The following is a 230686-nucleotide window of genomic DNA, read 5'->3' on the forward strand; positions in this document are numbered from 1 at the left end:
ACTTCCTGTTTTAACGCGCCTGTATTCGGTGCAGGACTTTGGCGAGTATGGTATCGCTCTGGCCGTGGTCAGTGTTTTATCCACGGTGGCTAATTTACGTCTGGATCAGGCATTGCTCATTGCAGAAGAGCAGGAGAAAAAAAGCCTGATTTTTGAGGGAAGCATTTTTTCTCTGGTTCTGACCCTGATCAGTGGTTTGGTATTAAGCTTCATCTTTCACCTTGATATGGTGGCTGCGATCTGTAGCGGTGTGCTGACCAATACCCTGATCCAGAGCCTGTATAATTATAAATTTGCTGCACATGCTGAATATTTTTGTGCCGGGTTGAATATTTTCCGTAGCCTGATTGTGATTGCGGTACAGCTCAGTTTGCCGCTGCTGATGCATATTGCGCTGATTGACAGCTATATGATCAGCTCAGTCATCATGATCATTATGGTGGGGCTGTATATCCTGAAAAACCAGCTCTATCAGGTCAGCTGGCAGGTGTTTAAAAATTATAAAGATTTTATCTATGCCAATACCCCACATGCCTTGCTAAACAGTTTTTCACATAATTTGCCCTATTATGTGGTGTCGCATTTTATCGGTGTGCAGGCGATGGGTTTCTATGCCATTGTCGAGCGGACCTTACGGGTGCCGATTAACCTGATTTCACAGACTTTACGTCAATTTTTTATCCGGCTGTTTAAAACCACGCCAACCAATAAGCCGGCTTTAAAAAGTAGCGTGCTACTTAGCCTGGTGTCTTTGCCCCTATTTGCCATTTTCTTTGTCTTGCCGGAATCTTTATATCTCTGGATTTTTGGCAAAGAATGGGTCGGGATTTCTCAATATTTCCAGATTTTAGCTTTAGGATATTGGGCGATTTTCTGTAATCCGCCAAGTTCTGCTTATCTGGTTGCTCGACGTAATAGCAAGATATTGTTTAAATTGCAGGTTGTCGAGTTGTGCATTAAATTTATTTTATTTGCCGCTCTGTATCTGCTGTTAAGCGACAAGCTGTATATGTTGCTGGCGGTGCCGGTTGCGTTGATTTTCTATAACTTTGCCATTTTATATGTAGTGTGGAGAAGCAAAGTATGATGTTTTTTAAAGCCTTGAAACTCATGCATTGGTTCACTGCGCAGTGCCGTAAGGCGATTTATAATCTGGCTTTTGGCACGCGGTTTCGCTACTTTGGCAAATATTCGACTTTGGAAATTAGCGGTCAGGTCAAAATCGGCAAGAATGTTTATATTGGTGATTATGTCAGCATCATTGTCGAGCCGGGGGCAAGTCTCACCATTGCCGATCACAGCTTTATTGGTGAAAACTGCTATATCAAGTGCTTTGGTGGCAAGATCGAAATTGGTCGAGATGTCAGCATCAATTCCAAGTCTTATATCAATGGCTGTGGCGGGGTAAAAATTGGTGACAATACCCGGATTGGGACACAAAGCATTATTATTGCTAGTAACCATAAATTTGGTGAGCCGAATGTGCTGGTTAAGGACCAGATTACTAAACAAGGCATCAATTTAGGTGAAAATATCTGGCTCGGTGCACGGGTGACGGTGTTGGATGGTGTGACGATTCCAGACAATAGCGTGATTGGTGCCTGTAGCTTGGTCTCCAAACCGCTGATGGAGGACGGAGTCTACGTCGGGATTCCAGCGAAAAAAATAAAATCACTCTGACTGGGCATCCATATCCCTGAATCTAATTTCAGCGTAAAATATCTGGCTTGATCTTTTTCCATTGAGTTTTTGCAGCCCTATGGCCTTTATTCGTTCTGCGTTTCATCTGCTGTTTGATCTGGTCTATTTTATGGCTAAGGGCAGTGTGGCTTATGCGCGTAAAAAAGGTGTGACCGTAGGGGAGCAGTGCCGGATCTATATCAAGAGCTGGGGCTCAGAGCCATTTTTAATTTCACTCGGCGATCATGTCACGGTGACCTCAGGCGTAAAATTTATTACCCATGATGGCAGTACCTGTCTGGTGAAAGACAGCCAAGGTAAACGCTATCAACGTTTTGCGCCGATTCAGGTGGGTTCTCATGTGTTTATTGGCGTGAACAGTATCATTATGCCGGGTGTCACTATTGGTTCAAATGTGGTGATCGGTGCAGGTTCTGTGGTAACCAAAGACATTCCGGATAATAGTGTCGCGATTGGCGTACCAGCCAAAGTTGTTTCCAGTTTTGCCGATTATCAGACCAAGATCCAGGCGACCTGTGCCAGTGATAGCGATCTGGTCGGTATTCAGGACTATGCCGAACGGGTGCAGCGCGCTATCAAAATTCAAGCCTCTAAAATCTCCCATTAATTTTTAAGTCAGGTCTGATTATGTTGAATAAAGTGATGTTCTTTTTACCGACGCTGGGGGGCGGTGGTGCGGAGCGCACGGTAATTCAGTTGGCCAACAGTTTTGCCGAACAGGGCCTGAATATTCATTTAGGTGTGTGTGACCTGAATGGAGTCAAAGCAAAATTATTGCCGGAAGTCAGCCCGAAAATCCAGTTGGTGAATTTTGACTGCGGTCGTGTCGCGAATGCGACTCTGCCGTTAAAAAAGAAACTACAGGCCGAACAATATGATTGTCTGGTAGCTACCCAGACTCACACCAATATTATTGCCGCTTTGGCCAAGAAACTGGCCGGGGTGAAAACCCGCCTGATTTTCCGGGAAGTCTCTACGCCGTCTAAAAATATGAAAACTCAAGGCTTGGCAAAATTTATTTTAAAAACTTTGGTGAATTTTACCTATCCGATGGCACAGCAGGTGGTTTGTGTTTCCAAAGGCGTCGAGCAGGATTTCCGGGAATATTATAGCTATAAAAAGTCCAATCTAAGTACGATTTATAACCCGGTACTGGACGATGCCTATTTTGAAAAACTAAAAGTACCCGTCCAACACAAATTCTTTAATGGCAATAATAAAGTCATTCTGGCTGTTGGCCGTCTGACTGAAGCAAAGAATTTTGGCTTTTTGATCCGTTCTTTTAAAGGCCTGCATGACCAGCATCCCGACACTCGACTGCTGATTCTGGGTGAAGGCGAACTCCGTACTGAATTCGAGGCGCTTATTGCTGAGTTAGGTCTGACAAACATTATGGATTTGCCAGGATTTGATTCCAATCCTTATGCCTATTTTAAATATGCTTCACTCTTTGTTTTAAGTTCGAATTGGGAAGGTTTGCCAGGTGTGTTGATTCAGGCACTGGCGTCGAAAATCAAAGTGGTGAGTACCAACTGCCCAAGTGGTCCGATGGAAATTCTGGATAATTCCAGATTTGGCTTGCTGGTTGAATGCAATGATCAGGCAGGGCTCACCCAAGCCATGCAGCAAGCCATTTTTGGCGATTATGTCAGCTATACAGAGCAGGATTTTGTTGCACATATTCAGCAGTTCCATAAATTGACTGTATTGCAGCAATACCTGCAGATGATGGAGCAGGTCGCATGAGCAAGCCGACCATGGTACATGTAATTACCAACTTTGCTGGGGTTGGCGGGGCGGAGATGATGCTATCGCGCCTGATTCAAGCAACTGAGCAGCAATATCAGCATGTCATTATCGCCTTGATGAAAACATCAAAAGTCTATCAAAGCACTCTAGATCGCTGTCAGGCACATTATGCTTTGGGCTGGAATGGATTGAATACGTTAAGTATCATCCAGAAATTGAGAGCTTTATTAAAACAACTGACACCGCAAACGGTACAGTGCTGGATGTACCATGCCAATGTCTTAACCAGCCTGAGTGTCATTAGTTTAAAGCAGAAGCCGAAAGTGATCTGGGGCATTCATCATTCTCTGGCTTCACCGAAAGAAGAATCCATCAGCACTAAACTGGCTTTAGGATTAAGCAAATTATTATCGAAGCAGCCTCAGGCGATTATTTACTGTGCTCATTCTTCCATGCAGCAGCATCAGGCATTCGGTTTTCATAATTCTAATAGTCATGTGATCGCGAATGGTGTGTATCTGGATAAGTTTCAGCCTAATCCGGAATTACATGATCCAATCGTGATTGGTTTTGCCGGGCGTTATCATCCAGCCAAAGGCTATCCTTATCTGTTTGAAACTATGGCGAAACTGAAAGATCAGCCAGTTGTATTTCGAATTGCTGGTGATGGTGCCAGTCTCAATAATCTTGAAGTGAAGGTTTTGTTTGATCAGTACCAGCTGGATCAGAACAAGGTGCAGTTGCTGGATCAGGTCTCCGATATGCCATCTTTTTATCAGTCCATTGATGCTTTCCTGATGACCTCGATTACCGAAGGTTTTCCGAATGTACTGGTTGAAGCAATGGCCTCCGGTTTGCCATGTATCAGTACTGATGTTGGGGATGCCAGCTATATCGTGCAGGAGTTGGGGTATATTGTGCCGCCACGCGACAGTAATGCTTTAGCCCAAGCCATTTTAAGGTATCTCCAGTTGAATATTGCTGAAAAACAGAATTTGAAACAGGCGACACGGCAGCGGGTAGAGCAATATTTCAGTATCGAAATTGTCAGTCAGCAATATATGCAGGTATGGAGCCAACAGGCATGAAATTTTTAATGATCAGCAGCTTTTTACCTTCAGTGCTGAATTTTCGTGGCAAGTTATTGGAAGCTATTGCCGCGCGCGGTTTTGAAATCCATATCATGGCTCCGGAACTGTCCAGCTTTGCTGAAGAGTATCTGCAGCTGTTACAGTTGGGCTATCAGGTGCATGAAATTCCGATGCAGCGCACAGGTACCAATCCGCTGGCCGATCTGAAACTGTTAAAGCAGATGTATCAGCAGATCCGTCGAATTCAGCCGGATTATGTGCTGTCTTATACCATCAAGCCCGTCATTTACGGCACCTTGGCTGCCTGGCTGGCTAAAGTGCCACATCGTTTTGCTTTAATTACTGGTCTGGGCTATGCCTTTCAGAATGTCGAATCGGGTCAACGTAGCCTGTTCCAGAAAATGGTCCATGGCTTATACGCTCAAGCCTTAAAACATGCTGATAAAGTCTTTTTCCAGAATCCGGACGATCTGAAACTGTTTCAGGACATGCATTTTCTGAAAAAAGATAAGCCGACCGTGGTGGTGAATGGTTCCGGGGTCAATGTGCAGGACTTTGATGTGATGCCATTGCCAGTCAATGAACAAGGTCAGGTCAAAGCTTCATTTTTGCTCATTGCCCGTTTATTAGGGGACAAAGGCGTACGTGAATATGCCGAAGCAGCACGGATCATCAAAGCTCAATATCCGGAAACCGAATTTCATCTGGTCGGCTGGATTGATGATAATCCGACTGCAATTTCTCAGGCTGAACTGGACAGCTGGATTGCAGAAAAGACCATCAATTACTGGGGCAGACTCAGTGATGTGCGTCCGGCAATTGCAGCCAGTTCAGTGTATGTCTTGCCATCTTACCGCGAAGGTACGCCACGTACCGTGCTGGAAGCCATGGCCATGGGACGGGCGATTATTACCACCGATGCGCCAGGCTGTCGTGAAACTGTAGCCCATGGTGTCAATGGCTATCTGGTCGGGGTAAAATCAGTGGATGATCTGGTGCAGGCAATGCAGTATTTTATTGACGATCCAAAACTGATGCTCTATATGGGACAGCAGTCGCGTGAACGTACCTTAAGCAAATATGATGTACATCAGGTCAATGCACATATGCTGCGTGAGATGGGAATATCGGCATGATCAAACGAATTCTGGATGTGGCGATTGCTTCAACTGCTTTGGTGATCCTGTCACCGGTATATGTACTGGTAGCCTACAAGGTGAAAAAGAATCTGGGCTCTCCAGTACTGTTCCGTCAGGTACGTCCTGGCCTGCATGGCAAGCCTTTTGAAATGATCAAGTTCCGTACCATGAAAGATGCATTGGATGCCCAAGGTAATCCATTACCGGACAGTGAACGTCTGACGCCGTTTGGTCAGATGCTGCGCTCCACCAGTCTGGACGAATTGCCAGAACTGTGGAATGTGATCAAAGGCGATATGAGTATCGTCGGTCCACGACCGCTGTTGATGGAATATCTGCCGCTATATAATGCCGAGCAGGCGAAACGGCATAATGTCCGTCCTGGCATGACCGGTCATGCACAGGTCAATGGTCGTAATGCCATTTCCTGGGAAGAAAAATTCCGTCTTGATACATGGTATGTGGAACATCAATCACTTTGGCTGGATTTTAAAATCATGCTGAAAACTGTGAAAAAGGTTTTGGCCAAAGATGATATTCATGCCGAAGGCGAGGCAACCATGAGCAAATTTACTGGCACACCGGAACAGAAAAAATGACCCAGCTTTATGCGATTTATGGCGCTTCCGGCTGTGGCCGTAGCCTGATGCCGGTGGCACGGCAGCAATTGGCACGTGACAATGATCCATCTGAAATCGTCTTTATTGATGATGCCCTGACTGAAATTACTCAGATTAATGGTCATCGTGCTATGAATTATGCCGCATTTTTAAATGAATCTGCAGATTTTAAAGCAGTGCAGATCGCAATTGCCAATAGCCAAGTCCGCGAAAAAATTGCCAAGCGACTTGAGCAGGATGAAATTCGGCTCTGGTCGATTCAGGCCGATAATGTGGTGTTGATGGATCAGGCGAATATTGCTGAAGGCGCGGCCCTTAGTCCATTTGTGACCATTACTTCGAATATCCAGATCGGTAAATGCTTCCATGCCAATTTATACAGTTATGTAGAGCATGATTGTGTGATTGGGGATTTTGTTACTTTTGCACCAGGAGTAAAATGTAATGGCAATATTCACATTGAAGACCATGCTTATATTGGTGCTGGAGCCATGATCAAGCAGGGCACACCAGATCAGCCTTTGGTGATTGGGCGTGGTGCTGTGGTCGGTATGGGCGCCGTGGTCACCAAAAGTGTTCCAGCCGGCGTCACTGTGATTGGCAATCCGGCTCGCATTGTCGAGTCTAAATAAATCTCTCAACCAGGAAATATCCATGTTAAACACTGCATTTGAGCCGTGGCCAAGCTTTACTCAAGAGGAAGCAGACGCGGTATCAAAGGTTCTTTTGTCAAATAAAGTCAATTACTGGACTGGTCAGGAATGCCGTGCATTTGAAAAGGAATTTGCGCAGTTCGTGGGAACAAAACACGCCGTTGCAGTTGCCAATGGCACGGTCGCGCTGGATGTGGCACTGAAAGCCTTGGGGGTCGGGGCAGGGGACGATGTGATAGTCACTTCACGGACTTTCCTGGCTTCAGCCAGCTCGATCGTTACTGCGGGTGCCAATCCGGTATTTGCTGATGTGGAGCTGGACTCTCAGGATATTTCCCGTCGTACCATTGAAGCGGTACTGACGCCGAATACCAAAGTCATTATCTGTGTGCATCTGGCAGGCTGGATGTGTGATATGGATCCGATCATGCAGCTGGCTGAAGAAAAAGGCCTGTATGTGATTGAAGACTGTGCCCAAGCGCATGGTGCCATGTATAAAGGCAAATCTGCTGGTTCTATCGGGCATATTGGTGCATGGTCCTTCTGTCAGGATAAGATCATGACCACCGGCGGTGAAGGCGGCATGGTCACCACCAATGATGAAACGCTGTGTAAAAAAATGTGGTCCTATAAAGACCATGGCAAAAATTATGACAGTGTCTACAACAAACAGCATCCACCAGGATTCCGCTGGCTGCATGACAGCTTTGGTACCAACTGGCGCATGATGGAAATGCAGGCGGTGATTGGTCGCATTCAGCTGAAAAAGTTACCGCAATGGACTGCGGTGCGTAATGCCAATATGGCACGTATTCAGGCTGCTTTTGAAAACAGTCCTTACTTTACGGTAGCCCAACCGTCGGCGGATTATGAACATGCAGCCTATAAATGCTATGTGCAGGTTAATGTTGATATCTTACCAGAAGGCTGGTCACGGGATCGCATCATGGCAGAAATTAATGCGCTGGGTGTGCCATGTTTTAGTGGTTCTTGTTCAGAGGTGTATCTGGAAAAAGCCTTTGAGGGTACGCCGTGGCGTCCAGAACAGCGTTTAAAGCATGCCCAACAGCTAGGTGAAAGTAGCCTGATGTTTGTGGTGCATCCAACCTTATCTGAACAGAGCCTGCAAAAAACCGTAGATACGATTCAGCAAGTAATTGCCCGTATTGCATAGTCGAAAACAGCGTATAATTTACGCCTTCCCTGACTTTTAGAACCGAACCCCCGAGCCCTTTGTGAAAGACATTATTCGATATCTTGCATCCTTGCCACGTCACCAGAAACAGATTGTACTGGTGGCGATGGATATCTGTGTCTTGCCAGTGATTATGTGGCTGGTCTACGCGATTCGTCTGGCCCGGCCAAACGTTTCAGTCATGGGGGGACTAGAGTTCTGGTATATCTATGTCGGAGTATTTGGTGTCCTGACTTTTGCCTTGATGGGCATCTACAGCGCGATTGTCCGTTCATTTAATGAAGATTATTTGCTGCGACTTTCGATTGCGACTTTTGTTCAGATTGTTGCGCTGTATGCCGTCAAGAAATTGGATCTGGCCTTTATTCCAATGAGCATTCCGCTCATGTATGGCTTTGTACTTTTTTCCTGGATGTGGTGGAGCCGGGCACTGATCCGTTATCTGACTTTACGCACTTTTGCCAAAAAGGCTAACCGCAAACGTGTTGCAATTTATGGTGCGGGTTTGGCGGGTCAGCAGATTGCAGCAGCATTGTTTCGTTCTGATAATTATTTGCCTGTCTGCTTTATTGATGATAAGGCTTCACTGCAAGGGCAGTCACTCAGCGGTTTAAAAATCTATTCTGCGAAAAAAGCTTTAGGTAAATTTCGTAAATTCCACATTGAAGAAATCTTGCTAGCGATGCCTTCCGTTGGTCGTGTACGTAAAAAGGAAATTATCGAATCCTTTGAACAGGCTGATGTCAAAATTATGGAGTTACCTGGCGTGACTCAGCTGGTCAATGGACAGGTGAAAGTCTCAGATATCCGTGAAGTGGATATTATTGACCTGTTAGGTCGTGATCCGGTTCCTCCTAAACCTGAACTATTAGAAAAAAATATCAAAGATAAAGTCGTCATGGTCACTGGGGCAGGAGGGTCAATTGGCTCAGAACTGTGCCGTCAGATTGTGAAACATCAGCCTAAGTTGCTAGTGCTTTTTGAAATGTCTGAGTTTGCTTTATATTCCATTGACCGTGAACTACAAAGTTCAGGAGTGAAAGCTATTCCTGTGTTAGGGTCTGTGACCAATCAAACCAAACTGGAAAGAGTACTAGCACAATACCAGGTGCAAACCGTTTACCACGCTGCAGCCTATAAGCATGTACCTTTAGTGGAAGCCAATCCTTTTGAAGGAATCTATAACACGTCCATTGGTACTGCGCGTAGTGTTGATGCTGCAGTCAATCAAGGCGTAGAAACTTTTGTTCTGATTTCAACAGATAAAGCCGTACGCCCAACCAATGTGATGGGTGCGTCTAAGCGTATGGCAGAGCTATATTGTCAGGGCTTGGCAGCCACTAAACCCAAAACCCAGATCAGCATTGTACGTTTTGGTAATGTCTTGGGTTCTTCGGGTTCAGTTGTACCGTTGTTTAAAAAACAAATTTCCCAAGGTGGTCCGGTGACTGTGACGCATCCAGAAGTTACCCGTTACTTTATGACCATTCCTGAGGCGGCTCAGCTTGTGATTCAGGCTGGTGCAATGGGGACGGGTGGTGACGTATTTTTGCTGGATATGGGTGAGCCGGTAAAAATTATTGACCTCGCAAAACAGATGATTCGCTTAAGCGGTTTACGTCCCGTAGATGAGAATGGAATCGGGGATATTGAAGTTCAGTTTACTGGACTTCGTCGCGGTGAAAAGTTATATGAAGAGCTTCTTATCGATCAAGAAAATGTTAAAAAAACATTCCATGAGCGAATTTTAAAATCTTATGAAAAGTACTGTTCACAGAATGAAATTAATACAGTATTTGGGTATTTAGAAGAATATAGATCACAGAATAATAAAAATTCATTAATTAAGATCTTAAAGCAGTATGTGGATGGCTATAGGCGTGGATAATTCAACAATAAATTTAAAACAGTCTTCTTATAATTTATTAATTCAAATCATCTTCATAATAGGATGAAAAATATAGGCTCTATATAAAATTATCAATAAAATGAGAGTCTTTTTTAAATACAATTTTTTTACTGAAAAGTCATGGTTACGAAATAAGGAATTAATACCTTAGATCATCCACTAGGGATATCAATATTTTCTCAACAAAAAACAACAGATTTAAGGTTTGCTGAGAGACAAGATAGTTAATATAGTATATTTTTTCCAATTTAATAATTAATTATATACGATGATTAAGAAGGCTATTCTTCCTGTTGCAGGTCTAGGTACACGTTTCCTCCCGGCCAGTAAATCTATTCCAAAAGAAATGGTGACTGTAGTTGATCGCCCAGCGATTGAATATGTAGTCAAGGAAGCAGTTGCTGCTGGAATTGAACAGATTATTCTGGTCACTCACTCTTCTAAAGCGTCTATTGAAAATTATTTTGACCGTAATTTTGAACTTGAAACGACACTAGAGCATAAGAAAAAATTTGGTCTGCTCAAAGAAATTACTGAAATCCTCCCGTCTCATGTTAGCGTAATTAGCGTACGCCAGCCACAGCCATTAGGACTGGGTCATGCCGTGTTGTGTGCTAAAAGTGTGGTAGGTGAGGATGATTTTGCTGTCTTGTTGCCAGATGTACTGGTTAAAGATAGTGATGCTACCAATGACTTAAGTTTAATGATTCAACGTTTTAATGAATCACAAGCATCGCAAATCATGGTTGAAGCTGTACCAGATCATCTAGTGGATCAATATGGCATTGTAGATGTTGCCGTAACACCGGATGAAGGTCAAAGTACAGTAATGCAAGGTATTGTCGAAAAACCTGCTGTGGGTACCGCACCTTCAAATCTGTCAGTAGTTGGTCGGTATATCCTACCTGCGAAGATCATGCAACTACTGGAACAAACGCCACGTGGTGCAGGTAATGAAATCCAGCTGACCGATGCCATTGCCATGTTGCAGCAAACTGATATTGTAGAAGCTTATCGCATGAAAGGACAAACCTTTGACTGTGGTAGCAAACTGGGCTATCTCAAAGCTGTATTGCATTATGGTATTGATCATCCAAAATTGGGTGAATCATTTAAAGCATTGATTCAGGATTTAGAACTATAAAAAGGACTGAATAACTCATGAAGGTCGCAGTATTTGGCCAGACCCTATATTCTGGGGTGATGGCGGCATTATTGGCTGAATGTGGTCATCAGGTATTCTGGTGTGATTTATTGAAGAAGCCTTCTTCTGAGCAAGTCTATGCACAGGACGAAGCGGTTCAGCAATTATTGAATAAGCAGCATGCTAAAGGCTTTCTTCATTACTGTAAATTTGATGATATTCCTTTAGATGTAGATGTTTATTTCTTCAGCTTGAGCCCTACTGAAGAAATACAAGGGATTGAGATCTTACGTGAATTAAAACAGCGTCCCATCATTCATCCTAAGTTAATGATCAATGCATCGACCTTAGGATTGCATGGGACTGAAAAGTTTCAGAAAATTCTTGCTGAAGATCATTGGATTTATTTGCCAGACGTTATTCAGGAAGGTAATGCTTTACGCAGCCTGACGGATGCAAGCCAGCTTATTGTGGGTTGCTCAAATGAAGCTGCCAAAGTAACGTTGCAGGAGCTGCTTCGACCACTTTTTCCTCGTGAGCAGCAATATCTGTTTATGCCGGTACTCGATGCGGAATTTACCAAGCTTAGTGTATCTGGCATGCTCGCTACCCGTATCAGCTACATTAATGACCTAGCTGTCGTTGCCGAAAAACTGGGTATTGATATTGAGCATGTCCGTCAGGGCATGGCTGCGGATAGCCGGATCGGTTCATCTTACTTGTATCCCGGTGCAGGCTTTGGTGGAGAAAACTTTTCTCACGATATCTTGACACTTGCCAGTACAGTATCGGGGACTGGGGCTAAAAGTCAGCTCCTGGCACAGGTCTGGGAAATTAATGAGCAGCAAAAGGAAATTCTGTTCCGGAAGCTGTGGAATTATTACCATGGTGATCTGGCTGGTAAAACTGTTGCCATCTGGGGCGCGTCTTTTAAAGAAAATACCTCACGAATTCAGCAGTCACCCATTCATGCCATGCTTACAGCGCTTTGGGCACAAGGTGTAACTGTAAAATTACATGATCCGCAGGCACTGACTGAAATTGAAAAAGTCTATGGTCAGCGGGATGATCTTATTTATTGTGCGGATCAGTATGCAGCGATTGAAGATGCACATGCCCTGTGTGTACTCACTGCATGGAAACAATATTGGAGCCCAAGCTACCCTGCTTTATTGAAAATGATGCAGCACCCTTTAATTCTGGATGGACGAAATATTTATAATCCGGAATATGTTAAAGCACAGGGATTTGCCTATAAGGGAGTTGGACGCTAATGAATACCAATATGCAGCCTGATCTTATAGAAAATGTAGATACTATCTGGTCAAAATTAGCAGCACTCAAACAGCAGTTTGAGCAAAAGCATTTGACTGAGCTGTTTGAATTAGATGCCAGTCGTTTTAAAGATTTTTCAGTTGATCTTGATCCGATTACTTTTGATTTCAGTAAACACCGAATTGATGAGCAGGTGATCCAATCACTGGTTCAACTGGCACAAGCCCAAGATTTAAAACAGTGGATCAAACAACTCTTTTCCCACCAAGAAGTTAATTACACTGAACAGCGTGCAGCGATGCATTGGGCATTGCGCTTACCTGAACAGAATTCCCGACATCCGGATTTAGCTGAACAGGTCCATACCCAGCTTAAGCGAATGTTCACGTTGGTCGAAAAAATCCATACAGGTCAATATCGCGGTGCGACCGGTGAAGTCATTCAGGATGTTGTTAATATTGGGGTAGGTGGTTCAGACCTTGGACCTTTGATGGTGAGCCAGGCTTTATCAGACTTCAAGCAGCCGACTCAAAAGCCACTCAATGTTCATTTTGTATCGACTATGGATGGTAGTCAGCTTTCTGAACTGTTGCATAAGCTACGACCTGAAACCACGCTATTTATTATTTCGTCTAAATCTTTTGGTACGATCGATACGCTGTCAAATGCTCAAACTGTCCGTCTCTGGCTAGAAAAAGCCCTTGGACAGGATGCTCAAATTCTTAAGCATCATTTTATTGGAGTATCGACCAAACCTGAAAAAATGGCCGCTTGGGGAATTGCTCCCGAAAATCAGTTCCTGCTTTGGGATTGGGTCGGTGGCCGTTATTCACTATGGTCTTGTATTGGCTTACCGATCGCATTAACAATCGGTGTACAAGGATTTCAGCATTTTCTGGCGGGTGCTTATGCGGTTGATGAGCATTTTCAGACTGCGCCTTTTGAGCAGAATATCCCCGTACTGATGGGATTGTTAGGTGTCTGGAATAATAATTTTCTGGATATTCAGACCCATGCTGTACTGCCTTATGATGGCCGTCTGAAGTATTTTGCTTCTTATTTGCAGCAGCTGGAAATGGAATCCAATGGTAAATCAATTCAACGTAATGGCAGCAAAGTTGAATGGGATACCTGTCCAATTATTTGGGGTGAAGTTGGACCGAATGCACAGCATGCTTTCTATCAGCTCTTGCATCAGGGTACCCAATCTGTCAGCTGCGACTTTATTGCACCGGTAAAACGCTATAATGCCAACCAGTTTACCTATGCAGACAATGCGGACGCCTTGATTGAGCAGCATCATCTTGCCCTATCTAACTGTTTAGCACAATCGCGTTTACTGGCTTTCGGCAATCAGGCGCTGGATGCAAAAGAACTCGCTGATTTACCCGCTTATAAGCAATATGAAGGTAATCAGCCAAGCTCTACCATTTTATTACAGGAACTTAATCCTTACAGTTTAGGAATGTTGATTGCACTGTATGAGCATAAAGTCTTTGTACAATCGGTACTCTGGAATATCAATCCATTTGACCAGTGGGGTGTAGAGAAAGGTAAGGAAATTGCCAACCAGCTATTACCGATTCTCAATGCTGAGCAGACAGATTTATCGAAACTGGATACATCGACACAAGGTTTAATAGAAATTCTCATGGGGAAACAGCGTGGCTAAAGTATTAGTAACAGGTGGAGCAGGCTATATTGGATCGCATACCTGTCTGGAATTATTAAATGCTGGCCATGAAGTGGTGGTGCTGGATAATCTGTCCAACAGTTCGGAAGAGTCTTTGAATCGTGTTCAGGCTTTGACTTCAAAAACTTTGGATTTTATTCAGGGTGATATTTTAGATCAAAAAATTCTGGATCACATCTTTAACACCCATCAGATTGATGCCGTTATTCATTTTGCTGGATTAAAGGCAGTCGGGGAAAGTCAGCAGATTCCATTAGCCTATTTTGATAATAATATTGCCGGCTCTATCAGCCTGGTTCAGGCGATGCAGCGTGCCCAAGTGTTTAAACTCGTATTCAGTTCTTCTGCTACTGTCTATGGTGAGAACAACATTTCACCTTTAAATGAAGATATGCCTACCGGGATACCGACCAATAACTATGGTTATACCAAGCTGATTGTTGAGCAGTTACTGCAAAAGCTGTCTATATCTGATGAACGCTGGTCCATTGCCTTATTGCGCTACTTTAATCCGGTAGGAGCACATAAGAGTGGGCAGATTGGGGAAGATCCTCAAGGAATTCCGAATAATTTAATGCCTTATGTGACTCAAGTTGCAGTAGGACGTCGTGAAAAACTGGCTATTTTTGGCGATGATTATGATACAGCAGATGGTACCGGAGTACGGGATTATATTCATGTGGTCGACCTGGCTAATGCGCATCTGTGTGCATTGAATAACCGTCTGGCAGCACAAGGCTGCCGTGCCTGGAATATTGGTACCGGCAACGGAATTTCAGTGCTACAGGTCAAGAATACCTTTGAGCAGGTGAACGGGGTCACTGTTCCATTTGTATTTGTACCGCGTCGTGAAGGGGATGTAGCTACCTGCTTTGCTGATAATGCGCGTGCAGTACAAGAATTGGGCTGGACACCGCAATATGGTCTGGAAGATATGCTGGCAGACAGTTGGAACTGGCAGAAGCAGAATCCGAATGGTTACCGTAATTAAATCATTCATAAATCCATAAGCAATAAAAAAAAGAGCCAAAAGGCTCTTTTTATTGGAGGTAAGTTAGCCCTGAATTAATTGAGTTAATTCATCAATATAAGACTGCATTGGTTTTGGATTTTTGTCTATACGGGTTTCGATATTCAGGCGTAATAAAGGTTCTGTATTAGACGCACGTACGTTTACACGCCATGCACCAAAGTCCAAACTTACCCCATCCGTTTGATCAACCGCTGGGTTCTGCTCAGCAAAGTGATCAAAGATTTTCTGAATAGTCGCCTGGGTATCAGCGACCTTAAAATTGATTTCGCCTGAACATGGGAACTTGGCAATCATTTCTTCAACCAGAGAAGACAGCGGTTTTTGTGTTTCAGAAAGTACAGAAACAGCCAATAACCATGGAATCATGCCACTGTCACAGTAAGCGAAATCACGGAAGTAATGATGCGCACTCATCTCACCGCCATATACGGCATTGTGTTCACGCATTTTTTCCTTAATAAAGGAGTGACCTGATTTTGACTGGATGGCTTCACCTTTGAATTGTTTAATAATATCAAATGTGTTCCATACTAAACGTGGATCATGGACAATTTTCTCGCCAGATTGTTTAAGTAAGAAAGCCTGTGCCAATAAACCGACGATGTAATAGCCTTCAATAAACTGGCCTTTTTCATCGAACAAGAAACAACGGTCAAAGTCACCATCCCAAGCAATACCCATATCAGCTTGATGCTCAATTATGGCGTTATGAGTACTGTCACGATTTTCCACCAAAATCGGGTTAGGAATACCATTCGGGAAAGTACCATCCGCCTCATGATGAATCTTGATAAATTCAACTGGGACATTCAGTGCTTTGAATTTTTCTTCAATAGCATCAATGACATGACCCGCTGCACCATTACCTGCATTCACGACCAATTTAAGTGGGCGAATTTTTGCAGGCTCAATATAAGTCATCAAATGATCTACAAATTCAGGCAACACATTATATTTTTGAGTTGTGCCTTTTAATGCCACTTCATTAAATTGATTACTTTCAGCTAAATACTGAATTTCTTTTAAACCTGTATCGGCACTGATTGGGCGAGCATTTTCACGAACCAGTTTCATGCCGTTATAGTCCATCGGATTATGACTAGCTGTGATCTCAATACCGCCTTGAACATTGAGGTGGAAAGCACCGAAATAGACTTCTTCAGTCCCTGTCATGCCCAGGTCAAGTACATTCACGCCTGCATCATTCAAGCCTTTAATTGTGGCCTGTTTTAATGTTTCACTGCTTTGACGGATATCACAACCCACGACAACTGTTTTAGGTTGGTAAATTTGTCCATAGGCACGGCCAACTTTATAGGCAATATCCTCATTTAGCTCAGTACCCAGTTTGCCACGGATGTCATAGGCTTTAAAACAAGTGAGTTGGGTCATTTTTATTCTCTCCATTTAAATGAAAAAAGGCCGGTTACCCAGCCTCAGTTCAATTTTAATTATTCTACTGTGACTGATTTAGCTAAGTTACGTGGCTGATCGACATCCGTACCACGCAATACTGCAACATGATAAGAAAGCAATTGAACAGGAATACTGTAAACAATTGGTGCTAAAATGGCATTTACTTCAGGGATATGTACGACATGCTGGCGCTCTTTGGCTTTAATGCCGCTATTTTCATCAGCAAAAACAAAGAGTTCACCGCCACGTGCCTGAACTTCTTCCATATTGGATTTCAGTTTATCGAGCATCTCATCCTGTGGCGCTAGAATCACTACTGGCATATCATTATCTACTAAAGCCAATGGACCGTGCTTCAGCTCACCCGCCGCATAACCTTCTGCATGAATATAAGAAATTTCTTTCAACTTTAGTGCGCCTTCCAGTGCGATCGGGAAGTGTGTACCACGACCTAGGAACAGACAGTGCTGTTTCTCTACAAAGAGTTCAGAGAGACGCAGAATTTCATTATCATGACTTAAGGTATCCAGAAGTACCTTAGGCATATGCCATAGTCCAGTCGTGATCTCAGTCATCTGTTCAGCTGAAATGGCATTTTTCACCGTACCGATTTTCAGTACCAGTAGCATTAGTGCAGCCAACTGTGTGGTAAAGGCTTTGGTTGAAGCTACACCAATTTCAGGACCCGCAAGTGTTAATAAGCTGTAGTTGGTTTCACGGACCATAGATGACGTGGCTACGTTACAAATCGTCATGGTAGTGATATTTAAACTTTTCACTAGAGCACGTTTTTGTGTATCACGTAGCGCAGCCAAAGTATCGGCTGTTTCACCTGACTGAGAAATACAAATATAGAGTGTGTTATTGACAATCACTGGCGTACGGTAGCGGAATTCACTGGCAATCTCGACCTGACAAGGCAGATCAATCAGCTGTTCAAACCAGTATTTGGCAATCATGCCGGCGTGGTAACTGGTACCACAGGCAATGATTTGGACTTGTTGAATGTTTGAAAAATCTGTCACTGCAGAAGCCAAGAAATCTTCACGCAGTGCATTACCATTTAACGCTTGAGAAATGGTCTGTTTAATCGCTTCAGGCTGCTCGTAAATTTCTTTAAGCATGTAATGCTTATATTCACCTTTTGAAGCATTGCTGACCGTTGCATCAAGTTCTTTGATTGGACGTTCCACGCGTTTGCCATCGACAAAGACTTCAATGCTGTTGCGTGTTAAACGTGCAATATCACCTTCTTCAAGGTAGATAAAACGGTTGGTGATGGGCAAGAGTGCCAATTGGTCTGAACTAATAAAGTTTTCACCAATACCGACACCAATCACCAGTGGTGAACCTTCACGCACGGTAATCAATTCATCTGGATAATTTGTATGTACGATCCCGAGTGCGTAAGCACCTTTTAGTTGGGGTACGACCTGACGAACAGCTTCAAGCAGACTAGGGGTAGATTTCAGTGCATCGTTGACCAGATGGGCAACCACTTCAGTATCAGTTTGTGAGGTAAACACATAGCCTAAAGCTTCAAGGTCGTCTTTTAGCTCCTGGTAGTTTTCAATAATACCGTTATGAACCACAGCAACATTACCCGAAATATGGGGATGAGCATTGTTTTCAGTCGGTTTACCATGAGTTGCCCAGCGTGTATGCGCGATGCCTAATGAACCATTAATCTGTGATTCATTTACAGCTTGCTCAAGATTTGCGACTTTACCTACACGGCGCTCACGTAGCACCTGGCTATTATTGATTAAGGCCAGACCCGCAGAGTCATAACCACGGTATTCAAGACGTTTTAGGCCTTCAATTAAGATATTGCTGATATTACGTTCCGCGATGCCACCGACGATACCACACATAATGATTTCCTCTTATTTCTTGATTTTTTGCGGACGCTGATAATTTTCTTTGGCAAATTGCTTGGAACGTTCTACCGCTAAACTGTTCTCTGCCACATCCCGGGTAATCGTTGAACCCGCTCCCACTGTCGCGCCATTGCCGATCTTTAGTGGAGCAATCAGGGAGCTATTTGAACCAATGAAGGTATTATCCCCAATGATAGTTTTAAATTTATTGGCACCATCATAGTTACAGGTAATCGTCCCTGCACCAATATTGCTTCCTGAGCCGACTTCGGTATCACCTAAGTAAGTGAAGTGATTGGCTTTTGAGCCGTGACCGACCGTACTATTTTTCACTTCAACAAAGTTACCAATATGAACCTCGGCAGCAAGTTTTGCACCTGGACGAAGACGGGCAAATGGACCAATTTGAGTATTTTCACCGACAATGGCGCTATCAAATACGCTATAGGGCTGAACTTTGGTGCCTGCTGCAATTTTGGTATTTTTAATCACACAGCCTGCACCAATTTCAACGCCATCACCGAGCTCACACTCACCTTCGATAATGACATTGATATCGATACGCACATCTTTACCAACAGTGAGTTGGCCTCGTAAGTCAAAACGGCTTGGGTCAATCAGATGTACACCTTGCTGCATCAGTTGTATTGCCTGATAAGTCTGAAACTGACGTTCTAAAGCAGCCAGTTGCACACGGTCATTGACGCCTTCCACTTCAAAAGCCAGCTCAGGTTCTACAGATGCAACACTCATACCATCTGCCAGTGCCATGGCCACGATATCGGTCAGGTAATATTCACCTTGTGCATTGTTATTGCTTAAACGTGGAAGCCATTCATGTAATTTGGCATTGCTGACCGCATAAATACCGGTATTAATTTCTTTAATTTGGCGCTGTTCTTCAGAAGCATCTTTATGTTCAACAATCGCTTGAATCTGACCATCTTTACGCACAATACGACCATAACCACTGGCATCTGCTAGCGTTAATGTCACCAAGCCAATACCTTGCTCTTGAGTAGCATCGAGCAAATTCTGAAGTGTCTGCTGGCTAATACAAGGGACATCACCCGATAAAATTAAAGACACGCCCGTTTGAGGTAGAACGGGTAAAGTCACTTTCACCGCATGACCTGTCCCCAATTGTTCTTTTTGTTCAACCCATTGCACTTGTTCATGTGCAAAGGCCTGTTGAACCAAATCACCACCATGCCCATAAATGGTAATAATATTTTCGGCATTTAATTGTTTTGCAGTTTCAATGACATGAGCGAGTAAAGGGCGTCCTGCGAGCGGCTGCAACACTTTGGGTAAACTCGAACGCATTCGAGTGCCTTTACCTGCAGCAAGAATAATCACAGAAGTTGACATATTACACCTTAGAAACTTGGCTTAAGCCATTGAAATATAGAGGTAGATGGCAATACAGATGGCGGCCCAGATGCCGGCAACAATATCGTCAAACATAATACCAAAACCACCACCGACTTGACGATCGATGACACGAATTGGCCATGGTTTCCACACATCAAAAAGACGGAATAGAGCAAATCCAATAATAATCCAGATCCAGTTCATCAGACCTAGATAAATCAGTGGGAGAAAGGTGATGGATTGCCCGGCAAATTCATCCCAGACGATACGACCGTCATCATGAACGCCCATCACTTTGGCAGTTTGTCCACAAATATAAATGCCAAGAATTGACATGAGGATGATGGCTAAAATGGAGTTTAAAAAACCAATTGCAAGCCAGATCGGCACAAAAAGCAGTGCGAAAGCAGAACCGAAAGTGCCCGGTGCTTTGGGTAAGAGTCCTGAACCAAAACCAACACCACAGCAGACGATGAGTCGATTTGGCCATGACATGGCTTTAAAGTTAATTTTAGGCTTATGCAAAGTGTTGATATCCATTCAAATCGAGCACAACTGAATGATCATGATGGAGCAGACTCAAGGTATTTGTATCATTAATTGTGCCAATCATTGTTATATTTACATGCGGCTTTTGCTTTTTCAGTATTTTATAGTGATCAGAAGAAATGGTAAAACAAAGTTCGTAATCATCGCCACCCGCGAGCGCATAGCGCCATTTTTGCTGATCGGGAAGCTGTTGCAAAGCAGGGCTCAATGGGAGTTTTTCTAAATAGAGTTCCGCACCGACCTTGGATGCATCCAAGATATGACCTAAGTCTTGGGCCAAGCCATCTGAAATATCAATCATACTGTTGGCCAAGCCTTTGAGGCCTTGTCCGAGTTCACAGCGTGGCGTTGGATAATCCAGACGTTTTTGTAAGGGGTGACCTAACTTGTGTAGGGCAAAAGCAGCATCGCCTACAGTCCCACTGACACAAATCAGGTCGCCGGGTTTGGCACCTGAACGGAGTACGGCTTTGCCAATATCTACCCAGCCTAGGGCAGTGACAGATAAAGTTAAATGAGGACTTTGGGTGGTATCACCACCAATTAAACTCACACCAAATTGATCGCAGCAATCATAGAGACCCTGACTAAAAGCTTTTAGCCAGTCATGATCAATTTGGGGTAGGCTTAAGGCAAGCAAAATACTGTGTGGTTTTGCACCCATCGCAGCAATATCAGACAGATTCACCGCAACTGATTTCCAGCCAATGGCATGTGGGTCAGTATCAAGCGGGAAATGTCGACCAGCAACCAAGGTGTCGGCACAGATGACCAGTTGTTGCTGTGGAGGAGGGGTGAGCAAGGCTGAGTCATCACCGACCCCTAAATCGACAGACGTAGATGTCTTACGATTAAAATAGGTGTCGATAATCGAAAACTCAGCCATACAAAAATCTACTTAACAATTAATTAGATTGTTGCTTTTCTGCTGCACGTAAAGTTGTTGCTAAACGATCCAGTACACCATTGATGTACTTGTGGCTGTCTGCACCGCCAAAGTGTTTAGCAAGCTCGATTGCTTCATCTAATACCACACGGTATGGAATCTCAAGATGTTCTTTGAGTTCATACGCACCAAGACGAAGAGTTGCGAGTTCAACGCCATCCAGCGCTGTAAGTTCGCGATCGAGTACAGGGATTAAGAGCGCATCCAATGCTTCATGATTGGCAACCACTTGAGTCAACAATTCATGATAATAGCTCAGATCCACTTTGTGCATGGCATTGTCAACACGGGTACGTGCTTCAATCTCATGCACTGGATTGTGGCTCATTTGCCATTCATAAATTCCTTGTACAGCAAAGCGACGTGCTTTACGTTTTGCTGCATAAGTTGCTTGAAGTGTTTGCGACATAGCGTTAAATAGCCTTTAACAAGTTAACCATTTCAATTGCAGTTAAGGCAGCTTCACTACCTTTATTACCTGCTTTTGTTCCAGAGCGTTCAATCGCTTGTTCAATACTATCCGTAGTGAGTACACCATTAATTACTGGTAGGCCAGCATCCAGACCAACGACGCCCAGACCTTTGGCACATTCACCAGCAACGAAATCGAAGTGAGGTGTGCTACCGCGAATCACTGCACCAAGCGCAATGATGGCATCAAAACGACCAGTCGCAGCCAATTTCTTTGCAACGATAGGGAGTTCCCAGGCACCAGGGGCGTGAACAACAGTGATATTATCCTCTGATACACCATGACGTTTCAATGTATCAACGGCACCTTCTAACAGATGTTCAACAACAAAGCTGTTAAAACGACCAACTAAAATCGCATAACGGTCTTCGTTCGCGAGATGTAACATACCTTCAATACGGCGAACTGCCATAGCAACCTCGATTATTTCTTAAGATGTTTGTTGTGCGGTGATATATTCCACCACTTCTAAGTTAAAGCCTGACAGGGCATTGAAACGTAATGGAGAGCTGAGTAGCTTCATTTTTTCAACACCTAAGTCACGTAAAATTTGTGCGCCAACACCAATGGTCTGGTACTGCTGAGATAATGCAGCATTCGACTTCACATTTTTTGGTGCGGTAAGTGCATCCAGGGCAGGGCCCAAGTCTTGTAAATGACGCTGACCGATCCAGACCAATACGCCACGATCGCTCGCTGAAATTTCTTTCAAGGCGCGGTCTAAATTCCAAGCTGGTTCGCCATCCTGTTTATTCAGTTTAAGCAAGTCACGTGTTGGATTGAAACCATGCACACGAACGGTAGTTACGCCATCTTTTGGCTCGCCTTTGACTAGAGCCAAGTGAATATCCGGATTACCAACTTCTTGATAGCGGTAAAGGTCAAATGTGCCGTATTCAGTATCGAGTTTTTGGTGATCTAAACGCTCAACTGTTTGTTCATTGGTCATGCGGTAATGAATCAGATCGGCAATTGTACCAATTTTTAGACCATGTTTTTCAGCAAAGATTTCCAGATCTGCACGACGTGCCATGGTGCCATCTTCATTAATGATCTCACAGATCACAGAAGCAGGTTCTAGGCCAGCAAGACGGGCTAGGTCACAGCCTGCTTCAGTATGACCAGCACGGTGCAATACACCACCCGGTTGCGCCATCAATGGAAAAATGTGGCCAGGTTGCACGATATCAGCTGGTTTAGCATGTGCAGCAACGGCTGTTTGAATGGTATGCGCACGTTCTGCAGGAGAAATGCCGGTAGAAATACCTTTTGCTGCTTCAATCGACAGCGTGAAATTCGTACCATGTTGCGCACCATTCGCATCAACCATTAACGGTAGATTTAACTGCTGGCAACGTTCTTTGCTTAAAGTTAGGCAAACCAGACCACGCGCGTGAGTGATCATAAAGTTGATGTCCTCAGGACGCACGTGTGTCGCAGCAATCACTAGATCACCTTCATTCTCACGGTCTTCATCATCCATCAGGATGACCATTTTACCTGCACGGATATCTGCTACGAGCTCTTCAACGGTATTGAGCGGCATCAACCTTCACCTTCTTTTTTGGTCTTTAATCAGACCGAATCATGACATTATTGGTTGCATAGTCTAACGCTTTTTGAGCAATTTTGCCTATGCTTATTGCTTTCCCTAGGGTGTCCATTGTTATACACAGTCTTTTTTGCCATGGAAAGCCAACTTTATCAGTGAGGCTTTGTTTTCTGTATTTTTTTTAAACGATTGAAAGTGATAAATATTGGTAATCTTATAAATGATTAAGATAAGTCTCTAGAAAATAGCGCTTAATTGACATACAAATAGATCTTAAATCACAAAAAAGCGAACCAAAGTCCGCTTTTTGATGAGGTGAATACTTAGAAGAATCCAGCCAGTTTGGTTGAATAGCTGACCAGCAGGTTTTTGGTTTGTTGGTAATGATCCAGCATCATTTTATGGTTCTCACGGCCGATCCCGGATTTCTTATAACCGCCGAAGGCAGCATGAGCAGGGTACATGTGATAGCAATTCGTCCATACACGACCGGCTTGAATCGCACGACCTGCACGATAAGAAGTATGTGCTGAACGCGACCAGACCCCAGCACCTAGGCCATAGATCGTGTCATTAGCAATTTTGATCGCATCGTCAAAGTCTTTAAAGGTGGTGACTGCCAGGACGGGTCCAAAGATCTCTTCCTGGAAGGTACGCATCTCATTCGAACCTTTAAAAATGGTCGGTTCAATATAGAAGCCTTGACCGACTTCCTGACGTTCGCTACCACCGAGTAAGACTTCAGCACCTTCTTCACGACCGGTGGCGATACAACCGAGAATCTTATCCTGTTGTTCCTGTGAGGCCTGCGCACCGATCATAGTATCGGTATCCAGTGGGTGACCGGTCTTAATCCGTTTCACCCGTTCTACCGCACGTGCTAAAAATTCATCCGCAATACTTTCTTGCACCAGGGCACGGGAAGGGCAGGTACAAATTTCCCCTTGGTTGAGGGCAAACATGGCAAAGCCTTCAAGGGCTTTATCAAGGTAATCATCTTCTTTGTCCATGATGTCTTCAAAGAACAGGTTAGGTGATTTACCGCCCAGCTCTAAAGTCACTGGAATAATATTTTCAGTGGCATATTGCATAATCATTTGCCCGACTGCGGTGGATCCGGTAAAGGCAATTTTCGAGATGCGTGGATTGGTGGCTAAGGGACGACCGACTTCCACACCATAACCATTCACGATATTGAGAACGCCCGGTGGCAAGATATCTTGAATCAGTTCTGCCAAGACTAAAATACTGACAGGGGTTTGTTCTGCGGGTTTAAGCACAATGCAATTGCCCGCCGCGAGTGCGGGTGCGATTTTCCATGCCGCCATGAGAATTGGGAAGTTCCAGGGAATGATCTGTCCAACGACACCGAGTGGCTCGTGGAAATGATAGGCAATGGTATCTTCATCAATTTCAGAAATGCCGCCTTCTTGCGCACGGATACAGCCGGCAAAATAACGGAAATGGTCAATACACAGTGGAATATCCGCAGCCAGGGTTTCGCGGATTGGCTTGCCGTTATCCCAGGTTTCTGCCACCGCCAATAGTTCCAGATTCTCCTCCAGACGATCAGCAATTTTGAGCAAAATATTAGAGCGTGTGGTCGGAGAAGATGAGTTCCATTGCTGTTTGGCGGCATGAGCGGCATCCAATGCCAGTTCGATATCTTCAACTGAGGAACGTGGAACTTTGGTAAAGGCCTTACCATCTACCGGCGAGATATTGTCAAAGTATTCACCTTTGACCGGTGGCACCCATTTACCACCAATGAAATTTTCATATTGCTGTTTAAATTGAACTTTTGAACCGTCAGTATTTGGATCTGCATAACGCATAATTTTGTCCTTTCATTGACTATTATAGCTGTGAGAAAATAAAGGTAAGTGAAGAAGGCTCATCTTGAAATGAGTGGTTATAGCTAATATAAAGAGCAAATCTGACGGGATGTCGAGGGTTTACAAGCGTGCTACAAAAGGCAACAAAGTAGGTATAAGAGGATGATAAGATTATTAATAATAATCAAAATATTAGGTTATAAATATAAAGTTTTAAAGTTATTAAAATATGACATTTCTCACATATGAGCCTGCTGGAAAATAACAATCAGCCCATCTTTAAGTAAAATTTCTTTGGTAAATTTTGAGGAAGACAATTTATTATTTTCCTTCCCTAAAACCTTTCAAATCATTATCGTTCCGGCTTTGTTAAAATCCCTTGGTTTGTAACCACGCAAACAGCTGTTGATAGACCTGTTCTCGCACATTTTTTTCTGACAATACCAAATCATGTAGACCATTATGAATTTCACACAAGGTGACATCACCTGATATTTTTCGGGCATGCTGAATCATATCCTGTACTTTCAGAATCATATCACTGGTTTGCGCATGACGATTAAATTTTCGAGGATAAGTTGTCTGATGAGAATGCATGATCAGAGTAGGAATGCTTAACTGAATCCCTTGATGCAGTTCTTTTTGGGCTTCATGAATGGCATGTACAAAGCTTAAGCGTACCATCGGGTAGCGGACTTTTTTCCATTCCAGGTTAAAGTTCCATTCTCCATGATGGCTGGCATGCAAACTCGGAACATACCATTTATTAAGACGGCTCGGAAACAGCAAATTTGGAAAACGTTTGCCCATTGCAGCCATTCGGGGAATCGCAAATTTCTTTTCCAGACGGCTCATATTAAAGTCATAAAAGGGACTGTTTGCCCAGAGTGCTTTAATCAGCGGATGATCCGGATGATGTGCGGCATATAAGGTTGTAGTTAAACCACCGGTTGAATGTCCGCAAAGCAGTACGGCTTCATGATCTTCCTGACCGATAATATCCAGTGCTTGGGTAATTTCCGCATCATATTCGGACAGGCTATGCACATTATAGTATTTCTGATGCGGCAAGTAGGAGCGGCCATACTTACGCAGGTCAAGTGCATAGAAATCAAAACCCTGCTCATTGAAGCGTTCTGCCATTTCGGTCTGGAAGAAATAGTCGATAAAGCCATGAATATAGAGTACCGCTTTTTTAGTGGACTTAGCGGCTTTCTTGCGAACCAGTGTCGCCACCACCTGACCTTCATAATCATCCGGGAAATTTAAAGTAGCCTGTTCATATCCTGTGCCTAACACATCGGGCTGATATCGGGGAGTCTGGAGCGTTATTGTCATTGTTATACTCAGGGAATTTTTAAGCTTTATAGTTGATCAAGTTCGAAGTCTTGTCAATTTTTGACATTGAAATTAAAAAGTTTGTCTCTATAGAAGCAGGTTAAGCATGAATTGAGTCTTTACACCTAATGCTTTTAAAATGCAATGCACCATTTAGGGGGCATAAATTTACTTTATAAAACGAGACGACGACGTTATCATGTCATCGCCTATTTCTTACCTCATTGACTCAAAAGAGCATATGGAACCATCATCCCAGCTAAAAAAGCTACCTCGACTCAAAGCACGCGGCGGGTTGGCAGTGATGTATGCATCGATACGTGCTTTGATGTTACGCGAATTACAGACGCGTTTTGGACAATACCGTTTAGGTTATCTGTGGGTGTTTTTAGAACCCTTACTAACTATTGGTTTAATGGTGCTTCTATTTGCTACGATTCGTCATCGGGTTGCTCCAGGTATTCAATATGAAGTTTTTTTAATTAATGGCATTATTCCATTTTTTATGTTTCGTACTGGTGTTACCTTAGCTATGAGTGCAGCTGAGTCAAATCGTGGATTATTTAATTATCGCCCTGTAAAACCAATTGATGCTTTAATAGCACGTAATATTTTAGAATTTCTTTTAAAAATAACATCTTATTTGTTCTTCTCAGCTGCATTACTTTGGTTTGGCTACACGATTAGTTTTTCATCAATACCTCAATTATTAGGATTATGGATAATTCTTTTTATTTTGATGATGGGATGTAGTTTAATTTTATTAGTAGTAGGTGACTTTTCTAAAGAAGCCAATAAATTTATTTCGCCTTTATTTTTCATTTTCTACCTTCTATCAGGTGTTCTTTATTCAATTCATATTATTCCAACTCAATATCAGAAATATCTTTTATATAATCCTCTCTTACATATTTTTGAGCACATGCGCCATGCAGTTGCTCCTACCTACCAATTAGTAGATGGTATTAGCCTATTCTATGTATTTAACTGGGTTGTGGGCACTTTACTATTAGGATTATTGCTTTATAAGCGTTTTGAGAGACGCATGGTGAAATCAAAATGATTGAACTAAAAAATTTAACTAAATCATATGCCACACCCACTGGTCGACATTATGTTTTTAAAAATCTTAATGCAATTTTACCAGAGAATAAAAGTGTGGCTCTATTAGGTAAAAATGGAGCGGGTAAAAGTACTTTACTCCGTGTAATTGGGGGGATTGATTACCCAGACACAGGGCAAGTAATTACGAATAAGTCAATTTCATGGCCTGTAGCATTGTCTGGAGGTTTCCAAGGAAGTCTGACTGCACGCCAAAATGTTCGTTTTGTAGCTCGCCTCTATGTCAGTAACGAAGAAGAAGTAGACCATGTAGTAAGGTTTGTGGAGGAGTTTGCAGAAATTGGTAAATATTTTGATATGCCTATGAAAAGTTACTCCAGTGGCATGCGTAGTCGAATCGGTTTTGGACTCAGTATGGCTTTTAATTTTGACTATTATTTATTAGATGAAGCAGGAGCAGTTGGTGATCGATCATTTCGTAAGAAGAGTCAAGTTTTGCTCGATAATCTAAAACAAAATTCAAATATTATTATGGTTTCTCATAACGTCAAAGATTTAGTCCGTAATTGTGATGTTGCTTTTTTAGTTAGAGATGGGCAAGCTGAATATTTTGATAATGTACAGGACGCGGTAGAGGTTTATAAGGCATATGCAAACTAAATTAAAGACAAAAATAGGAGTTGCATACGGATGTCTAGTCCTTATTCCTTTACTGTTAATCATTAGCTATTTATATATTTTTGCGAAAGATCGTTATAGCTCCTCTTCAACATTGCTTGTAAAACAAGTGGAAAATTCACAAGTTGCAAGTGCTTCCGGTATCGGAGCATTACTAGGGATGCCAAATACAAGTCGAGAAGACTCTCAGATACTAAAGGAATTTATTACTTCTCGTGACTTGATAGAGCGTTTAGATAAAAGACTTAACTTGCGTCAAGAGTTTTCATCAGTGCATGATCCTGTTTTTGCTTTATCTAAAGATGCTTCAGTTGAAGAGCTAGTAGAATATTTTAATAAGATGATTCAAGTTGAACTTGATGAGCAAACCATGATGTTACATGTTAATGCTCAAGGGTTTTCCCCCGAATTTTCTTTGAAACTTAATAATGAAATTTTAAAGCAAAGTGATAGCTTTATTAATGAGATTTCAAAGGCAATTGCTCAAGAGCAGCAAACCTTTGCAGAACAGCAGTATCAAAAAGCGACTAAACAACTTGATGATGCACGTCAAGCAGTATTAGCTTATCAAAATGAAAATGAAATTTTTGATCCTGAATTGCAAGCCCAAGCAGTAGCAACTTTGATTGCAGGCTTACAAAGCACTTTGGCACAATTAAAAACAGAAGAGCGTACCTTATTAAGTTATTTAACTCCTGAAGCACCCCAAGTTATTGCTTTGCGTAGTCAAATTGAATCAGTTCAAAAGCAAATTGATAGTGAAAGTGCTAAATTAACTTCACCAAATAATCCTAAACTGAATAAAAACGTAGCTGATTTTGAAGCATTAAAAGCTCAGGTAGAGTTTGCTACAGATTTATATAAGATTTCTTTAGTATCGTTAGAAAAAGCACGCCTAGAAGCTTCCCGAAAACTTAAAAAACTGGTTGTGATTTCAGCGCCACGTCTGGCTGAAGACGCGCTTTATCCGCGTAAAGTGTATATCAGTATTACTTCGTTCATTTTGCTGAATATCATTTTTGGTATTGGCCTTCTCATTCACTCCATTATCCGTGAGCACAGAGAATAAATTATGAAAAAAATTGCCTTATTATCAGTTTTATCATTAGCCTGTGCGACAGGGAGCCAGGCAATGGACTCCAGTCTATTGCCTGCGGAAGTAGCCAGTGCATTTGGTGGCCAGCAGTCACCCATGAATACTGACAGTAACACGATTTTAAATAATCAGTCAGTTGTCGAACTGTCTCCAAGTTCATCCATGAAATATCAAACATCAAATAAAATGTTTGGTTCGCAGCTATTCAAAGGGGCTTTTGCATCAACCGCAGGTTCAACCTTTAACAGCAGTTATCAGATCAATCCAGGGGACCAGATCAACTTGCGTCTTTGGGGAGCTTATCAATTTATAGGAACCCAGACAGTTGATCCACAAGGGAATATTTTCATTCCCAATGTGGGGCCGGTCAAAGTTGCCGGTGTAACCAATGGCAACTTACAGTCTGTGATTGAAGCGCATGTGCGTCGCATCTATGTGGCGAATGTAAGCGTATATGCTGCCTTGGAACAGGCCCAGCCAGTCAAGGTGCTTGTAACCGGTTTTGTGAATCAGCCCGGTAATTATGGCGGTGTGGCAAATGACAGTGTCATTGCTTATCTGGATAGAGCAGGTGGGGTTGATCCAGAACGCGGTAGTTACATCGATATTAAGGTGATGCGTAATGGTCAGTTGATTCAGCATGTGGACCTGTATCAGTTTTTACTCAATGGACAGATTAAGCCTATTTCATTCCGTGATGGGGATGTAATTGTGGTCGGGCAACGTACCCATACCTTTAATGTATCTGGTGAAGTTTATAATCAGAATGATTTTGAATTTAACTCGCCGAGTATTTCTTTAGCTCAGGCCTTATCCTTTGCCAAACTCAAACCTGGCGCGACCAATGTCAGTATTCAACGTCGCCAAGGCACAGAATACCGTAGTGAATATTATCCATTGAATCAGGCCAATAACGTCATGATCCAGGATGGGGATGTAGTGACTGTTACTGCGGATCGCTATGCAGGCACCATTCAGGTCAGAATCGATGGAGCACACAATGGGGCACATGCCGTAGTCCTGTCTTATGGGGCTAAACTCAGTGACATACTGACGCAGCTGCAACCGAACGCTTTGGCAGAAATAGAATCTTTACAACTCTTCCGTCCTTCTGTCGCCAAGCGCCAAAAAGAGATGTTAAATGTTGCTCTAGATAAGTTGGAAGAAACGACATTTAATGCTCGTTCAAGCACACAGGAAGAAGCAGCTTTACGTTTGCGTGATGCTGAACTGGTAAAACAATTCATTGCTAAAGCACGTCAAGTTGAACCTAAAGGACAGGTGGTGCTGAATCCAGATACTTTCCAAAATGTAATTTTGGAACAGGGAGATATTTTATATATTCCTGAAAAAACGTCTGTGGTCATGGTACATGGCGAAGTTGCTTTTCCAAATGGGGTTGAATATAAGAGTGGCTTAAGTGCCAATGATTATATTAAGCAGGTTGGAGGGTTTAGCCAAAAATCGAATAAGTCTAAAGTGATTATAATTCGACAAAATGGTAAGGCTGAACTTGTACGTAAAGGCGAAAAAATTCAACAAGGGGATGAAATCCTTGTATTACCTAAAGCTCAGACTAAGGGTATTGAGTTAACACGTGGTATTACTCAAGTCCTTTATCAGATTGCGGTGGCTGCTAAAGTAGCATTAGATTTGTAAAAATTAAAAAGTGTTAATTAAGTAGAGTTTTATGTAATGCAAAATGAAAATATAAATAGAATTTTTGTCTTTTGGGAATCTCAAAATAATTTGATACCAGCTTATCTCGAGTTATGTAAACAAACATGGATAAAAAATATTCCTAATCTTGAGTTACATATCATTAATTATGGGAACTTAGATGAATATATTGGAGATATATATGATACAGAAAAATTAAAGAAAATATCTTTAGCAATGCAATCAGATATAATTTCTGCTGCTGTTTTAGAAAAATTTGGTGGTTTATTTTTAGACTTAGATTGTATAGTGACAGATAATATCTTTAAAGTATTTGATGTCATATCAAATTATAAATTGATTGGATTTGGTAATCCTTCAACAAATGGATTACATTTAGCTGTTTTATATAGTAAGAAAAAAAATAATCCGATTTTAAAGGGGTGGAGAGAGGAAGCTCAGAAAAGATTAGAAAATCTTCCTGAAGTATATAAATGGAATTATTTTGGTAATGGAATATTAGAAAATCTACTGAATGATGAGAGAAATAAAGAGCATTTTTTAATAATTGATCGAACAGAAAGCGGTAACATTTTAGAATCAGCCGCAATGGTAGGGGCTACCTATGAAAATGCTAAAAGCTATTATCGTAATTTTTATTTTAACGAAAATTTCAAACTTAATCGTAAAGTATTAGAGCTTGTAACATTTGGAATTATATCTTTACATAACTCATGGACTCCTAAGAAGTACAAAGAAGTATATTCAATAAGTGATTTTTTAGACTGTTCAATACCGTTATCAGGTTTGTTAAAAGATGTATTATCAGGGCATTATAAAAAAAATATTTATAATAAATTTTATATAAAGTTTTATATTGAAAGTATTTTAGCGCCCTTAGGTTTTAATTTTAAAATTTCATTGAAAAAAGAACTTATAATAATTGATTTTTATAATAATAAAGCACGTTTTTCTTTTGATATATATTGCAATGAAGAAAGCTTATTTTTAGATATAATATTTCGAGATGAATTTTCACTAAGATATTCAAAATTACCTATTTTTAAAAAATATAGTTTTAATGGTAATAAAGCACGAATTTTAAATAATAAATGTATTGAGGAAATGATAAAAAGTATAATTGAAATAAATAATTCTATAGCAAAACATATTGATTTAATTGAAAAGATAGATAAAAAATCTTTAAATTTATTTACTAAAACAAATAATATTAGTTTTAAAGATGATCTATTTTTCATAGAAGGCATTGCATTTTTTGAAGGATTGAGTTGTAAAAATTGGTCTGATATAGATTATGAACTGCATCTTCGTTCTGAAGATGAAAATATTATTTTGCCATTGGCAAAAACACATAAGACAATTACTACGAAGATATATAGTAAAGATATATCTATTAATTATGATAAAGCAAATTTTTGTACTAAGTTGCATAAAGGTATAGATTTATCAAAAATAAAAAGTGGGAAGTATGTTTTAAAGTTGAAAGTTGTTACCTTAGTAAAAGATGAAATAGTTGGTTTTAGCTATGATTTTAATGAAGATATTTTTTCACAGAGTAAGAGATTCTTTATTTCTAAAAGCGAAGATGATGTAGTATTAAATATTAGAGAAAAAAGTTACATAGATGAACAAGTTGAAGTTATTAATAAATCAATCTCTAATAAAGTAAAAACATGGAAGTTTAGGGAGAACTTAATTGCTAATCATTTAGATATAAAGGGCTTTACTTTTATATGTGATGTTGAATTTTTTCAAGATATTAACACAATTAAGATGTCTTTTTTTAATAAAGAAGAGATGTTTAGCGACTTGATAACATCTCATTTTACTGAAAACAAGATATCACATAAAAAAGAAATGAATAAAATAATATGTCAATTAAACTTAAGAGAAAATTTAGATAAATTTCCATTATTAATTGAATCATTTTTTTTATATGTGGAAAAAAAAATTAAATTAGAAACATTCTATAAGGAACTAGAATATTATAATTTTTTTAATATTGATAGATTAAAGAAAAAAAAGAAAAAAGTAATTGGTTTTTTTGTTTCTGATTATAGGAAATGGAATTTGGGTGATTTTTTTTCAATTTTAAAAAATAGTAAGATATATATACCTAAAATAATTTTATTAAAAGAAAAAACTGTACCTAATACCGAAGATTCTAGATATATTGAACAGTTAAATTATTTTAAATCTATAGATGAAGATTTAATTTTAAGAGAAAATTTTACTCACAGTGCTTTCAGTGAAAAAATTCTAAAAGACATAGATGTTATTTTTTATCAACAACCTTGGGATGGTATGGCATATTGGGTTCAGAAATTTCATAAAAATATTTTATCTTGCTATATACCTTATTCATATATTATTTATAAAAGCCATTTAGATTATTCAGTTAGAGGCTTCCATTGTTTTATATGGAAGTACTTTGCTCACACTACTCAGCATATTTCTACCTATTTAAGCTATGAGGAAAACCATGCAGATAAGTTAGAGGTAATTGGATATCCAAAATTAGATGTATACCAAAAGCCTATACAATCTAAGCCATTTGCTGAAAAATTTGGAAATTTATCTAAAAAGAAAATAATTTATGCACCTCATCATTCTTTTAACGGTTCTGCACTTCAAATAGGTACTTTTCAATGGAATGGTGATTTTATTAAAGAATTAAAAGAGCAAGAAAATAGTTTATGGTGTTTAAAACCTCATGGTCGTTTTAGATATTCAGTAATTTCACATCAAATTATGACTGAAATTGAAATTGATGATTATTTGCAATCGTGGGAAGAAAAAAATAGTTTTATATATGATAGAGGAGATTATTTTGATTTATTTAGAGATTCAGATATTTTAATTACTGATTGCAGTTCATTTCTTGCAGAATATTTTCCAACGGGTAATCCAATTATTTGGTTGAAATCAGCTAACTCAAAAGTTGAATTTAATGATTTTGGTCAGTATATTTCCCAAGGATTTTATATTGTAAATAATTTAGAAGAATTAAAGAATATTTATAAAAAACTTGTCATAGATAATGTAGATCCTTTGAAGGATATTCGGCATGAAATTATCTCACAGGTTTTCCAGAATGAAGAATCATCTTCTGAAAAACTATATAATATTATTAATGAGTATTTAGATTCTGAGGTTTGATATGGAAATTTCTTACAAAGAGGTTTTTTTTAGTTTTTTTAATAATTTTTATCCTCAATTTGTATTGAAAAAATGGGTATATCAGGAAAATACGTATGTTGTTGATATCTATTTTGAAGGTTATAAAATTGGATTTGATTTATATTTAAAAGAAAATTTAATCCATGTGGACTATGTAGTTAGGAATTTTAATAAAAGTGACAAGTCTTTTTCTAAAAGAAAAGATAATTTATATATTGGGGATAATTTAACTATTTTATTCTCAAAAATAAAGATTTTTCTAGAAAATTTAAAGAAAATGAATGATGATCAGTATAATTATGTGATTTCAGTTATTATTCCTGTTTATAATAGGAAAAATCTCCTTGGAGATTGTATTTCTAGTTTAAATTCTCAAAAATTAGATCCTAATAAATTTGAGGTGATATTTGTTGATGATTTTTCCTCAGATAATAGTGTAGATGTAATAAAAGAAAATTTATCTAATAAATTAAATTATAAAATTCTAAAGAGGCCTATAAACTCTGGGAGTGCAAGTGCTCCAAGAAATGATGGAATTTTGGCTGCGAAAGGAAAATATATATATTTTGTTGATTCTGATGATTATATTTATGATTATACTCTGTGTGATTTACTAGATATGGCAGAAAATAATTCATCAGATGTTGTATATGCAAAATATGACGGTGATAAGGGGCGTTCATGGGGGAAGAGACCTTTTGCTAAAGGTAATATCAATTCTGCATTAATATCTGATCATCATCTTGTACGTTCTTTAATGTGTTCTAAGCTAATACGTACATCTTTATTAAAAAATAATTTTATATTTTTTCCTCTTGATATAAAAATAGGTGAAGATCGTGTTTTTATGATGAATGTACTAGCCTCCTCAGCTAAAATTAGTATCTTGGGAGAAAAGCCTTATTATTACATTACAAATCATGATTCGGATAAGTTAACTAATAATGTTTCAAACTTGATTCATGATTATGAAGTTGTATCTAGAGTTTTTAAAGTTATTAATGACTCTTCATTAGACAAGAAAAATAAAATTTCATTATTCTCTTGTTGGATGAATGTTGTATTGGAAGCTTATATAATAGGTAAACTAAAAAGTAAAAGTCATGATGTCGCTAAAAAACAAATATATTTTAATAAAATCAGATTTCAATTTAAAATATATAGTTTTTTATTTGATGAAAATTTCGTCTATAAGGAGTTTAGGGATTGGTGTGAGCTATTTTTGAAATCTGATTTCAATAGTTTATATAATATTGCTTGTAAGAAATAAGGTATCATTATGTCTAAGATTAGTAAATTAATTAAGAAGCCTGATCTTTTTATTAAAGATTTTATCGTAAAAAGAGGCTTTGATGCTAATTTAATAGGAAAGAAGTTAAATATATCTTTTTTACAAGATAAAGAAACTACATCTACTGAAAACCTAATTACCTCAAATATTACTTTATTTACTCAAACTGTTCATTTACTTCATACTGGTGAAGGTCTAACTCACGGTCCTTCTCATCTAGATCAATGGATAAGTCATTTTATTAAATCTGGTGAAAAATTTGCCATATTGATTCGTAATAAAGCTCTTTTTAATTGGGCAGTAGAGAAATACCCTACTGTTGACATAGTATATGCAAAAAGTGCTAATAATGTTGAGAATGTTATTAACAAGTTACCATTTTTAAAAGCTATATATTATTTTTCTAATACTGGAAATTTGATTCATACCTTAAGATACAATCGTTATCAACATATTTTTTTAGGTCATGGCGATAGTGATAAGGCGGCTAGTGCTCATAAATTCTTCAGAGTATATGATGAGATTTGGGTAGCAGGTCAAGCACATGTTGATAGATTTAAAAATGCAAAATTTAATACAGACCATATTAAATTTGTAAAAATAGGACGCCCTAATTTAAAAGATGTCCTTCTTAAGCTAAATAAAGAAAAGATTAATACTACTAAGCGTGTTGTCTATCTACCCACGTGGGAAGGTGTCTATGAAGAAAATAATTATTCATCTGCCCACATAGCACCGGTTATGTTAAATGAAGTATTTAAAAAATATGATTGTTCATTAGATATAAAGCTCCATCCTGTCATGGGATCTAGAGATTCAACATTATTGGGCTTAGAAAAGACCTTAATTGACACTTTCTCTAAAAATCAGGACAAAGTAGAAATTCATTCAAAAGATGTTCCAGTCGAGGAAATTATTAAAGATGCAGATATTTATATCTGTGATATCTCTGCTGTCGTTAGTGAATGTATTTCTACTTTATCTCCTATATTCTTATTTGTCCCTAATGATCGTGAGATCATTACTTCAGCTAGCAATATGCAATATAGTGACTATACGTATACTTTTTCCAATATCGAAGAGTTGTTGTCTCTTTATGAAAAAGTAATTATAGAAGGGGAAGACCCTTTAGCAGACATGCGGTATAAAGCTTTAGATTATTTACTAACTGTTGATGCGACTAAAAATGATGAATTTTTTAAACAACTGAGAAATATATCTAAAACAATTTCATTGTTAAACAACAGTCGTGAAAATGTAATTCAATAAGATAGAGAGCTTTAATGAAAAACATAGCAGTAATTTTGTCGGGTGGTTCAGGCTCACGATTTGGTGGTGCTTTACCGAAACAGTTTACTAAACTTGCTGGTAAGGCAATTATCGAATATACCATTGATGTTTTTCAAAACTCAGATGATATTGATGAAATTTTTATTGTTTCTCAAACCCAGCATATTAACCGTACGTGGGATTTGATTAAAAAGAACAAATGGTCAAAAATTTCAAAAGTTGTTACAGGTGGCGATGAGCGCTTTGATTCAACTTATTCAGCTTTAACGGCTTTAAAAGAATATGATGACTCATGTAATGTGCTCTTTCATGATGCAGTTCGACCTTTAGTCAATCAAGAAATTATTAGTAATTGTGTCGAAGCTTTAAAGGATTTTGATGCAGTAGATGTTGTTATTCCTTCAGCGGATACTTTGGTTGAAATTTACGATGATGGATGTATTGCCAATATTCCTCAGCGCTCACATATGCGTCGAGGCCAAACTCCGCAAGCATTCAAACTGGGCTCAATCCAATTGGCTTATAAAAAAGCATTGGAAAAAAATCGTAAAATCTTCACATGTGACTGTGGTGTGATTCGGGCAATGTTGCCACGTACTCGTGTAGCAACTGTAGAAGGAAGTGAGCGCAATTTAAAAGTTACCCATCCCGTTGACTTATTTATTGCTGAAAAGTTTCTCCAATCTGCTCATGGAATCCCTTTCCGTGAAGGTGACAGTTTTGATTATCTAAAAGATAAGAAGATTGTAATTTTTGGCGGTACTAGCGGTATTGGTTTGGAAATGAAAAACATTGCAACACTGCATGGTGCCCAGGTCGAAGTTGCAAGTCGTTCTTATAATCAGGTGGATATCTGTAATTTGCAAAGTGTAAAAAACTATCTTGCAGATATTAAAGCGAAGCTAGGTCGTATTGATTATATCGTGAATACTGCTGGCTTGTTAATTAAAAAGCCAATTGATACTCTGACTATTGAAGAAATTACCGCATTGATTGGGGTGAACTATACTGGTGCGGTAAATGTAGCAATTGCATCTAAACCATATTTACTAGAGACCTCAGGTATGCTTATGAACTTTACTTCTAGTTCATATACCCGTGGTCGTGCATTTTATGCGCTCTACTCTTCAACGAATGCGGCAATCGTGAACTTTACTCAAGCAATTGCAGAGGAATGGAGTGATGAAGGAATTCGCGTGACTTGTATTAATCCTGAGCGTACAGCAACACCAATGCGTACAGCGAACTTTGGTATAGAGCCAGCGGAATTGTTGCTCTCGGCTAAGGAAGTTGCAATGACTAGTCTTAAAGTGTTAGGAACTAAAAATACAGGTATAATTGTTGACGTTCGTAAAGACGGTCGTTAAGAAGTTGAATATGCCTGAAAATAATCTGTACTATATCTATATAGATTCAAAAATTGAAGGAACTATAGATCAATTGATGGGTTATTTTCAGGCTAGTATTTTCCATCCTGATGATTGTATTTGTATTTACTTCAAGTTTTATAAAGATATTGAAAAGTATATTCATAAACGATTTAAAAGTACTTCCATTCGCTATAAATTTATTCGTAAAAATTCAGATTTTTCTTTTCAGAAGAATAAAGTTGTTTTTTATCTCTTTAATGCTCAATCTAATTGCCGTGTAGTTGCTTATCGAGACTTAGTACATATCTTTGTGACGCACGGGGAAAGCCATAAATTAGCATCTATAAAGCCTATCATACGCATTTACGATTTTGTGATAACCTCAGGGCAAGTGGGTGTAGATCGTTTTCTGAAAGCTGGTATTTTTAACTCACTTAATATCCAAAATGAACAACGTGTTATTCCTATGGGAAATACGTTTATCGGACAGCATTCCTATTACGCTGATTTAAATTCTGATGCCATGTTGTATGCACCAACTTGGGAAGGGGGGGTTCCAAGTGAGAACTATTGCTCAATAGGCACACATGCAACGAAAAATTTAATGCAACTTATTCAGATAAATAAAATCAAGAAACTTTATATTCAAGTACACCCTAATCTGGGCCATAGGGATAAAAGATACCTTGATCATCTTAAAAAGATGATTAAAGATCTAAATAAATTAGAAATTGCTATAATTTTGATCAAATCTAATTTTCGATTTTTTGATCGATTTAATTATTTTGGTTGCGAGTTACAGACATCAGATGATCTCAAACCGATCGCTTTAAGAGGAGCGGTTGTTGATATTTCCGCGATGGAAATGCAATTGATTAGCGAACATATCCCAACTCTAGTTTTATATCAAGAAAAGCAGTTGAGTGGTCTAATTATTCCTAAACGCATAGCTCACCTATATGATGCTAAAAACTCTTTAGAGGCTTTTAATATTGATGATGCTGGTTTCCAAGCTCGAATGACGGAGATATTAAAACATTTCGATTATTTAATAGATTATCAAGAGAATCATTTGGAACAAAAGAGTTTTCGGGAACGAATACATTGGCTGTGCTATTTCGCTACGCAAAAAAAGATTGAATTACAAAGACAGTTGTTGAGCATGTATTAAATGATTCTAAATCAATATTTAGAAAAGCATAATTTAAGTAATTGGAAAAAATCCTTAAATATCTATCATGAATTTCATGCTGGCTGGGGCCGTAAAAAAAGTTTCTTTAAAGCCCAAGCCTTAGCCGAGCAAAAAGATCTGAAAGCGCTATGCTTGGAGGACGGTTTTGTCCGCTCTCTAGGTCTTGGTAAACATGGATATCCACCTCTGTCGCTTGTTGTTGATGAAACCGGTATTTATTTCGATGCACTACAGCCTTCAGATCTGGAAAACCTCATTTTAAAAGATGAGAGTCTTAAAGATAATCTTCGTGCTCAGCATGCCATCGACCAAATTTTAAAATTCGGAATTACTAAATATAATCAAAAATTTCAAACAGTAGATTTAGACAAGTTTGATCAAAAAATCAAAAATATTTTAGTTATTGATCAAACCTTTGGTGATCAATCAATCAAATATGCAGGGGCTACTCCTGACACATTTAAAAGCATGTTAAGACAAGCCTGCATTGATCATCCAGATGCGATTATATGGGTAAAAACCCATCCAGATGTATTAGCAGGTAAAGCTCAAGCCCATTTTACGCAAGAGGATTTCAACCATCCCAATATTCGGTTGCTCACTGAGCACTATAATCCTGTCGAGCTGCTGCAGCAGATGGACGAAGTGTATGTGGTGAGTTCTCAGCTTGGTTTTGAAGCGCTGTTATGCGGAAAAAAAGTACATTGTTTCGGCGTGCCGTGGTATGCAGGGTGGGGGTTGACCAATGATATTCATGCACCTTTGGATATTCTGAATGGCCGCAGAAACCGGCAAAAAAGCTTGCAACACTTATTTGCCTGCGCCTATTTTCACTATGCCCGCTATGTAAATCCGGTCACCGGACAACGTTGTGAACTGGAAGATATTCTCGAGCTGCTTATTCCCAATATTGAAGTACAAAAAAGATTAGAGAATCGTTATATCGCTTATGGGTTTTCCCCTTGGAAAAAGCGCTTTATTCCCGATTTTTTAGGCTTTCTAAAACTGGATTTAAAATTCCAGCGTTATCTTAAACCGAAAAAGTCTGAGCATGTGCTGGCCTGGGGCAAGAAGGCTCGACAGCTTAAAGATAAACAATACAATCACATTACTACAGTGGAAGATGGTTTTATCCGCTCTGTAGGACTGGGAGCAAAGCTGATTCGGCCGTGTTCCCTGGTCTTTGATGACATTGGTATTTATTATGATGCCACACAACCTTCGCGTCTTGAACAACTCTTAAACCAGTTCGAACTCAATGTCCAACAAGCGCAACGGGCCACACGCTTGCAACAGATGCTGATAGACCTGAATATTTCCAAATATAATGTGGGCGAATTTAAGCGCTTAACCAGACCTGAGCATCCACGGGTTTTATTGGTTGTGGGGCAGGTCGAAGATGATATGTCTATTCAGCTTGGTGGCGTGGGAATAAAAACCAATCTCGCACTGTTAAAAGAAGTGCGAACCAGAAATCCCAATGGCTATATTATCTATAAGCCACATCCTGATGTGCAAACTGGTTTGAGGGTCGGTGGTATTCCTGCTGCCGAGATATTGCGTTATGCAGATCAGGTGGAGTTAGATGCTTCAATCCTTGAATGTTTTGAAATTGTAGATGAGCTGCATACCATTACATCGCTCAGTGGTTTTGAAGCACTCATTAGGGGCTTGAAGGTATACTGCTATGGCTTACCTTTCTATGCGGGGTGGGGGTTGACCCATGACTTGTATCAATCAGAGCGGCGTAACAAAAAAATTAGCCTTGAAAAACTAATTTATATTACGCTGGTGGAATATCCGATTTATAATTTAGAAGCGACAAAAAAAATGCGGATACCTGTAGTGCGTCCCGAAGATGTCATTACATCTATCAAGCAGCAATTAGACCAAGCGGTAAAGGCAAACAGACATAAAAAGAGTATACTGTCGCCTTTATATAATTTACTAAAAAAACTGGGTTAATTTCTCATGTCTGTACATGTAAATAATTTACTACTTTCAGACAGGGTCTTGTTGTTGCAGGGCCCTATGGGCGGTTTTTTTTCTAATTTTGCCAACTGGCTAAAGTCCAATGGCGTTCAATGCTTTAAGGTGAATTTCAATGGTGGCGATCAGTTTGATGCGCGTCACTTTGAATATAGCTTTGATTATACGGGCACTTATGCGGATTTTGCCCAATGGATTGAGCACCTCGTATTAACTCATGAGATTGATGCTGTCGTCTGTTTTGGCGACTGCCGTAAGTATCATCAGACCGCGAAAAAAATAGCAGCAAAAAATAAAGTGAAGTTTTTTGCCTTTGAAGAAGGCTATATTCGTCCGAACTACATTACCTTTGAGCAAGATGGCGTTAACTTCTTTTCAAAATTTTTAACTCATTTCCAATCGACGACTGCAAAAGCCCCCCGGGTAAATGAGCAGGTTGAAACCATTCATAGCAGTACCAGTCTCAGAATATTCAGCGTTATTGCCTATTACTTTTTTATGCTGATCTTTTTCTGGAAATATCGGGATTATAAACACCATCGGCAAATGAGTGTCTGGACAGAACTGTATTATTGGATCTGGGCGGGAATTCGTCGCTTAAAGAATTCCTGCTTTGAAAGCCGTAAATTTGATCATTTTATTCGTCACCATCAAAAACGCTATTTTGTGTTTGCCTTACAGGTACATAATGATTTTCAGATTAGAACTCATTCTGAATTAAAGTGCATGAAAAAATATATCCAGATGGTGATCGAGGATTTTGCCCAGCATGCGGACCCTTATCATCACCTGGTTTTAAAGCACCATCCGATGGATCGCGGTTATCGTAATTATGCTAGTTTGATACGCAAGCTAGCGCACAAGCACGGTGTAGAAGGGCGAATTCACTATTTTTGTGATATTCATTTACCTACATTATTAAAACATGCCTTGGGTTTTGTTGCTGTAAACAGTACTACTGGCATTCAGGCCTTATATCATCAAATTCCAGTAAAAGTATTGGGTTCCGCTTTATACAATTTACCTAAACTGACGAACCAGCGTCCGCTGTCGAGATTTTGGCGTAATCCTGGTAAGGTAGATCATGTTTATTTTAAAAAATTCCGGGAAAGGTTGATTGATTACTCACAACTCAATGGTTCTTTTTATGGAGAATCACCTTGGTTTAGTGATTATGAAATGCAACCATTGGTGCAACCCGACACTATTGAAGATCAGGTAAAAATCTAGATTATTAATTGATTAAAAAGCGAACCTAAGTCCGCTTTTTCATAAAGTTTCTGCTTAGAAGAACCCAGCCGGTTTAGTAGAGTAGCTCACTAGCAGGTTTTTAGTCTGCTGGTAATGATCGAGCATCATGCGATGGTTTTCACGGCCAATCCCGGATTTTTTATATCCACCGAAGGCAGCATGAGCCGGGTAGATGTGATAACAGTTGGTCCAGACCCGGCCGGCCTGAATGGCACGGCCTGCACGATAAGAAGTATGTGCTGAACGAGACCAGACACCAGCACCTAGGCCATAAATCGTATCATTGGCAATGCGGATGGCATCATCAAAATCTTTAAAAGTGGTAACTGCTAAAACTGGTCCAAAAATTTCTTCTTGGAAAGTACGCATTTCATTAGACCCCTTAAAGATGGTCGGTTCAATATAGAAGCCTTGACCGACTTCATTGCGTGCTCCACCACCCACGAGAACCTCACAACCTTCTTCACGGCCAGTCGCGATACAGCCAAGAATCTTGTACTGTTGTTCCTGTGAAGCCTGTGCGCCGATCATGGTGTCGGTATCCAGTGGATGACCAGTCTTAATCCGTTTTACTCTTTCTACAGCTCGCTCAAGGAATTTATCAGCAATACTTTCCTGCACTAGGGCACGGGAAGGACAGGTACAGATTTCACCCTGATTCAGAGCAAACATGGCAAAGCCTTCAAGCGATTTTTCTAGGAAGTCATCTTCTTGGTCCATGATGTCCGCGAAGAACAGGTTTGGTGATTTGCCACCAAGTTCCAGCGTTACTGGAATAATATTCTCAGTGGCATATTGCATGATCATCTGGCCAACCGCGGTCGAGCCGGTAAAGGCAATTTTGGCGATGCGTGGGTTGGTTGCCAATGGGCGACCGACTTCAACGCCGTAACCATTGACGATATTCAGTACACCTGGTGGCAAGATGTCCTGAATCAGTTCGACTAAGACCAGAATACTCACAGGCGTCTGTTCAGCTGGTTTCAGCACAATACAGTTCCCTGCAGCCAAAGCTGGTGCCAGTTTCCATGCTGCCATCAGAATCGGGAAGTTCCATGGGATGATTTGCCCGACCACGCCAAGTGGTTCATGGAAATGGTAGGCAATGGTTTCATCATCAATTTCGGAAATGCCCCCTTCCTGAGCACGGATACAGCCAGCAAAGTAACGGAAGTGGTCAATCGCGAGTGGAATATCGGCAGCCAGGGTTTCACGAATCGGTTTACCGTTATCCCAGGTTTCTGCTACCGCCAACAGTTCAAGATTTTCCTCAAGACGATCGGCAACTTTGAGCAAAATATTGGAACGCGTGGTCGGTGAGGCACTATTCCATTGCTGTTTGGCGGCATGAGCGGCATCCAATGCCAGTTCTATATCTTCAACCGATGAACGGGGGACTTTGGTAAATGCTTTGCCATCTACGGGGGAGATATTGTCAAAATATTCGCCTTTAACCGGTGGAATCCATTTCCCACCGATGAAGTTTTCATATTGTGCTTTAAACTGGATTTTTGAACCGTCAGTATTTGGATCTGCATAACGCATAATTTAGTCCTGTCATTGATTATTATAGGGATAAGAAAAATAAAGCTAAGTGAAGAAGACTCATCCTGGAGTGAGTGGTTGTAGCTAATATAAAGAGCAAATCTGACAGGATGTCGGGAGGTTACAAGCGTGCTACAAAAGGCAACAAAGTGAGCATAAAAGGATTTTAATATTTTTAATAATAATCAAATTCTTAGGTTAAGATAATTGAGTTTTAGCGCTATTAAAACATGATATTTCTCACAGATCAGACTGCTACAAAATAACAATTAACCTATTTTTAAATAAAATATCTTTGGTGAATTTTTGGGGGGAAGGCAGTTTTATTTTCCTTCCCAAAATCTTTCAAATCATGATCATTCTGAGCTGGTTAAAGTCCTTTAGTGTGTAACCACTCAAATAGCTGTTGATAGACCTGTTCCCGTACTGCTTTTTCTGACAGTACCAGATCATGCAGACCATTATGAATTTCGCATAAGGTGACATCGCCTGATATTTTTCGGGCATGCTGAATCATATCCTGCACTTCCAGAATCACATCACTGGTTTGCGCATGACGATTAAATTTTCGTGGATAAGTGGTTTGATGGGAATGCATGATCAGGACGGGAATACTCAACTGAATCCCTTGATGCAGTTCTTTTTGAGCTTCATGAATGGCATGTACAAAGCTTAAACGTACCATTGGATAGCGGACTTTTTTCCATTCCAGATTAAAGCTCCATTCTCCATGATGGCTGGCATGCAAACTCGGGACATACCATTTATTAAGACGGCTCGGAAACAGCAGGTTTGGAAAACGTTTGCCCATTGCCGCCATTCGAGGAATTGCAAATTTTTTTTCCAGACGGCTCATATTAAAGTCATAAAAGGGACTGTTTGCCCAAAGTGCTTTAATCAATGGATGATCCGGATGATGTGCTGCATATAAGGTTGTGGTTAAACCGCCTGTCGAATGTCCGCAAAGCAGCACGGCTTCATGATCTTCCTGAGCAATAATATCTAGTGCCTGGGTAATTTCCGCATCATATTCAGACAGGTTGTGGACGTTATAATATTTTTGATGGGGTAAATAAGAACGACCATATTTACGCAGATCCAACGCATAGAAATCAAAACCCTGCTCATTAAAGCGTTCCGCCATTTCAGTCTGGAAGAAATAGTCGATAAAGCCATGGATATACAAGACCGCTTTTTTAGTCGGCTCAGCAGCTTTCTTGCGGACCAGTGTTGCCACCACCTGCCCTTCATAATCGTTGGGAAGGTCCAAAGTCGCCTGCTCATAACCGGTACCTAGAATATCGGGTTGATAATCTACTTCTATCTTTGTTGTCATTATTTTCTCTTACATTCTTGTTTGGGCTTTATATTTAGATATTTCTACATTGGCGTCAAATAAAAAACAACACTTTTGATCCAAGAACTGATCACCTGAATTTAACAGCTAAAGCGCTCATCAAAACTGAATGAATGGGAGCAAGACTTGTAATTTTCTGGAAGCAGATACTGAGATTCTGATTTACTTTTAAGCAAAACAGGCTGAAATGGATGTTAAAACAGGCCTAAAACTTTTAAACTTTAGTCTATTGTTAACTTTTAATAAAAATTCAGATTGATCCAAAATTGCTTCATTACTTATCGTAAAAATATATAAATAGAGAGAGATTTTCCTAAATATAGAATCCGAAATTCCTTTTACCTGAGTTTTATTTAAACCCTCTATTTGCCGCAATCATTTACTGACCATATTCAGAAAACAGCTCAAAACAGACCTTACGTAACCATTCTATGTTTGGATTACTGTGTGAACGTTCATGCCAATGCTGTTTGACATTGTATTGAGGAAAGGAATAAGGCGGTCTTAAGATTTTAATATCACCACGAGATTGTAAAAAACGGCTTAAATAATGCGGAACTGTGGCAATAGCATCTGTATTTTTGATGATTGGGCCAACACCCAAATAACCCGGTAAACGCATCAGAATATTACGATTTACCCCACGTTTACGCAGTTCATTTTCAATAATGAAATGTCCACCTGTGGCTCGAATCACAATATGTAATTCCCGACAATATTCTTCAGCAGTCAAACTATCCTTGATCAGGCGTGGATGGTAGGGGCTACAGATCACAGTATATTCTTGTTTAAAAAGCGTTTGTTGATAAAAACCGGCTTCTAGATGCGGTAAAAAGCCAATTGCCAGATCGATCTGGCCATTGGCCATTTTTGCTGGGGTATCTTTATCAATTGGGACAATATTCAGAGAGATATTCGGTGCATGTTCTCTCAAGTAATTGATCAAGGTTGGGAGTAATACCAGGTGACTGATATCAGTCATACTGAGGTTAAACTCATAATTCGATTTTTTAGGATTAAAATCAATATTGTACTGATTGATTGACTTCAATTTTTCCAGAAATTCGACTGTAATCGGAAAGATATCCTTAGCGAGATCCGTGGGCTCCATGCTATTGCCCACACGCACGAATAACGGGTTATTAAAATGCTCGCGCAATTTGTTTAAACCGATACTTAAAGTCGACTGCCCCGTACCTAAAGCAGCAGCAGCCTTCGAAACGCTTTTATGGCGATAAATCTCATAAAAAATTTGTATAAGTCGTGAATCAATATCCATCTTTCCAGCCAGCTGTATTGATTTTATCAATACAGCCTATTCATTTCTGCGTATGTATACAAGTTTTTTTGGTTGCTAAATTGGCCGAAAACGTAGGGTGGACAAGCAATTTTGCATCGAAATTGCTTTTGAATATAAAGAGGCTCGCTGATGGAACAACTCGCAACATTAGAAGATTTACCGAAAGAGTATGTCTCAAATTTGACGGATTCGAATCTTGTCCCACTTTGGCCAAGTCTCCGTAATGTATTACCACCGCTGCAACCCATTCCTCAGACTCAAGTCACGGCTTGGCACTTTAAGGACATCAAGCCTTTATTGCTGCAAGCGGGTGAGTTAACCCCAATTGAAAAAGCTGAACGTCGTGTACTGGTGTTGGCAAATCCAGGCCATGGTCTGGAAAACATGAAAGCGACTTCTTCTATCTATTTAGGCATGCAATTATTACTGCCGAATGAATGGGCGCCGTCACATCGTCATACCCCAAATGCAGTCCGTCTGATTGTAGAAGGTACGGGTGCATACACGACTGTAGAAGGCCAGAAATGCATGATGGAGCACGGTGACTTAATCCTGACGCCATCAGGTTTATGGCATGAACATGGTCACGATGGTAATGAACCCGTGATCTGGCTGGATGTACTGGATCTACCGCTAGTGTATTACATGGAAGCTTCTTTTGTAGAAGGTGGTGATGTGCAGGAAGTGAAGGGCACTGACCGCAGTCATCATTATGGCAAAGGCATTGTACCAAGCGTGCATTTTGTTCGTGAAAACTCTGGCTATCCATTGCTGCGCTATTCATGGAAAAACGCAAAACAGGTACTTGATGACCTAGCAAATGATTCAAGCCATCAAGGGCCTGCGCAAATCAGTTATGTCAACCCTGAAACTGGGGAAGACTGTCAAAAAATTATTGGCTATTCGGCGATCCGTTTAGCACCGAATGAAGTGGTACAGCTGAAACGTCGTTCTGCAGCTCAAGTATTCCACGTGATTGAAGGTCAAATGCAGATCGATATCAATGAATACAGCCACGAACTCTCTCGTTCAGATACCGCATGTGCACCTTGTTTTGCACAAATTGATTTAATCAATAACGGTGATGAGCCTTGTTATATCTTTGTTGCCGATGAAGCACCTTTACAGAAAAAGTTAGGTCTTTATTCGACACGCGCACGCATCTAAACATTTGGAAGGAATCGACATGAGTATTGATCAACGTCCTATTTTAATCGCAGGTGGCGGTATCGGTGGTTTCGCAGCAGCATTGGCACTGACGAAACAAGGCTTCAAAGTCAAAGTATTTGAACAGGCACCAGAAATTGGTGAGATTGGTGCCGGCATCCAGTTAGGTCCAAATGCCTTCCATGCTTTCGATGCTTTAGGTATCGGTGAGATTGCCCGTGGTAAAGCAGTCTATACTGACTATATGGTGATGCATGATGCGTTGGATGAATACCAAGTGGGTAAAATTCCAACTGATGAACGCTTCCGTGAACGTTTCGGTAACCCGTATGCGGTAATTCACCGTGCCGATATCCATGGTTCATTGGTTGAAGGCGCATCTAAAGTGGGTGATCTGGAAGTGATTACCGATTGCCGTATTCGGTCTGTATCCCAAACTGAAGATGAAGTATCAATTACCGATCAACATGGCAATACTTATGTCGGTCAGGCTTTGATTGGTGCGGACGGTGTGAAATCAGTTGTACGTGAAACTTTAGTAGGCGATCCAGCACTTGTAACGGGTCATGTGGTGTATCGTGCAGTTGTGCCGAAAGAAGAATTCCCGGATAACCTGAAATGGAACGCAGCAAGTATCTGGGTTGGGCCAAACTGTCACCTTGTGCATTACCCATTACGTGGCGGTGAAGAATACAACGTGGTTGTGACTTTCCATAGCCTTCAGCAGGAAGAGTGGGGCGTAACAGACGGTTCTAAAGAAGAAGTCCTCTCTTACTTCGAAGGCATCTGTCCAAAAGCACGTCAGCTTATTGAGCTGCCAAAATGCTGGAAACGTTGGGCGACTGCAGACCGTGAACCAATTTCACAATGGACCTTTGGTCGAATTACATTATTGGGCGATGCCGCGCATCCTACCACGCAATATATGGCACAAGGTGCATGTATGGCACTTGAAGATGCGGTGACCTTGGGTGAAGCACTTCGTGTCTGCAATAACGATATCCATCAAGCCTTTGACCTGTATCAAAAATCACGTATTGCCCGTACGGCGCGTATTGTGTTGTCTTCACGAGAAATGGGCAAACTTTACCATGCGCATGGTGTACAACGTCTGATTCGCAATGACTTATGGCGTGGCCGTTCAGCAGAACGTTTCTACGATGCAATGGAATGGTTATACGGCTGGAAAGTTGAAAACTGTCTGGTTGCTGCAGAGCATTTTCAAGGAAAAGTAGCATGAAACTCTATGGCTTTTTCCGTAGCGGAACTTCACACCGTCTAAGAATTGCACTCAACCTGAAAGGCTTAAGCTACGAACAGGTGTCTGTATCACTGGCGAAAAACCAGCATCATCAAGAGGATTTTAAAGCATTGAACCCTCAGGGTTTGGTGCCAGTGCTGGAAACAGAACAAGGCTTATTAACGCAAAGCCCAGCAATTATTGAATGGTTAGAAGAAGTATATCCAGAAGTCGCACTTCTTCCAAAAGACCCATTTGAAAAAGCTAAAGTCCGTGCTTTGGCAGCAATTGTGGGCTGTGATATTCACCCGATTAATAACAAGCGTGTGCTTGAGTATCTTCGCAACAATCTTGGTCAAGATGAAAACCAGGTATTGGCATGGTGTGCTGAATGGATTTCTAAAGGTTTTGAGGCTTTGGAAGCTCTATTACAGCAAGATCAGACACGACAAAACTTCTGTTATGGCAACAGTGCAACATTGGCAGATGTGTATTTGATTCCGCAAGTCTATTCAGCAAAACGCTTTAAGGTGGATTTAACCCCTTATCCAACGATTGTTTCGATTTATGAGCATTGCATGCAGTTGGAGGCTTTCCAAAAAGCGGATCCTGCACAACAAGCAGATGCAATCTAAACACAGTTATTAAAGATTTAAATCAGGAAATTTATTATGTCATTTGTATTTGAACCGATTGAAACTGCTGCATTGCCGATTGTAGATTCTGAACAGCAATATCCAGTACGCCGTGTGTACTGTGTAGGTCGTAACTATGCTGCGCATGCACGTGAAATGGGCTTCGATCCAGATCGTGAACCACCATTCTTCTTCTGCAAACCAAATGATAAGGAATCAGTTGTGCCAGTACCTGCAGGTCAGGCCGTTGATCTTCCATACCCAACCCAAACGTCAAACTACCATTACGAAATCGAGCTTGTAGTAGCGATTGGTAAAGATGGTAAAGACATTTCAGTTGAAGACGCGAAAGACTACATTTTTGGTTATGCGGTCGGTCTGGACATGACTCGCCGTGACTTGCAAATGGGTATGCGTGAAAAAGGCCGTCCATGGGAAATTGGTAAAGCATTCGACTTCTCTGCACCCATTGGTCCAATTCACCCAATTTCTGCCACAGGCGAAATCAATCAAGCGGACATTCACTTAACTGTGAACGGTAAAACTGAACAACGCAGTGATGTGAGCCATCTAATTTGGGATGTATCAGAAACGATTGCCAATCTTTCAACTTTGTTTGAATTAAAAGCTGGTGACTTAATTTTCACAGGTACACCAGAAGGCGTTGGTGCAGTTGTGAAAGGTGATGTAATGCGTGCGGAAGTCGCAGGCTTAACTGGTATCACTGTAAATGTAATCTAACATTTGCTTTAAAGATGGCTCACAACAATAACAGCATGAGCCATCTTCTATTTACTCAGGAATGCAAAAACGTAGGGATGCGTTTTTGAAAGAGGGTTTCCTATGTCTCAGAATCAGCAATCGATCGATGTACAAAGCTTCATTGATCGCAATCCACTTTCCCGTTCACAAAAACTCATTATGTGGCTCTGCTTTATCATCGTGGCAATCGATGGTTTTGATACAGCTGCTGTCGGCTTTATTGCACCCGCGTTAAAAGCTGAATGGGCATTAGAAGCGACCAGTCTGGCACCATTATTTGGTGCGGGTTTATTTGGTTTGATGGCCGGTGCATTGGTGTTTGGACCACTTTCCGATAAATTGGGCCGTAAAACGATTTTGATTGGTTCCATCTTTGTCTTTGGTCTGGCCAGTCTCATCTCTGCATTTGCAACAGATTTAAACTCACTGATTTTCTGGCGCTTTGTGACAGGCCTAGGTTTAGGCGGGGCAATGCCAAATGCGATTACCTTGACCTCTGAATATAGCCCAACCCGCCGTCGTTCTAATCTTGTGACTTTAATGTTCTGTGGTTTTACCATTGGTTCTGCATTGGGTGGCATTCTATCTGCACAACTGCTTCCGAGTATCGGTTGGCATGGGATTCTGATGATTGGTGGGATTGCGCCACTGGCAACCATTCCTTTCTTACTTCTATTCCTTCCTGAGTCACTTAAATTCCTGGTGCTAAAAAATAAAGCCCAAGAAAAAATTGATAAAATTGTCTGTAAAATTGCACCACATGTTGTAAATCCTCCACGTTTGGTGCCAACACCAAATGAAACCAATAAAACCGGTATTCGTGACTTATTTAGCCGTCAATATGCGCTGGGTACTTTCCTGATCTGGTGCACTTTCTTCATGAGCCTGTTGATCATCTATTTGATTTCAAGCTGGATGCCAACCATGTTGACCAATCACGGTTTTAATCTTGAAAATGCATCTTGGGTAACTTCAGTATTCCAGGTGGGCGGTACGATTGGTGCGATTGTTATTGGCTACATGATGGATAAAACGGATTCAACCAAAGTGTTGAGCATGGCTTACATCCTAGGTGCAGTCTTCCTGGTGTGCTTAGGATTTGGTATCGAAAATGCCATGATGCCATTGTTACTTTTAGGCATGTTTGGTGTAGGGATTGGCATCAGCGGTTCACAAGTCGGTGTCAACGCGTTTTCATCAAGTTTCTATCCAACCCACTGTCGTGCAACAGGTGTAAGCTGGGCAAATGCAGTCGGCCGTTCTGGTTCAGTGGTAGGTTCGGTGATTGGTGGCTGGTTGATGTCATTAAACCTGACGACATTTGAAATTCTATCCTTGCTGGCTATTCCTGCACTCTTTGCCGCCTTTGCATTGTTTATGTTGAAACAGATGAAGAAAAAAGCTGTCAAATCGGAATATGCAGCAGTTGCTCAAAGCTAAAAATTAAGTTTTGATGCAAAAAAGTTGGGCATTTTCCCAACTTTTTTATTTTCAGGATTCAAAAAATTAGAATTTCTTATCGGCACTTAACAGCAGTTTAGGGGTTGATTCATTGGGACGTACTTTATACACGCAGACATTATTCTGATTATAGATAACTGGCTGAAGACAATAATTTTTTATCTTTTAGATGAATGATTTAATTGAAGCAGAAGGATGGTAGAAATAGTCTACTAGAAGTCTATGGAACTAAGTATCTGATCTCTAGCTGGCTAAATACCCTGGAAATAAAAAAGCCCCAATCTTTCGATCAGGGCTTTTAAAATCTGGAGCGGGAAACGAGACTCGAACTCGCGACCCCAACCTTGGCAAGGTTGTGCTCTACCAACTGAGCTATTCCCGCAGGGTCGAATAATTTTTTACTGTTAAAAAACTAAACAAAAAAGAATTTGGAGCGGGAAACGAGACTCGAACTCGCGACCCCAACCTTGGCAAGGTTGTGCTCTACCAACTGAGCTATTCCCGCATGCCGTGTATAATACAGCATGCAAAAACAGGGTCAATAACTTTATGAAAAATCTTGCACCGTTTGCATAAAATAAAATCAATTCAGCCAATCCAGTCATATAAACAGACAAAATTTATGCAAAATTTTGTTAAAACAGAAGCTTGGTAGCCTTTAACCGTCTTTGTGGACAGTAAAACTCCCAACAGAACAGGGTATACTGAAGGAAATTTGAGACATTTTTATTTTTGGAGAAGGCCATGAGCATTGAACAAGTATTAAGGGAACGTCTGGCTACCTTGTCTCCATCTCATCTTGAGGTGGTGAATGAGTCTTCTGGTCATGGTGGTTATTACCCAGGTAAAGAATCACACTTTAAAGCAGTGATTGTCAGTGAAGCCTTTGCCGGCCTACGTCAGGTGCAGCGTCATCAGAAAGTTTATGCAGCAGTAGGGGACTTGTTGAGCCCGGAAAAAATCCATGCGCTAGCGATCCATGCGTTCCTTCCAGAAGAGTGGGTCGGTCAGGATACCACCAGTCCAGAATGCGCTCATGCCCCGAAAAACTAAGAGGAACATATGGAAACCCAATTACTCGTCAAGATTATCCATATGTCTGCAGCCAGCCTGGCAATTGTTGCAATTCTGGCACGTGCATTTACCTTGTTTGTAGGTACCCAGGGCAATTTACCTAATCCAATTGCACGCAAGCTATTTGTTGCCTTGCAGCATCTGGCACTTGCCGTGATTGCCCTGACTGGTGTCATTGCGCTGGTCATGAAGAATTTTGAGGTACAGCCCTGGTTCTATGCCAAGGTCATTTTATTCCTGGTACTGGTTTCATCATTGATGAAAGCCTATAAAAAAGACGATTCAGTGCTCCTGGTTCAGCGTCGTGCTGGCTTGGTTGTTGCTATCATTTCATTAGCTGCAATTATGGCACTGGTGATTATTAAGCCAACTTTTGGCTAAAACATAAATCATTTTACTTAGCCAAATTTAAATAGATTGATAAAAATAATAGGGGGTTTTAATGCGTACACGTGTGGTGTTTAACCAAAAGGGTGGCGTGGGGAAGTCGAGTATTGCTGTGAATCTGGCAGCGATCAGTGCACATCAGGGCCATAAAACCCTATTGATTGACCTCGATCCACAGGCCAATTCCAGTCAGTATCTGCTTGGCGATGATGCGACCTATTCGGGAGATAAACCTGCATTAGAACCCAATATTGAAAACTATTTTGATGAGGTGCTAGGCAGCCAGCAAAACAAGAGCCTAATAGGTAATGCCATCGGCTCGATTCTGAAAACCCGTTCCAAAGGGCTAGAAAGCTATGTGCACCAGTCGCCCTTTAAACATCTGGATGTTATTCCAGCCAGTCCAAGCCTAGGTACACTGGCACATGCACTAGAATCCAAACACAAAATCTATAAGCTACGCGATGCTTTGCAGCAGCTGTCAGGTCAGTATGAGCGGGTATTTATTGATACACCGCCAGCTTTTAATTTCTTTACTTTATCGGCGCTGATTGCGGCAGATCGGGTATTGATTCCTTTTGACTGTGATGTGTTCTCCAAACGCGCGCTGCATACCCTGATTGAAAATGTGATCGAAACCCAGGACGATCATAATGACCGTCTGGAAATTGAAGGCATTGTGGTGAATCAGTTCCAGGCGCAAGCCAAATTGCCACGTGATGTGGTTCAGCAGCTCAAAGATGAGGGCTTGCCAGTGCTAGATAATATGCTGCCGCCATCAGTGATCATGAAGGAATCACATCAGAAAAATCAGCCCTTAATTCATCTGGCTACTGATCATAAATTGACTCAGGCCTATCAATCGTTGTTCAATGAGATTGAGCAAAAATAAGATTGATGATTCCAGCATGAAACTCGTGAAATTCAGTCTTGGCATCGTGGGTCTGGCATTGTTGAGTGCCTGTGCCACGACCGTCAAGCCGACCTATGTGTCGCCAACCCAATATCAGTCTTTTGACTGTGGTCAGCTACAGGGCGAATACAACCGTATCCAGCAGTATATCGACAGTGGCGTGCAAGCACCGAAACGTACCGGTGTTGGTGTCGGCGTGGGTGTTGGCGGTGGCTGGGGTAGCCATAGTGGTTGGGGCATTGGACCAAGTATTTCTGTAAATATGGGCCAGTCTTCCACTACCAAAAAAACTGAAGTAGCTCGTCTGTTAGGTGAGCAGGAAGCAATTGTACAGGCAGCGCGTTATAAGAGTTGTCCACTGATTGTTCGCCAGACTGCACCCCAAAAATAGTGATGAAGATCAAAAATGAAAATGCTGACTAAGGTCGGCATTTTTTAGCACTGTATTCTACCAATGGTCTTTATTTTGCATAGTAAACAGGCTGGAATGACTGTCCGGAACAAATTTATGAGAATTTTCATCTTGTTATATGCTGGGTAGTTTCGTTAATGTTGCGCCATTCTTTGGGGTAAGTTTGCGTATGATCGAAAACTGGCTATTTATTTTGGCTGTGATTGCAGTATTGATGATTCCCGGACCGGGCAATGCACTGGTTGCAAGTGCTGCACATCAACATGGTCAGGCCAGAACCAGTTTATATATGCCTGCCATTCTGCTGGGCTATTTCTATGCCATTAATGTCTGGGCTCTACTGATTCATCTTGCAGTGCCGATCTGGCCAAATTTCCAAGGCATGCTGCATATATTGAGTTCGATTACCGTCGGCTGGATGACCTTCCGCCTGTTTAAAGCCAAACAGCTGGAACAACATAACCATAAGCACCCGATGATACGACCTTGGCAGATGTTTACTGCGACTTTAAAAAATCCCAAAGCAGCTTTATTTGCTGCGGGTATCTTGCCTATGGCGACCTGGGAAAGTCCCACCAATTTTGTACTGGTCTTTGCGATATTTAGTCTAGTGACGTTACCGGTGTTTGTGTTCTGGATGTCCTTCGGTCAGGCAATTCTGGCAGGAGAATCTGAAAAAATAAAAACCGACCTGGTTTATAAAGGGTCGGTTCTGTTTTTGCTGCTATGCTTAATTCCGCTGATTATCAGTATCTTTAACTGAGCCTGCGGTTTTTAATTTTAAGCCATTTTGTTCTTTTTCAGCTTTTGCTGAATAAAGCCAAAGATACCTGGCAATACACTGATAATGATGATACCGAAGATCAGATGGGTAAAGTTATCTTTCACGATTGGCATATTGCCAAACAGATAACCCAGAATCACAAATGAGCTGATCCACAAAAAAGCGCCAATCACGTTATAGCTCAGGAAGAATTTGTAATTCATGCTGCCAGCACCGGCTACGAAAGGTGCAAAGGTACGGGCAAAAGGCACAAAACGGGCAAAAATAATGGTTTTACCGCCATGTTTAGCAAAGAACTGCTGTGTCGCTAACAGATGCTTTTTATTAATAAAGCGCGATTCAATTTCAAAGACACGTGGTCCAATAAACTTGCCGATATGATAGTTCAGGGTATCGCCTAATGCTGCTGCAAGGAATAGAAGTGGAATCAGTACCCATGGATCCATAGCACCCGTTGAAGCTGCCAATGCACCTGCAGCAAATAACAAACTGTCGCCCGGCAGGAATGGCATCACCACCAGTCCCGTTTCTACAAAGATAATCAGGAAAAGAATTGCATAAATCCACACCCCATAATTGGTGATGAATTCAAGCAGGTGGTCATCTACGTGTAGGATAAAATCAAGCAGTTCCATGGGACCAGTACAAGCAAAAGTGTGCTGAAATGCTAACAGTCCAGGACCGGAAAGTCAGTACCAAAACATAAATAAATTGCCGACTGAACCATGAAATTTTTAACAATAATTTAGCTTACAAATTATTTTTGAAGCCGCTGAAAAACAGGCATAGCATGGATACGCCATTAAAATAAAAACCAATAGGTGACTCCCATGCTTAATCCCGATTTGACCTTACAAAAAATCTTCCTCACGCCCACTACTGAAGCCCTGATTAATCTGGTGGCGCGTGTACTTACTTCCTTTATCTTCCTCGGTTCAGCCTGGATGAAAATCCAGAATTACGATGCCACAGCAGGCTATATGGAATCATTTAATGTGCCCAGTGAATTGCTACCACTCAGTATTCTTCTTGTTGGAGGTGGCGGGTTAGCAATCCTGTTCGGCTTTCAGGCACGTATAGCGGCACTGGCTTTAGCAGCCTTTACCTTTATCTGTGGTTTTATTTTTCATGGTGCTGAGGAAGAGATTATTCACCTGATGAAAAATATTGCCATGACCGGTGGTCTGTTATTCCTGTTTCTGCACGGTGCAGGGCGTTTTAGCCTGGACTATCTGATGACGCGCAATACTGGGCCGCAACATAGAATTTAAGTCTTCATAACTGGATATATAACGAATCGCAGAGCTTATAGCTTCGCTGCGAAGCTGTGTAGATATTTTCTTAGATCCTTAAATAAGTAGAAGTAGGACTAAAAAATGAATAAATATATGATTTTGAGTGCATTGCTTACTATTGCCAGCCTATCCCTCTGGGCAAAAACAGATGAAGATATTTTTAATGAGGCGAAAACCAATGTAGTCAGCATTGCGCAGGCCAAAGAGCTGAATGATGAGACAGGCGTGACCCTAAATGGTCAGATCGTCAGACAACTCGCGACGCAAAGCGATGAGTTCGAACTCAAAGATAAAACCGGTTCAATTATTATTGAGGTTGATGATGATCAATGGAAACCTTTACGTCTGAAAGCCGGTGATCACGTCCGCATTTTGGGTGAAGTCGATACCCATAGTGATGAACCGACTGATATTGATGTGATTCAGATTGAGAGAGTGAAATAAAACCAGTCTTGAAAGCCCTGTACGCGGGCAGGGTTTTTCTACAAAAATATATTTATTACTGCATTTTTCAACAGAGCAATAACTTAAAAACCGCATACAAAATGAACTAGATTTGTTTCAATAATCCTGATGAAACTACATAGTGGAATCAATCATGAAGCAAATGTTATTGGTTGTATTTCTCACCAGTACCATGTTTGCTACCGCATCTTGGGCCGGACAGCGTGAAGCTGAAATGTTAAGGAACGTGGCTCAAAATACAGTGAGTGTTGCGCAAGCAAAACAACTGGCAGATGAAACGGCGGTCACCTTATCAGGTGTCATTGTTAAACGAATAAGAGGTGATCATTTTAAATTTAAGGATGGGAGTGGATCTATCGAAATCGATGTAGATGATGAGGTGTGGAAACCGATTCATTTAAAAGCAGGTGATCAGGTCAACATTATGGGTGAAGTTGATACCCAAAGTGATAAATCAACGATTATTGATGTCGAGAAACTGGAAAAAATATCAGGTAGTAAAGAGCAATGGCAGTGGTATAACCAGCATTAATACATGATAAGCGCTGGAAGCAAAGTCTGATTTCTCCGATTTAATCACAATATAAAATTCTTCAAAGACGATATCCTCTATTCTGGTCAGTGGAGGATATCCAGAACTGAATAATACAATAATCATCCTATCCAAACTGTTTTGAAATGAGTATTTCATTCTTCCAGAATCATAATCCGATCAAGTAAATATCAACACTGCGCGAATAGTGTGCTTAATGCATCGAAAAATGATAGAATACGGCGCTTATCTTTCGTTTGCCTTTCTATAGTTGTTTGTCATGACTACCAATACTCAAATCACTGAAGATCGTATCCTGATTTTGGATTTCGGTTCTCAATATAGTCAGTTGATTGCGCGTCGCGTACGTGAATCTGGCGTATATTCTGAAATGTTTGCCTATGACATGTCTGAAGAAGACATTCGTGCATTTAATCCAAACGGTATCATCCTGTCTGGTGGTCCTGAGAGCGTACACGAAGAAGGTAGCCCACGCGCACCTGAAGTGGTATTCAACTTGGGCGTTCCTGTATTGGGTATTTGCTACGGTCTGCAAACCATGTCTGCACAACTTGGCGGTAAGGTTGAGCCAGGTACAGTACATGAATTCGGTTATGCTGAAGTAGACATTCAAATCCGTGATGGTCTTATTGGCGATCTTGAAGATTCAGCAGACAAATTGAAAGTCTGGATGAGCCACGGTGACAAAGTGACTCAAATTCCAGAAGGCTTCCAGATTACTGCCAGCACACCAAGCTGCCCAGTGGCAATGGTGTCTGATGAAAAACGCCGTTTCTATGGTATTCAGTTCCACCCAGAAGTAACGCATACTGCTAAAGGTAAAGAGTTACTGTCTAACTTCGTTCACAACATCTGTGGTTGCCGCAGCTTGTGGAACTCTGAAAACATCATCGACCTACGTGTTCAACAACTTCGTGAACAGATTGGTGACCAAAAAGTACTTCTAGGTCTTTCTGGCGGTGTGGATTCATCTGTTGTTGCTGCGCTGTTACACCGTGCGATTGGTGACCAATTGACATGTGTATTCGTGGACAATGGTCTTCTTCGTTTGAACGAAGGCGAACAAGTGATGGACATGTTTGCGAAAAACATGGGTATCCGTGTGATTCGTGCTGATGCTGAAGAGCGTTTCTTGACTGCGCTTGCTGGTGAAGTTGATCCAGAGAAAAAACGTAAAATCATCGGTCGTGAATTCATTGAAGTATTCGCTGAAGAAGCACGTAAGCTTGATGGCGTGAACTTCCTTGCTCAAGGTACGATTTACCCTGACGTGATCGAATCTGCTGCAAGCAAACAAGGTAAAGCACACGTGATTAAATCGCACCATAACGTGGGAGGTTTACCAGAAGATTTAGCGTTTGAACTGGTTGAACCAATCCGTGACCTGTTCAAAGATGAAGTACGTAAATTGGGTACTACTTTAGGTCTTCCTTTTGAAATGCTTTACCGTCATCCGTTCCCAGGCCCAGGTCTAGGTGTTCGTATTCTGGGTGAAGTAAAGAAAGAATATGCTGACATTCTTCGTTTGGCTGATGACATCTTTATGCAAGAGCTTCGTGCAAGTGGCTGGTATGATAAAACTGCTCAAGCATTCGCGGTATTCCAACCAGTAAAATCTGTGGGTGTCGTAGGTGATGGTCGTCGTTATGCATGGGTCATCGCGCTTCGTGCGGTTGAAACTGTCGACTTCATGACTGCACGTTTTGCTCATCTTCCATACGAGCTGGTAGACAAAATCTCGACTCGTATCATGAATGAAATTGCTGAAGTTTCACGTGTGGTGTATGACGTTTCTTCTAAACCACCTGCAACAATTGAATGGGAGTAAAACTGGGCTTTCACGAAGCGCTGCTTCGTGCCAGTTTTACGCCGAGAACTATGTTCGAGGCTATTCAGGATGACCTGAATACTCAATAAAAAAAAGAGCGCCCCGGCGCTCTTTTTTATATCTTTGTCATTCTCCAGCCACTTTGATATTTCGGTCATTACTCCAGGAACCTTGCATTTGCGGCTCTACATTAGGACTAATGAAAGGATCATATTGCTCAACCCGATTGCGTCCATTGGCTTTGGCCTGATATAGGGCGATATCCGCCTGTTTAATTGAAGAATGTAAGTCTGTTTCACAGGTTTCTACAATCGTAGCACCCACTGAAATGGTGAACTTTAATAGCTGACCTTGAGTAAGAATGACTTCAGTTTGCTCAATCCGCTGTCTTAAACGATCAGCAATTTTCAGTGCATCATCCAGATGCGTATCCGGGAGCAGGGCAACAAACTCTTCTCCGCCGTAGCGTGCCAAAATATCAGTATTTCGCATTTCACTTCGTGCAGTTTCCGCAATGATTTGCAGTACCTGATCCCCCACATCATGCCCATAGTTATCATTAATCTTTTTAAAATGATCGACGTCAAACACAATCAATGAACTTGGATTTGGTGTTACTTCTTCATGTGTATTTGTCACATGTTGCTGAGCCAAATATTCAAAGAAGCGACGGTTATTTAATCCTGTCAAAGAATCAGTATGCGCCATATGCTCAAAAGCCTGACGGTTATACTCGTTCAAGGTATGTTGTAAAAATACAACCCGAGATTTAAGCGTCGAATTCCAGCTGATATAGATACTAAAACTCAGTACCGGAAGATAGATCAGCGAAAATAGAACCAGCTGTTGCAGATCACCTTTGATATTGAAATACACACCGATATAGATCATCAGGGTAATCAAGGCAGATGTAATCAGCGATGGTTTAAAATGCACATGCACACTCAAATTGGCCAGCACAATAAAGACCAGAGAGGCATATTGGTAAATAAGGGTGTAAGGGCTTTCAGACTGGTTTAAATTAAAAAACCAGACTGCACTGGCACCAATAATCGAAGAGGGCAGTAACAGATCAAATAATGGTAAATTCTTGCTGTGTTGGTATATCCAAACCGTGATCAGGAGCATGACAGCAGTAAAACCAAGTTTGGTCACGAGTAACTGGGTATGAACGTCACGCAGTACATATATATCGGCAAGGGTATAAGAAGCATAAGCAAACTGGGCAAATAGATTGACTTGCAGCAGATACCTGAGGTGCAGCTTTTTCTGATGGGAATAATAGGCAGATTTTAAGGTACGAGGAATCCGCACCAGAGGATCTTTAAGAGCCTGCTGAATCAGAAGGCGTGAATCCTTATGATATTCTTGTGGCATTTAGCCTTCCCCATGAGAAAATAAAAGTATCTAAGTCTTAATTTTTTATATGAAATTTATTCTATTCCTCAAAAATGTTTTTTCAAAGTATGGATATAAAATAGACATCTTCGGTTACAAATGATTTGAGGTCAAAATTAGCTTTGAGGAGACGGAGAGGTTAAGGATTCCGCATATACCTTAGGTATTTTTCTGTTATTTTTTTATAGCTTGATATATTTTTCAGAATAAAAGTTATTTAAATCAGGATTTAAAGGTAAACTCATATCAGGTCTATAAACCTCAATCCGATTTCGTCCATATTTCTTGGCTGCATAAAGAGCCACATCGGCTTTTTTAATTAGGTCATCCAGATCCTGGGTATGTGATTCCAGTTCAGCAATACCAATCGAAACCGTAAATTTCAGTGCAAGCTCGGGTTGAGCATACAGATGCTGCTGCTGAATCGAATTGCGGATACGCTCGGCAATCACCAAAGCATCCTGCAATTGTGTCTCGGACAGCAAGATAATAAATTCCTCACCACCAAAGCGCGCCAGCACATCACTATGCCGCATTTCCTTACGTGCAGTATCAGCAATCAACTGTAGCACTCGATCACCAACATCATGACCGTAGTTGTCATTAATCTGTTTGAAATGGTCCACATCAAACATCAACAGGCAGGTACTTGAGTATCTTGGCCAGTCATGAATGCAGTTTTCTGCCAGATTAACGAAATGCCGGCGATTATACAGCTGGGTCAACTCATCAGTATGGGCCAGATTACGCACCATGTGATAATTCCACTCATCCAGTAATGTCCGGATAAAGGCACGGCGGGTATGCAGAATATTATTCCAGTTAAAATACAGGCTAAACAGCAGCACAGGGCTAAATACGACGGTAAAGATAAAAGCTTCTGATAAAGTCATTAGCTGCGTCATCGCCACCAGAACCAGTAAACTAGTCAGGATCGAACAATACAGCGCGGCTTTAAATTGAGCCTTGATGCAAAGATTAGTAATCAGAATAAAAATAGCGGAAGCATACAAATAGTTCTCTACATGTGGGCTGCTAGAGGAAAGCAGTAACAGAATCCACACGCCTGCATAGATCATGGTGCCTATCGGTAAGGCCAGATCGAGTATGCGAATGTTCTGGCTGTATTTAAACAGCAGTTCGCAAGCGACCCATCCTGCCAAGACCAAAGTGACTCGGGTAAGCCCAGCAATCATCATCAGGTCTGGGATAATAAAGATATCGGCAAAGAAATACAGTAAGAACGCCAACAATGCCAGTAAATGGATCTGACGTAGATTATGATAATTATATTTATACAGATAGTCATAAAAATGTGACTGGAATTGGACAGGAATACGAGCGTACCGATCCGCAAGTGCATTTTCTAGCACCTGGCGGTTTTTCAGGTCATTCTCGGAAGGTTGTAACTGTTCCGAAGAATAGGTATTGAAATTCTGCAAGGAAGCCTGCGTATTTGCCTGCATCCTGCCAGCGGCAGTGGTCATTTTCCCATCCATTAAAAAATTGCACCTATTATGAGCAAATTTCGGGCGTAGGAATCTATGGTCAATCGGGTAGATTGCGACGCGTGGTAAAGGAAAAAGTAACAAAACATTTGCTATGTAACAAAAGAGCGCTAAAAGATAGGTAGTATTTAATTAAATTTTTGATTTTAATATATAAAATTATTATTAAATTCTGTTTCACGTGAAACAATAAGAGGCAATTGTTTGTTGCAGTATGTTTAAACTGCACCTTATTAAAATGAAAAATGCTAAAAATGATGTGGGTAGTCTTTGCATAATCGTGACACCAAATTTAAGTGTATGCTTGAAGTCTTGAGCACCCATGAAAACAAGAAATCAGATCAAGCACAGATCAGCTAAGTCACATTCAAGATTGTCTCAGACATGATAAGCACAATCCTGAAAGCAGCGCTGTTTTTACCGAACTGAATTGCTATGATCTTTAAATCCAGCCGAGTGAGCCAGACCATGTCGAATAATAATGATGTCGAACTTTTTAATTCAGATGACTGCACAAAATATGTTAATCAGTTCATTGCGGAATTTCCTTTGCGCCGTGCTGAAATTGGTCAGGGGACAGTGATCAAGCGTGCGTTGCCAAGTCGGCATAAACGTATGATCGGAGCATGGTGTTTTCTGGATCATGCGGGGCCGGCGCATTTCCCGCAGGGAGATGGTCTGGATGTGGGACCGCATCCGCATATTGGTCTGCAGACTTTTACCTGGATGATTGAAGGCACCATGATGCATCATGACAGTCTGGGCAGTGCACAGCTGCTACGTCCGCGTCAGGTCAATCTGATGACGGCCGGTTATGGCATTTCCCACTCTGAAGTTGCACCTGATACTGAAACCAAAATGCATGCTGCGCAGCTCTGGATCGCATTGCCAGATGATATGGTCAATATGGCACCAGCTTTTGATCATTATCCGGAATTACCTGTGGTTGAAGATCAAGGTATAGAGTTCACCGTACTGGTTGGAGAATATCTCAAGGCAAAATCTCCAGTGAAAGTACATAGTGAATTGCTCGGAGTCGACTTGTATGCAGCAGAGAGCACCCAGGCGGTATTACCGCTTCATCCTCAATTTGAATATGGTTTCCTGGCACTGGAAGGGACTGCCAGCATCAACGGGCATGAACTGACCGAAGACAATATGGTGATTCTGGAACCGGGTCTGGAACAGGTACAGGTGGAGATTCATGCTAGAAGCCGGGTGCTATTGCTGGGTGGCGAACCTTTTGAAAGTCCGATTTTGCTGTGGTGGAACTTTGTTGGTCGGACGACCGAAGAATTGAAAATTGCCCGTGAGCAGTGGATTGCAGAACATGAACGTTTTGGCTCGATTCCTACTTATGAGGGGCCACGACTTGAAGCACCTGCTTTCCCGGATCACATGCGTCCTTCAAAATAAATAGATAACAACAAAATAAGGAGGAAGATATGGCCATTATTGCAAGTGCCCGTGTACATAGTTTTGAAGCACCGTGGCAGGGACAGATCAGTCATGGTAAACACCAATATCTGACAGATAAACCGGAAGCTTTTGGCGGTCAGGACAGTGGTCCGGCACCTTATGATTTTCTGTTAGCTGGCTTGATTTCCTGCACCATGATTACCTTGCGTATGTATGCCAAACATAAAGAACTGGAGCTGGGAGAGTTTCAGGTCGAAGCCGATTTCTTTACCAATCGCGAAGGACAAGAATGGATTGAACGACGTTTAAGTTTTCAAAGTCCGTTGGATGAAGCATTATAGCTAAAAGTTCTGGAGATCTGTCAAAAAACACCAGTGACTAAAACTTTGCTACGTAGTCTGGAGATCAAAACCACATTACTTTGAACTTCGCTTATGTAAATAAAGGTAGTTGAAATGTAATGTAATTCATAAAGCATTTACCGATGCTGGACAGTTTTTGTTATGCTGAAAAGGCAAAAAACCTACAATAACAAAAGAGCCTAACATGCGTATCCTACACCATCTTGAGCAGTCCCGATCGTTCCGCATTTTATGGGCATTGGAGGAATTGGGGCTAGATTATGAAATCAAATTCCATAGACGGCTGCCTAACTTTTCTGCGCCTTCAGAGTTAAAGATGATTCATCCATTGGGCAAGGCGCCGATCCTGATTGATGGTGATCAGGTGCTGGTAGAATCTGCAGTGATTCTGCAATATCTGCAGGAAACTTATGATGTGGGAATGGAGTTTCAGCCACTGAATGCCACCACCAAGCAGCAATATCGTTACTGGATGCATTATGCTGAAGGCTCACTGATGCCACTACTGGTAATGCATCTGGTGATGAATTCCGTAGAAAAACATACGCCATTTTTGCTGCGTCCTTTGGCACGACAGATTACCAGCGGGGTCAAAAGTAAATTTGTACAGCCACGTCTCAAAGACCATATTCAGTATCTGGAAAATTACCTGAGCGAGCATGAATATTTTGCGGGTCGCTTTAGTTTCGCCGATATTCAGATGAGCTTTCCATTAGAAGCCATTCAGTCACGCACTGGAAAGCGTTATCCGGCGATTGAGGCCTATCTGGAACGGTTATCTCATCGTCCCGCGTATTTCCGGGCGATGTCCAAAGAAGAAGTATTGAGTTAACAAGCAACCAAAAAATAAAGGTGCCAAGAGGCACCTTTTTATTGGGATACAGTTTTAATTAGTCCGGGAAACTTAAGCGTTCTTTCGGGAAAATGACTTTAAAGGTTGAACCCTGATTTTCACGAGAGTCAATTTCTAGCTGTGCCTGATGCTGCATGAGCACATGCTTCACGATTGCTAATCCAAGACCTGTACCACCAGTGCGGCGACTCCGGTCAGAATCAACTCGATAGAAACGTTCGGTCAGACGCGGCAGATGTTTTGGATCAATCCCGATCCCTGTATCTTCCACCACGAAGTAAGCCGATTCCCCATCATCATGCCAGCCCATCGTTACCGTACCGCCTTTAGGGGTGTATTTAATTGCATTAGTAATTAGGTTACTAAAGGCACTGGCAATTTCCATATCGGAACCAATCAGATCACAGTGGCTGTCAATATCTAGATTTAGGGTATGACCATAGTCCACGTTATAGGCTTGGGCATCATCAAACAACTGGTTCATCAGATTGGGCATATCAATGATCTGATTTTTGGCAATATTCTGGTCATTTTCCAAGCGAGAAAGCAGCAATAAGTCATTGACCAAAGCATTCATACGACGGGTCTGGGACTGCATCTGATCAAAAGCACGTTTCCAGCGCGGGCTAATATCTTCCTGATCGGTAAAGGTTTCGATATAGCCACTGAGTACCGTTAATGGCGTACGCAGTTCATGCGAGATATTATCGACAAAGTCTTTACGCATCTGTTCCAGATTGTGCATCCGGGTCACATCATAAGCGACCAATAGACGGCTCTCACCGCCAAAACGGGTCATCTTGATCTGCACATAATGGCCTTCATAGGTTGAAGATTGCATCTTGAGACCGTCAGGCGCGTTATCAATATGATGATAATATTCAATAAAATTCGGCTGATCCAATAAAGTCAGAATATTACGGCTTTTATCTTCCGGGTTGATGCCGAGCAGACGTTCAGCTGCTGGATTCCACCATTCAATCTGCTGATTCTCATCGATCAGGACCACCGCTTCCTGTAGCGCGACCAGAGAGGATTGGGCACGATCAATCAGCTCGACCATTTCCGCCTGTACAATACGTTCCTGACGCTGGGCTTGATAAACATTGAATAGCAAGGCTCCCCAGATGCCATTGATCTTGGGTGGCACATCATAAGGGCGATTGGAAATCCAGTCATTGACCAGATACAGGGAACGAATCTGCGTGGCAAAGAAAGCCACAAAAGCCAGTACGATACAAACCCAGAAATACCCGATCCCGAAACCAATCAGACTGCCGATCAGCAGAAAACCGGCCAGAAGGCGTAAATCCTGCTTGGCAAAATCCCACAAGCTATTCGAGCTTGGCAGCTTATGTCCGCGGGCCATTTCAGGAACAGGGTAGGGTTTATACATAAAACGGGATTTACCTTGGTTAAATTAGCCGAGCGCAACATCGGCACGGGTTGAGAAACGGTAGCCAGTGCCGCGTACAGTCTGTACATAACGGTCGGCGCCATAAGGCTCTAGCACTTTGCGCAAACGACGAATATGCACGTCAATGGTCCGGTCCTCAATATAGACATTGCCACCCCAGACCTGATCCAGGAGTTGAGCACGGGTATAGGCACGTTCTGGATGGGTCATAAAGAAGGCCAGCAGACGATATTCGGTCGGTCCCATATCTAGAATAGTATCACCAAAGCTGACTCGCTGGCTTGAAGGATCGAGTAACAAGCCATTGGCATCAATGCTTTTTTCTCCATTCAGGCTATTGGTACGGCGCAGCACAGCTTTGATCCGGGATACCAGTTCACGCGTGGAAAATGGCTTGGTCATGTAGTCATCTGCACCGGCATCTAAACCTTGCACTTTATGGTCTTCTTCACCACGAGCAGTGAGCATAATCACTGGAATCTCTGATAAGGTTTCATCACGTTTCAGACGACGGCATAAGTCTACACCGCTGACGCCCCCTGGCATCATCCAGTCTAGCAAGATCAACGCTGGACGCTGATCCACAATCATTTGATGCGCCTGTTTGGCATCTTCTGCTTCTAAACAATTAAAGCCTGCCATATCCAGTGCAGTATGGATCATTTCCCGAATTGGAAGCTCATCATCGACGATTAAAATGTAGTCATCTTTCACAGCGCATTTCCTATAAGTCAACGGTGGACCGTTTTATATTTATGACGAGCCTATTACAAAGATTAATTATGACAGTATCATTGCAAAAAGGGAGCTTGCCTTACTTTCGCAAAGATTTGTGACAATTAACTTCAATTCCTTCTCAATCAAATATCTTGTTTAAATTCCTGCAATACCACTCATTCAGGCATTTAAAATCAATTAATTTTTCTCAGAAAATGTCTCGAACAATGCCAGGAACACGATACTGCAAGAGGACAAGACCTCTTCCATCGACTGTTTAAAACCACTCATGACCCAGCGAATCGCAATCTGGGTGACATAGCCATTGAGGCCTGTAGAGACAAGGGAAATTTCCTGCTCAGAACGGCTCAGATTCGGCATCATCAACATCACAAAAGCCTGAATCATGCGGTCAAAACGGCCCATGGTTTCATGAATCGTCGCCTGGTTATGTAGTTCCTGAACCAGCATGGCATCAATATAAATAATCCGGGCCATACGCGGATTGTCCCGCAGCGTGGTCAGCAGGGCAGTCAGGCCGGATTCAATCATTTTTTTTGGATCGGAGGAGGCCCGCATCATCGCCTGCATGACATTTTGCTGCAGTTCATCGATCAGTTTCAGGAAAATGGTCTGAAACAGGTGCTCGCTTTTCTTAAAGGATTCATAGAAATAGCGTTCGGTCAGCTTGGCTTCCGTACAGATATCTTTTACCGTCACAGAAAAAAAGCCATGTGTGCCATAGGCCTGAATACCGGCTTCAATCAGCTTTTCCCGGCGTGCCTGCTGACGCTCAGCCATGGACAGGCCTTTAAACTGACGTTCCTTTGTCATCACTTTTTGTTGTTTTTTCTCAGGAATTACCGAATTGGTCATGGAATGATTAAGCTCATAAGCACCGAAATTTTCAATATCTTACCAATAAATTCCCTTTAGACCTATGTCCTTGATCACCAATCTATATTGGCCCGAATAGACAAGTGATCATGATTGACAATGATCATTGTCAAAACTATATTGAGGAGAATTGCTGCATGAAGCACGACAGAACAAGAAATACTGTCCGGGCGGGCAGTTTTATCGATAAGGGAACCCTATGAAAAATTTTAATAATAAAGTGGCTGCAATTACTGGTGCCGGTTCTGGTATTGGTCAGCAATTGGCAGTGCTATTGGCGAAACAGGGCTGTCATCTGGCATTAAGCGATGTCAATGAAGAAGGATTGACGAAAACAGTTGAGCTATTAAAAGATTCTAATGTGCGTGTTAGCACCAAAAAGGTCAATGTCGCGAATCTTGAAGAGATGCGTACCTGGGCGACGGAAGTGGAACAGCAACATGGCAGCGTGAATATGATCTTCAATAACGCGGGTGTAGCTTTAGGTTCCACTGTAGAAGGCGCGAGTTATGACGAGCTGGAATGGATTGTCGGCATCAACTTCTGGGGCGTGGTGTATGGCACCAAAGAATTCCTGCCGCTGATCAAGAAAACTAGAGATGGTCATATCATCAATATCTCCAGCCTGTTTGGCCTAACGGCTCAACCAACTCAATCGGGTTATAATGCGACTAAATTTGCAGTACGAGGTTTTACCGAATCGTTGCGCCAGGAACTGGATATGGAAAATTGTGGCGTCAGCGCGCTATGTGTACACCCAGGTGGAATCCGAACCAATATCGCCATTGCCGCAAAAATGAATGACAGTATCCGTAGTTTAGGCATGCATCCTGAAAAATCGGCACAGAACTTTAACAAGCTGCTACGTTGCCCACCTGAAGAAGCGGCACGTCAGATTCTGGAAGCGGTACAGAAAGATAAACGCCGTTTGCTGATTGGAAATGATGCTAAAGCGATTGATTTAATTCAGCGTCTGATGCCAACCGGTTATCAGAAAGTCACAGCTTTCGCGACCAAGCTAGGCAATAAGTCGAAAAAATCAGCTTAAATTATTAAAATTCATAAAATCAAAGTCCGCTTATGCGGGCTTTTTTGATATCTGAACTTAAGAAATAAAAGAGTAAAAGCAGATTTTGTTTATCTAAAAAATAGAAAATAAAATAGTTATTAAAGCTGAATTGATATAAGCAAGTGTTGAATTTTCAACACTGAAAGCGGTTAAAAACCAACATAAATTGTCGGGATATTTTTATAAATACTAATAAAAACATTAACTTAAACACTTGGCACACTTGTTGCCATATAAGGAGGACGAAAATATAAAAATCTAGGTCCTCCCCATGACAGTTTTAAAAGATTTAAAAGCACGCCAATCTCGTGCTGCACAGGTTCGGTCACAGCTCGATTTCCCGGTGATTGATACTGACATTCATACCAATGCTTATAGTCCTGCACTTGAGGACTATATTGCGCAATACGGTGGTTCACGTGTGGTCGATGTATTCCGTAGCCATCTGAAAAGTAATGGCCTGAATGCCTTGGCAGCAGAATGGTATAACGCAACGCCACAAGAGCGTAAAGACCGCCGTCTGTTCCGTCCGCCATTCTGGGCGTTGCCATCTGAAAATACCTATGACCTGGCAACTGTAGCCTTACCAGGTTTGTTGTATGAGCGTTTAGAAGAACTCGGTACAGACTATGCAGTGCTGTATCCAAACCTGTCTTTGTTCCCAATCAACTCATCCAATGATGATCTGCGTTTGTCTTTGACTCGTGCCATTAACCATTTTCATGCCGATGTCTATAAGCCTTATGCGGACCGTTTAACCCCTGTTGCAGCAATTCCACTGAATACACCACAAGAGGGTATTGAAGAACTGGAATTTGCACAAAAATTGGGACTAAAAACAGCACTGATTCCAGGTGCAGTACGCCGTCCGATTAAAGCCATCGCAGATCGCTATCCTGAAGATACCGATTTGCGCCGTTATGCGTATTGGTTAGATTTCTTCGGCATCGACAGTGAATATGACTATGATCCGTTCTGGCAGAAGAGTGTGGAGCTGGGCATCAATCTGTCGACACACTCAGGTAGCCAAAGCTGGGTGGCACGTAATTCACCAACAAATTACATGTTTAACCACATTAACCACTTTGCAGATGCCTCTGAAGCATTGGCTAAAGCCTTGTTCTTTGGTGGTGTGACTGAGCGTATTCCACAACTGCGTATTGCGCTACTCGAGGCGGGTGCAGCTTGGGGGCAAAACGTATTAACGCATTTGGTCGATCGTTTTGAAAAACGTGGTAATGAGCATGTGCAGCAATATAACCCGGAACGCCTGAACCGTGAGCTGGCTGTCGAGTTGTATCGCCAGTATGGACATACACTGTATCAAGGTCGTGAACTGAATGAGCAAGAAATTATTGAAAGCTTGTTTGGTGTGGCATCGACTTCACGCTTCCAGACACAAAAACCTGAAGAAGTGAATGATTTTGCTCTGGCAAAAATTCAAAACAAACAAAATATCTGGGATCGCTGGGTACCAAATTTCTACTTCGGCAATGAAGCAGACGATCGCACGATCGTGGGGGCATTGAATCCGAAGGGCAATCCGTTCGGTAAGAAAATTAATGCACTGTATTCATCCGATTCAGGCCACTGGGATGTACCTGAATTGACTGAGCCACTGGCAGAAACATGGGACCTGGTGCAAGAAGGTGCGATTACCGCTGAAGACTTTAAGGCATTGGTCTTCACCAATCCGTATCAGTTCTATACCGCGAATAATCCTAATTTCTTCAAAGGCACTCAAGTCGAAGCCAAACTGAATAAATCTAGCGCAGCTTAATCCTCAATATTTTGAGATGCGTCCGCTTACCAAAGTAGGCGGACCTTAGGATTTTTTATTTTAATTTTTGATATTTGGGAAATTTTTTGTGGGTAAACAACATTTATTGGCTGTATCAGTGGCATTGATTATTCAGGGGATCTCCCTGGGTGCTTATGCCGATGACACGACACAGGCTGAATTAAAGCAGCTGAAATCACAGATTGATGTATTGCAGAAACGTTTCGTGCAGTTGGAACAAAAACATAATGCCACATTGTCTTCGAGTGACGAAAGTGAAACGACACATACAGACCTTGAGGAGGAGGGAGAGGAAACTGAACTGGTTACACGTGAAGTGACACCAGATGACATTGATGGTTTAAAGGCAGATATCGAGAACTTCAAATATGACCATTCACGTCAGTATGAACGGCAAACGGTAAAATCTGCACGTGATACCACCTTATATGGAACCGTACAGGTTCGTGCATCCTATCAGGATGAGGGTACCACAACTGGTAACCCAGCACCGGTAGGTGAGCGTAAATCAACTTTTGATATTCCAACAGCACTGATGGGTGTACGCGGTAATTTATTCCGTGATTACAACGAAGGAAAAAATCTGGATTATCAGTTGTCTTTTAGCTATTCAAAACAGACAGGAACTGCGGGTAATAACAGTAATTTTAACTTGCAGGATGCTTTTCTACGCTACAACTTTTTCTCTACAAATTCAGGTTTGGAAGAACCTCGTTTAAATGTGACTTTGGGTCAGCAACTTATTCCTTTTGGTTTGGAAGCACAGTCTCCTGAAGATTTACGCCCGACGATTACTCAAGCTATTGCGCCGGTACAGCTGGGTTTAACTGCACGTCAAAACGGTTTAATCGTGCGCGGTGATGTTAAACCATATGTCGATTACGGCGCGAATTACCGTGCACCTTTATTTGAATATGCACTTGGCGTGACCAATGGCAATGGCATCAATAAAACGGATGACAATGAAGGCAAAGATTATTTGGCACGTTTGGCCTATACCTTGCCAGTGGACTATGCAAGCGTTTTCCGTGAGCTGAAATTCGGTGTGTCTTGTCTCAAAGGTAAGAATAATGTCAAAAATACTGGAGTCCTGCTTAGCGATCACGGCAAGCGCGATATTTTAGGCTTCGATATCTACTACAACCACGCGCCATTTGGCGTGACTTATGAATATATTCAGGCCAAAGCTGAACAGGCAACTGCGACAAATCAATTAGTCGATACCACTGCGGAAGGCCACACTTTTACCGCGTTCTACACCCTGGGAGACCAGTTCTATAACAGTATTAAATCGAATGCAAAATTCGATGACTTCTGGCCGAAGTCGATCCAAGGCTATTACCGCTACGACAACTATAACCCGAACAAAGATCAAGACGTGGTCAATGTTATAGGGAATGGTTTTGGCGAATACACCAAACATTCACTGGGTTTGAATTTCTTCTTTGCACAGACAACGAAATTCCAGTTGGCACTGAACAACACCCAATACAAACATGAAACTGCGACTCAGAAAGACTTCAATGAAGTTGTCGGTCAATTCCAATACACCTTCTAATTTTTGAACTTAGGACATATTGAACAATGAAAAATCTCTCTAAAAAAATTACTGCAAGTCTACTGGCGCTCTCAGCACTGGGATTAAGCTTCAATGTTGTGGCAGCCACACCAAAAGAAATTCGTATTTCAGTGTCATCAGCAGGTGAAGGTGGTCGTCCAAAAATTGGAGGTGGTTTTATTGCTTCTGCCCATGCCCGTGGTGTATTAGAGCAGGAATTCAAAAAAGACGGCATAAAAGTCACCTGGTTATTCTTCCCGGGCGCTGGCCCTGCAACCAATGAAGCATTGGCCAATGGCAAAATTGATTTTGCAACTCAAGGCGATTTGCCATCTATCGTAGGCCGTGCGTCGGGCTTAAAGACCAAATTACTATTTGGTTCAGCACGCTTAGGTCCTGTTTACTTTGTTGTTCCTACAGATTCATCTGCGAAATCTTTGGCAGATTTAAAAGGCAAGAAAATTTCTAACTTTAAAGGGACTAATGGTCAGTTGGTACTGACGCGCTTATTTAGAAGTCAAAATCTGAATGAAAAAGATTTCCGTGTGATTAATCAGGATACCTATTCATCACGTACCGCAATTGCTACAGGTGATATTGACGGCACCATTGTAACCCCATGGAGTTTAGAAGCACGTGGCGTAGCAAAACGTTTACTTACCTCTAAAGATCCAAAAGTATCGGCACTTTCAGCATTCTGGGTAACCGAAGCCTTTGAAAAACAATATCCAGAGATTGTGCAACGTGTGGTTACTACATTGATTAAGCAAGCGCATTGGAGCACGCAGGAAGCCAACCGGAATGAACAATACAAGCTTTGGGCACAAAGTGGCATTCCCTACATTGACTATAAAAAAGATTGGGATGGCTGGGATCTGAAAAAACGCTTGAATCCATTAATTGATGAATTCCATGTTTCCCAGTACATCGATGCAGTCAAAATTTCCAAAGAAGCACGTTTAATTCGCCGTGATGTAGACGTGAAGACATGGTACGAGCCGAAATATCTCAACAATGCACTGAAAGAATTGAAACTTGAAAACTATTGGCAGCCTTTAAATGCCAATAGCAGGCCGAAGTAAGGACGTTCTGATGTCATCGGTTGAATCAAATTTGGTCCATGCGCCATTGTCGATAAAGTTTATTAGTAGCTTCATTTTACTCAGCATTTTGGCGGGTCTTGGGATGGGCGTATTTCGCGTCTTGACCTCACTCTATGGTGTAGAGCTAAAAGCTTCGGGCCTACAGCTTGGACTGATTTCGGCAGCGCAAAGTATTGGTATTTTGCTGATGGCACTCCCGATTGGGGTGCTGGTAAAACGACTGGGTTCGCTCAAGGTCTTTACCATTGGGAGCTTGGTTGGCGCTAGCCTGTTTATGTTCGGTTCACTATTTCATAACGCTTGGGCATTGGTCTTGATTACCGCTCTGGTCAGTTTCGTGATGCCCATGCGTTTTGTCTCGATCAATACGGTTTTTCTGACCCATTTACGTCGTTTGGGTCCCTCCAAAGCAGGTTGGTTTCGCGGTTCGCACATGACGGGATTTTTCCTGATTGTGCCGTCACTCGGGGTATTTTTTATCTCGACTGTGGGGCACCAAAAATCGTTTTGGTGTGTGGCGGCGCTATTTCTGATTGCACTGATCCTAGCACCACTTTGCTTTGAAGCGAAGTCACAAGTTGAACGTGATGCTCAACCGAAATTTAAGTTCAAAGAAATTTTAGAGCCATTACAGCTGATTAAAACTTACCAACCACTACGTACAGTGTGTCTGCTAGAAATTCTGACCAGTATTGCAACCAATACTTTTGGCTTTTTCATTGTGGTCATTGCCATTCAGAACTTTGCCTTTGCTGAACATTCAGCAGTGATGCTCCTGACAGTCCAAGGCATCGTCTTTGTTGGTTCGCTGTTTGGTTTAGGTGGTTTAGCGGAATGGGTGGGTTATCAGAAGTTTTACCTGATTGGTTTGAGCTGTGTCAGTGGGGCACTGCTTGCCTTGGCATTGCTTAAAGATGCACTCGGACTTTGGCCAGCAAGTGCCTTACTTGGGCTTGGATTAGGCATATTGCATATCGCTAACTTCATGTCATTTGCCAAAGTCGGTGAAGCGACCGAAATGACTAAGGTTTCACCAATTTTAGCTTTGGTGGGACCTGCTGGTGGTCTTTTAGGCGGTGTGATCGGCATGGTGTTTGGTTCAAGCGTGGGCTTGCAATGGCTGTTTTTGCCCATTGCAATCGCATTTGCCGGAATGGCGATTTACATCTATTTCAGTCAAAGATTTTTGATATTTATTCAAAGTGATACATCACATACAACACAGCAACTCGAGGGGTCAAAATCATGAGTATTGATCAGATTGAACACCGTAGTTTTGCCTGGCAAAACACATCCAAGTGCTTTTTTACAGTTCAAAAATTACTTAAAAGTGGCTGGATGCTGTGTTGTGGCCTCATGATTCCCTTTGCAGTGTTGGTACTTTGGTATGTCGCGACTGAAAAACAGTGGTTACCTGAACAGATTTTACCTGCACCGCAGTTGGTATGGACAACCACAGTTGAGCTTTGGCAAATGGGTGATCTGCAAAGCAACTTTTGGATCAGTGCCAAACGTATTTTTTGGAGTGTGAACCTAGGTGCGAGTATTGGTCTGATCCTCGGTACTTGGTTTGCCTTGTCTGCAAAGGCACGTCAATTGGTGTATCCAAGTATTCAGCTGTTAGCACAGTTTCCAATTCTGGCATGGATCCCGCTGTTGATGATTTTCTTGGGGATTGATGAGGCCTTAAAAATCGTAGCGATTTCTTTAGCAGTAGTTGCACCGGTATTAATCGCGACCTGTAAAGGTATTGAACAAGTGCCAAGTCGCTTACTTGAAGTGGCGAAGGTCTATCAATTTAGCAAATTACAAACCTTGACCAAGGTGATTGTGCCTGCGAGTGCCCCTGCGGTCATTAGCGGTCTACGTCAAGGGATAATGCAGGCATGGCTGGCTTTGGTCTTTGTTGAACTGCTGGCAAGTAGTGAAGGGATTGGCTTTTTGATGGTTTGGGGCCGCCAGCTAATGCAACTCGATATTGTATTTATGAGCATTATTTTCATTGGTTTAACGGGTTATGTCCTCGACAGTGTTTTGGCTGTGTTTGAATGTATTGCTCGTTTTTATGCCACACGCGTGAGGGCTTAAGCTATGTCTGAATTGATTCTGAAAGAACATAGAACAACGTCAATCGAGCACACGGCTGGGAAAAAAACCAAGCTTTGGAAGCCTAACCAAACCCAGCTTCAGGCGTTACTTTTGCCGTTTGCTTTTTTAGTACTGTGGAGCTTTGCCTCATATTTTGATTGGGTTGATCCGAAACTGATTCCTTCACTTTGGGAGGTGGTATTAACCGCCGGTCAAACGCTAGCCCAGGCACAATTTTGGCAGGGGCTAGGTGCAAGTCTTAGCCGTAATTTTATTGGCTATGGCATTGGTGCAAGTTTGGGAGTGGCCTTTGGTGTATTGCTTGGGACTTCTCGTTTTGCCCAATGGTTTTTAGCATCAAGTTTTCACGTGTTACGCCAAGTGTCGTTATTTGCGTGGTTACCTTTAATTTCGACCTTTCTAGGCTATGGTAACTTTGCCAAGCTGCTCTTTATCAGTCTGTCCGTATTCTATCCCGTGGCATTACACAGCTTAGAGGGTGTACGCAGTATCTCGGATAAATATCGTGAAGTAGCACAAGTTTATCAATTTCCAAAAAGCTATACCTACCACAAATTGATTTTGCCGGGGGCAAGTCCACAGATTTTTGTAGGACTACAACTGGGTTTAATTTTCGCATGGCTTGCGACTATTGGTTCTGAGTTTTTATTGGCGAATTATGGCGTGGGCTTAGGCAACCTCGTAATCCGTGGCCGTGAACAGTTCAACGTTTCATTGATTCTACTTGGCATGTTGATTATCGGCGCTGTCGGTTTGCTTTTAAATCGCGCATTAGGACGCATCGAAAAACGTGTGCTGGCATGGCAGAAATAGGAGAACAGAAGATGAAAAAAGTATCAGGATGGATCAAACAGGTTGCGATTGCACTGATGGCTGGGCTAACACTTTCTGCATGTAATACCAGCCGTGTACCTGATGTCTCTCAACCGGTGACTGAGCTACGTTATCAAAGCACAGCAGGTTTGGTGAACCTGCCGGAACTGGCTAAAGACTTGGGATATCTGGACAATATCAAATTGAGTTATGTCGGCACGGTACAAGGCGGACCACAGGATTTACTGACCTTGGTCGCTGGTGATGTGGACTTTGCTTCTGCCTTTAATGGGGCGGTGGTGAAAGTGATTGCTGCTGGTCTTGAGGTGGTGCCTGTGGTGGCATCTTATGGTTGTGACCACAAGCAATCAGCAGGCTTTTATGTACTTGAAAATAGTCCAATTCGTACAGCAAAAGACTTCATTGGTAAAAAAGTTGCAATGAATACCTTTGGTGCACATCATGATTTTGTACTGCGTGACTGGTTGGAGCAAAATGGTCTGACACCTCAAGAAATTTCAGAAGTCGAATTTATCATGCTTCCGCCAATTACTTCGGAACAGGCGTTACGCAATGGTCAAATCGATGTTGCTGTCCTGACCAGTATTACCGAACAACGTGCCTTAAAAAATGGAGGTGTCCGTAAGATTTTTGCCGATGTTGATATGTATGGCGAATTTACTGCGGGTAGTTACTCCATGCGTAAAGAATTCGTGGAACAACATCCAGAAGTGGCAAAAAGCTTTGTCGAAGGTGTGGCAAAAGCCCATCGCTGGCTACAGACCACACCTATTGAAGAAGTGCGGTCACGCTTTGATCGCATTATTGCTGAACGTGACCGCAACGAAAATCACGCTTTAATTCCTTATTTCAAAGGCTATGGGGTTAATGAAAAAGGCGGTGTGCAAAAGGCAGATGACTTTGCACCGTGGATTCAATTTATGGAAAAAGACCAAAAGTTGAAACCAGGCCAATTGAACGCTGAAACGATTTTTAGCAACAAATTTAACCCCTATGCCGATCAAAAATTACAAGGACTATAACAATGACCATCGCATTAAAAATGGACCATGTCCGTAAGGAATTTCCCGCAAAAAGTAATGGCAAAGAACCTGCAACTCCTTTTGTTGCGGTTGAAAATGTCACGCTCGATATTCAACAAGGTGAATTTGTATCAATTGTCGGACCAAGTGGCTGTGGTAAATCGACCTTACTGGATTTGATTGCAGGTTTAACCCGACCAAGCTCAGGAAAAATTTTGCTAAGTGGTAAACAAATTACTCAGCCAGGTCTGGATCGAGGCATTGTGTTTCAGCAATATGCACTCTATCCATGGCTGACTGCACTTGAAAATATCGAGTTTGGTTTAGAAGCCAAAGGGGTAGATAAGAAAACCCGCCGTGAAAAGTCTAAATATTACCTGGACCTGGTAGGACTCTCTGGTTTTGAAAACCATTATCCAAATGAACTTTCTGGTGGTATGAAACAGCGTGTCGCGATTGCCAGAAGTTTGGCCTATGAACCTGAAATTCTGCTGATGGATGAGCCTTTTGCAGCGCTTGATGCACAAACCCGTGAGACGCTACAAGAGGAATTACTGAATATCTGGCATAGCTCGAATGCGACCATCATTTTTATTACCCACAGTATCGATGAAGCGATTTACTTGAGCCAGCGCGTGGCGATTATGACTTCACGTCCGGGCAGAATTAAGGATGTGATTGAGATTCCGCAAAGCCTACGTTTACAAAATGAAGATGTGCGCTCAACCGTTGAATATGGACAACTGCGTCATCGAATTTGGTCACAGCTGAGTGAAGAAGTAATTAAGGCGCAAGCGCTGGAAAAAACCAAACAGCTCAAGCATAGCGCTTAAATAAATATAAGAAAGAGGACATGATTATGGCATCTGTAAAAAATCAGGCATTGGCCTATCCAAATACAGCCTTTGGACACAAGAAAGCAAACTTACAATTCGGTTGGTTAAGTTCGGGATTTAAACGCTCGATTGCGCTGGTGATATTTTTCGCACTATGGGAAATTTTACCGCGCATAGGTGCGGTCAATGCTGCCTTTTTACCGCCTTTGAGTCAGGTATTTCAAACTGGATGGGAGCTATATCAATCCGGTCAGCTCAGCCGACATTTGGCGATATCCCTGCAACGTTCTGCCATTGGTTTTAGTTTAGCGATTCTGTTAGCCATTCCTTTAGGTCTCTTGATCGGTTGGTATAAGTTGGTCGCTGAAACCTTAAATCCACTGTTGGAACTGTTCCGAAATACCACGGCATTGGCCTTGATGCCAGTCTTTATTTTATTCCTGGGTATTGGTGAATTATCGAAAGTGAGTTTGCTGGTTTATGCCTGCACATGGCCAATTCTTCTCAACACCATTTCGGGTGTACAAAATGTCGATCCACTTTTGATTAAATCGGCACGCACGATGGGCTTACCACCATACCAATTGTTTAGAAAAGTGATTTTACCTGCCGCAGTGCCTACTATCTTTGTTGGTATCCGTCTTGCCGGGGCAATTTCGATCTTGGCATTGGTTGCAGTTGAAATGTTTGGTTCTAAAGCAGGCCTTGGCTATCTGATTATTTATTCCCAGTTTAGTTTTGAAATTCCACAAATGTTTGTGGGTATTTTAATTATGACTATATTGGGCTTAGTATTTAATTATAGTTTATTGGCAGTGGAAAAACATTTTACCAAATGGAAGAAAAATCCAGTTGAATAATCGAGTTAAAATAAAAAACCCGTTCTAGATAAAACGGGTTTTTTAATATTTTATTTAATTTTTTAAAATAAGAATAGAAATATTATAAATAAAAAGATTCACATGATATTTAAATTAAGCCATATTTTAATAAACGGGTGCGAATGACATTGCGAGTCACACCTAAAAGCTTGGCAGTATGCACCTGATTATACTGGCAGTGTTCATAGGCACTACGGATAAAACGTTCCTCAATCAGTTCATTGATATTGAGATCCGGCACCTGCTGCGAGGCTTCAAATAGCTGTTTAAAGGTCGCCTGCAGTAACTGTTCTGCATCCTGCAGATTATGAATTCCTGCATTGAGTTCAACTGTCGTATGTGACTGGCTGTGTGGAAAACCTGAAGACTTGATATTGCCGGTGACCAGATTCGAGAAACTGATATCTTCAGGCTCAATCACACCATTCTGGCTGACTAAAACTGCATGATGAATCGTATTTTCCAGCTCACGGATATTGCCCGGCCAACGGTGCTGAATCAGCTTTTTCGCTGCCAGTGCCGAAAGGCGTAAAGGGGTTTCATGCGGATTGGTTTGATAGCGTCCCACAAAGTATTTCGCCAGTGGCAAAATATCCTCGCGACGGTCTGCCAGACGTGGAATACGTAGCAATGCCACATATAAACGGTAGAACAAATCTTCCCGGAATTTACCTTCAATTACGGCTTTTTCCAGGTCGACATTGGTCGCGGCAATGATACGAACATTAATCGGAATCGGCTTTAAAGAACCAACCCGAATAATTTCTCTTTCCTGCAAAATACGCAGTAATTTCACCTGCATTGGCAGGGATAAATCTCCAATTTCATCCAGAAACAGTGTGCCATTATGCGCTGCTTCAAACCAGCCAATGCGCTGGTTAATCGCGCCGGTAAAGGCACCTTTTTCATGCCCGAACAACTCACTTTCTGCCAGAGATTCAGTTAAGGCACCACAATTCACGGCGATAAACGGCCCTTTGGCACGATGACTCAGATCATGAATCTGTCGTGCAACCAGCTCCTTACCGGTACCGGTTTCACCAATAATCAATGCATTGGCGTTACTCGGTGCAATCTGTTGAATCCGTTCCAGCAAGGCTTTAGACAATGGGTCTTCAAAGACGGTAGCGGTCGCCCGCTCATGCCGTCGTGTCTGACTAATAATGGGATGTGCAAATATAGACATGTTCTTATTTCAAATTATTAAAATATGGGCAATCATCTATTATTTACTGATGATTTATAAATAATAATTCGGCCTTTAATTATCTGTATGCTATATATAGGATTAAATAGAAAATTAATCATAAAATAAGATAAAACCAGCAACGATATTCAAATATTAAATCGAGATAACTAGGTCTTATAAAATCTTTTATATTATGCTCATCAATAACCAAGAGAGTAAATATAATGACAATTACATCAGTTAATGTACGTAACCAGTTTAAAGGCATTATTCAAGAAATCGTAGAAGGTAGCGTTGTTTCAGAAGTAAATGTGGAAACAAAAGCAGGGATCTTTACTTCAATTATTAGTACACGTTCGGTTCAGGATCTGGATTTAAAAATCGGTTCAGAAGTTGTAGTTTTAATTAAATCGACAGAAGTGTCATTGGCAAAACTCTAGGTCTAAGTCAGATCAAAAACAAGGAGTGAACGATGTCACAACAAGATTTCGGTTCAGTGTCAATTCAGCAGCTTAGCAAGCGCTATCCTTCGCAAAACAATGATGACCTTATTGTTTTGGATGATATCAATCTAGAGATCCAGCCAGGCGAGTTTATTAGTATTGTCGGCAGTAGTGGTTGCGGTAAATCGACCTTATTACGATTACTGGTAGGGCTGGAAAATCAATATCAGGGCAATATTCTGGTTGATGGCCAGAAAGCCTTTGGCACCAGTTTAAATCGCGGTATTGTCTTTCAGGATCACCGCCTGTTTCCATGGCTGAGTGTCCGTGAAAATGTACGTATTGCACTGCATAAAAGCAATCTGAGTCGCGCTGAAGAAGACAAGCTGATTGATGAACATCTGGAATTGGTCAACCTGACCAATTTTAAAAATGCCTATCCGTCACAGCTGTCCGGTGGTATGAATCAGCGTGTCGCGATTGCACGTAGTCTGGTAAATCGTCCGCAAATTCTATTGTTAGATGAGCCTTTTGGTGCGCTGGATGCATTGACCCGTCAGAATTTGCAGGATGAATTACAGCGCATCTGGCAAACAGAAAAAATCACCATGATCATTGTCACGCATGATGTAGAAGAAGCAGTATTCTTGGGTGATCGTGTCGTAGTGATGCAGCCACATCCAGGCCGGATTAAGCGTATTGTTGATGTACCAGTGCCGCATCCACGTAAACGTGAAGATGTGCGTCTGCACAATATTAAAAACAATATTTTGCAGGACTTTAGTGATCCACTGAAAGATAATTTAATTCAAGCAAAACCAAAGCAGTTCTCTGATTATCAATTTGCTTGGTAAACCTAAATAGAAAAAGCCTGTCATGCGCAGGTTTTTTTATGCCTTATATTTACTTCAAAAACTTAAGTCAGGCATACAAAAATGCCTCCAGAGAGGCATTTTTGATTGATAAAATTTGTGAGAGCATATTATGAGGCTTGATAATCTCGCTGAATTTTCTCAAGTACATATTGGTTTTCAGGACGTTTTAGACCCAGATTTTCACGTAAGGTTGTACCTTCATATTCAGTACGGAATAAACCACGGCGTTGTAGTTCAGGCACAATAAATTCAACAAAGTCATTTAAGCCTGCAGGTGAGCTTGGCGGTAAAATATTAAAGCCATCGGCACCTTCATTTTCAAACCAGGTTTGTAGTTCATCGACCACTTGTTCAGCAGTACCCACTAAGGTCCAGTGACCACGTGCAGAGGCAATATATTGATATAACTCACGAATCGTGAAGTTATGCTTACGTGCAATATCAATCATCATTTGCTGACGACTTGAGAAATTAATCTCAGTATCCTCAAGCTTTGGAAATGGCGCATCAAGATCATATTTTTCAAGATTAATACCACCTGCTAATCCTGAAAGGAGCGCAAGACCAACTTTTGGATGGATCAGGCTATTTAGAAGATCATATTTTTCTTTGGCTTCTTCTTCAGTTTTCGCTACAAAAATAGAAACACCTGGCATGATTTTTAAATCATCTGGATGGCGACCGTATTTCAGCAAACGGCTTTTCACATCACGATAAAACTCCTGTGCATCTTCCAAAGTCTGCTGTGCTGTGAAAATCACTTCCGCATATTTACCTGCGAGCTCACGACCATCTTCAGATTGACCTGCCTGCACAATCACAGGATAGCCTTGTGGGGGGCGAGACACATTGAGTGAACCTTGCACTCTGAAATGTTTACCTTTATGCAGGGGCTCATGCACCTTGTCTGCATGGAAGAATTGACCCGTTTCTTTATCATAGAGGAAAGCATCATCTTCCCAAGAATCCCAAAGCTTTTGCGTCACTTCAATAAACTCATCTGCGCGTTCATAACGAACTTTTGGATCAGGATGTTTTTCTAGGCCAAAGTTACGTGCTGTGTCTGCGGATGCAGTCGTCACTACATTCCATGCTGCACGACCTTTGGAGATATGATCAAGGGAGGCAAATTTACGTGCCAGAATGTACGGATCTTCATAAGTGGTCGATGCTGTTGCAATAAAGCCCAAATTTTTAGTTGCTACAGACAATGCTGCGAAAAGCGTCACTGGTTCAAAACCTACGCCTTTATCACCTAAACCAAGCTGACCTTCTACTGCTGAACCCCAGCGTACCGATAAACCGTCTGCCAGGAAGTAGGCATCGAATAACCCTTTCTCAGCAGTCTTCGCGAGTTCAATAATATAGTCGATGTTCAGATGGTCTTGTGGACGTGATTCTGGATGGCGCCAACCCGCTGCATGCTGTGCTGTTGCTGGAATAAATGCACCTAATTTAATTTGTCGCTTTGACATGTTTCTGTCCTTATCTATTGATATATCATCAAATAGATAAAATCAATTACTGTGCCAATAAATATTTATAATAAAAACAATGACATAATGTTAAAATAAATTTTATATGTTTAAAACTCAACAGCAATTGGATTGCTTTGTTTCAAACTAAACAGTAGAAAAAATGCAGTGCTTATATGAAATGGATTGAATTAATATAAAGGATATTTCGGATCAAATTCTTGAGAAGATAGAACCTGATGTGATCCTACTTAAAAATAAAAAATGCCCCAAAGGGCATCTTTTTAGAACGCCTAGCTTAAGAGGCTTTGCTTTCCTCTTGAGCTAAGACATACTGGTTTTCTGGACGTTTGAGCCCCAGATTTTCACGTAAAGTTGTACCTTCATATTCAGTCCGGAACAAGCCACGGCGTTGTAGCTCCGGTACAATGAAATCTACGAAGTCATCCAGACCGGCAGGTATCGTCGGTGGTAACACATTGAAGCCATCCGCAGCTTCATTTTCAAACCACTCCTGTAATTGATCAACTACCTGTTCAGGTGTACCAATCAAGGTCCAGTGACCGCGCGCAGACGCAATATATTCATACAGCTGGCGGATGCTAAAGTGATGCTTCGCTGCAATCTCGAACATCATTTGCTGACGGCTAGACTTGATCTCAATATCTTGTATAGGGAACGGGGCATCCAGATCATAGTTGGAAAGATCAATATCGCCGGCTAAACCTGAAAGTAAGCCTAGGCCGACATCTGGGTGAATCAGGCTATTCAGCAATGCATATTTTTCTTTGGCTTCCTGTTCGGTCTTAGCCACAAATACAGAAACTCCTGGCATCACTTTCAAATCATCCGCATGACGGCCATATTTGGTTAAACGAGCTTTTACATCACGGTAGAAAGCTTGGGCATCCGTTAAACTTTGTTGTGCGGTGAAAATCACTTCAGCATATTTAGCTGCCAGTTCGCGACCATCTTCAGACTGACCTGCCTGTACAATGACCGGATAACCTTGGGGTGGGCGAGAAACATTCAGTGCACCCTGGACATTAAAGTATTTTCCTTTATGCAACGGCTCATGCTGCTTAGATGCATTAAAGAAATGACCGCTTGCTTTATCGTAGAGGAAAGCCTCATCTTCCCAGGAATCCCAGAGTTTCTGCACGACTTCAATAAATTCATCTGCACGTTCATAACGGACTTTAGCATCAGGATGGGCATTAAAACCAAAGTTACGCGCGGTTTCAGCAGAAATGGTCGTCACCACATTCCATGCAGCACGACCTTTACTGATATGATCTAAAGAAGCATATTTACGTGCCAACAGATAGGGTTCTTCATAGGTGGTTGAAGCTGTGGCAATAAAGCCTATATTTTTAGTGACTGCTGAAATAGCAGCAAATAAGGTCACCGGTTCAAATCCAACAACTTTGTCACTATAGCCGATATTCTTATTATGTTTAGAAGCACCATGACTCCAGTTAACAGCCAAACCATCGGCAAGGAAATAAGCATCAAACAAACCGCGTTCAGCCGTCTTTGCTAATTCAATTGCATAATCGATGCTTAAATGATCCTGAGGGCGAGACTCTGGATGCCGCCAACCTGCCGCATGTTGCGAAGTTGTTGGAATAAAAGCACCGAGTTTAATTTGTCGTTGAGCCATGCTGAAAACCTGTTTTTATCCTTTATTTCAACAGGTTTATAACAAGGAATAATCTACTTTAAAAATACGATAAAATTAAATCCTTATAATGAATATGGGATAAGAATAATATTTATTGACACCCAAAAATCGATGAGATCTAAACGTATCTGGATTTAAGTCACTATTAAATCAGCGCTTCAATAGTTTTTTTCTTCCAGATGAACTGGTAATACAGCCCCTGCATAATACACAAGCAGACAAAGGCGAGGGCATAACCATACCAGATGCCCTTTAATCCCCACCATTGACTAAACATATAAGCAGCAGGCACTTCAATACCAATGATGGCGATAATATTGATGATCATCGGTATAGTCACTGTGCCACTGGCACGCATAATCGAAGCAAAAATCGCACTGGCACCAAAGAACAGAATTGACCACAGCACGATAAACAGCAGTTGTTGACCGAGAACCACAACTTGAGGATCAGTAATGAACAGCGCCATCAGATATTTCGAGAACAGATAGGCCAGCACTACCAAGCTACCAGTAAATAAGATATTCATACTCAAAGCAGTTCGGGTGACTTTATTCAGTAAGTCATTCTTACCGGCACCAATGGCTTGAGCCGCAAATACAGAAGCGGCAATGGCAATGGAAAGCGCTGGGAACTGGATATAGTTCAATACCTGATTTACCGCACCATAAGCTGCCGTGGCTTCTGCGCCATAGCGGTTGACCAGACCGATAATCACCAAACCTGCTGCTGAAGTGGTGATCATCTGAATCCCGGTCGGAATCCCTAAACGCAGAATAATTTTGCTTAAACCGGGATGATGACGAACATGTTTCAGCAAGGCCAAATCCGGTTTAAGTGGATGGTCTTTATAATTTAAATATAGAATTAGAAATAACAGAACCGCTATATTCCCGAGAATCGTCGCAATGGCAGGTGAGATAATCCCCATTTTCGGGAAACCAAAATAACCGGCAATCAGAACGGGTGTCACCACCAGACCCACGCCAATGGTCAGGGCAGAGGCAAACAATGCCGTGGTGCTGTCACCTACACCACGTAGAATAGAAGTATAAATAATATAAATAAAAATCAGTGGACTACCAGCAAGCATCCATTGCACATAAGGCAAAGACAGATGCATCACATCGGGATCGGTTCCCAGAAGCAGCAGGATATTCTCCGCAAAAATCACCCCCAATAAGGCAATCAAGCTACCGCCAATCAGGGTCATAAACAGGGTGGAACCCACCACGCAGCGCACTTTCTCCAGATTTTTAGCGCCCCAAGCCTGTCCCACTAGAACCGTAGAACCTGCCGACAAGCCAATCACAAAAGCCATCAAACAGAACAGAATTGGGAAAAAGACTGCAACTGCAGCAATGGCATGCACGCCCAGCATCTGTCCGACAAAAATCGTGTTAATCGTACCGGATAGACTCTGCAGGATATTGGTTACAACCAGCGGCAGCAGGAAAATGAAAAAGGATTTCCATAAATTCTGTTGCTGAACCAATGCTTGCTGAGCCATAAGACATCCTGTTCTTGATGATTAGAGAGAGGAAAATAATTATCGGAAATTTGTAGAAAAATAGCCTTAGCTTTTAGGTAACTAAGGCTAAAACTATGTAAATCTTTGAAAATTTGAATCAAACTTTAGAAAGAATTTCGCCAGCTTGCAGTAAGGTCTGTTCTTTTTTAGCAAAACAGAAACGCAGCAAACGCAAATCTTTCGGTTGCTCTTTATAAAATACAGACACCGGAATCGCCACGATGCCATGTTCATGCGCTAGGTACTGACACATAGCGACATCTTCTAGATCTGGACGAATTTCGCTGTAATCCAGATTCTGGAAATAAGTGCCCTGTGACGGTGTCCACTGAAAACGTGAATCCTGAATGGATGAATTAAATAGATCCCGTTTAGCCTGATAGAAGGCTGACAGTTGTGGAATATGCTCAGGATGTTGCTGTAGGTATTCAGCTAAAGCCACTTGAACAGGAGTTACACCGCAGAAACTGGCAAATTGATACACCTGACGGAACATTTTCATTAAAGCTGGGGTAGCTACACAAAAGCCGGTTTTCCAACCCGTAACATGAAAGGTTTTTCCGAAGGAACCGACCACAAAACTACGGTCACGTAGTTCCGGGAAAGAAAGTGCTGAATGATGCTGGATGCTATCAAAAACCAGATGTTCATAGACTTCATCGGAGAGCACCACAATATTACGATCACGGATTAGTTCAATCAGCTGTTGCCAATCTTCTTGAGACCACACACTTCCAGTTGGATTATGGGGGGTATTGACCACAATCATCCGGGTACGGTCATTGATTGCATCTTTAACCTGATCCCAGTCTACAGAAAAATCTGGATGCTGGAGCGCAATATGAACTGGCTTGGCCCCTAAAACCTGTACTGTCGGTGCATAACTGTCATAGCTGGGATCAAAAATAATGACTTCTTCACCTGCGCGAATCACAGCTTGAATGGCACAAAAAATGGCAATGGTCGCACCTGGTGTAATAGTAATTTCTTGCGCAGGATCTAAAGACAATTGATCACGCTGTAAATATAAATCAGCGACCAAAGAACGTAATAACGGTAAACCATCTCCGGGAGCATACTGATTAAATCCAGAAGCACTTGCTCGTCCTAAAGCATCTATCAGATCGGGTGGTGCAGGAAAATCAGGAAATCCTTGTGAAAGATTTAATGCCCCGAGTTGCTGAGCTAGGGCAGACATGGTACTGAAAATCGTTACGCCTAAGTCGGGCAGTTTGGACTGGAGATCAAGCATGTCAAAACGCTCTTTGATTTATATAAGCATGAAGTTTAGCAGTAACGATTTAAGTCTGTGATCACAAATAACAGAAATCATGAGTAATTTTATTGATAAAACAGTAGATGATTAGAAACTTAATTACCGCGCTAATAAAAAATAAATTGATGACTAAATCATGTGAAATACAGAGTGTGATGGACGTATAGGACCTAGTTCTCATAGAATCAGCAGCATAATAATGCTTAAAAATAACTATAAGATGCTAAAGAATATTCATACCATCCTTGAGAGTCTTGGGCTGAACCTGCAAAAACGAGCTTTACATATTCAGTTTTCCAATCAGATTTTAAATACTCAGGTTTTTGTTCAGCGAATTGAAGGTCATCATCAGATCAATGATGGTTTACAGGCAGAACTGATTTGTCTGTCAACTAATGCAAATATCGCTCTAAAACAATTTATTGGCTGTCAGGTCGCGGTTGATCAGGTCACTGATCGTGGTGAACTATTCCGAATTACAGGCCTGATTACAGCGGCCAGCCAGGGACAAAGCGATGGGTCTTTGGCCCTGTATAAACTGACCCTGCAGGATGCCACTTCCTTATGGCATAAACGTCGCAATAGTCGTGTGTTTATGAATAAAAGTGTTCGGGATATTAGTGAAATTTTATTTAAAGAATGGCAGGCACGCAGCTCGTTGTTTGCAGCACGACTGAGCCTCGATGCTTCAGGCTTATCACAGGACTACGATGTCCGTCCTTTTGTGATGCAGTCCAATGAAACAGATTATGAATTTCTGACCCGCTTATGGCGTAGTGAAGGCATTAACTGGCTGATTGATGAAAAAGAAGTCATTGTTCCCACTTCAGCTCAGACCATTCAGCCACAAATTCTACGTCTGATTGATGATCAGCAGCATTTTCAGGTGTTAAAACGCCGTAGTATTCGTTTTCATCGTAGCCATGCCACCGAACCTTTTGACACGATTACCGGTCTATTGGCAGAGCGCTCATTAAATCCAACCATGGTACAAACCCAGCGCTGGCAGGCGGATCAGCTGGCGCAGAATGAAAGTCAGGTACTACTCAGTACCCATCAGCATAGTGAAGTACAGGACAATCAAAGCTTAAGTCTGGAAGATGTCTGGACCATTAGCCCAGCCTGGACCAGTGATTTAAATGGAGAAGATCAGACGACTTCAGCCAGTTCTGCTCAACTGGATAAACTGAGTCAGCAGTTGAATCAATATCATGCATTACAGTCTAAATACTTTAAGGCTAGCAGTAGTGTACGTGATGCTCAAGTAGGTTACTGGTTTGAATTACATGATCATCCTGAAATAGATCAGCATCCCGCCAATGAGCGCGAATTTTTGATTTTAGGAAAGCGCTTCTATAACCAGAACAATTTACCGAAAGACATTCTGCTGCAATTGGATCAGCTCATTCAGTCCAGTCGCTGGAAAGTACTAGGTGATGAACGGCAAAGTAATGAGTTGTATTTGGTCCGTCGACATATCTCTGTCGTACCTGAGTATCATCCATTACAGCATCGGCCCATGGCTCACCCACAGCGTGCAAAAGTGGTCGGACCTGAAGGTGAAACTATTCATGTAGATGAATGGGGGAGGGTCAAGGTTCGTTTCTTATTCACCCGTAATGATGACCATCAGCATGATGGAGGTGCTGGAACAAATGACAATGACAGCGACTCTGCTTGGGTAGATGTTCTGACACCGTGGGCAGGTGAAGGCTATGGGGCAAGATTTCATCCACGTATTGGAGAAATCGTCGTCATTGATTTCTTTGAGGGAGATGTCGACCGACCATTCGTAGTGGGTCGTATTCACGAAGCTGAACGTCATCAGGCTATGTTTGATGTTAAAGGGAAACTTCCACTTACTAAAAAACTAAGCGGTATTCGTTCTCAAGAGGTAGATGGTGAAGGCTTTAACCAGCTTCGTTTTGATGATACGACTGGGCAGATCAGTGTACAGCTACAAAGCAGTCACGGTGCCAGTCAGCTGAATTTAGGGAATTTGAGTCATCCTAAAGATGGTGAAACTAGCGATGGTCGTGGTGAAGGATTTGAGTTAAGAACAGATCAATGGGGAGCCGTGAGGGCGGGAGATGGTTTACTACTTTCAACGTATAAACAGGAAAATGCTAGTGCAAATCATTTAAATAGTAGTCCTACAAAAAGCCAGATCGAATCAAGTTTGAATAATAGTAAGGCTCTCAGCGAGATTGCGAAAAATCAACAAACTGATCCCTTAGAGGCATTAGATCACCTAAAAACTTTCCTGGATCAAATTGAACAGCAGGATCAAAGTAAAGCAGAAACCTTTAAGCAGGCACTAATGATACTTTGTGCACCGAATTCGATTGCGCTTTCAACGAATGAAGATTTGCATTTATCAGCTGATAAACAGATTAATCAAAGTGCCGCAGACAGTATTAATTTTTCAACTCAAAAATCTTTAATCGCCCATGCACAAGACAAGATTAGCCTATTTGCAGCCCAACAAGGATTCAAAGCCATTGCGGCAAAAGGCAAAGTTGAACTTCAAGCACAAGATGATGCAATAGAAGCTATTGCTCGTAAGCAAATCAAAATAATTTCAACTGAAGATCAGATTGAAATTATTAGTCCGAAAGAGATTTTACTGACTGCTGGCGGGTCTCAATTAAAGATTAATGGACAAGGAATTTTTAGTACGACTGCTGGGAAGTTTGAAAGTAAAGCAGGGCAGCATTTGTTTGCAAAAGGTCAAAATATAGTTGAACAGAAGATAAGCCTTCCAAAAATGGAAACTTTATTTAGCAATAAAATTAATTATCACTGGAATACCCCTTCTGAAGGAGAAAAAGAAATTTTTGTTGTCGATAAAGCGGACGGAATATTAATTAAAACTAATAAATCTATATTAAATTATAAAAATCAATTAAGTACAATGAGATTTTATACTTCTCAACAAACAGATTTTGTAGCATTGGGATTTAATTCTTCACACACTTATCTAATTCAAGAATTAGAAAATGAGAATATTGATGAGCTAATTGATGAGATAGAGGGAGAAGAAATCGAAGATGAAATTTATATAAAAGAGGATATAGAATAATGAGCAAGTTAGTCACTATTACATCAAAATTTTATGATGCCTCAGGAAAATCTTGTCCAGATTTACCAGTAAAATCACGTTATAAGGGATCAGCTAGAGAGAATCCCCAAAAAACAGATAAAGATGGTTTTTTTATATTTCCGGCTTCTCCAAATCGTACAATAGAAATTTTAGCTAAACTATCCAATACAAAAGATTATCAGATTTTCAGAATAATAAATTCTTCTATTAAATCTTCGCTGGATAATCCAATAAGAATTAAACTTCCTAACCCTGGTTTGGTTACTACACTTTTTAAAGTGGTGGATAGTCAAGGGAAAGCTATGACTAACTTTCCTGTCAAAACACGACCTAAAGGAGGGAAAGACTTTGAACGATTAACAGATGAACAGGGATTTATACAAGTACAATCCTCCCCATTCAGAGATATTGAGTTTTTAGTTTTAACTTCTGCTGATAAGTTTATTCTAAAAAAATCTCTAAACTCAGGGAGTGGTTCACAAAAAACTATTTTAGTTCAATTAGATGAACCATATAAGATGTTCATAAGTAAATCAAATATCCAAATTATCGATAAGACAGGGAATAGCTATATTGTTGAAAATACAAAAGTTGAAATATTAGATTTACAAAGTGGTAAAAAAGAGATTGTAAATACCTCTAATGGAAAATTATTAATCCAAAGTATGGTCGGAGAAAAAATACAAATTACAGTATTCAAGCCTGACGGTGAATCTTTAAAACCAGAATATTATTCTGCAAAATATATAAATAATCATTCTATTAAATTAAAATTAGATGTCGATATAACATCAAGCTCTACAAAGCCTAATAAGCCTGAAATTGACAAGGAATTAGATGAAAATATCCTCATTACAATGGAGCAGATGCAAAAAATGTGGCCAAGAGTAGCTATAGCAAAGATGCAGCCTATTTTGGATGAATTAAATGTAAATTTAACAGCTTACAAATTAGATACACGATTAAGACAAGCTCATTTTATAGCCCAAGTAAGACAGGAAGTAGGGGCTAATTTTTTATTAAGAGAACAAGTCGAATATATGAGACCGGCAGCTTTAAAAAAAATTGGATATTACAAGTATTATCCTAAACAAGCTGATATTGATGGATATAACGGAAAAGCTCCAGCAAATGGGGAAGTAATTGCAAATCGTATGTATGATGATAAATATCGAGACAAAAAATATAAATTAGGAAATACTTCACTGGGAGATGGATGGAAATATTTAGGTCGAGGTTTAAAACAGTTAACGGGAAAAAATAACTATCAAGATTTAACAGAAATGTATTCTACTATTTGGGTGGATGAAAATTTAGATTTTGTTAAAAATCCTAAATTACTTGAACAGCCTAAATATGCAGTAAGATCTGCTATTCGTTTTTGGTTGAAATTTAAACTATATGAAATAGCAGATAAGGGGAGTGAGTCTAAAGAAGTAGATGCTATTACTTCAAAAATTAATAGAGGTACAGATTCATATCTTGATCGCAGAAAGCATTTTATTAGAGCACGTCAAATATTTAATTAAATTTAAGGGGGTAATATGTTATTTAAAATATTAATTATTTGTTTTAGCTTATTTATTTTTAATAATATTTATGCTCAAGATAAATGTGAATTAGATTCAACTACAAATTTAAATATTTTTAAAAAGGATGATTATAAGATAAATAGCTATAAGTGTTTTTCAGATCAAGGTATTTATCTAAAAAATTATATTGAGAATTCAAATTATAAAAAGTTGGTTAATTATTATGCGGATTATAGTGCGAAAGAAGAACCTGAATTGCTGGCAGTAAGTGTTTATAAAAATAACAGAATGCGGAGACCAATACTTATAACTATTAATAGATCTTATTATTGTTGTACTCCTCAAATAGAAGGACATATGTATAAGGTTGGCTTATATCAAATCACCAATACTAAAAAAGGAATTAATTTAGAAGACATAACAAATATTTTGCATGAGGAATCTGAAGGCTTTAATGGATTGGCTGAAGGTAAAGTTAATTACAAATACAAAGATATCTTTTCTATCAAAAAATGGCTTGAAAGTAATTATTTGAAGAATAAATAATATAGATTTTTATTATAATCATAAATAAGCCCCGATACGGGGCTTTTTTATTTTTACCCTTCCAAAACCTCTTCCAGTAACTCCTCACTCGGTGCAAAGTAATACGCACCATCCATTGGAGTCACGAAGTGTAGTAAGCGGTCGTGAATACCATCACCTGACGTACCGAACATACGCTCTAACATGGCATCGATAATGTTTAAATCTTTGGTGTAGGCAATGAAGAATAAGCCTTGGTCTCCACGGCCATCACCATAAGGTAGGGAATGACGCAGAATTTCCATTTCCTCACCTTCTCCATCCTCAACTACAGTACGAGCAATGTGAGCATTGGCAGGTTTTACCTCATCCTCCAGTTCAATCGATTCAAGTTTGGTACGACCCATGACTTGCTCTTGAGCATCAACTTTTAGCTTTTTCCATTTTTTCAGGTTGTGCGCATAACGTTGTGCGAAAATAAATGAACCATCTTGGAAAATACCAGCATCCTCACCTATTAAAGCCACTTCAGCACGATCATCAGGGAATTGCGGGTTTTCAGTACCATCAATGAAGCCGGTAATATCACGACCATCAAAGTAACGGAAGCAAACACGCTCATCCAGCACTTCGACCTGGTCACGGATTCCTTCAAAGAATGATTGACTTAAAGCAAAGCAGATATCGGCACGTGCACTGGCAATATGAATCAGTACGTCTGCAGGAACAACAGGCATATCAAACGAACCTTGAATCGGCTCTAACTGTTTAAAGCCCACAGGAGCTTGGTCATAAAGTTTTGCCCACAGTTCAGGACCAAAAGCCACGCCTGTTTTGATTTGCGCATTGGGATGTTGGGTGATCAGACGGTCGCGTGTAGTAAATAATTGTTCTAATTGAGCTTTAAAATCTTCAATGCTGAGATCTTTAAGACGCAAAACAATAAAGCGAGCATGATCTGAGGGTAATGGCAAGATTACAGATTGGGCTGTCATTCATGGCTCCTGTAATAAAAATTCCTGTGTTCAATCAAACTATTGTGCCTGAAGCCATACAGGGTGAATAGTATTCAAATTGAATTTCTGCAAGATTTTGATCTGAATATATTGGAAAAGTCATATAATACGCTCCAAGTTTTCTATCGAGCAGATTCATGTCCTATCAAGTTTGGTTTGCCTATATGTTGGCCTGTTGGGTGATTAGTATTTCCCCGGGTGCAGGCGCCATTGCTTCGATGTCGAGCGGGCTGAATTATGGTTTCCGGCATGGCTACTGGAATGCTTTGGGATTGCAGCTGGCCTTGCTGGTTCAAATCGCCATTGTCGCTGCTGGTGCAGGGGTACTGTTTGCCACATCACCCTTGGCTTTTCTAGTAGTGAAATGGTTTGGTGTCGGTTACTTGCTCTATCTGGCTTATTTACAGTGGACTGCACCGATGCAATCCATTGAGATTCAGCATGAGTTAACTCGTAAATCAGCTGGAAAATTGGTACTACATGGTTTCCTGGTCAATATGAGTAATCCCAAGGCGATCGTGTTCTTGCTGGCAGTACTGCCACAGTTTCTGGATCTATCGAAACCTCAGTGGATTCAGTACGTGATTATGGCAGCAACCATGGTCACCATTGATCTGATTGTGATGGCGGGTTATACCGGATTAGCTGCGAAAGTTTTAAGATTATTGACATCGGCAAAGCAACAAAAAATATTAAACAGAAGCTTTGCTGTGCTCTTTGCCTGCGCTGCGACTTTACTCAGTCTGGTGCATCAGGCTTAAGCCAAAACAGCGGATCATGCCAAAAACAAAAATAATGTGATTACGCGCATGTTGAATACAAACATAAAAACAATAAAAGAGGTATTCCTATGTCAGGCCAATTTGACTTCGTGTCAATTCTAAAAAAGCCCACTATTCACCAGAATGGCTGCTGTATCAGTCATCGCATCCAAATGCCGGATGGTAGCCAGAAAACTCTGGGTGTGTTCTTACCGACAGAACAGCCGATCGTGTTTGAAACTGCGGTCGCAGAACGGCTGGAAATTATTTCTGGTGAATGTCTGGTGCAGATTGGTGAGGATGAACATTACCGGCGCTATGTGCCGGGCCAGTCTTTCTATGTGCCCAAACATAGTCGGTTTAAACTGCTATGCCAGGTAATCGTGGATTATGTCTGTCACTTTGAATAAGACGGGATATCTATTCAGCTGGGGGTTTTAGCTGCTGTAAAAATTCATGTTCAGTCATCACTATAATGCCGTATTGTTGCAACAGGGCAGTGGTGACGCCTTGACCTTGAATTTTTACTCCAGAGAATGAGCCATCATAAATCAGATCGCTGCCGCAAGATGGACTGTTGGCCTTGAGGATGGCATGTGTCGCTTGAAATCTTTGAGCAAGGTCTAAAGCGGCATAGGCACCTTTGATAAAGGCATTTGAAACATCTGTACCATTTATATCTACAACATGAGTTTGCTGTAGCAGCACATTGTGACCATTACCGGATTGAATCTCGGCAGGTGGGCGGGGGATGGGTAAACCGCCACTGACTTCAGGACACAGGCTGACATACTGATCAGGGATTAGATGTTCTAATAGTTCTATGAGCAGGCAATCCTGTCCATCGTAACGGGCTTTATGACCGAGCAAACAGGCACTAATCAGGTAGCGTTTGCTCGTCATAGCTTAACTCAGCTTTTTAAACTTCTGTACACAGAAGATTAGGGCAAATAGTATCGACATGGTCAGCACAATAGTCAGGCCGGTCGACGTATTGAGGCCTGCACTCGACCATAAGCCCACAGTAATCCCAATCTGTGCAATCACGAAGGCCCAAGTCACCATTTGTTTTGGTGAGTTTGCCAGCAGGCGGGCAGTCAAAGCTGGAATGACCAGCAGTGCGCCCATCAACAGTGAACCCACTGCGCGAAGTGCCAATACCGTAAACAGCGCCAGTAACAACATAAAGATCAAGCGTTGCAACTTGGCATTCACGCCTTCACTGATCGCCATGTCAGGATCAATGGCAATCTGAATCTGTGCCTGCCAGCTTTTATACAGCACAGCCAGTGCAATAATAATCACCACAGCAAAAGTGGGTAAGTCATTCCAGGAAATTGTCAGTAGATCACCAAACAGATAGCTGAGCAGTTCCGGTCTTAAGCTCGGTAAATGTTGAATGAACAATAAACCTGAGCAGAGCAGGGTGGCGGAGCAGAGTGCAAGTAAAGCGTCATTTGGCAGGCGAGGATCGTACAGCACCCATAAAATACCAACTAGCAATAGTGCAATAAAGGTCACACCCATCCATAGCGGAAGACTCATGGCACCAGCAATGGCAACACCGAGTAAAGTGCCATGCGCCATAGTATCCGCGAAGAAGGACATGCGACGCCAAAGCATCAAACAGCCCAGCGGAGCAGTCAGAAACACTAATAGTGTTCCCATAATCCATGCAGGTAAAAGGAGTTGTAACCAGTCCATCATGGCTTAAGTTTCCGGCTCGGGGTGAATATGCGGTCGTGCATCATGCTGACAAGGTGTTGCGGAGTCACCATGGGCACAGTGATCATGATGATGCTGGTAGAACACGCGGTTGGTGCCAAAAATGGCCTGATATTCTGGATGCTGCTGCACGTTTTCCGGTAGCCCGCTACAACAAATATGTTTATTCAGACACACTACACGATGCGTGCCTTGCATCACCCATTGCAGGTCATGCGATACCATTAAAATGGCACAGCCATATTTTTCTGGCAGACTGCGCACATATTCATACAGTTCAGCTTCGGACTGAATGTCTAGACCCTGCATCGGTTCATCTAGGACCAGAATGTCTGGTTGGCGTAATAAGGCACGAGCTAATAATACACGCTGACGTTCACCGCCAGAAAGCTGTTGTACTTTGGAATTTTCTAACTTGGCAATGCCAGTATCGCGGATGATTTCAGCTTTAATAGCTGACGGGCATTTTTCTAATGCCAGTAGATCTTTCACGCGGAGTGGTAGACTATGTGAAGGATTGAATTTTTGTGGCACATAAGAGAATTTCAGCTTACGCGCCGTTTTGATCTCACCTGATTTTGGCTTTACGATCCCGAGCATAACTTTTATTAAGGTCGACTTACCGGCACCGTTGGGACCAATCAGCGTGACAATCTCTTTCTCCTGCAAAGAGAAATCAATCGCTTTTAAAATATCCCGCTCATCGATATTGACCCAAATTTTGGAAAGTTGAATCAGCGGTGCGGGAGTTAGGCTTTGTTGCGACACTGCTGACAGATTCCTGAAATCTCAATAATACTGTGATGGGCAATAAAATCATCTGATGCAGCCAGCGCAGCCAGCTGATCCAGTAAACCTTGTGCCGATGCTTCTTTGACTGCCTTACATTCAGTACAAATCAGGAAAGCTGCTTGATGGCCTTCACGTGGATGACAACATGGAATATAGGCATTAATAGAAGTCAGACGGTGAATAAAGCCTTTTTCTAATAAAAAGTCGAGGGTGCGGTATACGGTCGGTGGTGCCGCTGGACGATCACTATTATTTTTAATCTTGGCCAGCAGGTCATAGGCACCCATTGGACCTGAGGCATTTAAAATCAGTTCGAGCACTTCCTTACGTAAGGGAGTAAGTCGCGCACCCGTTGCTACACAAAGGCTTTCCGCTTCAGCCAGACGTTGCTCCACGTTTGGATGATCGTGTACGCCGTGCAATGCGTTGTGGTGTTCGTGCGAACAGGAACCCATAGTTCACCTCAAGTGCGAAACTGAAATTAAAAGAATTTTAAATCTTACCATGAAGCGTTATCAGTTTCGATTGGGCATAGGTATTTTTACGAATTTGTTATATTATAACACTTAAGTTTTTACCGCGATTTTCTCCCATGTCCCGTTTCTTTGCGTTCTGTGCCTTGGCTTTATTTAGTACCCTCAGTTGGTCACAAAGTCTGGTGGTGTCTACGCATCCGATTTATCTGATTGCCAAAAAAATTACCCAAGGCGTAGAACAGCCCACCTTATTATTGGCTAATCAGACCGGACATGATGTCAGCTTAACTCCAGCACACCGTAAAACGATTCAGGATGCTGGGCTGGTAATCTGGTTGGGACAGGCGCATGAAGCACCTTTAGCAAAAGTACTCGAAGAAAGTAATAAAAGTATCGCTATTCTGGATTCCAACATTATTAACCCATTGCCAATGCGTAATCCGCGTGGTGAAGCCTTAAAGAATACGGTTGATACACATGTCTGGCTTGATCCAAATAATGCAGTGCGCATTGGTTTCTTTATTGCTGCGCTACGTTCACAGCAAATGCCACAGTACCGTGAAACTTACTGGAAAAATGCACGTGCTTTTGCACAGAACATGCTGATTACGGCACAACGTTATAATTCAACTTCCAAACCACGTCCGTACTGGTCTTATCATGATGCTTATCAATATCTGGAGCGTCCGCTGAATTTGAAGTTCATGGGAGCAATGACCGATGACCCGCATGTGTCACCAACCGTTGCTCAGATCAAGTTCCTGCAGGACACTCGAGCACAGACCAAAATGTGTTTACTGGCTGAAGGTCATGCCAATGCCAATCAGTACCGAAAACTGAACCCGGTAGTTTTCCAGCATGTAGACGAAAGCATGAGTGGGGCAGGGGACTTTATACAAGGTTGGCAACAATTAGCTGATCAAACCAGCAAATGTGTGCTAAATTCACGATAATGATTAAAAAGTGATCGAGTTTTGCCTAGTTTAAAAACGATTGAAGCATCGAATTTTTCAAAGCTAAGCTCGGGAAAAGATTGCATGTTAAGGGGTGTAACTCTATAATGCCTGCGATTAAAAATAATCATCAGCTAAACTTGTCAAGCATGATTGCTGTGAGTGAATAAATAATGAGCCGAACTAGTCGCTTGATTGACCGACGATTAGCGAAAGCTTTAGTCATCTTGCAAGCAGTAATGATACCCGTTTCAGCGTTGTTAGGTTGGGTTCTGAAGGACACAACCGCAGCCTTGAGTGCAGCCTTGGGTGCATTCGTATGTTGGCTGGCGACCTGCTACTTTAGCTGGCAGTCGTTTCGTGCTGCGGGCGCGCGAGCTTCCAAACAAGTTCTATCGAACATGTATAGGGGCATGCTCGGTAAGTTTGCAATTGTGATTGTTGGATTCATTTTGATTTTAAGCAATGTCAAGCCGTTATCCCCGGTTGCATTGTTTTGTGGTTTTATACTCGTTCAAGCCATGTCGTGGGTCGCTCCGTTTTGGGTGTCACGTCTACAAAGACGAGTTTAAGCGCAGCAAAAATTGAAAAGTTTTTTCAGAAATAAGCGAGATATCAAGCAGCACGCGATATTCGCAAGTTTCATTAGTTTTTGACATTGACCAGGTGTGATTTATGGCTGCTGAAGAACATGCCCTTACTTCGACCGAGTACATCAAGCACCACTTGACCAACATGACCTATGGCAAAATGCCGGACGGTACATGGAAATTGGCCGAGAATGGTGCTGAAGCTCAACAGATGGGGTTCACTGCTATTCACTTGGATTCAATGGGTTGGTCAATCGGCCTTGGTGTTATTTTCTGTTTGTTATTCTGGCTCGTAGCGAAAGCTGCAAACTCTGGTGTTCCTACCAAGTTCCAGTCTGCAATCGAAATGATCATCGAGTTTGTTGACTCAAGTGTACGCGATACTTTCCACGGAAAATCGCGTTTGATCGCTCCACTAGCGCTAACCATCTTCGTGTGGATTTTCCTCATGAACGCGATGGACTTAATCCCTGTTGACTGGATTCCTTATGTCGCTCAACACGTGATTGGTAGTGCATTTGGTATTGATCCGCACCACGTTTACTTCAAGATCGTTCCATCTACTGACCCTAACATTACCCTTGGTATGTCATTGTCTGTATTTGCGCTTATCTTGTTCTACAGTATTCGTGAGAAAGGCATTGGCGGTTTCGTTGGTGAGCTTGCACTTAACCCATTTAACCCAAGTAACCCAGTTGCAAAAGCGTTACTCATTCCAGTGAACTTAATTCTTGAATTGGTAACCTTCCTTGCACGTCCAGTTTCATTGGCTCTACGACTGTTCGGTAACATGTATGCGGGTGAGTTAATCTTCATTCTTATCGCGTTATTACCGTTCTGGATCCAGTGGGCGTTATCTGTGCCTTGGGCGATCTTCCACATTCTTGTTATTACGCTACAAGCATTCATTTTCATGATGCTGACTATCGTATACTTGAGCATGGCAAGCGAAAAGCATTAATGGTATTGCCTAACTGTCACGGGATGGTTGGGCACAATTTTTTAACTTAATTTGGTATAAACCTAACCTCTGAGGAATTATCATGGAACTCACTTTAGGTCTAGTTGCAATTGCATCTGCTATCTTGATCGCTTTCGGTGCTTTAGGTACTGCGATTGGTTTTGGTCTTCTAGGCGGCCGTTTCCTTGAAGCTGTAGCTCGTCAACCAGAATTGGCTCCACAACTTCAAACTCGTATGTTCTTAATCGCGGGTCTTCTTGATGCTGTGCCTATGATCGGTGTTGGTATTGGCTTGTTCTTCATCTTCGCTAATCCATTTGTAGGTTAATCAGCTTAATTCCGAAATTCACTATTTGAGGAATTTGCAATGAATATCAACCTCACATTGTTTGGCCAAGCGATTGCGTTTGCGATTTTTGTCGCATTCTGCATGAAGTTTGTATGGCCACCACTAATCAATGCGATTAGTGAACGTCAGCGTAAAATCGCTGATGGCTTAAATGCTGCTGAAAAAGCGAAGGCTGACCTTGCAGATGCGCAAGCACAAGTGAAAGCTGAACTAGACGCGGCAAAAGCACAAGCGGCTCAATTGATCGAACAAGCGAACCGTCGTGCAGCGCAATTGGTAGAAGAAGCTCGTACTCAAGCATCAGCTGAAGGTGAGCGTATTCGTCAACAGGCTAAAGAAGCTGTTGATACTGAAATCAATTCTGCTCGCGAAGAATTACGTCAACAAGTGGCTGCTCTTGCAGTTGCTGGCGCTGAGAAAATTCTTAGCCAGCAAGTTGACGCAGAAGCTCACAATGCCATGCTGACTCAGCTGGCTGCTAAACTTTAAGAGAGGCGGATTATGGCTGAACTCTTGACGTTAGCACGCCCTTACGCAAAAGCAGCATTTGCTTACGCTTCTGAGCAAGGTACAGCTGACTCTTGGTCAACTGCACTTGAATTGCTCAGTGCTGCGGTGCAAGACGAAGCATTTTCAGCTTATCTAAATCGCCCTGAGTTGACACCTGCTGAGCAGGTGGCACTTTTTGCTAAAGTTTTAGGCGAAGACCAAACGCCTGCAGTGTCAAACTTTTTGACTATGCTTGCTGAAAACGCACGTTTGGCTTTGCTTCCTGAAATTGCTGCAGAATATGAACAGCTCAAATCACAGAATAACAATACTGTGGATGTTGTGATTGAATCAGCATTCCCATTAACTTCTGTACAGGAACAACTTCTTACTCACGCATTAGAGAAAAAATTCGAAGCGGCGGTAAATGTTTCTGTAGAAGTTAACCCGGCGTTGATCGCGGGTGTGGTTATTCGTGCAGGCGACCAAGTGATAGATGATTCTGCGCTTAATAAGCTTGAAAAAATGCGTACTCGTCTTCTTGCCTAAGAAATAAGAAGACTGAACTTTAAAAAGATTGAGGTATAGCGCAATGCAACAACTGAATCCATCCGAGATCAGTGCGCTCATTAAACAGCGTATCGGCGATCTGGACACCAGCGCGACCGCTAAAAACGAAGGTACCATTGTTATGGTATCCGACGGTATTGTGCGTATTCACGGCCTTGCTGATGCAATGTACGGTGAAATGATCGAATTCGACGGCGGCTTATACGGTATGGCACTGAACCTAGAACAGGATTCAGTGGGCGTCGTTGTTTTAGGTAACTACTTAAGCCTTCAAGAAGGTCAAAAAGCGCGTTGCACAGGTCGTGTATTAGAAGTTCCGGTTGGTCCAGAACTTTTAGGCCGTGTAGTAGATGCTCTTGGTAACCCGATTGATGGTAAAGGCCCTATTGATGCAAAACTTACTGATGCTGTTGAAAAAGTAGCACCAGGCGTAATTTGGCGTCAATCAGTGGATCAACCTGTACAAACTGGTTATAAATCAGTAGATACAATGATCCCAGTAGGCCGTGGTCAGCGTGAGTTGATCATTGGTGACCGTCAGACTGGTAAAACAGCTATGGCGATCGATGCGATCATCGCTCAGAAAAACTCTGGCATTAAATGTATCTATGTTGCAGTTGGTCAAAAACAATCAACTATCGCAAACGTTGTACGTAAGCTAGAAGAAACTGGCGCTATGGCGTATACAACTGTTGTAGCAGCAGCTGCAGCCGATCCAGCAGCAATGCTGTTCTTGGCTCCATACTCTGGCTGTACAATGGGCGAATACTTCCGTGACCGCGGTGAAGATGCTCTGATCATCTATGATGACTTGTCTAAACAAGCTGTAGCATATCGTCAAATTTCATTGCTTCTTCGTCGTCCACCAGGTCGTGAAGCTTACCCAGGTGACGTGTTCTATCTACATTCACGTCTACTTGAACGTGCTTCTCGTGTATCTGCTGACTACGTTGAGAAATTCACTAACGGTGAAGTTAAAGGCCAAACTGGTTCATTAACTGCATTGCCGATTATTGAAACTCAAGCAGGTGACGTATCTGCATTCGTACCAACAAACGTAATTTCTATTACTGATGGTCAGATCTTCCTTGAAACATCATTGTTTAACGCAGGTATTCGTCCTGCTGTGAACGCGGGTATCTCTGTATCTCGTGTTGGTGGTTCTGCGCAGACTAAAGTCATCAAGAAATTGTCTGGTGGTATCCGTACTGCACTTGCACAGTACCGTGAATTGGCAGCGTTTGCTCAGTTCGCTTCTGACCTTGACGAAGCAACTCGTAAACAGCTTGAACACGGTCAACGCGTAACTGAGCTTATGAAGCAAAAACAATATGCTCCATACTCAATCGCTGACCAAGCTGTATCAGTTTATGCATCTAACGAAGGCTACATGGCTGACGTAGAAGTTAAGAAAATCGTTGCATTTGATGCTGCGTTAATTGCTTACTTCCGTTCAGAACACGCTGCGTTAATGCAAAAAATTGACGAGACTGGTGCTTGGGATAAAGATATCGAAGCTGAATTCAAAGCTGGTATTGAAAAGTTCAAAGCGACTCAAACTTACTAATTTAGCAACTTGCTAGATTGGTGTTGGTTTGGTTCACGGAATCAACCTTCGAGGGCTCGTAAGGGCCTTCGAATACTAGGTTAAGCGTATGGCAAATTTAAAAGAAATTCGCGCCAAAGTAGCTAGTATCAAAAGCACGCAGAAAATTACTCGCGCGATGCAGATGGTAGCAGCTTCTAAGATGCGTCGTGCGCAAGAGCGCATGGCTCAAGGCCGTCCGTATGCCGAAAATATGCACCGTGTAATTGCTCATTTGGTACAAGCGAATCCTGAATATAAACACCGTTATATGGTTGAACGCCCTGTGAAGCGCGTTGGCTATATCATTGTGTCTTCAGATCGTGGCCTTGCTGGTGGTTTGAACATTAACCTGTTCAAGAAAGTGGTAAAACACGTTCAACAGCAACAAGAGCAGTCAATTGAAGTTCAATTTGCTTTGATTGGTCAAAAAGCGGTTTCGTTTTTTAAAAACTACGGCGGTAAAGTGCTTGGTGCGACCACTCAAGTGGGCGACACTCCAAGTCTTGAACAGTTATCTGGTTCTGTACAGGTGATGTTAGACGCGTTTGATAAAGGCGAGTTAGATCGTATTTATCTAGTGTCTAATGGCTTTGTTAACGCCATGACTCAAAACCAAAAGATCGAACAGCTTGTTCCTTTAGCAGCTGCTGAAGAAGACAAGACGCTTAACCGTCAATACGGTTGGGACTACATCTACGAGCCTGAAGCTGAAGAGCTTTTAAATGGCTTGTTGGTTCGTTACATCGAGTCTGTGGTGTATCAAGGCGTGATCGAAAACATCGCGTGCGAGCAGTCTGCTCGTATGGTTGCAATGAAAGCTGCAACTGATAACGCGGGTGAGTTGATCAAGAACCTACAACTTATTTATAACAAGCTGCGTCAAGCCGCGATTACTCAGGAAATTTCTGAGATCGTTGGTGGTGCCGCTGCCGTTTAACATATATTAGTTTGAATTGAGGAGACAGCAATGAGTAGCGGTCGTATCATTCAGATCATCGGCGCGGTTATCGACGTCGAGTTTGAACGTAACAGCGTTCCTAAGATCTATGACGCTCTCCAAGTTGACGGTACTGAAACTACATTAGAAGTTCAGCAACAACTTGGTGATGGCGTAGTTCGTACTATTGCAATGGGTTCTACTGAAGGCCTTAAGCGTGGTTTGAACGTAACTAACACTAACGCGCCGATCTCTGTACCAGTTGGTACAGCGACTCTTGGCCGTATCATGGACGTTCTTGGTCGCCCTATCGACGAAGCTGGTCCTGTTGCGACTGAAGCGCGTTTACCTATTCACCGTCAAGCGCCTTCTTATGCAGAACAAGCGGCTTCTACTGACCTTCTAGAAACTGGTATTAAAGTCATCGACTTACTTTGCCCGTTCGCGAAAGGTGGTAAAGTTGGTCTGTTCGGTGGTGCCGGTGTTGGTAAAACTGTAAACATGATGGAGTTGATCAACAACATCGCGAAAGCTCACTCAGGTTTATCTGTGTTTGCTGGTGTTGGTGAGCGTACTCGTGAAGGTAACGACTTCTATCACGAGATGAAAGACTCTAACGTTCTTGACAAAGTAGCAATGGTCTACGGTCAGATGAACGAGCCACCAGGTAACCGTTTACGCGTAGCGTTGACTGGTCTGACTATGGCTGAGTACTTCCGTGACGAGAAAGACGAAAACGGTAAAGGCCGTGACGTTTTATTGTTCGTAGACAACATCTACCGTTATACGCTAGCAGGTACTGAAGTATCAGCACTTTTGGGTCGTATGCCATCTGCTGTAGGTTACCAGCCTACGCTTGCAGAAGAGATGGGTGTTCTTCAAGAACGTATTACATCTACTAAGTCTGGTTCTATTACGTCAATCCAAGCGGTATACGTACCTGCCGATGACTTAACAGATCCATCGCCTGCAACTACGTTCGCTCACTTGGACGCAACTGTTGTATTGAGCCGTGACATCGCATCTTCTGGTATTTACCCAGCGATCGATCCACTTGACTCTACTTCACGTCAGTTAGATCCACTTGTAGTTGGCCAAGAACATTACGAAATCGCTCGTGCAGTTCAAAACGTTCTTCAACGTTATAAAGAACTGAAAGACATTATCGCAATTCTTGGTATGGACGAATTGGCAGAAGAAGACAAACTTACTGTATACCGTGCACGTAAGATCCAACGTTTCTTCTCTCAACCGTTCCACGTAGCTGAAGTGTTTACTGGTGCTCCTGGTAAACTTGTACCGCTTAAAGAAACGATTCGTGGCTTTAAAGGTCTTTTAGCTGGTGAATACGATCACATCCCAGAACAAGCGTTCTACATGGTTGGTGGTATTGACGAAGTGATTGCTAAAGCTGAGAAACTTTAATTAGTTCCCTAATTTAGGAGATTCTCATGGCGACTATGCAATGTGACGTTGTAAGTGTTCAAGAGTCTTTGTACTCAGGCACTGTAACTATGCTAATTGCTAAAGGTGCTGGCGGCGAGTTAGGTATTATGCCTGGTCACGCTCCGCTGGTAACTTTGCTCCAACCTGGCGCGATCCGCGTTATTTTGGAAAACGGTACAGAAGAATTAATCTATGTATCTGGTGGTGTTCTAGAAGTTCAACCGCATGTTGTTACGGTTCTTGCTGATACAGCAGTCCGTGCAGAAAACTTAGATGAAGCTGCAATTCTTGAAGCGCGTAAACATGCTGAACAATTGCTTGCGAATCAAAAGGGCGATTTGGACGCTGCTGCTGCTTTGGCTGCTCTTGCAGAAACTGCTGCTCAGCTGGAAACGATCCGCAAAATCAAAAACCGCGCTCAATAAGAGACGGTTTAAGATTGAAAAACCACCCGAAAGGGTGGTTTTTTTATGGCTTTAACTATTGTTGTTAGTGTAATATTTGTACAAATCAAGGAGTATTCAGCTCTAATATGACTGTTGAACTAGTTAAACACTCATCTAATGCGCTAAAGCGTTATATGTCTGATATGAGTATATCAGCAGCTGAACTCGCTCAAAAAACAGGTATATCACAAAATAAAATAGAAAAAGCATTAGATTCACAAGATAAAATATTTAAGCTATCCCAACTCCAAAAGATTGGAGAAAGACTTTTTGTTCCGACTATTTACCTTAGTTCTGATAGTTTTTTTTATGAAAGATCTCAACCAGAACTAACTGAATTTAGGAACAAAAAAAACTATATTAAAAATTCTTATAGAGATAGAGCATTAATTCAAGAATTTTGCTCTGTCAGACAAACTTATCTAGATATTTTGCAGAGTTTAGATGAAAAACCATTAAAGTTTGATTTGAAACTATGTGGAGATAATCCTGAACAAGATGCTGAAAATATTATTTCTTATTTTGGATTCTATGATTATAAAAAAACTTTAAAAAATAATGATGATTACTATAAATCATGGAGAGCTTTAGTAGAAGAAAAGTCAATTCTAGTTTTAGAGAAGCCAAAAGAGGATTTTGGTTCTGATGGTCTGTGTCTGTATTTTGAATACGTACCACTCATTGGTATATTAAGTAGTGGGCAGAGTTATTCCAGAAGACTATTCACACTAATACATGAGTTAGTTCATTTAGGGTTAGGGCAGAGCATTTTTGACGGTAAAATATTATCTTCAGAAACAAATAGAATTGAAAGATATTGTGATGCAGTAGCGGGTAATGTAGTTGCTCCTATTAAAATTATTGAAAAATACTACGATAATCTCAAAGGATTAGAAGACAATATCTTAATAATTAGAAATTTGACTAAAGCAAGTAAGGCCGCTATTGCTATACAGTTTAAGAATATAGGATATATTTCTCAAAGCGAATTATCTGAATATCTTCATGAGTTAGAACGTAGAAATGATGGTGAAAGAAAAGCAGGTCCTCCAAAACATTCTATAGTATTAAATTATTTTGGTTATAACTTTGTTGAAAAGGTTATGAGTGCTATGTGGAGTGAGGCTATACCATCATCTACGGCAAAACAGATCTTACGATACAATGATAAAAACAGTGTAGATTCTTTTAATAAGTTGCAATCTAAGGTGTTTTAAAAAATGAAAATGATTAGTTTAGATGCAAATGCTGTATTAGATTTATGCTATAGGTTCTATGGTACTCAAGTTTTTGAGGGCTTATGGGGGAATCTTCAGGCATGTGTAGCTGCTAATCAAATTAGATTTTTTATTACTCCATCAATTCATGAAGAAGTAACTTCCTACATAACATTACACGATTTAGATGCTTCTATTTTTGATAAGTTTATTACTGAATATAAAGTACACTTCCCTGATACAGATGAGTTTGGTTCATCTACGCTTGAACTTAAAGAAACTTTACTGGGGTTTCGAGCTGCAAGTAGGAGTCCTCATGTAATTCGTGATAATTACGGTGATTCGGATATTGTGAGTTTTGCTAAATCTTTGGGTAATAATGCAATAGTTCTAACTTCTGAAACTAGATCTAAAATATTAAATTGGCAAAATCCTGAGCATCAAAGGCATATAAAAGTACCGAATCTATGTGAATTATTTCAGGTTGAATGCATGAATTGGTTTAATTTATTTAATTATTTGGGTCATAGGTATTAATAGAAAAATCCTTATTCCCTACAATTTTTATCTTAAACTTCGTATTCACAATCTCATTAGATGAAGATTCTTAAATTAAAAAAGCCCATTCATTGAATGGGCTTTACTACAACTTAAAATTAATTAACTTTCTGAACTATCTTCTGAAGAACTTTCAGGAATCATCATGGCAGCCAGTTTCAGCATTTCCATTTGAACGTTACCCATTTGCTGTTCCAGCTTTTTAAAGTCCACTTTGCTGAAATCCATTTGTCCATTTAAGAATGGAGAAGCCAGTGCCTGCTGGTTAGCGGTCATGATATTACTACGCACCTGATCCACTTCCTGACTTTTTAGATTTAAGCTGCCTAAAGTTTTATTGAAGCCAGTAAGCTGTTGCTGTAATTGAGTGGTAGCCGCCTGAAGCTGAGCTGTATCTTTGCTATCTACCGCAGTTTCTAATTCAGTTTGAGTCTGTTTGAGCTGCTCGACATAGTCACTCGCTTTGAGCTGAAAATCTGCAACATCACGAACGATATAGAACATATTGCCACTTTTTAGGTTGGCAGAAGACGTACGTACTTCAGCAGTTTCTTGCTGTTCCACCTGTTCACTTTCTACTTCCTGTTGAACTGGCTTCTCGGTATGAGAAACAGGAGCTGAAACTTCATCGCATCCCAGTAAACTCAGCGCACCTGCAAATAAGGCAAAGGGTAATACACTATTTTGGAAAATTTGCTTCAATTTCATGGGGGTGCTCATAGACTACTGCTTACATGACCTAATATAGGGGCTGAATTTGTAGAAAATACGAAGATTTGCAAATGAATAACAAAAAAAGCCTTACTACCGTTATTCAAACATAAAAAAGAGCGCCGAAGCGCTCTTTTTTCACCGAGGAGGACAGGATTTAACCTGCGATAATTTTAACGATCTTATCGTTAACCACATTCATCAGAACATAGTCGCCATTTACTTTAATCCATTGCTGGTTGCGACCTGGTTTGCTCAGCTTTTTATATTTGCTGTGATCCACTTTATACACTTTGCTTTGGTATTGGTTTGGAACCTTTTGACCTACTTTCCAATCACGTGATGGATCAACTTTTTTATAAACCTGTTTATGCTGCGGTGCATGATGCTGTGGCGCTGGTGCTTTATGATGTTGTTGAGCATATGGTTTAGGCGGCTGATGGTCTTGCGGCGCAGCCATAGCAGATGTCGCAATGAATGCAGTTGAGATCGATAAAACAATTGCTTTTACTAGAGTTTTCATACTTCACCTTAACATGGCGGTTTGTTTGTGTATGAGCTCATCATAAGCCGGCAGATGTATTTGAAATTGAAGGAATTGTAGTTGAAATATTAAAATCAAGAAGAAATGTGGCAGAATGTTAAAGTGTGATTTTATCAATATAAGTTATTGTTTTTATTTTAAAAATATAAGCACCTCTACATATGAGAGATGCTTACATTACTGTTACAAATTATTTAGCTAATTCGGCATTAATTGCATCCACGATGCGCGGATCATCAGCGGTAATGTCTGGTGCAAAACGGGCAACTACTTCACCATTTTTATTGACCAGGAATTTTTCAAAGTTCCATAGCACTTCTGGTGGTTCATTTGGAGTTAGGCCATAATCGACCAGATCTTTCCACCATGGACCTTCGCCAGTACGTTCAGGAATTGCTTGGGTTAAAGCGGCATATAGCGGATGCTTAGCTTCACCAACCACCGGAATTTTGGCAAATAGCGGGAAATCTACCTGATAGTTCATAGAGCAGAATTCCTGAATTTCCTTCTCGCTGCCTGGTTCTTGCGCCAGAAAGTCATTGGACGGAAAGCCAAGAATTTCCAGACCTTCAGCTTTTTTCTCATTATACAGTTTTTGTAGACCTTCATATTGTGGAGTCAGGCCGCATTTAGACGCTACATTGACGATCAACAGCACTTTGCCCTGATACTGGTTTAATGTGAATTCTGCGCCCTGAATGGATACTACTGGAATGTCGTAGACTGAAGTACTCATATGAAGTCCTGTTTTTGATGTGTTTATCCTGTCAGATGTTGTAACGGGTATTCAGATTCAGTACAAGTAAAAACATGTAGAGTCGCTGGTTAAATTTGAATCTATGCATTAATTTTGCGTGAAAAATCAATTATGCTTGCGCTACACAAAAACGGCGTTGAATCAAACCTGCTCGGCTCAAACTTGCAGGCAATGTTGAACCCTATACTTTATGGACGAGCATATGACACAGCAACACAAGGCAGTGTGGTGGGCATTTTTACTGCCATTGGCAGCGGTACTGATTTGGTCATTGAACATGACGGTGAATCGCTATGTGGCTGACTATATTTCACCGGTAAGTATCAGTTTCTATCGCTGGATTCTGGCCTTGCTAATATTAACGCCGTTTGTTCTCCCACAAGTAATCCGTTCCTGGTCCAGTATTCGACCTTATCTAGGTAAGCTGGCTTTGCTCAGTGCCTTGGGGATGGTGTTGTATCAAGGTCTGGCTTATACCTCGGCGCATTATACTTCTGCGACCAATATGGGTCTGATTAATGCCTTCATTCCGGTGTTTACCATTATTGTTGGTATCTTCGTGCTGCATGTTCGTCCTGCTGTGACTGCGGTCATTGGCAGTATCTTGTCGATCTGTGGCCTGATGTATGTGATGGCACAAGGACAGTGGGGGAATTTACTAAACTTCGGTGATACCTATATCGGCGATGTACTGATGCTGATCGCAGTATTCTTCTATGCCTGCTATGGGATTTTTCTGAAGAAATGGCAGATACAGATCCCTTTGATCCAGAGCCTGTATATCCAGATTTGTTTTAGTATTTTGCTGCACATTCCCATGATTCTGTGGACAGGTCTGGATGCCATCAATATCAATAATGCGGGCAGTATTATTTATGCCGGGATTTTTCCATCGATAGCAGCACCATTTTTATGGATGATGGCGGTGCAGGTGCTTGGGCCGAATCGCAGTAGTATTTTTATGAACCTGATGCCTGTCTTTACCGCACTGATTGCTTATCTTTGGCTAGACGAGTCCTGGACGGTCTATCACACGATTGGTGGGCTGGTGATTCTGATTGGTATTTTCCTGGCGCAGTACACACCTAAGTTGAAGGCCTAAATTCGAAAGGCACTTTGTGGAGTGATTATTTGATTAAAAAGTAATCAAATAATCACCCTAATTTAATTGAGATAGACGGTAAATCTGTAAATTTTAAATGTAAAAATGAATAGATGAAATTACGCTTCAGTTTAAAACTGGAACAAAAATAGCGGGATATTTTGAATTTTGGTCAAATATTCTAAATTATTAATAGCTAAAATATATTAATGATAATTTTTATTGTATTTGTTGTCGGACATAATTTCTCACATAATACCCGCATCAAGAATGATACTTCAGAAAATTTTCCTGATTTATCAATCTTCCAGAGATTTCGAGACCCTCTGGATGTGTTCTGCACATCCTTTTTTATGCTCAGCCATCCCTATATGGCTGAGCTTTTTTTTGTCTCAAAACTTTAGTCGGACTTGAAAAAAATCAAAAAAAGGATCCGTGCTTAAGCGCGGATCACTTCACCAGTTACGGCATCAATAATTTTGCTAGGTTCCTGACTCAGTCCTAAATCACCATTTAAGTAGTTCAGGCTTTCAGAGTCTTGGAAGTACTGCTTGGCATCTTGAAGTGAACGTGCCGGATTTAGGCCTGCCGGATTGGCACTGGTCGACACGATATAGCCACCAAAGGCCTGACATAAAGCCACGCATAAAGGATGGGTGGTGACACGTACCGCAACTTTGGGGTGATTGCCTTTAATCCAGGCTGGAATATCTTCACTGGCAGGTAATAACCAGGTAGTCGCACGTTCGGACACACTACGATTGGTCCATGAAGCAACCACACGCTCACGAATTTCTGGTGTTAGTGCTTTCAGTAAATGTTCGACCTGAGAAATATGTCCAGCAAGAAGAATCACGCCTTTTTCAATTGGACGCTGTTTCAGTTGCAGAATTTGGTGAAATGCCTGTTCGTTGTGTGGGTCACAGCCCAAACCCCAGACAGCCTCTGTAGGGTATGCCAAGACTTGGCCTTGTTTCAGGCATGCAGCTGCTTCGGCAACAGAGGTGGTGATCATGTATATACCTTTAAAAAACGACAAAGGGCTATTGTGAACCTTATTTGCCTGCACGACAACGCAGAAATATACCGGCTTGTTGTGTGCTGAAACCAAGTAGTTCCAATTCCATGAGTTGGGCTGTGATGGTAGAAACATCCTGGCTGAGTTGAATGCTGATCTGATCCAGATCCTGTCCGATCCAGTCAAGCTGATTGTAAAGTGGAATCAAGTGCTGTGGGATCTGAATAGACTCAGGTTCGGTGCTTTCCGATTTAGTTTGCTGTTCAGTTGCCTGCCATTGGGTAGGCAAGGCCAGATCTTCAATCACCTGTTGTGGATGGTCAATCAGAATTGCACCTTCACGGATGAGTTGATGACAGCCTTTATGATTTTCACTATAGATATGTCCGGGAATGGCAAACACGGTCTTGCCTTGTTCAGCGGCCAGCTTAGCAGTAATCAATGAACCACTTTTTAGTGTGGCTTCTGCAACTATCACACCCAGACTCAACCCACTGACAATACGGTTACGCCGTGGAAAATGATGTTGCAAGGGCGGAGTGCCGGGCAGGAATTCGGTAATTACCGTACCGCCTTGGGCAATGATCTGTTCCCGTAATAGCTGATTTGTGGCTGGATAGGTTTGATCCAGTCCGGTTCCCATCACCGCAATCGTCCGATGATGCTGAAGTGCTGCTCGATGTGCAGCTTCATCAATGCCTTGAGCCAGTCCACTATTGATATAAAAACCTTGTTCACTTAAGTAGTAAGCAAAATCGTATGCCATCTGCCGGCCATGGGTACTGGGTTTTCGGCTACCCACTATGGCTACTTGTGCCTGCAATAAGCTGTCGGCCTTACCCTGACCGAATATAATCGGCGGCTTATCTGCGTAGTGACTGAGCTGCTGCGGATAATCCGGCTCATCATGTAGCAAAATAAAATCGCAAGTTTTTTGGATCTGTTCCAGACAATGCTGAAACTCGCGCTGCGAATCTTTAGAATTAAAATCCTGAAGTCGCTGGATATGATTTTTATGAATGCCGAGTTTGAGCCAAGTACCGGCCTGATCTGGCTGAACAGCATCAGCAAGATTTTCATAATATTGCGATAAACGATAAAAACTGGTGAGGGAATGCTGGACCACATACCATAAGCGAATATTGTCCAGTTGAGTCGTTGATAACGAATTCAACATATTGAGACCTATTTTGTGTCTTCTTATTTTTATAATGAATGTAGAGGTTGAGATGATGCTGAATTACAGCATCATCTCAGAGTTCTTGCTAATTACTCATCCAGCAGCGGTGGTTGAATGGTTGCACCGACCTTGATTGGCAATTCGCTGTCTAGCACGTAGGCATAGCTAAGCTGATCAAAAGTCTTGAAGACCATGATATTACCAATGCGCTCACCCGGAAGCTGTACGCGCTCTTTGGTTTTCGGATCAGTCACCACTTCGCCTTTCTGGTTTACGCTATATACATGACCAGACTGAACGCCGTTTGCTGTACCACGGTCAATCGTGACTACGCTATGACGTGCAGCAGTACCAATCGAACCCAGTACACGTACGATCTGACCACCTGAAGTGCTATTTTCAGCATTTACTGGGTAGAACAGGGTAGGTAGCATCGGGTCGTATTCTGGTAGGACACGGTCACCGCGACGAACTTCAGCATTGTAGCTATCTGTCAGTTCTAGTGTAGTCACATCGCCTTCACCACGTACTGCAATACCAGATGCCACTTGTTGTAGCTCTAGCGCAGCAGTATATTTCTTGCCATTAGCATCGGTAAATACATAAGGTTCAGCTTCACGATATACCGCATAGCGTTGACCGACTTCCAGGCCATTGCCGCGTGCATAGACCTTCTGGCCTTTACCTGCCAATACGCGTTGATCCGCTGTACCCAGGATATATGGTGTGCCTTCAACAGAATCTGGTGCCACAACGGTGTAGCGTTCTAGCCATTGCTGGATGTGCGCCAGTGGAATAACCGGAATGGTATTGTTGAGTGATTCCACCCGTACCTGCGGCTGTAACTTATTCATACCGAGGTAGCGGTTGATGATACCGGTACAGCCATCGCCTTCATCTTTACCGATGATTGGACGGCCTTGGTAATCACACATCAACAAACGGTCACCCGGGAAAATCCAGTGTGGATTTTTCACATGTTTATTGCCTGCCCAGATTTCTGGCCAGCGCACCGGATTCTTAAGGAAACGTTTGGAAATATCCCATAATGTGTCACCTTTTTTCACCACATAGACATTTGGTGCTGATGCTTTCAAGCTTGGTGGATTTACATTGCGAGCTGGCGCTGCATGTGTAGTTGAAATTGTCCCCATACCAACACCTACACAAACTGCAAGTGCGAGCATCTGATTTTTAATCCCCAAGGCACTAAAAGATGGCATGCCCTTCAAAACCTTTTTCATTATCATAATTCCTAAAATTATGTATGTAAGTTGCGTTATAATAACGATCTTACACACAATTTTTTAATGAAGCATTCCTTCATTTGGTTTTTTGATCAATGGCATAATTGAGGACGCAGTATGGCCTTATTACCTATTTTAAGTTTCCCGGATCCCCGTCTTCGTACCATTGCACAACCAGTCGAAGAAGTTACTGATGAAATTCGTCAGCTCGCTGCAGATATGTTTGAAACCATGTATGAAGCGCCAGGCATTGGTTTAGCCGCGACACAAGTCGATCGTCATATTCAGCTGATTGTCATGGACTTGTCTGAAGATAAAGATCAACCCATGGTGTTCATTAACCCCAAAATTACACCATTGACTGAAGAAACACAGCCATACGAAGAAGGCTGTCTATCAGTACCTCAAATATACGATAAAGTTGAGCGTCCGTCACGTGTAAAAATTCAAGCAATTAATCTTGAAGGTCAAGCATTTGAGATTGAGGCCGATGGCCTATTGGCTGTATGTATCCAACATGAAATGGACCACTTAAATGGTAAACTTTTTGTGGATTATTTATCACCTTTGAAACGCCAGCGTGCCCGTGAAAAAATTGAAAAGGCAGCACGTCAGCGTGATAAAGCCAAAGTTGCAGTAAAACGTTAAGTATTTCGTCGTATTGATGCCTTGATCATTGCCCAGTTTTTACTGGGCTTTGTTATACTTGCAGTGACAAATTTTTATTTGCCTTTCTCCTATGTTGATACGTGGTGGGTTGCTACTTTCCTTAGTAGCCGTATTTTTACAGATCGCTGTATTCTTACAGCCTTTGCTGCCGAAGCAATATCAGGTTGCTCCGGTCTGTGAAACGATTACGCGTGCACTATTACAATCCTCTCATGTTCATTCTGAACATCATGCTTCCAGTCATGTCGTTGATCAGCACCTCGTATCCTCAGGTCAGATGGATCATGAACACGATGCCAGTCATCAATGTCAGTACTGTACTGTCTATGGCAACTTGGTCCTACCGCCTGAACTGGATGTCAAAGAAGTGCTGGATCGAATTCAGGTTCGGCTGATTGCCTTTAAACGCGCATTCAGTCATGTCTGGTTTGTCCTGCAACAACTGTTTCTGCTGCCGCAGGGAAGGGCGCCTCCACTGTTTGCATAAATCCACGTTGTTTTTGCTTGGGTCTTCATGGACTTAGGTCGTGTTCAATTTATGTATTCAGTGAGATAGAAAATGGCTCAGCCTCAATTTTTTCTACAGCCACTTGCGGCTGCGGTTTGTATTGCCTGTTATTCCCCAATGGTTATGGCAAATGGTCATATGTCTGTGCAGACTATGGCACCGATTGTGGTGACTTCAACTGCCGGTAATGAGGCCAATGGTCTGATTGTGCGTGCCGATCCAAAACAGCCGATCCAGCCAGTACCAGCCACGGATGGTGCGGATTATCTGCAAAGTATTGTTGGTTTTAGTGCGGTGAATAGTGGCGCAGGTACCAATGGTGATGTCACTTTCCGTGGCATGTTTGGTTCACGCATTAAAATCCTGACCGATGGCACAGAAAACCTCGGTGCTTGTCCAAGCCGGATGGATTCTCCGACTTCTTATATTTCTCCAGAAAGCTATGACCGGATTTCGGTGATTAAAGGGCCTCAAACGGTTCAGTATGCCAATACGGGTTCAGCGGCAACCGTGATTTTTGAGCGTAGCCCGGAACAGTTTGATCAGGATAAAAAATACCGTGGTCAGGCCAGTGTGCTGATGGGATCGTTCGGTCGTCTGGATCAGAATGTTGAAGCAGCCGTAGGGGATGACAAGAAATATATCCGCCTGAATACCAACCGTTCTGTATCCAATAGTTATAAAGACGGTGATGGCAACACTGTACCATCTGATTGGGAGCGCTGGAATGCAGACTTGGCACTGGGCTGGACACCGGATGAAGATACCTGGGTCGAGTTGACGGGTGGTAAAGCGGATGGTGAAGCAGTTTATTCTGGACGTATGATGGATGGCTCCAAGTTTGCTCGTGAAAGCCTAGGTCTGCGTGTCGAAAAGAAAAATGTCACTGATGTGATTAAGAAAATTGAAGCTCAGGTGAACTACAACTTTAATGACCATGTCATGGATAACTATAGTCTGCGTGAATTCAAGCCTGGCGGCATGATGAATATGCCTATGGCAACCAATGTAGCACGCAAAACATTAAATGCACGTGTGGCTATGACCAATGAATGGGATAAGTTACAGCTGATTACCGGTGTCGATACCCAGAATAACGAGCACTCTAAACGGAATGGCAGTCCAATGATGCCTTATCAAAATCAACCACGGACTAAAGATATGGAATTTCAGTCTGTTGGTGGTTTTGGTGAATTGAGTTATCAAGTCAGTGACAACAATAAACTGGTGTCGGGCTTGCGTTTGGATCAGATTAAGGTTGACGCTGTACAGTCAAATCAGCAACGTAAAGAAACACTGCCAAGTGCGTTCTTCCGTTTTGAAAACCATCACCCAGAACATGATGATGGCAAAACTTATATCGGATTAGGGTATGTGGAACGTATGCCGGATTATTGGGAATTGTTCAGCCCAAAATCAGGTAATGGGCAGCCAAATACCTTTAAAAATATTGATACCGAAAAGACATTACAGCTTGATCTTGGTTATCAGCATGCACATGGAAAATTCAACTCCTGGGCATCCGCTTATGCAGGACTCATTCAGGATTACATCCTCACCACTTATTTACCAACAGGTGATATGGGAATGCTAGAAGCACATACCCGTAATGTGGATGCAACCATTGCCGGTGCAGAAGCCGGAATTAGCTACCAGTTTACCGAGACCATTCAGGCTGATGTCAGTGCCATGTATGCCTGGGGTAAAAACACCACCGATCATACGCCGTTGCCACAAATTGCACCTTTGGAAGCTCGGGTGAATCTACGTTATATTCAGGACAACTACACTCTAGGTGCTTACTGGCGTTTGGTAGATAGTCAAAACCGCATTAGCGAACGTGAAGGCAATATCGTGGGCTATGACAATAAGAAGAGTACAGGTTTTGGCACCTTGTCTTTAAATGGGACTTATCATGTGAATGAAGGTGTAGATCTTTCAGTCGGTGTCGATAATGTCTTTGACCGTACCTATACTGAACACTTAAATAAAATGGGCAGCTCCGGTTTTGGGTTTGCTGCAAATGAACAATTTAACAATATAGGGCGAAATTACTGGGCACGTGTCAGTATAAAGTTCTAATTCGATTAGATTAAATACAAAAGGCAGGGTGAAAACTCTGCTTTTTATATTTTTAAAATTATAAAAGTATTTAAATACAATAACTTAATCTAATTAGGCATTTTTAGAGAAAATAATGAACATTTTTCTTAAAATAAATTTAATATAAAAAACAGTAGTTTATAAATTTATTGGTTTATAAAATAAACACCCGAATTCAATCAATCTAAAAAGGTGTTGCAACCCCTCTAAAATGCTGTAGAATGCACATCCATCGGCGGTGATGAAGATTAAAACTTCTGATAAAACAGTAACTTAGCACAGAGTGGTTAAGTTGGGTTTTAGAAAGAAAGTTTAAAAATAATTTTCGTTACCAGTTGACTTTCTAGAGATAGAGAGTAATATAGCCGACCTAGCTTGCTACTGACGAAGTAGTGAGAAGATCATTAAGAGATTATGAAGAACAACTTGTGTGGATTTTTACTGGTTGATCGATCGAAATTATTTTCATTGATTGATGGTAGAAATTACTCGAAGTTTATTTGAGAAATATTTGTCAGAAAATTGATGAGCCAAGATTGGTACCCTTTAAAGGTACTACTGATTTTAAACTGAAGAGTTTGATCATGGCTCAGATTGAACGCTGGCGGCAGGCTTAACACATGCAAGTCGAGCGGGAATAGGTAGCTTGCTACTGATTTCTAGCGGCGGACGGGTGAGTAATGCTTAGGAATCTGCCTATTAGTGGGGGACAACGTTCCGAAAGGAACGCTAATACCGCATACGTCCTACGGGAGAAAGCAGGGGATCTTCGGACCTTGCGCTAATAGATGAGCCTAAGTCGGATTAGCTAGTTGGTGGGGTAAAGGCCTACCAAGGCGACGATCTGTAGCGGGTCTGAGAGGATGATCCGCCACACTGGGACTGAGACACGGCCCAGACTCCTACGGGAGGCAGCAGTGGGGAATATTGGACAATGGGGGGAACCCTGATCCAGCCATGCCGCGTGTGTGAAGAAGGCCTTTTGGTTGTAAAGCACTTTAAGCGAGGAGGAGGCTTACCTAGTTAATACCTAGGATAAGTGGACGTTACTCGCAGAATAAGCACCGGCTAACTCTGTGCCAGCAGCCGCGGTAATACAGAGGGTGCGAGCGTTAATCGGATTTACTGGGCGTAAAGCGTGCGTAGGCGGCTTTTTAAGTCGGATGTGAAATCCCTGAGCTTAACTTAGGAATTGCATTCGATACTGGAAAGCTAGAGTATGGGAGAGGATGGTAGAATTCCAGGTGTAGCGGTGAAATGCGTAGAGATCTGGAGGAATACCGATGGCGAAGGCAGCCATCTGGCCTAATACTGACGCTGAGGTACGAAAGCATGGGGAGCAAACAGGATTAGATACCCTGGTAGTCCATGCCGTAAACGATGTCTACTAGCCGTTGGGGCCTTTGAGGCTTTAGTGGCGCAGCTAACGCGATAAGTAGACCGCCTGGGGAGTACGGTCGCAAGACTAAAACTCAAATGAATTGACGGGGGCCCGCACAAGCGGTGGAGCATGTGGTTTAATTCGATGCAACGCGAAGAACCTTACCTGGCCTTGACATACTAAGAACTTTCCAGAGATGGATTGGTGCCTTCGGGAACTTAGATACAGGTGCTGCATGGCTGTCGTCAGCTCGTGTCGTGAGATGTTGGGTTAAGTCCCGCAACGAGTGCAACCCTTTTCCTTATTTGCCAGCGGGTAATGCCGGGAACTTTAAGGATACTGCCAGTGACAAACTGGAGGAAGGCGGGGACGACGTCAAGTCATCATGGCCCTTACGGCCAGGGCTACACACGTGCTACAATGGTCGGTACAAAGGGTTGCTACTGCGCGAGCAGATGCTAATCTCAAAAAGCCGATCGTAGTCCGGATCGCAGTCTGCAACTCGACTGCGTGAAGTCGGAATCGCTAGTAATCGCGGATCAGAATGCCGCGGTGAATACGTTCCCGGGCCTTGTACACACCGCCCGTCACACCATGGGAGTTTGTTGCACCAGAAGTAGGTAGTCTAACCGCAAGGAGGACGCTTACCACGGTGTGGCCGATGACTGGGGTGAAGTCGTAACAAGGTAGCCGTAGGGGAACCTGCGGCTGGATCACCTCCTTAACGAAAGATTGACGATTGGTAAGAATCCACAACAAGTTGTTCTTCATGACGATGTATCTGAGGGTCTGTAGCTCAGTTGGTTAGAGCACACGCTTGATAAGCGTGGGGTCACAAGTTCAAGTCTTGTCAGACCCACCAAATCTGACTAACAAAGCATGAAAATGCTGAAGCAAACAGAACGGAACGATACATTGACTTATTGATAAGCTGGGGACTTAGCTTAGTTGGTAGAGCGCCTGCTTTGCACGCAGGAGGTCAGGAGTTCGACTCTCCTAGTCTCCACCAAATTTCAAGATCATAAAACTTAAAGCACTGCTTTAAGGCTTTTACTTGAAATTTAAGCAAGAAGCTACGCTTCGCGCAGTATGTAATCATACAGTGATGAAGTTGTTTAGTTCCTAAGCGATCAGGTGATTAGATCCTAGAGATTAGCAAGTACAAGCGTTATGATACGCGCACTTGATAATCTCTGTGATTTATCACAGTTTCCTGACCTGACGAAGGCTGGAAAAATCATTAACAGAATATATTTGAGTTGAAATAATTTGTTCATACTCGTTGAAATCAAAATTAAGAACTTGTTCTTAATTGAGAGATTGATGAGTTACTAGCGAAATTAACTGAATCAAGCGTTTTGGTATATGAATCTAATTGAAGCTGTACAGTGATTAAGTTCACGAACTCTACAAACTGTGGCGATTAAGTTCGCAACGCGAAGTACTACTTGTAGGTACGAGCGACTGTTTGGGGTTGTATAGTCAAGTAATTAAGTGCATGTGGTGGATGCCTTGGCAGTCAGAGGCGAAGAAAGACGTGATAGCCTGCGAAAAGCTCCGGGGAGGCGGCAAATATCCTGTGATCCGGAGATTTCTGAATGGGGAAACCCACTTACCATAAGGTAGGTATCATTAACTGAATACATAGGTTAATGAGGCGAACGAGGGGAAGTGAAACATCTCAGTACCCTTAGGAAAAGAAATCAATTGAGATTCCCTCAGTAGCGGCGAGCGAACGGGGAACAGCCCATTAAGTCATATCAGTTTTAGTGGAACGCTCTGGGAAGTGCGACCATAGTGGGTGATAGTCCTGTACACGAAAGGGCTGATATGATGATGTCGAGTAGGGCGAGGCACGTGAAACCTTGTCTGAATATGGGGGGACCATCCTCCAAGGCTAAATACTCCTGACTGACCGATAGTGAACCAGTACCGTGAGGGAAAGGCGAAAAGAACCCCTGTGAGGGGAGTGAAATAGATCCTGAAACCGCATGCATACAAGCAGTGGGAGCCACGTCAAGTGGTGACTGCGTACCTTTTGTATAATGGGTCAGCGACTTATATTCAGTAGCGAGGTTAACCGTATAGGGGAGCCGTAGGGAAACCGAGTCTTAATAGGGCGTTTAGTTGCTGGGTATAGACCCGAAACCGGGTGATCTATCCATGAGCAGGTTGAAGGTTAGGTAACACTGACTGGAGGACCGAACCCACTGTCGTTGAAAAGCCAGGGGATGACTTGTGGATAGGGGTGAAAGGCTAATCAAACTCGGTGATAGCTGGTTCTCCCCGAAAGCTATTTAGGTAGCGCCTCGGACGAATACCATTGGGGGTAGAGCACTGTTTCGGCTAGGGGGTCATCCCGACTTACCAAACCGATGCAAACTCCGAATACCAATGAGTACTATCCGGGAGACAGACTGCGGGTGCTAACGTCCGTAGTCAAGAGGAAAACAATCCAGACCGCCAGCTAAGGCCCCTAAATTATAGTTAAGTGGGAAACGATGTGGGAAGGCATAGACAGCTAGGAGGTTGGCTTAGAAGCAGCCACCCTTTAAAGAAAGCGTAATAGCTCACTAGTCGAGTCGGCCTGCGCGGAAGATGTAACGGGGCTAAAACTATATGCCGAAGCTGCGGATTTGCAATTTATTGCAAGTGGTAGGGGAGCGTTCTGTAAGCCGATGAAGGTGGATTGAGAAGTCTGCTGGAGGTATCAGAAGTGCGAATGCTGACGTGAGTAACGACAAAACGGGTGAAAAACCCGTTCGCTGAAAGACCAAGGGTTCCAGTCCAACGTTAATCGGGGCTGGGTGAGTCGACCCCTAAGGCGAGGCCGAGAGGCGTAGTCGATGGGAAATTGGTTAATATTCCAATACTTCTGTTTAATGCGATGAGAGGACGGAGAAGGTTAAGTCAGCCTGGCGTTGGTTGTCCAGGTGGAAGACTGTAGGCATGCATCTTAGGCAAATCCGGGGTGCTCTATGCTGAGAGTTGATAGCAAGCTGTACTTGTACAGTGAAGTGGCTGATACCATACTTCCAGGAAAAGTCTCTAAGCTTCAGTTAAACAGGAATCGTACCCGAAACCGACACAGGTGGTCAGGTCGAGTAGACCAAAGCGCTTGAGAGAACTCTGCTGAAGGAACTAGGCAAAATGGTACCGTAACTTCGGGAGAAGGTACGCTGCCGGCGGTGATAGGACTTGCTCCTTGAGCTGTTGGCAGCCTCAGAAACCAGGCCCCTGCAACTGTTTATTAAAAACATAGCACTCTGCAAACACGAAAGTGGACGTATAGGGTGTGATGCCTGCCCGGTGCTGGAAGGTTAATTGATGTGGTTAGCGCAAGCGAAGCTATTGATCGAAGCCCCAGTAAACGGCGGCCGTAACTATAACGGTCCTAAGGTAGCGAAATTCCTTGTCGGGTAAGTTCCGACCTGCACGAATGGCATAATGATGGGGGCGCTGTCTCCAGCAGAGGCTCAGTGAAATCGAATTCGCCGTGAAGATGCGGTGTACCCGCGGCTAGACGGAAAGACCCCGTGAACCTTTACTGCAGCTTGACATTGAACTTTGATCTTACTTGTGTAGGATAGGTGGGAGGCTTTGAAGTGGCGACGCTAGTTGCCATGGAGCCGTCCTTGAAATACCACCCTGGTAATATTGAGGTTCTAACTCTGTCCCGTTATCCGGGACGAGGACCATGTCTGGTGGGTAGTTTGACTGGGGCGGTCTCCTCCTAAAGAGTAACGGAGGAGTACGAAGGTGCGCTCAGCGTGGTCGGAAATCACGCGTAGAGTATAAAGGCAAAAGCGCGCTTAACTGCGAGACCCACAAGTCGAGCAGGTACGAAAGTAGGTCTTAGTGATCCGGTGGTTCTGTATGGAAGGGCCATCGCTCAACGGATAAAAGGTACTCTGGGGATAACAGGCTGATACCGCCCAAGAGTTCATATCGACGGCGGTGTTTGGCACCTCGATGTCGGCTCATCTCATCCTGGGGCTGAAGCAGGTCCCAAGGGTATGGCTGTTCGCCATTTAAAGAGGTACGCGAGCTGGGTTTAGAACGTCGTGAGACAGTTCGGTCCCTATCTACCGTGGGCGCTGGAAATTTGAGAGGATCTGCTCCTAGTACGAGAGGACCAGAGTGGACGAACCTCTGGTGTACCGGTTGTGACGCCAGTCGCATCGCCGGGTAGCTATGTTCGGAAGGGATAACCGCTGAAAGCATCTAAGCGGGAAGCCTACCTCAAGATAAGATTTCCCTTGGACTTTATGTCCACTAAAGAGCCGTTGAAGACTACGACGTTGATAGGTTGGATGTGGAAGTGCAGTGATGCATGAAGCTGACCAATACTAATTGCTCGTGAGGCTTGACTATACAACACCCAAGCAGTTGTATACGAACTTCGAAAGAAGTGAGCATCAATTGATTTCATATTGATCTAACGATCAGACAAAAACTTGATTTAGTGAACGCTAAAGCGCAAACTACGACAACTCAGATACATCTGTTAATGAATTCTATTTGAAGAAAGCTAGGCAAACGAAGCGCAAGCAACGTAGTTAAGACCATAGCGAGTAAGCATACCAGTTGTGCTGGCGACCATAGCAAGAGTGAACCACCTGATCCCTTCCCGAACTCAGAAGTGAAACCTCTTAGCGCTGATGGTAGTGTGGGGTTTCCCATGTGAGAGTAAGTCATCGCCAGCTCATTATTCCAAAAGCCCTCTGCTAGCCAGGGGGCTTTTTTTATGCGTGGGATTTGGGAAAAATAATTATTTGATGGTTATTTAAACTGAATCATCACATAAAAGGCGAATTGAGAGGCGTATACTGAGCAGGTTCATGGAGCGGATATGTCCTCAAATTCATCTTCAAGCCATATCGAATATGGTTCATCTGCTTTTAAAGCTGTTTTATTCTCCTTATTTCTGGCGGGTTTTGCGATTTTCTCATCGCTGTATTGCGTTCAGCCCATGATGCCGATTCTGGCGGACTATTTTTATATCTCTCCGACACAAAGTAGTTTTCCACTTTCCTTCTCTACCATTGCCTTAGCTGTTGGCCTGATTTTTACAGGACTTATTTCAGACCGTTTTGGTCGTAAGCCGATTATGGTCTGGTCTTTATTCTCTGTATCAGTATTACTGTTACTCAGTGCTTTACTGCCGATCTGGTCGATATTTTTGGCAACACGGGTACTGATTGGTTTAACGGTCAGTGGTGTAGCAGCAGTGGCGATGACTTATATAGGAGAAGAAGTGGCAGAGCAGGATGTGGGCTTTGCCATGGGGTTGTATATTTCCGGCACTGCCATTGGTGGCATGAGTGGCCGTTTGATTGCAGGGGTATTGGTTGATTTTATTTCCTGGCAATCTGCAACTTTGATTATTGGTCTACTGAATCTATGTATTGCTACAACCTTTTATTTTCTATTGCCGAGGTCCAAGCATTTCAAAGCTTATCCAATTCAATTCAGCCGTTTTATCAGAGCATTTCAGCAGAACCTGAGTGATCCTAAATTAAGAATTCTGTTTTTACAGGGCTTTATCCTGATGGGGGGCTTTGTCTCGGTATTTAACTATCTGAGTTATCGTTTGATTCAAGCGCCATTTGAACTGTCTCATGTCTGGATTGGTCTGATTTCGATTACTTATCTAGCCGGGATTTATAGTTCTCCTCGAGCTGCAGCATGGAGCAGAAAGTTCGGGCGTTATAAGGTGCTTGCCGCCATGCTTGTGAGCATGCTTTTGGGCTTAGTCTTAATGCTCATTAATAGCTTGGCTTTTGTGTTTATCGGCTTGCTGATTTTTACCTTTTCCTTTTTTGCCGCCCATTCAACGGCCAGTAGCTGGGTATCGGTGCAGTCCTTACAGTATCGTGCGGTAGGTTCGTCCCTTTATTTGTTCTGTTATTACTTGGGTTCAAGCTTACTCGGAAGTTCGAGTGGGCTAGTCTGGGAAAATGCCGGATGGTTAGGATTAAGTGTATTTATCGCCATTATTTTAGGATTAGGTTTATGGATGGCACAGTATTTAAAACCTGCAACTGATCATTCAAAAATAGAATAAGTATATATTCCTGATAAAGGGCTTAAAGCTAATATTGTATAAATTATAATCAAGCAACCTGAGCTGAATTCATGCTAAAATACTCGGCTTTCATCTTTGATCACTTTTCTGATCTTCCATCTGCCAGCCGAGAATTGCTAGCCATGTCTACTGCTTATACCGCTCAGACTGCGCCTAAAGCGTTGTTTGATTACGACAAATATTGGGCGTCATGTTTTGAACCCGCGCCTTTTTTGCCGATGTCACGCGAGGAAATGGACCAACTCGGTTGGGACAGCTGTGACTTTATTTTTGTCTGCGGTGATGCCTATATTGACCATCCGTCATTTGTGACCGGGATCATTGGGCGTGTACTTGAAGCACAAGGTTTCCGTGTGGGGATTATTGCCCAGCCAGACTGGACCAATGTAGAAGCCTTCCGTGTACTCGGTAAGCCAAATATTGCCTGGGGTGTTTCTGCCGGTAATATGGACTCAATGATCAACCGTTATACGGCGGATCGTAAGATTCGTTCAGATGATGCTTATTCTCCAGATAACCAGCCGAATAAACGTCCAGACCGCGCAGCAACCGTCTATTGCCAACGTTGTCGTGAAGCTTTCCCGGATGTGCCGGTATTACTCGGTGGTATTGAAGGTTCATTACGTCGTATCGCACATTATGACTACTGGTCAGATAAAGTCCGTCGTTCGATCTTAATGGATTCTAAAGCGGACTTGTTGATGTATGGCAATGGCGAACGCTCGATCATTGAAATCATGCATCGCCTAGCCAAAGGTGAAAAGATTCATCAGATTACTGATGTCCGTGGTACTGCATTCATTATTAATAAACATAACCGTGCTGCGAAAGCTCAGTTTGTTGAAATTGCATCCAATGATGTGGATACCATTGGCCGTGTTGATCCGATCATCAATCCTTATGTAATGAGCGAAGATATTGATGGCTGTGAAATTGAAAAAGATAAAGGCAACAGCTTAAGCCAATACCAGAATTTCCAGAAAGAAGTCGTAGCCAATCCAATCGTGCGTGAAGGGGACAATTTAGATCCAGATACGCAAATTGTGCAGCTACAACCAACTTCTAAAGCCATTAAACATAAATTACCACCACGTGAATTAGCAGTGATCCGTTTACCTTCTTTTGAAGAAGTGGCAAATGATCCTGTGCTGTATGCGCATGCCAACCGTATTCTGCATCTGGAAACTAACCCAGGGAACGCACGTGCGCTGGTACAAAAACATGGTGAACGTGATGTCTGGATCAATCCACCACCGATTCCACTGACCACCGAAGAAATGGATTATGTGTTTGACCTGCCTTATGCACGTCTGCCACATCCATCTTATGGTAATGCACGCTTCCCGGCTTTTGACATGATTAAATTCTCGGTGAACATCATGCGTGGCTGTTTTGGTGGCTGTACTTTCTGTTCGATCACCGAGCATGAAGGTCGTATCATTCAGAACCGTTCTGAAGAATCTATCCTGCGTGAAGTGGAAAAGATTCGTGATACGGCTCCGGGCTTTACCGGCATTATCTCGGACTTAGGTGGCCCAACAGCCAATATGTACCGTTTGGCATGTAAAGATCCTGAGATTGAGAAGAACTGTCGTAAACCTTCATGTGTATTCCCGGGCGTATGTCAAAACCTGCATACCGACCATGCACCGTTGACCCAGTTATACCGTAAGGCACGTGCCTTACCGGGCATTAAAAAGATTCTGATTGGATCAGGTCTGCGTTATGACCTTGCTGTATTGAATCCGGAATATGTCAGAGAGCTGGTCACCCATCATGTGGGTGGTTATCTGAAGATTGCGCCAGAGCATACCGAAAAAGGCCCATTATCGAAGATGATGAAACCGGGCATCGGGACATATGACCGCTTCAAGCAGATGTTTGACCGTTTCAGTAAGGAAGCCGGCAAGGAACAGTATCTGATTCCTTATTTCATCGCAGCGCATCCGGGAACTACGGATTACGACATGATGAATCTGGCGATCTGGCTGAAAAAGAACGGTTTTCGTGCCGATCAGGTACAGACTTTCTATCCGTCACCAATGGCGACTGCAACCACCATGTACTACACTGGTAAAAACCCGCTGGCAAAAGTCGCGCGTTATACTGAAGATGTCGATATTGTCAAAGGTGAAAAACGTCGTCGTCTGCATAAGGCATTCTTGCGTTACCATGATCCAAACAACTGGCCTTTACTACGTGAAGCTCTGAAAGAAATGGGGCGTTCAGACCTGATTGGTAACTCGAAGCAGCATCTGATTCCGACCTATCAACCAGCTGGTACAGAGGGTCAATACCAGTCTGCGCGTAAGAAGAACTCTACAGTGGCAGGCGATTCACAGAAACGTACCGGCAACCCAGGCAATCGTGGCCAAGCTCAGAATAACCGTCCGAAAAAAGGCCAGATTCTGACTCAGCATACTGGTCTGCCACCACGTGAAACGGGTGATGCGAAAAAGCCATTTGGTGGTTCTAAGCTTAAAGGCAAGGCTAAGCCAAAAAGTCGTGCCTAAATCACTTAAAAAAGACACTTCGGTGTCTTTTTTATTTTCCGGATCATTTCTTTATTAAGATCAAGTCAAAACTTAATTAAAAAATAATTAAATTAAGGTATTTATTGAAAAAAATTGTTTAAAAAATGCTCTTTATCGGAATTGTAAGACAAACAGAAGAAAATACTATTGCTTAAATTTAGGTGGCTGATTTAGAGTGAGAGCTATTAAAGGAACGCATTACATTTCCAGTACACGGAATTTTTTAGTCCTACGAAATGTAATGCCCTCATATAAGTTTTGATACCGGATGTTGCAGTATCTAAGCAAATTGGTTGTACCGTGATTTTCGGATGAAAATCGATCTATACTGACAACAATAAAACAAAAACGATTATAAGAATGCAGAAAGGACTAACGCATGGCCACCTATATCATGATTGGCAGTTTCCTGCTCTTTTGCACCATCCTGATGGCATGGAAAAGAGTACAGGACAGCGGCAAGCAGCAAGACAGTGTGCTGAAGCAACGCGCCATTTTTAATCTGAATCAACAGTTAACTTACACACGCCTGAAGGAAATTTTGCCAGAGAGTATTATTCTGGCACAAGTCTCCTACGACGCGCTATTGACCACCAAATTTTTTCGTACCCGTAACAAATATCGCAATCTGATTGCGGACTTTGTCGTACTCGATCAGGATCATCTGGTCGTTGCCATCGTGGCCGTGGACGATCCGATGGTCTTGAAACGCCCGCAGCAAGCCCAGTATCAGGATGCCCTGCTGAGCATGGCAGGCTATCGGGTGATTCGCTATGAGGATATCCCAGAATATCATCACTTGCGTCGTGACTTCCTCAATGAACAAAGTGAGGAGGAGGGCGTAGTTAACCCGAATACCCTGACAGCACTAAAGAAGTTCCCACTGTATTCCGCTCTGGGCCGGCCTAAGGTGAAGGCAGTGGGTTAATATCTCCGGCACAAATAAAAAAGCATGCAGATCGCATGCTTTTTTATTAGAAGATAAATTTTCCCAGAATTATTCAGGTTTGACTGCAACCACAGTCAACTCTACCAGTACACGTGGATCGTAGAGTTTGGCTTCCACACAGGTACGGGGTAGGGCTTGAATATCAGACACCCAGGCATCCCAGACTTCATTAAACGCCGCATAGTCGCGTTCAATGTCCTTAAGATAAATAGTGACTGACATGATATGGCTTTTATCTGTTCCGGCATCTGCCAGGAACTGATCAATGATGTCCAAGGTTTGCTGGGTTTGGCCTTTAATATCCAGATCGAAATCGCTGGCCAGTTGACCCGCTAAGTGAACCAGATTGCCTGAAATCGCGATTTCAGAGAAGCGTTGAGAAACATGCAAACGTTGAACAGTCATCAGTTTAATCCTGGGTTTTTGGCATCAGGGCAGCGACCAATGCAGTCAGTAGACAGCCCACAGCGAGATAGATGGCTACATAATGCCATGAACCATCTCCCCAAATCACTAGAGAAGCAGCAATCATTGGGGTAAAACCACCACCAATAATACTGGCAACCTGATAACCGACACCGGCACCACTGTAACGGTATTCAGTACCAAACAGCGAAGTGAAGATTGGCTGATGCACACTCACGACCATGTCATGTGCGACATTGGCCAGCAGAATAGCCCCGACAATAATCATCCAGGTATTTTGCGCATCCAGTGCCATAAAGAACGGGAAAGCAGATAAAGCACCGATTAAGCCACCCCAAACACACATGGTTTTGTGATTAATCTTGTCCGAAATCCAGGCAAAGAATGGAATACTGACGCAACTAATCGCACCAACCATTAAGGTGATATTCAGGAAGAATTGCTTGTCCATGCCCAGATTATTGGTGGAATAATTCAGGGCAAAGTTGGTCACCAGATACATGGTGAGCAGCTCAGTCATACGCAGGGCGATGATGTACAGAAAGGCCTTAGGATGCTTGCTGATGGCCTGAAGAATCGGAAGTTTGGTTGGATGCTGTTTGGCTTTAACCACTTTTTCTACGAATTCTTGTGATTCATCTTGATCACGTCGAATCCACATCGCAATGCCAATCAATATGATACTGGCAATAAATGGAATACGCCAAGCCCAGTCTGAAAAGGCTTCTTCACCTAAAGTTGCGATGATTAAGGACACTGCACCAGTGGCCAGTACTAAACCGACGCCGTAGCCGACCTGAACACCACTACTATAAAAGGCTTTTTTGCCTTTGGGCGCATTCTCAACTGCCATCAGGGCAGCACCGCCCCATTCACCGCCCACTGCAAAGCCTTGAATGGCACGCAGGGTCACCAACAGGACAGGTGCCCACCAGCCAATGGCAGCAAAGTTAGGGAGCAGGCCGATCCCGACGGTCGAAATGCCCATCAGGATGACAGTCAGTACCAGCATTTTTTTACGGCCAAGTTTGTCACCAAAGTGACCAAACACCACACCACCAAGAGGCCGGAACAAGAAACCGACACCAAAGGTGGCCAGGGCAGCTAATGTGCCCATATTGTTGCCAATACTTGGGAAAAATTGATCTTTAAAAATCAGGGCTGCGACGATACCGTAAAGCAGAAAGTCGTACCAGTCGACAACAGCACCAATAAAACTGGAAAGCGCCGCTTTTCGCGCGCGTTGTTCTTGAAAAGAAATTGAATTTGCAGAAGACATGCAGGATAGGATTCCATGGGGACAACAGAGTTGCCCTGTAATATTCGGATTTGATCGTCGCGCCAATCACAGGACAGCATGCTGAAAGTAAAGGTGATTTTCAGCATCTCAGCACATACATGGATAATGCATTGCGCGGATAGATTACTCCAAAAATGCACAATGGTAAAAATAAAGTTGTTGGCTTTTTAAACTGATGACTATTTCTTGTTCAGTTTGCTTTAAAGCAGCGACAATTGTGCTTCTTGCTGGCACGGTGAAAGCTGATACACCCCAACACCGATCAGGCGAAATTGCAAGGTTGGATCCAGATGCATATCTTGTAGCAAGAACTGTAGGGCCTGACGCATCTCTTGCGGATTTTTAAGCACAGAACGGAAGCTGCGGCTATGTTGAATGATCTGAAAATTTTTCAGCCTTAATTTGACGGTGATGCCACGGGCACTCAGCTGTTTCTTTTCCAGACTACTCCAGACCTGCTGAATCAGTTGATCCCAATAAGGACTACACTGGCTCAGCACCAGATCATCGCCAAAAGTGGTTTCCTTAGAAATTTGCTGGCGTTCACGCTCGGTTTCTACTGGCCGCTCATCAATGCCTTGTGCATACAGATGCAGCCGCTTGCCATATTTGCCAAAATGCTGAATCAGGACGGCTTCGTCCATTTGCTGTAAATCGCCCAAGGTTTCCAGATTCAGGCTTTTCAGTTTTTCCTGCGTAACCTTGCCGACGCCGGGAATTTTCTTAAGCGGTAAGTCCTGAATAAAAGCTTGTACCTGGGAAGGCTTAATCACGCAGATACCATTCGGTTTATGCCAGTCTGAGGCAACCTTAGCCAGGAATTTATTGGGTGCCACACCTGCTGACGCAGTGAGGCCAGTCATCCGGAAAATGTCTTCCCGAATACGCATCGCAACTTCTGTGGCACTGGGAATTTGCAATAGATTATCCGACACATCCAGATAGGCTTCATCTAGGGAAAGTGGCTCAATGATGGATGTATATTTGCGAAAAATCTGATGAATCTGTGCAGAAACTTCTCGGTATTTTTGAAAATCCGGCTCAATCACAATCAGCTGTGAACAGCGCTTGCGTGCCTGACTCATTGGCATGGCAGAATGCACACCAAATTCCCGTGCCGGATAAGAGGCAGCCGCAACCACAGCCCGTGGATGATGCGAGGCAATCACCACAGGCAAGTGTTTTAATTCAGGACGTTCACGCAGTTCCACCGAGGCGTAGAAGGCGTCCATATCGATATGGATAATTTTGCGCATACGCCATCTTAAAAGGCTTTAAGGCACTTGGGAAGATGCTGATTTCAAAAGACTATAGGATGCAGTATTGCGAAGCAGCACGACCTGAATCTTTTGGACTTCAGCTGTCTTGATCAGGATACGCATACTCTCAGGCGCATGATCAGCCAAGCGTGGCAGAAACTGTAAAGGCTGATCCAGCGGCTGGAAAAAATCATCCCAGTGAATAGGGATCACAATTTTTGGTTTGACTGTAGTGAGAGTCTGCTCTAAATAAGATTGTTGATAATCCTTGGACTGTCGAGATAGCTGCGCGATGCCTAAAAACAAAATATCCGCCTGCACATTTTTAAGTTGCTCTGGAATAAAACCAGTACTGGCTTTAACCAAAATTCGTTGTCCGCCATGTTCAATCAGATAATCCAAGCTGCCGCCTTCCTTAAATTTGGAAAACTTGGCAGGCAATTTTAACGGAGTTGTAATTTCTTCACCGAGGTCATCATTCACGGGTGTGGGTGGAGTATGTGCTGAAGCAATTGGCGTGACTTTAAACTGTCCCCATTGTAGCGATTGTCCTGATATAGCACGCCGTAGCTGAGAGGTTCTTACCGCAGGATTGCTTCGTGCAATATTTAGGGTACTTTCCGAACCGACTATTTGCACTTGAGGTAATTTCCCAGCGAGTTCAGGAATATCCAGAGCATGATCATAGTGACTATGGGTGACTAAAATCACCCGCGTCCGGTTTAGCTGATAATCCTGAATCACCTTCTGCAATAGAGATGAATTGCTGGAAACTTCGGAGCTGATGACTTGCCAAAGACTGGGACGACTAAAAAATCCATCAATTAGAATTTGGTCCTGTCCATCATCAAACAGCAGGGTAGAAACGCCAAAGAAGCGGACATTTAAGCCATCTGTTGAAGTATTTGATTTGGCTTGCCACGCGTCAAATTCACTCAGTTGACCTGAAGGTTGGAGTAGATAGATACCCATTCCTCCAAGGATGACGACAATTATTAGAATCGCAGCTAAAGTTATTTTTCCAAGCTTCACAGCTATTGATCCTTTTATTCTTTATTACATTCCAATTGTAGAATTATTTTGCTGAATTTTGTGTAGGTGCAGTCTCAATTCCGTTCTGTTTTAGGAATTTCAGCCAGTCCTTTTCCGAACCATAAAATACATTCAGATCGACAGTCGTTGGAATCCCTTTGATCTGACCTTGACTGGTATGCTGCCAGAAATGCCATTTCGGATGATCTTTTAAATCAGGCAAGCCTTTATATTCACGAATCCACAATGGTACTTCAGCAAACTGTCCGGCCAGTACAATATTGTAAAAAGCCTTAGAGGTATAGAACATCGGCTGCTTGCCATAGTGCTGTTTCAACAAATCATGCATCACCTGAATTTCTTTGAGTAACTGTTCCTTGGAGTAGGTGTTAATACAGTTGCTGTCATATTCCAGATCGATTACTGGAGGTAGGGCATCGGCCTTGTTCGGTACGGTTTCAATAAAGTTTTCTGCCTGTACCTTACCATCACGACACAGACGATAAAAATGATAGGCACCGACCAGAAAACCCTGTTCACGTGCTTTGAGCCAGTTTTCCTGAAATTTGGTATCTTTAAAGTCACCGCCTTCAGTCGATTTTAGATAGACAAAGCGGTATTTATCTTTAGGAATCTGCTTCCAGTTAATCGCTTTCTGATGATGGGAGACATCAAAACCATGAATATCATATTCAGAAGCGTTGGCAGGCATGGGCTTCAGCAATAGCCACCAGACTGCGCAAACGGCAGAGAGCAGCAGGATGACACTCATCATTGCTGCCCAAAGAGGTAGAAAATGCTTGGCTGGCTTCTTCATTAGGTTCTTCAAAATTTGACTCTATCTAGCTTATAGCGTTTTGTCTTGCAGTGGGATGACCTGACCATCACACAGGCGTATTCTTGGGAATGTGCCAGAAAATATAGGCGGCAATTACATTCAGACAACCCAGACAGAGCAGGGCAAGGTGGAAAGCATTATCCAGCTGTGCAGGACCAAAGTAAGCACTAAACATATTCACCAAAGTACCTGCCAATGCCACGCCAATACTCATCGACAGCATCATGATCATGGACAGGAAACTGTTGCCGCTGCTGGCATCCTGCTGGCTAAGGTCTTTTAAGGTTAGGGTATTCATGGAAACAAATTGTAGTGAATTCAGGATACCAAAAATAAAGAAATGAATGGCCCGTAACCAGATTGGTGTATCCGCCGTTGTTAAAGCAAAGCTGGCGATACACAGGCCCACTAGCAAAGTATTCACCAGCAACACCTGACGATAGCCAAAGCGCTGAATGATTTTGCGAATAATGGGTTTAGAAGCCAGCGAACCCAATACAGTTGGAATCATCAGCAAACCGGTAATGAACGGTTCAAAACCAAAAGCCACCTGTAACATCAACGGCAACAGGAAGGGGATCGAGTTACCACCAAGACGGGCAAAGAAATTGCCTAAAATACCAATCGCATAAATCTGGTTTTTAAACAGCTTGCTACGGAACAGGGCATTACTATGCGTATGTGAATGATAGGCATAGATCAGCGCAAACAGAAATCCAACCGCGACTAAGCTGAGACTCCACCATAGCGGATATTGTGGATTGGCAAAGTTTTCAATGCCTAGACATAGCCCCACCATGGCTACTACCAGCATGACAAAGCCGGCATAGTCAAACTTCGCGACATCCGGTTCAGTGACATTCGGCATGGCTTTAAAAGTAATTAAGGTACCAAGCAGGCCAATTGGCAGGTTAATCAGAAATACCCATTGCCAAGACAGGTATTCCACCATCCAGCCGCCCAAGGTAGGTCCAATCAGGGGACCGATCAGGCCTGCAAGACTCATCAGGCTCATCGCAGCTAAAAACTGGGTACGGGGAATGATTTTTAGCATTGCCAGACGACCGACTGGTAATAGCAATGCGCCACCGATGCCTTGCAGAACCCGATAGATCAATAATTCATTCAGGTCATGGGAAAAGGCACAGCCCAGTGAACCTATGATAAAGACAATGATGGCACTAAAATAAGTATTCCGAACACCAAAGCGATCCGCCAGCCAGCCACTCAATGGAATACAGGCTGCAACCGAAAGCACATACGCCACCACCACACTGTGCATCCGTAACGGATCTTCCTGCAGACTGCGGGCAATTGCAGGCAGGGCGGTATTGATAATGGTGGTATCCAGACCTTGCATAAAAAAGCCGATTGATACCAGTAAGACCAGCAGTCTAAATTCGGGTTGCAGCGCTTGATGGGTGGGCGTGGCATTCATGTGCTATTTAGAAAGTCATGTGATTTTTAATATGGGCTAAGTTTAAATCAATTCACTCAAGCCGTTGTACTAAATCAGTGTCTTATTCGGGTATTTATGACATGAAATATAACTAGCAGAAACTTTATAGAGATCAGTTAACTATGCTCATTGTAGTAAAATAGCAGCTGCATGCTGAAGGATGATAAATACACCGAAACGGACCAGTGTTGCAAAATATATGATATTCCTGTCATTAAACTGCAATAAAACCGTCATAATCTTGGGGAAATTTTTCCATCATGCTCATTTGGCATTGATCTTCGAAAAGGTTTGGTTTTTATGTCCATCGAAATATTGATGGTAATTGGCTTCTGTTTGGCAGCCTATTCTATCGTTGGAAATGACGTTCCGCAGACATTAGGGACCTTTATTTCATCCAACTCGCATCGCCCATGGTGGGTACTGTGGATCTACATTAGTACCATTCTGGTGGTGGTGTTGACCTATGGATGGGTGAGCTCTGGCATCGGTGACGCGTCCTATGGCCGTCTGGAAACCATTCCTTTCCCTTCTGGAGGCATTACCTGGCTGTATGTCGTGCCGCCGGTCTTGCTGCTGATTCTGACGCGTTACGGTATTCCGGTCAGTACCACTTTCCTGGTGCTCACCATTTTCTCCCCAACTAGCCTCGGTTCCATGATGGTAAAATCCATGATGGGTTACGCCGTCGCCTTCGTCGTGGCCATTGTGGTGTATCGCCTGGTGATGAAACGGATCGCTGAGTATTTTGCCAATACCCGTAATCATCCACCTTCAACCATCTGGATTGCCTTGCAGTGGATCTCAACCGGTTTCCTCTGGAGCCAATGGTTAATTCAGGATTTGGCCAATATCTTCGTTTATGTGCCGCGCCAGGTACCGTTCGAGTTTCTGATATTTGCCATTACTGTGTTTGTGGCATTAATCGGTGTGATTCTGTATCAGCGCGGTGGTGCGATTCAGAAGATTATCGATACCAAGACTGGGGTCACCGATATTCGCTCGGCGACGATCATCGACTTTATGTATGGCATTATCCTGCTCATTTTCAAAGAGTGGAGCAATATTCCGATGAGTACCACTTGGGTATTCTTGGGTCTGTTGGCCGGTCGTGAGTTTGCGATGTCGATGTTCCTGAGTGAAGTGAACAAGTACCGTACTTCACGCAATGTCAGCAAAGATGCGATGAAACTGATGTTTGGTCTAGCGATGTCGGTAATTCTGGCAACTACATTGCCGGTGTTCTATGAGTTTGTGACTAACTTCGGTAAATAAAATTGATCGCATAAAAAAGCGAGCCAAGTGCTCGCTTTTTTGAATCTAAAAATCAAGTTTAAATAGCAAATTGTTTTGGGCTACCCAGATTTTTCAATGCATTAAAGATATGTACAGAATGTTCGCAGACAATCAGCTTGGCACGATGCTGGGGTGGCAGGAAGCCTTCATTCACTGCATGATCCAGCTGGGCAATCAGTGGATCATAAAAGTTATTCACGTTATACAGCATCATCGGTTTCTGGTGCTGATTCAGCTGGCCCCAAGTGGCAATTTCCAGAATTTCCTCAAAGGTGCCTAGTCCACCTGGCAGGGCTACAAAGGCACAGGCACGTTCTGCCATTAAGGCTTTACGTTCATGCATCGACTGCACAATATGCAGTTCAGTCAACTTGCTATGCGCGATTTCATAATCCAGCATAAACTCGGGAATCACGCCGACTGCTTCACCACCATGGTCAATCATAGCATTCGCGACCTGACCCATGAGGCCAATGCTGGCCCCCCCATAGACCAGACCAAAGCCTTGCTGGGCCAGACTCTGAGCGAGTTGAATGGCTTTTTCCTGATAAATTGGGTTATTGCCAGCACGGGAACCACAGTACAAGGCAACGAGCGGGCGGGTGGTACGGGGAGATTTATTTTTATGTTCAGTCATTTTTACTACACTAGTCATGTCTTTCCTTCACCTTATCATTTTTTAATTTTGTTACGACAACATATCTTAAAATTATGACAATTCTATGCATCAACCTTGCCAATCTTGAAGTCAGAAGTCGGGAAGCTTCAACCAAAGCATGAAAACTGATGAATTTCATTTTGAACTTGCTATACTGAAAATCTGTCTTACTACAATAGAACTCACATGGGTAGTCGAAGTTGGCGCTTTAACCAAATAAAACGCCACCATATCAAGTCTTTAACTCAAATTGGACACAGTTCCGCGTTACTCAGCAACAATGCATGTCTTTCCACTGATCTACAGGAGAGCATGTCATGATTTTTGAATGGATGTCAGATCCTTCAGCCTGGATTGGCTTGCTGACTCTGATTGTGCTGGAAATCGTTCTGGGCATCGATAACCTGGTCTTTATTGCGATTCTCGCGGAAAAACTGCCGCCAGAACAGCGTAATACCGCTCGAATTTTGGGTTTAAGCCTGGCTCTAGTCATGCGTCTGATCCTGTTGGCTTCCATTGCCTGGGTCGTTACCCTGACTGAACCGTTCTTCTATATCTTTGATCACCCATTTTCAGGACGTGACCTGATTCTGTTGTTTGGTGGGGTATTCCTATTATTTAAAGGCACCATGGAATTACATGAGCGTCTTGAAGCCAAGCCGGTGGCCAAAGAAGAAAATCCGGTGCATGCCGTATTCTGGATGGTGATTGTTCAGATCGTGATTCTGGATGCCGTGTTCTCACTCGACAGTGTGATTACTGCTGTGGGTATGGTGAAAGACCTGTCTGTGATGATGATTGCGGTGGTGATCGCTGTCGGCATCATGCTCTGGGCTTCCAAAGCCTTGATGGATTTCGTCAATCGTCATCCAACGGTGGTGATCTTGTGTCTTGGCTTCCTGATGATGATCGGTTTCTCGCTGGTGGTTGAAGGCTTTGGTTTCCATATTCCGAAAGGTTACCTGTACGCAGCAATTGGTTTCTCGGTTGTGGTCGAGTTTATTAACCAGACCATGCGCCGGAATCAGGAAAAACTGGTCACTACAACGGATCTACGTTACCGCACCGCTTCAGCCGTGATGCGTATGCTCGGTGGTAAACCTGCTCAGGACAATGATGCTTCTGAACCGGAAGATGTATTGGCAACCCGTGCTTTTGCTGATGAAGTCTTTGATGATGACGAAAGTGGGGTCTATCACAGTGTGATGGTGCAGGGCGTCCTTGGTCTGTCAGAGCGTCCAGTAAAATCGGTAATGACACCGCGTCCTGAACTGGAATGGATCGATTTGGATGAAGATGAAGCCACCATCAAGGCTAATCTATTGCAGATGAGCCATTCACGTCTAATCGTGGCACGTGGTGAGCTGGATAATATTGCTGGTATCGTACTGACCCATAAAGTCCTGAATGAATATATCGAAACGGGCGTGCTGGATTTTGAAAAGCACTTACGTGAACCCGTGATTGTGCATGAAAATGCTCAAGTGTTGATGGTGATGGATCAGCTGCGTCAGGCACCGCTACAAATGGCGATTGTCTTGAACGAATATGGTTCGATTGAAGGCATTGCGACACCGATTGATGTACTAGAAGCGATTGCGGGTGAATTCCCGGATGAAGATGACATGGACACCGCAGCAGAAAGCTTGGATGACGGCAGCCTGTTGCTGGAAGGTTCAACCGATATCCGCCATGTATCTTTGCTGATTGGTCGTGACCTGGTCGATGAGTCAGAAGAATACTCGACACTGTCAGGCTATATTCTGTTTCATACTGGTCGCTTACCTGAAAATGGCGAGAAGTTTGAAGCCGATGGTCATATCTTTGAAGTGGTCACCATGGACGGTCATAAGATCGAAAAAGTTCATATCATTCCAAAAGAGCAAACCAAGAATTGAGTTCTGTCTCAGGCGTGAACTGAATTTTGCTAAAATAGCCCGCATTGTCGGGCTATTTTTTTGGAAATTATCTTTGGAACTTAACATGTCAGAAGCATGTCCCTGTGGACTGGGAACTTATGAGAGCTGTTGTCAGCCGCTACATCAAGGCAAGCAGATTGCGCAGACGGCTGAACAGCTAATGCGCTCACGCTATAGTGCTTTTGCCAAACAGCAAATTGACTATATCCAGCAGACTACGGCATTGGGTCAGCAAAAGTTTTTAGATATGCCTGCGATTGCGGAGTGGAGCAAGGCCAATCAGTGGCTGAAGCTGGAAATCGTACAGGCCAATGAAAAACTGGATAAGTGTCATGCACTGGTTGAGTTTAAGGCACATTTTCATGATGGTGAACAGGCGCAGATTCATCATGAAGCGTCGCATTTCGTCAAAGTAGACGGTGTCTGGTATTTTCTAGATCCGACCACAGATCAACAGCTTACGATGAAGCAACCCTGTATTTGCGGTTCAGGGAAAAAATTTAAGCAATGTTGTGCGCAATTTTTATAACTTTCACATAGATTTGCCTTAGAATAGCCGCCATCTCAAAGCCTCAGGTGGAAGCAGGGCGATGTTGTTGACCGTAATCTATATTATTGCCATTACCGCAGAAGCGATGACCGGTGCCTTGTCTGCCGGACGGCGCAGCATGGACTGGTTTGGGGTCGTGATCATTGCCTGTGTTACAGCACTGGGTGGCGGCTCGGTTCGTGATGTGCTGCTCGGGCATTATCCACTGACCTGGGTCAAGCATCCTGAATATCTGGTACTGACCTGTTGCGCGGCTTTTGTCACCATTCTGATTGCCAAATGGATGCGTCACTTACGCAACATCTTCCTGGTGCTGGATGCCTTGGGCCTGATTGGTTTTACCATCATCGGTTGCCAGATTGCGCTAGAAATGGGACATGGCTTTGTGGTCAGCGCCGTCGCTGGTGTCTTGACCGGGGTTTCTGGCGGTATTCTGCGTGACATTCTCTGTAATGATGTGCCGCTGGTATTCCGTCGTGAACTGTATGCCAGTATTTCTTTTGTTGCAGTCATCTTCTACTGGGTATGTAACCAGGCAGGTCTGTCGCTTGAAGTGACCATCATTTCGACCCTGATCTTTGGCTTTACCTTACGTTTGATTGCCATTTATTTTGGTCTGGAAATGCCGAAATTTATCTATAAAGATGATGATGAGCAATCAGCATCGTCTAAGGATGCCTCATAAAACATGATTTTCAGATGAGCGAGGCAAAACAGCCTCGCTTCTGCATTCAATCGTAGTATAAAAATAGGATAACCCTTCTGCTTTCCATGCAGTTTCTCCCGAATCACCTATTAGAGATTTACTTATGGACCTCGTTTCCCGAATTCAGCGCTTACCTATAGGCAGGTTTCACTACATGCTGTTGGTGGTGATTGGTTTAGGCTGGATGTTCGATGCCATGGACACCGGACTGATTTCTTTCATTCTGGCCAAAATGGCAGAAGACTGGCAGATGACCCCGGATCAGAAAAGCTGGGTGGTGTCGATTGGCTTTATTGGGATGGCAATCGGGGCAATCTGTTCCGGTGGTCTGGCAGACCGTTTTGGCCGCAAGACCGTATTTGCTTTCACGCTGGTGATCTACAGTCTGGCAACTGCAGCTTGTGCTTTTGCTCCGAATCTGACCTGGTTATTGGTGTTCCGTTTTATTGTTGGATTGGGACTTGGTGGACAGTTACCGGTTGCTGTGACTTTGGTCAGTGAATATATTCCGGCGCGGGTGCGTGGTCGCTTTATTGTCTTGCTAGAAAGTTTCTGGGGATTGGGCTGGCTCTGTGCGGCATTAATCTCTTATTTTGTGATTCCGAAATTTGACTGGCATACTGCCTTTTTAGTCGGTGGTATTCCTGCACTGTATGCCATTGTGATCTGGAAAATGGTGCCGGAATCGATTCCGTTCCTGATTAACCGCGGTCGTGTAGATGAAGCACATGCTTTGGTAAAAAGTATCGAAGCCAAGTGTGGGGTAGAAGTACTGGAAATCTTTCAGGTTAGACCTGTGGCGGAGAAACAGACCATCTCCTTTGGTCAGCTTTGGTCAGGCATATTTGCCCGCCGTACCTTGATGTTATGGTTGATCTGGTTCGGCATCATCTTCTCTTACTATGGCATCTTCACTTGGTTACCAAGTCTGCTGGTGAAAGAAGGCTATACCATCGTGCAGTCTTTTGAATATGTACTGATTATGATTCTGGCGCAATTGCCAGGCTATCTGGTCGCAGCATGGCTGGTAGAGAAACTCGGACGTAAAGCCACATTGGCTGGCTTTATCGGCATGTGTGCGGTATCCGCCTACTTCTTTGGTCAGTCTAGCAGTGTCACTGAAATCATGATCTGGGGCTGTCTGATGTCCTTCTTTAATCTCGGCGCTTGGGGCGTTCTTTATACCTATACCCCAGAACAATATCCAACCAATATCCGTGCGTTTGGTTCGGGTTGGGCAGGGGCAATTGGTCGCATTGGTGGTATTGTCGCGCCGTTTGCCGTGACCCATTTAATGGTGATGCCAAGCGGTTTCAGCTATGTCTTTACCATGTTTACTGCGGTGCTGATTGCGGTTGCTGTAGTGATCTTAGTATTGGGTGAAGAAACCAAAGGTCGGACCTTAGAATCCTTGAGTCAATAAACCTGATGATTTTTTAGTTGCTTAGGGCGTTTAAAGTGGATATTTTTACGCCATAAGACACGATTTGTCGCACTGTGTACTTTACTGCCCTTGTGCAGTCAGGCAGTGCGACTTAGCATAAGAAACATTGATACAAAAACGACATTTTTAGGATTATAGGTTGTTATGACAAGCCTTGCGCATCATGCGACAGAAAACCGTTCCGTAGCAGAATTTACCGAACAGGCCTACCTCAACTACGCCATGTACGTAATCATGGATCGTGCACTGCCACACATCAGTGACGGTCTGAAACCCGTACAACGCCGTATTGTTTATGCCATGAGTGAACTTGGTCTCAAGTGGACCAGCAAGCCGAAGAAATCTGCACGTACTGTAGGTGATGTGCTGGGTAAATACCATCCACATGGTGACTCAGCCTGTTATGAGGCTATGGTGTTGATGGCACAGCCGTTCAGTTACCGCTATCCATTCATTGAAGGGCAGGGCAACTGGGGTTCACCGGATGATCCAAAATCCTTCGCGGCGATGCGTTATACCGAGGCTAAACTTTCTCAATATAGCGAGCTACTGCTTTCTGAGTTGGGTCAAGGTACTTGTGACTGGCAGGATAACTTTGACGGTTCAATGAAAGAACCGATAAACCTGCCTGCTCGTGTACCGAATATTCTGTTGAATGGTACTACCGGTATTGCGGTGGGTATGGCAACTGATATTCCACCGCATAACCTGCGTGAAGTGGTCAAAGGGACGATTGCGCTGATTCGTAATCCGAACCTGACCGACAGCAAAGTAGCGGAATATATTCCGGGACCGGATCTGCCAACCAAAGCGGAAATTATTACCCCACCAGCTGAATTGCTGAAAATGCAAACTACTGGTCGTGGCAGCTACCGTATGCGTGCAGTCTACACGGTAGAAAAAAATGAGATCGTGATTACCGAACTGCCATATCAGGTATCAGGTTCCAAGATCATTACCCAGATTGCAGATCAGATGCAGGCGAAAAAACTGCCATTAGTCACTGATGTACGTGATGAATCCGATCATGAAAATCCGACCCGTCTGGTGATTGTATTACGCTCAAACCGTATTGATGCAGAATCGGTGATGAGTCACTTGTTCGCAACGACTGATCTTGAGTCTAGCTACCGCGTCAACATGAACATGATTGGCGCGGATGGCCGTCCACAGGTGAAATCGATTCGTCGTATTTTGCTGGAATGGATTGAAATTCGTAAGACTACGGTGACCCGTCGTCTGCAATACCATCTGAATAAAATCGAAAAACGCTTACATATTTTAGGTGGCTTAATCATTGCCTACCTGAATATCGATGAAGTGATTCAGATCATTCGTGAAGAAGATCAGCCTAAACCAGTGTTGATGGAACGGTTTGGCATTGATGAAATTCAGGCCGAAGCCATTCTAGAGCTCAAGTTACGTCATTTAGCCAAACTTGAAGAAATGGAAATGCGCCGTGAGCAGGAAGAACTGGAAGCCAAAGCAGCTGAAATCCGTGAGCAATTAGCAAATCCAGAATCTTTGAAGAACCTGATCATCAATGAACTTAAAGATGATGCCAAGAAATTTGGCGATGACCGCCGTTCTCCAATTGTCGAGCGTGCTGAAGCTGCTGCCATTGATGAAACTGAGATGCTGCCTGCTGATCCTGTGACCGTAGTATTGTCTGAAGCTGGCTGGATCCGCTGTGCCAAAGGCCATGAAGTGGATGCTGAAAACCTGAACTTCCGTGCTGGTGACCAATATTTAAGTCATGCCCAAGGCAAGTCCAATCAGCGGGTTTATGTACTGGATGACACTGGTCGTAGTTATGCATTAGCGATTAACAGCCTGCCATCGGCGCGTGGTTTAGGTGAACCGCTGAGTTCAAAACTATCTCCTGCAAGCGGGGTTGGCTTTAAACAGGTTCTAGTTGCTGAAGATGATGCTGAAATCCTGGCAATCAGCAGTAAAGGTTATGGTTTCAAGACTCAAGCCAAGCAGTTAGATACCAATGCCAAGGCGGGTAAGGCATTCCTGACTGTGCCAGAAGGTGCACAGGCTATGAATCTGCAGCCAATCGAGGACAAAACTCACCTGGCAGTGCTCAGTTCTGCAGGTCGTCTATTAATTATTGATTTGGCTGAATTACCCGTGTTGAATAAAGGCAAGGGTAATAAATTGATACAACTTGAAGATAAAGATCAAATTTTGTCCATGACAACTTTGAGCTTAGATGAAATAATTCAAGTGCTTGCAGGACAACAGCAAATAAAATTAAAAGGGGATGATCTGCAAAAGTACATTGGCAAACGCGGTTCGAAAGGACAGCTTTTACCACGCGGATATCAGAAAGCAAATAAACTGTTGATTCAGAGATAAGACTAGCATCCATCAATCGAAATACGTTATATATGAACCACGATTCGACAAGATGGATGCAATATTGCGCATAAACAAGTTCAAAAATCAGCGCAGTATTGAAAAAAACAGTTGATATTTTAAGGATTATGATTGGAGAGAATGGCGTTATGGAAAAAATTTGGTTCGCTGAATATGAGAAAACAGGGATTCCACAAACTGTAGAACTGCCACCAGAAAATACTTCATTAGTTGATATTTTTGAGCGTAATTTCCAAAAGTTTGGCTCACGTGATGCCTTTATCTTCATGGATAAAGTATTGACTTTCAACGAGCTAGAAGAAGCTAGTCGTAAATTTGCAACGTATTTACAAAGTTTGGGGCTTGCAAAAGGTACACGCGTGGCAGTGATGATGCCAAACGTGTTGCAATATCCAGTCGTGGCATTGGGCGTATTCCGTGCGGGTCTGGTACTGGTTAACGTAAATCCACTGTATACTTCACGCGAACTTGAGCATCAGTTAAATGACTCTGGTGCAGAAGTACTGGTGATCATTGAAAACTTCGCTTCTGTATACCAAGCGATTATCGGCAAAACCCCAGTGAAGCACGTCGTTGTCGCTTCTGTGGGCGATATGCTGGGTGCATTGAAAGGTACACTGGTTAACTTTGTTCTACGTTCTGTACGTAAACAAATTCCAGCTTGGGACATTCCAGGTCACGTCAAGTTTAATGCTGCACTGAACAAAGTCAGCCCAACCAACTATAAACGTCCTGAACTAACTCTAAGCGATACTGCTGTACTGCAATATACCGGTGGTACTACAGGTGTTTCTAAAGGTGCTGAACTGACGCATCGCAACCTGGTTGCAAACATGCTGCAATGTGATGGGATCTTCCAGAGCAAATTCGGTGCGCAAGACGGACAGCCAGATGACCGTATCTTCTGTGCTCTACCGCTATATCACATCTTTGCATTCATGGTATGTGCGCTATATGGTATGTACAAAGGCCAGGCGAACGTACTGATTCCAAACCCGCGTGATCTACCTGCAGTAATTAAAGAATTACGTAAATACCAGCCTACATTCTTCCCGGCAGTGAATACTTTATTCAACGCACTGATCAATAATGAAGAGTTCAAACAGCTGGATCATAGCCGCCTGAAAATGGCGATGGGTGGTGGTATGGCCGTTCTGCCTTCTACTGCGGAAGCATGGAAGAAAGTTACCGGTACGAACATCATCGAAGGTTATGGTCTGTCTGAAACGTCTCCAGTTGCGACTGCAAACCCGCCTGCATCTGAAGAATTTAGCGGCACTATTGGTATTCCATTGCCGTTGACTGAAGTTGCAATCCTGGATGATGATGGTAATGAAGTACCATTGGGCGAGCAGGGTGAAATTTCGATCCGTGGTCCTCAGGTGATGAAGGGTTACTGGAACCGTCCGGATGAAACTGATAAGGTCATGATCAACGGTTACTTCCGTACTGGTGATATCGGTGTGATGAACGATCGTGGTTATGTGAAAATCGTCGACCGTAAGAAAGACATGATCCTGGTATCTGGTTTCAACGTTTATCCTTCAGAAATTGAAGAAGTTGTAGCTAAACATCCAAAAGTACTGGAAGTTGCTGCGATTGGCGTGCCAGATGAAAAATCAGGTGAAGTGCCTAAACTGTTTGTCGTGAAAAAAGATCCTTCTTTAACAACCGAAGAAGTTCTCGCATTCGCAAAAGAAAATCTGACAGGCTACAAGCGTCCGCGCTATGTAGAATTCCTGGATGAGTTGCCAAAATCAAACGTGGGTAAAATCCTACGCAAAGATCTACGCAAAACAGCTTAAGAGCTGTAAGAAAAAAAGCGCCGAAAGGCGCTTTTTTATAGAAAATATTTTACAGTTGGGTGGATTTATTCTTTTCCATCCACCAGCGGTCGAAGTAGCGACGACCAATGCCGACAATCCCCACAAAGACAAACAGACTAATGAAGTGACGGTTGAAGGCAGGACGGTAGAACTCACCATAGCTAAGCACATTATCAATCAGGCAATACACCAGAATAACTGTCAGCCAGTGCCATAGGGTATAGCGCTTGATACCCACAGCATAGAAGGCAATCCATAACATCACAAAGGTGAATAAGGCAGACCAGATATTCATATTGGCAGCGATGACACTCAGTAGAAATGCCACGATCGGCAACACAATTTTCAGGACGCGATCCACTTGCAGCTGATGTTGACGCTGGCGTTCCAGTACATCCAACATTTCTTTTTGATCGGGATTGACCATCGTGAATCCTTATATGGTTGCTAAAAACACCCTATTTAACAAAATTTATTCACGAAATGCCATGCTATGATACAGATAAAATTTTCATGAGAAGAATCAGATGCAGAGCATTGGAGGAATCATTTATCTCATTTTGGCGGCTTGTCTGCTACCTTATGTATTTACTATGATTGCCAAAAAAGCTGGGGGCTTTAAAGCCAAAGATAACCAGAATCCACGTGAATTTCTAGAACAGTCTACAGGCGTTGCGAAACGTGCCAATGCTGTTCAGCAGAACAGTTTTGAAAGTTTACCGCTGTTTATCGCAGCAGTTTTGATGGCTGAATATCTGGTAATGCCACAAGATTTAATCATGACATTTGGGATTGGCTACCTGATTTTCCGGGTATTGTACGGCATTTGCTATCTGGCAAACTGGGCCACACTGCGTTCGATCATGTGGTTACTTTCAATGTTATGCCCGATTGCGTTATTGCTGCTGATCATCAAGCTGATATAAGTCAGTTCTGCCATCAATCGACTGATTTACAGTTCGATATTTTTAAACCAAAAAAAATCTGCAAAAACCGTTATAATTGTCGCGGTTTTTAAAAGATTTAACTTGTTAAAGAGTGATGCTATGAGCTACAGCAATATCCCAGCGGGTAAAGATGCACCAAATGACATCTATGTAATTATTGAAATTCCTGCAAACGCAGCGCCAATCAAATACGAAATCGACAAAGATTCTGATGCTCTGTTTGTAGACCGTTTCATGGGTACAGCAATGTTCTACCCAGCAAACTATGGTTATGTACCGAATACTTTATCTCTAGATGGTGACCCTCTAGACGTATTGGTTGTGACTCCACACCCAGTAGAGCCAGGTTCAGTGATTCGTTGCCGTCCTGTGGGCAAACTGAACATGGAAGACGACGGTGGTGTTGATGCGAAACTGGTTGCAGTTCCACACGACAAACTGACTCCAATCTACAAAGATGTTCAAGAATATACTGACCTTCCTCCATTATTGATCAGCCAAATCGAACACTTCTTCCAACACTACAAAGACTTAGAACCAGGTAAATGGGTTAAGTTAAGTGGTTGGGAAGGTGCTGATGTTGCAAAACAAGAAGTACTAAGCTCAATTGCAGCTTATGCGGAAGCAAACAAATAGTTGCTTTGTTATTTAGGCCATAGTTTTAAGACCTGAATAAAAAAACCTGCACATTGTGCAGGTTTTTTTATGGCTTTAAATTTCTGTAAATTAGAATAATTTTACAGGAATATCTAACCAGATACGCCATTCATTGGTGTCACCAATGTAGTTACCCGCTTGGTAGTTATCACTTGCACGGTAGTATGAGTGACGAAGACGCAAGCTGGCATCTTTAGCAAAGCCAGATTGAGCAGTGTACTTAACCTGGTTAAAGAACTCACGTTCTTGTCCGTCTTTAGCTGAGTTATTTACATTGATGTCCCAGCCATAGACATAGGCAGTAGTCCAGTTTAAACCTGGTAAGCCATGGTTTTTGAAGTTGTAGCTATATTGAAGCTGAACAGATTTTTCATCATTACCAATAAAATCAGAAAGGTATGAGTTTGGTAGGTAGATACTTTGACCGCCGTCAGCATTACTACCGTAATCATAACCAACATTACCGAAGTTTTGTTGGTAGGCTAACATTACGTTATGTACATCTTTGCTATATGTAGATGAGATAGCCCAAATAGTGTTCCGAGTATCTTGTGTCTTTGGATCTGCAACAGTAGAAGAGTATGTTGTACCAGGTTCAAATTCAGTATGGTAGGCACTGAAATCATGAGTCAAAGTACTATCATTCGCTAAGGCATAGCTATAGTTCGCATTGATATAATGACGATCCAGTTTATCCTTAATATCTACACCATAATAAGATGCATTTAAGGCGTCATTAAATTTATATTTTGCACCCCAAACAATAGCACGATCAAGTTCGTTACCATCACTGTTGATCTGGTCAGAATATTGGTTCTTCGTGAATTTACCAGCTGTCAGAGACAAGTTTTCAATTTCATTGCTGGTAACCAGCAGGCCTTCAAAGTATTCAGGAACTAGACGAGCAGTATTTGAAGCTAATACAGGAAGATCTAAAACCTGAGTACCATATACAGCGGTCGTATTCGATACACGCGCTTTTACATAAGCACCACCACGAGCCCAGTGATCATAAGTATCGCCAATCCCTTTGGTAGGAATACCTTCATCATTTAAAGCTGTTTCACGTGGAATCATGCCATTACCAGCATGTTTATTGTCACCTAGTTTAAAAGATGCATCACCGATAATACCTGCACCAAAGCCCACAACACCTTTAGTAAAGCCAGAATCTAACTTAAACATAGCAGTTTGAGCAGCTGAGCTTGTATCAGTAACGACTTTACGTTCACCTGTCTGGTTATCAGTGTAATTCTTTTTATCACGACTTAAATAACCGGTACGAAACAGAACTGTACCTTCAGCATCTTCTACAAAGCCTTTCGCTTCACTTTGTTCGCTTGCATAAGCTGTAGAGATGAGAGCAGCTTGTACCAATACTGCTAATGTAAGTTTCTTTGCATTTAACATGGGGAGAGAGCCTCATATATGTTTTTTTGTACTGCATCTGCTCAAAGCACACGCAGAAATTAACCAAATTGTATAATTAATCTGATAAAAAATATCGTTTTTATGACATTCTTTAAACTAAAGTTGAGTTTTTTTAACCTATTATTCACAATCACGCTATAGTTTTTAATATTATTTTTTTCCATAAGGTAAAATTAATATTGAAAACAATAAGATAAAAATAAAGTTTTATTGGTATATATTTTGAATCATGAAGAAAGTGTTTCAAAGTTTATATTGATTTTTTCATTTCAATTCTGAGTAGGGAGCAAAGTTATTTAACAATACTTCATAAATCATTTTTCTCTGCCAAAGAATGCTTTAACTTCTTCCTTAGTTCTGCAATTCACTATTTTGAATAATCCTCAGTCATACAATTTTCCTTTTAAACCTTTTGGTAAAACTTTATTATTCACGTTTTTCATATTCTTAAACCCGTTTATTTAAACGTGGTAATGAGGGCGTATATGTCTCAACTGCCTAAACTCGGCTTGCTCATGCTGCTGGCTGCCATGACTTCAGGTGCTTTTGCTGAAGATACCCAAGCTCCTTCTAATGGTGAAATTAGTGCAACTATTGGGGTCGTAAATAAATATATTTACCGCGGCGGTGAGGAAAATGATGATCCAGCGGTACAGCTTGGGCTGGAATATGCACATAAGAGTGGGGTATTCCTTGGCTATTGGGGCTCAACCTTAAATTATGATCCTTCTGATGAAGATCAGGATCATGGCTTTGAGCATGACTTTTATATTGGTTATGGTCGAGTATTGAACGAAAACTGGAGCTATAAGTCTCAGATCGTGTCTTATTACTATCAAAATGGTGGAACGGTTTATAGTGAAGATGGTTTAGATAAGCGCCGTACTACAGGCTTTGAGATGCTGAATGATGTTTCTTATAAAGACTTAACTTTAGGTTTGGGTGTCATGCTAGCAGATGTTAGCTATGCCAATGCAGGAGATGTTTATCTCAGCGCGGCTTATAGTTACCCGCTATCAAAAGACTTTAGTCTGAATACGTCAATTGGTGCTTCTCTGTATAATGATAGCCGCGATGATCAGTTAGTTCAGACTACTGAAAGTTTTGCTTTTAATGAAGCACGAATTGGACTCAGCAAAACTGTGGCAGAAAAAGTTGATTTAAGTCTGGATTATGTTTATGGCGGTGAAGGACGTGATGGTGTGGATTTCGATAATCATGTAGTCGTAGGTGCAAACTTTAATTTCTAAGTTTTGCTGAAGCAGGATTTCAAGGTGTGCAATATAGATTAAACATTGTGCACCTTTTTTATGCATAAAAAATTATCTGTATAAAATATAGCCTCAAAAGGTGGCAACTTGTAAGCGAATATTTAGGAGCACAGTAGAGAAGATCAAGTACTTTATTTTTCTATTTTTTCTTAATTAAGCTGTAAAAGCTAAAATAATTTAGATTATAGTTTTTAAAATATGTAAATAAAAACAGATATTTATATAGATAGTGGAACTTTTTTAAACGAATATAATTTTATTTTTTATAGATTGGCATAGCTATTGCAAACCCTAAGTTGAGTTTAAAAACACAACTAAATACGTCTGCGGACGGTTGGGGGAATCTAAAAATGAAATTCACTTTAAAAGCTTTAGCAGTTGCAGCAGTAGCTTCAGCATCCAGTTTTACTTTTGCAGATGAGCCTACATCTCCGCATTCAGTTTCTGGCAATATCGGTGTGTTATCTAGCTATAACTTGCGTGGTAATACAGCATTACCTGAAAACGATAAAGTCACTCTTCAAGGTGGCTTAGATTATAGTCATGCTTCAGGCTTATATGCAGGTTGGTGGACTTCTACACTCGATGGCGATGACGCTTACCCAGATCAAGCAAACCCAATGGAGCATGATTTCTATGTCGGTTATAATGGCAGTATTAACGAAGATTTAGGCTTTACTTTAGGTACAACCTATTATTATTACTATGATGTAGGTACAAGTGATTTTAATGGGTTTGAGTTACTTTTAGGCTTGAACTATAAAGATGCGAGCTTAACTGCACAAACTTTATTAGAAGATACAGGTTGGGGTAATACAGGCGATACTTATTTCCTTGCATCATATAGTTATGCTTTACCAAAAGACTTTAGTCTTAATTCCTCATTAGGTCTTTATTATTATTCTGATAGTGGTGACTTTGAGGGCGAGAACTATATTACAACCGAAGATTTCAACTTCCGTCATTTAACCGTAGGATTAAGTAAGCCGATTGCAGATACTGGCGTGACAGCAAGCATGGATTATATTATTGGCGGTAAATTGCGTGATGATACTGATCTAAAAAATAAAGTGGTACTTGGTCTAAGTTATAGTTTCTAATTCTACTAAATAAAAAAGGCGACAAATGTCGCCTTTTTTATTATCTAAACGTTTAGCTTTGCTGACTCCGATAAGACAGGGCTTCTGATAAATGCTGAGTCTGGATTTCCGGACTTTCAGCCAGATCAGCAATGGTTCGTGCTACACGTAATACCCGATGATAAGCGCGTGCAGATAAATTTAGTTTCTGTTGAGCAAGTTCAAACATTTTGCTCGCTTGCTGATTCAACGGTGCAAATTGTTCAAGTTGTTTAGGATTTAAACTCATATTCAGTTTATTTTGTCTTTGCATTTGTAGTTCATAAGCAGTTATCACACGCGCTCTGACTGTGGCAGAGTCTTCTCCCGGCTGTGTGCTCTGTAATTCATGAGCCTGGAGTGGCGGTACATCAATATGTAAATCAATCCGATCCAGTAATGGTCCTGAAATCCGGTTCTGATAACGTTTAATCATTTCTGGAGAACACTGGCAGCGAATATCCTGATTAAAAGCATAGCCACAAGGGCAGGGGTTCATCGCTGCAACCAGTTGAAAGTTGGCTGGAAAAGTAATTTGCCGTGAGGCACGCGAAATCACAATTTCTTTAGATTCTAAAGGTTGACGTAGAACTTCGAGAACTTTCCTATCAAATTCCGGCAACTCATCCAAAAATAAAACCCCTAGATGTGCGAGCGTAATTTCGCCCGGTTTGGGATGAGAGCCTCCACCCACGAGTGCTACTGCAGACGCAGTATGATGCGGGGCGCGGAAAGGTCTCTGTCCAAAAGGGTGATTGCTATTGGCAATCGAGTAAATACTGGCAACTTCCAGATTTTCCTGAGTATTGAGGGGTGGCAAGATACTCGCCAACCGTGAAGCCAATAAAGTTTTACCAGTTCCCGGTGGCCCTCTAAATAGTAAAGAATGTCCACCCGCAGCAGCAATTTCCAGAGCCCGTCTTGGACGCAGTTGACCTTTAACATCGGCTAAATCAAAACGAGAGTCTGAATGATTGATCTGTAGCTGAGCATTCATCTGGGCTAAAGGGGCGAACTTGCTTAAATGATCACAGACTTCTTTCAAATGAGTGGCGGCAAAGACACGGAAATCAGGTAACTGACAGGCTTCTTGAGCATTTTCTTTAGGTAGAATCAGTTCATGCTGTGATTGTTGGCAGGCAATGGCAATACTGAGCGTACCGGTTATTGGACGGAGTTGACCATCCAGCGCCAGTTCACCAATGAATTCCATACCATCTGTACAGTTTTCAGGGAGTTGACCTGAAGCCAGTAGAATTCCTAAAGCAATCGGTAGATCTAAACGTGAACCATCTTTGGGCAGATCAGCAGGGGCAAGATTAATCGTCAGACGTTTGGTTGGGAACTGATAACCACTATTCAAAATGGCTGAGCGAACCCGGTCTTTACTTTCCCGAACTGCCGCTTCAGGCAGACCGACAATGGTTAAAGAGGGCATGCCCTGACTAACATGCACTTCGACTTCAATTAAAGGGGCATGCAGACCCAGCAAACCCCGAGTATGGATTTTAGCAAAAGACATTTGTTGTTCCGTTTTGGTGCGTTATTATTGTTCGTTATTTGTCTTTTATGCACTTTGCTGGTGCTTATTTTTTGTTCAATACTTTTTCTTCAAGTGATTCTACTTGTTTAAGCAACTCATTTAAACGCTGATTCGCCTGATTAAGGGCGGTACGCTGGCGTTCAATTTCCTCTTTTGAGACCAGATCCATTTTACTGACTGCTTCGTTTAATAAGGCACGAAGATTGTGTTCAAGATCTTTTTTTGGTTCTTCGATTTGTTGCAAGATTGCTTGTAATAAAGTTTCAATCATTGTGTAGTCCATAGGGATGGAAATGAGCGCACAGTTTAGCACCGCAAGGATCAAGACTATAGTATTTCAGACAAAATATGGGATTAGTCAGTAATTATTATCATAAAAGACCACATAAAAAAGACTAAAATTTGAAGATTCAAAAGATTTATAAGTATAAAATAATGTTCAGGGAAACCGCATGTCGAGCTTTCTAATTTCCCCCGACCTTAGAAATCTTGGCATGAAATTTGAACATAAAACCTTACTGGTGAAATAAGCCGAAGGAAAACAAACATGAAGCTCGTAACTGCAATTGTAAAACCTTTCAAATTAGATGATGTGCGTGAAGCATTGTCTGAAATTGGTGTTCAAGGCATCACTGTGACTGAAGTCAAAGGCTTTGGTCGTCAAAAAGGCCACACTGAACTTTATCGCGGCGCTGAATACGTTGTTGATTTCTTACCAAAAGTCAAAATTGAAATCGCGATCAGCGACGAAATGGTTGACGCGGTAATTGAGTCAATTACTCGTGTAGCAAGCACAGGCAAAATTGGTGACGGAAAAATTTTCGTAACAAATCTGGAACAGGTCATCCGTATTCGTACAGGTGAAACAGGTGCAGACGCCGTTTAATTTGGCACAAAGTTTGCTGAGTAGCGAATAACTCACAAAAACTTGGTTGGGGGATACGAATGAAAAAAATACTACTCGCGTTGGGTCTGTCCAGCGCACTTTTGGGCGGTTCTGTTGCCTGGGCTGAAGAAGCCGCATCAGTAGCCGCTCCAACAGAGGAAGTTGCTTTAGTTGATGCAACTGAGACTCCAGATACTACAGAAATCACTGCTGTTGAAGCAGTAGAAACAGCGCCGGTTGAAGAAGCGGCAGCTGCAGAAGAAGAAGCAACACTTGATACAGGTGATACTGCCTGGATTTTAACATCAACAGCCCTTGTTTTACTCATGACCATTCCAGGTTTAGCCCTGTTTTATGGCGGTATGGTACGTAAGAAAAACGTACTCGGTACTATGGCGCATAGCTTTATCGCAGCTGCAGTAGTGAGTATTGTCTGGGTGGTGATTGGTTATACCCTGGCATTTGGTGAAGGCAATGCCTTTATCGGTAGCCTGGATAAATTTATGCTGTCCGGTATTACCACAGAGGCACTTTCAGGCACGATTCCTGAAATCCTGTTTGTAATTTTCCAAATGACGTTTGCGATTATTACGGTTGCCATCATCAGTGGTTCTATTGCTGAACGTATGAAGTTTGGTGCTTTTGTCGCATTCATCACACTTTGGGTGATCTTGGTGTATGCACCAATTACGCATTGGGTATGGGGCGGCGGCTGGTTAGGCAATGACGGTGCGCTTGACTTCGCTGGTGGTACAGTCGTTCACATTAACTCAGGTGTGGCAGGTCTGGTTGCAGCTTACATGCTGGGCTCTCGTATGGGTCTTGGCCGTGAATCTATGGCACCACACAACCTGACTTTAACAGTCGTCGGTGCAAGCTTACTGTGGGTAGGTTGGTTCGGTTTCAATGGTGGTTCAGCACTAGGTGCGAATGGTTCTGCAGGTTATGCACTCGTGGTTACACAAGTGGCAGCGGCAGCGGCAGCGATCTCTTGGTTAATTACTGAAAAAGTTGCACGTGGTAAAGCATCTGTATTGGGTGGTGCATCTGGTGCAGTTGCAGGTCTCGTCGTGATTACTCCGGCAGCTGGTTTCGTGACTGTCGGTGGTGCTCTAGCGATGGGTCTAATCGGTGGTGTGGTATGTTTCTGGGGTATTACTGCGCTGAAACGTATGCTTAAAGCTGATGATTCTCTAGATGCTTTCGGTCTACATGGTGTGGGCGGTATCGTTGGTGCGATTCTGACTGCATTCTTTGCCAGCGAATTCATCATGGGTGACGGTGCGCCAACAGATGTAATGCATCAATTATGGGTACAAGTTGAAGGTGTACTGGCAACAATCGCTTACTCTGCAATCTTGACTTTCATTATCCTGAAAGTGATCGATCTGATCATTGGTATCCGTGTTTCTTCTGATGATGAACGCATGGGTCTGGACTTGAGCCAACACGGCGAACGTGTCGAATAATCTGCTAAAACAATAATCAATATATTGTGTAAAACAGCCCGTCAGGGCTGTTTTTTTTCTATATATTGCGTAAAACTCTACAAAGTTCAGAATTTTTGCTACACTCGGAAATCATCAGGATTTGTTCAATTAAACCGCTATGCATTGCCCATTTTGCAATACACCAGACAGTAAAGTGATCGATTCACGCCTGGCCGCTGAAGGTTGCCAGATTCGCCGTCGTCGTGAATGTGTCAGTTGTAATGAACGCTTTACCACCTTTGAAAGTTATGAAGTGGTGATGCCGCGTGTCATCAAGTCGGATGGCAAGAACGAACCTTTTGATGAAGCCAAACTACGCCGTTCATTGATGCATGCCTTGCAGAAACGTCCTGTCACACAGGAACAGATTGAAACGGTACTAAGTGATATTCAGCTACAAATTCGCCGCTTGGGTGAACGTGATGTCAAATCACGTACCATCGGTGAAATCGTTATGCAGTCTTTATTCGCACTTGATCACGTGGCTTATGTACGTTTTGCGTCGGTCTATCAGGATTTTCAGGATGTCGAGGCTTTTCGTCGTCAAATCGAACAGATGCAGCAACGCGGCGAATTTCAAGAATAAACATGTCTGAACTCAATCAAGATCAAGTCTGGATGTGTCGTGCCATCGAACTGGCACGTCAGGGACAGTATTCCACCAAACCAAATCCGAATGTTGGCTGTGTCATCGTTAAAGATAACGTGATTGTCGGTGAAGGTTTCCATCCTAAAGCAGGTCAGCCACATGCCGAAGTCTTTGCGATGCGTCAGGCAGGCGAACAGGCGTGTGGCGCGACTGCATATGTAACCTTGGAACCTTGTGCGCATTATGGTCGTACCCCGCCTTGCGCTAAAGGGCTGGTTGAAGCGGGTGTGGCTAAAGTCATCGTCGCTTGTCCTGATCCAAATCCATTAGTGGCAGGTAAGGGCGTCCAAATCCTGAAAGATGCTGGCATCGAAGTCGAAGTGGGGATTTGCGAAGATGAAGCACATCTGCTGAATTATGGTTTTTTAAAAGCCATGGCGACTGGTATGCCTTATGTTCGCCTCAAGATTGCCTCAAGTCTGGATGGCCGGACGGCAATGGCATCCGGTGAATCTAAATGGATTACCGGAACAGAAGCGCGACAAGACGTACAGCATTGGCGTGCCATTTCCGGTGCTGTGATTACCGGGATTGACACTGTATTGGCAGATGATTGCCAGCTCAATGTCCGTAGCCTCAAAAACGTGGATGATATCAGCACTATTGTTCAGCCCAAACGGATTATTCTGGATCGCCAGGGCCGCTTACCACTCACTGCTAAGATTCTGGAGCAACCGGGAACGGTTATGGTGATGGGACCTTATCGTCAGGAACTGGCAGACTTGGGCGTGACCCAGTTTGAGATTCAGCCTTTACAAGAATTATTACAGCAACTGGTTCAGCAGCATCAGATTTATGATGTGTTGGTAGAAGCAGGGGCGACTTTATCTACTGCATTTTTACAGGCAGGACTGGTGGATGAACTCATCAGTTATGTTGCACCGACCTTATTGGGGCAAACTGCGCGTAGTATGTTCAATGCAGAATTCAGCCGAATGGCAGAACAACTTCGATTCAAGTTGCAGGACGTGACCCGTTTGGGTGATGACGTGCGCTTCAGGTTAATTCCTTCTCAAGAGACACTATGAATTCAGAGTCTACGGTTTATCACAAACGTCGCCATGCGGCACGTACCACAGATGAATATCTTTTCCATCAGTTGGTTCCTTATTTGGGGAACAAGCGCCGTTTACTACACTTAATTCTGGAAGCCCTTGAGAGCACGGGAACTTTAAAACGTGAAGATGGCCGTGCGCCTATTTTTGCCGATTTCTTTGCCGGTTCTGGTGTGGTGTCGCGTCTAGCACGTCAAAATGGCTATCGTGTGATTGCCAATGACTGGGAACCCTATAGCCATGCACTGAATCATGCGGTTCTGGCTTGCACTGAAGCGCCCGCATTTAAAGAGCTGGGTGGCTATCAGAAAGCAATTGATTATCTGAATCGTCTGCCGGAAGTCAAAGGCTGGGTGACGCATAATCTGTGTCCACGCAATGATGAGATCTATGATCCGACCCGAGACCGTTTGTTCTTTAAACGCCGTAACGGCATGCGGATTGATGCGATTCGTCAGCAGATTGCCACCTGGCAGGCCCAAGGCGCGATTGATGATGTGGAAATGAGTGCTTTACTGGCACCATTGCTTTATTCAGCCAGTTTTGTCAGCAATACCTCAGGTGTATTTAAAAGCTTCCATCATGGTTGGGGCGGTAAGACCCAGACAGCATTGGAGCGTATTGAATCCTTGCTCTGGTTAACGCCAAGCCGTTTCTGTGAAGATGCTAAGCATCAAGGGCCTGCCGCAGAAATGTGGTGTGTAGATGCCCAACATCTGGCAAATCAGATGAGCGGCTTCGAAGTCGATGTGGCTTATCTTGATCCACCGTATAATCAGCATGCCTATAGCAGTAACTATCATGTACTCAATGCTTTAACACTTTGGGATCAGGTGGATCTGCCAACGCCAGATACCAAAGGCTTCAAGAGCGGGATTGACCGTGCCTGGCGTAAAGAACGTCCGAGTCAGTACAACTCATCCAAGCATGCCAAAGAAGCCTATGAAACTTTGTTGGCGACCATTAATGCGCGTTTTATCCTGACCAGTTATTCTACGGATGGTAATATCAGTGCCACCGATTTACTACAAGCGAACCTGAAACGTGGTCGTGTAACCTTGCTGACTCAGGACGTACCGCGTTATCGTGTTAGCAAACAGCGCCAGTCTGAACGTGCACGCGTACTTGAATTTATTGTGATTACCGACACGCATGCTAAATCAGGACCACCAATCCGTCAGCTATTGGGTCAGTTACACCATTATGCAGAGCTGGGTGGTGTGGATACCACAAGTGTTAGCACGCAACTGGCATTGTGGTAAAAGCATAAAAAGGAATAGAAAATGTTTACAGGTATTATTGAAAGCCTCGGTAAGGTCGAGAGCCTGCAAAATGTGGGCGGTGATGTACGCTTACGCATTCAGACTGATCTGGATATGTCCGATGTACATCTAGGCGATTCAATTGCTACTAACGGTATCTGCTTGACTGTGATCGACTGGGGTGAAAACTGGTATGCGGCAGATGTGTCTCGAGAAAGTCTAAATCGGACTACACTTGCTAACTGGAAAGCGGGTCAACCTGTAAACGTAGAGAAAGCGATGTTACCCACTACACGTTTTGGTGGACATATTGTCTCTGGTCACGTCGATGCTGTAGGCGAAATCACCGTGGTGCGTTCGGATGCCCGTTCTATCTATTTTGAAGTGACTGCACCTGCTGAAATTGCCAAATATCTGGCAGAGAAGGGTTCAGTAACCGTGGATGGTATTAGCCTGACCATTAATCACCTGCGTGGCAATATCCTTAGTCTGAACCTGATTCCTCATACAGCTGAAAGAACCAATATTGGTACTTGGAAAGTGGGGACTCAAGTCAATCTAGAAGTCGATGTACTGGCACGTTATATCGAGCGTTTATTGCTCGGCGATAAGGCTGCTGAAACTACACCACAGTCTAAAATCAGTATGGATTTTTTGGCTGAAAATGGCTTTTTGAAATAACGAAAATGCCTAAATACTAAACAGTCTAATTGAAAAGTTAGACTGTTTTTTTATTTTTCGGGATAATCCTTACTTCACTTTACGATTTTAACCCCAGCGGACAGGTCGAATGCTCGATTTCTTACTAAACCTGGAACAGTCTTTGCCGATATTGCTTGAGCAATATGGGATATGGATCTATGCCATTTTATTCCTGGTGATTTTTGCAGAAACGGGATCTGTATTTTGTTTTTTTCTGCCGGGGGATAGCCTGTTAATTGCAGTTGGTGCACTCTGTTCTAGTAGCGATTTGATCACCTTGCATTCGATGGGATTACTGCTCTTTACTGCGGCAGTTCTGGGCTATACCGTGAATTATTACACCGGCAAGGTGCTCGGTTTAAAATATTTTAATGAACATTCACGGTTCTTTAAACCCGAATATCTGACTAAAACCAATCATTATTTTATGAAGCATGGCGGCAAAACTATTTTGATTGCACGCTTTATTCCATTTGTCCGTTCTTTTGGTCCTTTTGCTGCTGGTTCAGGGCATATGAATTTTATGACATTTACATTTTACAATCTGACTGGGGGCGTGCTGTGGATTGCTAGCTTACTGGGGATCGGTTATGTGGCGGGTAATGCCGCTTTTATGCTGGCAGATTTTTTCTAAATATAAGAAATGAAAAAACCCACATTTGTGGGCTTCTTTATATGGGTTTAAATTAATCAGCGCTTTTGCAGGATGTAATCAATTTCTTCCCGGGCTGCAGCACGTAAGCGGTTACGCAACTGTACCAAAGTCTCTTCGATTGCAGTTTCGGCTTCAAGTTCCAGGCGTAGTCGGGTACTTTCTAGCTCTGACAAAATTTCACTATCATCAATTTTAATTTGGGCAGCATTTACAATCTGATTTTGCTCAAAACGTGCCGCATAATTCAATACTTCAGCATTCAGACTGTCACGTAATAATTCCAGAGTACGAGTCTGCTCTGCATATTTACGCTCTTCATCCAGCTTCATCTGCTCAATATAAGCCTCTTCCTGAGCACGTTTATCTGCCAAGGCTTTTTCAAGCGCTTGCTGTTTACGAATCCGTGCTTCTTCAATCAGTTCAGCTTTACGCTGTGCATAAGCTTCCTCAATTTTAGCATCAGACACTTGTTGCAGTTGCTGGTCACGCGCCAGCCATTCCTGCAATGAAGTTTCCGGCTGAAGTACATCGCAGATGCGCGCAAGGTCATCAATAAAGGTCTGACGCACAGCTTCAGGCACATTTAACCAGCGCTGTTTAAAATCTGGACCAACATTTAATGCCACGGGCATCTCCTTATAATGTGTGAGTGAAGCTATTATAGTTTATATGTTTTCGGCTCAATACCCAGTCGACGGTATTGCTTAAACTTTTCACGACCGAGTTGCTTGGCCGCTTCGTTATTTTCAATAATCTCAATAATGTGACTAAATTTAGCGTAAGGTTCAAGTGCTTCAGGATTAAAATTAAAGATAATCCAGTCGGCCTGCTCTGGCAAGTTCGCAGAAATACAGACACTGGCCTGTGGCTGGTCAATTCCATGCGGGATAAAACCGGTGGGATCAAAAGTCCATAGATGTTCATCCAGTTGTTGCTGCAAGTCTGCATCGCTACACAGTAACCAGATTCGCTCTGGCTGACGCAGAATCTTACGGCATAAACGGCAGGTACTTTCGACCTGCCGTTCAGGGCTTTTTTCAAATAAATAAAAGCTGACTTTAGCCATTCTTTTGAACACGGTTCGCCAGGAATTGCATCAATAATGGCACTGGACGACCAGTTGCGCCTTTATTGGTACCAGAATTCCATGCTGTACCTGCGATATCCAGATGTGCCCAGCGATAATCACGTGTGAAGCGTTGTAAGAAGCAGGCTGCAGTCACAGAACCTGCTTTAGGACCACCAATATTGGCGATATCAGCAAATGGAGAATCCAGCTGCTCTTGATAATCGTCTAGCACTGGCATACGCCATACACGGTCAAAAGAAGTTTGACCAGCGGCTTCAAGTTCGGCTGCCAGTTCATCATCCGGTGTAAACATACCGGTTAATACTGAACCTAATGCTACTACGCAGGCACCGGTTAATGTCGCGATATCGATGACCAATGCAGGATTAAAGCGTTTTACATAAGTCAGTGCATCACACAGCACCAGACGGCCTTCGGCATCGGTATTCAGGATTTCAACCGTTTGACCACTCATGGTCGTTACGATGTCACCTGGACGGGTCGCTTTACCAGACGGCATGTTTTCCGCAGTGGCAATGGTACCCACAACATGAATATCTAAACCAGATTCACACAGTGCACGCATGGTACCCAGAACAGAAGCCGCACCACACATGTCGAATTTCATTTCGTCCATGCCGGCACCTGGTTTTAGGGAAATGCCACCCGTATCAAAAGTAATGCCTTTACCAACTAACACCACCGGTGCTTCACTACGTTGTGCACGGTATTCAATAGTAATAATACGGCCTGGACGGTCTGAACCTTTACTAACAGCAAGGAAAGAATGCATACCCAGATCAGCGATCTGCTGCTCATCCAGTACATTCACTTTTAACAGTTCAGGATATTCAGCTGCTAATGCTAGTGCTTGCTCTGCCAGGTATTCTGGGAAACAAATATTGCCTGGACGGTTACCTAAGTCACGTGCTAAGTTCTGGCCCATTTGCACGGATTGAAGCAATTGTAGTTGCTCTGCAGTCACTGGACTGTCGGTCGTAATCAGGTTGATTTGCTCAAGTACAAATTCATTTTTTTTGGATTTGAATTCATCAAAAGCATACGCTGCTTGAGTGAGCAATAGCGCAAAAACGTTATGAAATTGTGCTGGTAGGGCAGAAATATCTACGCTGATTTGCTGGAATTTTTTCTGTGCCGCTTTAACGATAGTTTGCGCAACTTTCGCCAGTTTGCCTGGCTGTAGTTCAGCAGTTTTACCCAAACCAATCAGACAAGCATTGGCACTCGCTGGAACATTACCCACCAATGCCAAGGTTTCATTTAGCCCCGCTTTATATTGCGTCGCTGCGGTGATTTCTTCAAACTTGTCGATCTGATAAGTGGTAGCTGACTGTTGTAGCTGTTCAGAATCCACAAGAATTAACAGATATTGGCTGGATGCATTCTCTTGGAATGACGTATTAATTGTCAGTTTCATATGCGTTTATTTAAGCCTTATAAAATTTGCAACCATTAAACCATTGAAACAATTTCCTGAACAGGGTTTCAATGTTCAACTCAAGTATCGGTTTTATATTTTTAAGCTTAACATTCGGGTAAACTATGACAAGTTTTTTACCCTGTATTCTGGAAGATTTAATTTGATTATTCGGCGTTATCTGGTCAAGCAAGTTGTATCAACATCCTTGGTTGTGATTGCCTTATTGACCTTGATCATGATGGGTGGTCGACTGATCAAGTACTTCGGTGTGGCAGCACAAGGACGTCTGGATGCAGGCATCCTATTCAGTATTATTGGTTATCGTCTGCCTGAATTCCTGACCCTGATCTTACCGCTTGGTTTCTTTATTGGTCTGATGCTGGTATTTGGCCGGCTCTATGTTGATCATGAAATGGCAGTCATGAATGGCAGTGGCGTTAGCCGCAACCAGCTGGCACGTTTACTCATTCCGATGACTGTGGTCTTTCTGGTGATTCAGGCCTTCCTGATGCTTTGGGCTGCACCATGGGGGATTCGTCAGTTTGAAGCACTGACCAATGAACAGGCAGTACGGACGGGCTTTGATCTGGTGCGACCGAAAGAATTTATCTCCTCGGGACCCTATACCATCTATGCCGGCGATCTCTCTGAAGACCGTAAAAACCTGAAAGATATTTTCTTCTATCAGCGGGCAGAAGGTGAAGGTAAGCCAGATGTGATGATTCTGGCACAGGAAGCAACTCGAGTAGAAGTAGCAGGGGATACCGCCAATGTGGTGGATCTGGTCAATGGTCGCCGCTATGAAATCTTTGCCGGCATGCCGAAATATACTCAGGCGGAATTTGAGACCTATCGTCTGCGTCTGGAAAATGATAAAGAAGCCAAGTTTGAAAGTGCTGAGGTTGAAGCATTACCAACGTCGAAACTCTGGGAAAATCGTCAGGATCCTGTGGTCGCCAGTGAACTAGGTTGGCGTGTCTTTGTACCATTTGCCATTATTGCAGCGTTGATGCTGGCTAATGCCCTATCTGAAGTGAGTCCACGTCAGGGGCGTTATCTTAAACTCTTCCCGGCACTGTTAATTTTTGCCAGCCTGATCGTGGCCTTGATGGCAGTAAAAACCCGCGTCAGTAAAGAGGAAATGGGAATTTGGGCTTATCCAATGGTCCTGATTTTCTACGGTATTGCTGCGGCTCTATTTGCACGTAAACAGAAGCTGGCGCCGAAAATCAAGAAACAGATTCAACGAGCGAGGTCTTAATCATGCTGGCACGTCGTATCGTTGCAAAACATGTGACCGGAACTACTGCACTTGCCATGTTGGGTGCAACGCTAGTACTGGCCGGATTACAGGTATTATTTACTTATCTGGGTGAACTGGGTTCCTTAAAAGAAGGCTATGGCGCCTGGCAGGCACTGAAATATGTGCTGTGGGGCGCTCCTAATTATCTTTATGAAATTTTACCGATCTCCGCACTGATTGGTGCGGTCCTTGGCCTAGGAACATTGGCATCCAATAGTGAGCTGATTGTCATGCGTTCGGTGGGGGTTAGCCTATGGCGTATTGTCGGCTGGGTGATCCGTTCAGCATTGCTGCTAGTGGTTTTATCCTTTGCTTTAAGCGAATGGGTGATTCCATATACCAATGAACAGGCCAAAGCAGTCAAAAGTTATAACAAGCCAGTGAAAATTGGTGAAGTGAAAGGTTACTGGACCCGTGAAGGCCAGCGTTTTATCTATATTGATTATGCCAATGCCAAAGGCGAATTGAAGTATGTACAGATGCTGGACTTTGATGAAGATTATCGTCTGCGTGGTACGTTAAAAGCCGAGCAGGGTGATTTCGTCAAAGATGGTGCATGGAGTTTACAGAATACCCAGGAAATAAATATTCTGCAGAATGGTAATGCCACGCTAACGCCACATGCTGAACAGCCACTGGCTTTAGCCTTGCAACCGAAATATGTGCATATGGTGACCATTGACCCGGAAGATCTGTCACCAAGTCAGTTAGTGAGCTTCATGAGCTATATGCATGAATATAGCCAGGTGCCAAAGACCTATGAACTCGCTTTCTGGCAGAAAGTTGGCTCACCATTTGCTCTGATTGCATTAGTAGTCATTGCCTGTTCCTTTATTTTTGGACCACTCCGTCAGCAATCGATGGGCTTCCGTCTGGTGATTGCACTATTTGCAGGTTTAGGCTTCTTCTACCTGCAGGATTTTCTCGGTTATGCAAGCTTAGTCTATGCGCCGTCGCCAGCATGGTTTGTGTTTATACCAATTATCATCATGTTTGCAATTGGTGGTTATCTATTGCATCGCGCACGTTAAGCTACAAGAAAATAGAAGAAATCAATCGCAGTGAAAGGCTTAAACCATGGCACGGTCATGGTCTCTCGCTGCAAAATTAGTTAAAATAGAATGATTAATTCGTAAACGAACAAGAGTATTCATTATGACGGATGCAACTGCTGGCAAAATCCCTCACGTATTGGTAATTATGGATGGTGTGGGTCATCGCGAAGCGGTCGAAGACAATGCGTTTTTAGCGGCTAAACGACCTCATTTAACTGCTATGCAGGAAAAGCATCCGCATGGTTTGATCTCTGGTTCGGGTGAAGATGTTGGTCTGCCTGACGGTCAGATGGGGAACTCTGAAGTTGGTCACATGAACTTGGGTGCTGGCCGCGTGCTATACCAAGATTTCACCCGTATTACCAAAGATATCCGCACAGGCGATTTCTTTAATCATGAAGTATTGGTAGATGCCGTAGAAAAAGCCAAAGCAGGCAATGGTGCCGTACACATCATGGGCCTATTGTCTGAAGGCGGTGTGCATTCACACGAAGATCACATCGTTGCGATGGCTGAACTGGCGCTAAAACGTGGTGCTAAAGTTTATCTGCATGCTTTCCTAGATGGTCGTGATACACCACCGAAAAGTGCACAGCCTTCATTAGAAAAATTAGATGCTGTTTTTGCTCAATATCCAGGCCAGGGCCGTATCGCAACCATGATTGGTCGTTACTTTGCCATGGATCGTGACAATCGTTGGGATCGTGTTGAACAGGCGTATCGTTTATTGACTGAAGGCGAAGCGGTACGTACTGCAGCGACTGCAGTTGAAGGTCTGGAACAGGCTTATGCAGCAGATGAGTCGGATGAATTCGTAAAAGCAACCCGTATCGGTGAAGCTGCTGCGATTCAGGATGGCGACAGTGTTGTATTCATGAACTTCCGTGCAGACCGTGCGCGTGAACTGACTCGTGCTTTTGTTGAAAAAGACTTTGCAGGTTTTGAACGTAAAGTTGTGCCAAATCTGGCGAAATATGTCATGTTGACTCGTTACCAGGCAACAATTGATGCACCTGTGGCGTATATGCCAGAAACACTGGTGAACTCGATTGGTGAATACTTGTCAGGCTTGGGTAAAACCCAGTTGCGTATTGCTGAAACTGAAAAATATGCACACGTGACCTTCTTCTTTAGTGGCGGCCGTGAAGATGAATATCCAGGTGAAAAACGTATCCTGATTCCATCTCCAAATGTGGCGACTTATGATCTAAAACCAGAAATGAGTGCATACGAAGTAACTGATGAGCTGGTAGCAGCGATTAACTCAGGTGAGTTTGACCTGTTAGTTGTGAACTATGCCAATGGTGACATGGTTGGCCATACTGGCGTATTTGATGCAGCAGTAAAAGCAGTTGAAGCGGTAGATACTTGCTTAGGCCGTGTTTATGAAGCAGTAATGGCGCAAAAAGGCCATATGATTATTACTGCAGACCATGGTAATGTTGAGCAGATGCAGGATTATCAAAGTGGTCAGGTACATACTCAACATACCACTGAATTGGTTCCGTTTATTTATGTCGGCCCAACTTCTGCAACGATTGCGGATGGTGGGGTACTGGCGGATGTGGCACCAACGCTGTTGAGCCTAATGCAGCTTCCGGTTCCGGTAGAAATGCAAGGCCGTAACTTAATTGAACTGAACGCTTCATAAAAAATATTAATAGGACAAAGAATGGCAAGATCACAGCGGAAGTCAGTTGTATTCACGAGCTTACTGATGTGTTTGAGCCATTCAGCATGGAGTGCTGGGCCTCAGGGTCCAGCATTCGATGATATGGTCATGGACCAGCAAACCTATAGCGAAATTCCTGTCTCCTCGATTCAGGAATTCGTGCAGATTTATGGCATTGTCAAAGAGAATTATATTCAAGATAAAAATGACGATGCATTATTCCAACAGGCAATTCGTGGCCTGGTCGGCGGCTTAGACCGCTATTCCCGTTATCTTTCTCCAGAAGACTTCAAACAGCTACGTCAGTACACTGAAGGTGTCTTGGCCAGTATCGACTTTGACCTGAAATATAATCCGCAACTTAAACAGTGGGTGATTCAGGGTTTAAGTAACGATGCTGACTCAGCTCGGCAAGGTCTGCGTAATGGGGTGACTGTATTCAAAATTGATGATCAGGAGCTGAGTTCACTCAATCATGAACAGGTCCGTCAGTTACTCAGTGGAGCTATTGGTTCTACCTTGAGTATACAGCTATCACCACAAAGTCAGGTGTTTAATCTGGTACGTAATACCAAGGTGGAGACCGAAATCAGGTCTCAGCTGCATCATAATCAGGTGCTGGTATTACAGGTCAAAGTCTTTCAGCAGGATACGGCTAATGAGATCAAACGGATTATTGAGAGTTATTCTGGCTCACGTTTAAAAGCGGTGCTATTTGACCTGCGTAATAATCCGGGCGGCCTGCTCTCTGCAGCCGTTGAATCAGCAGATCTATTCCTGAACCAAGGTATTATTGTTTCGACCAAAAGCCGGACAGAAGGCGACCAGCAGTTTCAGGCATTACCAGGCTTTGAATTTCAGAATTTGAAGATCGGCATCTTGATCAATAACCGTTCTGCCTCCGCAGCCGAAGTCTTTACCGCTGCCTTGAAGGAGCATAAACGTGCCTGGGTCGTGGGTGAAAAGAGCTATGGTAAAGGTGTAGTGCAGAAACTGTTTCCTTTAAGCAATGGTGCTGCCTTACAGATGACTGTATCCCAATATTTCAGCCCGAGCGGTCAGCGTATTGAAGGCTTTGGTGTGCAGCCACATCTCAGCTATCCACTTGGAGTTGAGATGAGGGAAGAAAGTTATCTGGATCACGTCACTGAATTATTGCTTTTACAAAAATAATGAAGGGGCATCGCCCCCTTATTTTTTATTCTTCTTCATCGGTATCGAGCCCAAATTTCTTCAGACGATAACGTAGTGAGCGGAAAGACATGCCGAGTTTTTTTGCAGCTAAAGTCCGGTTCCAATGGGTCTGATTCAGGGCATTCAGCAAAATTTCTTTCTCGATCTTCTCGATATACAGTTCAAGCCCTTCTTCAGGCAGTTTTTTCGGCACCATAAAAGTGTCAGTATTATGATTTGATTCGGGAACTGAATTGGATGTAATTTCTGAAGTTATGAAACTCTGACGTAAAGGTGCCGTTTGCAGATGCTGAATATCAATCATATCTTCATCGCTAAGAGTAATCGCCCGTTCAATGATATTACGCAGTTCACGGACATTCCCAGGATAGTATTGAGCCAGTAACTGCTCCTTACTACGTTCAGTCAGGCGTTTCACTGGAATTTGCCATTCCTGACAAATCTTCTGAATGAAGTGTTCAGCCAGCAGTAGAATATCATGACCACGCTCACGCAGTGGTGGCAGTACCAGATCCATGACATGAATCCGGAAGAACAGATCCTGACGGAATTTCCCTTGCTGGACCTGTGCTTCCAGATCCTGATGACTGGCACTGATCACACGAAAATCGACATCAATTTCTGTATCTGACCCCAGTGGACGAATCCGTTTTTCCTGTACTGCGCGTAGCAGTTTCACCTGCATACTCAGTGGTAGTTCAGCAATTTCATCCAAGAATAGGCTGCCACCATGTGCAGACTGGATTAGACCCTGTTTGTCCTGCGTTGCACCAGTAAAACTGCCTTTCTTATGCCCGAACAGCTCACTTTCCATCAGTTCAGCTGGAATAGCACCACAGTTAATGGCAATAAAGGGACCTTCACTACGGTTACTCAGGCGATGGACCAGATTCGCCACCACTTCCTTACCCGTACCAGATTCACCGGTAATAAACACGGGGGCTTGGGAGCGGGCAATTTTATGTAAGGTTGTGCGCAGCTGCTGAATCGGCTTGGATTGGCCAATCAGCATTTTATATTCTAGGGTATCTTGCTGACTGGATTGGTAATCAACAGGCTTATTCAGTGCCTTTTGTAGTAACTGTTCCAGATGTTTCTGATTGATTGGCTTGCTGACAAAATCAAAGGCACCTGCTTTGAGTGCAGCAATGGCAATATCCATATTGCCATAGGCAGTTAAGACAGCGACCGGTAGGGAAGGATGATGTTCACTGATAAACTCCAGTAACTGCAAGCCATTACCATCAGGCAGATTCAGGTCGGTCAGACAGGCATCATACTGATAATCTGCTAGACGTTTTTTGGCATCCTCCAGACGGTGGGCGATATGCGTGCGGATTCCCATACGCATCAGTGACATCTGCATCAGTGTGCAGAGATCCTCTTCATCATCGACCAACAGTACCAGTGGTTGTTGTTCCACAATCTTTCCCCTTAAATTTAAAAATTAAACAGTGATGCGCTGGCAGCTAATCCGAAAGCAGGCGCCCTGTTCTTGTTGTATATAGTTCAGCTGGGCCTGGTTGGCCTCACAGAAACTGTGTGATAAATAAAGCCCTAGCCCAGTACCATTGATGGAGGTACTGAAAAATGGCTTGAACAGCAGGCTCTGATCGGCAGGTGCAATGCCCTGACCAAAATCCCGGATATCAATCCAGACCTTATGTTCATAAGGATGAACTTTTAATTCTACATAGCCTACGGCTGGATCGTTATGCCGCACGGCATTACGTAATAAATTAACTAATACTTGACGTAGTTGCGCTTCATCAAACTGGATATCCAGTCGCATATCAATATTCAGCTTAATCTGCTCAGCAATATCTGCCAAGTCCTCATGAATACATTGCGGAATAAATTCATTTAGCTGAATAGGCACCGGGTGAGTTTCTTTATTTTTCACCATATTCAGCGTGTCTTCAATAATCCGGTTAATTCGGGTGGCCTGTTTGCTGATCATGCCATGCAGGACTTGCTGCTGTTCCTGTTCAGAACCGGGTAACAGGTCATTGGCCTGCACAATGGCAGCCAGCGGATTGCGGATTTCATGTGCAATACTGGCTGATAGCTGCCCCAGTGCGGCTAATTTGAGTTGCTGTACTTCTTGATTGATTTTTCGTGCATCCTGTAATACCAGTAGCATCAGCGTCTGATGCGGCACAATCAGTTTTTGCACCTGGACATGAATATTGAAGCGGCTTTGCTGCGATTCAAACTGGAAACGCTCACCATTTTCCAGATTTTCAAAGCGGATCAGCTCAAACAGGTCTGGTTGTGACTGATATAGTGGAAACTTGTCATGCGCATACATTTGCTGGATGCCGAGCAGGTGACAGGCAGCTGGATTGCTCAGCACCACATGGCAATTTTCATCCAGCACCAGATAGCCGGTTTCAATCTGTTCCAGAATATAGCGGTTAATATTCTGCAGCCGATATAGTTCCATCGACTGAGAAAAATTGACATTCTCCAGGATCTGGAAGCGTCGTACCGCAATCTGCCCGATGCCATAAACCACAAAAAACATAAAGGCGAGAATTGCACTATTACCAATATTTCCTAAAGAGGAAAGAGTAAGCAGACTGGTGATGAAATGCTGGTAAATTACGCTAATTACAGCGATTAGGGTAATTACCAACGCTTTTTGCGCATTCAACAGGATTGAGGCAGCAAATATGGTAATCACGAACAGCATGCTCAGCTGCAGATTGGTGCCATTTGTGGCCAAGGTCAGCAGACTGAGTGCACAGACATCGACAATAAAAATACCGGTCAGCTGCTTCTGCACAAATTTCTTAAAATATTTCAGAACAAAGAGCTGTACCAGCGCAATGGCAATAAAACAGCTCAGCACATAATGATACAGCTTGGGATATTCTAAATCGATGCTGTGCTCAGGATAAGTGAGCAGAAAAATCAGCAGTAATCCAGTACTGATGATCAGGCGGTATGCCGCATACCAGGTGCCCAGCAGGTATTGATTAAGCTCTGAATAAGAAGATTGCTGCGACATAAAACCTTTTTTGTTTTTTAAGTTTTTTTAAATAGAAGGCACGAAACAATTAAGGCTTTATTAGACCATAGCGCATTGCCAGATGAGTCAGTTTCACATCACTGTCGATATTGAGTTTTTCAAAGATTCGATAACGGTAGGTATTAACGGTTTTGACACTGACAAACAGTTTATCGGCAATTTCTTGGGCGCTGATACAGTTCACCACCATCATGGCGACCTGCATTTCCCGTTCAGACAGCGAATCAAATGGGGATTGCTGGGTGTCAGACAGATAGGAACTTGCCAACTGTTCAGCAATATCTGCACTGAAATATTTACCGCCCTGCATCACCTTATTAATGGCACGTACCATCTCGGTCACGGGTGCCCCCTTGGTGATATAGCCTTTGGCGCCGGCTTTAAGCAATAAGGAAGGATAAGGTTCTTCAGCTAGGCCACTGACAGCAACGACTTTGGTATCGGGTGCAGTCTGTAATAAACGACGTGTAGTTTCTACACCACCGATACCCGGCATATTGACATCGAGAAGAACCACATTCGGATGATGCTGACGCACCAGAGTAATCGCTTCTTCACCAGATTCAGCTTGTCCAATAACCTGAACATCAGTGTGGTCTTCAAGCATTCTACAGATGCCAGTACGCACCAATTCATGGTCATCTACAACTAAAACTGTGATCACGTATACTCTCCCTCGGATGAAAAATCATTTTTTTTGTTACACAACACAAAATAAGCTTGCAATGAAACTACAAAATTAGCAATCCTATTGTCAGGTCATATTGAAACTGTATCACATAGTGTAGAGGTCAATAATTGTTCTGCATTGTGGTAAATGTAATGTAAGCCATATTAGAGGTAATACGCAAATCAATCTTACCTCGTAAGTTGGGTGAAGGAATAGTGAAGAAAACACATAAGTCTTTGATGCATGTACTGGGTCTGTCGATGGCAGTCAGCATGAGTACGACGACGAGTTTTGCTGAAATTATCATGAATTCGTCAGCAGCGGCCCCTCAGTCTAGTCTGAGCTGGTCTTCTGAACAGGCCAACCAGTTTTTGAGTGATGGATCCGATGCCGATGATGAGCCTTCTCCACTTGGTTCAACCACGGTAACGACCAGCATTCGTAGCTCTAATGGTCAAGCAGTACAAGAACCTGCCAAAACCGTACAGATTCTGGACACCAAGACCTATGGTACACAGCCATCTGTCAATGCACGTTCAGCGTTGGTGATGGATGCCCAGACTGGTGAGGTGCTGTATAGCAAAAACAGCAATACCGCTGTACCGATTGCGTCAATTACCAAACTGATGACCGCTGTGGTGATTTCTGATGCACGTTTAAATATGAATGAAAAAATCACACTCCAACAGGGTGATTTTTCATGTGCAGGTTGTAAGAGCTCGAGCTCGACCTTGCGTGTCGGCGATACGATGAATCGTGCAGAAGCCTTATTATTTGCGTTGATGAAATCCGAAAACCCGGCTGCAGCAGCATTGGCACGTACCTATCCAGGTGGCCGAGCAGCTTTTATTGCAAAAATGAATGCCAAAGCCAAAGCACTCGGTATGAATTCTACCCATTATATGGAATCGACTGGTCTGCATCCTGGTAATAAGTCATCTGCACGTGACCTCGGGATTCTAGTGAATACCGCTTCACAATATGGCTTGATCCGTCAGTTTTCAACTACTGCAAGTTATGACTTTAACTTGGGCTACCGTGTGTTGAAATCGAATAATACCAATGCGCTAGTGCGTAATGGGGGTTGGAATATCAATATTTCTAAAACCGGTTTTATTAATGAAGCAGGGCGCTGTGTGGTCATGCATACCACACTGAATAACCGTCCAGTGGTGGTGGTATTGCTGGGCGCTGATTCATCGGCTGCACGTACCAATGATGCAACCCGCTTGATGACTTGGGTATCGAGTTTGCCGAAACAACGTGTTTAAGCTTCTGACCTAGATATTTTAGTTATAAAAAAGCCCTGCAAATGCAGGGCTTTTTTGATTCGATATCTTACATATTAGAAAGAATAGAATCGCGTACTTGATCCAATGTTGCATCGATAGACAGCATCACAGCATCAGAACATTGTTTGATGGCAGTATCCGGGTCTTTCAGGCCATTACCAGTTACAGTACATACAATCACAGAACCTTCAGCAATCTTGCCTGCTTTAATGTCACGAATCGCGCCACCGATAGACGCTGCAGAAGCAGGTTCTACGAATACACCTTCGTACATAGAAAGAAGACGTTGTGCTTCCAGGATTTCAGAATCTTGAAGTTCGTCAAACCAACCTTTAGAGTCGCGAACAACCGCTTTGGCATGGTTCCAGCTTTGTGGGTTACCAATACGGATTGCAGTTGCCACAGTTTCAGGATTTTCTACTGGTGCACCACGTAGGAATGGTGCAGCGCCAGCAGCCTGGTAACCCACCATTGTAGGAAGGCCTTCAGGTTTAGGACCAGTGAAAGCATCAGTTGCAGCGTCATACACCACTTGCTCGAATTGATCAGCAGGCTGATTCGCCACAGCTTCGGTATAACCCATCCAGTGAGCAGTGATGTTACCTGCGTTACCGACTGGTAGGCAGTGATAATCCGGTGCACGACCTAACTCGTCCACGATTTCGTAAGCAATGGTTTTTTGACCTTGCAAACGGTACGGGTTGATTGAGTTTACGATGGTTACTGGCGCTTTATCAGCGATTTCTTTCACCAGACGCATACCGTCATCGAAGTTACCGCGGATTTGCATGGTGATCGCGCCATACATCATTGCTTGCGCCATTTTACCCATGGCAATTTTGCCTTCTGGGATTAAAACAAACGCTTTGATGCCAGCACGCGCAGCATAAGCAGCTGCAGCTGCAGAAGTATTACCTGTAGATGCACAGATAATCGCTTTAGAGCCTTCTTCAACTGCTTTTGTTACCGCCATGGTCATACCACGGTCTTTAAATGAACCAGTCGGGTTTAAGCCCTCGTACTTCACATAAATTTCAACATTTTTGCCAATAATGCGCGGAATATTCGCAAGCTTAATCAGTGGAGTGTTACCTTCGCCCAGAGAAACGGCTTTAGTAGTTGCAGACACTGGTAAACGGTCGCGATAGCGGTCAACTAAACCAGTATAACGATTGGCATTCGACATGATGATGTTCCAATTGTGTGTAGAGCTTGGCGAGGGGAAATACTCCCCCCAACCCGATTAATTATCAAGCGATTCTAAACGAATTCGTACAATTTCGCCATGAATAACAGGAAGAGCTTGAATTTGCTTTAACGCTTCATCCATTTTCGCTTCCTTAACTGGATCAGTCAGGATCACGATAGGAATAAGGTCTTTAAGGCGAGACTGCTGCAGGATGGCATCTATGCTGATGCCATTACGGCTCAGAATAGAGGTTACTTCCGCCAGCACGCCAGTTTGATCTTCAGCATTGATACGGATGTAGTAACCCGTAGTCATTTCTTCGCGTGGCAGGATTGGTAAGTCACTTAAGCTTTCAAAAGCCAGTTGTGGAATCGTACCTGCACCATCTTCGGTATAAGAGATGTCACGAACGATGTCCACCACATCTGCAACCACTGCAGAAGCTGTAGGGCCAGCACCGGCGCCTGCGCCGTAGTACAGTGTAGGGCCAACGGCATTGGCTTGAACCAGAACAGCATTTTTAACGCCGTTAACATTGGCAATCAGCTGTTCTTCAGGAATCAGAGTAGGGTGAACACGAAGTTCGATACCGGTTTCAGCACGACGGGCAATACCCAGGTGCTTGATACGGAAACCAAGATCTTCAGCATATCGTACATCTTGTGCAGTAATTTTGCTGATGCCTTCAGTAAAGACTTTGTCAAACTGTAGTGGAATACCAAATGCAATAGAAGCAAGCAACGTCAGTTTATGTGCGGCATCAATACCTTCAACGTCAAAAGTTGGATCTGCTTCTGCATAACCCAGTTCTTGTGCTTCTTTGAGTACATCTTCAAAGGCACGACCTTTATCACGCATTTCAGTCAGGATGAAGTTACCTGTACCGTTAATAATACCCGCAAGCCAATCAATTTTGTTGGCTGCCAGACCTTCACGCATCACTTTAATAATTGGGATGCCACCTGCCACCGCTGCCTCGTAAGCAATTTGCACAGCGTTGTCATCAGCAAGTTTGAACAATTCATTTCCGTGTTCAGCGAGCAAGGCTTTGTTCGCAGTTACGATTTGTTTGCCATGCAGAATGGCTTCTTTAATGACTTCATAAGCAGGATGGATGCCACCCATCACTTCAACCACAACATCCACATCTGGCTGACGTACGATATCGAGCAGATCCGCGCTTTGCTTGATGCTGTCATCGAGTTCTAGATCTGGACGTGGACGACGGGTACCCACATAAGTAATTTGAATTTCACGACCGGTGCGACGTTTAATCTCAGCAGCATTTTCTTTTAATAGTTTAAGGGCACCACCACCCACAGTACCAAGACCGAGGATTGCCAGACGAACTGGTTTCACGTCACACTCCAAATATAAACAGTTTTTTACGAGAGCCTAGATCATAGCTAAAAAAACGCGCTGACTCTAGGGCGATCTCAGAATATCTTTACGTATAAGATAAAGTTAAATAACTCATTAAAATGAGTTATTTAAGGCGGTCTAAAAGTTCAGAGGTTGACATATAACCACCGAGGTAAACGCCTTCTGAACTGTAGACACCAGGTGTACCATTTACGCCGATGTTCAGGCCCATTTGATATTGATCTTTCACAGGATTTTTGCAGGTCGCTGGCGTAATTGATCCACCGGCAATCGCGGTATCGAAAGCAGCACGGCGGTCTGAATTACACCAGATCGCTTCCATGGCTGGCATATGTTGTTCGCCACGTGGCCATGCGATATAGCGAACTTCAATGCCTTTAGCATTCATTTCATCCATCTGTTCATGGAATTTATGGCAGTACGGACAGCTGACATCGGTAAATACATAGATCACATGCTTGGCTTTGTTGCCTTTGGCTGGGTAAATCAGCAGATCTTCAGCTTTTAGTGCTGCAAAGATTTTTTTATTCACATCGGATTGCAGAGTTTCACTGACATTGTGCAGCTGCTTGTCGCCCAGACGGATCACATCACCCTGAATAATGTATTTACCATCACTGGTGGCATAGACAGAAGACATGCCTTCCAGACTCACCCAGAACAGATTCGGTACTTCAGTAGTTTTTATATCTGTGATTTTTGCTTTAATCCCAGCTTTTTTGAAATGACCTTCTAGCGTTGAGATCAGACGTTGCTGGGCATTACGTTCTGATACAGTAGACGCTTCACCCGTCGCTGGTGCACTTGCAGTTAAAGTATCGGACTTTTTATCGTTTTGATTAGAGTTGGAGCAAGCAGTAAGGCTAAAACCTGCAGCAAGCATACACGCGATAAAGAGGCTGGAGCGGGCAAATGTCATGGATAACCCTTTTTGTTCTTAGATAAAAATAGATGCCTAGCATAACAAAAAATAGTTTGCAGGTTGAACTTCTCTGTACACGCTGTCAGTTCAAGCCTTAGGCGCGTGGATGATGCGATGCATGGAGTTGCTGCATACGAACTTGCGCCACATGGGTATAAATCTGGGTGGTCGACAGGTCACTATGACCCAATAGCATCTGGACTACACGCAAATCCGCGCCATGATTCAATAAGTGCGTGGCAAAGGCATGGCGTAAAGTATGCGGCGACAGTTCAGCCTGGACTCCGGCCTGTAGCGCATAACGCTTGATCGCGTACCAGAAATTCTGTCGGCTCATGATGCCGCCATGCTGGGTCAGAAATAGATAGTCCGTTGCTGTTTTATATAGCTGTGGACGTGCTTCATTCAGGTATTTCTCGATCCATTCACAGGCCACTTGACCCATTGGTACCAGACGTTCCTTATTTCCTTTACCAACAATACGTAGATAACCCTGTTTTAAGTTGATGAGTTCTAAGCGTAGATTCAGTAATTCTGTCACGCGCAGACCGCAGGCATACAGGACTTCGAGCATCGCCCGGTCGCGTAAGCCGAGTGCTGTATTGATATCCGGTGCATTAATTAGCGCTTCGACATCAGCTTCGGAAAGATCTTTCGGTAAGGCACGTCCGAGTTTTGGCGTCTTGTGTGCGGCAACCGGATTGTCATTTCTGAGTTTCTGTTCACGTAGAAATTTATAAAACGAACGCAGGGCGGACAAACAGCGTGCGATTGAACGCGGACTTTTTTGTTGTTTGGTCAGTTCAATCAAGACATCCGAGACATCATCATGATTCCACTCTGGTAAAGCTTTATTTAAACAACTACTACATTGAATTAAATCAGATAAATAGGCATTTCGCGTATGCGGGCTCACTGTTTGAGCAATCAGATAATCACGATAACCGTGCAGAAACTGGGCATTTTCTGGAATCTGGACAGGAGCAGGAATACGGGGCTTTTTATTCAACATGGGCGTAGCAGCTTAGTAGGCTAAATCAATCATTTTGATGGATATCCTGCACTGTAGTGCAATTTAAGTTGGATGTCGATCTGCTCATAGATCAGGCAAAAATGAAATTAAACCTTATTTGGTAACTATTCTCATCTGCGTGTATACTGTACAAAAGTCTCAGGAATTTTCGCGGTGCGTTTGTCGGATTTGAAAGTGAAGCAAACAGCCATCATTCGAAAGGTTAATCGAACTACTGATGGTGAGGGCGCTCAACACGATGTCGTGGCGAGTCGCCTGGAAACGTTGGGTTTTGTGCCTGGCACAGCAGTGCAGGTCATTACTAAAGGTATTTTTGGTGGGGATCCTATTTTAATTCAGGTCGGCTTTACCCGTTTTGCCCTGCGTAAGTCAGAGGCAGCCAAGATTGAAATAGAAGCTGGAGTGTCGGCATGAGTGATGCCTTACGTATTGCCCTTGTCGGTAACCCTAACTGCGGTAAAACCTCATTATTCAACCATTTAACCGGAACAAGACAGAAAGTTGGCAACTATGCCGGGGTGACGGTAGAGCGTAAAATCGGCCACTTCGCGTTAGCTTCTGGAAAAGCGGTACGTGTACTGGATTTGCCGGGGACTTATAGTTTAGATGCCACTAGTCCGGATGAAGCAATTACTCGTGATGTAGTACAGGGTAAGATTGCGGATGAAGGACAGCAGGATGCGTTCCTATGTGTGGTGGATGCCACGAATCTGAAACTGCATCTCGGTCTGGTGCTGGAAATGATCCAGCTCGGTCGTCCGGTGTTACTCGTCCTGAACATGATGGACGAAGCACGTCGTCGTGGGATGCAGATCAATACCCAAAAACTGTCACAGCGTCTCGGTGTGCCCGTCGTGGAAACGGTTGCTGTGCGCAGTTCAGGCATTGAAAACCTGATGAATGCACTGGATCAGGGGAAATACGCTGTTCCACAAACCGAAATGACCGGTTTGAGTGGTAACAGTCATCACAAAGTCGAAAGCATCCTGAAAGATGTGGTGAACTTTGTGGACCAGGAAGATAAACGTACCGATTTCCTCGATAAAATTTTCCTGCACCCTGTGCTCGGTCTGGTGAGCCTTGCCGTAATGATGTTCGTGATTTTCCAGGCAGTATTCGCCTGGGCGGCACCATTCATGGATGGCATTGAAACCTTCTTTGGCTGGCTCGGTGAGGTGGTCAGTGACAGTATTGCTCATCCTTTGCTGAATAGTCTGGTTGTAGATGGGATTATTGCGGGTGCTGGTGGTGTCGTGGTGTTCCTGCCACAGATTCTAATCCTGTTCTTCTTTATCTTGGTATTGGAAGAATCCGGTTATCTGCCGCGTGCTGCTTTCTTGCTGGATAAACTGATGTACAAAGCTGGTCTTTCTGGTCGTGCCTTCATTCCTTTATTATCCAGTTTTGCCTGTGCGATTCCGGGAATCATGGCTTCACGTACCATTAGTGATCCACGTGACCGTTTAACTACAATCTTCGTAGCGCCCTTGATGACCTGTTCGGCTCGTCTGCCGGTATATGCATTACTCATTGCTGCTTTCATTCCATCACAATCGGTATGGGGTATTTTTAACCTGCAAGGTTTGGTACTGTTTGGCCTGTATATGGCAGGTATTCTGAGTGCGCTGTGTGTGTCTTTTGTCTTGAAGTTCTTTAATAAAGACAAAGCTGGCCATATGTTATTGATGGAATTGCCAAGTTATCGTTTTCCGGATATCAAGAACGTCTGGATTGGTCTGCTCGATCGCGGCAAGATCTTTATGAAGCGTGTGGGTGGCATCATCTTTGCGCTATCGATTCTGCTATGGTTCCTGTGTACTTTCCCGCAACCGCCAGAAGGTGCGACTTTACCGGACATCGATTATTCCTTTGCCGGGATGATCGGTCATTTTATCCAGCCAATCTTTGCACCATTAGGCTTTAACTGGCAGATCTGTATTGCCCTGATTCCGGCTATGGCTGCACGTGAAGTAGTCGTGGCTGCATTGGGTACTGTGTATGCATTATCAGCAGTCGATGATGATGCAATGTCTGAAGGACTGGCTGCCTTGATTAGTGGCGGCGGTGACTTGGGTTGGACAATGGCAACTGGGTTATCGTTACTGGTCTGGTTTATCTATGCACCGCACTGCCTGGCAACCTTGGCAACAGTGAAACGTGAAACAGGTTCATGGAAAACTGTAGGCTTTATGACCGTTTATCTGTTTGGTCTGGCATACATCATGTCATTCCTGACCTATCAAATTGCTTCACACTATTTAGGTTAATACTGACTGGAACAGGGCAGTGAAGGGGAGATTGAGATGATTGAAATTCTGATTGTGACCGCACTGGTGCTTTGGAGCGCGGTGGTGGTATTTAAGAAGGTATTTCCAAATACTTCACGCTCGGTTTTCCTGAAGCTGTCGAATGCTTGCGAAGCCAAAGGCTGGCATACGCTGGCGAAATGGCTGAAACCTGCAATGGCCAGTGGCTGTGGCGGTAACTGCGCCTGCCCAGCCTCCGAGCAGGAAGTCGAGAAAAAGCCAACCCAACAAGCGGTGAAGTGGAAATAATTTTCCAGTAAGTTTAAAAGCCATCAATTTTATGATGGCTTTTTTTATGCGATATATACAAAAAAAATCTGCAGAAAGATGAAACAGAAAAAGCATTCAAAACGGCAAAGTGCTAACATTTCAAAAGTTTCAAATTAGACCAGAACATGAGGCAAAAATGTTAATACAACGTGGTGGACTTAAGGTCATTGCAGGACTCGGAATCTCAGGTGTTGCAGCAGTCAATTTCTTACATGACAAGGGCTACCGCGTTGCAGTAACTGACTCTAGGGCAAATCCGCCGGGACATGATAAGATTCCAGCTGACGTGCAAACCAGTTTTGGCAAATTTGACCAAGACCTATTGCTCTCAGCAGAAGAGATCGTGATCAGTCCGGGGCTTGATCCGAAACTTCCTGAAATTCAGGCGGCGATTGCTAAAGGCATTCCAGTCGTCAGTGAAATCCAGATTCTGCGCCGTTCTACCGATAAGCCAATTGTTGCCATTACTGGTTCGAATGCTAAAAGTACTGTCACCACATTAATCGGTCTGATGGCTGCAGATGCCGGTAAAAAAATTGCAGTCGGCGGTAATTTAGGTCGTCCTGCATTGGATCTGACCAAAGATGATCCTGAACTGTATATTTTGGAACTTTCGAGCTTCCAGCTGGAAACTACATCGAATCTGAATGCTGAAGTGGCAGTGGTGCTGAACATGAGTGAAGACCATCTGGATCGTCATGGCGACATGATGGGTTATCACACTGCAAAACACCGAATTTTCCAAGGCGTGAAAAAAGTGGTGTATAACCGTGATGATTCATTGACTCGTCCATTGGTTCCAGATGCAACACCAATGCAAAGCTTTGGTCTGAATGCACCGGATATGAATCAGTTTGGTATTTTAAAAGATAGCGATGGCACCATCTGGTTGGCACGTGGACGTGAACGTTTATTAAAAAGTTCTGAGATGTATATTCAAGGTACACATAATGTGGCAAATGCCTTGGCTTGCTTAGCTTTGGGTGAAGCGATTGGTTTGCCGCTTGATGTGATGCTTGAAACATTAAAAACCTTCAAGGGCTTAGAGCATCGCTGTGAGTTCGTTAAAGAAGTCAACGGTGTGCGTTATTACAATGACTCTAAAGGAACCAATATCGGTGCGACTCTGGCCGCTTTAGATGGCTTGGGTGCTGCGATTGAAGCCCAAGGTGGTAAAGTCGCGATCATTCTTGGTGGTCAGGGCAAAGGTCAGGACTTCACGGCTTTACGTGACTCATTGTCTAAATATGCGAAAGTGGCAGTGTTGATTGGTGTGGATCGTCCAATCATTGAAACAGCGATTGAAGGAACCACCACACTGGTACATGCAGAAAGCTTGCAGGAAGCGGTAGAAATCTGCCAGAGCAATACCCAGCCACATGATGTCGTGCTATTGTCTCCGGCATGTGCAAGTTTTGATATGTTCTCAGGCTATCCTGAGCGTGGTCGTCAGTTCGTTGCGTATGTCAACGCGCTTAATTAAGAAGAACAAGGATTCGTGATATGGCTGAGTTTGCTCAGACTGCGATCAATAAAATTACTCAAATCTATGAGCAGTGGGTACCCAAGTTACCCACTGAAGTTAATCCACGTAATGTGCTGATTTTCTGTGTGCTGGCATTGCTGTGTATTGGTTCGATCATGGTGGCATCAGCTTCGATGCCCTATGCCGAACGGATTAATGGTAATGCTTTTCACTATATTACCCGACATGCGATTTCGATCGGGGCCGGGGCAGCAGTGGCCTATGCCACCTATAAGATTCCTTTAAACCGCTGGTTTAACAGTACCTTCTTCCTATGGTTTATCACCATTATTCTGCTAGCTGCAGTGCTGGTAGTGGGTACCGAAGTCAACGGTTCCAAACGCTGGATTCGTTTGGCGGGTTTTACCTTGCAGGCCTCGGAAGTTGCCAAGGTGATGATGGCAATCTTCACTGCGGATTATGTGGTACGCCGGGCTGAAGAAGTCAGGAATAAAATTTCTGGATTAGTACGTTTAGGTTTTATTATGGGGGCAACTATTCTCTTGGTGATGCTCGAGCCTGACTTGGGTGCGACCGTGGTGATTACCTTAACCATGCTGGGGGTATTTTTCCTGGCTGGTGCACCATTGGTTCAGTTTGGTTTTGCTTTTGGGGTAATTGTTGTCTCTCTAATTGGTGCGATTTTATTAGAACCATATCGTTTGAAACGTCTCGTATCTTTCTCGAATCCATGGGAAGATCCACTTGGTTCTGGTTACCAATTGTCAAATGCATTGATGGCCTTTGGTCGTGGCGAATGGGCTGGCGTTGGTCTGGGACACAGTATCCAGAAAATGTCTTACCTGCCGGAAGCGCATACCGACTTCATGCTGGCAATTCTAGGCGAGGAGTTCGGTTTCCTGGGGATCGCGACCATTCTAATCCTGTCTTTTAGCATGATCGTCTGTTGTATTCGTATTGGTCATCGTGCCTTGAAGAATCATTATCTGCGCGCCGGTTACCTGGCTTACGGCATCAGTATCATCTTCCTGTTACAGGTGCTGGTTAATGCCGGAATGAATATGGGCATGCTGCCAACCAAAGGTTTGACCCTGCCATTTATTAGTTATGGTGGTTCTTCCCTGATTGTGTGTGCCATGATGATCAGTCTGATTCTCAAGATTGATGCGACCACACGTGAAAGCAATCCAAGCCGTGAGGAATCAAGCTTCTAGGTTAGATTGTCGGTTCGGGTCAGGCTGGGCATGGTCGAGGACTGTGCTTGGCATGACCGTACCGCAGTGATTGCAACGTACAAAAGCATCCTGAGCTTTCGATAGCGGAATCAAGGGAATAAAAAATAAAGAAAAATAATTACGCTGTTGTCTCAGTTCATAACCGGCACGCGTTCGACAGACCGGACACAAGAACTGACTTTTCTCGATGACTTTGGTTTTTGGGCCAATTCCAAAAATAAAAAACATAGACTGACTTCCACCTGAATTTTTCTTTAGCTTAAGTCAAAACCGCTACTTATAAATAGTAGCCTTGTAGCTCAGTTGTGTGTGGAATCCGTTCGATATCCCATTGCGCTACTGCCTGTTTTAGCATCCTTTCAGGCGTATCTAGTTCAACTTCAGCTTGATGCAGGGCTGAAATTGCCTGTTTCAGTAACTGGGGAGCTTGAGTCAGATCGAGTGCTTGTGCCATGTTCTGTTTAGATAATTTTTGGCCCTGATCATTCATCGCTAAAGGTAAGTGCATATAGTGCAGGCGAGGGTAACCAAGCAGCTGACCCAGATAAATTTGCCGTTCGGTATTATCCAGTAGATCCGCACCACGTACCACATGGGTCATGCCTTGCAAGTAATCATCTACCACCACAGCCAGCTGATAATTAATAATGCCATCACGGCGTTTCAGGACAAAATCACCCAGATTCTGTTTGAGATTGGAACAGTGATGACCTTGCAACGGATCATCGAAACAGATCTCGACATCTTCGACTTTTAAACGAATCGCCTGATGTTCAAAGGGTAGCCCAAGATCACGACAGGTATCTTGATAGATATGATTGGAACCAAGCATTTTACGGGTACATTGACAAGCATAGACCAGACCTTGCTGACGTAGCTGTTCAATCACACTTTCATAAATGTCGAGACGGTCTTTCTGGAAAATGATTTCGGCATCGGGGTCGAAACCAAAGGCATCCATAGCACGAAGAATATGCTCTTCACTGCCGGGATAAATGCGGGGAATGTCGGTATCTTCAATACGAACCAGCCACTTGCCCTGATGGGCACGAGCATCACAGTAACTGGCGACTGCGGTAATGAGGGAACCAAAATGCAAAGGGCCGGTTGGCGATGGCGCGAACCGGCCCACATAAGCCATCCTGTTGTCCCCCTCCTTTATCAAAGGAGGGGTTAGGGGAGGATTATTTCTAGACATGCTTAACCGTTATTTTGCTTCTCTTTAATTTCAGCAAGCGTTTTACAGTCAATACACAAGGTTGCAGTTGGACGTGCCTCTAAACGACGCAAACCAATTTCGATACCACAAGTTTCGCAGAAACCGTAGTCATCATTTTTGATGGCTTCGATTGACTGCTCGATTTTGCGGATCAGTTTACGTTCACGGTCACGGGTACGTAGTTCAATCGCAAATTCTTCTTCTTGTGTTGCACGGTCATTTACATCTGGAAGTGCCGTATTTTCGTCCTGCATAGTATTGAGCGTACGGTCAACTTCAGACATCAGCTCAGCTTTCCAAGCCAGCAGAATCTGGCGGAAGTGTTCAAGCTGACCTTCAGACATGTATTCTTCATTTTTTTTAGGTTGATAAGGTTCGATACCAAATAAGCTAGCAGTAGAACCACCTTCAGTCGTTTTTGGCTTAGATTTGCGCACACGTTTTGTAGCTTTTTCCTCTACCACATCAGTTTGTTCATCTAAGACTTGATTTTGGTTGTCATTCGCCATTTAGGGCATTCCTCATCATATGCATATGTAACTATGCAAAAAATATGGTGATATGCAAATTTTTATCCACCCTGAAGAAGGATTATCCTCCTATGGGGGTCGTCATCATATAGACTTTTTATGCGTTTTGATAGTCTTTGATGGCGGGATTGTAGATATCACGTTTCCATTAAGAGCAATAAAGTAAAGCAAAAAAAACAAATTGAAAAGTTAATAACCTGAAATTTCAGTATTAATTTTAGGTTGTTTTAAAACCACTCTTTGAATGTAGGTTTCGTACTCCCCATTGTCTTTTAATTGTAATACGCGATAGCCGGGCTGGGCCTGATCTAAAGCAAAGTTTTCACTCAATGGCTTGAACTGCACACTGGTCGATGGCGTCGACAAATAGCGCACATCTTGCCATTCATTTTCAGAATCCTGATGCACATGTCCAAACAGCACCATTTTGACATTGCTGTGTCGGGCAATCACATCCTTCAATGCTTCTGAATTCTTCAGCCGATGCTGGTCAATCCAGTGCGACTGCATCGCAAAAGGATGATGATGACACGCTACGATCACATGCTGACTGGAATGTTCAAGCAATAACTGTTCCAGTTGTTCTAGCTGTTGCTGTTCCACCCAGCCATCGACCCGGCCTTTTACCGCGCTGTTCAGCAGAATTAGAGTCCAGGAGCCGAAGTGAATGGCATGCGCTTCATTCCTATCGTTATAGAAAGGGAAAATGGCCAGATTGTCATCATGATTGCCCGGAATCTGATAATGCGGCACATTCCAGTTCTGCATAAATTGCAGATAACGTTGATAGGTAGATTCTGCCGCAACTTGTGCCAGATCTCCGGTATGTACCACAGCATCAATTTGCGGAAAACGCTGCTGAATATCCTGTACCACATCTAAAAAGCTTTGCTCCGGATTCATATGAGCAAACTCAAGCTCAGGCTGATCCATCAGATGCGTGTCGGAAATCTGGATCAGGGTCCAGCCTTTTTTAGATGCAGGAGTAGAGGTCTGTGTCATCTGATCTACTCCTTTGGATATGCGGTTGAGATGTGTTGTTGTAACCACTGTAGCGCCATAATCACTGGCGCATTTTTGAGGCGGTTATTTCGGAACAGTTTTGGAAGGTGGGCATAATCAAAAATATGCAGCTGGATATTTTCACCTTCATCCGGCATGCCATGTACGCCACCATGTTCAGGTAATTCTGCCTGAGCGACATAAAGGTGGAACATTTCCGAACAGGCACCTGCTGAAGGGTAGAAACTATAGAGATGTTGCAGCTCCTGAATCTCACAACCGGATTCTTCCAGTGCTTCACGTCGGATACAGTGTTCTGGGGATTCATCCCCATCTAAAACCCCGGCAATGATTTCCAGTTGCCATGGTGAATCGGAGTCATCCAAGGCACCAATACGGAACTGTTCAATCAGAGCAAATTTTTGTTGTTGGTCATTGTAAATAAGCACCCCAGCCGCAGGACGACGTGCAATCAGTTCACGCTGGATTGGAGGAATATATTCATTACTCTCAAAAAGGCGATGTCTCAGTTGTACCTTTTCGACTTTTACGAATCCTTGATACAGATATTCGCGCTGTTGCAGGTCGACATCGTTATAGTTATAGGACGCTTGCTGAATAATCTTCATAAGGCAGAAAAGGATGAAAACATTTGTTTCATCCTATCTGAGTTTTTGCCAAAAACAACTGATTTTCAGTGGGAATTAGACTTTATGATATAAATTTCGACCACTTTCAATGAAGCTGGTTTTCATGCTTTCCAGACCTGCTTCAACCTCTGGATCGGCCTCTGCAACTTGTTCAGCATTTTTCTGATTATTCGCATAATCCCGCACATTTTGAGTGATCTTCATCGAACAGAATTTTGGACCACACATCGAACAGAAGTGTGCTGACTTATGTGCCTCTTTCGGCATAGTCTCATCATGCATGCTGCGCGCAGTATCCGGGTCCAGACTCAGGTTAAACTGATCTTCCCAACGGAACTCAAAACGGGCTTTAGATAGGGCATTGTCACGTGCCTGTGCGCCTGGATGACCTTTGGCTAAATCTGCGGCATGCGCGGCAATCTTGTAAGTGATGATGCCGTCTTTGACATCCTTCTTATTTGGCAGACCTAAGTGTTCTTTCGGCGTTACATAACACAGCATCGCCGTGCCATACCAGCCAATCATCGCTGCACCAATTGCAGAAGTAATATGATCATAACCTGGTGCGATATCAGTCGTTAAAGGTCCTAATGTATAGAACGGCGCTTCTTTACAGACTTCTAGTTGCAGATCCATATTTTCTTTAACCATGTGCATCGGTACATGGCCCGGGCCTTCAATCATCACTTGTACATCATGTTCCCAGGCACGATGTGTCAGTTCACCCAGCGTACGCAGCTCGGAGAATTGTGCCTCATCGTTAGCATCTTGAATACAACCCGGACGTAAGCCATCACCCAGACTGAAAGACACATCATAGGCTTTCATGATTTCGCAGATTTCATCGAAGTGGGTGTACAGGAAGTTTTCCTGATGATGCGCCAAGCACCACTGCGCCATGATTGAGCCACCACGCGACACGATACCAGTCAGACGATTCGCTGTGAGAGGTACATAACGTAGAAGTACACCAGCATGAATGGTGAAGTAATCCACGCCCTGTTCCGCTTGTTCAATCAGGGTATCTTTAAAGATTTCCCAGGTTAGGTCTTCAGCAACGCCATTCACTTTTTCTAGCGCTTGGTAAATCGGTACGGTACCAATTGGCACAGGCGAATTCCGGATAATCCACTCACGGGTTTCATGGATATTCTGGCCAGTCGACAGATCCATAATGGTGTCAGCACCCCAGCGGGTCGCCCAGGTCATTTTGGAAACTTCTTCTTCGATGGATGAACCCAGCGCCGAGTTACCAATATTGGCATTAATCTTCACCAGGAAATTACGACCGATAATCATCGGTTCACATTCTGGGTGGTTAATATTGGCTGGAATAATGGCGCGACCCGCTGCGACTTCCTGACGCACAAATTCAGGGGTAATTTCGGTCAGGTTTTTGGCACCGAAGTTTTGCCCGGTATGCTGGCGCATATCGACACCTTCACGCTGACGTAGGTTTTCACGAATCGCAATGTATTCCATTTCTGGCGTGATAATGCCTTGCTTGGCATAGTGCATCTGGCTGACATTGTGACCGTGTTTGGCACGACGAGGTTTTTGGATATGGGCAAAGCGGATATTAGCGGTACGGATATCACGTAAACGCTGACGACCAAATTCAGAACTTAGATCTTCCAGTACTTCGCTATCGCCACGCTGTTCAATCCAGCTTTCGCGTACATTTGGCAGACCTTTATTCAGGTCAATAGTGATTTCAGGGTCGGTATAGGCACCAGAGGTGTCATAAACCATTAAAGGCAGATTTTTTTCGCCGCCTAAGCCAGTCGGGGTATCCGTGAGGGATATTTCACGCATTGGCACCTGAATATCAGGGCGCGAACCTTGAATATAGACTTTGCGCGAAGCCGGTAAAATACGGGTGAGGTCTCGGGCTTCTTGCTCGTGATGAGCATCGGGAGAAGTAGAGCTGGAGAGATTCGTTAATTGGTTCATGGCAATGATCCTTAGAATGACATCAACGAATCAAGCACGACCAAAAACATGGGCGGATCTATCTTATAGATAGAAAAAGGGCTTTAAGTTTTTAGAGGCTTGATTCCTACGCAGGTCTTAACCTGATCAGGTTCAACGGTACTCACCATCAAATTGCACTCTAAAAGGCTATTTTGGTGATCTCAGCGAGTGATTACTCGCGCTCCGTCAAGCTAAGGCGATCATATAATAGTTGGGTGATAAAAAGTAGACGTAAACCGCGACTTTCCAGCGAAAATATGTAGCAAATATTTTAAGGTGATACTGCTGCTATAAGCAGACAGCATCCCTGAAGCAGTCTTTTTTATAATCTTTGGCTGGTATCTGAATTTCGGCGTAATGTGCAATCTGTTCCCAAGCCGAACGATTCTGAAATTCACCACCAAGGGCTTGGCTGCGCTGCTCTTCATTCATATCTAGAAATTGCAGGAAGCGTTGCGCCTTGGAGGAGATACTACCTTCATTTCCTTTAGATAGACTAATAATGGTTTCCAGGTGACTGTGATCTATCGCATAACGATCCCGATAGTCTTGGGAAATTGGGGCGCTCTGCATGCCATGAAACAGGAAGTAGGTATATTGTTGCAACAGATGCTCAGCATCCTTCTGGTAAGGACTTTGTGGGAAACGCTTAAGATAATCTTCCCAGTCCAGAATACGCGCAGCAATTTCAGCAGGCTCAATCATCAAGCGTTGTTGAGTAAATACAGGTTCAAGATTCTGCTGAGACAAGGTTTCAATAAAGGCACGTTCCGCTGCCGGAAAGTAGGGTGCAAAGATCCGGGCTAAATATTCAGGACTACGGCGATAAGTCAGTTGCTGATCGCCTTGCTCAACCACTTCGACATAAGCTTGTCCCTTATGTTTAAGCAGATACTGGTCACGAGCAGTCAGTTCAACAAAATGGCTTTGCTGAATAGTCGGATGTTGCGCCATTTCCAGTGCATATTGTTCGAAAGCATGTTGCTGGGCTGGGGTTCTTTCGACTTTTAGAAAGCGGGCATACATAGCATTGGCATGGCGCATCAGACTCTTTTGCTGTTTATGATCTAACAGTGGCAGACAGACCTTAAGGTTCTGATTGATTTGCTCAAGGGCAAAAGTCGTACGCTGATCATCAATTTCAGCCATTTGCTTCTCGATGTTCTGGCACATCATGCTGAAGTCTTGAGTCGAGGAGTTTTTCTTGGCACTAGTTTCAGCAGGCTCAATTTTGACCTGCGGCTCTTTAGGCTGCTGACAGGCAAGCGTCAGCAACAGCAGCAGGGCAAGACAGCTGGCAACTAGAATTGAGGAAAAACGTGTAGACACTATGATTCGATGCTCTGATATAAATAATGAATAACAGCCGGGAATGGGCTTATTGTATACATCTCGCGCCAACAGACTGTTTAGTATTGTGAAGCTGTTTGTTAAGCTGTTGTCATCGATTCAAAAATGTGAATCAATATGGGATAAATTCACTCATCTGAATTAAAAAAATTAATAAAAATCATACGTAAGTTTAGGAATATACAAGTAATATTTGTATCACTTTAAGATTCAAGCATTTGGCTATATTTTGTTATATATACAGATATAGCATTTAAGGATTCACATTATAAATGAAGATAAAATTCATCCTTAGTGCCAGCCTGTTGTGTTCGAGTTCTGCTGTATGGGCATTGGACTTGGTTGAGGCCTATGAACGTGCCAAACAGAATGATCCAAACTGGCAGGCCAATGTGCTGCAATATGAAGCCGATCAGCTGAATCTTGGAATTGCCAGCGGGAACCTGCTTCCAACCGTGAGCCTGTCTGGAAATGTCACTCGTAAAAACCAGTCGACTGATAATTCCGGGACACAAGGTTTGCCTGCTGAATTTGGGGAATTGCAGGGTTCGAGTACCACAACTCGTCAGATTGCTTTGACTGCTCGCCAACCTTTATTCCGCTGGGATGCTTGGCAGGGCTACAAGCAGGTTCAGACTTCAGTCCAGCTGAGTGAAGTTAATCTGCGCTTGCAAAAGCAACAGCATATCCTGCAGGTGGCAGAAGCTTATTTTAATGTGCTGCGTCAGCAATCTCTGACTGGTGCCTATTTGCAGGAAGAACAAGCACTGGCGGAACAGCTGCGCATGATGAATGCCAAACTCAAAGAAGGTTTAGTCGCGCGTAGTGATGTGAGCGAAGCCAATGCCCAGTATCAGAGTGCACAAGCGAATCGCATTGCCACACAAGTTCAATTGGTGTTGGCACAGGAACAGCTGGCGCAGTTAATTGGACCTTATCAGGATAATCTGGCAGTGCTACGCAATGATTTCCAGTTCCAGAAGCCTTTACCTGCCAATATCCAGTCCTGGACTGAGCTGGCACAAGGTCAGAATCTGGAAATTTTACAAGCTCGCTTACAGAAACGTTATTCTGAAGATGCTAAACGTGTTGAAGAAGCAGCGCGCTATCCACAAGTTGAAGCAGTGGCGACTTATGGTTATCTAAAACAGACACCGGAAACGGTTCTATCCTCCAATGGCGACTTTGATCAGGTCGGAGTAGAGATGAACTGGAACCTGTATAGCGGTGGACGTACCAGCAAGAATATTCAAAAGGCAGGGGTACTGGTAAAGCGTAGTGATGCCCAGCTGGATGCTGCCGTCCGTAAAGCCAATACGGATGTAAAGCAGTCTTACCTACAGGTAGAAACGGATGAGGCCAAACTGAATGCGCGTAAGGCGGCCATGGAATCCGCAGAAATTGTCTCTCAAGCCTCCCGGGCACAATATCAGGAAGGGCTTAAAGCTATGGTCGATGTGCTACTGGCACAGCGCAATGCCTTTTCTGCTAAAACTGACTACCTGAATGCAAAATATGATTATTTGATTCATGTGCTGCAATTGCAGGCTTCCGTAGGACAGCTCAATGAACAGCAGCTGGCAGAAATGAATGCTTGGTTGGTGGAGTATAGTCATAACTAAATTTGAAGTTTAATGGTTGATTAAAAAGCCTGCTTTTAGCAGGCTTTTATTTTTCCAAATTAAGATAAAATTAACGTGGATCTTTTTGTATTTTCTATAAAAGTAGATTTATAAGGCTGGGAAGGAAAAGCTTTTAAAGTCATAAAAATGATAACTGAGTCACAAATAATTATAATTTATTATCAAAAATCATACAAAAATATATATAATTGTTTAAATAGCAGACAATCTCCAATCCAAGAGTACAATGACTTTGATTTTTAATGGCGATGTTTTTAGTCGTTAATTTATAAGAAAAAGCTCATTAATTTTCTTCTTTTGTTTAAATTTATTGAAGATTGCCAGCCAAGTTTTTAGTAAATCATGACATTTTGAAGAGTAAATTTATGCTTATTGACGAAAGTAAAGGGGAAGCTTCTCGAATTTACTTCTCTGTACAGTTTAAGTTCGTCGCAGCTTTCATCGGCGCCTTTTTTTGGATGGTATTTTCAATATGGATCGCCCAAGACTGGATGCATGACCTGAGTGCTTATGTTGGTAAATTTTGGGCATTGTTTCTGATTTATGGGATCGCGATTATCCCGGGATTCATGAACTCATTTGCAGCCTTAAGCTTGATGATGGATCGGAGACCCCAGCGGGAACCTTTAGCTTCTTATCCCGGGATTAGCATGCTGGTTGCTGCTTATAATGAGGCAGCTTCAATTGAAGATACGCTGGTGAGTATTGGCCTGCAAAAGTACCCAGGCCCGCTACAAGTGATCGTCATCAATGATGGCTCTCAAGACAGTACCGCTGACATCGTCCGAAATGCCCAAGAAAAATATTCATGGTTAACCTTGCTGGATTTAAAGAAAAATGCAGGTAAAGCCAATGCGTTGAATCAAGGTTTGAAGCTGGCGAAACATGATTTGATTATTACCGTGGATGCGGATTCTTATTTACACCGTGTGGCTTTAACCAATATTGTTGAACGTTATAAGGCGGATCCACCGAATACCCGTGCTGTGGCCGGTAAAATTCTGGTGCGTAATTCTCGCGAGAACTTGCTAACCAAAATTCAGGAATGGGACTATTTTCTCGGTATTGCTGCCACCAAGCGTATGCAATCCTTATATCAGGGAACCCTAGTCGCTCAAGGTGCATTCTCGATTTATGACCGCCATGCCTTAATTGAAGTGGGTGGATGGCCTGAGTGTGTGGGTGAAGATATTGTCTTGACCTGGGCCTTATTAAAAGCAGGTTATCGAGTTGGACATTGTGAAGATGCCTGCCTGTTTACCAATGCCCCGACCACATTAAAAGTTTTTATAAAACAGCGTCAGCGCTGGGCACGCGGCATGATTGAAGCTTTTATTAAGCATCCTACAATTTTGATCAAACCAAGGTTATCGACATTTTTTATCCACTGGAACCTGTTTTTCCCTTGGCTGGATATTGCCTTTACCTTCGGCTTTATTCCAGGGGTTATCTTGGCATGTTTTGGGCATTACTGGATTGTCGGCATCATGACGTTGGTATTATTACCAATGGCATTTTTACTCGGGCTCCTAAATTACAGCATTGAACGTAGCATGTTTAATGATCTGGAGCTGAAAGTACGTAAAAACTTTGGTGGCTTTTTATTTTATGTACTGGCTTATAGTTTTGTATTGCAGCCCGCAAGTATCCTGGGTTATCTGGATGAAGTATTGAGAACACGAAAAACATGGGGAACAAAATAACATGACAAGACATCAAATCAGTTTATCTATTTTTGTTCCTTTGCTTATATCGATCACAAGTCCAAGTTGGGCAAATGATTCTACAGCTGAACAAGAGCAAAATGAGCATGCTGCCGGTACGGAGTTCTTTTTCAGTGAAGATAGTGAAGATTTTCAGACTGGTAAATTATCCGCAGAATTTCTCCCAAAATATGACGATGCGGATCATTATTTAGGTCTGCGTGCGAGTACTTATCGTTATAAAGCAAATGATTGGCATGCAGATGGGCAAAAGGTCGCTTTTATCGGACGTAAAATTGATACCGCCACAGCCAATGGTTGGGCGATGGAAGCAGGTGTCTTTCAGCAAAATGATCATACATTACTCACTTTTGATGGAAGTTACCGCACGCCTATTGCTGAAAAAACGGCACTAGAAGTTTTTGCGAATCGGGACTGGGTAGAAACCCGGTCTGCTTTAGAAAATGGCACTCATTTTACCTTTGCTGGTTTGGCTGTAGATCAGGGCTTAGGTGAGCATGTGACTGTCGTTGGTGTGGCGGGTTCACAGTTTTTTTCCGATGATAACCGACGTGATCATGGCCGCTTGAAACTGATTTATCAGCCTTCACTGGATTTAGGTCTGACCCTTCAGGCTCGTTACCGCATGTACCATAGTACTGAGGAAGATGTCGGTCGACAGTATTTCAATCCGGAAGATTATCAAGAATCCATGCTCGCTGTGGGGTGGCGCCAACGCTTTTCAGGCTGGACAGCCGGCCTGACAGCCGGGGTGGGGCGTGAAAAAATTAATGATATATCGAGTCAAGCGACTCGATTGTTTGAACTTAACCTGCAAAGTCCCGTTCGTGGCTCGCAATTTTTACGTATGAACGCTGGCTATAATCGTAGTGCGTCCTACTATGGACCAGATTATGACTACAGCTATGTTCGTGGTGAGTGGATAATGCAGTTTTAGAATTTGTACAAGTACAGATAATAAAGCGGTCTTAAAGACCGCTTTATTTTTGCAAATTCTTGATGCGAAAAATTAGCAGAACCTGCTAACTATGCGTTTCTTCCTCCGCATCATCCTCAAAAGTCTTGGCAATCTTTTCAATATTCAGACTTTTCGCCATCGCATCAAAGATTTCCTTATACACGCCGTCCTGATGATAAAGTTCATCATGCTCGCCATGCTCCGCAATAGCACCTTCTTTCATTACATAGGTGTAATCCGCATCAATAATCTGTGAAAGACTATGCGAGATAATAATCACAGTACGACCTTGCTTGATTTGATCCAGACTCTGCTTAATCTGCTCAGCCGCAATCGCATCCAGACTTGCAGTCGGTTCATCCAGGAAGATAATAGGTGGATTTTTTAAGAACATGCGAGCTAGGGCAATACGCTGTTGCTGCCCGCCGGAAAGTTGCAAGGCATCAGAATCATAACCTTGCGGTAACTGTAGAATCTGTTCATGAATCGAAGCCTTTTTCGCGGCTTCGATGACATCTTCCATACTCGCATTAGTCTTGCCATAACGGATATTGTCAAAAATTGTGCCTTGGAAAATATGATTTTTCTGTAGGACCAAGCCAATATGATCACGTAAATATTGAGTGTCATAATCCTGCAGATCAATTCCATCTAAGGTAATCTTGCCTTGCTGTGGTTCATAAAATTTATCCAGCAAGCTGATCAATGTCGATTTACCTGCGCCTGATAAACCGACTAGCGCCGTAATCTTATTCGGGCGGATTTCCATATTGATATCTTTCAGCGCATGATGTCCATTCGGATAATAGAATTCAACATGGCTGAGCTGGAATTTACCCTGAACTGGTGGTTTCTGCTGTCCACTAGATTCAATTTCATGATCGGCTTCCAGAATATTAAAGAAGCTTTCGGAATAGATCATGGCATCATTTACTTCATCGTAAATCCGATGCAGGGAGCGGATTGGTGCCGAAACATTATTAAACAGCAGTACGTGATACATGATCATGCCAATACTCATCTGCCCAGCCAGCACGAAATAAGCGGTTAGGATAATAATCAACACAATCCCTATCTGTTCAATAAAAGTTTTTAAACCATCAAACAGAAAGCTGGTCTGACGGGTTTTCATCTGGTTGTCGGTCAGTTCTCGTTGCAGACCAAGCTGCTTTTCAGATTCAATTGATTCTCGGTTAAAGGATTTAATCACTGTAATTGAGTTGATGATCCCTAAAATTCCTTGGCTTTTTTTCTCGCGGCCATCACGCAGATTTCTGCGCCAGCCACCCAGTTTTTGCGCCTGTTTATAAGTGAGCCAGAAATAGATTGGTACAATCGCCGTAGCGACCATGCCCACATAAACGTTGGCATAGTACATCAGGCCTAAAGCCACGATCGCGCTGGTAAACAGCGGAAGGATATCAATAAAGAAGATCTGTACCAGACGCGTTAGCGAGCCAATTCCCCGGTCAATACGGGTCTGAAGTTTGCCGGCCTGGTTATTGTCCTGATTGAAAAAGGCCAGGCGATAAGTCAGGAACTTTTCAATAATGCCTTGCGCCAAATCTTGAGACACAAAAATCCGCAGCTTTTCTCCATAAAACTTTTGTCCGAATTGCACGAAGGCATTAATCACTTCTTTTGCTAGTAAGATTGCTGAAATGGTGATCAAGATGTGCCAGCCTTCATCTAAACCTTCGCCGGCTTCAAGCAGTTTATTGATACTGTCGACCGCATATTGCAAAGTGATCGCATTGACCTGCGCGGTAAAGGAGCCGATCAGAGTCAGTACCAGGGTTGCAATCACCAAAAGCCGATAAGGACGGACAAAGGGACGCAGCTTGTGAAACAGTTGCCAAAGATCCATGCAGCATTATTTTTATTGTGAAAGTTAAAACAAGTGTATGCCCCTAGAAGTATGTTCACAAGAAGCTGATTTGTATTGATTTGTGCAATTTTAGTTGTATGCAGATATTGAAGCTGACAGGATAAAAGCTCTAGAGAGAATGAAGCTGCCATGACACTGGATTTATTTTCACCCCAGTCCCAAGCCAATCTATTGCCTTTTGATGGGGTGGTAGAAGACCATGGTTTGATTCTGACAGCGGAGCAAAGTCAGAAATATCTGGACTATTTTTTGCAGCATCTGGCCTGGGAACAGGATGAGGTGTTTCTATTTGGTAAGCACTATGTGACTGCCCGGAAAATTGCTTGGTATGGTGATGCGAATTATCAATACCATTATTCGGGTAGTCTGAAGAAAGCCCATATCTGGCAGCCAGCACTATTGAGATTGAAGCAGCATATCGAGCAACAAGTAGGTCATCCTTTTAATTCCTGTCTGGCGAACCTGTATGAACATGGTCAGCAGGGCATGGGTTGGCATAGTGATAATGAAACCAGCTTGATTTCAAAACAGCATGAAACAGTCATTGCTTCATTGAGTTTTGGTGCCACCCGCAAGATGCGTTTCAAGCATAATCAAACTGGAAATCTGGTAGAGCTGCTTCTGCAAAGTGGGCAACTGATTGTGATGCGTGGGCAAACCCAGCAGTTTTGGAAGCACCAAATTACTAAAACCACGAAAGTCATCACGCCACGGATCAATCTGACTTTTCGCTATTTTTATCCTGAAAATTAAAAATATATTGATAGCAGGATTTATGCGTATTCATTTGAGATTTTATATGTAGCTACCCCAATAAAAAAGCATCCATCTGGATGCCTTCTATTTTAAGGATTGACGCCGACCGGATGTCGATACCAGCTTTCAATAAACAAGGCAGCAGCAATACTGTCAGCAGCCAAATTCTTAGCTCTACCTTGAGTCTGATAACTCTCTAATTCATCGCGAGCTTCACGCGTGGTCAGGCGTTCATCCACCATCAAAGTTTCAATATTGGTTTGATGGCGTAAGCGGCGGGCAAATTTACGTGCACGCGTAGAAAGTTCAGATTCCGTATCATCCATATTCAGCGGCAGACCGACTAAAAATAAGGTCGGTTGATATTGCTTGACGATTTTCAGTAATACATCCCAGTTTGGGATTCCATCTTTCATTGGGAAGAGAGCAAGAGGATTGGCACTTTCAATCAGGGATTGTCCAACCGCCATGCCCATTTTTTGTGTACCAAAGTCAAACGCCATAATCATCTGTGGCGCATTTACATCAGGCATGTCCAATCTCAGAAGACAACCAGTTTCGGTCTACGCCCATTTTTTTATAGGCAGCGTCCCAACGGTCGTCATAAGGTAAATTAAAAATTAAATCCATATCAGATTCACAGATCAGCCAGTCACCTTTGGCAATTTCTTTTTCCAACTGGCCTTTACCCCAGCTGGCATAGCCAAGTGCAATCTGGTAGCGTCCGACACCTTCGTTATGTGCGATGGCATCGAGAATATCCTTGGAGGTGGTGATGCAGACATTTTCACCCACGGCAATGGATGAATGCCAGGTCGGTTGACCAGTATGCAGTACAAAGCCAGCTTCCGGTCGCAATGGGCCACCCTGCAACACTTCATGAGGATTGACATTATCTGCTTCAATTTCAAGATCATTCAATAGTTCTTTGATCTGAATTCCTGCAGGTCGATTGATAATGATGCCTTGCGCTCCATCTTCGTCATGTCGTGCGAGATAAATGACCGTGTTGGCAAAAAAATCGTCACGCATTTCTGGTGGAGCAATCAGACAACGATGTGTCAGATATTGTTTGTTCACCGAAAAGCTTCTCCTTAAAATCAATTTCTTGGCAAAGAAATCGTGTGATCTTCATCTTTAAGTTACTAGAGCTTTGCCAATTCACCAACAGTTTTTTGTGAGCATTGTAATATTTTTAAACATGCTGAAATTTGAGCTGACGTAACTGACGTGCGTGTTGCAGAGTTGTCTCATTAATTTCCACACCACCAGTCATTCGTGCAAGTTCTTGAATCCGTTCATCTTCTTCTAGATCGAGAATCATACTGCTGGCTGGGTCAGTTTGCTGCTTCTTCACCAGTAAATGTTGATCTGACTGCGCTGCAACTTGCGCCTGATGGGTGATACACAGAATTTGTACATGCTGCGCTAGATCCGCTAACAGGCGCCCCACAATTTCAGCTGTACCACCACTGATGCCGACATCAATCTCGTCAAAGACCAGAACTTCAGCTTCGGTCTTCTCAGCATTCATTACCTGCATCACCAAGGCGATACGTGACAATTCACCACCGGATGCTACACGTGCCAGCGGTTGTGCTGGAATACCTTTATTGGCAGTAAACAGCAACTGGATAAAGCTTAAACCTTCACTGTTCGGTTCATCGAGTGGTTCAAATTTAAATTCAAAATAGGCTTCTGGCAGCGCCAGCTGTTTCACCTGTTCAGTCAGCTGTTTCGCTAATGGAGCAGCCGCTTCACGACGGATTTCATCTAGATGTTGGGCTTTAGCCAAGAACTCTTGATAAGACAGTTCAACTTGTTCAGCCAGTGTTTCCGGATCTTCAAGCTGATGTAGTTGTTCCAGTTCAGCTAGCCAAGCTTCATATTCTTCTTTTAGTAATTCCGGCTGAGTGCGGTATTTGCGTGCCAGACGATGGAATACTTCAAGTTGGGAATTCAGCTCTTCCATACGTTCTGGATCGAAACTTTGACGATCTATAAAATGACGCAGGTTGGCTGTAGCATCTTCAATTTCACTCTGTGCATTTAGCAAAGAAGTATAAATTTCAGATAATTGTTCACTACGACCTACATGCGATTCCACACGGCGTAAAATGGATGATAATTCCTGATTAATATTTTGTTCTGCTTCATCCAGGCCATTCAAACTATAGACACAGTCCTGCATAATCGCTTCATGATGAGAGAGGCGATCAAATTCCTGTTCAATTTCCTGATAATCGACCTGTACGACATCTTCAAGTTCTTCAAGCTGTAGTTCCAGTGTTTCCATTCGCTGTTTACGGGTGGCTTGAGCATCAAGTGCAGCCTGATGCTGACGGATATTTTTATGCCAAGTACTATATGCATCACGGACGGCTTGGGCAGGCTCATAGAAATTATAATAACGATCCAGCCAATGCTTTGGATACGGTGGTTCTAGGAGTTGCTGCTGGCTGTGCTGGCTATACAGTTGTACCAATAGACGGCCAATTTCTTTGAGTTCAGACAAGCTACTTGGGCGACCATTAATCCAGGCCTTACTGCGGCCCGTAGCAAAAATCACACGACGTAAATGAATTTCACCAGACTCATCATCCAGTTCATGTTCTTTTAGCCAGAGTGCTTCAGGACTATTGTCCTGATAGCTAAAGGTTGCTGTCACATCAGCCTTTTCTGAACCATAGCGCACATAGTTGGTATCGGTGCGTTCACCCAAACAGGCGGAGAGGGCATCTAGCAATAAAGACTTACCAGCGCCGGTCTCGCCGGTGAGCACGTTAAAACCTTGATGAATATCAATGGCCAGGTGGTCAGCTAAGGCAAAGTTGATCAGAGTTAAATGTGTCAGCATACACGCATCCAAGCTGCGAAAAGTTTGATTGATATCAAGTAGGATCTGAAATGGATCAGATCATGTATGTCATTATAAATCAGGATGAAACCTCTTGATTCTATCTTATATTGTAGTCAATGATACAAGCAGATTTTGTAGTATTGTCAGTATGCGCGACTAAAGCAGGTTAATCTTCCTTCAGAAGTTATGAGTCAATACATTTCTATGATTTCTGTTTAATTTGATTTTGAGTCTTAGAATTTCTTATCACGCTCTAAATCACTTTATTTTATATATTTATAACTTAGATATTTGTGCAAAATATACACAGAAAATTTTAAGCTGAGGTAGGCAAACTTCGATTGATTAGTTGGGAATGCACATTTAAACTACAGCCATTCAATATTATAAAACCCGTGCTCTGGAGATAAACGGATGTCAGCTCAGTTTGACCAAGTTTCAGTACTTAAGAAATCAAATGTATATTTTGGCGGTCTGTGCATCAGCCATGTGGTGCAGTTTGAAGATGGTACTAAAAAAACATTAGGGGTAATTTTACCCACTGAAACTCCACTAACATTTGAAACACATGTGCCTGAGCGTATGGAAATTATCTCTGGCGAATGTCGTGTACAAATTGCGGATAATGAAGAAAGTGAACTGTTCCGTGCCGGTCAGTCTTTCTATGTGCCAGGCAATAGCCGTTTTAAAATCGAAACTGATGATGTATTAGATTACGTTTGTCATTTTGAAGGCTAACTTTAGGATCTCATATCCTTAACCGAACTGAAGCTGATCAGGAAATTTTCTGCCGAATCGGTTAAACTTAAATTTATACAGAAATCCTGTGAAGCTGGCTTTGCAGGATTTTTCTTTTGCAGCATATTTCCCAAATTAATTTAGAGGTCGTTCATGGCTAAACCTGAGTATTTTTATGGCGTACATTCAGTTGAGTCATTACTGGAGATTGAGCCTGAACGCGTCCTGACGCTGTTTACTCTGAAAGGCCGTGATGATCAACGCTTGAAGCGTGTATTAGAGCTTGCTGAACCGTTTGGGATTAGTGTGCAACAAGCCAGTCGTGACAAGCTGGAAAAGCTGGCAGGTTTGCCGTTTCACCAAGGTGTTGTAGCTGCTGTACGTCCGCATCCAACTTTAAATGAAAAAGATTTAGAAGAGCTTTTAAAGCAAGATCCGCAAGCACTTTTATTGGCACTTGATCAGGTCACAGATCCACATAACCTGGGTGCCTGTATTCGTACCGCAGCTGCGATGGGTGTAGTGGCTGTGATTGTGCCACGTGATCGTTCTGCAAGCTTGACACCGACAGCGCGTAAAGTAGCCGCTGGTGGGGCTGAAAAAGTTAAATTTATTCAGGTGACCAATCTGGCACGTACTTTAGGGCAGATCAAAGAAGATTTTAATGTCCGGGTAGTAGGTACGATGCTGGATGAAAAGGCATTGCCGATTCAGCAGTTCGATTTTACCGGTACCAGTGTGTGTGTAGTAATGGGTGCTGAAGATACCGGATTACGTCCAATTACCCAAAGCCAGTGCGATCAAACGGTTTATATTCCAATGGCAGGCAACTTGCAAAGTCTCAATGTGAGTGTGGCGACAGGTATGGCTTTATATGAAGCTTGCCGTCAGCGTAATGCTTAATTCCTGATGAGATTATCCACGCGCGCGCAGGGTTATTTTTTCCTTTTAACCACCATGTGTATCTGGGGTGGTTTTACTTTAACCGCCCGACTGAATGCAATCTGGCAGATTAGTGCCTGGGATATCGTCGCACTACGATTTTCTCTGGCTTTTCTGATCCTGATGCCGATTTTACTCTATCGTAAAGAGGCTTCTTTTTTACTGAGAAAAGAATCTTTTATCTTGGCCATGATCGGTGGAGTGGTGTATTGCCTGTTTGCTTACAGCGCATTTCATTATGCACCAACTGCCCATGCCGCCATTTTTTTAAATGGCTGTATACCACTGTGTACTGCGGTAATGGCTTACTTTTTGATGAATCAAGCCTTTGATAAACATACCTGGATCAGTCTGATCATCATGATTGTGGTGCTATGTCTGATGAGTGTGCTGATGTATCAGGAAACGGGCGTGGCCTTTGGGGTAGGGGATATCCTGTTTTTTATCAGTGCGATTTTATGGGGAGTATTTACGGTCTTATTACGTAAATATCAACTGTCTGCCTGGCAAGCCATGTGTGGTGTTGCGATCTGGTCGGCTGTGGTTTATGTGCCGCTTTATCTGCTATTTTTACCTAAAAATCTTAGCGTACCTGAGCCACAACATTTACTGTTTCAAACACTCTTCCATGGCGTATTTGTGGTCATCATTGCGACCTTAACTTATGTAGAAGCGATTAAGCGGCTTGGTGCATTTAAGGCCGGAAGTATTACCAATTTAGCGCCTTTTATTGCTGCTATCTTGGCAGTGCCGCTGTTAAATGAAACGCTGAGTTTGGCGATGGTCTGTGGTTTGGTCGGGATGGCGATTGGTGCCTTGCAGCCATGGCGTTGGCTACAGCATCAGGACAGTTTGGCAATCAAACTAGAAGAACAAAAAAAGCAGTCTTAAAGACTGCTTTTTTTATTGGTTTAGGGCCCTTTGTAAATATTGCTCATGCAGTGGTTGAAGTTGGGCATATAAATGCTGCAGATGACCATCATTTAATACAATATCATCAGCCAGTTGTTGTTTTCGCTCACGTGGCATTTGCGCTGCAATGATGCGATGAATCTGTTCAATATTTTGACCATCACGCTGTGAAGCACGTTGGACCTGTAATTCAATGGAAGCATCGATCAGCAAAGTATGATCAGTGAGTTCATGTTGATTGGTTTCAAATAGCAGCGGAGAAACCAGAATTACATAAGGGCTTTGAGCATCCTGTAGCTGATGAATAATTGAATTTCGGATTGCGGGATGAGTAATACTTTCCAATGTTTTACGGGCATCATTAGATTGGAAAATATGTTCTCTTAAAGCACGACGATTTAAGCTTCCATCTTCCTGCAGCACCCAGTTACCAAAGGCGTGCTGAATTTGTAGTAGCGCGGGCTGACCGACTTCGACAATTTCCCGCGCGACGATATCAGCATCAACGACTACAATACCTTGTTGTTCAAACCATTGACTGGCAGCAGACTTACCACTACCAATCCCACCAGTCAGACCTAATACAAATTTCAATTTATTGACCCAAATAAACTTTCATAATCTGTTCGCCCCATAAGAAAGCGATCCAGCCTGCAATGGCAATATAAGGACCGAAAGCAAAAGGCTGATTTTCTTTACGTACTTTCAGCAGGATAATACCGATGATGGCTCCAACGAGTGAGGAAAGCAACACGATTAGAGGGAGCATTAAGGGTCCCATCCAAGCACCTAAAGCAGCCAGCAACTTAAAGTCGCCATAGCCCATGCCTTCTTTACCTGTAATAATTTTAAACAGGTAATACACGATCCATAAGCACAAGAAGCCAATGATATAGCCCCAAATTGCAGACGTTGGTGAGGTATAAATTGCATAGCTATTTATTCCCAAACCTAAGGCTGCCAGAGGCAGGGTATAGCGGTCTGGCAATAACTGGGTGTCGAAGTCAATAAAGGTCAGTGCAATAAGGATATAAGTAAGTACCAGACCAAACAGCATTTGAATGGTTGGACCAAATACAGCTAAGACAGTCAATGCACAAACGGCTGTTAGAGCTTCAATAAATGGATAACGGGCACTGATCAGATTTTGGCAAGAACCACATTTTCCACGTAAAGCTAGCCAGCTGATCAACGGAATATTCTGATACCAGCGAATCGGTGTCTGACATTTTGGGCAGGTTGACGCAGGCTTACTTAAGGTGAGTTTGCTTTCCTCAATGATCGGTTGATCAGGATATAAAAATAACTGGCAATCAGTACGCCATTCCTGTTCCATCATTTTAGGGGTGCGGTAGATCACTACATTCAGGAAACTACCGATGCAGAGACTAAAAAGCCCGACTGCAATATAGAGTGCAGTCGGGGTTTGGATTAAATAATTAATGATTTCACTAAACAAAATAATAAGCCTTCTAATTATCCAACCACTGAACCCATCTGGAAGATTGGTAGGTACATCGCAATCACAAGACCACCTACTAGAACACCAAGAATAGCCATAATCAATGGTTCCATCATGGAAGTCAGACCATCAACAGCATTATCAACTTCATTTTCATAATGGGTCGCGACTTTATCCAGCATGGCATCAAGTGCACCAGATTCTTCACCAATAGACACCATTTGCACAGCCATAGATGGAAATTTGTTGGTGACACGCATGGCAAATTGAAGCTGTTGACCAGTAGCAACATCTTCACGGATTTTCATCACTGCTTCTTCATAGACCACGTTATTGGTTGCACCGGCAGTAGATTCCAGTGCATCAATTAAAGGTACACCGGCTGCAAAGGTTGTTGCGAGCGTACGGCTGTAACGGGCGATAATCGCTTTATAGACTAAGTCACCAAAGATAGGAGCTTTCAGTGCAGCTTTATCGAGTAGGTCACGGAATTTTTTACTGCGTTTTTTTGCTTCCAGAAAAGCTGTAATAGCAATACCTATAAAGATAATTAATAGGAACCAGTACTGCTGGAACCAGTTAGACATATTTACAACCATCTGAGTAAAAGCAGGTAGATCAGCGCCAAAGCCTTGGAAAAGTTCTTGGAATACTGGGACTACTTTTACCATCAAAATGATCGTAACGATGGCTGCCACTACAAGGACAGTTGCTGGATATTTCATGGCTTTTTTAATTTTCTGCTTTAACAGCTCACTTTTTTCTTTATAGATCGCGACACGATCCAGCATGGTTTCTAAAGCACCGGATTGCTCACCCGATTCAACCAAAGAACAAAATAGCTTATCGAAGTACTGAGGGTATTTACGCAGCGCCCCAGCAAAGGTATTTCCGCCCTCAACCTCACCTTTAATGCCGAGTACAACTTCTCGCATAGATGGATTTTCAAGACCTTCTGCGACGATTTCAAAGCCTTGCACTAAGGGTACGCCGGCTTTCATCATGGTTGCGAGTTGACGGGTGAAAATAGTGATATCCAGTGTGGTCACTTTTTTCTTCATCAGACCTTCAAGAATATTCTTCTTTTTCTCTCGAATACTCTTGATGCTGATGCCCTGTTTACGCAACGTGACCTTAGCCAAGGCGAGGTTACGTGCAGGCATTTCCCCTTTAATTTTTACACCTTTACGGTCTACCCCTTCATAGGTGAAGGTCGGCATCATTTGACCTTTTTTCACTGAAGCCATGCGTTTATCCTTATTTTATATCAGCACGATCATTCGCTGGTAACACGATTGACTTCCTGAAGAGAAGTCACCCCCTGCATTACCTTTAATAACCCTGACCGGCGTAAATTGTTAAAACCTGCGCGTGCGGAAGCTTCGGCAATTTCAATGGCATTGCCATCTTCCATAATAATACGTGAAATCTCCGGTGTCACTTTCATGACTTCATAAATACCGACTCGACCTTTATAACCTTCCCGGCATTCATTACATCCGGCAGGTTCAAAAATCTTAAATTCCGGGTCCTGTAAATCCTGTTCAGTAAAACCCATTTCCAGCAGGCTCTGACGTGGAATATCTGCTGGTTTTTTGCAGTGAGGACAGAGGCGACGAGCCAGACGCTGGGCAATCACCAGATTGACCGAGGTGGCAATATTAAAAGACGGCACACCCATATTCCGTAAACGGGTCAGTGTTTCAGGTGCGCTGTTGGTATGCAGCGTTGACATCACCATGTGTCCTGTTTGTGCCGCCTTAATCGCAATCTCTGCTGTTTCCAGGTCACGGATCTCGCCGACCATGACAATGTCCGGATCCTGACGCAGGAAAGATTTCAATGCGGCAGAGAAGGTGAGACCTACTTTATTGTTGACGTTGACCTGGTTAATTCCTTGCAGGTTAATTTCGACTGGATCTTCAGCCGTAGAAATATTGGTATCTTCACGATTCAAGATATTTAAACCAGTATATAAAGACACGGTTTTACCAGAACCTGTTGGACCAGTAATCAATAGCATGCCTTGGGGCTTATCCAGCGCTTCCATAAACAATGCTTTTTGATCGGGTTCATAGCCAAGCGCATCAATACCTAGCATGGCACTGGATGGATCCAGAATACGCAGTACTAACTTTTCACCGAATAGGGTCGGTAGCGAGTTGACACGGAAATCAATCGCTTTATTTTTAGAAAGCTTTAACTTAATACGTCCATCTTGTGGAATACGTTTCTCCGAAATATCCATCTGGGACATAACCTTAAGACGGGATGCCAGACGCGTTGCCAGTTGTAAAGGCGGCGTAGCGATTTGACGAAGTACGCCATCGACACGATAACGCACGCGGTACATTTTTTCATAAGGCTCAAAGTGCAAGTCCGATGCACCCATACGAATCGCATCAATCAGTAATTTATTAATATATTTAACGATTGGAGCTTCATCAGCTTTAGTGTCATCCTCATTGTCTTGAGTTGGATCAGCTGTATCTACATCGACATCTAGATCAAAATCATCATCAAATTCAAAGGTACTTTCTTCAGTAAAATTCTGTTCAATCAGTTTTTCGAGTTTGTTGTGTTCAACAATAATGGTTTCAATGTTGAGTTTAGTTGCAAAGCGGACCGCATCAACTGCTTCTATATTGGTTGGATTACTAGTCGCGATAAATAGGATATTGGCATTTTTAAAGATCGGCAGTACGCGATGTTTGGTAATGATCTTTTCATCAAAATCTTCACGTACGATCAAGGCAGGATCATAGGCACTGATATCAAATAGTGGCTCACCGAATTCAAGAGAAATGGTTTCTGCAATTTTAGTTGGAGAGAGGCGCTGATGTTCAATTAGATAAGGAACAATATCGACTTTATCTTTTTTTGCGCTAGTTAAAGCACCCTGCATATCTTCTGCAGATATCACCCCTTCATCGACCAATCGACGAATAAACCCCGTAAATCTTGGAGATCCCTGAATTGCTGTCATGCTCTAATATGCCCGTGAATCAAAATTGTTTTAATTGCTTTATCAAAATTATACGTTGCTAACGTAAAATTACCATAGCGTAAAATGCTGCCTTCTTCCCATTAATATTCAAAATACTGAATTAATCGCAAGAAGTTATCCCCATATTATTAAGTGATAACAAAAAATGAGCAGTTTGAACAGACCTTGTACTGAAAATGCCGCAAGAAAACTCCTCTTCAAATTTTCCAATTCCGTGTAGAATGTGCCCAATTAAAGATAGGTATTCAGAATAGGTTGTTTATGTCGTTGTCGACGATTACCCCATGGGTAGTGGGTAACTGGAAGATGAACCCGCTTCAGGCAGATGCGCAGACATTGCTTCGTGGGGTGAAAGATTTGCTTGAATCTACACCAATTTCAGCAGAAAAGTGTCATTTAGGCGTAGCACCGGTAGCGATTGCACTGACTCAGGTTCAGACTGAACTGGCTTCTGCCGTTCGTCCGGTTTATACCGTTGCTCAGGATGTATCTCGTATTGCAGGCATGGGCGCATATACCGGTGAAGTAAGTGCTGAACTATTGGCAGACAGCGGTATTGGCTATGTCTTAGTTGGACATTCTGAACGCCGTGAGATCTTTGCTGAGTCACGTGAGATTCTGAATGCCAAAATCAGAAATGCTTTAAATGCTGGTTTGACTGTGATTTATTGCGTCGGTGAAAGTCTGGAACAGCGTGAAGCCGGGCAGGCGGAAGCTGTGGTATTACAGCAGATCTGTGATATCGCGACTGTGGTCGAAGCAGAGCAATGGAAAAATATTGTGATTGCCTATGAGCCGATCTGGGCGATTGGTACTGGCAAGACCGCTTCTCCAGAAGATGCACAAGCCATGCATGCCCAGATTCGTCAGGGCTTAAAACAAATTACCGGTTATGGTGAAACGACTGCAATTCTGTATGGTGGTAGTGTTAAACCGGAAAATGCAGTAGAGTTAGCAGCCTGCCCCGATATCAATGGGGCACTGGTGGGTGGTGCATCACTCAATGCTGAGTCATTCCATAAAATTGCTCAGGCATTTGCAAATACACAATAATTAGGAGTTCAGCATGCAAACTTTTGTGCTGGTAGTACATATTATCTTAGCGGTACTGATGATTGTCTTGATTTTAGTTCAGCATGGTAAGGGTGCGGATGCTGGTGCATCTTTCGGTGGTGGCGGTGCTGCGACCGTTTTTGGTGCTTCAGGCTCAGGTAATTTCCTGACTCGTTTGACGGCAGTGTTTACGGCATTATTCTTTATTACCAGCTTGACTTTAGCGGTATTTGCCAAAAAACAAACCACAGATGCCTACAGTTTGAATAGCGTTCAAACGACGCAAACTGCACCAGCTCAATCGAATGAAACTTCACCAACTGCACCAAAAACTGGTGAATAATTTCGCTAAAGGCTTTCTTTTTGCGCATGATGAGAATAGAATGCCTGCAGCTGCGGTGGTGGTGGAATTGGTAGACACGCTACCTTGAGGTGGTAGTGCTTTCGGGCGTGGGGGTTCAAGTCCCCCCTTCCGCACCAACTTATAATCCAGAAATTTAAGTTGGTGTATGCAGCTAAAAAAACTTCTGTTGTTGCGGGATGGAGCAGTCTGGTAGCTCGTCGGGCTCATAACCCGAAGGTCGTTGGTTCAAATCCAGCTCCCGCTACCAATCAATCCTTTTAAAAGACGCAAACTTTCAAGAGGCAACTTAAACCAGTGTTAAGTTGAGAAGAGTTATTTGCATGTTGTTGCGGGATGGAGCAGTCTGGTAGCTCGTCGGGCTCATAACCCGAAGGTCGTTGGTTCAAATCCAGCTCCCGCTACCACTTTTAAGTGTGTAAGTTCGTGATTTGATGTGTTGTTGCTCGTCGGGCTCAACTCTTCATAAAGTCTCGAAGATCGTTGGTTAAATCCAACGCGCACCACCAATCCTTTGAAGATGCAAACTTTAAAGGCAGTTCTTTGAACTGAGAGTTTTTTGTACGCTGATGCGGGATGGAGCAGTCTGGTAGCTCGTCGGGCTCATAACCCGAAGGTCGTTGGTTCAAATCCAGCTCCCGCTACCACTTTTTGGAAAGTGTAGTTTCGTTATTTTAATCAGTTGCAAGCTCGTCGGGCTCAACTCTTTATAAAATCTCGAAGATCGTTGGAACAAAATCCAGTGAACGCTACCAATTTTTCAGCGACAAAAGACCAACATATCGTTAGCGATAGTTTTGATTGAAAACTTATCGTCTTTTGTATATAATTTTTGCACGTTGATGCGGGATGGAGCAGTCTGGTAGCTCGTCGGGCTCATAACCCGAAGGTCGTTGGTTCAAATCCAGCTCCCGCTACCAAGTTTCTTAAAAGAGGCTCACAACTATGGTGGGCCTTTTTGCACAGTGGGATTTGAAAAAATCCGAAATTGTGCATTAATTGGGGCGATTTACGCCCTTTTTTATTGGCTATCGTGTAGTGTCGACAAAATTTGGTCAAGTCTCCATGTTTCACTACTACTATAGTTTGTATTGGTTTGTAGTGGTCAAATAGATCATAAAATCGCACCAGATGACGAGAGTAAATGAAGCTATCAAATAAAACTCAAGCACTTCAGGACTTGATTGCACCTGCAGTTGAAGCCTGTGATGTAGATCTTTGGGGAATCGAATTTGTTCCTCAGGGTAAACGTTCTCTATTACGTATTTATATCGACAAGCCTGTCGATGAAACTGCTGAACCTGTTCTGAATGAAGACGGTGAAGTAGAGCAGGGCCGTGGGATTGGTGTACAAGACTGCGTGCGCGTAACCCAACAAGTGGGCGCGATGCTGGATGTACATGATCCGATTTCAGGTGAATATGCACTTGAAGTGTCGTCTCCGGGCTGGGACCGTCCATTCTTCCAGCTTCAGCAAATGGCAGATTATATCGGTCAGACCGTTGCGTTACGTCTGATTAGTGCGGTGGACAACCGTCGTAAATTCCAGGCAAAACTGGTTGCAGTCGACCTTGAAAATGAAATCATTCAGGTAGAAGTAGAAAAGCAGCAGGTTCTGGAAATCGACAGTCACAATATCGATAAAGCAAATTTGATCTATCAAGATTAACTAAATCAATAAGAATCTGAACGAATAGGTGACATATGGCACGTGAAATTCTTACCGTCGTTGAAACGGTTAGTAACGAAAAAGGTGTACCTCGTGAAGCAATTTTTGAAGCACTCGAACAAGCTTTAGTTGCAGCGACCAAGAAAAAGTTCTACGAAGGAACAAACTCGGAAGAAGCACGTCTACGTGTAGAAATCGATCGTAAAACTGGTGACTACCGTACTTTCCGTCAATGGGAAGTGGTTGCAGATGAAGATCATGAAATGCCGGCTTGCCAGGATGCAATTTCTGATGTGGATCCTGCACAATGGTCGATCGGTGACATTCGTGAGCTAGAAGTTGAATCAATCGATTTCGGTCGTATTGCTGCACAAATTGCCAAACAAGTGATTGTACAGAAGATTCGTGAAGCTGAACGTGCACTGGTTGCTGATGCCTATGAATCTAAAGTCGGTGAGCTGATCTACGGTGAAGTGAAAAAACAAACCAAAGACGGTTTCATTATTGACTTAGGGGACAATGCTGAAGCATATCTTGCACGTGAAGAAATGATTCCGAAGGAAATCCTTCGTCCAAAACAACGCGTGAATGCAATTCTTTTCAATGTGAACCGTGAAGGCCGTGGCGCTCAGCTACAGCTTTCTCGCGCAAAGCCTGAAATGCTAATCGCGTTGATGAAAAAAGAGATTCCAGAAATCTCTGAAGAAATCATTGAAATTAAGGCAGCCGCACGCCAGCCAGGTGTACGTGCCAAAATTGCAGTGAAAACAAATGACCATCGTATTGATCCGGTTGGTGCTTGTATTGGTATGCGTGGTACACGTATCCAGGCAGTACAACAGGAACTCAATGGTGAGCGTATTGATGTCGTAGTATGGTCAGATGATCCTGCTCAGTACATTGCAAGCGCTCTTGAACCAGCAGATGTATCTAGTATCGTCATCGATGAAGATGCACGTACTGCAGACATCATTTTCGCAACGAGTGATCAATTGGCTCGTGCGATTGGTTCACAGGGTCAAAACGTTCGTCTGGCATCTGAATTGACTGGCTACAAGCTGGACATGATGCTGGAAGAAGAATACTACGCACGTCAGCAAAGCGAAGCGCAAAAATACCTGGACATGTTTGTAACACGTCTGGATATTGCTGAAGATTTGGCTATGGCGTTGGTAGAAATGGGCTTCACCTCGCTTGAAGAAATTGCATACGTACCTGCAGAAACGTTTGATGAAATCGAACTGGATGCGGAACTGGTTGAACTACTGCAAAGCCGTGCAAAAGAAGTTGCACTTGCTGATGCATTACAACAGCAAGAAAACGTACAAGCGCCAAGTGAAGAACTTGTTGCAATGGAAGGCATGACAGCAGAGATCGCGCAAGCTCTAGCAGCTCGTGGTGTGGTAACAGTGGATGACCTGGCAGATCAGGCAACTGACGATATCGCAGATATTGAAGGTTTAGGCGCTGAAAAAGCGGGTCAGCTCATTATGAAAGCGCGCGAATCATGGTTTAACTAGGAGGTAGTATATGACGGACAAGTCGATTAAAGAGTTAGCCCTCAAATTGGGTCGCCCAGTTGAGAAGCTCCTGGAACAGGTTCGTGAGGCAGGTTTACCACAGAGCAAATCTGACGATATTATTACCGCCGAACAACAAGATCACCTGATGAGCCATGTGAAAAAATCACAAGGTTCGGATGGTCATGCAGGACAAATCACGTTGAAACGTAAAACGACTAGTACGGCTAAAGTAGCCAGTACTTCGGGTAAGGCAAAGACTATTAATGTAGAAGTTCGCAAGAAGCATACATTTACTAAGCCTGATCCAGAACAAATCAAGGCAGAAGCACTTGCAAAAGCGCAAGCTGAACAGCAAGCAAAAGCTGAAGCTGAGCAAAAGCCAGCAGCGCAAAAGCCAGCTGATGCACCGAAATCAGGCACAAACAACGCTAGCAAAGCATTAGAAGCAATGCGTGCTGCTGCGAAACAAACTAGCGACAAGCAAGAAGTTTCTAAAGCGGCTGTCGTTGTAAAACGCAAATCTACAAACAAACCAATCGTGAAGCAGGTTGTTAAACCAACTGAAACTGCTGAACAGAAAAAAGCACGTGAAGCACAAGCAGCGAAATTGAAAGCTGTTGAAGAAGCTGCTCGTCGTAAGGCTGCTGAAGAAGCGCAACAACGTACGCTTGAACAAATGCGTCAAATGGCATCTAAGTACTCAGCTGAAGACAATGCGCCTACAATCCGTGTTGTAGATGATTCTCCGCTTGCTGCTGGTCTGGTTGGTCAAGCATACGAAGACTCTTTCGCGAAAGAAGACCGTGAAATTAAACGTGGTACGAACACGAATAATACACGCTCATCTAAGAAAGGTGGTCGTCGTGGTGAAGAGCAATCGTTCCGTGATAACTCACATAAACGTGGTTTGAAAACAAGTCAATCGAACAAACATGGCTTCGAAAAACCTGTTAAGAAACAAGTTTATGATGTAGAAATCGGTGAAACCATTATCGTTGCTGACTTAGCTGCGAAAATGGCGATTAAAGTTCGCGAAGTGATTAAAGCACTCATGAAAATGGGTGAACTGGTTACTCAGAACCAAGCGATTGACCAGGAAGTTGCTGCACTGATCGTTGAAGAAATGGGCCATAACCCAGTTCTTGTATCTGAAACTGCTGCAGAAGATACGCTGATGGAGCAAGCTGAAGAAGCGCGTGGTGTGCAATCTACACGTGCACCTGTTGTTACCATCATGGGTCACGTTGACCATGGTAAAACATCGCTTCTTGACCGTATTCGCCGTGCTAAAGTGGCTCAAGGTGAAGCGGGCGGTATCACACAGCATATCGGTGCTTACCATGTAACAACGGACAAAGGCATCATCACTTTCCTAGATACTCCGGGACACGCAGCATTTACTGCAATGCGTTCACGTGGTGCGAAAGCGACTGATATCGTGGTTCTAGTTGTTGCGGCTGATGATGGTGTGATGCCACAAACTGCTGAAGCAATCGACCATGCGCGTGCTGCGGGTACGCCAATCATTGTTGCGATCAACAAAATGGATAAAGAGTCAGCTGATCCAGATCGCGTACTGAATGAATTGACGACTAAAGAAATCGTGCCTGAACAATGGGGCGGTGACGTTCCTGTAGCAATGGTTTCTGCGCACACTGGTGCCGGTATCGACGAACTTCTTGACCTGATTTCAATTCAAGCTGAACTTCTAGAACTTAAAGCTTCTGAAGAAGGTGCTGCACAAGGTGTAGTTATCGAAGCACGTGTTGATAATACGCGTGGTGCGGTTACATCAATCCTTGTACAAAACGGTACGTTGAAAGTGGGTGATCTGGTTCTTGCAGGTTCATCATACGGTCGCGTTCGTGCAATGACAGATGAAAACGGTAAACGTATTCAATCTGCAGGTCCTTCGATTCCAGTTGAAATCTTGGGTCTTCCAGAAGCGCCAATGGCAGGTGACGAAGTTCTTGTTGTGAATGACGAGAAGAAAGCACGTGAAGTTGCCGATGCGCGTATGGATCGTGAACGTCAAAAACGTCTTGAGCGTCAATCTGCAATGCGTCTTGAGAACATTATGGCGTCAATGGGCAAGAAAGATGTACCGATTGTGAACGTGGTTCTGAAAACTGATGTACGCGGTACATTGGAAGCATTACACGTGGCGCTTGCTGACCTTGCGACTGACGAAGTTAAAGTACGTATTATTGGTTCTGGCGTAGGTGCAATCACCGAGTCTGACGTAACACTTGCTGAATCTTCTGAAGCAGTACTGCTCGGCTTTAACGTTCGTGCCGACAATACAGCACGTCAAAAAGCAGATGCTGACAGTATCGATATTCGTTACTATTCAGTGATCTACCAATTGATCGATGATGTGAAAGCAGCAATGAGCGGTAAGCTTGCGCCTGAACACCGTGAAACAATTCTTGGTGTTGCACAAGTGCGTGAAGTATTCCACTCAAGTAAATTCGGTGCGGCTGCAGGCTGTATGGTACTTGAAGGCGTATTGCATCGTAACAAACCGATTCGTGTATTACGTGATGACGTGGTTGTGTTCCAGGGCGAACTTGAATCTCTTCGTCGTTATAAAGAAGTGGTTGAAGAAGTTCGTGCCGGTATGGAATGTGGTCTTGCAGTCAAAGGCTATAAAGACATCAAACCTCTCGACAAGATCGAAGTGTATGATGTTCAACTGATTAAACGGAGTCTTTAATGGCGGGTAGTCAGCGTCTTAAGCGTATGGCTGATACAGTTCAGAGAGAACTCTCTGAACTGATTCGTCAGGAGCTTAAAGATCCACGTCTGGGTGGTCTGGTGACCATCTCGGCGGTGAAAGTCAGCCCAGATTTAGGCTATGCTGAAGTTTATGTGACTGTCATGGGTCGTGAACTTGGTGATGAGCAAAGTGAAGCGGCAAATAAAGAAACGCTTGATGTCTTGAATAAGGCATCCGGTTTCCTGCGCCACGAACTGAGCCGTCGTATCAAGACACGTATTACGCCACGTCTGCGTTTCCATTACGACAAAACCAATGCGTATGGTAACTATATGTTTGGTCTGATTGCTGAAGCTGTGAAGGATTTACCTCCAGCTGAAGACAAGAAAGATGAGGAATAAGCGCTGATCCAGCGTAATAAAAAAGCCACCTTCGGGTGGCTTTTTTATGGGTATTAGAAATAAGGGGAAATGGCTTTCATGCATATTTACATTTCTTTTTATTTTTCTCCCCGAGGGAAAAAAGAAAAAGGAAATGAAAACTCTTCTATTTTAAATCATCATCGCAGTTTTTCTTTTCAAAGAAAGCACGACGACGAGTTTTCTGCCAAGGCAAAGGACGTTCCAGTGCTTCTGGTACTTCACCACTCATCGAGCGTAAACGTAAGTGTAATGCTGCCTGAGCCATCAAGTTCGCTGAAACCGGTGCGGTAATAAAGGCAAATAAGGTAATCAGCACTTCAGCAAAACCAAAGCGGCCAAAGCTGGCAGAATAGATCATTGCTGCAATCAGAAAGCTACCGAGCCCCAAGGTACTGGATTTAGTCGGTGCATGCAGACGCATAAACAGGTCGGGTAAACGTACCATACCAATTCCGCCAACCAGCATAAAGAAAGCGCCAATTAGCAGGAAAATCGAGATCAGAATTTCTAGGTATAACTGCATCTGAGAACTCCTAATCGATCACATGACCAGTGGTAAAGTAACGTGCCAGTGCAGCAGTCGAGACGAAGCCCAGCATTGCTACTAATAGCGCACCTTCAAACATAAAGGTACTGGTCCAATAAATTCCAAGGATAACGACTAGACAGGTGGCATTTAGAAATAGAGTATCCAGTGCCAGTAGACGGTCCACAATAGATGGTCCCATGACTAGACGTGCTAGACACAGGAACATGGAAATCGTCACAGCACCTAGACAAATCATTAAGGCATAAGGCAAAATTGTCATGCTTTTTCTCCAGTCTGGGCGCTAAAAATTTCAATCAATGGACGTTCATAGCGTTGTTTGATGGTTTCAATCTCAGCAGCTTCATCATCAGTACTTAAGGCATGTACCAGAATATCGCCACGATCCTGGTCAATTCCGGCAGAGACTGTACCTGGCGTCGTGGTAATGATCATCGCCAGTAAGGCATTCACTTCTTCATGTTCAGTTTCCAAAGGAACACGGAACCATTTGGGATGCAGGTTTTTAGTTGGACCGAGCACTAAAATCGCCACCTTGATATTGGCAACAATCACGTCCCAGATCACAACAAAGAACAGGCGAATGGCAGGCAGCCAGTGAATATTCGGGGTGTAGTCAATAAAGCGAAACACCATTCGTGGAATCAGTACAGCAAGGAATAATGCAGTGACGAGTGTACCTGCATCCAGACTATGATTCAGCAAAGTCCAGCTTACCCCGACAATCACGGAAACCAACGGGTGGGGGAACCAGCGGCGTAAGAATGATTCTTTCATTATGGTCCCTCCTGTGGTTTAAGTTGATTATCGCTTGGTGCACTTTGCTGTTCGATATACTGTTCATTGATCTGACGCTGTTTGAATTCAGAAATATTTTCACCTTCTAAGGTTGCCGGTGAAATGATATAAGGAATCAGATGTGCATTTGGATCAACATTTTCCCCACCATACTTGGTTTCAGGCAGATATTCTGGGTCAAATGGCTGAACGCTAATGACCTTACCTTCAGCATCACGTTTCAATAATACTGCTTCATAGACTGGATTATCTTTAATCTGTACAGCAGTGCGATATACATAATTATAGATAGGTGAAGCAAATACTACATAGGCCGTCAGTCCAGCTAACAACAGGTAAATCACCTTATCATTGCGCAATGGCGCACGGCTTGGCAGGGTTTCATATTGGCTAAAGGCTTCAGAATGAACATTGTCATCTGGTTTACTAGAGCGCCAGAATAGAACAAAACCAACCCGGGTAAAGCCTAGAATACTTAGCAGGCTGACCAGCAGAACCGTAATGATAATGATCATCTGATAAGGTGAGCCTGACGTAGCTTGCAAGATAAAGATCTTGCCAAAGAAGCCACTAAATGGTGGCAGGCCAGCCATCATCAACGCAATGATAAAGTAGACAATCGAAACCAATGTATTCTGCTTCATCTGCGGCGCGATTTTAAAGTGATCTTTAAATTCCCCACGCTGCGAGGTAATCCAGCCGCTAAGCATATAAAAGGCTGCTGCGATCACAGTACTATGCACCATATAGTACAGGCCACCAGCCCATGCCGCTGAATTATTCAAGGCAATCGCAATCAGAATAGTGCCGACTGAAGACAACAGCATAAAGCCAATAAAGCGACGCAAACGATCCGTACCGATAGCCGCTACAGCACCATATAGCGAAGTAATCAGACCGATGACCATCAGGCAGTTCATCAGAATCTGATGGCTGTATTCATCATCAAAGACTGTACCATTGACCCGTAGGATGGCGTAAATACCAACCTTGGTCATGATGGTAAATAGAGCAGCCACTGGCGTCGTCGCTACAGCATAGGTTTTGGGTAGCCAGAATCCGACAGGCAGCATCGCAGCCTTGATGCCGAACACCACAAATAATAGCAGTGCACCAGCAACCGCAATTTTATGCTGATCATTTTCCAGCGTTGGCATCAGCCGAGCGACATCAGCCATATTCAGACTGCCGACACTGCCGTAGATCATACCTAAGCCAATCAGGAATAGGGCAGAAGCTAACAGGTTAATGGTGACATAGTGAATGCCGAGCTGGAAACGTGCCTTGCCTTGGCCATGCAGAAGCAACACATAAGATGCCATTAGCAGGATTTCAAAGAATACGAACAGGTTGAACAAGTCACCTGTCAGGAAAGCACCACTAAGACCCATCAGTAGGAAATGCATCATGGCATGGAAATAACGCCCACGCATGTCCCAGTCACGGCTGGCATACCAGATGATTGGCACAGCTAATGCGTAAGTCAGCACCAGCATCAGCGCAGATAACTGATCCAGAACCAGTACAATCCCGAATGGGGCAGACCATTCACTTAAGGTGTAGACACTAATCTGTCCCTGACTGCTGCTGATCAAATAACTGATTGAAAGCACCAGGCCGAGCAGGGTCGAGACATGGCTGATACCACGACGCCAAGGCTGGCGCCAGTCCGTCGCCAGTGCACCTGAACCAGGATTGCCGAGTAACAGCAATATAAATGCAGTGAATGCCGGCAGGAGAATACTGAAAATTGGTGTATGTTGAACCCAAAAGTTATGAAGATCAGTCATTAAGGCTCATCCTCACGTGGGTCATGATGTGGTATTTCTTCTTTAGAATCAACGTGGTCTGTCCCTGATTCATAACGGCTGCGAAGGGCCAGCTGAACAATGAATGCCGTAGTGGCAAATCCAATAACAATAGCGGTCAGTACTAATGCTTGTGGCAGTGGATCGGTGACCTTGGTGGTTTCTGTAAGGACGGCAGGTGCATTGAGCTGCATACGTCCCATGGCAAACAGAAACAGGTTAACGGCATAGCCGATCATCGCCAGACCTAATACCACAGGGAAGGTACGTGCACGCAGGATCAGGTAGATCCCGGTTGCCGTCAGTAGCCCAATTGCAGAGACCAATAAAAATTCTAGACTGATCATTGCATTATCCTCTTGGTACCGGGCCAGTCATGGTGGAATGACGTGAATCCCCAAGCACAGAAATCATTAACATGGTCGCACCAACTACAGTGACATATACACCGACATCGAATAGTGCTGCAGAAGCCAGATGCATATCACCCAAGATTGGTGGATGGACATGAATATGTGCACTAGTCAGGAATGGGCGTGACCAGAACCAGGCGGCAATACCGGTCAGTCCGGCGATCGTTAAACCAGTACCGATCCAGATTTCATAAAGACGACCAGATTTAGCACCAAGCATTTTTTCTGCATGATCCTGACCAATGGCGATGTACTGAATGATCAAGGCTAATGAAGTCACTAAACCTGCAATAAAACCACCGCCAGGCTGGTTGTGACCACGCATGAAAATATACAGGCTCACCACCAGTGCAACCGGTAAGATCCAGGAAGCCGTCACTCGCAGCATCAGAGGGGAGGGGTTAAAGCGATAGGTCAGACCTTGGGTAATGGTGGTGCCGTGAGCACGCATACCATCCATCAGGCTCAGCACACCAATCGCCGCAATACCGAGTACAGTGATCTCACCGAAGGTATCAAAACCACGGAAATCGACCAGAATTACGTTTACTACATTGCTCCCGCCGCCGAGCGGAAGGGATTGCTGGGCAAAGAACCATGAAATCGAATTATGATCCCGGGTCATGATTATCCACGTGATCCAGGCAATACCCAGACCACCCGAAATTGCAACAACAGCATCGCGCCAGCGTCGGGTCGGACTAGATTCATAAGGCGTGAGCTGGGGCAATAGCGACAAGCTCATTAGCAGTAGAACTGTTGTCACCACATCAACCGTAATCTGGGTCAGAGCCAAATCTGGTGCCGAGAAACTGATAAAAATCATGGTTACGACTAGGCCGACTGCGCCACTGATCAGTACGGCTTTGATACGCTCATGATGGAACCACAACATCATCCAGCAGGCTGATAATAGTAACAGCCATAGGACAATCGCTAAAACTGATGCATGAGTAAGCTCACGTGCTCCAGTACCAATCTGGTGGGTGACCAGCGGCACAGCCACCAAGCCTACAGTAAAGATGACGATCCACAGCAAATAGCTTTGCAATTTGCCATTTTCAGTGGCACGGCGGAAACGACGCGAATTCAATAACAGAGATTTTAAGAACAGATCGAACAATATTCGACCTTGGAATTTACCCAAGCTCGGATCGAGATCAATTTCACGGATCGTACCGCCTTTCGCTAATACGAAATAGAATACTACCCCGCCGATCAGGGCAATCACACTCATTAACAATGGCGCATTAAAACCATGCCAGATGGCAAGATGCGTACCTTCAAAAGCCAGATTTTGTGTCGCAGCACGGGTAGTGCTGTTAACAATTTTTTCAACCAGCAGTGCAGGCAAAATACCGACCAGGATACATAAGGTTGCCAGCAAAGTTGCTGGCGCACGCATACCAAATGGGGGTTCATGCGCATTTTTATTCGGTACATGATGTCCAAGTGGACCATCAAAGAATATGCCGTGAACCATGCGAACCGAGTAGGCAACTGCAAAGATGCCGGCCAAAGTTGCAACAATGGCAGAGCCAATCAGTACTGAGCCACTTAAGTTTGCTAGCAGTTCAGTAAAGAACATTTCCTTGGACAGGAAGCCATTGGTCAATGGGACACCTGCCATTGAGGCAGCAGTAATCATGGTCAGTGTTGCAGTAAACGGCAGTAATTGCCATAAGCCGGACAGCTTGCGTAAGTCGCGGGTACCTGATTCGTGGTCAATAATCCCGGCAATCATAAACAGTGCAGCCTTAAAGGTCGCATGGTTAATAATATGGAAAATTGCCGCCGCCACCGCGAGTGGTGAACCAATTCCCAGCAGACACATGATCAGGCCAAGATGACTGATGGTTGAATAAGCCAGCAAGCCTTTCAGGTCTTCTTTAAAGATGGCAAAGAAAGCTGCCATACATAGGGTAAATAGACCGATAAAAGTGACAATATTATGAAACAGTGCCGCACCGGCAAAAATTGGCAATAAACGTGCGACTAAGAATAAGCCGGCTTTGACCATCGTGGCAGAGTGCAGATAAGCAGACACCGGAGTCGGTGCTGCCATGGCATTGGGTAACCAGAAATGGAACGGGAATTGCGCACTTTTAGTAAAGGCACCGAGCAAAATTAGCAACAAGGTTGGCACAAACAGCTGATGCGATTGAATCAGCTCGGTCATGCCCAGGATCTGATCAATCTGATAAGTGCCTGTGATTTCCCCTAAAAGCACGAAGCCACCGAGCATCGCCAGACCACCCATACCGGTAATGGTCAGCGCCATGCGTGAGCCGCGTTGGGCAGCCTCATAATTGCCCCAGTAACCGACCAGCAGGAAAGAAGAGATACTGGTCAATTCCCAGAAAATCAGCAAAATAATCAGGTTATTCGACAATGAGATGCCGAGCATGGCTGCCATAAACAGCATCAGCAGGAGATAAAGTTTGCTGAGAGAGTTTTTAGGACTTAGATAATAGTAGGCATAAATATAAATCAGGGTACCGATACCGCTGATCAGCAGGGCAAAGAGCAGTCCGAGAGAATCTAGGCGAAAACTGAAATCAATCCCGAGTTGTGGCAGCCATGACCAGCTTTCAGTAATCACTGCACCATTTAGCACTGCAGGCGCTTGGCTGAGTAATAATGCAAAACTGCTGAGGCTGACACCAATGGCCCCTAAGGCCGTTACCCCGCGCGAAAATCTCTTCAGCCACGAGACAAGGGTTGTGCCTAATACTAAGGGTAACAATATAATAATCGGCAGCACACTCGTATCCATTGTCGTGAATTAGGTCGTCATGAACCTAGGGTGAATCTTTATCTTTCAAGGATTACAGGAGTGCAAGGAGCAGTCCAAATTTCTCAATCTTGAAAGCCAAATCGTATTCAAAGAATAAAAATAGTTGTATTGCGCAACTTATAAACGATAGCAAATTCCGATTTTACAATGAAAAATGCAAGTAATTCCGATCATATTACAGGACAACAACAACATCAATCTTTTTGTGTACGACTTAACAATTATACGATGCCCCCATTAGCACATGGGGTGCATGCTTAAGCACATCGTCCGGATTGGACTGAAAATAAAGATCAAACTCAAAGATTCTATTGAGAAAAATGCACAAGCTTAAAGATCTGCCTCAATGAAGAGGCGGTAAGAAATATTGGTTAAACTAATTTAATTAACCGCATCTTTGCTTAAAATGGAATTTGCGGAATTTTCCGGTCATTCTGATTCAGTAAACGTAGCAATTCCTGTTGCTGTTCTTCATTGAGTTGCTGCTGAATGATTTGCAAGATTGAAAGCGGGGTGACTTGTTCAACTTCTGGCTCGGTAAGCGCGATTGCTTCAGTATTCAGCGTTTCTTGATCCAAGCCTAGATCGGCATAGAGCTGATCAAATTGCGGTGGCATTGTTTCAACTTGAATTGGATACAACTGTTTATCTTCCAAACGTAAACATTGAAAATCTGCTGCCTGTTCCAACAATTCAGGGCGGTTGCCCGTGGCAATGATTTGCAGTTCAGGAAAAGCTTGATGCAGACGCGGCAGAATGACGGCTGCCATGTCCTGATCCAGCTGATGATCAATCGCATCAATTAGAAGAATGCCGCTACCTTCTTTACATGGAAATAGACTTTTCGGATTGAGCAGGCATAGACGACGCACAATATCCCCGACTAGCGCAATCCAGTTACGGATGCTATTCGGTAATTGCTGCAAGGTCTGGGTTTGTCCCTGATACGTCACCATGAGCTGCGTTTTCGGTTGATACTGCAAATAGATATTGCTGACTTCAGGTAGCACGATCGATAAGGCTTCGCGCAAGTTATTCAGGCTTGGGGTATTCACCTGAATCTGGGCATGTTCAATATGTTTGACCAGCTCATCCATATTGTGCTTTTTATCCTGTTGCGAAGCCCGTGTCAGGATCTGTTCCAGAATCTGCGCACTCTGGGCATTTTCAATATCACTGATTTCCCGGAACCATTCAAAAAATCGGGTAAAAGTGGTGAAGGGGATTGCCGCAACTTCATAGGCATACGGCGTCTGGAAAATTACCGGATTGTTTTTGCTGAGCAAGTTAATTTCATTGACGAAACGATCAGCCGGATAATAGGCAATCAGCGGTAATCCAAGCATCGGATCTTTGGCAAGGGCTTTCTGGTAGAGCGTGACCATGGCTTCGAGCTGCGGCATATCCACCTTGCTCACTCCCACACCCTGACTATTTAGGGTTTTGTACAATTGCCAGTTGCATTGTTGGACAGAAGATTGCTGTTGATCGCTACTTTCTGGAAAAGCGCCAATCTCCTCAGGAAAACGTACCTGAATATTGATCTTCGATTGCAAACGATGCTGCATGATGTCCTGGTCTAACATCACCACACCCGCAGTGCGCAGGTCACGATATCGCGCAGCAAACCAGGTCAGTGCCTGATAGGTACTACGCAGCAGTGCTGTTTTGCCAGAGCCTTGATCACCCAGAATTAAGGTTACGGGCAGCTTGTGATATTTAAATTCGAGCTGGATATCAGAAAAGTGCAGGGTATGTTTGAGTTGTATGGATTCGACTTGCATAGACCACCTGTGCCGTGATGACTACATCCATGCCGTACTAGCCTGCTGCCTGCCGTAATGATTGCGGCATTTTAATTTTCAGCTGTTGAATCAGGTCATAAATGTGGTGAATATTTAAGCTTACTTTAGCACGTGTACAGGCCACGTAAAGCAGTCTTAACTCTTCATCACTAATCTTGTGGTCTTTTTCATTCAGCTTGAACTGATAGTCATCTTCGATATGCACCCGATCCCATTCCAGCCCTTTAGCTTTGTGAGCGGTGGAGATGATGTAATCTGCCTGTCCGATCGGCGTGATCTTGGCCAGCGCCGTTTTTAGTGGATCTGTGCCATGTTCATCAACCAATTTAACCAGTGGCTTGATATCACTGCCTTCATTGGTTTCGCAATATTCATGCACATCATGCCATGAGTTAAACCAGGCCAGTTCAGGAACATCCACCACACGTTTGCCTTGTTTTAGCATGGCAGCGGCTTCAACAAAACGATTCAGTTTGACATGATCGGCCTGTAGGCTAACTTTTTCACCACGAACCAGTCCAGCAAGCAGTAATTCCATGGCACGGGCATTAGTCCGACACAAAATCGCATCACGCATTTTGGTATGCGGCTTGTTGACGACTTTGGAATTTAGGTGCGGATTACCGAGTAACGGTACTGTTTCATTGAGTGCACCTAAAATCGCATTGGCATTCAGGGCAATCTCAGGACCAAAACGGAATGACGTGGTCAGACGAGACTCGGGTAGGGGTAATTGCTGCATGGCATTCACCGCACCACGCCAGGCATAAATTTGCTGATGCGCATCGCCCACATAGATCACCTGAGTGCTGCGCTGTTTTAGCAAAATACCCAGCATCAATGGATCGGCGTCTTGCGCTTCGTCGAAAAGCACATAATCTGCAGGAATATTCGGCTCAGACAGTGCCCAAAGTTTCAGGTAAATATCATGTCCGATACCAGCCTGATGATTTGGATCAATCGATTCCAGCCAGCGACGCTCGACAGCAGGGTAGAGTTTCTTTTGTAAAGCTTCGATATCATCCGGATGTAACCAGCTCGGTGCCTGAATATGCCGTGGAGCAGGGTACTGGGAACTGGTCGAGCAGAAATAGCCGACTGCGTTCGCGACCAGACTGGCCAGACGCGAAGGCATCATCACATACTTTTCATAACGCCCACCCATCATACGGCGCAAGGTCATCGGTTCAAGTCGATATTCCTTGGCAATGAAACTTGGGCTGAGGCGGGGCAGACGTAGCTTATCCGTGACTCCACGTGGAACACTGCGATAGGCTAATGAGTGAAAAGTACGACAGTCCACACCACGATGAAATTTATTCTGTGCTTCGGCAGCAATGGATTTATTAAATGCCAGATACATGCCACGCCGTTGCGGCATGGCATCACTGATCATCTGTAAAGTTGTAGTTTTACCTGTACCGGCATAGGCAATCACCTTGAAGGATTTGCCCAGACGTGCGTTATCAATGGCAGTCGCCTGCTCATAGGTCGCGGTTGGTTTATTTTGCTCAGACACAGGTAAATTCAAAACTTAGTGCGCACGGTTGGCTTTTTCAACCAGACCAGATAAGCCCTGACGACGTGCCAGCTCATTCAACACCAGTTGTGGATCAAGATCGAAATAACCCAGTATCACGATGGTATGGAACCACAGATCAGCCACTTCATAGATCAGGTCATTTTTATTGTCTTCAGTGGCTGCAACTTTAAAGTCTTTGGCAGCAATCACGGTTTCAAAGCTTTCTTCGCCGACTTTTTCCAGAATCTTGTTCAGGCCTTTGTGATAGAGCTTAGCGACATAAGATGAATCAGGATCAGCTTGCTTACGTTCAGCCATCATCTGGCCTAAGTAAGACAATACTTCAACCTGTTCAGACTGCGCATTAGAGGCATTCATAGCAATGGTATGCGGATTAGTTGATTTTTCACCATAAATCGCAGCAGGATCTTTGATTTGTGCATCGACAATTTCCCAACCATTCGGCGTCAGCTTGCGGTAGAAGCAAGATTCACGGCCGGTATGGCAAGCGATTCCACCATGCTGTTCGATTTGCAGCACAATCACATCAGCATCACAGTCCAAACGGATTTCATGCACAGTCTGGAAATGACCAGATTCTTCGCCCTTATGCCATAACTTGTTGCGGGAACGAGAGAAATACACCGCCTGATTTTTTTCTGCAGTCAGTGTCAGTGCTTCACGGTTCATCCACGCTACCATCAATACACGACCGGTCTGATGATGCTGAGCAATGGCAGGTACGAGTCCTTGTTCGTTAAATTTTACTTCATCGAGCCATTGCAGGTTATTCATAAGGGTGTCCATCTGTTGAATCAATATCTAAATGTTTAATACATGCGGATCAAATATCCGTCCAATAGTGTACGTGATCTGGGAGCATTTGCGACAAAAATCTGCATCTGAAATGACAGGATCTGTCGTCACAAACCAACCCACTCGATTTGTAGCACATCAAAATAACAAAGCCGCCAGTTGTTGGCGGCTCGGTTCGAATTCTATTCTCGTTGGAACTTACCAGTGCTCACCCGGGAAGATACGCGCATATGCTTTCTGTACCCAGTTCAGTTTCTGCGGTTCACCCACAGAAGCAGATGAACTTGGGAACAGATTGTAGCCGATCGACATCAGTTTGTTGTTAATGTCCGGCGCAATTGCATAAGTAATTGACGCTAAACGCCCCAAACCAGTCGCGACTTTTTTCGGACGTTTCACAATCGCATGCGCAATCAGGTCAGATGCTTCTTCAGGAGAAAGCGTCGGTACATATTTATAGATTTTGGTTGGTGCAATCATTGGGGTACGCACCAATGGCATATAGATAGAAGTAATCGCGATTTTATGTGAGTTCACTTCTGCTGATAGACAGCGACTGAAGGCATCTAATGCCGCTTTTGATGCTACATAAGCAGAGAAGCGGGTGGCATTCGCCAATACCCCAATTGAACTGATGTTGATGATATGCCCCTGACGACGAATCATCATATGCGGCAGGATATTCATCACCAAACGTACAGCGCCAAAATAATTCAGCTGCATGGTACGTTCAAAGTCGTGGAAACGCTCGGTGGATTCATGCACGGCACGACGGATCGAACGACCCGCGTTATTAATGAGAATATCAATATGGTCGACCGAAGCCAGAATCTGTTTGGAGACTTCATCAATGGCGTCAAGATTATTCAGATCACAAGGGAATACTGAAGCCATGCCCCCTTTCGCTTCAATTTCTTCTTTTACCTGATCCAGGGTTTCTTTAGTACGTGCTACTAGCAGGACATGCGCACCTGCATTTGCCAGACGGTGTGCTGCTGTCAGACCAATACCGCTGGATGCACCAGTAATGAGGATGGTTTTGCCTTGAACTCGTTTCTGTAGATGTTTCTGTAGTCTGGATTTCACGTTTGTTATTCCTGAAATATGCTGTAGGTTTACGTTTTTCTTATTTAGTTTTTACGTAGGTATGCACGAAAGATCGTACACAATGGAGTAGGTATATGATAACGAATTATGCAGGAAAATCCAGCGATTAAGTTGTTGAAAATAAGAGAATTTTTAGAGTAATTGCTCTATTTTTAAACTACGTTTCAATTAATTTTTATTCTGTTCTAACCATAAGATAAAGCTCATAAAAAGTAAAGTGACATAAAAAAACTCCATCAAAAATGATGGAGTTTTGTGCCTCAAAAGAGGGCTTAGACGGCTGCGAGCGACTGTTCCAGATCGGCAATCAGGTCATCAATGTGTTCAATCCCGATAGAAAGACGAACCATATCTTCACTCACGCCAGCCGATTTAAGTTCTTCTGGATTGAGCTGACGATGGGTCGTGGTTGCTGGATGGCAGGCCAGACTCTTGGCATCCCCAATATTGACCAGACGGGTGAACAGTTGCAGGGCATCGATAAAACGTGCACCACCTTCACGCCCGCCTTCTACACCAAAGGTCAGAATAGCAGACGGTTTCCCTTTCACATATTTCTGTGCCAAAGCATGCTGAGGATGATCTTTCAGACCGGCATAATTCACCCATTTTACTTTCGGATGATTTTGCAAATATTCCGCAACTTTAAGTGCATTTTCAGTATGGCGCTCCATACGCAGACTCAAAGTTTCCAAACCTTGCAAAATCAGGAATACATTCTGTGGGCTGATCGCTGCACCGGTATTACGCAGTGGCACAACACGGGCACGGGCGATATACGCTGCTTCACCCAAAGCTTCCACATAATTGACACCATGGTAACTTGGGTCAGGCGTATTTAGGGCAGGGAAGCGCTCAGCATGTTGGCCCCATGGGAACTTACCGCTATCGACGATGATGCCGCCAATCGAATTACCGTGACCGCCAATATATTTGGTCAGTGAATGCACTACGATATCTGCGCCGAAATCAAAAGATTTCTGGAGTACTGGAGTTGCCACAGTATTGTCGACAATCACTGGTACACCATATTCATGCGCAATCTTAGAAATCGATTCCAGATCGATAATATTGCCTAGCGGGTTACCAATCGATTCAACAAACACCAGTTTGGTCTTGTCATCAATTAGACTACGTAATGCTTCCGGATCTTGATAATCAAAGAAGCGAACTTCAATGCCTTGCTTTGGCAAGGTATGTGCAAACAGGTTATAAGTGCCACCATATAAAGTAGACACAGAAGCAATATTGTCACCGGCTTCAGCAATGGTCTGAATTGCATAGGTGATGGCTGCCATACCAGAGGCCAGTGCCAGTGCCCCAATTCCGCCTTCAAGTGCAGCAATACGTTGTTCCAGTACCGCCGTGGTCGGGTTCATAATACGGGTATAAATATTCCCCTGAACTTTTAAATCAAACAGGTCTGCGCCATGCTGGGTATTATCAAAGGCATAAGAGGTAGTTTGATAAATCGGAACAGCAACTGCTTTGGTCGTTGGTTCTGGGCTATATCCTGCGTGAATCGCTAAAGTTTCTGCTTTATAAGTCATGATGATTGATCTTCTTGTGTTTTTACTATGATGAAACTGGTCAAATATTAGCACTTGAAATATGAAGAAAAGTGCATATTTATTCAAATGAATATCTTAATTAACGATATAGCATCAACAAAATAATGCAAGTTCAAGTGCGAGTAGTTCTGTTTGAAAAATAAACAGGATTAAACTTGTAACAAGGCATTAACTTCACCGGAATGGCTTATGTTTTCGAGACATTCTGCGTATAATAGCCGATTATTTTTTCGCTCATGATTGAGCAGGGGGATGCTGTTTGTTCCCCCATTTGGTTTTTCAATTGAGGAGTCCTACGTGGCCCAATATATTTATACGATGAACCGAGTGTCTAAGATGGTTCCGCCGAAGCGCGAAATCCTCAAGGATATCTCCTTATCATTTTTCCCAGGCGCAAAAATTGGTGTGCTTGGTCTAAACGGTGCAGGTAAATCTACTTTGCTTCGTATTATGGCGGGCGTAGATAAAGATTTCTCTGGTGAAGCTCGTGCACAACCAGGTATCAAAATCGGTTACCTCGAGCAAGAGCCACCACTTGATCCAAGTAAAGACGTTCGCGGCAACGTTGAAGATGGTTTACGTGAACCACTTGATGCATTAGCGCGTTTGGATGAGGTTTTCGCTGAATATGCATCTGAAGATGCAGACTTTGATGCACTTGCGAAAGAGCAGGAAAAATTAGAAGCGATTATCCATGCTTGGGATGCACATAATATTGTGAACCAAATGGATCAAGCAGCAGCTGCCTTGAACCTTCCTGCATGGGATGCAGATGTCACTAAGCTTTCTGGTGGTGAACGCCGTCGTGTTGCTTTGTGTCGTTTATTGCTTTCTAAACCAGACATGTTGCTTCTAGACGAACCGACGAACCATTTGGATGCATCATCTGTGGCTTGGTTGGAACGTTTCTTAAAAGACTTCTCTGGTACCATCGTTGCGATTACCCATGACCGTTACTTCCTGGATAACGTTGCGGAATGGATTCTTGAGCTTGACCGTGGCATGGGTATTCCTTACCAAGGTAACTATTCTTCTTGGTTGGAACAAAAGAATGCACGTCTAGAACAAGAGCAGAAACAAGAAGAATCTTTTGCTAAAGCATTGAAAAAAGAACTTGAATGGGTTCGTTCAAATGCTAAAGGTCAGCAAAAGAAAAACAAAGCACGTATGGAACGCTTTGAAGAGCTTAACTCACGCGAATTCCAACAACGTAACGAAACTTCTGAAATCTATATTCCACCTGGTCCACGTCTAGGTAATAAGGTTGTAGAAGTTGAAGGGATCAGTAAGTCTTTCGGTGATAAATTACTGTATAAAGATTTAAGCTTCACTGTACCACCTGCTGCGATTGTGGGTATCGTTGGTGAAAACGGTGCGGGTAAAACCACACTATTCCGTATGATGACAGGCGAGTTACAACCTGATACGGGTACAGTCACTTTAGGTGATTCAGTTAAAGTTGCTTATGTGGGTCAGATTCGTGACACCCTAGATAACAACAAAACTGTTTGGGAAGAAGTTTCTGGCGGTTTAGATATCTTACGTATTGGTGAATACGAAATCGCATCGCGTGCGTATATTGGTCGTTTTAACTTTAAAGGCCAAGACCAGCAAAAACGTGTAGGTCAATTGTCAGGTGGTGAGCGTAACCGTTTACAACTTGCGAAAATCCTGCAAATGGGTGCAAACGTCATCTTACTCGATGAACCATCAAATGACTTGGATATCGAAACATTACGTGCGCTTGAGGATGCAATTCTGGTATTCCCAGGTACGGTAATGGTGATCTCGCATGACCGTTGGTTCCTTGACCGTATTGCAACGCACATCTTGTCATTCGAAGGTGAAACACCTGAATTCTTCACAGGTAACTATGCTGAATTCGAAGAATATCGCCGTAAACGCGATGGTGATGACTTGATTACCAAGCGTCAAAAATATCGCAAAATTGGTGGTTAATCCCATCTCATAAAAAAACCAGCCTAAGGGCTGGTTTTTTATTTATTCGCTATTAGACACTAATTTGGCTATAAGCATTCGATAGGAGTTGTGCAGCTTTCTTATGGCCTTGCTGTTTAGCTTTACCTAGCCATTCTTCAGCACGGTGATAATTACGATCTAAACCGAGGCTACCTTTAAGATAGTATTTACCGAGTATATATTGAGCTTCTGCATGTCCACGCAGTGCTGCACTCAAGTAGTTCCAAAAAGCATTGCGTTGATAAGTCTCTTGTTGTTCTAGCTGTGCAATTTGAAAATGTTCGACTTGATGTTGCTTTAAAGTATGGCAAAGGGATTCAAACTGTAAAGCTTCTAGATAATACGTATCTGCCTCAGAAATGGAATCTTCAGTTTCTAAACTTGTTGACTCATTACGTGAAAACAGAAAATGAATGATTTTTTTAAGCATTTTTGTTCCTCACCTTTACCATTGTTAACAATTAATTAAACTGTCCACCAAAGAATACAATATATAGCTGTTCTATTGCGGTAATTAATTGCATGCTTTTAGTCTCGTGTTTATATTTTTGTGTATTTAATAATCAAAGGCAAGGTTTAGAAATAAAAATAATTCATTTTAATAGTGAAGGAAATTAGCAAATTTATGAATTTATTGTCGTAGTCGACATTTTGATTTTGTATTACAGGAGGTTTAGTTTTACTTATAAAAAAATCTTGCATGATCATGCAAGATTTTTAGTATTCAAAATGAATCAACTAGAAAAAAATCAGACTTCCCACTCATGATTGCATTCACGGCACTTCCATTTTTTCTGGCTTTGCATGAAGGCTTGCATAGAGATTTTAAAGTCAGGTAAGTCTTTATAGAACATGAAGCCTGCAATCAGACAGATCACGAATACAATCACTGTCGCAGTCTGCAGGGTGGTACCTGCACCATCACCAAAAATCCACATCCCAATACTGATGATCACTAGTAGAAGCAGAACAAATAAGGCAGGAACAAGCAGCACCAAGCTTTTTGGCACAACTGGACGTGCTGCTGGCTGACCTGGCTGTGCAAGCGGCATAATTTTAGGACTTTGACATTTCGGGCAACGGTATTGCATTGCAGCTCCAGAATTTTTCAATTTTGTCTATTTTAATCGTAATCATACAGAAAGCCAAAAGCGGCTCAAAGCTATCGTAATGAATTTCAGACAATAAAAAACCCAAGTCGCAATGCTTGGGTTTTTTATTAAGATGTTGCCATCTTGAATATGGCGTCCCTACGGGGATTCGAACCCCGGTTACCGCCGTGAAAGGGCGATGTCCTAGGCCTCTAGACGATAGGGACAATTGAGGCAAATACACAAGTAAAGCAAGACTTTGGTGGAGTCAAGGAGGATCGAACTCCTGACCTCTACAATGCCATTGTAGCGCTCTACCAACTGAGCTATGACCCCAGTCTGTGTGAGCGCTATATTATGGATATAACGTTCACACGTCAACTAAAAATTCAATTAAGCTTCATCAACTGCATCATTTTTCGGCAGTTTTAAGCTTTCATTGAGTTTTTCCCAGACTTTCAGTTCTTTTTTACTTGGGCCGCCAACAATTTCCAGCGCATGACGCAGACGGGCAAAGGTCAGATCAGGACCAATGGTGACCATAGTTTGCATCACTGGGGTTGATGCAGTAGAACCAGCAATGGCAATAAAGAAAGCAGGCATAAAGTCACGCAGCTTGATGCCCATCTGGTTCGATAGATTCATCAAGGTTTGGCTGACAGTGTCATTGTTCCAAGTAAATAAGCTTTCCAGACGCCAGATAGCAAATTGCAGGCTTTGGCGAACCTGTTCTTCAGTCAGCTTTTTGCTTTCAAACTGTTCTTTGTTCAGCGTAGGGACGTGGTTGAAGTAATGCGCTGACCAGTTCACTGCTTCAGACAGCAGGTTGATACGCGGTTGAATCGCAG

Annotated in this window: 204 protein-coding genes, 11 tRNA genes, 3 rRNA genes, 1 pseudogene and 1 riboswitch (2 of these 220 cut by a window edge); of the genes and pseudogenes, 130 read left to right on the forward strand and 89 right to left on the reverse strand. The window is 43.1% G+C overall.

Translation table 11 applies throughout. The features are described 5' to 3' along the window. The 14 genes from BS636_RS05770 to galE all read left to right on the forward strand — a co-directional run. On the forward strand, positions 1 to 1087 hold the 3' portion of the coding sequence (locus BS636_RS05770; protein WP_265735294.1) for a lipopolysaccharide biosynthesis protein. The gene continues 14 nt to the left of window position 1, outside the view; only the last 1087 of its 1101 coding nucleotides appear in the window; its start codon lies off the left edge, out of view; its stop codon occupies positions 1085 to 1087. After that, complete coding sequence (locus BS636_RS05775; RefSeq protein ID WP_228206933.1) at positions 1084 to 1680, forward strand: acyltransferase; 597 nt, start codon at positions 1084 to 1086, stop codon at positions 1678 to 1680. The genes BS636_RS05770 and BS636_RS05775 overlap by 4 nt, the downstream gene beginning before the upstream one ends. Positions 1681 to 1759: 79 nt before the next feature. After that, entirely contained in the window at positions 1760 to 2308 is a 549-nt protein-coding gene (locus BS636_RS05780; protein ID WP_099337926.1) for an acyltransferase, read from the forward strand. 20 nt (positions 2309 to 2328) lie between these two features. Next, positions 2329 to 3447, forward strand: coding sequence for a glycosyltransferase (locus tag BS636_RS05785; protein ID WP_099337927.1), 1119 nt, complete (start codon positions 2329 to 2331; stop codon positions 3445 to 3447). After that, the gene (locus BS636_RS05790; RefSeq protein ID WP_099337928.1) at positions 3444 to 4538 is read left to right on the forward strand and encodes a glycosyltransferase; all 1095 of its coding nucleotides are present in this window, start codon (positions 3444 to 3446) and stop codon (positions 4536 to 4538) included. The genes BS636_RS05785 and BS636_RS05790 overlap by 4 nt, the downstream gene beginning before the upstream one ends. Then, positions 4535 to 5677: a glycosyltransferase family 4 protein gene (locus BS636_RS05795; protein ID WP_099337929.1), complete on the forward strand. Its 1143-nt coding sequence runs from the start codon at positions 4535 to 4537 to the stop codon at positions 5675 to 5677. The genes BS636_RS05790 and BS636_RS05795 overlap by 4 nt, the downstream gene beginning before the upstream one ends. Beyond that, a complete protein-coding gene (locus BS636_RS05800) occupies positions 5674 to 6279 on the forward strand; it encodes a sugar transferase (RefSeq protein WP_099337930.1) in 606 nt (201 codons plus the stop codon). Before BS636_RS05795 ends, BS636_RS05800 begins: the two co-directional genes overlap by 4 nt. Then, positions 6276 to 6932, forward strand: coding sequence for a NeuD/PglB/VioB family sugar acetyltransferase (locus BS636_RS05805; protein ID WP_099337931.1), 657 nt, complete (start codon positions 6276 to 6278; stop codon positions 6930 to 6932). The genes BS636_RS05800 and BS636_RS05805 overlap by 4 nt, the downstream gene beginning before the upstream one ends. Before the next feature lie 22 nt (positions 6933 to 6954). Continuing rightward, a complete protein-coding gene (locus BS636_RS05810) occupies positions 6955 to 8127 on the forward strand; it encodes a DegT/DnrJ/EryC1/StrS family aminotransferase (RefSeq protein ID WP_099337932.1) in 1173 nt (390 codons plus the stop codon). Positions 8128 to 8188: 61 nt separating this feature from the next. Beyond that, on the forward strand, positions 8189 to 10036 hold the full coding sequence (locus tag BS636_RS05815; protein ID WP_099337933.1) for a polysaccharide biosynthesis protein: 1848 nt from the start codon (positions 8189 to 8191) through the stop codon (positions 10034 to 10036). Between the two features lie 289 nt (positions 10037 to 10325). Continuing rightward, positions 10326 to 11201, forward strand: coding sequence for a UTP--glucose-1-phosphate uridylyltransferase GalU (galU, locus tag BS636_RS05820; protein ID WP_099337934.1), 876 nt, complete (start codon positions 10326 to 10328; stop codon positions 11199 to 11201). 17 nt (positions 11202 to 11218) lie between these two features. Beyond that, positions 11219 to 12475, forward strand: coding sequence for a nucleotide sugar dehydrogenase (locus BS636_RS05825; RefSeq protein WP_099337935.1), 1257 nt, complete (start codon positions 11219 to 11221; stop codon positions 12473 to 12475). 11 nt (positions 12476 to 12486) lie between these two features. Then, positions 12487 to 14148: a glucose-6-phosphate isomerase gene (pgi, locus tag BS636_RS05830; RefSeq protein ID WP_416202910.1), complete on the forward strand. Its 1662-nt coding sequence runs from the start codon at positions 12487 to 12489 to the stop codon at positions 14146 to 14148. Then, a complete protein-coding gene (gene galE / locus BS636_RS05835; protein WP_099337937.1) occupies positions 14141 to 15160 on the forward strand; it encodes a UDP-glucose 4-epimerase GalE in 1020 nt (339 codons plus the stop codon). Before pgi ends, galE begins: the two co-directional genes overlap by 8 nt. A gap of 63 nt (positions 15161 to 15223) precedes the next feature. On the opposite strand, the gene BS636_RS05840 is transcribed toward galE, so the two are convergent. The 10 genes from BS636_RS05840 to BS636_RS05885 form a co-directional block, all read right to left on the reverse strand. Continuing rightward, positions 15224 to 16594: a phosphomannomutase CpsG gene (locus tag BS636_RS05840; protein ID WP_099337938.1), complete on the reverse strand. Its 1371-nt coding sequence runs from the start codon at positions 16592 to 16594 to the stop codon at positions 15224 to 15226. A 59-nt stretch (positions 16595 to 16653) separates the two neighbouring features. Then, on the reverse strand, positions 16654 to 18492 hold the full coding sequence (gene glmS, locus BS636_RS05845; RefSeq protein WP_099337939.1) for a glutamine--fructose-6-phosphate transaminase (isomerizing): 1839 nt from the start codon (positions 18490 to 18492) through the stop codon (positions 16654 to 16656). A gap of 12 nt (positions 18493 to 18504) precedes the next feature. Further along, complete coding sequence (gene glmU, locus BS636_RS05850) at positions 18505 to 19869, reverse strand: bifunctional UDP-N-acetylglucosamine diphosphorylase/glucosamine-1-phosphate N-acetyltransferase GlmU (RefSeq protein ID WP_099337940.1); 1365 nt, start codon at positions 19867 to 19869, stop codon at positions 18505 to 18507. 21 nt (positions 19870 to 19890) lie between these two features. Next, complete coding sequence (locus tag BS636_RS05855) at positions 19891 to 20412, reverse strand: phosphatidylglycerophosphatase A (RefSeq protein WP_099337941.1); 522 nt, start codon at positions 20410 to 20412, stop codon at positions 19891 to 19893. After that, on the reverse strand, positions 20390 to 21307 hold the full coding sequence (gene thiL / locus BS636_RS05860; RefSeq protein WP_099337942.1) for a thiamine-phosphate kinase: 918 nt from the start codon (positions 21305 to 21307) through the stop codon (positions 20390 to 20392). Before thiL ends, BS636_RS05855 begins: the two co-directional genes overlap by 23 nt. Positions 21308 to 21326: 19 nt before the next feature. Next, a complete protein-coding gene (nusB, locus tag BS636_RS05865; RefSeq protein WP_099337943.1) occupies positions 21327 to 21776 on the reverse strand; it encodes a transcription antitermination factor NusB in 450 nt (149 codons plus the stop codon). A 4-nt stretch (positions 21777 to 21780) separates the two neighbouring features. Continuing rightward, the gene (ribE, locus tag BS636_RS05870) at positions 21781 to 22251 is read right to left on the reverse strand and encodes a 6,7-dimethyl-8-ribityllumazine synthase (RefSeq protein WP_067731440.1); all 471 of its coding nucleotides are present in this window, start codon (positions 22249 to 22251) and stop codon (positions 21781 to 21783) included. Positions 22252 to 22269: 18 nt separating this feature from the next. Then, the gene (ribBA, locus tag BS636_RS05875) at positions 22270 to 23385 is read right to left on the reverse strand and encodes a bifunctional 3,4-dihydroxy-2-butanone-4-phosphate synthase/GTP cyclohydrolase II (protein ID WP_099337944.1); all 1116 of its coding nucleotides are present in this window, start codon (positions 23383 to 23385) and stop codon (positions 22270 to 22272) included. A 329-nt stretch (positions 23386 to 23714) separates the two neighbouring features. After that, positions 23715 to 25226, reverse strand: coding sequence for an aldehyde dehydrogenase family protein (locus tag BS636_RS05880; protein WP_099337945.1), 1512 nt, complete (start codon positions 25224 to 25226; stop codon positions 23715 to 23717). 369 nt (positions 25227 to 25595) lie between these two features. Beyond that, positions 25596 to 26564 carry an alpha/beta hydrolase gene (locus BS636_RS05885; protein ID WP_099337946.1) on the reverse strand — a complete coding sequence of 323 codons (969 nt, stop codon included), beginning with the start codon at positions 26562 to 26564 and terminating at the stop codon, positions 25596 to 25598. Positions 26565 to 26763: 199 nt separating this feature from the next. On the opposite strand from BS636_RS05885, the gene BS636_RS05890 reads away from it, so the two are divergent. The 11 genes from BS636_RS05890 to BS636_RS05940 all read left to right on the forward strand — a co-directional run bounded on the left by BS636_RS05890 (position 26764) and on the right by BS636_RS05940 (position 42622). After that, positions 26764 to 27627: an ABC transporter permease gene (locus tag BS636_RS05890; protein WP_228206934.1), complete on the forward strand. Its 864-nt coding sequence runs from the start codon at positions 26764 to 26766 to the stop codon at positions 27625 to 27627. After that, a complete protein-coding gene (locus BS636_RS05895) occupies positions 27624 to 28286 on the forward strand; it encodes an ABC transporter ATP-binding protein (RefSeq protein WP_099337948.1) in 663 nt (220 codons plus the stop codon). Before BS636_RS05890 ends, BS636_RS05895 begins: the two co-directional genes overlap by 4 nt. After that, on the forward strand, positions 28276 to 29373 hold the full coding sequence (locus BS636_RS05900) for a capsule biosynthesis protein (RefSeq protein ID WP_099337949.1): 1098 nt from the start codon (positions 28276 to 28278) through the stop codon (positions 29371 to 29373). The genes BS636_RS05895 and BS636_RS05900 overlap by 11 nt, the downstream gene beginning before the upstream one ends. A gap of 63 nt (positions 29374 to 29436) precedes the next feature. Then, complete coding sequence (locus BS636_RS05905) at positions 29437 to 31059, forward strand: polysaccharide biosynthesis/export family protein (protein ID WP_416202905.1); 1623 nt, start codon at positions 29437 to 29439, stop codon at positions 31057 to 31059. Between the two features lie 36 nt (positions 31060 to 31095). Further along, the gene (locus tag BS636_RS05910) at positions 31096 to 34239 is read left to right on the forward strand and encodes a hypothetical protein (RefSeq protein ID WP_099337951.1); all 3144 of its coding nucleotides are present in this window, start codon (positions 31096 to 31098) and stop codon (positions 34237 to 34239) included. A gap of 1 nt (position 34240) precedes the next feature. Further along, positions 34241 to 35530, forward strand: a complete 1290-nt coding sequence (locus BS636_RS05915) for a glycosyltransferase family 2 protein (protein ID WP_099337952.1) — start codon at positions 34241 to 34243, stop codon at positions 35528 to 35530. Positions 35531 to 35539: 9 nt separating this feature from the next. Beyond that, positions 35540 to 36820 carry a CDP-glycerol glycerophosphotransferase family protein gene (locus BS636_RS05920; protein WP_099337953.1) on the forward strand — a complete coding sequence of 427 codons (1281 nt, stop codon included), beginning with the start codon at positions 35540 to 35542 and terminating at the stop codon, positions 36818 to 36820. Between the two features lie 14 nt (positions 36821 to 36834). Continuing rightward, positions 36835 to 38208: a bifunctional cytidylyltransferase/SDR family oxidoreductase gene (locus BS636_RS05925; RefSeq protein ID WP_099337954.1), complete on the forward strand. Its 1374-nt coding sequence runs from the start codon at positions 36835 to 36837 to the stop codon at positions 38206 to 38208. A gap of 10 nt (positions 38209 to 38218) precedes the next feature. Then, positions 38219 to 39382, forward strand: a complete 1164-nt coding sequence (locus tag BS636_RS05930; RefSeq protein ID WP_099337955.1) for a hypothetical protein — start codon at positions 38219 to 38221, stop codon at positions 39380 to 39382. After that, complete coding sequence (locus BS636_RS05935) at positions 39383 to 41368, forward strand: capsular polysaccharide biosynthesis protein (protein ID WP_099337956.1); 1986 nt, start codon at positions 39383 to 39385, stop codon at positions 41366 to 41368. It abuts the gene before it with no gap. A gap of 66 nt (positions 41369 to 41434) precedes the next feature. After that, positions 41435 to 42622: a capsular biosynthesis protein gene (locus BS636_RS05940; protein WP_322872167.1), complete on the forward strand. Its 1188-nt coding sequence runs from the start codon at positions 41435 to 41437 to the stop codon at positions 42620 to 42622. 54 nt (positions 42623 to 42676) lie between these two features. Here the strand turns inward: BS636_RS05940 and BS636_RS05945 are convergent, their stop codons facing one another. From BS636_RS05945 to BS636_RS05955, 3 genes are all read right to left on the reverse strand, one after another. Continuing rightward, the gene (locus tag BS636_RS05945) at positions 42677 to 44188 is read right to left on the reverse strand and encodes an aldehyde dehydrogenase family protein (RefSeq protein ID WP_099337958.1); all 1512 of its coding nucleotides are present in this window, start codon (positions 44186 to 44188) and stop codon (positions 42677 to 42679) included. Positions 44189 to 44558: 370 nt separating this feature from the next. Beyond that, a complete protein-coding gene (locus tag BS636_RS05950; protein WP_099337959.1) occupies positions 44559 to 45524 on the reverse strand; it encodes an alpha/beta hydrolase in 966 nt (321 codons plus the stop codon). A gap of 400 nt (positions 45525 to 45924) precedes the next feature. Beyond that, positions 45925 to 46824 carry a LysR family transcriptional regulator gene (locus tag BS636_RS05955; RefSeq protein ID WP_099337960.1) on the reverse strand — a complete coding sequence of 300 codons (900 nt, stop codon included), beginning with the start codon at positions 46822 to 46824 and terminating at the stop codon, positions 45925 to 45927. A 150-nt stretch (positions 46825 to 46974) separates the two neighbouring features. Here BS636_RS05955 and BS636_RS05960 point away from each other — a divergent pair, with 150 nt between their 5' ends. The 5 genes from BS636_RS05960 to BS636_RS05980 all read left to right on the forward strand — a co-directional run bounded on the left by BS636_RS05960 (position 46975) and on the right by BS636_RS05980 (position 52089). After that, the gene (locus BS636_RS05960) at positions 46975 to 48012 is read left to right on the forward strand and encodes a cupin domain-containing protein (RefSeq protein ID WP_099337961.1); all 1038 of its coding nucleotides are present in this window, start codon (positions 46975 to 46977) and stop codon (positions 48010 to 48012) included. Between the two features lie 19 nt (positions 48013 to 48031). Beyond that, entirely contained in the window at positions 48032 to 49252 is a 1221-nt protein-coding gene (locus BS636_RS05965) for a 3-hydroxybenzoate 6-monooxygenase (RefSeq protein WP_099337962.1), read from the forward strand. Further along, positions 49249 to 49887, forward strand: a complete 639-nt coding sequence (gene maiA, locus BS636_RS05970; RefSeq protein ID WP_099337963.1) for a maleylacetoacetate isomerase — start codon at positions 49249 to 49251, stop codon at positions 49885 to 49887. The genes BS636_RS05965 and maiA overlap by 4 nt, the downstream gene beginning before the upstream one ends. Before the next feature lie 36 nt (positions 49888 to 49923). Continuing rightward, positions 49924 to 50628, forward strand: coding sequence for a fumarylacetoacetate hydrolase family protein (locus tag BS636_RS05975; RefSeq protein WP_099337964.1), 705 nt, complete (start codon positions 49924 to 49926; stop codon positions 50626 to 50628). Between the two features lie 102 nt (positions 50629 to 50730). Next, positions 50731 to 52089, forward strand: a complete 1359-nt coding sequence (locus tag BS636_RS05980; protein ID WP_099337965.1) for an MFS transporter — start codon at positions 50731 to 50733, stop codon at positions 52087 to 52089. A gap of 327 nt (positions 52090 to 52416) precedes the next feature. On the opposite strand, the gene BS636_RS05985 is transcribed toward BS636_RS05980, so the two are convergent. Both BS636_RS05985 and BS636_RS05990 read right to left on the reverse strand, forming a co-directional pair. Beyond that, positions 52417 to 52492 (reverse strand) — tRNA-Gly (locus BS636_RS05985). Between the two features lie 47 nt (positions 52493 to 52539). Continuing rightward, positions 52540 to 52615: transfer RNA gene (locus tag BS636_RS05990), tRNA-Gly, on the reverse strand. 239 nt (positions 52616 to 52854) lie between these two features. Between BS636_RS05990 and BS636_RS05995 the strand changes: the two genes are divergently transcribed. The 5 genes from BS636_RS05995 (at position 52855) to BS636_RS06015 (ending at position 55659) form a co-directional block, all read left to right on the forward strand. After that, positions 52855 to 53163: a BolA family protein gene (locus BS636_RS05995; RefSeq protein ID WP_099337966.1), complete on the forward strand. Its 309-nt coding sequence runs from the start codon at positions 52855 to 52857 to the stop codon at positions 53161 to 53163. 9 nt (positions 53164 to 53172) lie between these two features. Next, positions 53173 to 53565 (forward strand): SirB2 family protein, encoded by a 393-nt coding sequence (locus BS636_RS06000; RefSeq protein WP_099337967.1) that lies wholly within the window; start codon positions 53173 to 53175, stop codon positions 53563 to 53565. 61 nt (positions 53566 to 53626) lie between these two features. Next, on the forward strand, positions 53627 to 54463 hold the full coding sequence (locus BS636_RS06005; protein ID WP_099337968.1) for a ParA family protein: 837 nt from the start codon (positions 53627 to 53629) through the stop codon (positions 54461 to 54463). A gap of 16 nt (positions 54464 to 54479) precedes the next feature. After that, entirely contained in the window at positions 54480 to 54875 is a 396-nt protein-coding gene (locus BS636_RS06010; protein ID WP_099339610.1) for a hypothetical protein, read from the forward strand. A gap of 190 nt (positions 54876 to 55065) precedes the next feature. Beyond that, the gene (locus tag BS636_RS06015) at positions 55066 to 55659 is read left to right on the forward strand and encodes a LysE family translocator (RefSeq protein ID WP_099339611.1); all 594 of its coding nucleotides are present in this window, start codon (positions 55066 to 55068) and stop codon (positions 55657 to 55659) included. Between the two features lie 17 nt (positions 55660 to 55676). Here BS636_RS06015 and BS636_RS06020 read toward each other — a convergent pair whose 3' ends face one another. Continuing rightward, positions 55677 to 56315, reverse strand: a complete 639-nt coding sequence (locus BS636_RS06020; protein WP_099337969.1) for a DedA family protein — start codon at positions 56313 to 56315, stop codon at positions 55677 to 55679. Positions 56316 to 56510: 195 nt separating this feature from the next. On the opposite strand from BS636_RS06020, the gene BS636_RS06025 reads away from it, so the two are divergent. The 4 genes from BS636_RS06025 (at position 56511) to guaA (ending at position 59821) form a co-directional block, all read left to right on the forward strand. After that, positions 56511 to 56951, forward strand: coding sequence for a DoxX family protein (locus BS636_RS06025; RefSeq protein WP_099337970.1), 441 nt, complete (start codon positions 56511 to 56513; stop codon positions 56949 to 56951). A 105-nt stretch (positions 56952 to 57056) separates the two neighbouring features. Continuing rightward, a complete protein-coding gene (locus BS636_RS06030) occupies positions 57057 to 57419 on the forward strand; it encodes a NirD/YgiW/YdeI family stress tolerance protein (protein ID WP_099337971.1) in 363 nt (120 codons plus the stop codon). Positions 57420 to 57573: 154 nt separating this feature from the next. Next, complete coding sequence (locus BS636_RS06035; RefSeq protein WP_099337972.1) at positions 57574 to 57972, forward strand: NirD/YgiW/YdeI family stress tolerance protein; 399 nt, start codon at positions 57574 to 57576, stop codon at positions 57970 to 57972. A gap of 280 nt (positions 57973 to 58252) precedes the next feature. Beyond that, on the forward strand, positions 58253 to 59821 hold the full coding sequence (gene guaA / locus BS636_RS06040; RefSeq protein WP_099337973.1) for a glutamine-hydrolyzing GMP synthase: 1569 nt from the start codon (positions 58253 to 58255) through the stop codon (positions 59819 to 59821). 126 nt (positions 59822 to 59947) lie between these two features. Here the strand turns inward: guaA and BS636_RS06045 are convergent, their stop codons facing one another. Next, positions 59948 to 61198 carry a sensor domain-containing diguanylate cyclase gene (locus BS636_RS06045; protein ID WP_099337974.1) on the reverse strand — a complete coding sequence of 417 codons (1251 nt, stop codon included), beginning with the start codon at positions 61196 to 61198 and terminating at the stop codon, positions 59948 to 59950. A gap of 203 nt (positions 61199 to 61401) precedes the next feature. Continuing rightward, positions 61402 to 62706 (reverse strand): GGDEF domain-containing protein, encoded by a 1305-nt coding sequence (locus tag BS636_RS06050; protein WP_099337975.1) that lies wholly within the window; start codon positions 62704 to 62706, stop codon positions 61402 to 61404. A 489-nt stretch (positions 62707 to 63195) separates the two neighbouring features. Between BS636_RS06050 and BS636_RS06055 the strand changes: the two genes are divergently transcribed. The 3 genes and pseudogenes from BS636_RS06055 (at position 63196) to BS636_RS06065 (ending at position 65340) form a co-directional block, all read left to right on the forward strand. Then, the gene (locus BS636_RS06055; protein WP_099339612.1) at positions 63196 to 64143 is read left to right on the forward strand and encodes a pirin family protein; all 948 of its coding nucleotides are present in this window, start codon (positions 63196 to 63198) and stop codon (positions 64141 to 64143) included. A 29-nt stretch (positions 64144 to 64172) separates the two neighbouring features. Further along, a pseudogene (locus BS636_RS06060) lies at positions 64173 to 64571 on the forward strand (OsmC family protein). Positions 64572 to 64692: 121 nt separating this feature from the next. Next, complete coding sequence (locus BS636_RS06065) at positions 64693 to 65340, forward strand: glutathione S-transferase (protein ID WP_099337976.1); 648 nt, start codon at positions 64693 to 64695, stop codon at positions 65338 to 65340. Positions 65341 to 65398: 58 nt separating this feature from the next. Here the strand turns inward: BS636_RS06065 and phoR are convergent, their stop codons facing one another. From phoR to BS636_RS06080, 3 genes are all read right to left on the reverse strand, one after another. Continuing rightward, positions 65399 to 66757, reverse strand: coding sequence for a phosphate regulon sensor histidine kinase PhoR (gene phoR, locus BS636_RS06070; protein WP_099337977.1), 1359 nt, complete (start codon positions 66755 to 66757; stop codon positions 65399 to 65401). Between the two features lie 24 nt (positions 66758 to 66781). After that, the gene (gene phoB, locus BS636_RS06075; protein ID WP_099337978.1) at positions 66782 to 67492 is read right to left on the reverse strand and encodes a phosphate regulon transcriptional regulator PhoB; all 711 of its coding nucleotides are present in this window, start codon (positions 67490 to 67492) and stop codon (positions 66782 to 66784) included. Between the two features lie 201 nt (positions 67493 to 67693). Then, positions 67694 to 68371, reverse strand: a complete 678-nt coding sequence (locus BS636_RS06080; RefSeq protein WP_099337979.1) for a TetR/AcrR family transcriptional regulator — start codon at positions 68369 to 68371, stop codon at positions 67694 to 67696. A 220-nt stretch (positions 68372 to 68591) separates the two neighbouring features. On the opposite strand from BS636_RS06080, the gene BS636_RS06085 reads away from it, so the two are divergent. The 10 genes from BS636_RS06085 to BS636_RS06130 all read left to right on the forward strand — a co-directional run bounded on the left by BS636_RS06085 (position 68592) and on the right by BS636_RS06130 (position 79584). Then, complete coding sequence (locus BS636_RS06085) at positions 68592 to 69440, forward strand: SDR family NAD(P)-dependent oxidoreductase (protein WP_099337980.1); 849 nt, start codon at positions 68592 to 68594, stop codon at positions 69438 to 69440. A 292-nt stretch (positions 69441 to 69732) separates the two neighbouring features. Beyond that, complete coding sequence (locus BS636_RS06090) at positions 69733 to 71241, forward strand: amidohydrolase family protein (protein WP_099337981.1); 1509 nt, start codon at positions 69733 to 69735, stop codon at positions 71239 to 71241. A gap of 88 nt (positions 71242 to 71329) precedes the next feature. Next, entirely contained in the window at positions 71330 to 72820 is a 1491-nt protein-coding gene (locus tag BS636_RS06095; RefSeq protein WP_228206935.1) for an OprO/OprP family phosphate-selective porin, read from the forward strand. A gap of 26 nt (positions 72821 to 72846) precedes the next feature. Continuing rightward, positions 72847 to 73902: an ABC transporter substrate-binding protein gene (locus BS636_RS06100; protein ID WP_099337983.1), complete on the forward strand. Its 1056-nt coding sequence runs from the start codon at positions 72847 to 72849 to the stop codon at positions 73900 to 73902. A 10-nt stretch (positions 73903 to 73912) separates the two neighbouring features. Beyond that, a complete protein-coding gene (locus BS636_RS06105; RefSeq protein ID WP_171265994.1) occupies positions 73913 to 75172 on the forward strand; it encodes an MFS transporter in 1260 nt (419 codons plus the stop codon). Continuing rightward, a complete protein-coding gene (locus BS636_RS06110; protein ID WP_099337985.1) occupies positions 75169 to 76011 on the forward strand; it encodes an ABC transporter permease in 843 nt (280 codons plus the stop codon). The genes BS636_RS06105 and BS636_RS06110 overlap by 4 nt, the downstream gene beginning before the upstream one ends. A 3-nt stretch (positions 76012 to 76014) precedes the next feature. Beyond that, entirely contained in the window at positions 76015 to 76845 is an 831-nt protein-coding gene (locus BS636_RS06115) for an ABC transporter permease (RefSeq protein WP_099337986.1), read from the forward strand. Positions 76846 to 76856: 11 nt separating this feature from the next. Further along, positions 76857 to 77888 (forward strand): ABC transporter substrate-binding protein, encoded by a 1032-nt coding sequence (locus BS636_RS06120; RefSeq protein WP_228206936.1) that lies wholly within the window; start codon positions 76857 to 76859, stop codon positions 77886 to 77888. Between the two features lie 2 nt (positions 77889 to 77890). Beyond that, entirely contained in the window at positions 77891 to 78721 is an 831-nt protein-coding gene (locus tag BS636_RS06125; RefSeq protein WP_099337988.1) for an ABC transporter ATP-binding protein, read from the forward strand. 26 nt (positions 78722 to 78747) lie between these two features. Next, complete coding sequence (locus BS636_RS06130) at positions 78748 to 79584, forward strand: ABC transporter permease (RefSeq protein WP_099337989.1); 837 nt, start codon at positions 78748 to 78750, stop codon at positions 79582 to 79584. 109 nt (positions 79585 to 79693) lie between these two features. On the opposite strand, the gene BS636_RS06135 is transcribed toward BS636_RS06130, so the two are convergent. Beyond that, entirely contained in the window at positions 79694 to 80791 is a 1098-nt protein-coding gene (locus tag BS636_RS06135) for a sigma-54 interaction domain-containing protein (protein ID WP_099337990.1), read from the reverse strand. Between the two features lie 227 nt (positions 80792 to 81018). On the opposite strand from BS636_RS06135, the gene BS636_RS06140 reads away from it, so the two are divergent. Both BS636_RS06140 and BS636_RS06145 read left to right on the forward strand, forming a co-directional pair. After that, positions 81019 to 81234, forward strand: a complete 216-nt coding sequence (locus tag BS636_RS06140) for a TOBE domain-containing protein (RefSeq protein ID WP_099337991.1) — start codon at positions 81019 to 81021, stop codon at positions 81232 to 81234. Positions 81235 to 81266: 32 nt separating this feature from the next. Then, positions 81267 to 82091 carry an ABC transporter ATP-binding protein gene (locus tag BS636_RS06145; protein ID WP_099337992.1) on the forward strand — a complete coding sequence of 275 codons (825 nt, stop codon included), beginning with the start codon at positions 81267 to 81269 and terminating at the stop codon, positions 82089 to 82091. Positions 82092 to 82219: 128 nt separating this feature from the next. Here BS636_RS06145 and BS636_RS06150 read toward each other — a convergent pair whose 3' ends face one another. The 4 genes from BS636_RS06150 to BS636_RS06165 all read right to left on the reverse strand — a co-directional run bounded on the left by BS636_RS06150 (position 82220) and on the right by BS636_RS06165 (position 88054). After that, entirely contained in the window at positions 82220 to 83587 is a 1368-nt protein-coding gene (locus BS636_RS06150) for an LLM class flavin-dependent oxidoreductase (RefSeq protein ID WP_099337993.1), read from the reverse strand. A gap of 298 nt (positions 83588 to 83885) precedes the next feature. Beyond that, the gene (locus BS636_RS06155; RefSeq protein WP_099337994.1) at positions 83886 to 85250 is read right to left on the reverse strand and encodes an LLM class flavin-dependent oxidoreductase; all 1365 of its coding nucleotides are present in this window, start codon (positions 85248 to 85250) and stop codon (positions 83886 to 83888) included. Positions 85251 to 85416: 166 nt separating this feature from the next. After that, the gene (locus BS636_RS06160) at positions 85417 to 86781 is read right to left on the reverse strand and encodes an MATE family efflux transporter (RefSeq protein WP_099337995.1); all 1365 of its coding nucleotides are present in this window, start codon (positions 86779 to 86781) and stop codon (positions 85417 to 85419) included. 118 nt (positions 86782 to 86899) lie between these two features. Beyond that, complete coding sequence (locus BS636_RS06165) at positions 86900 to 88054, reverse strand: methionine aminotransferase (protein ID WP_099337996.1); 1155 nt, start codon at positions 88052 to 88054, stop codon at positions 86900 to 86902. 244 nt (positions 88055 to 88298) lie between these two features. On the opposite strand from BS636_RS06165, the gene BS636_RS06170 reads away from it, so the two are divergent. From BS636_RS06170 to BS636_RS06180, 3 genes are read left to right on the forward strand one after another with little or no spacing between them, the layout of a single operon-like run. Next, entirely contained in the window at positions 88299 to 91160 is a 2862-nt protein-coding gene (locus tag BS636_RS06170; RefSeq protein WP_099339613.1) for a type VI secretion system Vgr family protein, read from the forward strand. Continuing rightward, entirely contained in the window at positions 91160 to 92710 is a 1551-nt protein-coding gene (locus tag BS636_RS06175; protein ID WP_099337997.1) for a glycoside hydrolase family 19 protein, read from the forward strand. The genes BS636_RS06170 and BS636_RS06175 overlap by 1 nt, the downstream gene beginning before the upstream one ends. A 15-nt stretch (positions 92711 to 92725) precedes the next feature. Further along, positions 92726 to 93259: a hypothetical protein gene (locus BS636_RS06180; RefSeq protein WP_099337998.1), complete on the forward strand. Its 534-nt coding sequence runs from the start codon at positions 92726 to 92728 to the stop codon at positions 93257 to 93259. A 53-nt stretch (positions 93260 to 93312) separates the two neighbouring features. Here the strand turns inward: BS636_RS06180 and BS636_RS06185 are convergent, their stop codons facing one another. Further along, entirely contained in the window at positions 93313 to 94233 is a 921-nt protein-coding gene (locus tag BS636_RS06185) for a Dyp-type peroxidase (RefSeq protein ID WP_099337999.1), read from the reverse strand. Between the two features lie 158 nt (positions 94234 to 94391). On the opposite strand from BS636_RS06185, the gene BS636_RS06190 reads away from it, so the two are divergent. Both BS636_RS06190 and BS636_RS06195 read left to right on the forward strand, forming a co-directional pair. Beyond that, positions 94392 to 95015 (forward strand): LysE family transporter, encoded by a 624-nt coding sequence (locus BS636_RS06190; protein ID WP_099338000.1) that lies wholly within the window; start codon positions 94392 to 94394, stop codon positions 95013 to 95015. Between the two features lie 89 nt (positions 95016 to 95104). Then, complete coding sequence (locus BS636_RS06195; RefSeq protein WP_099338001.1) at positions 95105 to 95425, forward strand: pyrimidine/purine nucleoside phosphorylase; 321 nt, start codon at positions 95105 to 95107, stop codon at positions 95423 to 95425. A 10-nt stretch (positions 95426 to 95435) separates the two neighbouring features. Here BS636_RS06195 and BS636_RS06200 read toward each other — a convergent pair whose 3' ends face one another. The 4 genes from BS636_RS06200 to BS636_RS06215 are packed head-to-tail and all read right to left on the reverse strand — an operon-like array spanning position 95436 to position 97987. After that, positions 95436 to 95918, reverse strand: coding sequence for a DUF523 domain-containing protein (locus tag BS636_RS06200; RefSeq protein ID WP_099338002.1), 483 nt, complete (start codon positions 95916 to 95918; stop codon positions 95436 to 95438). Between the two features lie 3 nt (positions 95919 to 95921). Beyond that, complete coding sequence (gene znuB, locus BS636_RS06205) at positions 95922 to 96722, reverse strand: zinc ABC transporter permease subunit ZnuB (RefSeq protein ID WP_099338003.1); 801 nt, start codon at positions 96720 to 96722, stop codon at positions 95922 to 95924. Positions 96723 to 96725: 3 nt separating this feature from the next. After that, on the reverse strand, positions 96726 to 97508 hold the full coding sequence (gene znuC / locus BS636_RS06210) for a zinc ABC transporter ATP-binding protein ZnuC (RefSeq protein ID WP_099338004.1): 783 nt from the start codon (positions 97506 to 97508) through the stop codon (positions 96726 to 96728). Then, positions 97490 to 97987, reverse strand: coding sequence for a transcriptional repressor (locus BS636_RS06215; protein ID WP_099338005.1), 498 nt, complete (start codon positions 97985 to 97987; stop codon positions 97490 to 97492). Before BS636_RS06215 ends, znuC begins: the two co-directional genes overlap by 19 nt. Before the next feature lie 137 nt (positions 97988 to 98124). On the opposite strand from BS636_RS06215, the gene BS636_RS06220 reads away from it, so the two are divergent. The 12 genes from BS636_RS06220 (at position 98125) to BS636_RS06275 (ending at position 108091) form a co-directional block, all read left to right on the forward strand. Next, positions 98125 to 98961 carry a metal ABC transporter solute-binding protein, Zn/Mn family gene (locus tag BS636_RS06220; RefSeq protein WP_099338006.1) on the forward strand — a complete coding sequence of 279 codons (837 nt, stop codon included), beginning with the start codon at positions 98125 to 98127 and terminating at the stop codon, positions 98959 to 98961. 173 nt (positions 98962 to 99134) lie between these two features. After that, positions 99135 to 99533 (forward strand): ATP synthase subunit I, encoded by a 399-nt coding sequence (locus BS636_RS06225; RefSeq protein WP_004814246.1) that lies wholly within the window; start codon positions 99135 to 99137, stop codon positions 99531 to 99533. Positions 99534 to 99636: 103 nt separating this feature from the next. Then, a complete protein-coding gene (gene atpB / locus BS636_RS06230) occupies positions 99637 to 100512 on the forward strand; it encodes a F0F1 ATP synthase subunit A (protein WP_099338007.1) in 876 nt (291 codons plus the stop codon). Between the two features lie 82 nt (positions 100513 to 100594). Continuing rightward, positions 100595 to 100840, forward strand: a complete 246-nt coding sequence (atpE, locus tag BS636_RS06235; protein WP_000424060.1) for a F0F1 ATP synthase subunit C — start codon at positions 100595 to 100597, stop codon at positions 100838 to 100840. 39 nt (positions 100841 to 100879) lie between these two features. Next, on the forward strand, positions 100880 to 101350 hold the full coding sequence (locus tag BS636_RS06240; protein ID WP_004814248.1) for a F0F1 ATP synthase subunit B: 471 nt from the start codon (positions 100880 to 100882) through the stop codon (positions 101348 to 101350). Between the two features lie 12 nt (positions 101351 to 101362). After that, positions 101363 to 101899, forward strand: coding sequence for a F0F1 ATP synthase subunit delta (locus tag BS636_RS06245; protein ID WP_099338008.1), 537 nt, complete (start codon positions 101363 to 101365; stop codon positions 101897 to 101899). A 43-nt stretch (positions 101900 to 101942) separates the two neighbouring features. Beyond that, the gene (gene atpA, locus BS636_RS06250) at positions 101943 to 103487 is read left to right on the forward strand and encodes a F0F1 ATP synthase subunit alpha (RefSeq protein ID WP_099338009.1); all 1545 of its coding nucleotides are present in this window, start codon (positions 101943 to 101945) and stop codon (positions 103485 to 103487) included. Between the two features lie 88 nt (positions 103488 to 103575). Beyond that, entirely contained in the window at positions 103576 to 104445 is an 870-nt protein-coding gene (gene atpG, locus BS636_RS06255; protein ID WP_099338010.1) for a F0F1 ATP synthase subunit gamma, read from the forward strand. A 30-nt stretch (positions 104446 to 104475) separates the two neighbouring features. Beyond that, positions 104476 to 105870: a F0F1 ATP synthase subunit beta gene (gene atpD, locus BS636_RS06260; protein WP_099338011.1), complete on the forward strand. Its 1395-nt coding sequence runs from the start codon at positions 104476 to 104478 to the stop codon at positions 105868 to 105870. Between the two features lie 26 nt (positions 105871 to 105896). Next, positions 105897 to 106316, forward strand: a complete 420-nt coding sequence (locus BS636_RS06265; protein WP_099338012.1) for a F0F1 ATP synthase subunit epsilon — start codon at positions 105897 to 105899, stop codon at positions 106314 to 106316. A gap of 107 nt (positions 106317 to 106423) precedes the next feature. Further along, positions 106424 to 107554 (forward strand): XRE family transcriptional regulator, encoded by a 1131-nt coding sequence (locus BS636_RS06270; RefSeq protein WP_099338013.1) that lies wholly within the window; start codon positions 106424 to 106426, stop codon positions 107552 to 107554. A gap of 3 nt (positions 107555 to 107557) precedes the next feature. Next, complete coding sequence (locus BS636_RS06275) at positions 107558 to 108091, forward strand: DUF4411 family protein (protein ID WP_099338014.1); 534 nt, start codon at positions 107558 to 107560, stop codon at positions 108089 to 108091. A 123-nt stretch (positions 108092 to 108214) separates the two neighbouring features. Here BS636_RS06275 and BS636_RS06280 read toward each other — a convergent pair whose 3' ends face one another. The 3 genes from BS636_RS06280 to BS636_RS06290 all read right to left on the reverse strand — a co-directional run bounded on the left by BS636_RS06280 (position 108215) and on the right by BS636_RS06290 (position 110103). Beyond that, on the reverse strand, positions 108215 to 108820 hold the full coding sequence (locus tag BS636_RS06280) for a hypothetical protein (protein WP_099339614.1): 606 nt from the start codon (positions 108818 to 108820) through the stop codon (positions 108215 to 108217). A 160-nt stretch (positions 108821 to 108980) separates the two neighbouring features. After that, entirely contained in the window at positions 108981 to 109346 is a 366-nt protein-coding gene (locus BS636_RS06285; RefSeq protein WP_099338015.1) for an RcnB family protein, read from the reverse strand. 211 nt (positions 109347 to 109557) lie between these two features. Continuing rightward, positions 109558 to 110103: a glutathione peroxidase gene (locus tag BS636_RS06290; protein ID WP_099338016.1), complete on the reverse strand. Its 546-nt coding sequence runs from the start codon at positions 110101 to 110103 to the stop codon at positions 109558 to 109560. Between the two features lie 223 nt (positions 110104 to 110326). Between BS636_RS06290 and BS636_RS06295 the strand changes: the two genes are divergently transcribed. Continuing rightward, positions 110327 to 111226 carry a DMT family transporter gene (locus tag BS636_RS06295; RefSeq protein WP_099338017.1) on the forward strand — a complete coding sequence of 300 codons (900 nt, stop codon included), beginning with the start codon at positions 110327 to 110329 and terminating at the stop codon, positions 111224 to 111226. 439 nt (positions 111227 to 111665) lie between these two features. On the opposite strand, the gene BS636_RS06300 is transcribed toward BS636_RS06295, so the two are convergent. The 3 genes from BS636_RS06300 to BS636_RS06310 form a co-directional block, all read right to left on the reverse strand. Then, positions 111666 to 112241, reverse strand: coding sequence for an L-threonylcarbamoyladenylate synthase (locus tag BS636_RS06300; RefSeq protein ID WP_099338018.1), 576 nt, complete (start codon positions 112239 to 112241; stop codon positions 111666 to 111668). Positions 112242 to 112281: 40 nt separating this feature from the next. After that, positions 112282 to 113421 (reverse strand): DNA-processing protein DprA, encoded by a 1140-nt coding sequence (dprA, locus tag BS636_RS06305; RefSeq protein ID WP_099338019.1) that lies wholly within the window; start codon positions 113419 to 113421, stop codon positions 112282 to 112284. A 92-nt stretch (positions 113422 to 113513) separates the two neighbouring features. Further along, positions 113514 to 114668: a LysM peptidoglycan-binding domain-containing protein gene (locus tag BS636_RS06310; protein WP_099338020.1), complete on the reverse strand. Its 1155-nt coding sequence runs from the start codon at positions 114666 to 114668 to the stop codon at positions 113514 to 113516. Positions 114669 to 114788: 120 nt separating this feature from the next. On the opposite strand from BS636_RS06310, the gene def reads away from it, so the two are divergent. From def to BS636_RS06370, 11 genes are all read left to right on the forward strand, one after another. Beyond that, entirely contained in the window at positions 114789 to 115319 is a 531-nt protein-coding gene (gene def, locus BS636_RS06315) for a peptide deformylase (RefSeq protein ID WP_099338021.1), read from the forward strand. Between the two features lie 91 nt (positions 115320 to 115410). Beyond that, positions 115411 to 115827, forward strand: coding sequence for a DUF2946 family protein (locus tag BS636_RS06320; protein WP_099338022.1), 417 nt, complete (start codon positions 115411 to 115413; stop codon positions 115825 to 115827). 72 nt (positions 115828 to 115899) lie between these two features. Beyond that, positions 115900 to 117930 (forward strand): TonB-dependent copper receptor, encoded by a 2031-nt coding sequence (locus BS636_RS06325; protein ID WP_099338023.1) that lies wholly within the window; start codon positions 115900 to 115902, stop codon positions 117928 to 117930. Positions 117931 to 118517: 587 nt separating this feature from the next. Beyond that, a 16S ribosomal RNA gene (locus BS636_RS06335) occupies positions 118518 to 120056 on the forward strand. A gap of 61 nt (positions 120057 to 120117) precedes the next feature. After that, positions 120118 to 120194, forward strand: a tRNA-Ile gene (locus BS636_RS06340). A 71-nt stretch (positions 120195 to 120265) separates the two neighbouring features. Then, positions 120266 to 120341 (forward strand) — tRNA-Ala (locus tag BS636_RS06345). A 471-nt stretch (positions 120342 to 120812) separates the two neighbouring features. Beyond that, positions 120813 to 123706: ribosomal RNA gene (locus BS636_RS06350) — 23S ribosomal RNA — on the forward strand. Between the two features lie 217 nt (positions 123707 to 123923). Next, positions 123924 to 124038 (forward strand): 5S ribosomal RNA (gene rrf / locus BS636_RS06355). The 16S, 23S and 5S rRNA genes sit together here with 2 tRNA genes alongside, the layout of an rRNA operon. Positions 124039 to 124184: 146 nt before the next feature. Further along, positions 124185 to 125399, forward strand: a complete 1215-nt coding sequence (locus tag BS636_RS06360) for an MFS transporter (RefSeq protein ID WP_099338024.1) — start codon at positions 124185 to 124187, stop codon at positions 125397 to 125399. A 143-nt stretch (positions 125400 to 125542) separates the two neighbouring features. Then, positions 125543 to 127933 (forward strand): YgiQ family radical SAM protein, encoded by a 2391-nt coding sequence (locus tag BS636_RS06365; RefSeq protein WP_099339615.1) that lies wholly within the window; start codon positions 125543 to 125545, stop codon positions 127931 to 127933. Positions 127934 to 128333: 400 nt separating this feature from the next. Further along, positions 128334 to 128882 carry a DUF2726 domain-containing protein gene (locus BS636_RS06370; protein ID WP_099338025.1) on the forward strand — a complete coding sequence of 183 codons (549 nt, stop codon included), beginning with the start codon at positions 128334 to 128336 and terminating at the stop codon, positions 128880 to 128882. Between the two features lie 69 nt (positions 128883 to 128951). Here BS636_RS06370 and BS636_RS06375 read toward each other — a convergent pair whose 3' ends face one another. The 6 genes from BS636_RS06375 to mdtD all read right to left on the reverse strand — a co-directional run bounded on the left by BS636_RS06375 (position 128952) and on the right by mdtD (position 135196). After that, positions 128952 to 129308: a RidA family protein gene (locus BS636_RS06375; protein WP_099338026.1), complete on the reverse strand. Its 357-nt coding sequence runs from the start codon at positions 129306 to 129308 to the stop codon at positions 128952 to 128954. A 4-nt stretch (positions 129309 to 129312) separates the two neighbouring features. Next, positions 129313 to 130608 carry a shikimate transporter gene (gene shiA / locus BS636_RS06380; RefSeq protein WP_099338027.1) on the reverse strand — a complete coding sequence of 432 codons (1296 nt, stop codon included), beginning with the start codon at positions 130606 to 130608 and terminating at the stop codon, positions 129313 to 129315. A 221-nt stretch (positions 130609 to 130829) separates the two neighbouring features. Further along, entirely contained in the window at positions 130830 to 131885 is a 1056-nt protein-coding gene (dinB, locus tag BS636_RS06385) for a DNA polymerase IV (RefSeq protein WP_099338028.1), read from the reverse strand. 18 nt (positions 131886 to 131903) lie between these two features. Then, complete coding sequence (locus BS636_RS06390) at positions 131904 to 132920, reverse strand: MBL fold metallo-hydrolase (protein ID WP_099338029.1); 1017 nt, start codon at positions 132918 to 132920, stop codon at positions 131904 to 131906. A gap of 43 nt (positions 132921 to 132963) precedes the next feature. Beyond that, positions 132964 to 133737, reverse strand: coding sequence for a GH25 family lysozyme (locus BS636_RS06395; RefSeq protein WP_099338030.1), 774 nt, complete (start codon positions 133735 to 133737; stop codon positions 132964 to 132966). 67 nt (positions 133738 to 133804) lie between these two features. Then, complete coding sequence (gene mdtD, locus BS636_RS06400) at positions 133805 to 135196, reverse strand: multidrug transporter subunit MdtD (protein ID WP_099338031.1); 1392 nt, start codon at positions 135194 to 135196, stop codon at positions 133805 to 133807. A 321-nt stretch (positions 135197 to 135517) separates the two neighbouring features. On the opposite strand from mdtD, the gene BS636_RS06405 reads away from it, so the two are divergent. Continuing rightward, on the forward strand, positions 135518 to 136492 hold the full coding sequence (locus BS636_RS06405; protein ID WP_099338032.1) for a hypothetical protein: 975 nt from the start codon (positions 135518 to 135520) through the stop codon (positions 136490 to 136492). Between the two features lie 58 nt (positions 136493 to 136550). On the opposite strand, the gene BS636_RS06410 is transcribed toward BS636_RS06405, so the two are convergent. Beyond that, a complete protein-coding gene (locus BS636_RS06410; protein ID WP_099338033.1) occupies positions 136551 to 137168 on the reverse strand; it encodes a TIGR00730 family Rossman fold protein in 618 nt (205 codons plus the stop codon). 320 nt (positions 137169 to 137488) lie between these two features. Here BS636_RS06410 and BS636_RS06415 point away from each other — a divergent pair, with 320 nt between their 5' ends. From BS636_RS06415 to BS636_RS06440, 6 genes are all read left to right on the forward strand, one after another. Continuing rightward, a complete protein-coding gene (locus BS636_RS06415) occupies positions 137489 to 139069 on the forward strand; it encodes a TerC family protein (protein ID WP_099338034.1) in 1581 nt (526 codons plus the stop codon). An 85-nt stretch (positions 139070 to 139154) separates the two neighbouring features. Then, positions 139155 to 139619, forward strand: a complete 465-nt coding sequence (locus tag BS636_RS06420) for a YchJ family protein (RefSeq protein ID WP_099338035.1) — start codon at positions 139155 to 139157, stop codon at positions 139617 to 139619. Positions 139620 to 139680: 61 nt separating this feature from the next. Continuing rightward, positions 139681 to 140325: a trimeric intracellular cation channel family protein gene (locus BS636_RS06425; RefSeq protein WP_099338036.1), complete on the forward strand. Its 645-nt coding sequence runs from the start codon at positions 139681 to 139683 to the stop codon at positions 140323 to 140325. 124 nt (positions 140326 to 140449) lie between these two features. Beyond that, positions 140450 to 141769, forward strand: a complete 1320-nt coding sequence (locus BS636_RS06430; RefSeq protein ID WP_099338037.1) for an MFS transporter — start codon at positions 140450 to 140452, stop codon at positions 141767 to 141769. 165 nt (positions 141770 to 141934) lie between these two features. Further along, positions 141935 to 144154 (forward strand): DNA topoisomerase IV subunit A, encoded by a 2220-nt coding sequence (gene parC / locus BS636_RS06435; protein ID WP_099338038.1) that lies wholly within the window; start codon positions 141935 to 141937, stop codon positions 144152 to 144154. A gap of 149 nt (positions 144155 to 144303) precedes the next feature. Then, the gene (locus BS636_RS06440; protein ID WP_099339616.1) at positions 144304 to 145980 is read left to right on the forward strand and encodes an AMP-binding protein; all 1677 of its coding nucleotides are present in this window, start codon (positions 144304 to 144306) and stop codon (positions 145978 to 145980) included. A gap of 49 nt (positions 145981 to 146029) precedes the next feature. Here the strand turns inward: BS636_RS06440 and BS636_RS06445 are convergent, their stop codons facing one another. Next, positions 146030 to 146428: a hypothetical protein gene (locus BS636_RS06445; RefSeq protein ID WP_099338039.1), complete on the reverse strand. Its 399-nt coding sequence runs from the start codon at positions 146426 to 146428 to the stop codon at positions 146030 to 146032. Between the two features lie 100 nt (positions 146429 to 146528). Between BS636_RS06445 and BS636_RS06450 the strand changes: the two genes are divergently transcribed. Together BS636_RS06450 and ppa are read left to right on the forward strand one after the other, a co-directional pair. Beyond that, positions 146529 to 146927 (forward strand): MAPEG family protein, encoded by a 399-nt coding sequence (locus BS636_RS06450; protein ID WP_099338040.1) that lies wholly within the window; start codon positions 146529 to 146531, stop codon positions 146925 to 146927. A 120-nt stretch (positions 146928 to 147047) separates the two neighbouring features. Beyond that, positions 147048 to 147584 carry an inorganic diphosphatase gene (gene ppa, locus BS636_RS06455; protein ID WP_005233448.1) on the forward strand — a complete coding sequence of 179 codons (537 nt, stop codon included), beginning with the start codon at positions 147048 to 147050 and terminating at the stop codon, positions 147582 to 147584. Positions 147585 to 147674: 90 nt separating this feature from the next. On the opposite strand, the gene BS636_RS06460 is transcribed toward ppa, so the two are convergent. Beyond that, positions 147675 to 149015 carry an OprD family outer membrane porin gene (locus BS636_RS06460; RefSeq protein ID WP_099338041.1) on the reverse strand — a complete coding sequence of 447 codons (1341 nt, stop codon included), beginning with the start codon at positions 149013 to 149015 and terminating at the stop codon, positions 147675 to 147677. A 506-nt stretch (positions 149016 to 149521) separates the two neighbouring features. Here BS636_RS06460 and BS636_RS06465 point away from each other — a divergent pair. Further along, a complete protein-coding gene (locus BS636_RS06465; RefSeq protein WP_099338042.1) occupies positions 149522 to 150286 on the forward strand; it encodes a TorF family putative porin in 765 nt (254 codons plus the stop codon). Positions 150287 to 150657: 371 nt separating this feature from the next. Then, complete coding sequence (locus tag BS636_RS06470) at positions 150658 to 151407, forward strand: TorF family putative porin (RefSeq protein ID WP_099338043.1); 750 nt, start codon at positions 150658 to 150660, stop codon at positions 151405 to 151407. Between the two features lie 52 nt (positions 151408 to 151459). On the opposite strand, the gene BS636_RS06475 is transcribed toward BS636_RS06470, so the two are convergent. Continuing rightward, positions 151460 to 152947 carry a YifB family Mg chelatase-like AAA ATPase gene (locus tag BS636_RS06475; protein WP_099338044.1) on the reverse strand — a complete coding sequence of 496 codons (1488 nt, stop codon included), beginning with the start codon at positions 152945 to 152947 and terminating at the stop codon, positions 151460 to 151462. 64 nt (positions 152948 to 153011) lie between these two features. Next, positions 153012 to 153239: an accessory factor UbiK family protein gene (locus BS636_RS06480; protein WP_099338045.1), complete on the reverse strand. Its 228-nt coding sequence runs from the start codon at positions 153237 to 153239 to the stop codon at positions 153012 to 153014. Between the two features lie 276 nt (positions 153240 to 153515). Between BS636_RS06480 and glnK the strand changes: the two genes are divergently transcribed. The 7 genes from glnK to BS636_RS06515 all read left to right on the forward strand — a co-directional run bounded on the left by glnK (position 153516) and on the right by BS636_RS06515 (position 159646). Continuing rightward, positions 153516 to 153854, forward strand: coding sequence for a P-II family nitrogen regulator (glnK, locus tag BS636_RS06485; protein WP_004281042.1), 339 nt, complete (start codon positions 153516 to 153518; stop codon positions 153852 to 153854). A 59-nt stretch (positions 153855 to 153913) separates the two neighbouring features. Next, positions 153914 to 155323 carry an ammonium transporter gene (locus BS636_RS06490; protein ID WP_099338046.1) on the forward strand — a complete coding sequence of 470 codons (1410 nt, stop codon included), beginning with the start codon at positions 153914 to 153916 and terminating at the stop codon, positions 155321 to 155323. 139 nt (positions 155324 to 155462) lie between these two features. Beyond that, positions 155463 to 155930, forward strand: coding sequence for a transcriptional regulator NrdR (nrdR, locus tag BS636_RS06495; RefSeq protein ID WP_004787309.1), 468 nt, complete (start codon positions 155463 to 155465; stop codon positions 155928 to 155930). Positions 155931 to 155932: 2 nt separating this feature from the next. Next, on the forward strand, positions 155933 to 157021 hold the full coding sequence (gene ribD / locus BS636_RS06500) for a bifunctional diaminohydroxyphosphoribosylaminopyrimidine deaminase/5-amino-6-(5-phosphoribosylamino)uracil reductase RibD (protein WP_099338047.1): 1089 nt from the start codon (positions 155933 to 155935) through the stop codon (positions 157019 to 157021). After that, entirely contained in the window at positions 157018 to 158310 is a 1293-nt protein-coding gene (locus BS636_RS06505) for a DNA adenine methylase (RefSeq protein ID WP_076754586.1), read from the forward strand. The genes ribD and BS636_RS06505 overlap by 4 nt, the downstream gene beginning before the upstream one ends. Before the next feature lie 21 nt (positions 158311 to 158331). Next, positions 158332 to 158991, forward strand: coding sequence for a riboflavin synthase (locus BS636_RS06510; RefSeq protein WP_099338048.1), 660 nt, complete (start codon positions 158332 to 158334; stop codon positions 158989 to 158991). Between the two features lie 109 nt (positions 158992 to 159100). Then, positions 159101 to 159646 (forward strand): VTT domain-containing protein, encoded by a 546-nt coding sequence (locus BS636_RS06515; protein WP_099338049.1) that lies wholly within the window; start codon positions 159101 to 159103, stop codon positions 159644 to 159646. A gap of 56 nt (positions 159647 to 159702) precedes the next feature. Here the strand turns inward: BS636_RS06515 and BS636_RS06520 are convergent, their stop codons facing one another. The 3 genes from BS636_RS06520 to BS636_RS06530 are packed head-to-tail and all read right to left on the reverse strand — an operon-like array spanning position 159703 to position 162174. Beyond that, entirely contained in the window at positions 159703 to 160293 is a 591-nt protein-coding gene (locus BS636_RS06520; RefSeq protein WP_099338050.1) for a hypothetical protein, read from the reverse strand. 32 nt (positions 160294 to 160325) lie between these two features. Further along, on the reverse strand, positions 160326 to 160733 hold the full coding sequence (locus BS636_RS06525) for a DNA polymerase III subunit chi (RefSeq protein WP_099338051.1): 408 nt from the start codon (positions 160731 to 160733) through the stop codon (positions 160326 to 160328). Further along, entirely contained in the window at positions 160726 to 162174 is a 1449-nt protein-coding gene (locus BS636_RS06530) for a leucyl aminopeptidase (RefSeq protein ID WP_099338052.1), read from the reverse strand. The genes BS636_RS06525 and BS636_RS06530 overlap by 8 nt, the downstream gene beginning before the upstream one ends. A gap of 163 nt (positions 162175 to 162337) precedes the next feature. Between BS636_RS06530 and lptF the strand changes: the two genes are divergently transcribed. From lptF to BS636_RS06550, 4 genes are all read left to right on the forward strand, one after another. Beyond that, positions 162338 to 163438, forward strand: coding sequence for an LPS export ABC transporter permease LptF (gene lptF, locus BS636_RS06535; protein WP_099338053.1), 1101 nt, complete (start codon positions 162338 to 162340; stop codon positions 163436 to 163438). Positions 163439 to 163440: 2 nt separating this feature from the next. Then, entirely contained in the window at positions 163441 to 164511 is a 1071-nt protein-coding gene (lptG, locus tag BS636_RS06540; protein WP_099338054.1) for an LPS export ABC transporter permease LptG, read from the forward strand. A gap of 124 nt (positions 164512 to 164635) precedes the next feature. Continuing rightward, positions 164636 to 166186, forward strand: a complete 1551-nt coding sequence (gene gpmI / locus BS636_RS06545; RefSeq protein WP_099338055.1) for a 2,3-bisphosphoglycerate-independent phosphoglycerate mutase — start codon at positions 164636 to 164638, stop codon at positions 166184 to 166186. 21 nt (positions 166187 to 166207) lie between these two features. Beyond that, positions 166208 to 167380 carry a S41 family peptidase gene (locus BS636_RS06550; protein ID WP_099338056.1) on the forward strand — a complete coding sequence of 391 codons (1173 nt, stop codon included), beginning with the start codon at positions 166208 to 166210 and terminating at the stop codon, positions 167378 to 167380. A 25-nt stretch (positions 167381 to 167405) separates the two neighbouring features. On the opposite strand, the gene BS636_RS06555 is transcribed toward BS636_RS06550, so the two are convergent. From BS636_RS06555 to BS636_RS06565, 3 genes are read right to left on the reverse strand one after another with little or no spacing between them, the layout of a single operon-like run. Beyond that, on the reverse strand, positions 167406 to 168827 hold the full coding sequence (locus BS636_RS06555) for a sigma-54-dependent transcriptional regulator (protein WP_416202911.1): 1422 nt from the start codon (positions 168825 to 168827) through the stop codon (positions 167406 to 167408). A 21-nt stretch (positions 168828 to 168848) separates the two neighbouring features. Beyond that, entirely contained in the window at positions 168849 to 170414 is a 1566-nt protein-coding gene (locus tag BS636_RS06560) for a sensor histidine kinase (RefSeq protein ID WP_099338058.1), read from the reverse strand. Positions 170415 to 170463: 49 nt separating this feature from the next. After that, the gene (locus BS636_RS06565; RefSeq protein WP_004896390.1) at positions 170464 to 171099 is read right to left on the reverse strand and encodes a response regulator; all 636 of its coding nucleotides are present in this window, start codon (positions 171097 to 171099) and stop codon (positions 170464 to 170466) included. A gap of 221 nt (positions 171100 to 171320) precedes the next feature. Between BS636_RS06565 and BS636_RS06570 the strand changes: the two genes are divergently transcribed. Continuing rightward, entirely contained in the window at positions 171321 to 172376 is a 1056-nt protein-coding gene (locus BS636_RS06570; RefSeq protein WP_150128994.1) for a serine hydrolase, read from the forward strand. A 67-nt stretch (positions 172377 to 172443) separates the two neighbouring features. Here BS636_RS06570 and thrC read toward each other — a convergent pair whose 3' ends face one another. From thrC to xerD, 4 genes are all read right to left on the reverse strand, one after another. Beyond that, positions 172444 to 173583, reverse strand: coding sequence for a threonine synthase (gene thrC, locus BS636_RS06575; RefSeq protein ID WP_099338060.1), 1140 nt, complete (start codon positions 173581 to 173583; stop codon positions 172444 to 172446). 57 nt (positions 173584 to 173640) lie between these two features. Beyond that, a complete protein-coding gene (locus BS636_RS06580; protein ID WP_099338061.1) occupies positions 173641 to 174945 on the reverse strand; it encodes a homoserine dehydrogenase in 1305 nt (434 codons plus the stop codon). Between the two features lie 127 nt (positions 174946 to 175072). After that, the gene (locus tag BS636_RS06585) at positions 175073 to 175888 is read right to left on the reverse strand and encodes a DsbC family protein (protein ID WP_099338062.1); all 816 of its coding nucleotides are present in this window, start codon (positions 175886 to 175888) and stop codon (positions 175073 to 175075) included. A 97-nt stretch (positions 175889 to 175985) separates the two neighbouring features. Next, entirely contained in the window at positions 175986 to 176903 is a 918-nt protein-coding gene (xerD, locus tag BS636_RS06590) for a site-specific tyrosine recombinase XerD (RefSeq protein ID WP_099338063.1), read from the reverse strand. A gap of 174 nt (positions 176904 to 177077) precedes the next feature. Between xerD and BS636_RS06595 the strand changes: the two genes are divergently transcribed. The 5 genes from BS636_RS06595 to ftsW all read left to right on the forward strand — a co-directional run bounded on the left by BS636_RS06595 (position 177078) and on the right by ftsW (position 182200). Then, positions 177078 to 177338, forward strand: a complete 261-nt coding sequence (locus tag BS636_RS06595; protein WP_099338064.1) for a FeoA family protein — start codon at positions 177078 to 177080, stop codon at positions 177336 to 177338. Continuing rightward, entirely contained in the window at positions 177335 to 179191 is a 1857-nt protein-coding gene (gene feoB, locus BS636_RS06600) for a ferrous iron transporter B (RefSeq protein ID WP_099338065.1), read from the forward strand. Before BS636_RS06595 ends, feoB begins: the two co-directional genes overlap by 4 nt. A gap of 36 nt (positions 179192 to 179227) precedes the next feature. Then, positions 179228 to 179479 (forward strand): DUF6587 family protein, encoded by a 252-nt coding sequence (locus tag BS636_RS06605; RefSeq protein WP_099338066.1) that lies wholly within the window; start codon positions 179228 to 179230, stop codon positions 179477 to 179479. 157 nt (positions 179480 to 179636) lie between these two features. Further along, a complete protein-coding gene (murD, locus tag BS636_RS06610) occupies positions 179637 to 180983 on the forward strand; it encodes a UDP-N-acetylmuramoyl-L-alanine--D-glutamate ligase (RefSeq protein WP_099338067.1) in 1347 nt (448 codons plus the stop codon). 20 nt (positions 180984 to 181003) lie between these two features. Further along, complete coding sequence (ftsW, locus tag BS636_RS06615; protein ID WP_099338068.1) at positions 181004 to 182200, forward strand: putative lipid II flippase FtsW; 1197 nt, start codon at positions 181004 to 181006, stop codon at positions 182198 to 182200. Here ftsW and BS636_RS06620 read toward each other — a convergent pair. The 7 genes from BS636_RS06620 to BS636_RS06650 form a co-directional block, all read right to left on the reverse strand. Beyond that, positions 182189 to 182449 carry a zinc ribbon domain-containing protein gene (locus BS636_RS06620; RefSeq protein WP_099338069.1) on the reverse strand — a complete coding sequence of 87 codons (261 nt, stop codon included), beginning with the start codon at positions 182447 to 182449 and terminating at the stop codon, positions 182189 to 182191. The two genes, ftsW and BS636_RS06620, sit on opposite strands and share 12 nt — an antisense overlap. 49 nt (positions 182450 to 182498) lie before the next feature. Next, on the reverse strand, positions 182499 to 183419 hold the full coding sequence (gene gluQRS, locus BS636_RS06625) for a tRNA glutamyl-Q(34) synthetase GluQRS (RefSeq protein WP_416202906.1): 921 nt from the start codon (positions 183417 to 183419) through the stop codon (positions 182499 to 182501). A gap of 2 nt (positions 183420 to 183421) precedes the next feature. Next, positions 183422 to 183949: an RNA polymerase-binding protein DksA gene (gene dksA / locus BS636_RS06630; RefSeq protein WP_099338071.1), complete on the reverse strand. Its 528-nt coding sequence runs from the start codon at positions 183947 to 183949 to the stop codon at positions 183422 to 183424. A 210-nt stretch (positions 183950 to 184159) separates the two neighbouring features. Then, on the reverse strand, positions 184160 to 184972 hold the full coding sequence (gene cpdA / locus BS636_RS06635; RefSeq protein WP_099338072.1) for a 3',5'-cyclic-AMP phosphodiesterase: 813 nt from the start codon (positions 184970 to 184972) through the stop codon (positions 184160 to 184162). Between the two features lie 5 nt (positions 184973 to 184977). Beyond that, positions 184978 to 185601 carry an NUDIX domain-containing protein gene (locus BS636_RS06640; RefSeq protein WP_099338073.1) on the reverse strand — a complete coding sequence of 208 codons (624 nt, stop codon included), beginning with the start codon at positions 185599 to 185601 and terminating at the stop codon, positions 184978 to 184980. A gap of 75 nt (positions 185602 to 185676) precedes the next feature. Then, a complete protein-coding gene (gene thiC / locus BS636_RS06645) occupies positions 185677 to 187575 on the reverse strand; it encodes a phosphomethylpyrimidine synthase ThiC (RefSeq protein WP_099338074.1) in 1899 nt (632 codons plus the stop codon). 86 nt (positions 187576 to 187661) lie between these two features. Continuing rightward, positions 187662 to 187792, reverse strand: a riboswitch (TPP riboswitch). Positions 187793 to 187884: 92 nt separating this feature from the next. Then, complete coding sequence (locus tag BS636_RS06650) at positions 187885 to 188925, reverse strand: hypothetical protein (RefSeq protein ID WP_099338075.1); 1041 nt, start codon at positions 188923 to 188925, stop codon at positions 187885 to 187887. Positions 188926 to 189218: 293 nt separating this feature from the next. Between BS636_RS06650 and BS636_RS06655 the strand changes: the two genes are divergently transcribed. The 3 genes from BS636_RS06655 to BS636_RS06665 all read left to right on the forward strand — a co-directional run bounded on the left by BS636_RS06655 (position 189219) and on the right by BS636_RS06665 (position 193250). Then, a complete protein-coding gene (locus BS636_RS06655; protein WP_099338076.1) occupies positions 189219 to 190568 on the forward strand; it encodes a TolC family outer membrane protein in 1350 nt (449 codons plus the stop codon). A gap of 386 nt (positions 190569 to 190954) precedes the next feature. Next, a complete protein-coding gene (locus BS636_RS06660; RefSeq protein ID WP_228206937.1) occupies positions 190955 to 192292 on the forward strand; it encodes a glycosyltransferase in 1338 nt (445 codons plus the stop codon). A gap of 1 nt (position 192293) precedes the next feature. Continuing rightward, positions 192294 to 193250 (forward strand): hypothetical protein, encoded by a 957-nt coding sequence (locus BS636_RS06665; RefSeq protein ID WP_099338077.1) that lies wholly within the window; start codon positions 192294 to 192296, stop codon positions 193248 to 193250. A gap of 85 nt (positions 193251 to 193335) precedes the next feature. On the opposite strand, the gene BS636_RS06670 is transcribed toward BS636_RS06665, so the two are convergent. Continuing rightward, positions 193336 to 195138: an ABC transporter ATP-binding protein gene (locus tag BS636_RS06670; protein WP_099338078.1), complete on the reverse strand. Its 1803-nt coding sequence runs from the start codon at positions 195136 to 195138 to the stop codon at positions 193336 to 193338. 150 nt (positions 195139 to 195288) lie between these two features. Here BS636_RS06670 and BS636_RS06675 point away from each other — a divergent pair, with 150 nt between their 5' ends. Beyond that, entirely contained in the window at positions 195289 to 195912 is a 624-nt protein-coding gene (locus tag BS636_RS06675) for an alpha-ketoglutarate-dependent dioxygenase AlkB family protein (RefSeq protein WP_099338079.1), read from the forward strand. A 92-nt stretch (positions 195913 to 196004) separates the two neighbouring features. Here BS636_RS06675 and ruvX read toward each other — a convergent pair whose 3' ends face one another. The 3 genes from ruvX to recN form a co-directional block, all read right to left on the reverse strand. Then, positions 196005 to 196448, reverse strand: coding sequence for a Holliday junction resolvase RuvX (gene ruvX, locus BS636_RS06680; protein ID WP_099338080.1), 444 nt, complete (start codon positions 196446 to 196448; stop codon positions 196005 to 196007). After that, positions 196441 to 196995, reverse strand: a complete 555-nt coding sequence (locus BS636_RS06685; RefSeq protein WP_099338081.1) for a YqgE/AlgH family protein — start codon at positions 196993 to 196995, stop codon at positions 196441 to 196443. Before BS636_RS06685 ends, ruvX begins: the two co-directional genes overlap by 8 nt. A gap of 115 nt (positions 196996 to 197110) precedes the next feature. Next, positions 197111 to 198772, reverse strand: coding sequence for a DNA repair protein RecN (gene recN, locus BS636_RS06690; RefSeq protein WP_099338082.1), 1662 nt, complete (start codon positions 198770 to 198772; stop codon positions 197111 to 197113). Between the two features lie 417 nt (positions 198773 to 199189). Between recN and BS636_RS06695 the strand changes: the two genes are divergently transcribed. From BS636_RS06695 to BS636_RS06705, 3 genes are all read left to right on the forward strand, one after another. Further along, positions 199190 to 199513 (forward strand): pyrimidine/purine nucleoside phosphorylase, encoded by a 324-nt coding sequence (locus tag BS636_RS06695; RefSeq protein ID WP_099338083.1) that lies wholly within the window; start codon positions 199190 to 199192, stop codon positions 199511 to 199513. Between the two features lie 153 nt (positions 199514 to 199666). Beyond that, positions 199667 to 200416, forward strand: coding sequence for a 23S rRNA (guanosine(2251)-2'-O)-methyltransferase RlmB (gene rlmB, locus BS636_RS06700; protein ID WP_099338084.1), 750 nt, complete (start codon positions 199667 to 199669; stop codon positions 200414 to 200416). A 6-nt stretch (positions 200417 to 200422) separates the two neighbouring features. Next, positions 200423 to 201346 carry a DMT family transporter gene (locus BS636_RS06705; RefSeq protein ID WP_099338085.1) on the forward strand — a complete coding sequence of 308 codons (924 nt, stop codon included), beginning with the start codon at positions 200423 to 200425 and terminating at the stop codon, positions 201344 to 201346. Between the two features lie 12 nt (positions 201347 to 201358). On the opposite strand, the gene coaE is transcribed toward BS636_RS06705, so the two are convergent. The 4 genes from coaE to pilB are packed head-to-tail and all read right to left on the reverse strand — an operon-like array spanning position 201359 to position 205815. After that, complete coding sequence (gene coaE, locus BS636_RS06710) at positions 201359 to 201961, reverse strand: dephospho-CoA kinase (RefSeq protein ID WP_099338086.1); 603 nt, start codon at positions 201959 to 201961, stop codon at positions 201359 to 201361. Position 201962: 1 nt separating this feature from the next. Further along, on the reverse strand, positions 201963 to 202826 hold the full coding sequence (locus BS636_RS16555; protein WP_099338087.1) for a prepilin peptidase: 864 nt from the start codon (positions 202824 to 202826) through the stop codon (positions 201963 to 201965). Positions 202827 to 202843: 17 nt separating this feature from the next. Next, the gene (locus tag BS636_RS06720) at positions 202844 to 204076 is read right to left on the reverse strand and encodes a type II secretion system F family protein (RefSeq protein ID WP_099338088.1); all 1233 of its coding nucleotides are present in this window, start codon (positions 204074 to 204076) and stop codon (positions 202844 to 202846) included. 29 nt (positions 204077 to 204105) lie between these two features. Beyond that, the gene (gene pilB / locus BS636_RS06725; protein ID WP_099338089.1) at positions 204106 to 205815 is read right to left on the reverse strand and encodes a type IV-A pilus assembly ATPase PilB; all 1710 of its coding nucleotides are present in this window, start codon (positions 205813 to 205815) and stop codon (positions 204106 to 204108) included. A 282-nt stretch (positions 205816 to 206097) separates the two neighbouring features. Here pilB and tpiA point away from each other — a divergent pair, with 282 nt between their 5' ends. From tpiA to BS636_RS06780, 11 genes are all read left to right on the forward strand, one after another. Next, positions 206098 to 206889, forward strand: a complete 792-nt coding sequence (tpiA, locus tag BS636_RS06730) for a triose-phosphate isomerase (RefSeq protein WP_099338090.1) — start codon at positions 206098 to 206100, stop codon at positions 206887 to 206889. Positions 206890 to 206902: 13 nt separating this feature from the next. After that, the gene (gene secG / locus BS636_RS06735; RefSeq protein WP_099338091.1) at positions 206903 to 207232 is read left to right on the forward strand and encodes a preprotein translocase subunit SecG; all 330 of its coding nucleotides are present in this window, start codon (positions 206903 to 206905) and stop codon (positions 207230 to 207232) included. Between the two features lie 52 nt (positions 207233 to 207284). Then, a tRNA-Leu gene (locus BS636_RS06740) sits at positions 207285 to 207369 on the forward strand. Positions 207370 to 207423: 54 nt separating this feature from the next. Next, positions 207424 to 207500 (forward strand) — tRNA-Met (locus tag BS636_RS06745). A gap of 80 nt (positions 207501 to 207580) precedes the next feature. Continuing rightward, a tRNA-Met gene (locus tag BS636_RS06750) sits at positions 207581 to 207657 on the forward strand. A gap of 163 nt (positions 207658 to 207820) precedes the next feature. After that, positions 207821 to 207897 (forward strand) — tRNA-Met (locus BS636_RS06755). A gap of 196 nt (positions 207898 to 208093) precedes the next feature. Next, positions 208094 to 208170: transfer RNA gene (locus BS636_RS06760), tRNA-Met, on the forward strand. Positions 208171 to 208394: 224 nt separating this feature from the next. Beyond that, a complete protein-coding gene (gene rimP / locus BS636_RS06765) occupies positions 208395 to 208919 on the forward strand; it encodes a ribosome maturation factor RimP (RefSeq protein ID WP_099338092.1) in 525 nt (174 codons plus the stop codon). A gap of 35 nt (positions 208920 to 208954) precedes the next feature. Continuing rightward, positions 208955 to 210439 (forward strand): transcription termination factor NusA, encoded by a 1485-nt coding sequence (gene nusA, locus BS636_RS06770; RefSeq protein ID WP_099338093.1) that lies wholly within the window; start codon positions 208955 to 208957, stop codon positions 210437 to 210439. Positions 210440 to 210449: 10 nt separating this feature from the next. Next, positions 210450 to 213158 carry a translation initiation factor IF-2 gene (infB, locus tag BS636_RS06775; RefSeq protein WP_099338094.1) on the forward strand — a complete coding sequence of 903 codons (2709 nt, stop codon included), beginning with the start codon at positions 210450 to 210452 and terminating at the stop codon, positions 213156 to 213158. Beyond that, on the forward strand, positions 213158 to 213562 hold the full coding sequence (locus BS636_RS06780; protein ID WP_004810065.1) for a ribosome-binding factor A: 405 nt from the start codon (positions 213158 to 213160) through the stop codon (positions 213560 to 213562). Before infB ends, BS636_RS06780 begins: the two co-directional genes overlap by 1 nt. A 145-nt stretch (positions 213563 to 213707) precedes the next feature. Here the strand turns inward: BS636_RS06780 and BS636_RS06785 are convergent, their stop codons facing one another. The 11 genes from BS636_RS06785 to BS636_RS06835 all read right to left on the reverse strand — a co-directional run bounded on the left by BS636_RS06785 (position 213708) and on the right by BS636_RS06835 (position 226746). Beyond that, positions 213708 to 214106 (reverse strand): Na+/H+ antiporter subunit G, encoded by a 399-nt coding sequence (locus tag BS636_RS06785; RefSeq protein WP_099338095.1) that lies wholly within the window; start codon positions 214104 to 214106, stop codon positions 213708 to 213710. Positions 214107 to 214116: 10 nt separating this feature from the next. Further along, positions 214117 to 214392, reverse strand: coding sequence for a monovalent cation/H+ antiporter subunit F (locus tag BS636_RS06790; protein ID WP_099338096.1), 276 nt, complete (start codon positions 214390 to 214392; stop codon positions 214117 to 214119). Continuing rightward, positions 214389 to 214907: a Na+/H+ antiporter subunit E gene (locus BS636_RS06795; RefSeq protein ID WP_099338097.1), complete on the reverse strand. Its 519-nt coding sequence runs from the start codon at positions 214905 to 214907 to the stop codon at positions 214389 to 214391. Before BS636_RS06795 ends, BS636_RS06790 begins: the two co-directional genes overlap by 4 nt. Further along, positions 214907 to 216718, reverse strand: coding sequence for a monovalent cation/H+ antiporter subunit D (locus BS636_RS06800; RefSeq protein WP_099338098.1), 1812 nt, complete (start codon positions 216716 to 216718; stop codon positions 214907 to 214909). Before BS636_RS06800 ends, BS636_RS06795 begins: the two co-directional genes overlap by 1 nt. Then, a complete protein-coding gene (locus BS636_RS06805) occupies positions 216718 to 217083 on the reverse strand; it encodes a Na+/H+ antiporter subunit C (protein ID WP_099338099.1) in 366 nt (121 codons plus the stop codon). Before BS636_RS06805 ends, BS636_RS06800 begins: the two co-directional genes overlap by 1 nt. Before the next feature lie 4 nt (positions 217084 to 217087). After that, complete coding sequence (locus tag BS636_RS06810) at positions 217088 to 219925, reverse strand: monovalent cation/H+ antiporter subunit A (protein WP_099338100.1); 2838 nt, start codon at positions 219923 to 219925, stop codon at positions 217088 to 217090. A gap of 422 nt (positions 219926 to 220347) precedes the next feature. Next, the gene (locus BS636_RS06815; RefSeq protein WP_099338101.1) at positions 220348 to 221730 is read right to left on the reverse strand and encodes an ATP-binding protein; all 1383 of its coding nucleotides are present in this window, start codon (positions 221728 to 221730) and stop codon (positions 220348 to 220350) included. Positions 221731 to 221767: 37 nt separating this feature from the next. Continuing rightward, positions 221768 to 223270 (reverse strand): UvrD-helicase domain-containing protein, encoded by a 1503-nt coding sequence (locus BS636_RS06820; protein WP_099338102.1) that lies wholly within the window; start codon positions 223268 to 223270, stop codon positions 221768 to 221770. A gap of 15 nt (positions 223271 to 223285) precedes the next feature. Then, positions 223286 to 224068, reverse strand: a complete 783-nt coding sequence (gene hisIE / locus BS636_RS06825) for a bifunctional phosphoribosyl-AMP cyclohydrolase/phosphoribosyl-ATP diphosphatase HisIE (protein ID WP_099338103.1) — start codon at positions 224066 to 224068, stop codon at positions 223286 to 223288. Positions 224069 to 224287: 219 nt separating this feature from the next. After that, positions 224288 to 225175 carry an SDR family NAD(P)-dependent oxidoreductase gene (locus BS636_RS06830; RefSeq protein ID WP_099338104.1) on the reverse strand — a complete coding sequence of 296 codons (888 nt, stop codon included), beginning with the start codon at positions 225173 to 225175 and terminating at the stop codon, positions 224288 to 224290. Positions 225176 to 225468: 293 nt separating this feature from the next. After that, on the reverse strand, positions 225469 to 226746 hold the full coding sequence (locus BS636_RS06835) for a bifunctional O-acetylhomoserine aminocarboxypropyltransferase/cysteine synthase (protein ID WP_099338105.1): 1278 nt from the start codon (positions 226744 to 226746) through the stop codon (positions 225469 to 225471). Between the two features lie 318 nt (positions 226747 to 227064). Here BS636_RS06835 and ettA point away from each other — a divergent pair, with 318 nt between their 5' ends. Next, entirely contained in the window at positions 227065 to 228726 is a 1662-nt protein-coding gene (ettA, locus tag BS636_RS06840) for an energy-dependent translational throttle protein EttA (protein WP_099338106.1), read from the forward strand. Positions 228727 to 228778: 52 nt separating this feature from the next. On the opposite strand, the gene BS636_RS06845 is transcribed toward ettA, so the two are convergent. The 5 genes from BS636_RS06845 to gltX all read right to left on the reverse strand — a co-directional run. Continuing rightward, positions 228779 to 229177 carry a tetratricopeptide repeat protein gene (locus tag BS636_RS06845; protein WP_099338107.1) on the reverse strand — a complete coding sequence of 133 codons (399 nt, stop codon included), beginning with the start codon at positions 229175 to 229177 and terminating at the stop codon, positions 228779 to 228781. A 319-nt stretch (positions 229178 to 229496) separates the two neighbouring features. Then, on the reverse strand, positions 229497 to 229838 hold the full coding sequence (locus BS636_RS06850; RefSeq protein WP_099338108.1) for a hypothetical protein: 342 nt from the start codon (positions 229836 to 229838) through the stop codon (positions 229497 to 229499). A 151-nt stretch (positions 229839 to 229989) separates the two neighbouring features. After that, positions 229990 to 230065 (reverse strand) — tRNA-Glu (locus BS636_RS06855). A gap of 33 nt (positions 230066 to 230098) precedes the next feature. Further along, positions 230099 to 230174: transfer RNA gene (locus BS636_RS06860), tRNA-Ala, on the reverse strand. A 57-nt stretch (positions 230175 to 230231) separates the two neighbouring features. After that, a protein-coding gene (gene gltX, locus BS636_RS06865; RefSeq protein ID WP_099338109.1) for a glutamate--tRNA ligase crosses the window boundary here: on the reverse strand, positions 230232 to 230686 show its final stretch. Its footprint extends 1054 nt past the window's final position; 455 of the gene's 1509 nt are visible here — the last part of the coding sequence; its start codon lies off the right edge, out of view; it ends in the stop codon at positions 230232 to 230234.

Origin of the sequence: Acinetobacter sp. LoGeW2-3, from assembly GCF_002688565.1 — a bacterium.
GTDB lineage: Bacteria > Pseudomonadota > Gammaproteobacteria > Pseudomonadales > Moraxellaceae > Acinetobacter.

What these genes read in the sequence shown, in the direction of transcription:
- BS636_RS05775 (WP_228206933.1), top strand. Translation starts at nt 1,084, where the DNA reads ATGATGTTTTTTAAAGCCTTGAAACTCATGCATTGGTTCACTGCGCAG.
- BS636_RS05780 (WP_099337926.1), top strand. Translation starts at nt 1,760, where the DNA reads ATGGCCTTTATTCGTTCTGCGTTTCATCTGCTGTTTGATCTGGTCTAT.
- BS636_RS05785 (WP_099337927.1), top strand. Translation starts at nt 2,329, where the DNA reads ATGTTGAATAAAGTGATGTTCTTTTTACCGACGCTGGGGGGCGGTGGT.
- BS636_RS05790 (WP_099337928.1), top strand. Translation starts at nt 3,444, where the DNA reads ATGAGCAAGCCGACCATGGTACATGTAATTACCAACTTTGCTGGGGTT.
- BS636_RS05795 (WP_099337929.1), top strand. Translation starts at nt 4,535, where the DNA reads ATGAAATTTTTAATGATCAGCAGCTTTTTACCTTCAGTGCTGAATTTT.
- BS636_RS05800 (WP_099337930.1), top strand. Translation starts at nt 5,674, where the DNA reads ATGATCAAACGAATTCTGGATGTGGCGATTGCTTCAACTGCTTTGGTG.
- BS636_RS05805 (WP_099337931.1), top strand. Translation starts at nt 6,276, where the DNA reads ATGACCCAGCTTTATGCGATTTATGGCGCTTCCGGCTGTGGCCGTAGC.
- BS636_RS05810 (WP_099337932.1), top strand. Translation starts at nt 6,955, where the DNA reads ATGTTAAACACTGCATTTGAGCCGTGGCCAAGCTTTACTCAAGAGGAA.
- galU (WP_099337934.1), top strand. Translation starts at nt 10,326, where the DNA reads ATGATTAAGAAGGCTATTCTTCCTGTTGCAGGTCTAGGTACACGTTTC.
- BS636_RS05825 (WP_099337935.1), top strand. Translation starts at nt 11,219, where the DNA reads ATGAAGGTCGCAGTATTTGGCCAGACCCTATATTCTGGGGTGATGGCG.
- pgi (WP_416202910.1), top strand. Translation starts at nt 12,487, where the DNA reads ATGCAGCCTGATCTTATAGAAAATGTAGATACTATCTGGTCAAAATTA.
- BS636_RS05840 (WP_099337938.1), bottom strand. Translation starts at nt 16,594, where the DNA reads ATGACCCAACTCACTTGTTTTAAAGCCTATGACATCCGTGGCAAACTG.
- glmS (WP_099337939.1), bottom strand. Translation starts at nt 18,492, where the DNA reads ATGTGTGGTATCGTCGGTGGCATCGCGGAACGTAATATCAGCAATATC.
- glmU (WP_099337940.1), bottom strand. Translation starts at nt 19,869, where the DNA reads ATGTCAACTTCTGTGATTATTCTTGCTGCAGGTAAAGGCACTCGAATG.
- BS636_RS05855 (WP_099337941.1), bottom strand. Translation starts at nt 20,412, where the DNA reads ATGGATATCAACACTTTGCATAAGCCTAAAATTAACTTTAAAGCCATG.
- thiL (WP_099337942.1), bottom strand. Translation starts at nt 21,307, where the DNA reads ATGGCTGAGTTTTCGATTATCGACACCTATTTTAATCGTAAGACATCT.
- nusB (WP_099337943.1), bottom strand. Translation starts at nt 21,776, where the DNA reads ATGTCGCAAACACTTCAAGCAACTTATGCAGCAAAACGTAAAGCACGT.
- ribE (WP_067731440.1), bottom strand. Translation starts at nt 22,251, where the DNA reads ATGGCAGTTCGCCGTATTGAAGGTATGTTACATCTCGCGAACGAAGAC.
- ribBA (WP_099337944.1), bottom strand. Translation starts at nt 23,385, where the DNA reads ATGCCGCTCAATACCGTTGAAGAGCTCGTAGCAGATATCCGTGCAGGT.
- BS636_RS05880 (WP_099337945.1), bottom strand. Translation starts at nt 25,226, where the DNA reads ATGCGTTATGCAGATCCAAATACTGACGGTTCAAAAGTTCAATTTAAA.
- BS636_RS05885 (WP_099337946.1), bottom strand. Translation starts at nt 26,564, where the DNA reads ATGACAATAACGCTCCAGACTCCCCGATATCAGCCCGATGTGTTAGGC.
- BS636_RS05890 (WP_228206934.1), top strand. Translation starts at nt 26,764, where the DNA reads ATGTCATCGCCTATTTCTTACCTCATTGACTCAAAAGAGCATATGGAA.
- BS636_RS05895 (WP_099337948.1), top strand. Translation starts at nt 27,624, where the DNA reads ATGATTGAACTAAAAAATTTAACTAAATCATATGCCACACCCACTGGT.
- BS636_RS05900 (WP_099337949.1), top strand. Translation starts at nt 28,276, where the DNA reads ATGCAAACTAAATTAAAGACAAAAATAGGAGTTGCATACGGATGTCTA.
- BS636_RS05905 (WP_416202905.1), top strand. Translation starts at nt 29,437, where the DNA reads ATGGACTCCAGTCTATTGCCTGCGGAAGTAGCCAGTGCATTTGGTGGC.
- BS636_RS05910 (WP_099337951.1), top strand. Translation starts at nt 31,096, where the DNA reads ATGCAAAATGAAAATATAAATAGAATTTTTGTCTTTTGGGAATCTCAA.
- BS636_RS05915 (WP_099337952.1), top strand. Translation starts at nt 34,241, where the DNA reads ATGGAAATTTCTTACAAAGAGGTTTTTTTTAGTTTTTTTAATAATTTT.
- BS636_RS05920 (WP_099337953.1), top strand. Translation starts at nt 35,540, where the DNA reads ATGTCTAAGATTAGTAAATTAATTAAGAAGCCTGATCTTTTTATTAAA.
- BS636_RS05925 (WP_099337954.1), top strand. Translation starts at nt 36,835, where the DNA reads ATGAAAAACATAGCAGTAATTTTGTCGGGTGGTTCAGGCTCACGATTT.
- BS636_RS05930 (WP_099337955.1), top strand. Translation starts at nt 38,219, where the DNA reads ATGCCTGAAAATAATCTGTACTATATCTATATAGATTCAAAAATTGAA.
- BS636_RS05935 (WP_099337956.1), top strand. Translation starts at nt 39,383, where the DNA reads ATGATTCTAAATCAATATTTAGAAAAGCATAATTTAAGTAATTGGAAA.
- BS636_RS05940 (WP_322872167.1), top strand. Translation starts at nt 41,435, where the DNA reads ATGGGCGGTTTTTTTTCTAATTTTGCCAACTGGCTAAAGTCCAATGGC.
- BS636_RS05945 (WP_099337958.1), bottom strand. Translation starts at nt 44,188, where the DNA reads ATGCGTTATGCAGATCCAAATACTGACGGTTCAAAAATCCAGTTTAAA.
- BS636_RS05950 (WP_099337959.1), bottom strand. Translation starts at nt 45,524, where the DNA reads ATGACAACAAAGATAGAAGTAGATTATCAACCCGATATTCTAGGTACC.
- BS636_RS05955 (WP_099337960.1), bottom strand. Translation starts at nt 46,824, where the DNA reads ATGGATATTGATTCACGACTTATACAAATTTTTTATGAGATTTATCGC.
- BS636_RS05960 (WP_099337961.1), top strand. Translation starts at nt 46,975, where the DNA reads ATGGAACAACTCGCAACATTAGAAGATTTACCGAAAGAGTATGTCTCA.
- BS636_RS05965 (WP_099337962.1), top strand. Translation starts at nt 48,032, where the DNA reads ATGAGTATTGATCAACGTCCTATTTTAATCGCAGGTGGCGGTATCGGT.
- maiA (WP_099337963.1), top strand. Translation starts at nt 49,249, where the DNA reads ATGAAACTCTATGGCTTTTTCCGTAGCGGAACTTCACACCGTCTAAGA.
- BS636_RS05975 (WP_099337964.1), top strand. Translation starts at nt 49,924, where the DNA reads ATGTCATTTGTATTTGAACCGATTGAAACTGCTGCATTGCCGATTGTA.
- BS636_RS05980 (WP_099337965.1), top strand. Translation starts at nt 50,731, where the DNA reads ATGTCTCAGAATCAGCAATCGATCGATGTACAAAGCTTCATTGATCGC.
- BS636_RS05995 (WP_099337966.1), top strand. Translation starts at nt 52,855, where the DNA reads ATGAGCATTGAACAAGTATTAAGGGAACGTCTGGCTACCTTGTCTCCA.
- BS636_RS06000 (WP_099337967.1), top strand. Translation starts at nt 53,173, where the DNA reads ATGGAAACCCAATTACTCGTCAAGATTATCCATATGTCTGCAGCCAGC.
- BS636_RS06005 (WP_099337968.1), top strand. Translation starts at nt 53,627, where the DNA reads ATGCGTACACGTGTGGTGTTTAACCAAAAGGGTGGCGTGGGGAAGTCG.
- BS636_RS06010 (WP_099339610.1), top strand. Translation starts at nt 54,480, where the DNA reads ATGAAACTCGTGAAATTCAGTCTTGGCATCGTGGGTCTGGCATTGTTG.
- BS636_RS06015 (WP_099339611.1), top strand. Translation starts at nt 55,066, where the DNA reads ATGATCGAAAACTGGCTATTTATTTTGGCTGTGATTGCAGTATTGATG.
- BS636_RS06020 (WP_099337969.1), bottom strand. Translation starts at nt 56,315, where the DNA reads ATGGAACTGCTTGATTTTATCCTACACGTAGATGACCACCTGCTTGAA.
- BS636_RS06025 (WP_099337970.1), top strand. Translation starts at nt 56,511, where the DNA reads ATGCTTAATCCCGATTTGACCTTACAAAAAATCTTCCTCACGCCCACT.
- BS636_RS06030 (WP_099337971.1), top strand. Translation starts at nt 57,057, where the DNA reads ATGAATAAATATATGATTTTGAGTGCATTGCTTACTATTGCCAGCCTA.
- BS636_RS06035 (WP_099337972.1), top strand. Translation starts at nt 57,574, where the DNA reads ATGAAGCAAATGTTATTGGTTGTATTTCTCACCAGTACCATGTTTGCT.
- guaA (WP_099337973.1), top strand. Translation starts at nt 58,253, where the DNA reads ATGACTACCAATACTCAAATCACTGAAGATCGTATCCTGATTTTGGAT.
- BS636_RS06045 (WP_099337974.1), bottom strand. Translation starts at nt 61,198, where the DNA reads ATGCCACAAGAATATCATAAGGATTCACGCCTTCTGATTCAGCAGGCT.
- BS636_RS06050 (WP_099337975.1), bottom strand. Translation starts at nt 62,706, where the DNA reads ATGACCACTGCCGCTGGCAGGATGCAGGCAAATACGCAGGCTTCCTTG.
- BS636_RS06055 (WP_099339612.1), top strand. Translation starts at nt 63,196, where the DNA reads ATGTCGAATAATAATGATGTCGAACTTTTTAATTCAGATGACTGCACA.
- BS636_RS06065 (WP_099337976.1), top strand. Translation starts at nt 64,693, where the DNA reads ATGCGTATCCTACACCATCTTGAGCAGTCCCGATCGTTCCGCATTTTA.
- phoR (WP_099337977.1), bottom strand. Translation starts at nt 66,757, where the DNA reads ATGTATAAACCCTACCCTGTTCCTGAAATGGCCCGCGGACATAAGCTG.
- BS636_RS06080 (WP_099337979.1), bottom strand. Translation starts at nt 68,371, where the DNA reads ATGACCAATTCGGTAATTCCTGAGAAAAAACAACAAAAAGTGATGACA.
- BS636_RS06085 (WP_099337980.1), top strand. Translation starts at nt 68,592, where the DNA reads ATGAAAAATTTTAATAATAAAGTGGCTGCAATTACTGGTGCCGGTTCT.
- BS636_RS06090 (WP_099337981.1), top strand. Translation starts at nt 69,733, where the DNA reads ATGACAGTTTTAAAAGATTTAAAAGCACGCCAATCTCGTGCTGCACAG.
- BS636_RS06100 (WP_099337983.1), top strand. Translation starts at nt 72,847, where the DNA reads ATGAAAAATCTCTCTAAAAAAATTACTGCAAGTCTACTGGCGCTCTCA.
- BS636_RS06105 (WP_171265994.1), top strand. Translation starts at nt 73,913, where the DNA reads ATGTCATCGGTTGAATCAAATTTGGTCCATGCGCCATTGTCGATAAAG.
- BS636_RS06110 (WP_099337985.1), top strand. Translation starts at nt 75,169, where the DNA reads ATGAGTATTGATCAGATTGAACACCGTAGTTTTGCCTGGCAAAACACA.
- BS636_RS06115 (WP_099337986.1), top strand. Translation starts at nt 76,015, where the DNA reads ATGTCTGAATTGATTCTGAAAGAACATAGAACAACGTCAATCGAGCAC.
- BS636_RS06120 (WP_228206936.1), top strand. Translation starts at nt 76,857, where the DNA reads ATGAAAAAAGTATCAGGATGGATCAAACAGGTTGCGATTGCACTGATG.
- BS636_RS06125 (WP_099337988.1), top strand. Translation starts at nt 77,891, where the DNA reads ATGACCATCGCATTAAAAATGGACCATGTCCGTAAGGAATTTCCCGCA.
- BS636_RS06130 (WP_099337989.1), top strand. Translation starts at nt 78,748, where the DNA reads ATGGCATCTGTAAAAAATCAGGCATTGGCCTATCCAAATACAGCCTTT.
- BS636_RS06135 (WP_099337990.1), bottom strand. Translation starts at nt 80,791, where the DNA reads ATGTCTATATTTGCACATCCCATTATTAGTCAGACACGACGGCATGAG.
- BS636_RS06140 (WP_099337991.1), top strand. Translation starts at nt 81,019, where the DNA reads ATGACAATTACATCAGTTAATGTACGTAACCAGTTTAAAGGCATTATT.
- BS636_RS06145 (WP_099337992.1), top strand. Translation starts at nt 81,267, where the DNA reads ATGTCACAACAAGATTTCGGTTCAGTGTCAATTCAGCAGCTTAGCAAG.
- BS636_RS06150 (WP_099337993.1), bottom strand. Translation starts at nt 83,587, where the DNA reads ATGTCAAAGCGACAAATTAAATTAGGTGCATTTATTCCAGCAACAGCA.
- BS636_RS06155 (WP_099337994.1), bottom strand. Translation starts at nt 85,250, where the DNA reads ATGGCTCAACGACAAATTAAACTCGGTGCTTTTATTCCAACAACTTCG.
- BS636_RS06160 (WP_099337995.1), bottom strand. Translation starts at nt 86,781, where the DNA reads ATGGCTCAGCAAGCATTGGTTCAGCAACAGAATTTATGGAAATCCTTT.
- BS636_RS06165 (WP_099337996.1), bottom strand. Translation starts at nt 88,054, where the DNA reads ATGCTTGATCTCCAGTCCAAACTGCCCGACTTAGGCGTAACGATTTTC.
- BS636_RS06170 (WP_099339613.1), top strand. Translation starts at nt 88,299, where the DNA reads ATGCTAAAGAATATTCATACCATCCTTGAGAGTCTTGGGCTGAACCTG.
- BS636_RS06175 (WP_099337997.1), top strand. Translation starts at nt 91,160, where the DNA reads ATGAGCAAGTTAGTCACTATTACATCAAAATTTTATGATGCCTCAGGA.
- BS636_RS06180 (WP_099337998.1), top strand. Translation starts at nt 92,726, where the DNA reads ATGTTATTTAAAATATTAATTATTTGTTTTAGCTTATTTATTTTTAAT.
- BS636_RS06185 (WP_099337999.1), bottom strand. Translation starts at nt 94,233, where the DNA reads ATGACAGCCCAATCTGTAATCTTGCCATTACCCTCAGATCATGCTCGC.
- BS636_RS06190 (WP_099338000.1), top strand. Translation starts at nt 94,392, where the DNA reads ATGTCCTATCAAGTTTGGTTTGCCTATATGTTGGCCTGTTGGGTGATT.
- BS636_RS06195 (WP_099338001.1), top strand. Translation starts at nt 95,105, where the DNA reads ATGTCAGGCCAATTTGACTTCGTGTCAATTCTAAAAAAGCCCACTATT.
- BS636_RS06200 (WP_099338002.1), bottom strand. Translation starts at nt 95,918, where the DNA reads ATGACGAGCAAACGCTACCTGATTAGTGCCTGTTTGCTCGGTCATAAA.
- znuB (WP_099338003.1), bottom strand. Translation starts at nt 96,722, where the DNA reads ATGATGGACTGGTTACAACTCCTTTTACCTGCATGGATTATGGGAACA.
- BS636_RS06215 (WP_099338005.1), bottom strand. Translation starts at nt 97,987, where the DNA reads ATGGGTTCCTGTTCGCACGAACACCACAACGCATTGCACGGCGTACAC.
- BS636_RS06220 (WP_099338006.1), top strand. Translation starts at nt 98,125, where the DNA reads ATGTCCCGTTTCTTTGCGTTCTGTGCCTTGGCTTTATTTAGTACCCTC.
- BS636_RS06225 (WP_004814246.1), top strand. Translation starts at nt 99,135, where the DNA reads ATGAGCCGAACTAGTCGCTTGATTGACCGACGATTAGCGAAAGCTTTA.
- atpB (WP_099338007.1), top strand. Translation starts at nt 99,637, where the DNA reads ATGGCTGCTGAAGAACATGCCCTTACTTCGACCGAGTACATCAAGCAC.
- atpE (WP_000424060.1), top strand. Translation starts at nt 100,595, where the DNA reads ATGGAACTCACTTTAGGTCTAGTTGCAATTGCATCTGCTATCTTGATC.
- BS636_RS06240 (WP_004814248.1), top strand. Translation starts at nt 100,880, where the DNA reads ATGAATATCAACCTCACATTGTTTGGCCAAGCGATTGCGTTTGCGATT.
- BS636_RS06245 (WP_099338008.1), top strand. Translation starts at nt 101,363, where the DNA reads ATGGCTGAACTCTTGACGTTAGCACGCCCTTACGCAAAAGCAGCATTT.
- atpA (WP_099338009.1), top strand. Translation starts at nt 101,943, where the DNA reads ATGCAACAACTGAATCCATCCGAGATCAGTGCGCTCATTAAACAGCGT.
- atpG (WP_099338010.1), top strand. Translation starts at nt 103,576, where the DNA reads ATGGCAAATTTAAAAGAAATTCGCGCCAAAGTAGCTAGTATCAAAAGC.
- atpD (WP_099338011.1), top strand. Translation starts at nt 104,476, where the DNA reads ATGAGTAGCGGTCGTATCATTCAGATCATCGGCGCGGTTATCGACGTC.
- BS636_RS06265 (WP_099338012.1), top strand. Translation starts at nt 105,897, where the DNA reads ATGGCGACTATGCAATGTGACGTTGTAAGTGTTCAAGAGTCTTTGTAC.
- BS636_RS06270 (WP_099338013.1), top strand. Translation starts at nt 106,424, where the DNA reads ATGACTGTTGAACTAGTTAAACACTCATCTAATGCGCTAAAGCGTTAT.
- BS636_RS06275 (WP_099338014.1), top strand. Translation starts at nt 107,558, where the DNA reads ATGAAAATGATTAGTTTAGATGCAAATGCTGTATTAGATTTATGCTAT.
- BS636_RS06280 (WP_099339614.1), bottom strand. Translation starts at nt 108,820, where the DNA reads ATGAAATTGAAGCAAATTTTCCAAAATAGTGTATTACCCTTTGCCTTA.
- BS636_RS06285 (WP_099338015.1), bottom strand. Translation starts at nt 109,346, where the DNA reads ATGAAAACTCTAGTAAAAGCAATTGTTTTATCGATCTCAACTGCATTC.
- BS636_RS06290 (WP_099338016.1), bottom strand. Translation starts at nt 110,103, where the DNA reads ATGAGTACTTCAGTCTACGACATTCCAGTAGTATCCATTCAGGGCGCA.
- BS636_RS06295 (WP_099338017.1), top strand. Translation starts at nt 110,327, where the DNA reads ATGACACAGCAACACAAGGCAGTGTGGTGGGCATTTTTACTGCCATTG.
- BS636_RS06300 (WP_099338018.1), bottom strand. Translation starts at nt 112,241, where the DNA reads ATGATCACCACCTCTGTTGCCGAAGCAGCTGCATGCCTGAAACAAGGC.
- dprA (WP_099338019.1), bottom strand. Translation starts at nt 113,421, where the DNA reads ATGTTGAATTCGTTATCAACGACTCAACTGGACAATATTCGCTTATGG.
- BS636_RS06310 (WP_099338020.1), bottom strand. Translation starts at nt 114,668, where the DNA reads ATGAAAAAGGTTTTGAAGGGCATGCCATCTTTTAGTGCCTTGGGGATT.
- def (WP_099338021.1), top strand. Translation starts at nt 114,789, where the DNA reads ATGGCCTTATTACCTATTTTAAGTTTCCCGGATCCCCGTCTTCGTACC.
- BS636_RS06320 (WP_099338022.1), top strand. Translation starts at nt 115,411, where the DNA reads ATGTTGATACGTGGTGGGTTGCTACTTTCCTTAGTAGCCGTATTTTTA.
- BS636_RS06325 (WP_099338023.1), top strand. Translation starts at nt 115,900, where the DNA reads ATGGCTCAGCCTCAATTTTTTCTACAGCCACTTGCGGCTGCGGTTTGT.
- BS636_RS06360 (WP_099338024.1), top strand. Translation starts at nt 124,185, where the DNA reads ATGTCCTCAAATTCATCTTCAAGCCATATCGAATATGGTTCATCTGCT.
- BS636_RS06365 (WP_099339615.1), top strand. Translation starts at nt 125,543, where the DNA reads ATGTCTACTGCTTATACCGCTCAGACTGCGCCTAAAGCGTTGTTTGAT.
- BS636_RS06370 (WP_099338025.1), top strand. Translation starts at nt 128,334, where the DNA reads ATGGCCACCTATATCATGATTGGCAGTTTCCTGCTCTTTTGCACCATC.
- BS636_RS06375 (WP_099338026.1), bottom strand. Translation starts at nt 129,308, where the DNA reads ATGACTGTTCAACGTTTGCATGTTTCTCAACGCTTCTCTGAAATCGCG.
- shiA (WP_099338027.1), bottom strand. Translation starts at nt 130,608, where the DNA reads ATGTCTTCTGCAAATTCAATTTCTTTTCAAGAACAACGCGCGCGAAAA.
- dinB (WP_099338028.1), bottom strand. Translation starts at nt 131,885, where the DNA reads ATGCGCAAAATTATCCATATCGATATGGACGCCTTCTACGCCTCGGTG.
- BS636_RS06395 (WP_099338030.1), bottom strand. Translation starts at nt 133,737, where the DNA reads ATGAAGAAGCCAGCCAAGCATTTTCTACCTCTTTGGGCAGCAATGATG.
- mdtD (WP_099338031.1), bottom strand. Translation starts at nt 135,196, where the DNA reads ATGAATGCCACGCCCACCCATCAAGCGCTGCAACCCGAATTTAGACTG.
- BS636_RS06405 (WP_099338032.1), top strand. Translation starts at nt 135,518, where the DNA reads ATGTCCATCGAAATATTGATGGTAATTGGCTTCTGTTTGGCAGCCTAT.
- BS636_RS06410 (WP_099338033.1), bottom strand. Translation starts at nt 137,168, where the DNA reads ATGACTAGTGTAGTAAAAATGACTGAACATAAAAATAAATCTCCCCGT.
- BS636_RS06415 (WP_099338034.1), top strand. Translation starts at nt 137,489, where the DNA reads ATGATTTTTGAATGGATGTCAGATCCTTCAGCCTGGATTGGCTTGCTG.
- BS636_RS06420 (WP_099338035.1), top strand. Translation starts at nt 139,155, where the DNA reads ATGTCAGAAGCATGTCCCTGTGGACTGGGAACTTATGAGAGCTGTTGT.
- BS636_RS06425 (WP_099338036.1), top strand. Translation starts at nt 139,681, where the DNA reads ATGTTGTTGACCGTAATCTATATTATTGCCATTACCGCAGAAGCGATG.
- BS636_RS06430 (WP_099338037.1), top strand. Translation starts at nt 140,450, where the DNA reads ATGGACCTCGTTTCCCGAATTCAGCGCTTACCTATAGGCAGGTTTCAC.
- parC (WP_099338038.1), top strand. Translation starts at nt 141,935, where the DNA reads ATGACAAGCCTTGCGCATCATGCGACAGAAAACCGTTCCGTAGCAGAA.
- BS636_RS06440 (WP_099339616.1), top strand. Translation starts at nt 144,304, where the DNA reads ATGGAAAAAATTTGGTTCGCTGAATATGAGAAAACAGGGATTCCACAA.
- BS636_RS06445 (WP_099338039.1), bottom strand. Translation starts at nt 146,428, where the DNA reads ATGGTCAATCCCGATCAAAAAGAAATGTTGGATGTACTGGAACGCCAG.
- BS636_RS06450 (WP_099338040.1), top strand. Translation starts at nt 146,529, where the DNA reads ATGCAGAGCATTGGAGGAATCATTTATCTCATTTTGGCGGCTTGTCTG.
- ppa (WP_005233448.1), top strand. Translation starts at nt 147,048, where the DNA reads ATGAGCTACAGCAATATCCCAGCGGGTAAAGATGCACCAAATGACATC.
- BS636_RS06460 (WP_099338041.1), bottom strand. Translation starts at nt 149,015, where the DNA reads ATGTTAAATGCAAAGAAACTTACATTAGCAGTATTGGTACAAGCTGCT.
- BS636_RS06465 (WP_099338042.1), top strand. Translation starts at nt 149,522, where the DNA reads ATGTCTCAACTGCCTAAACTCGGCTTGCTCATGCTGCTGGCTGCCATG.
- BS636_RS06470 (WP_099338043.1), top strand. Translation starts at nt 150,658, where the DNA reads ATGAAATTCACTTTAAAAGCTTTAGCAGTTGCAGCAGTAGCTTCAGCA.
- BS636_RS06475 (WP_099338044.1), bottom strand. Translation starts at nt 152,947, where the DNA reads ATGTCTTTTGCTAAAATCCATACTCGGGGTTTGCTGGGTCTGCATGCC.
- BS636_RS06480 (WP_099338045.1), bottom strand. Translation starts at nt 153,239, where the DNA reads ATGATTGAAACTTTATTACAAGCAATCTTGCAACAAATCGAAGAACCA.
- glnK (WP_004281042.1), top strand. Translation starts at nt 153,516, where the DNA reads ATGAAGCTCGTAACTGCAATTGTAAAACCTTTCAAATTAGATGATGTG.
- BS636_RS06490 (WP_099338046.1), top strand. Translation starts at nt 153,914, where the DNA reads ATGAAAAAAATACTACTCGCGTTGGGTCTGTCCAGCGCACTTTTGGGC.
- nrdR (WP_004787309.1), top strand. Translation starts at nt 155,463, where the DNA reads ATGCATTGCCCATTTTGCAATACACCAGACAGTAAAGTGATCGATTCA.
- ribD (WP_099338047.1), top strand. Translation starts at nt 155,933, where the DNA reads ATGTCTGAACTCAATCAAGATCAAGTCTGGATGTGTCGTGCCATCGAA.
- BS636_RS06505 (WP_076754586.1), top strand. Translation starts at nt 157,018, where the DNA reads ATGAATTCAGAGTCTACGGTTTATCACAAACGTCGCCATGCGGCACGT.
- BS636_RS06510 (WP_099338048.1), top strand. Translation starts at nt 158,332, where the DNA reads ATGTTTACAGGTATTATTGAAAGCCTCGGTAAGGTCGAGAGCCTGCAA.
- BS636_RS06515 (WP_099338049.1), top strand. Translation starts at nt 159,101, where the DNA reads ATGCTCGATTTCTTACTAAACCTGGAACAGTCTTTGCCGATATTGCTT.
- BS636_RS06525 (WP_099338051.1), bottom strand. Translation starts at nt 160,733, where the DNA reads ATGGCTAAAGTCAGCTTTTATTTATTTGAAAAAAGCCCTGAACGGCAG.
- BS636_RS06530 (WP_099338052.1), bottom strand. Translation starts at nt 162,174, where the DNA reads ATGAAACTGACAATTAATACGTCATTCCAAGAGAATGCATCCAGCCAA.
- lptG (WP_099338054.1), top strand. Translation starts at nt 163,441, where the DNA reads ATGCTGGCACGTCGTATCGTTGCAAAACATGTGACCGGAACTACTGCA.
- gpmI (WP_099338055.1), top strand. Translation starts at nt 164,636, where the DNA reads ATGACGGATGCAACTGCTGGCAAAATCCCTCACGTATTGGTAATTATG.
- BS636_RS06550 (WP_099338056.1), top strand. Translation starts at nt 166,208, where the DNA reads ATGGCAAGATCACAGCGGAAGTCAGTTGTATTCACGAGCTTACTGATG.
- BS636_RS06560 (WP_099338058.1), bottom strand. Translation starts at nt 170,414, where the DNA reads ATGTCGCAGCAATCTTCTTATTCAGAGCTTAATCAATACCTGCTGGGC.
- thrC (WP_099338060.1), bottom strand. Translation starts at nt 173,583, where the DNA reads ATGTCGAATGCCAATCGTTATACTGGTTTAGTTGACCGCTATCGCGAC.
- BS636_RS06585 (WP_099338062.1), bottom strand. Translation starts at nt 175,888, where the DNA reads ATGACATTTGCCCGCTCCAGCCTCTTTATCGCGTGTATGCTTGCTGCA.
- xerD (WP_099338063.1), bottom strand. Translation starts at nt 176,903, where the DNA reads ATGTTGAATAAAAAGCCCCGTATTCCTGCTCCTGTCCAGATTCCAGAA.
- feoB (WP_099338065.1), top strand. Translation starts at nt 177,335, where the DNA reads ATGAGTGATGCCTTACGTATTGCCCTTGTCGGTAACCCTAACTGCGGT.
- BS636_RS06605 (WP_099338066.1), top strand. Translation starts at nt 179,228, where the DNA reads ATGATTGAAATTCTGATTGTGACCGCACTGGTGCTTTGGAGCGCGGTG.
- murD (WP_099338067.1), top strand. Translation starts at nt 179,637, where the DNA reads ATGTTAATACAACGTGGTGGACTTAAGGTCATTGCAGGACTCGGAATC.
- ftsW (WP_099338068.1), top strand. Translation starts at nt 181,004, where the DNA reads ATGGCTGAGTTTGCTCAGACTGCGATCAATAAAATTACTCAAATCTAT.
- BS636_RS06620 (WP_099338069.1), bottom strand. Translation starts at nt 182,449, where the DNA reads ATGTTTTTTATTTTTGGAATTGGCCCAAAAACCAAAGTCATCGAGAAA.
- gluQRS (WP_416202906.1), bottom strand. Translation starts at nt 183,419, where the DNA reads ATGTCTAGAAATAATCCTCCCCTAACCCCTCCTTTGATAAAGGAGGGG.
- dksA (WP_099338071.1), bottom strand. Translation starts at nt 183,949, where the DNA reads ATGGCGAATGACAACCAAAATCAAGTCTTAGATGAACAAACTGATGTG.
- cpdA (WP_099338072.1), bottom strand. Translation starts at nt 184,972, where the DNA reads ATGACACAGACCTCTACTCCTGCATCTAAAAAAGGCTGGACCCTGATC.
- BS636_RS06640 (WP_099338073.1), bottom strand. Translation starts at nt 185,601, where the DNA reads ATGAAGATTATTCAGCAAGCGTCCTATAACTATAACGATGTCGACCTG.
- thiC (WP_099338074.1), bottom strand. Translation starts at nt 187,575, where the DNA reads ATGAACCAATTAACGAATCTCTCCAGCTCTACTTCTCCCGATGCTCAT.
- BS636_RS06655 (WP_099338076.1), top strand. Translation starts at nt 189,219, where the DNA reads ATGAAGATAAAATTCATCCTTAGTGCCAGCCTGTTGTGTTCGAGTTCT.
- BS636_RS06660 (WP_228206937.1), top strand. Translation starts at nt 190,955, where the DNA reads ATGCTTATTGACGAAAGTAAAGGGGAAGCTTCTCGAATTTACTTCTCT.
- BS636_RS06665 (WP_099338077.1), top strand. Translation starts at nt 192,294, where the DNA reads ATGACAAGACATCAAATCAGTTTATCTATTTTTGTTCCTTTGCTTATA.
- BS636_RS06670 (WP_099338078.1), bottom strand. Translation starts at nt 195,138, where the DNA reads ATGGATCTTTGGCAACTGTTTCACAAGCTGCGTCCCTTTGTCCGTCCT.
- BS636_RS06675 (WP_099338079.1), top strand. Translation starts at nt 195,289, where the DNA reads ATGACACTGGATTTATTTTCACCCCAGTCCCAAGCCAATCTATTGCCT.
- ruvX (WP_099338080.1), bottom strand. Translation starts at nt 196,448, where the DNA reads ATGCCTGATGTAAATGCGCCACAGATGATTATGGCGTTTGACTTTGGT.
- recN (WP_099338082.1), bottom strand. Translation starts at nt 198,772, where the DNA reads ATGCTGACACATTTAACTCTGATCAACTTTGCCTTAGCTGACCACCTG.
- BS636_RS06695 (WP_099338083.1), top strand. Translation starts at nt 199,190, where the DNA reads ATGTCAGCTCAGTTTGACCAAGTTTCAGTACTTAAGAAATCAAATGTA.
- rlmB (WP_099338084.1), top strand. Translation starts at nt 199,667, where the DNA reads ATGGCTAAACCTGAGTATTTTTATGGCGTACATTCAGTTGAGTCATTA.
- BS636_RS06705 (WP_099338085.1), top strand. Translation starts at nt 200,423, where the DNA reads ATGAGATTATCCACGCGCGCGCAGGGTTATTTTTTCCTTTTAACCACC.
- BS636_RS06720 (WP_099338088.1), bottom strand. Translation starts at nt 204,076, where the DNA reads ATGGCTTCAGTGAAAAAAGGTCAAATGATGCCGACCTTCACCTATGAA.
- pilB (WP_099338089.1), bottom strand. Translation starts at nt 205,815, where the DNA reads ATGACAGCAATTCAGGGATCTCCAAGATTTACGGGGTTTATTCGTCGA.
- tpiA (WP_099338090.1), top strand. Translation starts at nt 206,098, where the DNA reads ATGTCGTTGTCGACGATTACCCCATGGGTAGTGGGTAACTGGAAGATG.
- secG (WP_099338091.1), top strand. Translation starts at nt 206,903, where the DNA reads ATGCAAACTTTTGTGCTGGTAGTACATATTATCTTAGCGGTACTGATG.
- rimP (WP_099338092.1), top strand. Translation starts at nt 208,395, where the DNA reads ATGAAGCTATCAAATAAAACTCAAGCACTTCAGGACTTGATTGCACCT.
- nusA (WP_099338093.1), top strand. Translation starts at nt 208,955, where the DNA reads ATGGCACGTGAAATTCTTACCGTCGTTGAAACGGTTAGTAACGAAAAA.
- infB (WP_099338094.1), top strand. Translation starts at nt 210,450, where the DNA reads ATGACGGACAAGTCGATTAAAGAGTTAGCCCTCAAATTGGGTCGCCCA.
- BS636_RS06780 (WP_004810065.1), top strand. Translation starts at nt 213,158, where the DNA reads ATGGCGGGTAGTCAGCGTCTTAAGCGTATGGCTGATACAGTTCAGAGA.
- BS636_RS06785 (WP_099338095.1), bottom strand. Translation starts at nt 214,106, where the DNA reads ATGCAGTTATACCTAGAAATTCTGATCTCGATTTTCCTGCTAATTGGC.
- BS636_RS06790 (WP_099338096.1), bottom strand. Translation starts at nt 214,392, where the DNA reads ATGACAATTTTGCCTTATGCCTTAATGATTTGTCTAGGTGCTGTGACG.
- BS636_RS06795 (WP_099338097.1), bottom strand. Translation starts at nt 214,907, where the DNA reads ATGAAAGAATCATTCTTACGCCGCTGGTTCCCCCACCCGTTGGTTTCC.
- BS636_RS06800 (WP_099338098.1), bottom strand. Translation starts at nt 216,718, where the DNA reads ATGACTGATCTTCATAACTTTTGGGTTCAACATACACCAATTTTCAGT.
- BS636_RS06805 (WP_099338099.1), bottom strand. Translation starts at nt 217,083, where the DNA reads ATGATCAGTCTAGAATTTTTATTGGTCTCTGCAATTGGGCTACTGACG.
- BS636_RS06810 (WP_099338100.1), bottom strand. Translation starts at nt 219,925, where the DNA reads ATGGATACGAGTGTGCTGCCGATTATTATATTGTTACCCTTAGTATTA.
- BS636_RS06815 (WP_099338101.1), bottom strand. Translation starts at nt 221,730, where the DNA reads ATGCAAGTCGAATCCATACAACTCAAACATACCCTGCACTTTTCTGAT.
- hisIE (WP_099338103.1), bottom strand. Translation starts at nt 224,068, where the DNA reads ATGAATAACCTGCAATGGCTCGATGAAGTAAAATTTAACGAACAAGGA.
- BS636_RS06835 (WP_099338105.1), bottom strand. Translation starts at nt 226,746, where the DNA reads ATGACTTATAAAGCAGAAACTTTAGCGATTCACGCAGGATATAGCCCA.
- BS636_RS06845 (WP_099338107.1), bottom strand. Translation starts at nt 229,177, where the DNA reads ATGCTTAAAAAAATCATTCATTTTCTGTTTTCACGTAATGAGTCAACA.
- BS636_RS06850 (WP_099338108.1), bottom strand. Translation starts at nt 229,838, where the DNA reads ATGCAATACCGTTGCCCGAAATGTCAAAGTCCTAAAATTATGCCGCTT.